Annotated in this window: 237 protein-coding genes (2 of these 237 only partly in view); 126 read left to right on the forward strand and 111 right to left on the reverse strand. The window is 29.3% G+C overall.

Annotated elements, in window-relative coordinates:
• Window positions 1-458 carry the 5' portion of an acyl-CoA dehydrogenase family protein gene (locus MHN29_RS06815; protein ID WP_235273786.1) on the reverse strand. 1,327 nt of this gene lie to the left of the window's left edge, so the window shows 458 of its 1,785 coding nt (coding positions 1-458); its start codon is at window positions 456-458; its stop codon lies beyond the left edge, outside the window.
• A 90-nt stretch (window positions 459-548) separates the two neighbouring features.
• Here MHN29_RS06815 and MHN29_RS06820 point away from each other — a divergent pair, with 90 nt between their 5' ends.
• A complete protein-coding gene (locus tag MHN29_RS06820) occupies window positions 549-1,184 on the forward strand; it encodes a TetR/AcrR family transcriptional regulator (RefSeq protein WP_235273787.1) in 636 nt (211 codons plus the stop codon).
• A 55-nt stretch (window positions 1,185-1,239) separates the two neighbouring features.
• On the opposite strand, the gene MHN29_RS06825 is transcribed toward MHN29_RS06820, so the two are convergent.
• Both MHN29_RS06825 and MHN29_RS06830 read right to left on the reverse strand, forming a co-directional pair.
• Window positions 1,240-1,464, reverse strand: coding sequence for a hypothetical protein (locus tag MHN29_RS06825; protein ID WP_150898941.1), 225 nt, complete (start codon window positions 1,462-1,464; stop codon window positions 1,240-1,242).
• Entirely contained in the window at window positions 1,451-2,839 is a 1,389-nt protein-coding gene (locus MHN29_RS06830) for an MATE family efflux transporter (protein ID WP_235273788.1), read from the reverse strand. The genes MHN29_RS06825 and MHN29_RS06830 overlap by 14 nt, the downstream gene beginning before the upstream one ends.
• Window positions 2,840-2,950: 111 nt before the next feature.
• On the opposite strand from MHN29_RS06830, the gene tpx reads away from it, so the two are divergent.
• From tpx to ribB, 6 genes are all read left to right on the forward strand, one after another.
• Entirely contained in the window at window positions 2,951-3,448 is a 498-nt protein-coding gene (gene tpx / locus MHN29_RS06835) for a thiol peroxidase (RefSeq protein ID WP_235273789.1), read from the forward strand.
• Between the two features lie 4 nt (window positions 3,449-3,452).
• Window positions 3,453-3,833, forward strand: coding sequence for a diacylglycerol kinase family protein (locus MHN29_RS06840; protein ID WP_235273790.1), 381 nt, complete (start codon window positions 3,453-3,455; stop codon window positions 3,831-3,833).
• Between the two features lie 27 nt (window positions 3,834-3,860).
• Window positions 3,861-6,311 carry a DNA translocase FtsK gene (locus MHN29_RS06845; RefSeq protein WP_235273791.1) on the forward strand — a complete coding sequence of 817 codons (2,451 nt, stop codon included), beginning with the start codon at window positions 3,861-3,863 and terminating at the stop codon, window positions 6,309-6,311.
• A 40-nt stretch (window positions 6,312-6,351) separates the two neighbouring features.
• Window positions 6,352-7,008 (forward strand): outer membrane lipoprotein carrier protein LolA, encoded by a 657-nt coding sequence (locus MHN29_RS06850; protein WP_235273792.1) that lies wholly within the window; start codon window positions 6,352-6,354, stop codon window positions 7,006-7,008.
• A gap of 90 nt (window positions 7,009-7,098) precedes the next feature.
• Window positions 7,099-8,544, forward strand: coding sequence for an LptF/LptG family permease (locus MHN29_RS06855; RefSeq protein WP_235273793.1), 1,446 nt, complete (start codon window positions 7,099-7,101; stop codon window positions 8,542-8,544).
• Window positions 8,545-8,546: 2 nt separating this feature from the next.
• Window positions 8,547-9,689 carry a 3,4-dihydroxy-2-butanone-4-phosphate synthase gene (gene ribB / locus MHN29_RS06860; RefSeq protein WP_235273794.1) on the forward strand — a complete coding sequence of 381 codons (1,143 nt, stop codon included), beginning with the start codon at window positions 8,547-8,549 and terminating at the stop codon, window positions 9,687-9,689.
• A 71-nt stretch (window positions 9,690-9,760) separates the two neighbouring features.
• Here the strand turns inward: ribB and MHN29_RS06865 are convergent, their stop codons facing one another.
• The 4 genes from MHN29_RS06865 to MHN29_RS06880 all read right to left on the reverse strand — a co-directional run bounded on the left by MHN29_RS06865 (window position 9,761) and on the right by MHN29_RS06880 (window position 13,439).
• Window positions 9,761-10,702: a nitronate monooxygenase family protein gene (locus MHN29_RS06865; protein WP_235273795.1), complete on the reverse strand. Its 942-nt coding sequence runs from the start codon at window positions 10,700-10,702 to the stop codon at window positions 9,761-9,763.
• Between the two features lie 81 nt (window positions 10,703-10,783).
• Window positions 10,784-12,022, reverse strand: coding sequence for a tRNA 2-thiouridine(34) synthase MnmA (mnmA, locus tag MHN29_RS06870; RefSeq protein ID WP_317208028.1), 1,239 nt, complete (start codon window positions 12,020-12,022; stop codon window positions 10,784-10,786).
• 17 nt (window positions 12,023-12,039) lie between these two features.
• Entirely contained in the window at window positions 12,040-12,696 is a 657-nt protein-coding gene (locus MHN29_RS06875) for a hypothetical protein (protein WP_235273797.1), read from the reverse strand.
• A 47-nt stretch (window positions 12,697-12,743) separates the two neighbouring features.
• Window positions 12,744-13,439 carry a toxin-antitoxin system YwqK family antitoxin gene (locus MHN29_RS06880; RefSeq protein ID WP_235273798.1) on the reverse strand — a complete coding sequence of 232 codons (696 nt, stop codon included), beginning with the start codon at window positions 13,437-13,439 and terminating at the stop codon, window positions 12,744-12,746.
• Window positions 13,440-13,502: 63 nt separating this feature from the next.
• On the opposite strand from MHN29_RS06880, the gene MHN29_RS06885 reads away from it, so the two are divergent.
• Window positions 13,503-14,081, forward strand: coding sequence for an adenylosuccinate lyase (locus MHN29_RS06885; RefSeq protein ID WP_235273799.1), 579 nt, complete (start codon window positions 13,503-13,505; stop codon window positions 14,079-14,081).
• Window positions 14,082-14,088: 7 nt separating this feature from the next.
• Window positions 14,089-15,144 (forward strand): serine hydrolase, encoded by a 1,056-nt coding sequence (locus tag MHN29_RS06890; protein WP_235273800.1) that lies wholly within the window; start codon window positions 14,089-14,091, stop codon window positions 15,142-15,144.
• Window positions 15,145-15,169: 25 nt separating this feature from the next.
• On the opposite strand, the gene MHN29_RS06895 is transcribed toward MHN29_RS06890, so the two are convergent.
• Complete coding sequence (locus MHN29_RS06895) at window positions 15,170-16,009, reverse strand: thioredoxin family protein (protein WP_235273801.1); 840 nt, start codon at window positions 16,007-16,009, stop codon at window positions 15,170-15,172.
• 275 nt (window positions 16,010-16,284) lie between these two features.
• Between MHN29_RS06895 and MHN29_RS06900 the strand changes: the two genes are divergently transcribed.
• Entirely contained in the window at window positions 16,285-16,515 is a 231-nt protein-coding gene (locus MHN29_RS06900) for a bacteriocin (RefSeq protein ID WP_235273802.1), read from the forward strand.
• A 32-nt stretch (window positions 16,516-16,547) separates the two neighbouring features.
• Here the strand turns inward: MHN29_RS06900 and MHN29_RS06905 are convergent, their stop codons facing one another.
• The 3 genes from MHN29_RS06905 to MHN29_RS06915 form a co-directional block, all read right to left on the reverse strand.
• The gene (locus MHN29_RS06905) at window positions 16,548-17,387 is read right to left on the reverse strand and encodes a sterol desaturase family protein (protein WP_235273803.1); all 840 of its coding nucleotides are present in this window, start codon (window positions 17,385-17,387) and stop codon (window positions 16,548-16,550) included.
• Window positions 17,388-17,457: 70 nt separating this feature from the next.
• On the reverse strand, window positions 17,458-18,123 hold the full coding sequence (locus MHN29_RS06910; RefSeq protein WP_370630561.1) for a class I SAM-dependent methyltransferase: 666 nt from the start codon (window positions 18,121-18,123) through the stop codon (window positions 17,458-17,460).
• Between the two features lie 52 nt (window positions 18,124-18,175).
• On the reverse strand, window positions 18,176-18,718 hold the full coding sequence (locus tag MHN29_RS06915; RefSeq protein WP_235273804.1) for a YkgJ family cysteine cluster protein: 543 nt from the start codon (window positions 18,716-18,718) through the stop codon (window positions 18,176-18,178).
• 90 nt (window positions 18,719-18,808) lie between these two features.
• On the opposite strand from MHN29_RS06915, the gene argS reads away from it, so the two are divergent.
• The 5 genes from argS (at window position 18,809) to MHN29_RS06940 (ending at window position 24,441) form a co-directional block, all read left to right on the forward strand.
• Window positions 18,809-20,584 (forward strand): arginine--tRNA ligase, encoded by a 1,776-nt coding sequence (argS, locus tag MHN29_RS06920; protein WP_235273805.1) that lies wholly within the window; start codon window positions 18,809-18,811, stop codon window positions 20,582-20,584.
• Between the two features lie 17 nt (window positions 20,585-20,601).
• Window positions 20,602-21,153 (forward strand): hypothetical protein, encoded by a 552-nt coding sequence (locus MHN29_RS06925; protein WP_235273806.1) that lies wholly within the window; start codon window positions 20,602-20,604, stop codon window positions 21,151-21,153.
• A gap of 26 nt (window positions 21,154-21,179) precedes the next feature.
• Window positions 21,180-22,568 (forward strand): dihydrolipoyl dehydrogenase, encoded by a 1,389-nt coding sequence (gene lpdA / locus MHN29_RS06930; RefSeq protein ID WP_235273807.1) that lies wholly within the window; start codon window positions 21,180-21,182, stop codon window positions 22,566-22,568.
• 94 nt (window positions 22,569-22,662) lie between these two features.
• Entirely contained in the window at window positions 22,663-23,937 is a 1,275-nt protein-coding gene (locus MHN29_RS06935; RefSeq protein WP_235273808.1) for a S41 family peptidase, read from the forward strand.
• Between the two features lie 48 nt (window positions 23,938-23,985).
• Window positions 23,986-24,441, forward strand: a complete 456-nt coding sequence (locus MHN29_RS06940) for a heavy metal-binding domain-containing protein (protein ID WP_235273809.1) — start codon at window positions 23,986-23,988, stop codon at window positions 24,439-24,441.
• Between the two features lie 66 nt (window positions 24,442-24,507).
• Here MHN29_RS06940 and MHN29_RS06945 read toward each other — a convergent pair whose 3' ends face one another.
• On the reverse strand, window positions 24,508-25,368 hold the full coding sequence (locus MHN29_RS06945; protein WP_235273810.1) for a DUF5694 domain-containing protein: 861 nt from the start codon (window positions 25,366-25,368) through the stop codon (window positions 24,508-24,510).
• An 11-nt stretch (window positions 25,369-25,379) separates the two neighbouring features.
• Window positions 25,380-26,252, reverse strand: coding sequence for a DUF5694 domain-containing protein (locus MHN29_RS06950; RefSeq protein ID WP_235273811.1), 873 nt, complete (start codon window positions 26,250-26,252; stop codon window positions 25,380-25,382).
• A gap of 209 nt (window positions 26,253-26,461) precedes the next feature.
• Here MHN29_RS06950 and MHN29_RS06955 point away from each other — a divergent pair, with 209 nt between their 5' ends.
• Together MHN29_RS06955 and MHN29_RS06960 are read left to right on the forward strand one after the other, a co-directional pair.
• Window positions 26,462-27,508, forward strand: coding sequence for a sensor histidine kinase (locus MHN29_RS06955; RefSeq protein WP_235273812.1), 1,047 nt, complete (start codon window positions 26,462-26,464; stop codon window positions 27,506-27,508).
• Between the two features lie 3 nt (window positions 27,509-27,511).
• The gene (locus tag MHN29_RS06960; protein WP_235273813.1) at window positions 27,512-28,219 is read left to right on the forward strand and encodes a LytTR family DNA-binding domain-containing protein; all 708 of its coding nucleotides are present in this window, start codon (window positions 27,512-27,514) and stop codon (window positions 28,217-28,219) included.
• A gap of 275 nt (window positions 28,220-28,494) precedes the next feature.
• Here MHN29_RS06960 and ettA read toward each other — a convergent pair whose 3' ends face one another.
• Together ettA and MHN29_RS06970 are read right to left on the reverse strand one after the other, a co-directional pair.
• Window positions 28,495-30,186 (reverse strand): energy-dependent translational throttle protein EttA, encoded by a 1,692-nt coding sequence (gene ettA, locus MHN29_RS06965; protein WP_235273814.1) that lies wholly within the window; start codon window positions 30,184-30,186, stop codon window positions 28,495-28,497.
• Window positions 30,187-30,207: 21 nt separating this feature from the next.
• Entirely contained in the window at window positions 30,208-30,384 is a 177-nt protein-coding gene (locus MHN29_RS06970; RefSeq protein WP_175578649.1) for a CAL67264 family membrane protein, read from the reverse strand.
• A 182-nt stretch (window positions 30,385-30,566) separates the two neighbouring features.
• Between MHN29_RS06970 and MHN29_RS06975 the strand changes: the two genes are divergently transcribed.
• Both MHN29_RS06975 and MHN29_RS06980 read left to right on the forward strand, forming a co-directional pair.
• Window positions 30,567-31,538, forward strand: coding sequence for an aspartyl protease family protein (locus MHN29_RS06975; RefSeq protein ID WP_235273815.1), 972 nt, complete (start codon window positions 30,567-30,569; stop codon window positions 31,536-31,538).
• Window positions 31,539-31,584: 46 nt separating this feature from the next.
• Window positions 31,585-32,547, forward strand: coding sequence for a glycogen-binding domain-containing protein (locus MHN29_RS06980; RefSeq protein ID WP_235273816.1), 963 nt, complete (start codon window positions 31,585-31,587; stop codon window positions 32,545-32,547).
• On the opposite strand, the gene MHN29_RS06985 is transcribed toward MHN29_RS06980, so the two are convergent.
• Window positions 32,548-34,575: an NADPH-dependent 2,4-dienoyl-CoA reductase gene (locus tag MHN29_RS06985; protein ID WP_235273817.1), complete on the reverse strand. Its 2,028-nt coding sequence runs from the start codon at window positions 34,573-34,575 to the stop codon at window positions 32,548-32,550.
• A gap of 136 nt (window positions 34,576-34,711) precedes the next feature.
• Window positions 34,712-35,653: a nitronate monooxygenase family protein gene (locus MHN29_RS06990; RefSeq protein WP_235273818.1), complete on the reverse strand. Its 942-nt coding sequence runs from the start codon at window positions 35,651-35,653 to the stop codon at window positions 34,712-34,714.
• A gap of 121 nt (window positions 35,654-35,774) precedes the next feature.
• On the opposite strand from MHN29_RS06990, the gene MHN29_RS06995 reads away from it, so the two are divergent.
• The 3 genes from MHN29_RS06995 (at window position 35,775) to MHN29_RS07005 (ending at window position 38,328) form a co-directional block, all read left to right on the forward strand.
• Window positions 35,775-36,434, forward strand: coding sequence for a hypothetical protein (locus tag MHN29_RS06995; protein WP_235273819.1), 660 nt, complete (start codon window positions 35,775-35,777; stop codon window positions 36,432-36,434).
• 117 nt (window positions 36,435-36,551) lie between these two features.
• The gene (locus MHN29_RS07000) at window positions 36,552-37,586 is read left to right on the forward strand and encodes an AraC family transcriptional regulator (RefSeq protein WP_235273820.1); all 1,035 of its coding nucleotides are present in this window, start codon (window positions 36,552-36,554) and stop codon (window positions 37,584-37,586) included.
• Between the two features lie 91 nt (window positions 37,587-37,677).
• Window positions 37,678-38,328, forward strand: coding sequence for a YceI family protein (locus MHN29_RS07005; RefSeq protein ID WP_235273821.1), 651 nt, complete (start codon window positions 37,678-37,680; stop codon window positions 38,326-38,328).
• Between the two features lie 191 nt (window positions 38,329-38,519).
• Here MHN29_RS07005 and MHN29_RS07010 read toward each other — a convergent pair whose 3' ends face one another.
• The 7 genes from MHN29_RS07010 to MHN29_RS07040 all read right to left on the reverse strand — a co-directional run bounded on the left by MHN29_RS07010 (window position 38,520) and on the right by MHN29_RS07040 (window position 42,089).
• On the reverse strand, window positions 38,520-39,389 hold the full coding sequence (locus tag MHN29_RS07010; protein ID WP_235273822.1) for a pirin family protein: 870 nt from the start codon (window positions 39,387-39,389) through the stop codon (window positions 38,520-38,522).
• Window positions 39,390-39,548: 159 nt separating this feature from the next.
• Entirely contained in the window at window positions 39,549-39,986 is a 438-nt protein-coding gene (locus tag MHN29_RS07015; RefSeq protein WP_150898973.1) for a MarR family winged helix-turn-helix transcriptional regulator, read from the reverse strand.
• Window positions 39,987-39,991: 5 nt separating this feature from the next.
• The gene (locus MHN29_RS07020) at window positions 39,992-40,240 is read right to left on the reverse strand and encodes a glutaredoxin (protein ID WP_235273823.1); all 249 of its coding nucleotides are present in this window, start codon (window positions 40,238-40,240) and stop codon (window positions 39,992-39,994) included.
• A 108-nt stretch (window positions 40,241-40,348) separates the two neighbouring features.
• On the reverse strand, window positions 40,349-40,780 hold the full coding sequence (locus MHN29_RS07025) for a (4Fe-4S)-binding protein (RefSeq protein ID WP_150898975.1): 432 nt from the start codon (window positions 40,778-40,780) through the stop codon (window positions 40,349-40,351).
• A gap of 17 nt (window positions 40,781-40,797) precedes the next feature.
• On the reverse strand, window positions 40,798-41,328 hold the full coding sequence (locus MHN29_RS07030) for an NADPH-dependent FMN reductase (RefSeq protein ID WP_235273824.1): 531 nt from the start codon (window positions 41,326-41,328) through the stop codon (window positions 40,798-40,800).
• Window positions 41,329-41,332: 4 nt separating this feature from the next.
• The gene (locus MHN29_RS07035) at window positions 41,333-41,740 is read right to left on the reverse strand and encodes an OsmC family protein (protein ID WP_235273825.1); all 408 of its coding nucleotides are present in this window, start codon (window positions 41,738-41,740) and stop codon (window positions 41,333-41,335) included.
• The gene (locus tag MHN29_RS07040) at window positions 41,733-42,089 is read right to left on the reverse strand and encodes a DoxX family protein (RefSeq protein ID WP_235273826.1); all 357 of its coding nucleotides are present in this window, start codon (window positions 42,087-42,089) and stop codon (window positions 41,733-41,735) included. Before MHN29_RS07040 ends, MHN29_RS07035 begins: the two co-directional genes overlap by 8 nt.
• 162 nt (window positions 42,090-42,251) lie before the next feature.
• On the opposite strand from MHN29_RS07040, the gene MHN29_RS18340 reads away from it, so the two are divergent.
• A complete protein-coding gene (locus tag MHN29_RS18340) occupies window positions 42,252-43,211 on the forward strand; it encodes a bifunctional helix-turn-helix transcriptional regulator/GNAT family N-acetyltransferase (RefSeq protein WP_317208019.1) in 960 nt (319 codons plus the stop codon).
• Between the two features lie 155 nt (window positions 43,212-43,366).
• On the opposite strand, the gene MHN29_RS07055 is transcribed toward MHN29_RS18340, so the two are convergent.
• The gene (locus MHN29_RS07055) at window positions 43,367-44,995 is read right to left on the reverse strand and encodes an isocitrate lyase (protein WP_235273827.1); all 1,629 of its coding nucleotides are present in this window, start codon (window positions 44,993-44,995) and stop codon (window positions 43,367-43,369) included.
• Window positions 44,996-45,077: 82 nt separating this feature from the next.
• Window positions 45,078-46,673, reverse strand: coding sequence for a malate synthase A (aceB, locus tag MHN29_RS07060; RefSeq protein ID WP_235273828.1), 1,596 nt, complete (start codon window positions 46,671-46,673; stop codon window positions 45,078-45,080).
• Between the two features lie 150 nt (window positions 46,674-46,823).
• On the opposite strand from aceB, the gene MHN29_RS07065 reads away from it, so the two are divergent.
• From MHN29_RS07065 to MHN29_RS07080, 4 genes are read left to right on the forward strand one after another with little or no spacing between them, the layout of a single operon-like run.
• The gene (locus MHN29_RS07065) at window positions 46,824-48,302 is read left to right on the forward strand and encodes a helix-turn-helix domain-containing protein (RefSeq protein WP_235273829.1); all 1,479 of its coding nucleotides are present in this window, start codon (window positions 46,824-46,826) and stop codon (window positions 48,300-48,302) included.
• A 59-nt stretch (window positions 48,303-48,361) separates the two neighbouring features.
• On the forward strand, window positions 48,362-49,990 hold the full coding sequence (locus tag MHN29_RS07070; protein WP_150898983.1) for an acyl-CoA carboxylase subunit beta: 1,629 nt from the start codon (window positions 48,362-48,364) through the stop codon (window positions 49,988-49,990).
• A gap of 17 nt (window positions 49,991-50,007) precedes the next feature.
• Window positions 50,008-52,005 (forward strand): DUF3352 domain-containing protein, encoded by a 1,998-nt coding sequence (locus MHN29_RS07075; protein WP_235273830.1) that lies wholly within the window; start codon window positions 50,008-50,010, stop codon window positions 52,003-52,005.
• 58 nt (window positions 52,006-52,063) lie between these two features.
• Window positions 52,064-52,786 (forward strand): YebC/PmpR family DNA-binding transcriptional regulator, encoded by a 723-nt coding sequence (locus MHN29_RS07080; protein ID WP_150898985.1) that lies wholly within the window; start codon window positions 52,064-52,066, stop codon window positions 52,784-52,786.
• Between the two features lie 42 nt (window positions 52,787-52,828).
• Here the strand turns inward: MHN29_RS07080 and MHN29_RS07085 are convergent, their stop codons facing one another.
• Window positions 52,829-53,083, reverse strand: a complete 255-nt coding sequence (locus MHN29_RS07085) for a hypothetical protein (RefSeq protein ID WP_235273831.1) — start codon at window positions 53,081-53,083, stop codon at window positions 52,829-52,831.
• 140 nt (window positions 53,084-53,223) lie between these two features.
• Complete coding sequence (locus tag MHN29_RS07090) at window positions 53,224-53,334, reverse strand: hypothetical protein (protein WP_235273832.1); 111 nt, start codon at window positions 53,332-53,334, stop codon at window positions 53,224-53,226.
• 300 nt (window positions 53,335-53,634) lie between these two features.
• On the opposite strand from MHN29_RS07090, the gene MHN29_RS07095 reads away from it, so the two are divergent.
• The 4 genes from MHN29_RS07095 to MHN29_RS07110 all read left to right on the forward strand — a co-directional run bounded on the left by MHN29_RS07095 (window position 53,635) and on the right by MHN29_RS07110 (window position 56,856).
• Entirely contained in the window at window positions 53,635-54,087 is a 453-nt protein-coding gene (locus MHN29_RS07095) for a hypothetical protein (RefSeq protein ID WP_235273833.1), read from the forward strand.
• A gap of 289 nt (window positions 54,088-54,376) precedes the next feature.
• The gene (locus MHN29_RS07100; RefSeq protein WP_235273834.1) at window positions 54,377-55,801 is read left to right on the forward strand and encodes a WG repeat-containing protein; all 1,425 of its coding nucleotides are present in this window, start codon (window positions 54,377-54,379) and stop codon (window positions 55,799-55,801) included.
• 539 nt (window positions 55,802-56,340) lie between these two features.
• On the forward strand, window positions 56,341-56,520 hold the full coding sequence (locus MHN29_RS07105) for a hypothetical protein (protein ID WP_235273835.1): 180 nt from the start codon (window positions 56,341-56,343) through the stop codon (window positions 56,518-56,520).
• Between the two features lie 171 nt (window positions 56,521-56,691).
• Window positions 56,692-56,856, forward strand: a complete 165-nt coding sequence (locus tag MHN29_RS07110) for a hypothetical protein (RefSeq protein ID WP_235273836.1) — start codon at window positions 56,692-56,694, stop codon at window positions 56,854-56,856.
• Between the two features lie 203 nt (window positions 56,857-57,059).
• On the opposite strand, the gene MHN29_RS07115 is transcribed toward MHN29_RS07110, so the two are convergent.
• The 3 genes from MHN29_RS07115 to MHN29_RS07125 are packed head-to-tail and all read right to left on the reverse strand — an operon-like array spanning window position 57,060 to window position 57,755.
• On the reverse strand, window positions 57,060-57,221 hold the full coding sequence (locus tag MHN29_RS07115; protein ID WP_235273837.1) for a hypothetical protein: 162 nt from the start codon (window positions 57,219-57,221) through the stop codon (window positions 57,060-57,062).
• Window positions 57,222-57,270: 49 nt separating this feature from the next.
• The gene (locus MHN29_RS07120) at window positions 57,271-57,429 is read right to left on the reverse strand and encodes a hypothetical protein (RefSeq protein WP_235273838.1); all 159 of its coding nucleotides are present in this window, start codon (window positions 57,427-57,429) and stop codon (window positions 57,271-57,273) included.
• 11 nt (window positions 57,430-57,440) lie between these two features.
• Window positions 57,441-57,755 (reverse strand): hypothetical protein, encoded by a 315-nt coding sequence (locus MHN29_RS07125; protein WP_235273839.1) that lies wholly within the window; start codon window positions 57,753-57,755, stop codon window positions 57,441-57,443.
• 174 nt (window positions 57,756-57,929) lie between these two features.
• Between MHN29_RS07125 and MHN29_RS07130 the strand changes: the two genes are divergently transcribed.
• Complete coding sequence (locus tag MHN29_RS07130; RefSeq protein WP_235273840.1) at window positions 57,930-58,070, forward strand: hypothetical protein; 141 nt, start codon at window positions 57,930-57,932, stop codon at window positions 58,068-58,070.
• Between the two features lie 150 nt (window positions 58,071-58,220).
• Here the strand turns inward: MHN29_RS07130 and MHN29_RS07135 are convergent, their stop codons facing one another.
• Both MHN29_RS07135 and MHN29_RS07140 read right to left on the reverse strand, forming a co-directional pair.
• Window positions 58,221-58,514, reverse strand: a complete 294-nt coding sequence (locus tag MHN29_RS07135) for a hypothetical protein (protein ID WP_235273841.1) — start codon at window positions 58,512-58,514, stop codon at window positions 58,221-58,223.
• 145 nt (window positions 58,515-58,659) lie between these two features.
• Entirely contained in the window at window positions 58,660-59,271 is a 612-nt protein-coding gene (locus MHN29_RS07140; RefSeq protein WP_235273842.1) for a PD-(D/E)XK nuclease family protein, read from the reverse strand.
• A gap of 179 nt (window positions 59,272-59,450) precedes the next feature.
• On the opposite strand from MHN29_RS07140, the gene MHN29_RS07145 reads away from it, so the two are divergent.
• Window positions 59,451-59,702, forward strand: a complete 252-nt coding sequence (locus MHN29_RS07145) for a hypothetical protein (protein ID WP_239176069.1) — start codon at window positions 59,451-59,453, stop codon at window positions 59,700-59,702.
• Between the two features lie 247 nt (window positions 59,703-59,949).
• Entirely contained in the window at window positions 59,950-60,168 is a 219-nt protein-coding gene (locus MHN29_RS07150) for a hypothetical protein (RefSeq protein ID WP_235273844.1), read from the forward strand.
• Window positions 60,169-60,566: 398 nt separating this feature from the next.
• Here the strand turns inward: MHN29_RS07150 and MHN29_RS07155 are convergent, their stop codons facing one another.
• Window positions 60,567-60,983 (reverse strand): hypothetical protein, encoded by a 417-nt coding sequence (locus tag MHN29_RS07155; protein WP_317208021.1) that lies wholly within the window; start codon window positions 60,981-60,983, stop codon window positions 60,567-60,569.
• A gap of 388 nt (window positions 60,984-61,371) precedes the next feature.
• Here MHN29_RS07155 and MHN29_RS07160 point away from each other — a divergent pair, with 388 nt between their 5' ends.
• Together MHN29_RS07160 and MHN29_RS07165 are read left to right on the forward strand one after the other, a co-directional pair.
• A complete protein-coding gene (locus tag MHN29_RS07160) occupies window positions 61,372-61,728 on the forward strand; it encodes a hypothetical protein (protein WP_235273845.1) in 357 nt (118 codons plus the stop codon).
• 156 nt (window positions 61,729-61,884) lie between these two features.
• Window positions 61,885-63,057 (forward strand): hypothetical protein, encoded by a 1,173-nt coding sequence (locus MHN29_RS07165; RefSeq protein WP_235273846.1) that lies wholly within the window; start codon window positions 61,885-61,887, stop codon window positions 63,055-63,057.
• Here MHN29_RS07165 and MHN29_RS18265 read toward each other — a convergent pair.
• From MHN29_RS18265 to MHN29_RS07175, 3 genes are all read right to left on the reverse strand, one after another.
• Complete coding sequence (locus MHN29_RS18265; RefSeq protein WP_255689182.1) at window positions 63,052-63,180, reverse strand: hypothetical protein; 129 nt, start codon at window positions 63,178-63,180, stop codon at window positions 63,052-63,054. The two genes, MHN29_RS07165 and MHN29_RS18265, sit on opposite strands and share 6 nt — an antisense overlap.
• Window positions 63,181-63,499: 319 nt before the next feature.
• A complete protein-coding gene (locus MHN29_RS07170) occupies window positions 63,500-65,200 on the reverse strand; it encodes a hypothetical protein (RefSeq protein ID WP_235273847.1) in 1,701 nt (566 codons plus the stop codon).
• A 93-nt stretch (window positions 65,201-65,293) separates the two neighbouring features.
• Complete coding sequence (locus MHN29_RS07175; RefSeq protein ID WP_235273848.1) at window positions 65,294-65,605, reverse strand: hypothetical protein; 312 nt, start codon at window positions 65,603-65,605, stop codon at window positions 65,294-65,296.
• A gap of 1,179 nt (window positions 65,606-66,784) precedes the next feature.
• On the opposite strand from MHN29_RS07175, the gene MHN29_RS07180 reads away from it, so the two are divergent.
• Both MHN29_RS07180 and MHN29_RS07185 read left to right on the forward strand, forming a co-directional pair.
• Window positions 66,785-66,961 carry a hypothetical protein gene (locus tag MHN29_RS07180; protein ID WP_235273849.1) on the forward strand — a complete coding sequence of 59 codons (177 nt, stop codon included), beginning with the start codon at window positions 66,785-66,787 and terminating at the stop codon, window positions 66,959-66,961.
• A gap of 61 nt (window positions 66,962-67,022) precedes the next feature.
• Window positions 67,023-67,187, forward strand: coding sequence for a hypothetical protein (locus tag MHN29_RS07185; RefSeq protein ID WP_235273850.1), 165 nt, complete (start codon window positions 67,023-67,025; stop codon window positions 67,185-67,187).
• A 2-nt stretch (window positions 67,188-67,189) separates the two neighbouring features.
• On the opposite strand, the gene MHN29_RS07190 is transcribed toward MHN29_RS07185, so the two are convergent.
• On the reverse strand, window positions 67,190-67,330 hold the full coding sequence (locus tag MHN29_RS07190) for a hypothetical protein (RefSeq protein WP_235273851.1): 141 nt from the start codon (window positions 67,328-67,330) through the stop codon (window positions 67,190-67,192).
• A 127-nt stretch (window positions 67,331-67,457) separates the two neighbouring features.
• Between MHN29_RS07190 and MHN29_RS07195 the strand changes: the two genes are divergently transcribed.
• Complete coding sequence (locus tag MHN29_RS07195) at window positions 67,458-67,682, forward strand: hypothetical protein (protein WP_235273852.1); 225 nt, start codon at window positions 67,458-67,460, stop codon at window positions 67,680-67,682.
• A 48-nt stretch (window positions 67,683-67,730) separates the two neighbouring features.
• Here MHN29_RS07195 and MHN29_RS07200 read toward each other — a convergent pair whose 3' ends face one another.
• Window positions 67,731-67,871, reverse strand: a complete 141-nt coding sequence (locus MHN29_RS07200; RefSeq protein ID WP_235273853.1) for a hypothetical protein — start codon at window positions 67,869-67,871, stop codon at window positions 67,731-67,733.
• 107 nt (window positions 67,872-67,978) lie between these two features.
• Complete coding sequence (locus tag MHN29_RS07205) at window positions 67,979-68,425, reverse strand: PLAT/LH2 domain-containing protein (RefSeq protein WP_235273854.1); 447 nt, start codon at window positions 68,423-68,425, stop codon at window positions 67,979-67,981.
• Between the two features lie 176 nt (window positions 68,426-68,601).
• Between MHN29_RS07205 and MHN29_RS07210 the strand changes: the two genes are divergently transcribed.
• A complete protein-coding gene (locus MHN29_RS07210) occupies window positions 68,602-68,757 on the forward strand; it encodes a hypothetical protein (RefSeq protein WP_235273855.1) in 156 nt (51 codons plus the stop codon).
• A gap of 486 nt (window positions 68,758-69,243) precedes the next feature.
• On the opposite strand, the gene MHN29_RS07215 is transcribed toward MHN29_RS07210, so the two are convergent.
• The 3 genes from MHN29_RS07215 to MHN29_RS07225 all read right to left on the reverse strand — a co-directional run bounded on the left by MHN29_RS07215 (window position 69,244) and on the right by MHN29_RS07225 (window position 72,010).
• Window positions 69,244-69,708, reverse strand: coding sequence for a hypothetical protein (locus MHN29_RS07215; RefSeq protein WP_235273857.1), 465 nt, complete (start codon window positions 69,706-69,708; stop codon window positions 69,244-69,246).
• Between the two features lie 116 nt (window positions 69,709-69,824).
• The gene (locus MHN29_RS07220; protein ID WP_235273858.1) at window positions 69,825-70,031 is read right to left on the reverse strand and encodes a hypothetical protein; all 207 of its coding nucleotides are present in this window, start codon (window positions 70,029-70,031) and stop codon (window positions 69,825-69,827) included.
• Between the two features lie 1,541 nt (window positions 70,032-71,572).
• Window positions 71,573-72,010 carry a hypothetical protein gene (locus tag MHN29_RS07225; RefSeq protein WP_235273859.1) on the reverse strand — a complete coding sequence of 146 codons (438 nt, stop codon included), beginning with the start codon at window positions 72,008-72,010 and terminating at the stop codon, window positions 71,573-71,575.
• 616 nt (window positions 72,011-72,626) lie between these two features.
• Between MHN29_RS07225 and MHN29_RS07230 the strand changes: the two genes are divergently transcribed.
• From MHN29_RS07230 to MHN29_RS07245, 4 genes are all read left to right on the forward strand, one after another.
• Window positions 72,627-72,785, forward strand: coding sequence for a hypothetical protein (locus MHN29_RS07230; protein WP_235273860.1), 159 nt, complete (start codon window positions 72,627-72,629; stop codon window positions 72,783-72,785).
• Between the two features lie 325 nt (window positions 72,786-73,110).
• Complete coding sequence (locus MHN29_RS07235; RefSeq protein WP_235273861.1) at window positions 73,111-73,290, forward strand: hypothetical protein; 180 nt, start codon at window positions 73,111-73,113, stop codon at window positions 73,288-73,290.
• A gap of 187 nt (window positions 73,291-73,477) precedes the next feature.
• Window positions 73,478-73,696: a hypothetical protein gene (locus tag MHN29_RS07240; protein WP_235273862.1), complete on the forward strand. Its 219-nt coding sequence runs from the start codon at window positions 73,478-73,480 to the stop codon at window positions 73,694-73,696.
• 639 nt (window positions 73,697-74,335) lie between these two features.
• A complete protein-coding gene (locus tag MHN29_RS07245) occupies window positions 74,336-74,530 on the forward strand; it encodes a hypothetical protein (protein WP_235273863.1) in 195 nt (64 codons plus the stop codon).
• A 276-nt stretch (window positions 74,531-74,806) separates the two neighbouring features.
• Here the strand turns inward: MHN29_RS07245 and MHN29_RS07250 are convergent, their stop codons facing one another.
• A complete protein-coding gene (locus MHN29_RS07250; protein WP_235273864.1) occupies window positions 74,807-75,133 on the reverse strand; it encodes a gamma-glutamylcyclotransferase family protein in 327 nt (108 codons plus the stop codon).
• A gap of 271 nt (window positions 75,134-75,404) precedes the next feature.
• On the opposite strand from MHN29_RS07250, the gene MHN29_RS07255 reads away from it, so the two are divergent.
• The 7 genes from MHN29_RS07255 (at window position 75,405) to MHN29_RS07280 (ending at window position 79,337) form a co-directional block, all read left to right on the forward strand.
• A complete protein-coding gene (locus tag MHN29_RS07255; protein ID WP_235273865.1) occupies window positions 75,405-75,575 on the forward strand; it encodes a hypothetical protein in 171 nt (56 codons plus the stop codon).
• 131 nt (window positions 75,576-75,706) lie between these two features.
• Window positions 75,707-76,102 carry a hypothetical protein gene (locus tag MHN29_RS07260; RefSeq protein ID WP_235273866.1) on the forward strand — a complete coding sequence of 132 codons (396 nt, stop codon included), beginning with the start codon at window positions 75,707-75,709 and terminating at the stop codon, window positions 76,100-76,102.
• 310 nt (window positions 76,103-76,412) lie between these two features.
• Window positions 76,413-76,628, forward strand: a complete 216-nt coding sequence (locus tag MHN29_RS07265; protein ID WP_235273867.1) for a hypothetical protein — start codon at window positions 76,413-76,415, stop codon at window positions 76,626-76,628.
• Between the two features lie 1,217 nt (window positions 76,629-77,845).
• A complete protein-coding gene (locus MHN29_RS07270) occupies window positions 77,846-78,064 on the forward strand; it encodes a hypothetical protein (protein WP_239176070.1) in 219 nt (72 codons plus the stop codon).
• Window positions 78,065-78,413: 349 nt separating this feature from the next.
• A complete protein-coding gene (locus tag MHN29_RS18345) occupies window positions 78,414-78,572 on the forward strand; it encodes a bacteriocin (RefSeq protein WP_370630562.1) in 159 nt (52 codons plus the stop codon).
• Between the two features lie 176 nt (window positions 78,573-78,748).
• Window positions 78,749-78,913 (forward strand): hypothetical protein, encoded by a 165-nt coding sequence (locus MHN29_RS07275; RefSeq protein WP_235273869.1) that lies wholly within the window; start codon window positions 78,749-78,751, stop codon window positions 78,911-78,913.
• A gap of 226 nt (window positions 78,914-79,139) precedes the next feature.
• The gene (locus MHN29_RS07280) at window positions 79,140-79,337 is read left to right on the forward strand and encodes a hypothetical protein (RefSeq protein WP_150899004.1); all 198 of its coding nucleotides are present in this window, start codon (window positions 79,140-79,142) and stop codon (window positions 79,335-79,337) included.
• A gap of 25 nt (window positions 79,338-79,362) precedes the next feature.
• Here the strand turns inward: MHN29_RS07280 and MHN29_RS07285 are convergent, their stop codons facing one another.
• Window positions 79,363-80,757, reverse strand: coding sequence for a GyrI-like domain-containing protein (locus MHN29_RS07285; RefSeq protein WP_235273870.1), 1,395 nt, complete (start codon window positions 80,755-80,757; stop codon window positions 79,363-79,365).
• Window positions 80,758-81,068: 311 nt separating this feature from the next.
• On the opposite strand from MHN29_RS07285, the gene MHN29_RS07290 reads away from it, so the two are divergent.
• Window positions 81,069-81,626, forward strand: a complete 558-nt coding sequence (locus tag MHN29_RS07290; protein ID WP_235273871.1) for an alpha/beta hydrolase — start codon at window positions 81,069-81,071, stop codon at window positions 81,624-81,626.
• A gap of 116 nt (window positions 81,627-81,742) precedes the next feature.
• On the forward strand, window positions 81,743-81,970 hold the full coding sequence (locus MHN29_RS07295) for a hypothetical protein (RefSeq protein ID WP_235273872.1): 228 nt from the start codon (window positions 81,743-81,745) through the stop codon (window positions 81,968-81,970).
• A 114-nt stretch (window positions 81,971-82,084) separates the two neighbouring features.
• On the opposite strand, the gene MHN29_RS07300 is transcribed toward MHN29_RS07295, so the two are convergent.
• The 3 genes from MHN29_RS07300 to MHN29_RS07310 form a co-directional block, all read right to left on the reverse strand.
• Window positions 82,085-82,666 (reverse strand): hypothetical protein, encoded by a 582-nt coding sequence (locus tag MHN29_RS07300; RefSeq protein ID WP_235273873.1) that lies wholly within the window; start codon window positions 82,664-82,666, stop codon window positions 82,085-82,087.
• 100 nt (window positions 82,667-82,766) lie between these two features.
• Window positions 82,767-82,943, reverse strand: coding sequence for a hypothetical protein (locus tag MHN29_RS07305; RefSeq protein ID WP_235273874.1), 177 nt, complete (start codon window positions 82,941-82,943; stop codon window positions 82,767-82,769).
• Window positions 82,944-83,010: 67 nt separating this feature from the next.
• The gene (locus MHN29_RS07310; RefSeq protein WP_150899009.1) at window positions 83,011-83,652 is read right to left on the reverse strand and encodes a response regulator transcription factor; all 642 of its coding nucleotides are present in this window, start codon (window positions 83,650-83,652) and stop codon (window positions 83,011-83,013) included.
• A 300-nt stretch (window positions 83,653-83,952) separates the two neighbouring features.
• Here MHN29_RS07310 and MHN29_RS07315 point away from each other — a divergent pair, with 300 nt between their 5' ends.
• From MHN29_RS07315 to MHN29_RS07360, 10 genes are all read left to right on the forward strand, one after another.
• Window positions 83,953-84,174 carry a hypothetical protein gene (locus MHN29_RS07315; protein WP_235273875.1) on the forward strand — a complete coding sequence of 74 codons (222 nt, stop codon included), beginning with the start codon at window positions 83,953-83,955 and terminating at the stop codon, window positions 84,172-84,174.
• Window positions 84,175-85,847: 1,673 nt separating this feature from the next.
• Window positions 85,848-86,003: a hypothetical protein gene (locus tag MHN29_RS07320; protein WP_235273876.1), complete on the forward strand. Its 156-nt coding sequence runs from the start codon at window positions 85,848-85,850 to the stop codon at window positions 86,001-86,003.
• Between the two features lie 350 nt (window positions 86,004-86,353).
• Complete coding sequence (locus MHN29_RS07325) at window positions 86,354-86,533, forward strand: hypothetical protein (protein ID WP_150899014.1); 180 nt, start codon at window positions 86,354-86,356, stop codon at window positions 86,531-86,533.
• Between the two features lie 231 nt (window positions 86,534-86,764).
• Window positions 86,765-86,947 carry a hypothetical protein gene (locus MHN29_RS07330; protein WP_235273877.1) on the forward strand — a complete coding sequence of 61 codons (183 nt, stop codon included), beginning with the start codon at window positions 86,765-86,767 and terminating at the stop codon, window positions 86,945-86,947.
• A gap of 119 nt (window positions 86,948-87,066) precedes the next feature.
• Window positions 87,067-87,480 carry a hypothetical protein gene (locus MHN29_RS07335; RefSeq protein ID WP_235273878.1) on the forward strand — a complete coding sequence of 138 codons (414 nt, stop codon included), beginning with the start codon at window positions 87,067-87,069 and terminating at the stop codon, window positions 87,478-87,480.
• A 109-nt stretch (window positions 87,481-87,589) separates the two neighbouring features.
• A complete protein-coding gene (locus MHN29_RS07340; RefSeq protein WP_235273879.1) occupies window positions 87,590-91,354 on the forward strand; it encodes an efflux RND transporter permease subunit in 3,765 nt (1,254 codons plus the stop codon).
• Window positions 91,344-92,579, forward strand: coding sequence for a TolC family protein (locus MHN29_RS07345; protein WP_235273880.1), 1,236 nt, complete (start codon window positions 91,344-91,346; stop codon window positions 92,577-92,579). Before MHN29_RS07340 ends, MHN29_RS07345 begins: the two co-directional genes overlap by 11 nt.
• A 35-nt stretch (window positions 92,580-92,614) precedes the next feature.
• Window positions 92,615-92,869, forward strand: a complete 255-nt coding sequence (locus MHN29_RS18350; RefSeq protein ID WP_150899019.1) for a heavy metal-binding domain-containing protein — start codon at window positions 92,615-92,617, stop codon at window positions 92,867-92,869.
• A gap of 125 nt (window positions 92,870-92,994) precedes the next feature.
• Window positions 92,995-94,740, forward strand: coding sequence for an efflux RND transporter periplasmic adaptor subunit (locus tag MHN29_RS07355; RefSeq protein WP_235273881.1), 1,746 nt, complete (start codon window positions 92,995-92,997; stop codon window positions 94,738-94,740).
• 496 nt (window positions 94,741-95,236) lie between these two features.
• Window positions 95,237-95,398, forward strand: a complete 162-nt coding sequence (locus MHN29_RS07360; RefSeq protein ID WP_175578662.1) for a hypothetical protein — start codon at window positions 95,237-95,239, stop codon at window positions 95,396-95,398.
• Between the two features lie 44 nt (window positions 95,399-95,442).
• On the opposite strand, the gene MHN29_RS07365 is transcribed toward MHN29_RS07360, so the two are convergent.
• Entirely contained in the window at window positions 95,443-96,483 is a 1,041-nt protein-coding gene (locus tag MHN29_RS07365; protein WP_235273882.1) for a hypothetical protein, read from the reverse strand.
• Between the two features lie 107 nt (window positions 96,484-96,590).
• Between MHN29_RS07365 and MHN29_RS07370 the strand changes: the two genes are divergently transcribed.
• Window positions 96,591-96,743 (forward strand): hypothetical protein, encoded by a 153-nt coding sequence (locus MHN29_RS07370; RefSeq protein WP_235273883.1) that lies wholly within the window; start codon window positions 96,591-96,593, stop codon window positions 96,741-96,743.
• 889 nt (window positions 96,744-97,632) lie between these two features.
• Here the strand turns inward: MHN29_RS07370 and MHN29_RS07375 are convergent.
• The 10 genes from MHN29_RS07375 to MHN29_RS07420 form a co-directional block, all read right to left on the reverse strand.
• A complete protein-coding gene (locus MHN29_RS07375) occupies window positions 97,633-98,730 on the reverse strand; it encodes an AMP-binding protein (protein WP_235273884.1) in 1,098 nt (365 codons plus the stop codon).
• Window positions 98,660-99,607: a CPBP family intramembrane glutamic endopeptidase gene (locus MHN29_RS07380; protein ID WP_235273885.1), complete on the reverse strand. Its 948-nt coding sequence runs from the start codon at window positions 99,605-99,607 to the stop codon at window positions 98,660-98,662. Before MHN29_RS07380 ends, MHN29_RS07375 begins: the two co-directional genes overlap by 71 nt.
• Window positions 99,607-100,647 carry an o-succinylbenzoate synthase gene (locus MHN29_RS07385; protein ID WP_235273886.1) on the reverse strand — a complete coding sequence of 347 codons (1,041 nt, stop codon included), beginning with the start codon at window positions 100,645-100,647 and terminating at the stop codon, window positions 99,607-99,609. Before MHN29_RS07385 ends, MHN29_RS07380 begins: the two co-directional genes overlap by 1 nt.
• Before the next feature lie 9 nt (window positions 100,648-100,656).
• Complete coding sequence (locus MHN29_RS07390; RefSeq protein ID WP_235273887.1) at window positions 100,657-101,172, reverse strand: SRPBCC family protein; 516 nt, start codon at window positions 101,170-101,172, stop codon at window positions 100,657-100,659.
• Between the two features lie 4 nt (window positions 101,173-101,176).
• Window positions 101,177-101,854 carry a metal-dependent hydrolase gene (locus tag MHN29_RS07395; RefSeq protein WP_235273888.1) on the reverse strand — a complete coding sequence of 226 codons (678 nt, stop codon included), beginning with the start codon at window positions 101,852-101,854 and terminating at the stop codon, window positions 101,177-101,179.
• A gap of 31 nt (window positions 101,855-101,885) precedes the next feature.
• A complete protein-coding gene (menA, locus tag MHN29_RS07400) occupies window positions 101,886-102,818 on the reverse strand; it encodes a 1,4-dihydroxy-2-naphthoate octaprenyltransferase (protein ID WP_235273889.1) in 933 nt (310 codons plus the stop codon).
• A 58-nt stretch (window positions 102,819-102,876) separates the two neighbouring features.
• Window positions 102,877-103,656 carry a (Fe-S)-binding protein gene (locus MHN29_RS07405; RefSeq protein WP_235273890.1) on the reverse strand — a complete coding sequence of 260 codons (780 nt, stop codon included), beginning with the start codon at window positions 103,654-103,656 and terminating at the stop codon, window positions 102,877-102,879.
• Window positions 103,657-103,746: 90 nt separating this feature from the next.
• Window positions 103,747-105,063, reverse strand: coding sequence for a 4Fe-4S dicluster domain-containing protein (locus tag MHN29_RS07410; RefSeq protein WP_235273891.1), 1,317 nt, complete (start codon window positions 105,061-105,063; stop codon window positions 103,747-103,749).
• An 88-nt stretch (window positions 105,064-105,151) separates the two neighbouring features.
• Window positions 105,152-106,117 carry an MlaD family protein gene (locus MHN29_RS07415; RefSeq protein ID WP_235273892.1) on the reverse strand — a complete coding sequence of 322 codons (966 nt, stop codon included), beginning with the start codon at window positions 106,115-106,117 and terminating at the stop codon, window positions 105,152-105,154.
• A 69-nt stretch (window positions 106,118-106,186) separates the two neighbouring features.
• Window positions 106,187-107,443 carry an N-acetylmuramoyl-L-alanine amidase gene (locus tag MHN29_RS07420; RefSeq protein WP_235273893.1) on the reverse strand — a complete coding sequence of 419 codons (1,257 nt, stop codon included), beginning with the start codon at window positions 107,441-107,443 and terminating at the stop codon, window positions 106,187-106,189.
• A 93-nt stretch (window positions 107,444-107,536) separates the two neighbouring features.
• Here MHN29_RS07420 and MHN29_RS07425 point away from each other — a divergent pair, with 93 nt between their 5' ends.
• From MHN29_RS07425 to MHN29_RS07435, 3 genes are all read left to right on the forward strand, one after another.
• Window positions 107,537-110,239, forward strand: a complete 2,703-nt coding sequence (locus MHN29_RS07425) for a putative LPS assembly protein LptD (RefSeq protein WP_235273894.1) — start codon at window positions 107,537-107,539, stop codon at window positions 110,237-110,239.
• Window positions 110,240-110,265: 26 nt separating this feature from the next.
• Window positions 110,266-110,646 carry a RidA family protein gene (locus MHN29_RS07430; protein ID WP_235273895.1) on the forward strand — a complete coding sequence of 127 codons (381 nt, stop codon included), beginning with the start codon at window positions 110,266-110,268 and terminating at the stop codon, window positions 110,644-110,646.
• Window positions 110,647-110,842: 196 nt separating this feature from the next.
• Window positions 110,843-111,526, forward strand: a complete 684-nt coding sequence (locus MHN29_RS07435) for a YceI family protein (RefSeq protein ID WP_235273896.1) — start codon at window positions 110,843-110,845, stop codon at window positions 111,524-111,526.
• 123 nt (window positions 111,527-111,649) lie between these two features.
• On the opposite strand, the gene MHN29_RS07440 is transcribed toward MHN29_RS07435, so the two are convergent.
• From MHN29_RS07440 to pfkA, 4 genes are all read right to left on the reverse strand, one after another.
• Window positions 111,650-112,012, reverse strand: coding sequence for a methylglyoxal synthase (locus MHN29_RS07440; protein ID WP_150899033.1), 363 nt, complete (start codon window positions 112,010-112,012; stop codon window positions 111,650-111,652).
• A 69-nt stretch (window positions 112,013-112,081) separates the two neighbouring features.
• Window positions 112,082-113,074, reverse strand: a complete 993-nt coding sequence (gap, locus tag MHN29_RS07445; protein ID WP_150899034.1) for a type I glyceraldehyde-3-phosphate dehydrogenase — start codon at window positions 113,072-113,074, stop codon at window positions 112,082-112,084.
• A gap of 155 nt (window positions 113,075-113,229) precedes the next feature.
• A complete protein-coding gene (gene gap, locus MHN29_RS07450; RefSeq protein WP_235273897.1) occupies window positions 113,230-114,222 on the reverse strand; it encodes a type I glyceraldehyde-3-phosphate dehydrogenase in 993 nt (330 codons plus the stop codon).
• 24 nt (window positions 114,223-114,246) lie between these two features.
• A complete protein-coding gene (pfkA, locus tag MHN29_RS07455) occupies window positions 114,247-115,230 on the reverse strand; it encodes a 6-phosphofructokinase (RefSeq protein WP_235273898.1) in 984 nt (327 codons plus the stop codon).
• Between the two features lie 128 nt (window positions 115,231-115,358).
• Here pfkA and MHN29_RS07460 point away from each other — a divergent pair, with 128 nt between their 5' ends.
• Window positions 115,359-117,086: a sodium:solute symporter family protein gene (locus MHN29_RS07460; protein ID WP_235273899.1), complete on the forward strand. Its 1,728-nt coding sequence runs from the start codon at window positions 115,359-115,361 to the stop codon at window positions 117,084-117,086.
• A gap of 57 nt (window positions 117,087-117,143) precedes the next feature.
• Here the strand turns inward: MHN29_RS07460 and MHN29_RS07465 are convergent, their stop codons facing one another.
• On the reverse strand, window positions 117,144-118,514 hold the full coding sequence (locus MHN29_RS07465; RefSeq protein WP_235273900.1) for a tetratricopeptide repeat protein: 1,371 nt from the start codon (window positions 118,512-118,514) through the stop codon (window positions 117,144-117,146).
• Between the two features lie 207 nt (window positions 118,515-118,721).
• Here MHN29_RS07465 and MHN29_RS07470 point away from each other — a divergent pair, with 207 nt between their 5' ends.
• Window positions 118,722-119,063, forward strand: coding sequence for a DUF2853 family protein (locus MHN29_RS07470; protein WP_150899039.1), 342 nt, complete (start codon window positions 118,722-118,724; stop codon window positions 119,061-119,063).
• 89 nt (window positions 119,064-119,152) lie between these two features.
• A complete protein-coding gene (locus MHN29_RS07475) occupies window positions 119,153-120,577 on the forward strand; it encodes an L-serine ammonia-lyase (RefSeq protein ID WP_235273901.1) in 1,425 nt (474 codons plus the stop codon).
• Window positions 120,578-120,620: 43 nt separating this feature from the next.
• On the opposite strand, the gene MHN29_RS07480 is transcribed toward MHN29_RS07475, so the two are convergent.
• The 3 genes from MHN29_RS07480 to MHN29_RS07490 form a co-directional block, all read right to left on the reverse strand.
• Window positions 120,621-121,076, reverse strand: a complete 456-nt coding sequence (locus MHN29_RS07480; protein WP_235273902.1) for a GNAT family N-acetyltransferase — start codon at window positions 121,074-121,076, stop codon at window positions 120,621-120,623.
• The gene (locus MHN29_RS07485; protein ID WP_235273903.1) at window positions 121,073-122,734 is read right to left on the reverse strand and encodes a sodium:solute symporter; all 1,662 of its coding nucleotides are present in this window, start codon (window positions 122,732-122,734) and stop codon (window positions 121,073-121,075) included. Before MHN29_RS07485 ends, MHN29_RS07480 begins: the two co-directional genes overlap by 4 nt.
• A gap of 110 nt (window positions 122,735-122,844) precedes the next feature.
• Window positions 122,845-123,612: a DUF6503 family protein gene (locus tag MHN29_RS07490; protein WP_235273904.1), complete on the reverse strand. Its 768-nt coding sequence runs from the start codon at window positions 123,610-123,612 to the stop codon at window positions 122,845-122,847.
• Window positions 123,613-125,153: 1,541 nt separating this feature from the next.
• Here MHN29_RS07490 and MHN29_RS07495 point away from each other — a divergent pair.
• From MHN29_RS07495 to MHN29_RS07505, 3 genes are all read left to right on the forward strand, one after another.
• Complete coding sequence (locus MHN29_RS07495; RefSeq protein ID WP_235273905.1) at window positions 125,154-125,432, forward strand: hypothetical protein; 279 nt, start codon at window positions 125,154-125,156, stop codon at window positions 125,430-125,432.
• Window positions 125,433-125,507: 75 nt separating this feature from the next.
• On the forward strand, window positions 125,508-127,523 hold the full coding sequence (locus MHN29_RS07500; protein WP_235273906.1) for an ATP-binding protein: 2,016 nt from the start codon (window positions 125,508-125,510) through the stop codon (window positions 127,521-127,523).
• Window positions 127,516-128,199 carry a response regulator gene (locus MHN29_RS07505; protein ID WP_235273907.1) on the forward strand — a complete coding sequence of 228 codons (684 nt, stop codon included), beginning with the start codon at window positions 127,516-127,518 and terminating at the stop codon, window positions 128,197-128,199. The genes MHN29_RS07500 and MHN29_RS07505 overlap by 8 nt, the downstream gene beginning before the upstream one ends.
• A gap of 218 nt (window positions 128,200-128,417) precedes the next feature.
• Here the strand turns inward: MHN29_RS07505 and acs are convergent, their stop codons facing one another.
• Complete coding sequence (gene acs / locus MHN29_RS07510; protein ID WP_235273908.1) at window positions 128,418-130,325, reverse strand: acetate--CoA ligase; 1,908 nt, start codon at window positions 130,323-130,325, stop codon at window positions 128,418-128,420.
• 107 nt (window positions 130,326-130,432) lie between these two features.
• On the opposite strand from acs, the gene MHN29_RS07515 reads away from it, so the two are divergent.
• Window positions 130,433-131,206: a sulfite exporter TauE/SafE family protein gene (locus MHN29_RS07515; RefSeq protein ID WP_235273909.1), complete on the forward strand. Its 774-nt coding sequence runs from the start codon at window positions 130,433-130,435 to the stop codon at window positions 131,204-131,206.
• Here MHN29_RS07515 and MHN29_RS07520 read toward each other — a convergent pair whose 3' ends face one another.
• Together MHN29_RS07520 and MHN29_RS07525 are read right to left on the reverse strand one after the other, a co-directional pair.
• On the reverse strand, window positions 131,207-132,853 hold the full coding sequence (locus MHN29_RS07520) for a serine hydrolase (protein ID WP_235273910.1): 1,647 nt from the start codon (window positions 132,851-132,853) through the stop codon (window positions 131,207-131,209).
• Between the two features lie 131 nt (window positions 132,854-132,984).
• Entirely contained in the window at window positions 132,985-133,455 is a 471-nt protein-coding gene (locus MHN29_RS07525; protein ID WP_150899050.1) for a Dps family protein, read from the reverse strand.
• A gap of 110 nt (window positions 133,456-133,565) precedes the next feature.
• Here MHN29_RS07525 and MHN29_RS07530 point away from each other — a divergent pair, with 110 nt between their 5' ends.
• Entirely contained in the window at window positions 133,566-134,507 is a 942-nt protein-coding gene (locus tag MHN29_RS07530; RefSeq protein ID WP_150899051.1) for a hydrogen peroxide-inducible genes activator, read from the forward strand.
• 37 nt (window positions 134,508-134,544) lie between these two features.
• Here the strand turns inward: MHN29_RS07530 and MHN29_RS07535 are convergent, their stop codons facing one another.
• Complete coding sequence (locus tag MHN29_RS07535; RefSeq protein WP_235273911.1) at window positions 134,545-136,206, reverse strand: SulP family inorganic anion transporter; 1,662 nt, start codon at window positions 136,204-136,206, stop codon at window positions 134,545-134,547.
• A 147-nt stretch (window positions 136,207-136,353) separates the two neighbouring features.
• Between MHN29_RS07535 and pyrR the strand changes: the two genes are divergently transcribed.
• From pyrR to MHN29_RS07560, 5 genes are read left to right on the forward strand one after another with little or no spacing between them, the layout of a single operon-like run.
• A complete protein-coding gene (gene pyrR / locus MHN29_RS07540; RefSeq protein ID WP_150899053.1) occupies window positions 136,354-136,908 on the forward strand; it encodes a bifunctional pyr operon transcriptional regulator/uracil phosphoribosyltransferase PyrR in 555 nt (184 codons plus the stop codon).
• 24 nt (window positions 136,909-136,932) lie between these two features.
• Window positions 136,933-137,865: an aspartate carbamoyltransferase catalytic subunit gene (locus MHN29_RS07545; RefSeq protein ID WP_235273912.1), complete on the forward strand. Its 933-nt coding sequence runs from the start codon at window positions 136,933-136,935 to the stop codon at window positions 137,863-137,865.
• A gap of 2 nt (window positions 137,866-137,867) precedes the next feature.
• Window positions 137,868-138,200: a hypothetical protein gene (locus MHN29_RS07550; protein WP_235273913.1), complete on the forward strand. Its 333-nt coding sequence runs from the start codon at window positions 137,868-137,870 to the stop codon at window positions 138,198-138,200.
• 31 nt (window positions 138,201-138,231) lie between these two features.
• Complete coding sequence (locus tag MHN29_RS07555; protein ID WP_150899056.1) at window positions 138,232-138,552, forward strand: T9SS type A sorting domain-containing protein; 321 nt, start codon at window positions 138,232-138,234, stop codon at window positions 138,550-138,552.
• Window positions 138,553-139,494: a ribonuclease Z gene (locus MHN29_RS07560; protein WP_235273914.1), complete on the forward strand. Its 942-nt coding sequence runs from the start codon at window positions 138,553-138,555 to the stop codon at window positions 139,492-139,494.
• Here MHN29_RS07560 and MHN29_RS07565 read toward each other — a convergent pair.
• Window positions 139,491-139,853: a CoA-binding protein gene (locus tag MHN29_RS07565; protein ID WP_235273915.1), complete on the reverse strand. Its 363-nt coding sequence runs from the start codon at window positions 139,851-139,853 to the stop codon at window positions 139,491-139,493. The genes MHN29_RS07560 and MHN29_RS07565 overlap by 4 nt on opposite strands.
• Before the next feature lie 95 nt (window positions 139,854-139,948).
• On the opposite strand from MHN29_RS07565, the gene MHN29_RS07570 reads away from it, so the two are divergent.
• On the forward strand, window positions 139,949-142,339 hold the full coding sequence (locus MHN29_RS07570) for a TonB-dependent receptor domain-containing protein (protein WP_235273916.1): 2,391 nt from the start codon (window positions 139,949-139,951) through the stop codon (window positions 142,337-142,339).
• An 89-nt stretch (window positions 142,340-142,428) separates the two neighbouring features.
• Window positions 142,429-144,813, forward strand: a complete 2,385-nt coding sequence (locus MHN29_RS07575; protein WP_235273917.1) for a TonB-dependent receptor domain-containing protein — start codon at window positions 142,429-142,431, stop codon at window positions 144,811-144,813.
• A 59-nt stretch (window positions 144,814-144,872) separates the two neighbouring features.
• Here the strand turns inward: MHN29_RS07575 and MHN29_RS07580 are convergent, their stop codons facing one another.
• Window positions 144,873-145,883 (reverse strand): 3-oxoacyl-ACP synthase III family protein, encoded by a 1,011-nt coding sequence (locus MHN29_RS07580; RefSeq protein WP_235273918.1) that lies wholly within the window; start codon window positions 145,881-145,883, stop codon window positions 144,873-144,875.
• A 96-nt stretch (window positions 145,884-145,979) separates the two neighbouring features.
• Between MHN29_RS07580 and MHN29_RS07585 the strand changes: the two genes are divergently transcribed.
• From MHN29_RS07585 to MHN29_RS07620, 8 genes are all read left to right on the forward strand, one after another.
• Window positions 145,980-147,371 (forward strand): Gfo/Idh/MocA family oxidoreductase, encoded by a 1,392-nt coding sequence (locus MHN29_RS07585; RefSeq protein WP_235273919.1) that lies wholly within the window; start codon window positions 145,980-145,982, stop codon window positions 147,369-147,371.
• A gap of 140 nt (window positions 147,372-147,511) precedes the next feature.
• On the forward strand, window positions 147,512-149,422 hold the full coding sequence (gene htpG / locus MHN29_RS07590; protein WP_235273920.1) for a molecular chaperone HtpG: 1,911 nt from the start codon (window positions 147,512-147,514) through the stop codon (window positions 149,420-149,422).
• Window positions 149,423-149,515: 93 nt separating this feature from the next.
• Window positions 149,516-150,070 (forward strand): nucleotidyltransferase family protein, encoded by a 555-nt coding sequence (locus MHN29_RS07595; protein WP_235273921.1) that lies wholly within the window; start codon window positions 149,516-149,518, stop codon window positions 150,068-150,070.
• 72 nt (window positions 150,071-150,142) lie between these two features.
• Complete coding sequence (locus MHN29_RS07600; RefSeq protein ID WP_235273922.1) at window positions 150,143-150,979, forward strand: AraC family transcriptional regulator; 837 nt, start codon at window positions 150,143-150,145, stop codon at window positions 150,977-150,979.
• 84 nt (window positions 150,980-151,063) lie between these two features.
• The gene (locus MHN29_RS07605) at window positions 151,064-151,459 is read left to right on the forward strand and encodes a DUF4345 domain-containing protein (protein WP_235273923.1); all 396 of its coding nucleotides are present in this window, start codon (window positions 151,064-151,066) and stop codon (window positions 151,457-151,459) included.
• A gap of 11 nt (window positions 151,460-151,470) precedes the next feature.
• Window positions 151,471-152,061, forward strand: a complete 591-nt coding sequence (locus MHN29_RS07610) for an SRPBCC family protein (protein ID WP_235273924.1) — start codon at window positions 151,471-151,473, stop codon at window positions 152,059-152,061.
• Window positions 152,061-152,990, forward strand: coding sequence for an SDR family NAD(P)-dependent oxidoreductase (locus MHN29_RS07615; protein WP_235273925.1), 930 nt, complete (start codon window positions 152,061-152,063; stop codon window positions 152,988-152,990). Before MHN29_RS07610 ends, MHN29_RS07615 begins: the two co-directional genes overlap by 1 nt.
• 322 nt (window positions 152,991-153,312) lie before the next feature.
• The gene (locus MHN29_RS07620; protein WP_235273926.1) at window positions 153,313-155,313 is read left to right on the forward strand and encodes an LTA synthase family protein; all 2,001 of its coding nucleotides are present in this window, start codon (window positions 153,313-153,315) and stop codon (window positions 155,311-155,313) included.
• Here the strand turns inward: MHN29_RS07620 and MHN29_RS07625 are convergent.
• The 5 genes from MHN29_RS07625 to MHN29_RS07645 form a co-directional block, all read right to left on the reverse strand.
• A complete protein-coding gene (locus MHN29_RS07625; protein ID WP_235273927.1) occupies window positions 155,310-155,870 on the reverse strand; it encodes a phosphatase PAP2 family protein in 561 nt (186 codons plus the stop codon). The two genes, MHN29_RS07620 and MHN29_RS07625, sit on opposite strands and share 4 nt — an antisense overlap.
• 2 nt (window positions 155,871-155,872) lie before the next feature.
• Window positions 155,873-156,919 (reverse strand): peptidylprolyl isomerase, encoded by a 1,047-nt coding sequence (locus tag MHN29_RS07630; RefSeq protein WP_235273928.1) that lies wholly within the window; start codon window positions 156,917-156,919, stop codon window positions 155,873-155,875.
• A 91-nt stretch (window positions 156,920-157,010) separates the two neighbouring features.
• Window positions 157,011-157,751, reverse strand: a complete 741-nt coding sequence (locus tag MHN29_RS07635; protein ID WP_235273929.1) for an FKBP-type peptidyl-prolyl cis-trans isomerase — start codon at window positions 157,749-157,751, stop codon at window positions 157,011-157,013.
• A gap of 3 nt (window positions 157,752-157,754) precedes the next feature.
• The gene (gene gldI, locus MHN29_RS07640; protein WP_235273930.1) at window positions 157,755-158,288 is read right to left on the reverse strand and encodes a gliding motility-associated peptidyl-prolyl isomerase GldI; all 534 of its coding nucleotides are present in this window, start codon (window positions 158,286-158,288) and stop codon (window positions 157,755-157,757) included.
• Window positions 158,278-159,306, reverse strand: a complete 1,029-nt coding sequence (locus MHN29_RS07645) for a bifunctional oligoribonuclease/PAP phosphatase NrnA (protein ID WP_235273931.1) — start codon at window positions 159,304-159,306, stop codon at window positions 158,278-158,280. Before MHN29_RS07645 ends, gldI begins: the two co-directional genes overlap by 11 nt.
• 108 nt (window positions 159,307-159,414) lie before the next feature.
• Here MHN29_RS07645 and MHN29_RS07650 point away from each other — a divergent pair, with 108 nt between their 5' ends.
• Window positions 159,415-159,834 (forward strand): nucleoside-diphosphate kinase, encoded by a 420-nt coding sequence (locus MHN29_RS07650; RefSeq protein ID WP_086030695.1) that lies wholly within the window; start codon window positions 159,415-159,417, stop codon window positions 159,832-159,834.
• Window positions 159,835-159,923: 89 nt separating this feature from the next.
• Here MHN29_RS07650 and MHN29_RS07655 read toward each other — a convergent pair whose 3' ends face one another.
• Both MHN29_RS07655 and MHN29_RS07660 read right to left on the reverse strand, forming a co-directional pair.
• Window positions 159,924-160,220, reverse strand: coding sequence for a DUF721 domain-containing protein (locus MHN29_RS07655; protein ID WP_150899075.1), 297 nt, complete (start codon window positions 160,218-160,220; stop codon window positions 159,924-159,926).
• A gap of 68 nt (window positions 160,221-160,288) precedes the next feature.
• Entirely contained in the window at window positions 160,289-161,368 is a 1,080-nt protein-coding gene (locus MHN29_RS07660) for a DNA replication/repair protein RecF (RefSeq protein ID WP_235273932.1), read from the reverse strand.
• A gap of 116 nt (window positions 161,369-161,484) precedes the next feature.
• Here MHN29_RS07660 and MHN29_RS07665 point away from each other — a divergent pair, with 116 nt between their 5' ends.
• The 8 genes from MHN29_RS07665 to MHN29_RS07700 all read left to right on the forward strand — a co-directional run bounded on the left by MHN29_RS07665 (window position 161,485) and on the right by MHN29_RS07700 (window position 168,961).
• A complete protein-coding gene (locus MHN29_RS07665) occupies window positions 161,485-162,270 on the forward strand; it encodes a tetratricopeptide repeat protein (protein ID WP_235273933.1) in 786 nt (261 codons plus the stop codon).
• On the forward strand, window positions 162,270-162,776 hold the full coding sequence (gene ribH / locus MHN29_RS07670) for a 6,7-dimethyl-8-ribityllumazine synthase (RefSeq protein WP_235273934.1): 507 nt from the start codon (window positions 162,270-162,272) through the stop codon (window positions 162,774-162,776). Before MHN29_RS07665 ends, ribH begins: the two co-directional genes overlap by 1 nt.
• Window positions 162,777-162,954: 178 nt before the next feature.
• Window positions 162,955-163,239, forward strand: a complete 285-nt coding sequence (locus MHN29_RS07675) for a riboflavin synthase subunit beta (protein ID WP_235273935.1) — start codon at window positions 162,955-162,957, stop codon at window positions 163,237-163,239.
• A complete protein-coding gene (gene mutL / locus MHN29_RS07680) occupies window positions 163,239-165,101 on the forward strand; it encodes a DNA mismatch repair endonuclease MutL (protein WP_235273936.1) in 1,863 nt (620 codons plus the stop codon). The genes MHN29_RS07675 and mutL overlap by 1 nt, the downstream gene beginning before the upstream one ends.
• Before the next feature lie 6 nt (window positions 165,102-165,107).
• Complete coding sequence (locus MHN29_RS07685) at window positions 165,108-165,833, forward strand: rhomboid family intramembrane serine protease (protein ID WP_235273937.1); 726 nt, start codon at window positions 165,108-165,110, stop codon at window positions 165,831-165,833.
• A 44-nt stretch (window positions 165,834-165,877) separates the two neighbouring features.
• Window positions 165,878-166,744 (forward strand): rhomboid family intramembrane serine protease, encoded by an 867-nt coding sequence (locus MHN29_RS07690; RefSeq protein WP_235273938.1) that lies wholly within the window; start codon window positions 165,878-165,880, stop codon window positions 166,742-166,744.
• Entirely contained in the window at window positions 166,745-167,758 is a 1,014-nt protein-coding gene (locus MHN29_RS07695; protein ID WP_150899083.1) for an endonuclease/exonuclease/phosphatase family protein, read from the forward strand.
• A gap of 63 nt (window positions 167,759-167,821) precedes the next feature.
• Entirely contained in the window at window positions 167,822-168,961 is a 1,140-nt protein-coding gene (locus MHN29_RS07700; RefSeq protein ID WP_235273939.1) for a geranylgeranyl reductase family protein, read from the forward strand.
• Between the two features lie 70 nt (window positions 168,962-169,031).
• On the opposite strand, the gene MHN29_RS07705 is transcribed toward MHN29_RS07700, so the two are convergent.
• The 4 genes from MHN29_RS07705 to MHN29_RS07720 are packed head-to-tail and all read right to left on the reverse strand — an operon-like array spanning window position 169,032 to window position 171,960.
• Entirely contained in the window at window positions 169,032-170,693 is a 1,662-nt protein-coding gene (locus MHN29_RS07705) for an ABC transporter substrate-binding protein (protein WP_235273940.1), read from the reverse strand.
• Complete coding sequence (locus MHN29_RS07710; RefSeq protein ID WP_235273941.1) at window positions 170,623-171,135, reverse strand: DUF4442 domain-containing protein; 513 nt, start codon at window positions 171,133-171,135, stop codon at window positions 170,623-170,625. Before MHN29_RS07710 ends, MHN29_RS07705 begins: the two co-directional genes overlap by 71 nt.
• Before the next feature lie 4 nt (window positions 171,136-171,139).
• Entirely contained in the window at window positions 171,140-171,463 is a 324-nt protein-coding gene (locus MHN29_RS07715; RefSeq protein WP_235273942.1) for an antibiotic biosynthesis monooxygenase, read from the reverse strand.
• Window positions 171,460-171,960 (reverse strand): GNAT family N-acetyltransferase, encoded by a 501-nt coding sequence (locus MHN29_RS07720; protein WP_175578666.1) that lies wholly within the window; start codon window positions 171,958-171,960, stop codon window positions 171,460-171,462. Before MHN29_RS07720 ends, MHN29_RS07715 begins: the two co-directional genes overlap by 4 nt.
• Window positions 171,961-172,089: 129 nt before the next feature.
• Between MHN29_RS07720 and mtaB the strand changes: the two genes are divergently transcribed.
• The 5 genes from mtaB to MHN29_RS07745 all read left to right on the forward strand — a co-directional run bounded on the left by mtaB (window position 172,090) and on the right by MHN29_RS07745 (window position 176,332).
• On the forward strand, window positions 172,090-173,424 hold the full coding sequence (gene mtaB, locus MHN29_RS07725; protein ID WP_150899089.1) for a tRNA (N(6)-L-threonylcarbamoyladenosine(37)-C(2))-methylthiotransferase MtaB: 1,335 nt from the start codon (window positions 172,090-172,092) through the stop codon (window positions 173,422-173,424).
• Between the two features lie 354 nt (window positions 173,425-173,778).
• Complete coding sequence (locus MHN29_RS07730) at window positions 173,779-174,516, forward strand: DUF6438 domain-containing protein (RefSeq protein ID WP_150899090.1); 738 nt, start codon at window positions 173,779-173,781, stop codon at window positions 174,514-174,516.
• Window positions 174,516-175,181, forward strand: a complete 666-nt coding sequence (locus MHN29_RS07735; protein ID WP_235273943.1) for a YqiA/YcfP family alpha/beta fold hydrolase — start codon at window positions 174,516-174,518, stop codon at window positions 175,179-175,181. Before MHN29_RS07730 ends, MHN29_RS07735 begins: the two co-directional genes overlap by 1 nt.
• A 33-nt stretch (window positions 175,182-175,214) precedes the next feature.
• Window positions 175,215-176,117 (forward strand): lytic transglycosylase domain-containing protein, encoded by a 903-nt coding sequence (locus MHN29_RS07740; RefSeq protein ID WP_235273944.1) that lies wholly within the window; start codon window positions 175,215-175,217, stop codon window positions 176,115-176,117.
• Window positions 176,117-176,332 (forward strand): hypothetical protein, encoded by a 216-nt coding sequence (locus tag MHN29_RS07745; RefSeq protein WP_235273945.1) that lies wholly within the window; start codon window positions 176,117-176,119, stop codon window positions 176,330-176,332. Before MHN29_RS07740 ends, MHN29_RS07745 begins: the two co-directional genes overlap by 1 nt.
• A 7-nt stretch (window positions 176,333-176,339) precedes the next feature.
• Here MHN29_RS07745 and MHN29_RS07750 read toward each other — a convergent pair whose 3' ends face one another.
• Both MHN29_RS07750 and MHN29_RS07755 read right to left on the reverse strand, forming a co-directional pair.
• Window positions 176,340-176,540, reverse strand: a complete 201-nt coding sequence (locus MHN29_RS07750; protein WP_150899094.1) for a YwbE family protein — start codon at window positions 176,538-176,540, stop codon at window positions 176,340-176,342.
• Window positions 176,541-176,627: 87 nt separating this feature from the next.
• Complete coding sequence (locus MHN29_RS07755; protein ID WP_150899095.1) at window positions 176,628-176,819, reverse strand: cold-shock protein; 192 nt, start codon at window positions 176,817-176,819, stop codon at window positions 176,628-176,630.
• 228 nt (window positions 176,820-177,047) lie between these two features.
• Here MHN29_RS07755 and MHN29_RS07760 point away from each other — a divergent pair, with 228 nt between their 5' ends.
• Complete coding sequence (locus MHN29_RS07760; RefSeq protein WP_235273946.1) at window positions 177,048-177,623, forward strand: XRE family transcriptional regulator; 576 nt, start codon at window positions 177,048-177,050, stop codon at window positions 177,621-177,623.
• 41 nt (window positions 177,624-177,664) lie between these two features.
• Here the strand turns inward: MHN29_RS07760 and MHN29_RS07765 are convergent, their stop codons facing one another.
• The 13 genes from MHN29_RS07765 to MHN29_RS07825 all read right to left on the reverse strand — a co-directional run bounded on the left by MHN29_RS07765 (window position 177,665) and on the right by MHN29_RS07825 (window position 194,781).
• Entirely contained in the window at window positions 177,665-179,482 is a 1,818-nt protein-coding gene (locus MHN29_RS07765) for an alkaline phosphatase family protein (protein WP_235273947.1), read from the reverse strand.
• Window positions 179,483-179,633: 151 nt separating this feature from the next.
• Window positions 179,634-180,311, reverse strand: coding sequence for a phosphonatase-like hydrolase (locus tag MHN29_RS07770; RefSeq protein WP_235273948.1), 678 nt, complete (start codon window positions 180,309-180,311; stop codon window positions 179,634-179,636).
• Window positions 180,301-181,467: a TIGR03364 family FAD-dependent oxidoreductase gene (locus MHN29_RS07775; RefSeq protein WP_235273949.1), complete on the reverse strand. Its 1,167-nt coding sequence runs from the start codon at window positions 181,465-181,467 to the stop codon at window positions 180,301-180,303. Before MHN29_RS07775 ends, MHN29_RS07770 begins: the two co-directional genes overlap by 11 nt.
• Window positions 181,451-182,719: a DUF5690 family protein gene (locus MHN29_RS07780; RefSeq protein WP_235273950.1), complete on the reverse strand. Its 1,269-nt coding sequence runs from the start codon at window positions 182,717-182,719 to the stop codon at window positions 181,451-181,453. The genes MHN29_RS07775 and MHN29_RS07780 overlap by 17 nt, the downstream gene beginning before the upstream one ends.
• 79 nt (window positions 182,720-182,798) lie before the next feature.
• Window positions 182,799-185,648: a TonB-dependent receptor gene (locus MHN29_RS07785; RefSeq protein ID WP_235273951.1), complete on the reverse strand. Its 2,850-nt coding sequence runs from the start codon at window positions 185,646-185,648 to the stop codon at window positions 182,799-182,801.
• Between the two features lie 301 nt (window positions 185,649-185,949).
• Window positions 185,950-186,642 (reverse strand): GTP cyclohydrolase I FolE, encoded by a 693-nt coding sequence (gene folE / locus MHN29_RS07790; protein WP_150899102.1) that lies wholly within the window; start codon window positions 186,640-186,642, stop codon window positions 185,950-185,952.
• A 46-nt stretch (window positions 186,643-186,688) separates the two neighbouring features.
• Window positions 186,689-188,053 (reverse strand): histidine--tRNA ligase, encoded by a 1,365-nt coding sequence (gene hisS / locus MHN29_RS07795; protein WP_235273952.1) that lies wholly within the window; start codon window positions 188,051-188,053, stop codon window positions 186,689-186,691.
• Between the two features lie 92 nt (window positions 188,054-188,145).
• Complete coding sequence (locus MHN29_RS07800; RefSeq protein ID WP_235273953.1) at window positions 188,146-189,075, reverse strand: YihY/virulence factor BrkB family protein; 930 nt, start codon at window positions 189,073-189,075, stop codon at window positions 188,146-188,148.
• Complete coding sequence (locus MHN29_RS07805) at window positions 189,072-189,641, reverse strand: pentapeptide repeat-containing protein (protein WP_235273954.1); 570 nt, start codon at window positions 189,639-189,641, stop codon at window positions 189,072-189,074. Before MHN29_RS07805 ends, MHN29_RS07800 begins: the two co-directional genes overlap by 4 nt.
• Window positions 189,642-191,762 (reverse strand): M3 family metallopeptidase, encoded by a 2,121-nt coding sequence (locus tag MHN29_RS07810; protein WP_235273955.1) that lies wholly within the window; start codon window positions 191,760-191,762, stop codon window positions 189,642-189,644.
• An 80-nt stretch (window positions 191,763-191,842) separates the two neighbouring features.
• Window positions 191,843-192,289: a TlpA disulfide reductase family protein gene (locus MHN29_RS07815; RefSeq protein ID WP_175578667.1), complete on the reverse strand. Its 447-nt coding sequence runs from the start codon at window positions 192,287-192,289 to the stop codon at window positions 191,843-191,845.
• A gap of 205 nt (window positions 192,290-192,494) precedes the next feature.
• A complete protein-coding gene (nadC, locus tag MHN29_RS07820) occupies window positions 192,495-193,355 on the reverse strand; it encodes a carboxylating nicotinate-nucleotide diphosphorylase (protein WP_235273956.1) in 861 nt (286 codons plus the stop codon).
• Window positions 193,356-193,437: 82 nt separating this feature from the next.
• Entirely contained in the window at window positions 193,438-194,781 is a 1,344-nt protein-coding gene (locus MHN29_RS07825) for a glycoside hydrolase family 71/99-like protein (RefSeq protein WP_235273957.1), read from the reverse strand.
• Window positions 194,782-194,939: 158 nt separating this feature from the next.
• Between MHN29_RS07825 and rlmH the strand changes: the two genes are divergently transcribed.
• Both rlmH and MHN29_RS07835 read left to right on the forward strand, forming a co-directional pair.
• Window positions 194,940-195,413, forward strand: a complete 474-nt coding sequence (gene rlmH / locus MHN29_RS07830) for a 23S rRNA (pseudouridine(1915)-N(3))-methyltransferase RlmH (protein WP_235273958.1) — start codon at window positions 194,940-194,942, stop codon at window positions 195,411-195,413.
• 156 nt (window positions 195,414-195,569) lie between these two features.
• Window positions 195,570-196,409: a hypothetical protein gene (locus MHN29_RS07835; protein WP_235273959.1), complete on the forward strand. Its 840-nt coding sequence runs from the start codon at window positions 195,570-195,572 to the stop codon at window positions 196,407-196,409.
• Between the two features lie 80 nt (window positions 196,410-196,489).
• Here the strand turns inward: MHN29_RS07835 and MHN29_RS07840 are convergent, their stop codons facing one another.
• On the reverse strand, window positions 196,490-197,269 hold the full coding sequence (locus MHN29_RS07840) for a helix-turn-helix domain-containing protein (protein WP_235273960.1): 780 nt from the start codon (window positions 197,267-197,269) through the stop codon (window positions 196,490-196,492).
• A 179-nt stretch (window positions 197,270-197,448) separates the two neighbouring features.
• On the opposite strand from MHN29_RS07840, the gene MHN29_RS07845 reads away from it, so the two are divergent.
• From MHN29_RS07845 to MHN29_RS07880, 8 genes are all read left to right on the forward strand, one after another.
• Window positions 197,449-198,021: a non-canonical purine NTP diphosphatase gene (locus MHN29_RS07845; protein ID WP_235273961.1), complete on the forward strand. Its 573-nt coding sequence runs from the start codon at window positions 197,449-197,451 to the stop codon at window positions 198,019-198,021.
• Window positions 198,018-199,052, forward strand: coding sequence for an iron ABC transporter permease (locus tag MHN29_RS07850; RefSeq protein ID WP_235273962.1), 1,035 nt, complete (start codon window positions 198,018-198,020; stop codon window positions 199,050-199,052). Before MHN29_RS07845 ends, MHN29_RS07850 begins: the two co-directional genes overlap by 4 nt.
• Window positions 199,053-199,054: 2 nt before the next feature.
• Window positions 199,055-199,852 carry an ABC transporter ATP-binding protein gene (locus MHN29_RS07855; protein WP_235273963.1) on the forward strand — a complete coding sequence of 266 codons (798 nt, stop codon included), beginning with the start codon at window positions 199,055-199,057 and terminating at the stop codon, window positions 199,850-199,852.
• A gap of 67 nt (window positions 199,853-199,919) precedes the next feature.
• Window positions 199,920-200,963, forward strand: coding sequence for a M28 family metallopeptidase (locus tag MHN29_RS07860; protein WP_235273964.1), 1,044 nt, complete (start codon window positions 199,920-199,922; stop codon window positions 200,961-200,963).
• A 181-nt stretch (window positions 200,964-201,144) separates the two neighbouring features.
• The gene (locus tag MHN29_RS07865) at window positions 201,145-201,804 is read left to right on the forward strand and encodes a carboxypeptidase-like regulatory domain-containing protein (RefSeq protein WP_235273965.1); all 660 of its coding nucleotides are present in this window, start codon (window positions 201,145-201,147) and stop codon (window positions 201,802-201,804) included.
• 5 nt (window positions 201,805-201,809) lie between these two features.
• Window positions 201,810-202,823, forward strand: coding sequence for a transglutaminase domain-containing protein (locus MHN29_RS07870; RefSeq protein WP_235273966.1), 1,014 nt, complete (start codon window positions 201,810-201,812; stop codon window positions 202,821-202,823).
• Between the two features lie 70 nt (window positions 202,824-202,893).
• Entirely contained in the window at window positions 202,894-204,684 is a 1,791-nt protein-coding gene (locus MHN29_RS07875; protein WP_235273967.1) for a DUF885 family protein, read from the forward strand.
• Between the two features lie 85 nt (window positions 204,685-204,769).
• Entirely contained in the window at window positions 204,770-205,942 is a 1,173-nt protein-coding gene (locus MHN29_RS07880) for a nuclear transport factor 2 family protein (protein WP_235273968.1), read from the forward strand.
• Here MHN29_RS07880 and MHN29_RS07885 read toward each other — a convergent pair whose 3' ends face one another.
• Together MHN29_RS07885 and MHN29_RS07890 are read right to left on the reverse strand one after the other, a co-directional pair.
• The gene (locus MHN29_RS07885; RefSeq protein ID WP_235273969.1) at window positions 205,943-206,356 is read right to left on the reverse strand and encodes a hypothetical protein; all 414 of its coding nucleotides are present in this window, start codon (window positions 206,354-206,356) and stop codon (window positions 205,943-205,945) included.
• Entirely contained in the window at window positions 206,343-206,927 is a 585-nt protein-coding gene (locus MHN29_RS07890) for an RNA polymerase sigma factor (RefSeq protein ID WP_235273970.1), read from the reverse strand. The genes MHN29_RS07885 and MHN29_RS07890 overlap by 14 nt, the downstream gene beginning before the upstream one ends.
• A gap of 141 nt (window positions 206,928-207,068) precedes the next feature.
• On the opposite strand from MHN29_RS07890, the gene MHN29_RS07895 reads away from it, so the two are divergent.
• Window positions 207,069-207,452, forward strand: a complete 384-nt coding sequence (locus MHN29_RS07895) for a DUF6249 domain-containing protein (RefSeq protein ID WP_235273971.1) — start codon at window positions 207,069-207,071, stop codon at window positions 207,450-207,452.
• 96 nt (window positions 207,453-207,548) lie between these two features.
• Window positions 207,549-208,877: a hypothetical protein gene (locus MHN29_RS07900; protein WP_235273972.1), complete on the forward strand. Its 1,329-nt coding sequence runs from the start codon at window positions 207,549-207,551 to the stop codon at window positions 208,875-208,877.
• A gap of 84 nt (window positions 208,878-208,961) precedes the next feature.
• Here MHN29_RS07900 and MHN29_RS07905 read toward each other — a convergent pair whose 3' ends face one another.
• Window positions 208,962-209,600 carry a WG repeat-containing protein gene (locus MHN29_RS07905; protein WP_235273973.1) on the reverse strand — a complete coding sequence of 213 codons (639 nt, stop codon included), beginning with the start codon at window positions 209,598-209,600 and terminating at the stop codon, window positions 208,962-208,964.
• A 280-nt stretch (window positions 209,601-209,880) separates the two neighbouring features.
• On the opposite strand from MHN29_RS07905, the gene MHN29_RS07910 reads away from it, so the two are divergent.
• The 5 genes from MHN29_RS07910 (at window position 209,881) to MHN29_RS07930 (ending at window position 216,118) form a co-directional block, all read left to right on the forward strand.
• A complete protein-coding gene (locus MHN29_RS07910) occupies window positions 209,881-211,218 on the forward strand; it encodes a M28 family peptidase (RefSeq protein ID WP_235273974.1) in 1,338 nt (445 codons plus the stop codon).
• Complete coding sequence (locus MHN29_RS07915; protein ID WP_235273975.1) at window positions 211,218-211,787, forward strand: YdeI family protein; 570 nt, start codon at window positions 211,218-211,220, stop codon at window positions 211,785-211,787. The genes MHN29_RS07910 and MHN29_RS07915 overlap by 1 nt, the downstream gene beginning before the upstream one ends.
• A gap of 102 nt (window positions 211,788-211,889) precedes the next feature.
• Window positions 211,890-214,490, forward strand: a complete 2,601-nt coding sequence (locus MHN29_RS07920) for a zinc-dependent metalloprotease (protein WP_235273976.1) — start codon at window positions 211,890-211,892, stop codon at window positions 214,488-214,490.
• A gap of 67 nt (window positions 214,491-214,557) precedes the next feature.
• Window positions 214,558-215,451 carry a TIGR01777 family oxidoreductase gene (locus MHN29_RS07925; RefSeq protein WP_235273977.1) on the forward strand — a complete coding sequence of 298 codons (894 nt, stop codon included), beginning with the start codon at window positions 214,558-214,560 and terminating at the stop codon, window positions 215,449-215,451.
• Complete coding sequence (locus MHN29_RS07930; RefSeq protein ID WP_235273978.1) at window positions 215,441-216,118, forward strand: GNAT family N-acetyltransferase; 678 nt, start codon at window positions 215,441-215,443, stop codon at window positions 216,116-216,118. The genes MHN29_RS07925 and MHN29_RS07930 overlap by 11 nt, the downstream gene beginning before the upstream one ends.
• 66 nt (window positions 216,119-216,184) lie before the next feature.
• Here MHN29_RS07930 and MHN29_RS07935 read toward each other — a convergent pair whose 3' ends face one another.
• From MHN29_RS07935 to gyrA, 6 genes are all read right to left on the reverse strand, one after another.
• Complete coding sequence (locus tag MHN29_RS07935) at window positions 216,185-216,922, reverse strand: hypothetical protein (RefSeq protein ID WP_235273979.1); 738 nt, start codon at window positions 216,920-216,922, stop codon at window positions 216,185-216,187.
• Between the two features lie 85 nt (window positions 216,923-217,007).
• Window positions 217,008-218,309, reverse strand: a complete 1,302-nt coding sequence (locus MHN29_RS07940) for a dihydrolipoamide acetyltransferase family protein (RefSeq protein ID WP_235273980.1) — start codon at window positions 218,307-218,309, stop codon at window positions 217,008-217,010.
• A gap of 241 nt (window positions 218,310-218,550) precedes the next feature.
• Entirely contained in the window at window positions 218,551-219,453 is a 903-nt protein-coding gene (hemF, locus tag MHN29_RS07945) for an oxygen-dependent coproporphyrinogen oxidase (protein ID WP_235273981.1), read from the reverse strand.
• 28 nt (window positions 219,454-219,481) lie between these two features.
• Window positions 219,482-220,228: an EI24 domain-containing protein gene (locus MHN29_RS07950; protein ID WP_235273982.1), complete on the reverse strand. Its 747-nt coding sequence runs from the start codon at window positions 220,226-220,228 to the stop codon at window positions 219,482-219,484.
• A 65-nt stretch (window positions 220,229-220,293) separates the two neighbouring features.
• Window positions 220,294-221,529, reverse strand: coding sequence for a tetratricopeptide repeat protein (locus tag MHN29_RS07955; RefSeq protein WP_235273983.1), 1,236 nt, complete (start codon window positions 221,527-221,529; stop codon window positions 220,294-220,296).
• Window positions 221,530-221,545: 16 nt separating this feature from the next.
• On the reverse strand, window positions 221,546-224,050 hold the full coding sequence (gene gyrA, locus MHN29_RS07960; RefSeq protein WP_235273984.1) for a DNA gyrase subunit A: 2,505 nt from the start codon (window positions 224,048-224,050) through the stop codon (window positions 221,546-221,548).
• A 295-nt stretch (window positions 224,051-224,345) separates the two neighbouring features.
• Between gyrA and MHN29_RS07965 the strand changes: the two genes are divergently transcribed.
• Window positions 224,346-226,898 (forward strand): ATP-dependent Clp protease ATP-binding subunit, encoded by a 2,553-nt coding sequence (locus MHN29_RS07965; protein WP_235273985.1) that lies wholly within the window; start codon window positions 224,346-224,348, stop codon window positions 226,896-226,898.
• Window positions 226,899-227,133: 235 nt separating this feature from the next.
• Complete coding sequence (locus MHN29_RS07970; protein WP_235273986.1) at window positions 227,134-228,531, forward strand: TlpA disulfide reductase family protein; 1,398 nt, start codon at window positions 227,134-227,136, stop codon at window positions 228,529-228,531.
• Window positions 228,532-228,597: 66 nt separating this feature from the next.
• Here MHN29_RS07970 and MHN29_RS07975 read toward each other — a convergent pair whose 3' ends face one another.
• Both MHN29_RS07975 and MHN29_RS07980 read right to left on the reverse strand, forming a co-directional pair.
• Entirely contained in the window at window positions 228,598-229,398 is an 801-nt protein-coding gene (locus MHN29_RS07975; RefSeq protein WP_150899137.1) for a TIGR00266 family protein, read from the reverse strand.
• Window positions 229,399-229,473: 75 nt separating this feature from the next.
• Window positions 229,474-229,929 carry a DUF4442 domain-containing protein gene (locus MHN29_RS07980; protein WP_235274183.1) on the reverse strand — a complete coding sequence of 152 codons (456 nt, stop codon included), beginning with the start codon at window positions 229,927-229,929 and terminating at the stop codon, window positions 229,474-229,476.
• A 154-nt stretch (window positions 229,930-230,083) separates the two neighbouring features.
• Between MHN29_RS07980 and MHN29_RS07985 the strand changes: the two genes are divergently transcribed.
• Both MHN29_RS07985 and MHN29_RS07990 read left to right on the forward strand, forming a co-directional pair.
• Window positions 230,084-230,512: a DUF4870 domain-containing protein gene (locus MHN29_RS07985; RefSeq protein ID WP_150899138.1), complete on the forward strand. Its 429-nt coding sequence runs from the start codon at window positions 230,084-230,086 to the stop codon at window positions 230,510-230,512.
• A 17-nt stretch (window positions 230,513-230,529) separates the two neighbouring features.
• Window positions 230,530-230,686, forward strand: partial view of a PadR family transcriptional regulator gene (locus MHN29_RS07990; protein WP_150899139.1) — the 5' end (the start) only. 188 nt of this gene lie beyond the right edge of the window; 157 of the gene's 345 nt are visible here — the first part of the coding sequence; it begins with the start codon at window positions 230,530-230,532; its stop codon lies off the right edge, out of view.

Here is a 230,686-nt window from a genome sequence, read left to right on the forward strand (position 1 = left end):
GGTTCAGTTAAAGCAAAAGCAGAAATCAACTCCCCTTGCATCATTTTGGCTACATACTTTTCTTTTAAAAATTCAGAACCATACAATAAAACTGGAGCTATACCTATACTTGTTTGAACACCAATAGCACCTGCAAAAGAATGTCCTTTACTAAAAGCTTCTACAAAATGTAAGACTTCTTTTAACGAAACATTAATTCCTCCATACTCTTCCGACACTTCTAATCCTAAAAAACCTAACTCACCACATTTTTTAAGTAACTCTGGAGTTTCTTCAATCCCAGAAACAGTTTCTAACTCTTCTTTACGAGTTTCTATTTCTGTTTTTAAAAATTGTTTTGCTGATTCTTGAATCATTTCTGATTCTTGACTTTTTATTTCAGGAATATAAAAAGTATCTAAATTTTCATTCTGAAATAAAAAAGCTCCTCCTTTTTTAGTGTCGACTGCTGTGTTCATTTATAATATTTTTCAGTAATTAGGCAAAAATGCCTAGACAAATATATAAATATATTTCAAAAAATAGGCTTAAATGCCTAAATTTGAAAAATGAATACAAAACAACGCATCCTAGAAACCGCTCTAACTCTTTTTAATAAAGAAGGTTACTCTAATATATCAAGCAAAAAAATTAGTGAAGAGATTGGTATGAGTTATGGTAATTTATGCTATCACTTTCCTAAAAAAGATGATATTGTTATGCGATTACATCAAAACTTACTTGATGAAATGGATGAATCTATCCAAAATCTTGAAGGTGAAATTTTTGAATTTGATTTTATGCTGAAAAGCTTAAAGCAGTTAATGGATTTGACTTTAAAATACCGTTTCTTTCTTCTAAATAGTTATGATATTACTACTAAATATCCGAGAATTAAGGAAAAAACTATAGAGAGAGCCAAAGTATATCATAATGTGATTTATCGAATTTCTAAGTTTTTAATGGAAAATGGCTATATGACTCCTTCAAACGATGAAAAACTTTTAAAAAAGAAAATACATGGTTTATTAATTATATTTAATTCATGGACTGTTGATTTGGCTGTATTTTATGACAAACCTTCATCTGCAAGCAAGAGCTCTAAGTATTATATTCAGTTATTATTTGCTATGATAGATTCTTCGCTTACCAAAAAAGGAAGAGATTCATTTTCTTATGTTTATGGAACAATTGTAAACAAATAACCCATTGAATATTTTCAATGGGCATTTTTTTATTAAACTTAATTCTTATTTAAATTTATTCATATTTTTTCATTTCTTCATCATAAAACTCTCCAGCCTTATCCATTAAACTAGCTAGTTCTGTTGTAATATCATCTTCTCTTTCTCCTGTTAAATCTTCAAACCACTCAATTTCATCATCTTTTAAATTAATCAAAAAACGAGGAAATTCAGTATGCAACACAAAAATATCATCAGGATGATTGCTATTATCTGCTAATAAAAATTTAGGTAAGTTCATTATGTTTTGTTTTAATCAATTTTAAAGTTAGTTTGTTAAATCGTATAAATAATAAGATTGAAGCTGTGGTAAGTCCAGCAAGTAAACCTAACCAAATACCAAAACTTCCATATTTTTCTTCTGAACCAAAAAAGTAGCTTACTGGAAACCCAACTACCCAATACGAAATAAAGGTTATTATTGTTGGTATTTTTACATCTTGTAGACCACGTAAAGCTCCTAAAACCATTACTTGGATACTATCTGATATTTGAAAAATAGCTGCTGCAATTAATAAATTCGCGGCTATTTTCATTACTTCCATATTATCGGCATAATTGGTAGCATCATTTAAATCTACATATAAATTCGGTAAACTTTTATGAAATACAAAAAAGATTGTTGCAAAACCAACTGCTAAAATAATCCCTAATAAAAATATTGAGAAAGCAATTCTTCTCAGCGCTTTATAATCCTGTAATCCTTTTTGATTTCCTACTCTAATCATTGAAGCTACACTTAATCCCATAGCCACCATAAAAGTCATAGAAGATAAATTTAAGGCAATCTGATTAGCAGCTTGAGGGTTCTTTCCCAATAAACCACTTAACCAAATAGCTGCAGTAAATATGGCTACTTCAAAAAACATTTGCATGGCGCTAGGTGCTCCTAGATTGATAATCTTTTTAATCATTAGTTTATCTAACACAAATAATTTAATGTTTGTTACCAATCGCTTAGAACGTTCTTTTTTTGTTAACAACCACCATAAATAGAACACCATTACAAATCGTGATAATAAAGTTCCGTAAGCAGCTCCGATTATACCTAACTCGGGAAATCCAAACTTTCCAAAAATTAATAGGTAATTAAACATCACATTTAAAACATTCGCTACAATAGTTGCATACATTGGATATCTTGTCATAGACATTCCATCGCTAAATTGCTTAAACGCCTGAAAAGCAATCATAGGTATTAATGAAAATGCTACTAAATCTAGATATGGAATTGCTAATTCAACAACTTCTACTGGTTGTTTCATTAAATACATTAGAGGTTTCGAAAAGAAAACCATTAAAAACATTAATATTCCAATAGTAGTACACAAAAATAATCCATGTTTAAAAGTAGACTTTGCTTGTGTAAAATTATTAGAAGAATCTGCTTCAGCAATTAAAGGTGTAATAGCAGTAGAAAAACCAATTCCTAAAGACATTGCTATAAACATAAAACTGTTTCCTAAAGAAACAGCTGCTAACTCAGCTGTTCCCAACTGTCCTACCATAATATTATCAACAAAACTTACAAAAGTATGTCCCAACATTCCTAGCATTACTGGCGCAGCTAATTTCCAATTGTACTTAAATTCAGATGTATATTGTTGTAAATTCAAAACTTATATTATTTCGAGAGGCGAAGATAACTTTTTAATAGTCTACTACCTTTATCTTCTTAATTTTTTAATAAATTTAATTACCTTTGATTTTCTTAAAAACTGAAAAAAATGGCTTCAATAACATTACAAGGAAACCCAGTAGAAACAGTAGGTAACTTACCTGAAACTGGAAATAAAGCAATGGATTTTTCATTAGCAGCAACAGATTTATCAATCAAAAGTTTAAGTGATTTTTCGGGAAGCCGATTAATTTTAAATATTTTTCCAAGTGTTGACACTGGAACATGTGCTACTTCGGTTAGAGAGTTTAATAAAAAAGCATCTAGCTTAGAAAACACTAAAGTTTTATGTATTTCTAGAGATTTACCTTTTGCACAAGGACGTTTTTGTGGAGCTGAAGGAATAGAAAACGTTGTAATGTTATCTGATTTTTCTACAGGTAGCTTTGGTAAAGATTATGGTTTAGAAATTAAAGACGGACCTCTTTCTGGATTACACTCTCGTTGTATTGTTATTATAAACGAAGAAGGTAACGTTACCTACACTGAACAAGTTTCAGAAATTGTTGACGAACCTAATTATGAAGCAGCTTTAAAAGCTCTATAGATTTATGAAAAACCCGAATGACGGATATTTTAAAGGCAGACTCCGTAGTATGAAGTTTGCCTTAAAAGGAATGTGGCTATTAATTACCACAGAAGATAGTATCAAAGCACAATTTAGTATTGCTATTATAGCTACTATTGTTGGTTTTTACTTTAATATTTCTGCTTCTGAATGGATGTTTCAATGTTTAGCTATCGGAATGGTTTTAGTTGCTGAAGCTTTAAATACTGCTGTTGAAAAAGTTGCAGATTTTATTCATCCAGATTACCACAAAAAAATTGGTTTTATAAAAGACATCGCAGCTGGAGCACCTGCTTTTGCAGCTTTAATATCACTAGTAATTGCTGGTATTATCTATCTTCCTAAAATAATAGCTATATTGTAGCGTTCAATTTATTTCTAACAAAAATACATGGCAAAAAAAAAGACAACTGTTCAAAAAAAACAACCTAAAACCAATTTATTTAAAAAGGTTTCGTCTTTCTTTTCTAATAGACAAAATCAAACTATTACTGGTGCTTTTTTAATACTGTTTTCAATATTTTTAACAGTTGCTTTCATCTCTTTTTTCTTTTCTTGGCAAGAAGATCAAAGCACTTTAACACAATTTGCAGATAAAAAAATTCCGACTAAGAATTTGTTAGGTAAAATAGGAGCTAAATTGAGCAACTTTTTTATTTATAAAGGTTTTGGATTGGGGTCTTTTCTTATCCCTCTTACTTTATTTTTAACAGGTTCTAGAGTTTTACTTCAAGCAAACCTAAAAAGAATATTACCTTCTTGGAACTGGGGATTATTAATAATGCTTTGGATTTCTACAGCCTTAGGGTTTGTAGAAAAAAAGAATGCTTTATTATCAGGTGTTATTGGTTTTGAACTTAATGAATACTTACAAACGTTTTTAGGTAAAACTGGTGTCATAATATTATTATTATTCTTCCTAATCACTTATCTAATTACACGATTTAGCATTACACCTGAGAAAATAAACGAGCAAATAAAGTCAAATAAGGAAAAACAAGATGCTAAAAAAGCAGCTGCTGAAATAGCTGCAAAAGAAAAAGCTTCAGAAGAAATTAAAGAAGCAGAAGAAACTGAAGTAGAAAGTAAAAAATCTAGTTTCGAAATTTCAGTTGAAGATTTACAACCTACAATTTCTAAACATTCAGAAACACAAACTTCAACTCCCCCTCCTACTGTAAATAAAGAGGAAGTTGTTTTAGATCCTAATATAAATAATGAACCAACTTTAACAGTTTCTGAAGAAACAAAGAAAGAAGTTGAAGTAGCTATCGAAAAAGTTTCAGAAGAAAAAAGTGTTACTGAAAACTTATCAAATCAATTAGTAAAGGATTTTGGTGAATTTGACCCTACTTTAGAATTAGGTAATTACAAGTTCCCAACATTCAACTTATTAAAAGAATATAACGAAACAATTTCAATAGACCCAGAGGAACTTGAAGCTAATAAAAACCGAATTGTAGAAACACTTAAAAACTACAAAATTGGTATTGCTCAAATTAAGGCTACTGTAGGTCCAACTATTACATTATATGAAATTGTACCCGAAGCAGGTATTCGAATTTCAAAAATTAAAAACCTAGAAGACGATATTGCTTTATCACTTTCGGCATTAGGAATTCGTATTATTGCTCCAATTCCTGGTAAAGGAACGATTGGTATTGAGGTACCAAATAAAAAGTCTACTATTGTTTCAATGCACTCTGTTATTTCTTCAAAGAAATTCCAAGAAAGTCAAATGGAACTTCCAGTTGCATTAGGTAAAACTATTGCCAATGAAACACTTGTAGTCGATTTAGCTAAAATGCCACACTTATTAATGGCTGGGGCAACAGGACAAGGAAAATCTGTAGGATTAAATGCAGTATTAACGTCACTTTTATATAGAAAACATCCAGCTGAAGTAAAGTTCGTATTAGTTGACCCTAAAAAAGTAGAACTTACTTTATTTAATAAAATTGAGCGTCATTATTTGGCTAAATTACCAGATACTGATGATGCTATTATTACAGATACTACCAAAGTAGTAAATACTTTAAATTCACTTTGTATAGAAATGGATGCTCGTTACGACCTGTTGAAAACAGCAATGGTACGTAACATTAAAGAGTACAATGCTAAGTTTAGAGCTCGTAAATTAAACCCTGAGAATGGACATAAATTTTTACCATACATTGTTTTAGTTATTGATGAATTTGCTGACTTAATTATGACAGCTGGTAAAGAAGTAGAAACACCTATTGCTCGTTTAGCACAACTAGCACGTGCTATTGGAATTCACTTAATAGTAGCAACACAACGTCCGTCTGTAAATGTAATTACTGGTATTATTAAAGCTAACTTCCCTGCCAGAATAGCATTTAGGGTAACTTCAAAAATAGATTCGAGAACTATTTTAGATGCACCAGGTGCTGATCAGTTAATTGGTCGTGGAGATATGTTATATTCTGGAGGAAACGATATTACTCGTATTCAATGTGCTTTTGTTGATACTCCTGAAGTAGAAAAAATAACCGATTTTATTGGTTCACAACGTGCTTACCCAGAAGCTCATCTATTACCAGAATACGTTGGTGAAGAAGGTGGCACAAATGTTGATATAGACATAGCAGACCGTGATAAACTCTTTAGAGAAGCAGCTGAAGTAATTGTAACAGCACAACAAGGTTCAGCTTCTTTATTACAACGTAAATTGAAATTAGGTTACAACAGAGCAGGTAGATTAATTGATCAATTAGAAGCAGCAGGAATTGTTGGTCCTTTCGAAGGTAGTAAAGCCAGACAAGTATTAGTTCCTGATTTTGTTGCACTAGAACAATTATTAGAAAACGAAAAAAAATAACAATTAAAAAAATTCCGAAAAACGGAAGCAAAACAATAAAATGAAAAAAGTTGGATTATTATTTATTGGATTATTTATTAGCTTAAATACCATAGTTGGACAAAATACTTCTTCAGAAGCTAAAAGCCTTTTAGATGAAGTATCTACTAAAATGGGAGCCTATAAAAATATGATTATCGGTTTTAATTCTTCCCTAGTAAATAGAGAAGCAGGGATTACAAATGATCCACCTATTAGAGGAAAGATTACACTTTCTGGTGAAAAATATAATTTAGATTATTTAGGTAACCACTTTCTTTTTGATGGAAAAAAATTAGTTGTTATCAATCAAGAAGAAAAAGAAATTAGTGTTACCAATGGTGATTTAGATGAAGAAGATGGATTTATTTATCCTTCTAAATTATTAACTTTTTATAAGGAAGGTTACAATTTCTCAATGGGGAAATTAAAAAATAGCAATGGTAGAAAAATCCAGTTTGTAGACTTAACTCCTATTGATAGCAATTCTGATATTATTAAGGTTCAATTAGGGATAGATGCTAAAACAAAGCATATTTATAAGCTAGTTCAAATAGGTTCTAATGGAGCAGAAACTACGTTTACTATAACTAAGTTTAAAAGCAATCAACCTATTTCTAAAAACCTATTCTCTTTTGATAAAGAAAAGTATTTAAAACAAGGATACTTTATCGATTAATACATAAAAACAAGTTTTGTTAATAATACTTTTAAAATCATTAACAAAACTTTTGTTTTTTTATTCACCTAACCTACTAACTTTGCATCTGTGAAAATACTAGACAGATATATTTTAAAAAGTTTTTTAAGACCTTTTTTAGCAACTTTCCTAATCATCTTATTTGTATTAGTAATGCAAGCCATGTGGCTTGCTTTTGATAATTTTGCAGGTAAAGGAATTAGTGTACCAATTATTCTAAAATTTCTTTGGTATACTACTCTTTTGATGGCTCCTCAAGCTCTACCTATTGGAGTATTACTTTCTTCAATTATGACTTTGGGTAGTTTATCTGAGAACTACGAATTTGCTGCAAGCAAATCTGCTGGAGTATCTTTACCTCGAATGGTACGTCCATTAATTTTTTTAACACTCATACTAAGTGGAATTAATTTTCTGTTTCTAAACAATGTATATCCATATGCTATGTTGAAACAGTTAAATATGAAAATCAATATTAAACTGAAACAACCTGCAATAGCTCTAGTCGCTGGTAGTTTTAATGCTGAATTACCAAATTTTCAAATTAAGTTTGATGAAAAATATGGTGAAGAAGAAAACCTTTTAAAAAAGGTAATGATTTATGATTTATCTGCTAAGAAAGGAAATAATAAAATTATTACTGCAGAAAAAGGTAAAATTATTACTGAAGAAGGTAGCAGATATATGACCTTAGTTTTAGAAGATGGCTATTATTTTGAAGGACATCTAAGAAAAGCTAGATATAAAGACTCTCAAAAAATGCCTGCCTCTCACGCATATTTTGATGAATATATCATTAATATAGATATTTCTTCACTAACAGGTAAAGATGTTGAGAAGGAAAACTATACTCGACAGTATAATATGTTAAGTTTAAATCAACTAAAAGATACCTTGCCTACTATGAAAACAAATTATGATAATTTTATTTCTAATAGAGCAAAAAATTTATTTTTAAATATCGACTTAAACCACTTACACTCTTATCCTGATTCTTTAGCTAATAAAAAGCTTTCTTCAAACATATTAGAGAACTTTGACATTAATCAACAACAAACCATTATTAATAGTGCTAGTTCAAAAGTTAAACGTACGATAAGTAATGATAAATCAAACAAGCAAACTTTAAAAAACAAAAGAAAATATCTTAACTTATATGATATTGAGTTTTATAACAGGGTAGCTTTTTCTTTCTCTTGTTTATTGCTTTTCTTTATTGGAGCACCACTTGGTTCTATTATACGAAAAGGAGGTATGGGCTTACCTATGATTTTAGCTATTGGAGTTTATGTAACATATTTTTTTAGTAATACTTTTGGAAGAAACTTAGCTGAAGAAAGCTCTCTTACAGCTATCACAGGATCTTGGCTAAGTGTATTTTTAATGCTACCTTTGGCATTAACATTAACAATAAGAGCAACTAAAGACAAAGGGCTTTTTGATATAAAAGGGCTTTTCACAAAACTATTCAGCTTTTTTAACAACCTATTCTCTAAAAAAGAGAAAACAACATAAAAATGACAACACACACAACAGCTAAAGTTAAATTAAACACGATTGAAGAAGCTATTGAAGACATAAAAAACGGTAAAGTTATTATTGTCGTTGATGATGAAGATCGTGAAAATGAAGGTGATTTTTTAGCAGCAGCTAACAAAGTTACTCCGGAAATGGTAAACTTTATGGCTACTCATGGTAGAGGTTTAATTTGTACTCCTCTTACTGAAGACAGATGTAAAGAATTAGAGTTAGGAATGATGGTAAACAATAATACCGATCCTATGGAAACTGCTTTTACAGTTTCTGTAGATTTACGCGGTAAAGGTGTTACCACTGGTATTTCTGCTTCTGATAGAGCTAAAACTATTCAAGCACTTGTAGATCCTGAAACTAAACCTTTTGACCTTGCTAGGCCTGGGCATATCTTCCCTTTAAAAGCAAAAAACGGAGGTGTTTTAAGAAGAACTGGTCATACTGAAGCTGCTATTGATTTTGCTAGATTAGCTGGCTTAGAACCTGCTGGAGTTATTGTTGAAATCATGAACGAGGATGGTACTATGGCTCGTTTACCTCAATTATTAGAAGTTGCTAAAAACTTTGATTTAAAAATAGTTTCTATTGAAGATTTAGTAGCTTATAGAATGGAGCATGATTCTTTAATTGAAAAGAAAGAAGATTTTAACATTCAAACACGTTTTGGAGATTTTCGTTTACGCGCCTACCAACAAACTACGAATAAACAAATACATATTGCATTAACTAAAGGAACTTGGAGCAAGGATGAACCAATTTTAACAAGAATAAACTCAACTCTTGTTAATAATGATATTCTTGGAACTTTAACCAATAATGCTGATAAGAAGTTGGATCAAATGTTTAAAGTTGTGAATGACGAAGGTAAAGGTGCAATTGTTTTTATAAATCAACAGAGTCAGGCTTTAAATTTATTAAACCGTTTACGTGGTTTAAAAGAAAATCAAGCCAAAGGAATAATGAAAGCTCCTAAAGTAACTATGGATAATAGGGATTTTGGTATTGGTGCTCAAATATTACACGATTTAAATATTCATAAATTACGCTTAATTTCTAATACCGAACAGACTAAAAGAGTTGGTATGATTGGTTACGGATTAGAAATTGTAGATTATGTAAATTATTAAAAGATTACAACCAAATAAAAAAGAGGAAGTTTAAACTTCCTCTTTTTTATTTACAAGTAAAACTTTTCGAATTACAATGAGTTCATTGATGTTTTAACTTCATTAAAATCGGCTATAATACTTTCTAGAACTTCTTTTGCTGGTTTTATTTCATGGATTAATCCAGCTACTTGACCAATTTCTAACTCTCCTTCTTCCAAATCTCCTTCAAACATTCCTTTTTTAGCTCTAGCTCTACCTAACAACTCTTTTATTTCCTCTATTGAAGGATTTTGTTGATACAATTCCTGAACTTCATTATAGAACTTATTTTTAACCAAACGTACTGGTGCTAGTTCTTTTAAAGTTAAATGAGTATCACCATCTTTAACCCCTAAAATAGTTTGTTTAAAATTATCGTGAGCAGAAGATTCTTTTGTTGCAGCAAAACGGCTTCCTATTTGAACTCCATCAGCACCTAAAACCATTGCTGCCAACATACCTCTACCCGTTCCTATTCCTCCTGCAGATATAACAGGTATTTTTACCTGTTCTTTTACCATTGGTATTAACGTAAATGTAGTTGTCTCTTCTCTACCATTATGTCCACCTGCTTCAAAACCTTCACAAACCACTGCATCAACACCAGCTGCTTCTGCTTTTAACGCAAATTTTACTGAACTTACTACATGCACTACAGTAATTCCTTTTTCTTTTAAAAAGCTAGTCCATGTTTTTGGATTTCCTGCTGAAGTAAAAACAATCTTTACACCTTCTTCTACAATAATATCCATAATCTTTTCGATATCTGGATATAACATTGGTACATTAACTCCAAAAGGTTTGTCAGTTGCTTTTTTACACTTTTGTATGTGTTCTCTTAACACATCTGGATACATCGATCCAGCACCAATTAAACCTAGACCTCCTGCATTAGATACAGCAGATGCTAACTTCCATCCTGAAACCCAAATCATTCCTCCTTGAATAATTGGATATTGTATATTAAATAATTTAGTAATCTTATTTTGCATAAGGTAAATGTACAATCATTAAATAGTAAGCACAAAAAAACCTCGAATAATTCGAGGCTTAATTTTATAATAAATTACTTTTTAAGAAATCACACCAGAACCTAAAAGTTCTTCATCTTTATACCAAGCAACAAATTGTCCTTCTTGAATAGCTGATTGTGGATTTTCAAAGGCAACATACAAGCCTTTTTCTACACTATATAATCTTGCTTTTTCTAATTTCTGACGATAACGTATCCTTGCTTCCACTTCCATTTCTTCACCTGGATTTAATGTTAAATCGGTACGTACCCAATGTAGTTCCTCATTGGAAACAAATAAAACATTTCTATATAAACCAGGGTGATTTTTACCTTCTCCTGTATAAATTATATTCTCATCTACATCTGTTTCAATAACAAATAATGGTTCTTTTGTTCCTCCAACAGCTAATCCTTTACGTTGACCTTTGGTGAAATAATGAGCTCCTTGATGCTTACCTACCACATCTCCATCTTCATTTTTGTATGAAAATTTAGTTGATAAATACTCTAATTCTGCTTCTTTATTTTCAAATTTTGGAGCTACTCTATTATATTGCTCGAAACTATTTGGTATTCTTATGATTTGCCCCTCTTTAGGTTGTAATTTTTGTTGCAAAAAATCTGGTAATCTTACCTTACCTATAAAACATAATCCTTGAGAATCTTTTTTATCTGCCGTGATTAAATCAGCCTCTTTAGCTATTTCTCTAACTTCTGGCTTTGTTAACTCGCCTATTGGAAATAATGCTTTTGATAATTGTTTTTGAGACAACTGACACAAAAAGTAAGATTGATCTTTATTCGTATCTTTTCCTGCCAATAATTTATATACTGGCTCTCCGTCAATTATTTCTTCTGATTTTCTACAATAGTGACCAGTAGCCACATAATCTGCTCCTAAGCCTAATGCAATATCCATAAATACATCAAACTTAATTTCTCGATTACATAAAACATCTGGATTTGGAGTACGACCTTTCTCATACTCATTGAACATATAGTCTACTATACGTTCTTTATATTGCTCACTTAAATCTACAGTTTGGAAAGGTATCCCTAATTTTTCTGCAACAATCATTGCATCGTTGCTATCTTCTAACCAAGGACATTCATCGGAAATAGTAACCGAATCGTCATGCCAGTTTTTCATAAACAAGCCTATAACTTCATAACCTTGCTCTTTTAGTAAATAAGCTGTTACACTACTATCTACACCTCCTGAAAGTCCTACTATTACTCTTTTCATTCTTTCTTTTTGAAGGTGCAAATTTACGAAATCCTTTCCATTATTTACTATGGAAAGAATTGATGAAACTATTGAAGAAATTGATGTACTCTTACATAACTTAATTCCTCCTTATTATCTGTCGATTTTAATGTAAGTTTATCTTTTTCAACTGTAAATTTATAAAATTTGAATTTTGGGGTATCTCCATAATTTACCATTTGTAATTCTGGTTTATGCCCATGAATTTTATAGATACCATATTTCTTCTTTTTTGAAGAATTTTCTATGACATAAGTATTATCCCATCTTAGATGTAGCGTTGATGTTGGGTTTATAACTTTTTTTGAAATGCTATCTACCTTCTTAGATTTTAATCCCCAAAGTCCTAGTAATTTATTACCTTCTGAAGTAGGGATTTTATTTATTCTTTCTAAATATACTGTAACATGCTCACCTTCTTCTTTCCTTTCCCATAACATTTTATGCTCTTTGATTTCAACTTTAAAAGGCTCTGATGTATCAGTAATTCCATTTTCATCAACAACAACCAACCTATTACCTTTTAAACTCCAAGTTCCATAAGAATGTTGCAACCAGCCATTACCGGATATTTGAGTAGAATCTTCTTTAAAATTCATCCATCGAGCATTAGGAGTCATTTCTTCTTTACCTACTTTCACTTTTTTTACTAACCAAAGTCCAGTGAACTTATTAGTTTCTTTATCTTCATCACAGGAAATCAAGAAACTCAGTGTTAATAGTAAAATAAAACTCCTAAGCATATTCTTTTTTATTTGTTCTTAAGCTCAGACAATTTCATTCGCTTCTTTTTATTTACTACTTCTCCATCCATATAAAACTCCCACTTCCCTATTCTCTTTCCATCTTTATACATTCCTTTTTCTTTTATTCCTCCTTTTAAATCGTAATATTTCCCTTCTCCTTCTAACTTTCCATCTTTATAAAAAACATCTTCAATTAAAATACCAGATTCTGTAAAAGTTTTAGAAACTCCATTTTTCTTCCCGTCCATATAAGAAGTTTCTTGGGTTACCTTTCCATTAGGATAATAGTTTTTAAGAATTCCATCTAACTTTCCATCTTTATATTCTTCTTCAGAAAACAACTTTCCATTAGCAAAATAGTATATCCATTTTCCAATACGCTTTTTTCCTAACATTTTACCTTCACTCTTTAATTTACCTAAATCGTTATAAAATTTAACTGTAGCTATCTCTTTATTATACGTTTTTACAATTACTGGTTGTGTTGAAGAAGTATTAGAATAAAACTTAAAAACTCCTACTTCTTTACCATTTTTAAACTGCCCAGAATAACGAACCTTACCATTGTCATAAAATTTCTTCCATACACCAGTTCGTTTTCCATTTGCATCAAATTGATTTATTTTTTGTGCTTCAGTTGAAACAATAAAAAAAGCTGATAATAAAAGTGCAATTGAAAATATCCTTTTTATATTTAGCATTGATAATTCTTTTTATTTAGTTGTATAACTTACTTATTTCAAAAATACATAAACCATACCAATATGAGTATTGATTTTTTAGTTTCTGTTTTAAATGATATGGAGAACCCTGCTAGAGTAAACAGAAACAATGCTGCTATTATTGTATTAGAGCAGCCAAAATTAATAAAATCTTTAGTTGATTTAACTTTTGATGTTGATAATAAATTATCTATCAAAGCAGCTTGGGTATTGGAATGGATTTGTACACATCATGATATTGAACATATTCACCCTTATCTAAACTTCTTTACTGAAAATATTTCTAAAGTACATTTTGATAGTGCTATTAGACCTTGTGCTAAAATTTGTGAACATTTGGCAGTTGCTTATACTTCAAAAAAAGAAAACAACACTCAAAAAGTATTAACTCAAAAGCACATTGAAAGTATTATTGAAGCTGGGTTCGACTGGTTAATTACCGATCAAAAAATAGCTGTTAGAGCCTATACCATGACTTCTTTATATTTATTTGGCTTAGAAAAAGATTGGGTTCATCCTGAGTTAAAACATTTAATTAGTTCTAAAATAATTCATGAAAGCAAAGGCTGTAAAGCTCGTGGTAAAAAAATTTTAGAAATGATTGAAAAAACAAAAACATAATAAACCTATGAAAACAAGAATTAACTTATTATTACTATTCCTTTGTTTTACAATATTATCAAACGCTCAATTTAAAGACGAAGCTACAAATTTGACCAAAAATTTTATGGAAGAGCAAAAAATTCCTGGGCTCTCAATTTCTGTATCAAAAAAAGGTAGAATTATTTGGTCTGAAGGATTTGGTTATTCAGATCTTAAAAATAAGATAAAAATATCTCCCAAAAACACTCAATTTAGAATTGCTAGTATTTCCAAAACATTAACAGCTGTTGCTTTAGCAAAACTTATTGACGATAATAAATTGAACTTAAACAATAGCTTATATACTTATGTTCCTGATTTTCCTAAAAAAGATTACGACTTTACCATTCGTCAAATTGCAGGACACACAGCTGGAATTAGGCATTATAAAGGTTCAGAATTTTTGATAAATGATAAAATGTCTATTGTTGAGGGGCTAGATATATTTAAAGAATCTGATTTACTCTTTAAACCAGGAACCAATTTTAAGTATAGTACTTATGGATGGAATTTGTTGAGTGTTGTTATTCAAAATATTAGTAAAAAAGATTTTTTTGACTTTATGAATGATGAAGTTTTTGTGCCTTTAAAAATGACTAAAACTATGGTAGATAAATCTGATACAGAAAACACAAATAGAACTCAATTCTATTTAAAAAGAAGAGGAAAAATAATTATTGGCCCTAAAGTGAGTAATGAATTTAAAGCTGCTGGTGGTGGTTTTTTATCTACTTCTGAAGATTTAATTTTATTTGGAAATGAATTTATAAATCCTCAAATAATAACAACAAATTCATTAGCTAAACTTACTACCTCTAATAAAACTAATAATGGTAAAAAAACAAATTATGGTATTGGTATAAGTATTCGTAAAACTAAAAACAACACAACTAAATTAAGTCATTCAGGAGGTGGTATTGGTGCCTCTTCAATGCTATTAATTTACCCTGATGAAGAAATTGTAATTTCTATTCTTACTAATTTGTCAGGTGTAAAAATGCGCAATTATATAAAAGGACTAGAAAATATATTTATTCAATAAAAAAGAGGCTTTTAAGCCTCTTTCTTTATATCTTTCTTGATTTTAAAAGATATTTTTTAAATCCTTTATCTTCTTTAAGTTTGTTATACCAAACTTTAGCATTCTCCTTATCTTCTAACTTTTTATACGCTACAAAATGTATAAAATCATATAAAGTTTTATTTTCTGGTAAAATTCTTTTCTCTTCAAACTTATTATCCAGAAATTTTAAAGCCTTATCATTTTTTCCCATTATAAGCATCTTATATGCATTTCCTAGCAAATCAGCTTTTTGAGAAAACTTTTCATTGTATTCTTTTTTATTAGTAGTCTTTTTTAATTTTTTTAAATAGGTAGAAGCTAATTTTATGAATTTAAACTTCACACTTTCATCAACATATAATGAAGTATCAAAATATTTTTCAGCAATAGATAAAGTTAAATCAGGTGTTGGTTTTTTATAAAAATTTGAAAAATCTTCTTGAAAACTCTTTGTATTTATTGCGTATTTTTTTAAAACTCTAAGCATATGAGTTTTATCCTTATACCCAGTTTCATTAAATACCACTTCTCCATTTGCATCTACTATCAAAACATAAGGTATTCTATTAGCTGAGTATTTATTACTTACTTTTCTAAAAACATCAATATCAATTTTTAAAGGAACATAAGCGCTAAGTACTTCTTGTATTTCTGGTTTATTCCAAGTGTCAGATTCCATTTTTTTACAAGGAACACACCATGTAGCCCAAAAATCGATTAAAATTAATTTATTGGTCGCAATCGACATTTTCTTTGCATCTTCAAAAGAAGTCATCCATTGAGTAGCATTACCTTTCTGGATTATAGATATAAAAAACACAGCAGTTATAAATAACTTTTTCATAATTCTTTAATTTTTAGCAATTAATAAAATCAAATCTACTAAATCATCTATAAAACTCCTAGTAATCATATTTTATATAATTGTTAATATTTTACCACATTTATAAAAAATTAACTACAACACAGATATACCTAATATTTTTTAAAGAAAAAACCTCAATTAAACTAAAAAAAATATTTCGGAAGGTTATTCCCTTGTTTCGAAAATTTATACAAAACTATAGGTATAAATAATGATACTTTTAAAATCAATATTAATAATTAAACTATAAAATTATGTCGAAAAAGATTTTAAAATTAAATGATGTGAAAGAGCTTAACAAAGCTATGATGAAACAAATTTCTGGAGGTGCAAATGAATACCTTTGCTTTAAAGCAGATGGTTCAAGTTTTAGTTCAACTACTGATGTGTCTTCATCTTCTATAAATTGTTCAATTGTAGCTGAAGTTGTAGCTCCACAAGACGATTATTTCGAATTTAATTATCACGATCATATCAGACCTTAATAAAAAAGCGAGCCTAAAGCTCGCTTTTATTTTTATTGAATCTCTTCTAAGTTTGTTGGTCTTCTATATCCTGCAAATGGTTGTTTTAGTAATTCTTTTAAACTAGAGTTTTTTTCTTCATCAGGAAAAGTATCTACACCATATACTATTTTTTCACGATCTAACTCCATATAAGTTCCAAATAATCGATCCCAAATAGAAAAAATATTCCCATAGTTAGAATCGGTATAAGGTAATAAATTATGATGATGTACTTTGTGCATGTCTGGCGAAACCAGTACATAACTCAATATTTTATCAAGTCTTCTAGGCATTTTAATATTTGCATGTGTTAATTGTGTAAATATTAATGACATTGACTGATACAACATAATAATTGCAATTGGAGTTCCCACTAAAAAGACTCCTAATAATGTAAATGTAAAACGTATTACGCTTTCTAATGGATGATGTCTGTTGGCTGTAGTAGTATCTACTTTATGATCTGAATGATGTACTAAATGTACCATCCATAATGGTTTTACTTTATGTTCTACATAATGCGCTAAATAAGCTCCAAAAAAATCTAAAAATAATACACCTAAAACTACATATAACCATAAGGGCATTGTTGGCAACCAATTAATCAAACCAAAATTATTAGCTTGAACCCAATCAGCAGTTTTTAATAATAAAAAAGCAAGTGTAAAATTTATAATAACTGTAGTTCCAGTAAAAAATAAATTAGGCCATGCATGCTTCCATTTATTGTATTTAAACTTAAACAAAGGCACAACACTTTCTAATAGCCAAAAAAAAGTAATTCCTCCTACTAAAATTATACTCCTATGACTTGATGGAATTGTTTCAAAATAATTAACTATAGTATCCAATATGAAATATTTTCCTTAAAAATAAGAAAAAGTTTTGAGTAACTAATTCTCTATACTCTATCTTCAACAATCAAAAAACCTCTAAAAGAGTTGTTACAATAATACCTTTATTATTAGGTAAAGGAATAGATAATAATTGTTGTTGTTCTTTAATTCTAAAATTAAACGGAGATACTAATAAATTTAAACCACTTTTCTTTTTCAGTCTGGTACCTTGTCCTGAAATAATGTCTTTATTTGGTTCAAAATCTCCCTCTGGTAAATGCTCAGTTAAAATAATGTATTTAAAAGCTGATAGCTTAGCAACTATCCGTTTTACTTCTGCATTTGACAAATGCTGTAAAACTTGTCGAATCATCACACAATCTGCAATTGGTAGTTCTTCTTCTGCAATGTCTAAACAACGAAATTCTAAATTTTCTTTTTTAAACTTTTCTTTATTGTAAGCTATTAAGTTTGGTACAATATCTACTCCAACATATTTTTTGGTGTACTTAACTAATTGTTTTCCTACATTAAAATCGCCACAACCTAAATCACATACAGTTAAGCCTTTTTTAAAAGAATTTAGAAAAGAAGTTATTACTTCTATATAAGGTTTTACAATGTCAATATTATGAGAACCATCTCCTGAATAAAACTCTGAAGTATTACCTCCCCAAAGATTCTTTTCATAAACTTGAACCATAGCATCTTTAGTAGGCCATGGTTTCTTTTGTTTTTTAGGTTTCATCATTTTCTTTTTCTTAGATAGTTATCTAGAAATAGAAAAACTTAAAAAATATTTTTTAAGACCTTTTCTCTCTAGAAGATCTCCTCACTTTTTTATTAGATTGTAAAGGCACTCGTTTTTTTAACTCTTCAACAATTCTATACGTAGCTGGACAAACCTCTGTGTTTTTGACCGTCAAATCTGTTAATTGAATAAACTTTCTACGATTGGTATGTGGATATTCAGCACAAGCTTTCGGACGTACATCATAAATAAAACAAGTATTATCACGTTCATCTAAAAAAGTACAAGGAGCAGATTTTAACACCATAAAATCGTCCGAATCGCGCTCTAAATATTGGTTTACAAAATCACGAGCCTTCATCCTTAAGTGCTTAGAAATACGTTCAATGTCTTTATCTGTAAACATTGGACTTGTAGTTTTACAGCAATTACCACAAGTTAAACAATCGGTACGTTCAAACTCTTTATCATGTAATTCTTGCATGATAAGGTCTAAGTTTTTAGGTGTACGTTTTTTTAATGTAGCAAAATATTTTTTATTCTCTTTTTCTACATCTTGTGCTAACTTTTGTAAGTTTTCTAGGTCTTTATCCATGTTGCAAAAATACCTATATAAATTGTTAGAATCAGTTTAAATATCATCCAAATAAATTATGTAATTTTGCACTTCAATTTTTAATAACTAATGAGCATACAAACCTTAATAGAAACTAAAGTAAAGGAAGGTTTTTTAACCTTGTATAATATTGAAATTCCAAGTGTTGAGTTTCAAACAACCCGTAAAGATTTTGAAGGAGACATCACTGTTGTGGTATTTCCTCTTTTAAGGTACAAGAAAGGAAACCCTGTACAAATTGGTGAAGATTTAGGAGCTTATTTAGTAGAAAATGTTGAAGATATAAGTAGTTATAACGTAGTTAAAGGTTTTTTAAACTTAGTTATAAATGATAGTTTTTATACTAAATTCTTTAATGAAATTGCTAAAGAAACTACTTATGGATTTGTTACTCCTTCAGCAAATGAATCATCAAGAATGGTTGAATATTCATCTCCTAATACCAATAAACCATTACACTTAGGACATGTTCGTAATGTATTATTAGGTTATGCTGTTTCTGAAATTATAAAAGCTTCAGGAAAAAAGGTTTACAAAACTCAAATCATAAACGATAGAGGTATTCATATTTGTAAATCAATGCTAGCTTGGCAAAAGTTTGGTAATGGTGAAACTCCTGAATCAACTGGCTTAAAAGGAGATAAATTAGTTGGTAATTACTATGTAAAGTTTGACCAAGAATACAAAAAAGAAATTGCTGATTTAGTTGCTAGCGGTTCTTCTGAAGATGATGCTAAAAAGCAAGCTCCTTTATTTGTTGAAGCACAAGAAATGTTGCGTAAATGGGAAGCTGGAGATAAAGAAGTTGTTGCCCTATGGGAAACAATGAACTCTTGGGTTTATGAAGGTTTTGATGTAACCTATAAAAACATTGGAGTTGATTTCGACAAGTTATATTATGAAAGTAACACCTACCTTTTAGGAAAAGATGTCATTGAAGAAGGATTAAAAAACGGTATTTTCTTCAAAAAAGAAGATGGTTCTGTTTGGTGCGATTTAACTGATGAAGGTTTAGATGAAAAATTAGTGTTACGTTCTGATGGAACTGCTGTATATATGACTCAAGACATTGGTACAGCAATTCAACGTTCTAAAGACATGCCAGATGTTGGAGGAATGGTTTATACCGTTGGTAACGAGCAAGATTATCACTTTAAAGTATTATTCTTGATACTTAAAAAGTTAGGATATTCTTGGGCTGAACAATTATATCACTTAAGTTATGGTATGGTTGATTTACCTTCTGGAAAAATGAAATCTCGTGAAGGAACTGTAGTAGATGCTGATGATTTAATGACTGAAATGACTGATACTGCTCGTACAATTTCACAAGAGCTAGGAAAATTAGAAGGGTATTCTGAAGAAGAAAAAGAAGAGTTATATAAAATTATTGGATTAGGAGCTTTAAAGTATTTTATTTTAAAAGTAGACCCTAAAAAGAGAATTTTGTTTGACCCTAAAGCTTCTGTTGATTTCCAAGGAAACACAGGACCTTTTATCCAATATACTTATGCTAGAATTCAATCAATTTTAAGAAAGGCAGATTTTGATTATTCAAACCCTGTTTCGGTTGAATTACATGCAAAAGAAAAAGAATTAATTAAATTATTAGAATTATATCCTGAAACAATTCAGCAAGCAGCTAAGAACTACTCTCCTGCTATAATTGCTAACTACACGTACGACTTAGTAAAAGAGTTTAACTCATTTTATCAAAACGTACATATTTTAGGAGAAGAAAATCAAGATAAAAAAGTATTTAGAGTTCAGTTATCTAAAAAGATAGCGGACACTGTAAAATCAGCATTCAGGTTATTAGGAATTCAGGTTCCTGAAAGAATGTAAAAATTATTTATTTATTTATGAGAGAGAAGCTTTTTATTATTTTTTGTTTTATTTCTTTTGCTTTGTTTAGTCAATACAAAGCTGGTAGTATCTATCTTAAAGATGGATCTATTATTACTGGAGATATTAAAATTGTAAAGTATAATAGAATTGTATTGAAAAAAAACGATTCAAAAAAAGGCTTTGATCATAACCTTGTAACTAAAGTAGTCTTTAATGATTCAATAGAACATCATTATAAGAAAAGAAGAAAAACAATATTATTATTAAAAAGAGAAGTTAGTGGTCCCTTAGAATTATATTCTTTGGCTTCATATTTTTCAGGTTTTTCAGATGGATCAGGAGCTGAGATGTATATGAACTATTACCTTGGTAAAAAAGGTAATGATTTTGTAAACTCCATTCCTTCTAAAATTGGAAAAAAACGTTTTAGAAAATTTATCACTGAATATGCTCCCAACTGTAAAAAGTTTTTAGACAAAATTCAAGATAAAAAAAGTATAAGGTCTAACTTTGATTCCAATATTGTTAACATAGTAAATTATATTAATAATAATTGTAAAGAATAAACAAACAACAAGTAAAAATAAACGACATGAAATACGACGTATTAATAATCGGAAGTGGTCCTGGTGGTTATGTAACTGCTATTAGAGCTTCTCAATTAGGATTTAAAGTTGCAGTAGTAGAAAAAGAAAACTTAGGTGGGATTTGTTTAAACTGGGGATGTATTCCTACGAAAGCATTATTAAAATCTGCTCAAGTGTATGATTATTTAAAACATGTTGATGAGTACGGATTAAAAGCAGAAGCAATCGATAAAGATTTTGATGCTGTAATTAAACGTAGCCGTGGTGTTGCTGAAGGAATGAGCAAAGGTGTTCAATTCTTAATGAAGAAAAACAAAATTGATATTATTGACGGATTTGGAAAGGTTAAACCTGGAAAAAAAGTTAATGTTACTGATAAAGATGGTAAAGTAACTGAATATAGTGCAGACCATATTATTATAGCTACTGGAGCTCGTTCTCGTGAGTTACCAAACTTACCACAAGATGGTAAAAAAGTAATTGGTTACCGTGAAGCTATGAGTTTACCTACACAACCAAAATCTATGATTGTTGTTGGTTCTGGAGCTATTGGAGTTGAGTTTGCTCACTTCTACAATTCAATGGGAACTGAGGTTACTGTTGTTGAATTTATGCCAAACATTGTACCAGTTGAAGATAAAGATGTTTCTAAGCAAATGGAGCGTTCTTTTAAGAAAGCTGGAATTAAAGTAATGACTAGCTCTTCTGTAGAGTCAGTTGATACTTCTGGTGATGGTGTAAAAGCTACTGTTAAAACTAAAAAAGGGGAACAAATTTTAGAAGCAGATATCGTTTTATCGGCTGTTGGAATTAAAACAAATATTGAAAACATCGGATTAGAAGATGTTGGAATTATTACTGATAGAGATAAAATTTTAGTAAACGATTGGTACCAAACTAACATTCCTGGATACTATGCTATTGGTGATGTTACTCCTGGTCCAGCTTTAGCACACGTTGCTTCTGCTGAAGGAATTACATGTGTTGAAAAGATTGCTGGTGTTCATACAGAAGCTATCGATTATGGAAACATTCCTGGTTGTACTTATGCGACTCCAGAAATTGCATCTGTTGGTTTGACTGAAGAAAAAGCAAAAGAAGCTGGATACGAGTTAAAAGTTGGTAAATTCCCATTCTCTGCTTCAGGAAAAGCAAAAGCAGCTGGAACTCCTGACGGATTTGTAAAAGTAATTTTTGATGCTAAATACGGCGAATGGTTAGGATGCCATATGATTGGTGCTGGTGTAACTGATATGATTGCTGAAGCTGTTTTAGGTCGTAAATTAGAAACTACTGGACACGAAGTATTAAAAGCTATCCACCCTCACCCAACAATGAGTGAAGCAGTAATGGAAGCTGTAGCTGATGCTTATGACGAAGTAATTCACCTATAAAAAGATTATATATTTTTTAACTAAAACCTCACCTATTGGGTGAGGTTTTTATTTTTAATTTGATCTTGAAAATTAATTATCAATTAAAAAAGCTATGAAAAAAATTTTATTTTCCTTTTTGGTTATTATTTGCTGTTATTCTTATGCTCAACAAATATCCAATGAAGATTGGACAACAGATTTAAATTTTTTAAAAACAGAATTGGCTAAGAAACATAAAAACTTATTTTTTAAAATAAGTAAGCAAGATTTTGAAAAAGAAATTGAATCTATAATAAATTCTTTAGAAAAAGATACTAATATTGAAACCTCAATAAAACTTACCCAGTTAATTGCTAAAGTAGGCGATACTCATACTAACTTAAGTATATCTCATCTACTAAGAAAAAGAAAAACACTTCCTTTAGGCCTCATTTGGTTTGAAGATGGATTGTATATAAATGCTACCTCAAAAGATAATTATGAAATTTTAGACAAAAAGTTAATTGCAATTAACAACTACAAAATCGAGACTATTATCGATAGCTTAAAAACACTATTTGTCCCTGAAAACAGAGCCGTTATCAATCAAAATAGTAAAAGATTATTATCTAAACATGTCTTATTAAAACACTTTGGTTTTGCTAAACCTAACGATAGTATTTACAATTTAAAATTAACCGATCAATCAGGTAAAATAACCAATTATAAACTTAAAGAGGTAGATATTCCTACGAAAAGATATAGAAATAAAATTTACATGAGAGTTAATGCTCAAAAACCATTTTATATGAATGGTAGTCGTAAAATTTTTAAAGAGAAATATTTTCCTGAAGAAAAAATTTATTTCGTTCAATATAATAAATGTGTTAGTAGAGAAACTGTAGAAAAATACGGAAAAAAAGAATTTGCCTACAGATTTCCTTCTTTTAAAAAATTTGAAACTAAAGTTTTAAAAGAACTAAATGAAAATAAAAACATTGACAAACTTATTTTTGATATGAGATTTAACAAAGGTGGTAGTTCTTATTTAGCTGAAAACTTAATTAAAGAAATTGCTAATAATAAAAAGATCAATCAGAAAGGAAAACTTTTTGTCGTAGTAGGTAATGATACTTTTTCATCAGCTATTTTTAATACTGTTGATTTTAAAAATAACACTAATGCAATTATAATTGGTGAAGAAACTGGAGGAAAACCAAATCATTATGGAAATATTAAATCATTTGCTCTTCCTTATTCAAGAATTAAAGTTACCTTTTCTTCAGATTTTTACAAGTTGAGTGATAAAAATGAAAATACAATTACTCCCGATGTTCTTATAAGAACACAATATGATGATTTTAAAAAAGGAATAGATCCTATTTTCGAATATGTTAAAAAACAATAAGAAAAGATAAAACCTCACCGTTTTGGTGAGGTTTTTTTATCTTTGGACATGAAAAAATTTTTCCCACTATTCGTAGTTTTATTAATGACCTGTTTTTCTTCTTGTAAAAAAGAAGAAAAGAAAACACCTGTACATCCTTTAAGCCTTCCATTTAATGAACGACCTATACCTACTCTTCCAAATAACAATATGTTAGGAGGTGGTGTTGTAGGAGGCGCGCATTATATATGTCCTAAAAGATGTAAAGGAGGAACTTCAAGTGAAAAAGGAGTTTGTCCAGTATGTAATTCAGCATTAGCTCATAACCAAGCTTTTCATAATAAACCAGCGAGCACTTCTAGTTCGCCAATGTCAACGCCTGTAACAAAACCAGCCTCTGGTCCAAATGCTAATGGCGAGTATCATTATAAATGTAAAAATGGTTGTGCTGGCGGTGAAGATGCAGCCGGTAAATGTAGAAGTTGCGCAGCAGACTTAGAACATAATGCTGCTTATCATAGTTAAAGATTACCTATTATAAAAGTATAAAAACCTCACCTATTTGGTGAGGTTTCTATTTGCTTGAATAATTTATTTTAAATAATCGAAAGTATTCACCATTACATATTTTGGACTTCTGCTTATAAAATCTCTAAAAAAAGCTGTATGACTTGCTCCCATCAATATAAATACACGGTCATTTTCTGTAAGTTCAATTCTATTTAAATTTGAATACATTCTTAAATTTCTTTGATAATATTTTGCTGCTTCATCTGCTCCTTCAAAATTATCTTTAGTCCCCACATGGGTTAACATATCTGCATTTACAGTTATTAAAAAATCTAGAAATCTATCGTGGTTTGTTTGTTTTAATTTATCTAAAAGATTTAGTTTGTTTTCATCATAATTAACTTCTGGGTAAAATTTTAATCGATTTTTATAAAACTTATCATGCCAAACAGGATCTATTTCATTGTTAATTTCACTTCCAATGTTATAATTATATCCCATCCTGTAATCTATTCCGTAAATTCGTTTTGTATTAGATAGCCTTCCTAATTCATAAGCTAATAATTCGACTTCATCTGGCTTTTTAAATTCCATTTCAGGATTTGCTATGTATTGCTTATATAGAGTTTGGAGTTTTTCATTATATGTTAGCGGAGTTTCTACAATAATAACTGTTGGCTTAAATTCAGCAAGCATAGCTGCTATTTTATGAACTTCTTGTTGATTTTTTTTATCATGTTCGTCAAACTCAGTTTTAGTGGCATCAGAAGTTTGCCCCATGTGAAAAGTTCCAAAATTTAAAATTGGTATTTTCTTTAAATCAGAATTTATTTCTTTTTTTACTTCTGAAACCTTATTTTCTTTTTCTTCGTTTGTCTTTTGTTTAGCGCATGAAACAGTTGACAAAATTGTTATTATAAGTATTAAATATATTCTTATCATTTTATTTTTAATTATAGTTTAGTTATTTCTTCAAAGTTTTTTAAATTAAAATCTACCGACGATTTTGCTAAGAAATTCAGAATTGATAAATGTCCAGCTCCCATTAAAACAAATACTTTATCCTCTCCTGCTTTGTTCATATTTAGAATATTTTGAAAAATCCTTAGATTTCTACTGTACCACCAAATCGAATTATCTGCTCCAAAATAATCTCCTTTCTCAGCTTCACCCATTTTAAATTCACCTATTAAATAATGTCCGTGGTTATGACTTACTACGTCAGGATTATTCATTATTTTAAAATACTCTACTAATGACATTTCTGTTTTTAACTTATCTCCTTTTTCATATAAACTAAAATAAGTATCATTAATATTCATTTCTCTTTTAATCATTTCCATTCCTGCTTTTTGAGCATAGTAGTTCTTCTTAGCTTTAAATTCTTTTTGAGTTAAACCACTTTTAAAGTTTCTTGACGGAGCATCAACAGCATAGAGTTTTTTGTGTCCTAACTCCTTTCCTAATCTGAAAGCCACTTGATATATTTCATTTGATTTTAGTCTAAACTTTCCTTCCAAATAGGCATTGTATAAGGAATCTAACTTTTTCTGATTGGTTGCTTTCCATTCTACTCCAATCTTAGTAGGTCCGTATTTTTTAATAACATTGAGTAACTCTCTTAATTCCTTTTGACGTTTCTCTGAAAAAATATCGACAGTATATTTTGGTTTATAACTATCTAATTGTGGATTTGCGAAATGAAATGATCCTAAGATTAATAAATCTGATGATTTTATATTTTTAAAATGTTCATCTATTTGAGTTTTTTGAGCAAATACAACACTTGTTATAAATAAAACGATAAATAAAATTCTAGTTTTCATGATTCTATAGTTTTGAATTCGATACTCCAAAAGTATTTACTAAGGCTAGCTAAAAACTCTAATTTCAACCAACACTAGTGTGTACCGTATCAACCCATCAAAAAATTACATCATAAATTTCGTTGTGTAGTTTTACTAGTTTGTCCTAAAAAACAGAAACTACATCTTAAAAAGAAAAAGAAAGTTACCTTTATAGCTACTTTTGAACTATGGAATTAAAAAAAACTTTTAAATATCACTTTATTCTTGGATTCATTATTGTTGGAATGGATCTTTTTAGAAGTTATATTACTGGTGGACACACAAACTTTATAGAAAAATATAATATTGTAGGAATTATTTTAAAAACTACTTTCTACATGACGTTTTTTAGTGTTTATGCTATTAATGTTGGTATTATTTGTCCTAAAACCTTAGCTAAAAACAATCTTGCCTATTTTATTTTAGGGCAAATATCTCTGTTTTTCATTTTTGCTGGGATTCGCTATTTATTAGAAGAAATAATAGTATACAATATTGCTGGATTTCATAATTATCATGAAAGTACCAGAACCTTTTGGTATTATGTTTTTGACAATTCTTATTATAGTTTACAGATAATTTTATTCAGTACTTTCATTTTTTTGTTATTCCGTTTTCTTGAGAATAAAAACAAAATTCACGAACTTAAACTAGAGCATCAACAAGCAGAATTAGATGCTTTAAAAACACAATTAGAACCTCATTTTCTATTTAATACTTTAAATGTTTTCTATTCTGAATTGGCAGATACCCAACCAGAAACTGCTAAAGGAATTTACAAACTTTCTGAACTATTACGATACCTTACTTATGAAGCTCAAAAAGATTACATGCCTTTAAAAAGAGAAATAAAGTTTATTAAGGATTATATTTATTTTTATGAAAAAAGGTTTGAAAATAACTTGTTTCTAAATCTATCTATAAAAGGGAATGTAGCAGAACAACAAATACCTTCTTTGGTTTTGGTTCATTTTATTGAAAATATTTGTAAACATGGTATCATCAATGATAAAAGCAACCCAGCTAATATTTCTATTACAATTAATGTAGATTCTTTAGAGCTCAAAACACAAAATAAAATTTCTACTGTTAAAAACTACAGCAGTACAGGAATTGGAAGAGAAAACTTAAAAAAACGATTAGAGTTACTTTTTGATAAAGAATTCATCTTTGAACATAAAGAGTTTAATAATACGTATACTACATATTTAAAAATACCAATCAAAGCCAACTAACTTATGAATACTTTAAAATGTTTAATTGTAGATGATGAAGCTCCGGCGATAAGATTATTAGAATCTTATGTAAAAAAAGTATCTTTTTTAGAACTAGTTGGATCTACAACAGACCCTATAGAAGCTATCAGTATTATTGAAAAAGAAGCCTTAGATTTGGTATTCTTAGATATTCAAATGCCAACCATTACAGGAATTCAACTTTCTAAAATTATAAAAGATAAGGTTAACGTAATTTTTACTACTGCTTATCCTCAATTTGCTATTGAAAGTTATGAGCTCAATGCTATTGACTACCTTTTAAAACCTTTTGAATTTGAACGTTTTTATAACGCTATTTTAAAGGTAAAGCCTAAAGAAGATATTAAACCTATTAGTAAAAGCGATGAATTTATTTTTATAAAAACGGATGGTAAAAATAATTTTGAAAAAGTGTATACAAACGAAATTCTCTATATTGAAAGTTTAAAAAATTATGTATCACTTCATTTAGAAAATAAAGAAATTATTACCTATAGTACTTTAAAACATTTTGATACTGAACTATCTTCTAAAAGCTTTATAAAAATTCACAAATCTTATATTGTTGCTATTCAACACATAGCAAAAACAGATTCTCTTTCTGTATACTTAACCAACGGTAAAAACTTACCTATAGGAGATACTTATAAAAAAAACTTTTTTGAAAAGATTAATAAATTAATATTATAAAGTTCTAATTATTCTTAATAGTTCCTTAATTATTAAATATTTAACAAACTCATTTTAAAATATTTTTAACCTTAGCAATAAATCTGTTAAAAATTTACAATTTCGGCACGATAATTGTTTTTAACATTGCTTTAACTTTTTAATCACAAACTATGAGAAACTATCTACTACACAGTTTTTATTGATGGGAGAATTGTTAAATGAAAAGGAAAGAAAAAAACTCGAAGTATGCTAACTTCGAGTTTTTATTTTTATAAAGAATGTTATAAAATTAATTATCTAATTAACTTTTTATATTTAATACGTTTCGGCATTAAATCACCACCTAAACGTTTCTTCTTATTCTCTTCATAATCTGAGAAAGAACCTTCAAAGAAATACACTTGACTATCTCCTTCAAAAGCTAAGATATGTGTACAAATTCTATCTAAGAACCATCTATCGTGAGAAATTACCACAGCACAACCTGCAAAGTTTTCTAAACCTTCCTCTAAGGCTCTTAAAGTATTTACATCTAAATCGTTCGTAGGCTCATCTAATAGTAAAACATTACCCTCTTCCTTTAAAGTCATTGCTAAATGCAAACGGTTACGTTCTCCACCAGAAAGTGTACTTACTTTCTTGTTTTGTTCGCTACCTCCAAAATTAAAACGACTTAAATATGCACGAGAGTTTACTTGTTTTCCTCCCATCATTACTAAATCTTGACCTTCAGAGAAATTTTCCCAAATAGATTTTTCTGGGTCTATATTTGAATGCGATTGATCTACATAAGCAATTTTTGCTGTCTCTCCTACTTTAAAACTTCCAGAATCTGGAGCTTCTTCTCCCATAATCATTTTAAAAATTGTAGTCTTACCAGCACCATTTGGTCCAATAATACCAACAATTCCTGCTTGTGGAAGATTGAATTCTAAGTTTTCATATAATAATTTATCACCAAAAGCTTTTGAAACACCAGTTGCTTCAATAACATTTGTTCCTAAACGAGGCCCATTAGGGATGTAAATCTCTAATTTTTCCTCAGTTTGCTTTTGGTCTTGACTCATTAATTTCTCATAGTTCTTCAAACGTGCTTTTTGCTTTGTTTGACGACCTTTTGCTCCTTGTCTTACCCAATCTAACTCTCGTTCTAATGTTTTTTGACGTTTAGAAGCTGTTTTACTTTCTTGAGCTAATCTTTTCGATTTTTGATCTAACCAAGACGAGTAATTTCCTTTCCAAGGAATTCCCTCTCCTCTGTCTAATTCTAAAATCCATCCTGCAACATTATCTAAGAAATATCTATCGTGTGTTACAGCAATAACAGTTCCTTTGTATTGTGCTAAATGATGCTCTAACCAGTGTACAGATTCAGCATCTAAGTGGTTGGTAGGCTCATCTAATAATAATATTTCAGGCTCTTGTAATAACAATCTACATAATGCAACTCTACGGCGCTCTCCTCCTGATAATACTCCAATCTTCTTATCAGAATCTGGTGTACGTAAAGCATCCATTGCTATTTCTAACTTAGTGTCTAATTCCCAAGCATTAGAAGCATCAATTTTATCTTGAAGTTCAGCTTGTCTTGCCATTAGCTTCTCCATTTTATCAGCATCAGAGTATACTTCTTCTAAACCAAACATATCGTTGATTTTGTTATACTCATCTAAAACAGCTACCGTTTCTGCAACTCCTTCTTTTACAACTTCTAAAACTGTTTTATCATCATCTAATTGTGGTTCTTGCTCTAAATAACCAACTTTATATCCTGGTGAAAAAGTTACATCTCCTTGGAAATTTTTTTCTACTCCAGCTATTATTTTTAACAATGTTGATTTACCAGATCCATTAAGTCCTAGAATACCAATTTTAGCTCCATAAAAAAAGCTTAAATAAATATCTTTTAAAACTTGTTTACCGGTACTTTGATAGGTCTTAGAGACCTTATTCATTGAAAAAATTACTTTCTTATCGTCTGACATTTAATTGCTATTTTTTATTATTTAAACTCTTCCTTTAAGGGCGTTAAACACCCAAGCATTTGCAAAAAAACCTAGACCTACAGCTCCAAAACCATATCCTGCTATTTCATCGTATTTAAATACAGCTAATGCTACTAATAAAATACCCATTAAAACCATTATAAGCGTTGCCCAACCTAGGACTGTGTTTTTATTCATTGACATAATTTACTTTTTACAAAAAATGTGAACTACAAATATCGGTATTTATTTAGATTTGACAATATTAAGTTTTAGAGCAAAAACCTTATTATTCATTACAGGTTTAAATTTATCATATCTTTTATATTTCTATTTTTGGAAAAAATGTAACTTAGTCTTCAAAAATGCGTCTTTATAATATGCGTAACATATTGTACATATTATTCTTTTTATCAGTTATTAAGTTTTCCTACGCTACAAATGACAATGAAATCATCATCAATTCTGTTCCTATTCATTTTAAGAACGCAAAAGTTATAAATGAATATTCTACTCGAATTCCTTTTAAATTAGTTGATAGACTTATTGTTATTGAAGGTAACATAAAAGATAAAAAAGGGAATTTTATTATTGATACTGGTTCTGAAACCATGATTTTGAACAAAGCGCATTTTAAAACTTATCCTTTTCAAAAAGAAAAAAAAACTACAACAGGAGTTATTAATAATGTAGATAACCTTTTTGAAAAAAAAATAAAAAAACTATCATTAAAAGAGTTTACTCTTCATAATAAGAAATCTGATATTATTGATTTATCTCACATAGAAAAAAGTAAAAAAATTAAACTATTAGGAATCATTGGTTACAGTATTTTAAAAGATTATGAAGTTTTTATCGATCTATACCTGAATCAAATTACGCTTACCAAAATAGATTCATCAGGAAATACTTTAAATAAAAATGTATATCTGGAAAAGATAGTTGATACTGTTGACTTTAAATTAGAAAAACACACTATTGTTTTAAATGGTTATATTGGTAAACAGAAAATAAAATTTGGTTTAGATACTGGTGCCGAATTTAATCAGTTGCATAAAAGAATTAACAAAAAAGTTTTAAAGCATTTTTATCCTAAAAAACGTGTAAAACTTGTGGGGGCAAGCAAAAGAAAAATTGAAGTTATGTACGGAGATTTATTCCGAATAAAACTTAGTGATAAAACATATTTTGGACCTATGAAAACCATGCTCACCAGCCTTCATAATATGAACAAAGCCTTTGGCACAAATTTAGATGGTATATTAGGACATGACTTTTTTGCACAAAAAAGGGTTATAATCAATTATAAAAAGGAGAAACTTTATTTTATTAATTACCCACTTATAAGATAGTTTTTACCTCTTAAAAAAAATCACTTGATTATATTTATAGTATAGCATGAAGCATTTATTAAAAATAACTTTATTCCTAATTTGTTTTAGTAACCTCAACGTTTTTTCTCAGAAAAAAGCAATAAAAGGTTATAAAATAGAAGGAGATTATGTTGTTTTTACATTTGATAAAAGAGACTATACAAAAGCTACCAATGAACGTACCAAAGAGAAGCTGGATTTTGATGATTTTGATATAAAAAACGTTGTTGTTTCTGGTAATTTTAATTCATGGTCTAGAGACAGTTGGAAAATGACTAAGGTTTCCAAAAACATATATGAATTAAGAAAAAGAATTACTGATTTTAAAGATGAATTTGACTGGGAATTCAAATTTGTTATAAATAATCGCATTTGGGCTGAACCCTCTGAAAACATAAGCAATATTACTCCTGCTAGAGATGGTTTCATGAATTACTATACCTATAATTTAAAAATGTATAGTGCCTATCCTAGTAAAAATGGAAATGCTAAATTTAGACTTAAAGGTTTTGAAAATGCTAAAAAAGTAATTGTTACTGGTTCTTTTAATAAATGGAACAAACAACTTTTTGAAATGGAAAAAACCGATAATGGTTGGGAGCTAACACTTCAATTAAACCCTGATAAATATGAATACCGATTTATTGTTGATGGTGCTTGGATTGAGGATCCAATTAACCCTATGAAAGTTCCTAATGAATTTGGAGAATACAATTCTATAATTGATATTTCTGTTAAGGTAAAATTCTTTTTATATGGTTATGAAGACGCTAAAGAAGTATTTTTAACTGGATCTTTTAATGATTGGTCTGAACATTCTTTAAAAATGAAAAGAGTAAAGAATGGTTGGACATATTCAACAAAACTACCATCTGGAAAACATCATTATAAATTTATAGTAGATGGAAATTGGAAAGTAGATCCATCAAACCCTGTAAAAGAATTTGATGGACATGGTAATATCAATTCTGTAAAAATGGTGAAATAATTAAATTTTCGCAGCTAATCTACTTCCTTGGTCTATTGCTCTTTTAGCATCCAATTCTGCTGCCACATCAGCCCCACCAATTACATGTGTTTTAATTCCTTTAGCTTCTAATGGCTCTAATAATTCTTTGAAAGGTAATTGCCCTGCACAAATAATAATATTATCTACTTCTAATACTTTTTGTTCTTCATTTTGTGTATAGTGAAGACCTTTATCATCTATTTTTGTGTATTGAACTTCATTAATAAACTGTACTTTTTTCTTTTTTAATACAGCTCTATGAATCCAACCTGTAGTTTTCCCTAATTTACCACCAAACTTACCTTTACTACGCTTTAGCATAAATATTTCTCTTGGAGATGGGTGAAAATCTGGTTGTATTCCTTCTATTCCTGCGCGTGCTTTTAAAGATTTATCAATTCCCCATTCTTGTAACCATGCATCTATGTTTTGTGAAGTACTTTCACCTTCATGAGCTAAATATTCAGATACATCAAAACCAATTCCTCCTGCTCCAATAACAGCAACCTTTTTACCTACTTCTTTTTTAAGTTTGATAACATCGATATAGCTCAATACTTTTTTATGATCAATTCCATCAATACGTGGTGTACGAGGAGTAATACCTGTAGCTAAGATAACCTCATCAAAGTTTCCTTGGGCTAAATCTTCAGCATTAACTCTTGTATTTAATTGTAGATTTACATTGTGTAGCTCTATTTGTTTGTTGAAATAACGAATAGTTTCATAAAACTCTTCCTTTCCAGGAATTTGTTTGGCAATATTAAACTGCCCTCCTGTTTCTTTATCAGCATCATAAAGAGTTACTTCATGACCTCTCTGAGCTGCAACAGTAGCTGCCGCTAAACCTGCTGGTCCTGCTCCTACAACAGCTATTTTCTTTTTATTTTCAGTTGGAATGTAATTTAATTCTGTTTCATGACATGCCCTTGGGTTTACCAAACAGCTAGCTACTTTCTTTTGAAAAGCGTGATCTAAACAAGCCTGATTACAAGCGATACAAGTATTTATTTCATCTTCTCTTTCTTCTTTTGCTTTATTTACCCATTCTGAATCTGCTAAAAATGGGCGTGCCATAGAAATCATATCTGCGTGTCCTTCTTTTAATACCTTTTCTGCAGTTTCAGGCATGTTAATTCTATTAGAAGTTACTAATGGAATTGACAATTCTTCTTTCATTTTTTGAGTAACCCAAGTAAATGCTGCTCTAGGTACCGATGTGGCTATAGTTGGGATTCTAGCTTCGTGCCAACCAATTCCTGTATTTATAATAGTAGCTCCCGCTTTTTCTATTTCTTTTCCTAACTGAACTACCTCTTCCCAAGAACTTCCTTGTTCAACAAGGTCTAGCATTGACAAACGATAAATAATAATAAAGTTTTCTCCTACTGCTTCTCTTGTTTTTTGAACTATTTCAACAGCTAAACGGATTCTATTTTCATAATCTCCTCCATAATTATCAGTTCTTTTATTTGTTCTTTTAACAATGAACTGATTAATTAAATATCCTTCAGACCCCATTATTTCTACTCCATCATATCCAGCTTCTTGAGATAACTTTGCACAGTTCACAAAATCTTTTACAGTTCTTCTAATACCAGACTGCTTTAAGGCAAATGGTTTAAAAGGATTTATAGGTGCTTGGATTTTTGAAGGAGCTACACTAATTGGGTGATATCCATAACGTCCAGAATGTAAAATTTGCATACATATTTTACCACCTTCTTTATGTACCGCTTCTGCAATTTTTTTATGTTCTCTGGCATGCTTTTTAGTACTCATTCTTGCAGAGAAAGGCGCAGTCCACCCTTGAATATTAGGTGCAATTCCTCCAGAAACTATCAATCCTACTCCTCCTTTTGCTCGTTCTGCATAATAAGCAGCTATTTTTTCAATACCATTTTTTTCTTCTTCTAAACCAGTATGCATAGATCCCATTAAAATTCTATTTTTAATAGTAGTAAAACCTAAGTCTAGGGGCTCGAAAATATGTTTATACTTTGTCATTGTTTTGATAGTTTTAGTTGAAATTTATTATGCATGCATAATAAATGCAAAATACATTAATTTTCTTAAAAAATAAATAAGGCAGCCATTTTATGACTGCCTTATTCTAATATTTATTATTTTTCTAAATAAATGATTAAATAAATTTAGCTACTATCTGATTAACTGGTAAAACATCTTTGGTATGCTCTATACTTGGTCCAGCTACCCATACAGTTTTATAAGTAGCTTTCATGGCTGCCTTTTCAGTAGCTTTCATTCCTATTGAAAAACGGATCATTTTTACCCACTTTTTCAATTTTCTATTTTTATTCAAAATCTTTTCTAACCAACTTTCTTCTGTACCAATTTTTTGTACATAAGGAGTATTAATTACTGTACATGGTGTTCCAGAAATTCTTTTTGTCATTATAATGTCTTTTTCTCCATAAGTAACACAAGCTTCCTTATATTCTTTGGTTACATCAGATTCTATAGACGCAATAAAAGGACTTCCAACTGATACACCTATAGCACCATAAGACAACATTTCTTCTAATTGTGCTTTATTCCCTACCCCTCCGGCTGAAATAACTGGTATATTACAGTTACTTGTTAACTCTTCTATTAACTCTTTAGGAGTAAAATTACCTCTGTGTCCTCCTGCTTCATTATTTACAGCAATTAAAGCATCCGCTTTTAACGACTCTACTTTTTTTGCAAACTTTAAATCGGTAACGTCACAAAATACTTTGATTCCTTTTTTATGTGCTTCTCTAATCGTTTCTTCTGGACTTCCCAAAGAAGTTATAATAAAATCTACTCCTTCTTCACACAGTACTTCTAATTGTGCTTTATATTTAACATTAGATTTATTCACAATTAAATTAAAACCAAAAGAACCTCCTTCTACTTTATGCTCTTTTAGTTCTTTAATTGCTGCTCTTAGTTCTTCTAAAGTTCTATAATTCAATGCAGGGATACAACCAGCTACTCCTGCTTTCATTCCTTCAATAACCATTTTAGTATTTGACACTAAAAACATTGGTGCCATAATTATTGGGTGCTTAACCCCTAAGATATCTTTAAGATTTGACATATTTGAAGTTTTAAATTTACTATGCATGCATAATAAATTGCAAGATACAATTTTTTATAAGACAAAAAGACAATTAACTTTTAAGTATATTCGTTATAACTGTGCTATAACAAACTCTAAAATGACATTTAAAAACCATACTCTCTCTATTTTCTTACTGTTATTATTACTAATAAATTCAAATACATATAGTCAATCAACTGAAGCTATTATTAGTTTTAAAACTAAATATTTGAAAAATCATAAAATAAATTTCATTATAAATGGGCTAAAAATTATTCCCAATAAAGAAAAACATAAAATAGAAATTAATAAAACGGACTATGATACATTAGTATGCTTAAAAAATGATAAAAAATATAGTTTAAGTTTACTTAAGTTTAAGGAGAACATTGAATATATAATTACAATTAATCCTTGCGGTTTTTATGATATTCAACCTATTAACTCTCCTAAAAAAGGAGTTGTTAGATACAATTATATTTCAAAAGTAAATGATAGTGTGAATGCAATATTAGATTTATATTCTCAACCAATTTCATCAAATAAAAACACAAATTATTATAGCTTTATTCCATCTGCAATGTGTGCATTTACTAAAAAGAAAATATCTCTAATAGATTCTAAATCGGAGAAAGAACTTAGTTCTATTTATTTTAATTTTTTACATGGTGAGAAATTGACTTATATCTATAATGAAAAAACAAAAAAACAATGTTTGATTTTTGATGGATATATTAAAGAAGATGAAAAGTACTCAATAATGGAAATGATTAATTAAAATAACTTTATATCAATTATCTCTTTTATGAATTGGAAGGATAGTTCATGAAAAAACTTAAATTTATCACCACATATTTGACCATGTACTTTCCTTCATTTTACTATTTTTACTTTTATGAATATTGAATTTAATTACATTAATATCATTGATATATTATCAATAGGAACTTCTTTTTTATTTGGTTTGTTTTTTATTGTTTCTAAATCTAAAAATAATATAGCTAATCTCTTTTTAGGACTTTTTTTAATGTCTTTATCTATGGAAGTATTATCTACTTTTTTAGATAATGTTAAACTGGATAAATTTAGCTACCCCTCTACAGGTGTTATAACTATCCCTTTATTGTTTCTCTATATAATTAAAACTTTAAACTATCAAATAAGAAAAAGGTATATGTTATTACTATTATTACCTTTAATATTTGTTATATTCAGAATAAAGTCTGATTATATTTATAGTGGGTTTGATATACTTTTCTTGGTAATTATACTAAGAATAATAGCTATTCATAAAATGAAATTGGGTGATTTTCATTCTAATATTGAAAATAAAACATTAAGTTGGATAAAAACGATAGTATATACTTACTTATTTTTTTATTTGTTTTGGGGTATAGAAGATATAATAACATATCAAAACAAAATGATAACAATGTATTTTTCTCAAATATCTTCTATAATGACATTGTTAATAATATATTGGATTGGTTACAAGGGCTTTTCTCAACCAGAAATTTTTATAAACACAATTGATTATAATAAAAATAATATTGTGAATGTAAATGATTCTTCACTAAAAAATAATACTGAAGAACAATTTAAAAACTTAACTGAAATAATTCAGACAGAACAATTATTTTTAAATGCAGATATTGATCTTTATACTTTATCTAAACAATTAAACATTAAAGAAAAAGAACTTACCAAATTGATAAAAATTCATACTAACAAGAATTTTTATCAATTCATGAATCAATTTCGAATAGAAAAATTCAAAGAATTAGTCTCTTCAAAAAAAGTTGAACATATGTCTTTGTTCGGTTTGGCTTTAGAATCCGGTTTTGGCTCTAAATCATCTTTTTATAGAGTTTTTAAATTGATGGAAGGTATCACTCCTAACCAGTATTTAAAGTCAATCAAAAAGTCTTAATACCTTTTTGTAGGACTTAATAATTTAAACGAATACTTAATTAGCATGTACTTTTGTTTTTCTAAAATTTAAAAACATAATAATTAAGAAGATGAAAAAAAACAATTTGATATTCATATTATTAGTATTAATACTTTTATCGTGTAAAAAAGTTGATAATAAAACAAAAAATCAATCAAAAAAAGAAACGGCGATTACATCTATTAATGCTAAATATAAAATAGATATTAAAAATAGTATCATCAAATGGAAAGGTTTCACGCCTATAGTAGGAGATGGACATGATGGAGTCATTAAATTATCTAATGGAATTATAGAATTTAAAAACAATAAAATTACAGCAGGAAATTTTATCATTGATATGAATACAATAGAAAATTCAGATATCAAAAATGATAAAGAAAAAAAAGAATTAGTTACACATCTTAAAAACCCTGACTTTTTCGATGTCAAAAAGTTCCCTTCAAGTAATTTTATAATAACAAACTTTATTATTAAAAATGATGTAACTTATATTGAAGGTGATTTTACTCTAAAAGGTAAAACAAATAGTATATTAATTCCTGTAAAAACTATAAAAAAGAATAACACTAAAATTTCTATTATTAGTAAACCTTTTAACATAGATAGAACTAAGTGGGGAATTATATATGATTCAGGATCCTTTTTTAAGAATCTTAAAGACAATTTAATTAAAGATAATATTGAAATTGAATTTAATTTAAAAGGAGATTTGGATTAAAAATCTCCTTTTAATTAAGATATTTATATCAATTATCTCTCTTTTGAATTGGAAGGTATTTAATGGAGAAACCGATGATGGATTTGAAAGTTTTACAATGTGCAAACCTTAAAATAAGTGTATAGCATATAATTTTAATATTATAAGCTATACACTAAAAATTACTTCTGTAAGGCTAGAACTCATTAACTTTAATACAAATAACCCATTTTCCCTTTCTGATAATCTCGTAATGCTTCCATTATCTCTGTTTGAGTATTCATAACATAAGGTCCCCAAGAAGCTACTTTTTCATTTATAGGCTCTCCTGATAATACTAACAAAGTACTTTCCTTTTTTGCTTCTATTTGTATGCTATCCCCATCTTGATGAAAAGTAAGCATTTGAGTTGCTCCTTTTTTTAAAGTTGCTTCATCATTAATCAGTACTTCACCATCTAACAAATACACCAAGGATTTATGTGATGTTGGAATACTAATATTCATTTCACCTTTCTCTTGAGTTTTAACCGTAAACACATTAACTGCTGTTTGGGTTTTAATCAGTCCTTTTTTTTCTTCAAGCTCTCCAGCTACAACTTTTAATTCTATACTCTTATCTTCATTTGTTACAACAGGAATATCTTCACTTTTTAAATGTTGATAATTTGCAGGCATCATTTTTTTTGCTGCTGGAAGATTAAGCCATAATTGTATTCCTTCTAACTCCCCTCCTCTTTCTACAAACTCTTTTGATGGTCCTTCTGCATGAATAATACCTCTACCTGCTGTGGTCCATTGTACATCTCCTGCCTTTACTAACATTTCGTTTCCTAAAGAATCTCTATGCAATTGCTCTCCTTTAAATAATAATGTTATTGGTTCAAAACCTCTATGGGGATGTGGTCCTAAATCAAAAGGATTATTAAACGGACTTATTGCATAAGGTCCATAATGATGCAGTAATAAAAATGGATCTACCATATCTATTCCTTCTGTTGGAATGGGTTGTCTTAATCTTACTGGTCCCATACTTACAAGTGGACTCCCTACTTTATGCGCTATTGTTTTTAATGTTTTCATGTTTTTTTAATTCAAATGATACTTCTACTTTTAATTTACCTAGTAAATAGAGTTGTTCGGTATTTTCTGTTTCTTGTATTTTAAAATCATCACATTTAAATTATTTTCCATGGAAAATATATTGATAAATTTTTTGCCCTTTTCAATATATTTTTATTCCTATCTAATTTTGTCTAATAAATTGCTTAACTGAATTGCTTCTTCTTCGGTAATATTTTCAATAAAGTCTACATCAATATTACTGTCTATGGTTTCAAGTAACTCTAACCCTTGATTGGTTATGTTTATAAATACGACTCTCCTATCGTGATCGCATCTCATACGATTAATTAATTTCTTATCGCATAATTTATCCATTAATCGAGTGGCATTAGGAGCTCTTTCAATCATTCTGTCTTTAATAACTTGAACTTTTATAGGTTCTTTGGCTCCTCTAAGGATTCTAAGGATATTATACTGCTGTGGAGAGATTCCATAAGGGCGGAAAAATTCATTTTCTTTACTAAGAATCCAATTTGCTGTATATTTTATATTTATAAAAGCTTTCACTTTGTTATTTGGAAATGTTGAATTAATGTCTTTTGAAATATCTCCCATTGTATCTACCCTCTTAATTTTAAATCCTTCATTAACTTATTGAACAAATCTGATATTGGTGTTAAATAGACCTCTTCATTAATAAATAATGTTGGGTATTTAACTGTACCTTCATACAACTCTTTGCTATGTTCTCTGGCTTGTTCATCCGTTGATACATCTTTGTAATCAAAAGCTATTTCTGTAGATTTTAAAAAGTTTTTAAACGCAACTGAATGTGCATGCCCTTTTCTACCGTATAAAGTAATTTTCATCTTTTTCTTTCTTAGTACAAAATTAGTTAAATCGCTTTTTATTTCCAAGGAAACTAATGTAAGAGCATTTATTTCATTTGGTAGTATTGGTAAGAATACAATTACTCCTTATCCTATAAAACCTTCCTTTACATGTGCTCCATCACAATAAGGCTTATTTTTTGAAGCTCCACATCTACAAAAAGCTGTTGTTTTGTTTTTTTTCTCTGATTTTCCATCTGAGTTAGTTATATGTAAAGTTCCATACACTAACAATGGTCCATTTGCTAAAACTTCAATCTTAGTCTCTGTATATGCTTTTTCCTTACTTTCACCTTTTGATATGTATGATAATGCTCCAGATGGACAAGCTTCTACTTGTTTTTTAATCCTTTCTGTAGTTGCTCCTTCCATGTTTACCCATGGTTTATTTCTTGGATCAAAAACCTGAATTAATTCTTTCCAACACTTCTTAGCGTGAATACAAGTTTTTGGTTTCCAAACTACAGTAATATCATCATTACTGTATTTTTTTACTAGTTCTTTTTGCTTATCAGACATAACTAAAATGTTTTTATTTATACTACATTTTCGAAAGTTGTAACTGCTTCTTTAAGCTTTTTATTTAACTCTTCATTTACAATACTTCCCTCTTTAAAGTTATCATAAAATACTGGTAATGAGAAATTCGAAGCTACATTGGCTCCCATATGAGGAAAAGTTCCTAATGCTGAAGCCAAAACTCCTGCGCCTCCTCTACCTCCTGGTGATGCTGCCATTACTAAAACTGGTTTGTCTCTAAATACTTTCCTATCTTTTCTTGAAGCCCAGTCGAAAATATTTTTAAATGCTGCTGAATACGATCCGTTATGTTCAGCTAAAGAAACTATAAATCCATCATATTTATCTAAAGCTTCATTAAACTTAGCTGCTCCTTCTGGATATTCTTCATCTCTTTCTATATCTTCACTAAAAACGGGTGTCTTGTAATCGTTTAAATCTAATACATCAAAAGATACATTCTCTAATTGACTTGCTGCATAAGTTGCTAATTGTTTGTTAATTGATGTAGTACTTGTACTACCTGCAAATGCTGCTATTTTTTTCATCTTGTTATATTATTTTACTACTTATTTCTGTTTCTCCTTTTATCATTTTAGCAATAGGGCATTGATCTGCCATTGCCAATAATTTTTCTCGTTGTTCTTCGGTTACTTCTTTTTCAAAAGAGATTTCCTCTACTAACGATTTTTTTATTCCTTCAGAAGTTAATGCCTGTTTTTGACTTACTTTAACAGTAATCTCACCTAAATCCCAATTTTTCTTTTCAGCATACATACGTAATGTCATAGACACACAACCTCCTATTGCTGTTAACAAATACTCTACTGGTGTTGGAGCATTATCGTCTCCTCCTTTATTAACCGGTTCATCTATCATTACAAAATGATTTCTCATTTTTGCTTCTGCTAAATAATTACGATTGGTTAGTTTAACTTCTGAAGTGATATTTTTAGGCATTTATCTTTTTATTATATATATATGAAATTACTAATAAAGCCATAGCCATAACTGCTCCCATTTGTTGTCCATCACTTATCATAACATGCGCAAAAAATGCAAGTATAAAAGCAAAGAAAAAACCAGCGTATGCCCATTCTTTCAAAAATGTATCTCTTAAAAACCATATAGCTACTAATCCTAAAATCTTAGCTATTCCATATGGATAAATAATATAGGTTGGATAACCGAATGCTTCATACATTTTTGATACTTCAGCATTGTTAAAAAAGTACATTCCAGCAGAAAACAACATTAATAAACTTAATAATCCTGTTGCTACATAATAAATAATTTTGTCTCTTTTCATTATAATTTGGTTTTAAATTCTTTACAAAGATATAAAAAATATTTTTATTTACCATGGAATATATTTTCTAGGTATATATTTGCTATTGCCTTATTATTAAATTATTTATAAATATTTGTATATTTGCATAAGTACTTATATAAATAGTTATTTTTAAATATTATGGACGCATTAAAAGGTTTTGGTGAAATAGGAATGGGCTCTCGATTAAAGAGAGTAAGTGAATATATGATGAGAGAAACCCAATTGGTATATGACAGGTATAATATTGATTTTGATCCTTACCTCTTCCCTACTTTTAAAATCATAAAGAATAAGAAAGGAGTTACCAATTCCGAAATAACTAACAGTCTACTAATATCACAACCAGCAACAACACAAGTAATAAACAAGCTACTAAAAAAAGAACTCATAGTTTTAAAAGAGGATAAAATAGACAAGCGGAAAAAAGTAATATTTCTTTCTGAAAAAGGTAAAAACCTAGTAAAGAATGTTACTCCAATATGGAATAGTATAGAACAAATTATAAAAGACTACACAACTATTAGCTCTAATTCTTTAGTAGAGCATTTAAACATTTTAGAAGAAAAATTTAACAAAAAAGCTTTTAGCAAAGCTATTATAGAACATATACAAATGAATACAATAAAAAAACACAACCTACAAATTGAAGAATTCAAAAAGGAATATGCTGTTCATTTTTATGATTTAAATATTGAATGGCTTAAAACATTTTTTTACGTTGAACCTTATGATGAAGAAGTTTTAAGTAATCCTGATAAATATATTATTGATAAAGGTGGACATATCTTTTTTGCAAAATTAGATAACGAAATAGTAGGTACTGTAGCACTGATGCCTATGAAGGAAGAGAACGTTTACGAGCTTACAAAAATGGCGGTTTCACCTAAACATAGAGGTTTTAAAATTGGTCAGAAATTAATGCAACAATGTATCAATTTTGCCAAAGAGAATGAATTTGACAAACTGGTATTATACTCTAATACTAAATTAGAAAACGCTATTTATATTTATAGAAAATATGGTTTTATTGAAATTCCAGTTGAAGAAAACTCACCGTACATAAGAAGTGATATTAAAATGGAATTAAAAACAAAATAAATAAAAAACTCCAGCATTGAGCTGGAGTTTTTACTTCAAAATAAAATTTATAAACCGCTAACTATAAATTTATGCTTTTATAAAGTTTCCCGCTATGCAAACAAACAACCTTTTACAAACCACATAAACGGGAAACTTGCCTACTAATAATTACTTTACACTTCCAACTCTGCTACTACTTGTGTAGAAATTTGTTTGTTGGATTCAAACTGGTTAGAAGTATTTTTTGCTCCTCCAGCTTTTAAAGCCTTATCACCAGCAAAGAAAGTTTTATGATCATCACCTAAATCAGAACCAGCCATTCTTTGATGCTTTACACAAGAAACTCCTTTTCTTATTTCTTTTCGTTGTACTTCTTTTACATAAGACAGCATGCCTTCTTCTCCAAAATAGCCTTCGGTTAAATCGTTCATATGAAGTGCTGTAGTATGATACGTTGGTAAGGTTATTAAATGATGGAATACTCCAGCTTCTTTAGCTGCATCTGCTTGAAAAGTTTTAATTTTCTCATCGGCTCTTAAACATAATTCAGAACCGTCATATATAGCATCCATTAAATTATTTCTATCGTACATAGACACATCTTCACCTTCTATAAGCATCGTATCGTAAACCTGATTACGGAAGTTTAATGTCCAATTAAATGATGGTGAATTATTATAAACCAATTTGGCATTTGGCACTACTTCTTTTACTCTATTTACCATATGTGCTATTTGACTAACATTTGGCGTTGGTGTTTCAATCCATAATAAATCTGCACCATTTTTCAAACTAACAATACAATCCAACACAACTCTATCGATATTAGAACCTTCTTTGAATTTATATAATCCGTTAGACAATCTAACCGGACGTACTAACTTTCCATCTCTTTTAAGTAAAACATCGTCTTCCTTTGCATTTTCAATAGCTATTTCTTCAGCTTCAACAAATGCTAAGTATTGAGAGGCTAAATCTCCTGGCTCCTGACTTACTGGTAATTTTTGCGTTAAACCAGCTCCTTCCGAATCTGTTCTAGCGACAATAATTCCATCTTCTACCCCTAACTCTAAAAATGCGTATCGAATAGCATTCAATTTTGCTATAAAATCTTCATGCGGTACCGTTACCTTTCCGTCCTGATGTCCACATTGTTTAGCATCAGAAACTTGATTTTCTATTTGAATAGCACAAGCTCCTGCTTGTATCATTTTTTTAGCCAATAAATAAGTTGCTTCTTCATTACCAAAACCTGCATCAATATCAGCTATAATTGGTACTATATGTGTTTCAAAATTATCTATCTGATTTTGTACATCTTCCCCGTTTTCCAATCGTTTAAATAAATCATTTAGTTCAACAGCATCTGCCTGTCTTAAAAAATCATAAATCTCTTTTATCAAAGCAGGTACAGCAGTTTTTTCATGCATTGACTGGTCTGGCAACGGCCCAAATTCCGATCGCAATGCAGCCACCATCCACCCAGAAAGATACAAGTAACGTTTGCTTGTTGTTTTATGATGCTTTTTTACAGCAATCATTTTTTGTTGTGCAACAAATCCATGCCAACACCCTAACGATTGTGTATAATTTGATGTATTAGCATCATACTCAGCCATATCTTTACGCATAATAGCAGCTGTGTATTTTGCAATATCCAAACCTGTTTTAAATCGGTTTTGAGTTACCATTCTTGCTGCATTCTCTGGACTTATAGCATTCCAGTTGCTTCCAAACTTTTTCTTAAGGTTTTTAACTGTTTCTAAAGCTGAATTATAACTTCCTTGAGCTAAATTTTTCATAAATTTGTGTTGTTAAATAAGTTATTTAATTTTATTGATAGCTTACCCTATTAAATGTTGCCGCATTTAGTAGGGCTTTTTTTTATAAATATTTGTATGCTGGTAAGGTTAAGAATTCTACAAAGTCTTCATTAAGAATTAAATCATCAAACAACTGGATAGCTGTATCAAATTTCCCTTGCTCATATCTTTCCTCTCCCACATACGTTTTAATCTTTTTAATTTCTTCTTTTTTATATTGTAAGTACATGTCTTTAGTAAACGTTCTTCCATCTTCCAATAACACATTCTTATGCAACCACTGCCAGACCTGAGTTCTTGATATCTCTGCTGTAGCAGCATCTTCCATTAAATTATACAGTGCTGCTGCTCCTTGTTGCATTAACCAAGATTCTATATATAAAATACCAACATTTATATTTTCTCTAATTCCTTCTTCAGTAATTGTTCCTTCTGGTAAATCAACCAACGCTTGTTCTGTTATAGATATATCTTCTAACTTTTTATCTATTTGATTTGCTTTGGGCATATACTCATTAAAAACATCCATCGCTACTTTTACCAATCCTGGGTGTGCAACCCAAGTTCCATCATGACCATTTTTTACTTCTTGCAACTTGTCATTATATACTTTTGAAAAAGCCAACTCATTAGCTTTATCGTCATTTTTAACTGGTATTTGTGCAGCCATTCCTCCCATAGCATGTACACCTCGTTTATGACATGTTTGGATTACTCTTAACGAATAAGCCTTCATGAAAGGACTACTCATAGTAACCTGAGCTCGGTTTGGTACTATAAACCCATTGTGATTTCTAAACTTTTTGATATATGAGAAAATATAATCCCAACGGCCACAGTTTAAACCAGCCATATGATCTTTCAACTCATAAATAATTTCATCTAATTGAAAACTAGCTGTAATGGTTTCTATCAATACAGTTGCTTTAATTGTTTTTTGAGAAATCCCAAGATAATCTTGCGCAAATACAAAAACATCATTCCACCAACGAGCTTCTTCATAGTGTTCTAACTTCGGTAAATAAAAATAAGTTGCACTTCCTTGACCTAATAAGCTTTTAATATTATGGAAAAAATACAAGCCAAAATCTACTAAAGAACCCGACATTTCTTCTCCTTCTACAATAAAATGTTTTTCATTTAAATGCAATCCTCTAGGACGAACCAACAATGTAGCTACCTTGTCATTTAGTTTATATGTTTTATCCTTCTTTTCATTATAAAAGGAAATCGTTTTGTTTACTGCATCTCTTAAATTTACTTGCCCGTCTAAAATATTAGTAATTGTAGGAGAATTGCTATCTTCAAAATCAGCCATAAATGTCTTTGCGCCAGAATTCAATGCATTAATAATCATTTTTCTCTCAACTGGTCCAGTTATTTCTACCCTCCTATCTAGTAAATCTTTCGGCAATCGTTCACATACCCAATCATCCTCTCTTACTAATTTGGTTTCTTCTGGAAAACTTGGAAAGTTACCTGCATCAAAATATGCCTGTTCTATTTCTCTCTCTTCTAATAATTGAAGCCTTCTTTCATTAAATCTTTCATGAAGTTGAATTAAAAAAGCACTAGCTTCTTTAGTTAAAATGCTTTTATATTGAATAGCTTCAAAACTTTTAAACTGAATTTCTTTGGTTAGAACATCTTGATTCATAATAACTTATTTTTAATTATTGACACTTCAATATTAAAAAAAAGAACTCAAAACAAAAAGCGAACGTTCGCTAAAAATGTATTTTTTACTAATTTTTATTAATTCGCTAATTTTTATACCTTTGAATTGCGAATCTTTTAATAAAACACTTTGGAAGAAGAATATATTAGACTTGTTTTTGGTTTAAAACTCAAACAAATACGTACCGATAAAAACCTATCACTCTTCGGATTAGCCAAATTAACTGGTTTATCTAAATCGTATTTAAATGAAATTGAAAAAGGAAAAAAATACCCAAAAACAGATAAGATTGTAATACTTTCTGAAAAGCTAGAAGTTCCGTATGATCATTTGGTCTCTTTAAAATTGGATAAAAACTTAGCTCCAATTGGAGAAATCTTACAGTCGAAAATTTTAAAAGAAATTCCGTTAGAGCTATTTGGTATTAAAGAAAACAATCTTATTGATATTGTTGCCAATGCTCCTGCGAAAGTGAATGCTTTTATTAGTACTATTATAAAGATATCTCAAAACTATAACTTAACAAGAGAAAGTTTCTTTTTAGCTTCTTTACGTTCGTACCAAGAAGCTCATAATAATTATTTTGAGGATATTGAGAATAATGTTATTTCCTTTGCTAAATCATATCATGTTGATTTAAGTAAACCTATAAAATCAAAAGAATTAGAAGATATTTTAATTCAAGAATACGGATACACCATTAATACTGAAGAACTTTCTAAACATCAGAAACTATCAGAATTAAGAAATATTTACATTCCAAAGAATAAAACACTACTTCTTTTTGATGATATTAGTGAAGCACAAAAAACATTTATTTACGCTAAAGAAATTGCTTACAATTATTTAAATATTGAAAATCGATTATACACCTTTCCTTGGATAAAATTTGAAAGTTTTGATCAGGTTTTAAATAATTTTATTGCTTCCTACTTTGCTGGGGCTCTTATTATTCCTAAAGAAAATCTAGTTAACAAACTAACTCATTTATTTTCTTTACAAGATTGGCAACCTATTCAATTACATAAAATCATTAAAAGTTTTCACTGTTCTGATGAAACTTTTTACCAACGCTTAACAAATATATTACCCAAGCATTTTAATATAAAAAACCTATTCTTTTTACGTTTTACTCATAAAGAAAACTCATCCATATATAGGCTTTCAAAAGAGCTACATATTACTCAGCAACAAACACCACATGCAAATCGTAATAACGAACACTATTGCAGAAGATGGGTTTCTTTAAAGACAATTGAAGACTTAGAAAAAAACGCTGATAAAAAATCTAGTTACGGTATTCAAATATCATCTTATGAGAACTCTAAAAATGAGTACTTAGTTTTATCGGCTGCAACTTCCGATCCTTTCAAAGACAACATTAATAGAAGCGTGAGTATTGGTATGCTATTATCTCCTCATTTAAAGAAAAAAATTCAATTCTTTAAAGAAGATACTTTTACCAAGAAAACTGTAGGTGTTACCTGTGAATCTTGTGGTGTAAAAAACTGTAAAGAACGGGTAGCTGAGCCACGAATTTTAAACAAACAATTAAGAAATTTAGAAATAGAAAAAACGGTAGAAAGCATCCTAGAATCATACAAGTAAACACCTTGTATTCTACCTTGATTTTCTTATTTTAGCAAACGCAAAACAAATAACTTACAATGGATCTTAACTTCAATAAAAACGAAGACCACAATAAACTTTTAGCTTCAGACTTACGCCAACGCTTAGTAAAAGTAAAATTAGGTGGCGGACAAAAACGTATTGATAAACACCACGAAAAAGGAAAATTAACTGCGAGAGAACGTATTGATTTTCTTTTAGATAAAGACACTAAATCTATAGAAATTGGTGCCTTTGCAGGAGAAGGAATGTATGAAGAGCATGGCGGATGTCCTTCTGGTGGAGTTGTTGTTAAAATGGGATACGTAAGCGGTAAGCAATGTATCGTTGTTGCAAACGATGCTACTGTAAAAGCAGGTGCTTGGTTTCCTATTACTGGTAAGAAAAATTTAAGAGCTCAAGAAATTGCTATTGAAAACAAACTTCCTATTATTTACTTAGTAGATTCTGCGGGAGTCTATTTACCAATGCAAGATGAAATTTTCCCAGACAAAGAACACTTTGGAAGAATTTTTAGAAACAATGCTGTAATGAGTAGCATGGGTATTACTCAGATTGCCGCTGTTATGGGAAGTTGTGTAGCTGGAGGTGCTTATTTGCCAATTATGAGTGATGAAGCTTTAATTGTAGATAAAACTGGAAGTATTTTCTTAGCTGGAAGTTACTTAGTAAAAGCTGCTATTGGTGAAACTATAGACAATGAAACTTTAGGTGGTGCAACCACTCACTGTGAAATCTCAGGTGTTACTGATTATAAAGCTAAGGACGATAAAGATGCCTTAACTACCATTAAAAATTTAATGGATAAAATTGGAGATTATGACAAAGCTGGTTTTAACCGTAAAGAGTCATTTCCTCCAAAAGAAAATGAAGATGATATTTTTGGAATTCTTCCAAGAGAAAGAAATGCTCAATATGATATGTTAGAAATTATCAAACGTTTGGTTGATAATTCTGAATTTGAGCAATATAAAGAAGGTTATGGACAAACCATTATTACTGGTTACGGTCGCATAGACGGTTGGGCTGTTGGTATTGTTGCAAACCAACGTACTTTAGTGAAGACTAAAAAGGGAGAAATGCAATTTGGTGGGGTTATTTACAACGACTCTGCCGATAAAGCTACTCGTTTTATTGCCAACTGTAATCAAAAGAAAATTCCTTTAGTTTTCTTACAAGACGTAACTGGATTTATGGTAGGTTCTAAATCTGAACATGGTGGAATTATTAAAGATGGTGCCAAAATGGTAAATGCCGTATCAAATTCTGTAGTTCCAAAATTTACCATTGTTATTGGTAACTCTTATGGTGCTGGTAACTACGCTATGTGTGGTAAAGCATACGATCCTAGATTAATTGCTGCTTGGCCAAGTGCTGAACTAGCGGTAATGAGTGGTAACTCTGCTGCTAAAGTATTATTACAAATTGAAACAGCTTCGTTAAAGAAACGTGGAGAAGAAATTACTCCAGAAAAAGAAGCTGAGTTATTTGATAAAATAAAATCACGTTACGATAACCAAATTTCTCCATACTATGCTGCTGCAAGAATATGGACAGATGCTGTTATCAATCCATTAGATACAAGAACCTGGATTTCTATGGGAATAGAAGCTGCTAACCACGCTCCTATTGAAAAACCTTTTAATTTAGGTGTTATTCAAGTATAATTTGCATACAACTAGTTATGAAAAAAAAGATTATATGGGCTATTCTAATAGCCCTTTTTAGTTTTATAGGATATCAAGCTTACATTTTTACCTTAGCTGATGAAGATAATATTAACCCTATTTATCTAATTCCTAAAAATGCGGCTATTGTTTTAGAAACTGAAAGACCTATTGACACTTGGGACGAAATAAGTTCCAGTGAAATTTGGAAACACTTTCAAACCAATTCTTATTTCAAAGAAGTAACTAAAGACATTAGCGGCTTTAATAAACTTTTTAAGGATCAGAAAGATGTAATTGATTTTATAGGCGAAAGAGATCTTTTAATTTCTATTCATAGCTATAAACCTAAAAAATACGGTTTACTTTATGTAATCGATCTTCAAAAGCTAGCCAAACTTCGCTTTTTAAAAAGTGCCATTCAAAAATTAGCTGATAGCAACTTTAAGGTTACTCAAAGAACCTACAAGGAGCATGAAATTATTGAACTTTATAATAAAAGCAACAGAGAAACTCTTTATTTATCATTCATTAAAAATCAGTTAATTGCTTCTTATACACATGTACTAGTTGAGCAATCAATAAATCAATATTTGGAGCCAGTAATTGGTCGCGATTTGAACTTTGTTGAAATAAAGAAGGAAACTGGAAACGACGGTTTTTTCAATGTATATATTCAATATAAATACTTCGACCAGTACTTAGCTTGTTTTACAAACTCTTCAAACCTTAAAAACTTTAAAAATGTACAAAATGCCTTATTCTATTCTGGTTTTGACATTTCAATCATGGAAGGAGTTACCTTGCAAGCACTTGGTTACACGAATGTAAATAAGACTTCTCAAACCTTTTTAAAAGCACTTCAAAATTCTGGAAAAGGTAAACGTAGTATTGCCAAAATTGCTCCAAGAAACACTTCTTTATACCTAAGTTTTTCTTTTGATAGTTTTGATGCTTTTCACACCAATTTAGAAGCTTTAGAAAAAGACAATGCTGCTACTTTTAAAACTTACACCAATCAAATTAAAAGTATTGAAGACCAGTTAGAGATCGATATTCAAAAACATATATATAGTTGGATTGGTAACGAAGTGGGATTACTACATTTCAATTCAGATTTATCTAAAAACAAAAAAGATATTGCTGCAGTTATTAAAGCAGATGATATTGATCATGCTAAAGAAAATTTAGATTTCATTCTTTCAAAAATTAAAGAAAATACGCCTTTAAAATTTAAGCAAATCAACTACAAAGGCTACCCTATTCACTTTTTTGATTTAAAAGGATTCTTTAAAATGTTGGCAGGGAAAACTTTTGCTAAAATGGAAAAGCCATATTTTACCATTATTGATGATTTTGTGGTATTTAGTACAAGTCCTAATACCTTAAAAGAGATTATTAACAATCATTTGGTTGAATACACTTTAGCTGAATCTGAGAGGTTTGAAGAATTTAATTATCATTTTGAAAATAAATCGAGTGTTTTTGCCTATGCTGAAACTGCAAATTCATATAACGATTTATTGAGTTTATTAGACTATAAAACTCAGCAGCAACTCAAAAAAAACAAAAAGTATTTTAATTCATTTTCGCAGGTTGGTATTCAATTAATTTCTAAAGGTGACTTGTTTGAAAGTAATATTACGCTTTCATATCAATCAGAAGAAGAATTATCCAATCATCAAAACAAAGAAACTGCTTTAAAAGAAGAATTATATAAAAAACTAGTACCTGAAAAAGATTCTGTTATTGTAGAAACTGCAGAGACTATTTTTAATATCCAAGCAATTCATCCATCAGATTTAAGCGCAAAAGAATACAAAGAGTATTACGATGACAAGCAATTAAAATTTGAAGTTGAATTAGATGATGGCGTTTTAGATGGTAACTTTAAATTATATTATTCTAGCGGTAATTTAAAACTGAAAGGACAGTTTAAAAACGGAAAAAAAGCAGGTACTTGGCGTGCCTATAGTGACAAAGAAAGAAAACAAATTTTCAAAAAAAGATTTTAATTGTAAATATTTAACGCAATAGTTACATTTGCCATTGCGTAAACATAATTTTTAAGAAATGGGAAGAGCATTTGAATTTAGGAAAGCGAGAAAAATGAAACGTTGGTCTGCTATGGCTAAAACTTTTACCAGAATTGGTAAAGACATTGTAATGGCAGTAAAAGAAGGAGGTCCAAACCCTGAAACAAACTCTCGTTTACGTGTTGTAATACAAAATGCGAAGGCTGCAAACATGCCTAAGGATAATGTACAACGCGCTATTAAAAAAGCATCTGATAAAGATACAGCTAACTATAAGGAAGTTTTATTTGAAGGATATGCACCACACGGAATTGCTGTTTTAGTAGAGACTGCAACAAACAATAATAACAGAACTGTAGCAAACGTAAGAGCTGCTTTTAATAAATGTAATGGTAACTTAGGAACTTCAGGTTCGGTTGCTTTTATGTTTGACCATGTAGTAAACTTTAAAGTAAAAGAGGATACTTTAGGAATGGATTTAGAAGAGTTTGAAATGGAGATGATTGACTTTGAAGTGGAAGAAGTTTTTGCTGATGAGGAAGATAACTCTGTTATGTTATATGCTCCATTTGGTCAGTTTGGTTCTATTCAGAAATACTTAGAGGAAAACAATATTGAGATTCTTTCTTCTGAATTTGAAAGAATTCCAACAACTACTACTGCTATTTCTGACGAGCAAAAAGAAGATGTAAACAAACTTTTAGAACGTTTAGAAGAAGATGATGATGTAAATACGGTTTACCACTCAATGCAAGAGTAAGCTCAACAATATCAATAAAATCAACTACAACCCTCTATTTTACTAGAGGGTTTTGTTTTTTATATTGTTTATTTTTATTGAAAAAATGAACCAAAAACTTGTCCTTATTTTAGAAAATGCTTTTGTTGGTGCTAGCCAAATAGATATAGGAATACTAGTCCATTGCTGTACCTTAGATTTCATTTCTAAACAATGTTCGCGGATAGAAAAATGTTTGTCGAATTCTTTAAACTCTAAAAAAGCTTCGTCTATTGAATAGATTTCAATATCTGGAGTATACAACTGTAAAATATTCATTACTCATTGACTCAAATCTCCACACAGTGGAAAGTTAGAACTGAATACATATACATTGTTTTCTTTATAAATTTATTTGAGTTGATATACAGGAGCTCTCATTGGAACACCTAACTTTTTTGCTTCACTAGAACGTGCTATTACACCCCTTCATTATTTGATAAAACTACTACTGGCTTACCTATTAAATCTGGACGAAAGAGTCTTTCACAAGACGCATAAAAGTTATTACAATCTACCAACGCAAACATATTGCAAAGTTAACTTTTATAGCTATAGGTTTTAAAAGTGTTGATAAGTATAGGTAACACAAGAGGGTAAAACCTTAAAAAAAAAAAGAGAAAACACCTATTTAAAACAAGGGTTTTCATGGAGTTTACATCTATGAATTAATATTAAAACCGCAATAACAATAGACCAAACCTGAATTTTTCCATTAATAGTAATTAAAGTTACCTACAACTAGGTATTCAATCAAACAAAACAAACTATAAATTTGAAAAACAACATTTTAAAACAAAAAAAAACTTAAACCAACTTAAATGAGAATTATGAAAACTAAGATTATTTTATTATTGACCGCTATCATTCTAACAGGATGTAATAGTTCAGAAAAAAAACATGGAAATATTTACATTAAAGACTTTTCTTCAGAAAATCCTGATTGGAAAACTACTAAAGACACCATTTCAAAAACACTTGTATTTGAGGAAGAAAACTTCAAGCTTCCATTAAAAGTTTTATGGGTTCCTGCGATTGGAAAAGATAATTGCCTTCATATTGGTTTTTTAAAAATTGATAGAATAGATTCAAACAATAAAATAAAAATATCAGAAATTTCGACAAGTAAATTACCTTGCGCTTTAAAATGGGAAAGTAATGATCAGAGGAGATTTGAAAGCTTAGTAATTAATTGTAAAATAGACACAAGAATCGGAATCAAGGCTTACACTTTTGATGGTTCAATAGGAACTATAAACGGAATTGGTGAATTAACACCTTAAAACTTCACACAAAAAATGCATAAAAAAGTAGAAACATTACTTTTAATAAGGTTAAATTCGACTAATGAGATTTATGTTAAAAACCCATAGGAATTATGATACAATTTGTAAAAATAAATGTAGGCTTTAAGGAATTATAACATCTCTTTTATTTACATTGCATGTTATAAAGTTGGAAAAAATAAACGGAACTTATTTTATTGAAAGCTCCACATAGCCAACCAAATTGGACGAATATAAGGAACAAAGTTCCGTATATAAACAAGTTGCCAGTAATAAAAAAACACCTATGAATAAACTATTAATATTTATACTAATTCTGAATGCATCTTTGTCTTGTAGTCAAGATACCAAAAAAGTAAATAGCATAAAAAAAACAAAAGTTCTATCTACAACTAATTCTTATTCAGAAAATTCTAACTCTAATTATCAAGACATTGAAACGGAAGATATCTACCCATTTAATGATGATAATTACCTCTATGGATATATGAATTCACGTGGTGAAGTTATTATTAAGCCTCAATTTGAATTAGCGTGGCTTTTTGGAAATGAACATGTTGCTAGGGTTAGAAATAATGGAAAAATTGGCTATGTAAATAAAAAAGGAGAAATTGTAATAAAACCACAGTTTACTGATGCAAGAAGTTTCGAAAATGGCAATACTTATGCTAGGGTTAAGAAAAATGGGAAATATGGAATTGTTAGTGATAAAGGAATTATAATAGCAGAACCCCAATTTGATGATATACATGGTTTTAGCGAAGGTTTAGCTGGCTTTAGACAAAGTGGAAAATACGGTTTTATAAATAAAAAAGAAAAAATTGTCATTCAACCCCAGTTTGATTATGTACATGGTTTTAGAGATGGTTTAGCTGGTTTTAGACAAAGTGGAAAATGGGGATTTATAAATAAAAAAGGAAAAATTGTCATTCAATCCCAGTTTGATTATATATATGGTTTTATAGATGGTTTAACTATTTTTAGACAAAGTGGAAAATATGGTTTTATAAATAAAAAAGGAGAAATTGTCATTCAACCAAAATTTGAAGAAGCTAAGAGTTTTGAAAAGGAGAATTTGACAGCTGTAAAACTGAAAGGTAAATGGGGATTTATAAATAGAAAAGGATTATTTGTCATTCAACCAAAATTCAACTATGTTTATAATTTTAAGTATGGTTTTGCATCGTTTAAACAAAATGGAAAATGGGGATTTATAAATAAAAAAGGGGAAATTGTTGTAAAACCTCAATTTGATAGAATTTACAGGAGATCAAAAGTTAATATAGTTTTGGCTGAAATAGATGGAAAAAAAATTTTTTTTAACATCAAAAAAAACTCTTACATCTCAACAAAATTAGATCAAGCTTACCATAATTTTAAAAATTTTGATTTAGTGCCTGTAAAGTTAAATGGCAAATGGGGCTATATGAATAAAGCTGGAGAATTTGTTATAAAACCTCAATTTCAATTTGCTTACGAGTTTGGTGGCCTTGGTATAGGAAGAGTCAAATTAAATGAAAAAATTGGATTTATAAATGAACTAGGTGAGTTTGTAATTGAGCCCATTTTTGATAATGGGTATTGTATTGAAGGAACTGGAATAGTTAGTGTAAGATACGGAAAAAGAAGAGGTTTAATAAATGTAAAAGGTCAGTTTTTGGGTTTTACAATTGAAGATATAAAAAATGAAGCACGTAAAATTAAGAAATAGGTAAATCTATAACAACTACTGCCAACACGGTATAAAAATATTAGCGGCTTAATCGCTAAAACGAAAGTAAGTAAATATATAAAAGGTCTGTGTTTAACCGAAAAGTAAGTGTGTATAAATCTGCTACTATTCTTATACTAGACTGTTAACTATAGTTTTTTAGTTTCATGAAACAGTTAGCAACAAGATGCAACAGTTTGCAACAAAAATTATATCTATTGTTTCAACACTACGACAACAGAACAAACCCAGTAAATACAGTATATTTAGAAGTATATAAAGTTTACAAACCTGCTTTAATGCAACAAAGTGCAACAAGATGCAACAAAAAACCCACTCAAAGATTGAGTGGGTTTTTATTTTAATACCATATGTAATTATACCTAAATTTTTAATCATGGATAATCAGGAATGAACTTTAATTTTTATCCAATTATACTATTTTTGGTTTCGTTTTTACATTTATCAATGTCGCATTTGAACTTTCTCTTCACTTAACTTCTTTTTGTTGTTTATTTAAAAAAATTAAAACTTAAATTATGTTAAAAAAAATTTCAAAGTCATTCTCTTTATTGACTAAAAATGAGCAAAAAAATGTTGTAGGAGGTAATGGATCTTATTGGTGTGATATTGTTTTTAAAGCTTGCCATGAAAATTACGATAGTGATGAAGATTACTTACGTTGCATGGAAGCACATGGTTGCAAACAAAATAAATAATTCTATTTAGCACTCTTTAATTAGAGTGCTAAATTTTTATTCATCTGTAACATAATTTCTACAGTTTTTCTATTTCTTAATATTTTACGTTAAAACCTTACTCTTTTTACGGTTTTTATTTAATCTTCTTATCATTTACTGCTTAGATTTGAGAAATTTAAATCTCAAATCATGTTAAAGAACATTTCGAAATTAGGAATCGAATTATCTAAAACTAAACAACGTAATATTTCAGGAGGTAACAGTCCTGATTGCTATTACTGTAAATGCTTAACTGGTGACATTGTTATTGCATGTGGTCCAGATCGAGTAGAAGCATGTGGAGAAGCATGCTAATTACTAGCGACTTTCGGGTCGCTTTTTTCTTCTCTTTATTTCTCATGATTTCTACAGTTATTTTTTCTTTCTTATTTGTAATTACATTTTTTTTTAACGACTTATAATTGAGACATGCTCTAAAATTAGAGCTAGAGACATTAAATATGTTCGGTTCATTTTTAATTGTCTTAAAACTACACCCTTTTAGGAGGGTGTTTTTACTACAGTTTTTCTAATTGTTTAATTCTTTTTTCATAGTTTGACTTATGAATTTTACCATACCCAAGAATGTGACAATAACCTTCTTTATCAGCAATTAAAATTGCAGACTTACACTCATCTATTGTTAAGTTATTCATTAAGTTTTCTATACTTCTATTCATAATTTTGCGTTTTGCGTTAATTTTTGCGTTTAGGTTCGTAGCGGAATAGCTACTGTTTTACTGCTTTAATACTTGTTACTCTAAATTCTTGCATTAATAATGGATGAGTGTCTTCAATGATTGTTTTTATTCGATTTTCTACTTCTTCAGTAGATAAATTAATCCAGTCACTTGTTAACTCAACTTCAACTTTATATGGTGTTGCCATTTTATCTACAGTTAAAACCTTACATTGTTTTCTTTAAACTGCATTACTAAGTGATCTTTAAGACCGCTTAAAACCTCTACTAATGAATCAATTTTATGAATTGCATTTTTTCTTGATTCAAGACTAGTAATACTTCCATGTAATAAAATACTTCTCTCACAGTCTGAAATTTTTATTTCATATTTTCCCTTTGTATTCCAAGCTGCATTTTGTGCTAATTTTCCACCAGTATACACTGAGATATATGCACCTGTGGTTTTTTCAGGAATATTTAATAATTCTATCTTTCTATAAGATTCTACCTTTTTCGTTTTTTGCTTTGCCATTTTATTGCGTTTGATTGCGTAGCTCAATAGCTACAGATTTAATGAAACCAAACGTTCCAACAAATTAAACAATAATACCTACCATCAGGAAACAATGACTGTTTCGGTTCTTGACATTCACATATTTTTTCACACATAATTTCTACACTAGTAATTTTTCTTATATTTGATAACATGAGTAAAAAACAATGGGCTAAGGGCTTTTTCGACGGATTTAAAAAAGGATTAAAAAGAGGTAGAATAGAAGGTACAGCTGCTGGTGTAGCAATAACTACAGCTATTGCCTGGTTTATTAATTCTTCTAAGAAAAAGTAAAACCCTGTTGTATTCATAATATTTTCTCACTTATCTATTCTACAATTATTTTAATTATCTATTTTTATTTTTTTGACATAAAAAAACCACTTCAATTGAAGTGGTTGTGGTAAAGCTCATCAAGTTCTACTTGAAATTTAATCTAATAAACTACCCTTTAAAATCAATTTTAATATATCCAATAGGGTTTTTAAATCTATTAATATATGATTGAATTTGATTTTCGCAAACTAGAATTGAGTTTCCATATCTCCCTGTAGGAACATAAGGATCTATATCTTTTTGATCTTGGAAATAATGATTCAGATCCCAGCAATAATCTTCTGAAAGAATAGAGTTTGGTAAAACCTTGTAGATTCTAGCCGTAAAATACTCTAAATCATTTAACGGATTAATTTCAAAAATTATTTCCTTTACTAGTTCATAGCTGTTATTAATTTTCATATAAAAAAATTTTAGGTTTAACCAAAATTAAGCATTACCACAATTATGTCAAAGAACTTTTCCGTTTTAGAGGTGTCGGAGAACCTACACTTATTTTATTATCTATTTACTTAAATTTAGGCATAAAACCCCACTCTTAACATCACTAAAAACGAAACCAGTATTCATCAAATAAGTAATTACCAGTTAACCTATTTTTCTTCATTTCAGCTATTTCAAATAAATCCTCAATAACTATAATTTTATATCCTAATTTTTTACAATCTTCTTTTATCTTATAATTTAACTTTTCATAATCACAAAAAACTATTAGATTAATTAATTTATAATCTGAGTTTTTATATTTTTCTTCAATGTCTTTTTTATATTTTTCAAGTTGTCCTTCTCGAATGGAACTATACCATTTATTTTCAATATTTAGTATAAAAAATTCTTTATTTCCATTAATTTCAAGTTCAATTTCAACGAGTAAATCAATTAAGTTCCATTGTCTTTTTGTTTTGACAGTTTTTACAATTATTTCTGAGTCAATTTTTTTCAATTTATAATTAAGATTATCTTCTAGGTCATTAAATCCAAAAATCATCGCTAAAAGAACTCTTTTTGAATAATAATGTAATTGCTTATCTATTGAAGAATTACTCTCAACAGAACATCTTAATGTCCAGCTTAAAATAAAGTCTTGAACTGTCTCGTAACCGCTATCAGTACCTTCTTCTTTATAATTATAAAATAAAGGTAATTTCGATTTATTCATCCTTTTACACTTTTATATTTAATATACAAAAATAAAATATGCTTGCAACAATTATGTCAATCAACATTTTCAGATATAAGGATCTGAATACCTACAATTAATTAACTTGTTTTCACCCTAAAACGAGTGTATTTTTATTATGCTTATTTTTGTTAATATCAATTTTAATCCCATAAAAAATGACTTTAAAAGAAGCAAAAGAGTTCAAAGAAAAACACATGCCTGGTTTCCATATTCAAGGGATCTATTACAGGCCAATTATTGTACCTTCTAGGCAACCCGATCGAGCTAAATTTATTGACTACTTACATCGAGAAAACAACTTATCTGATTCTTTAGTTGAAAGATTTTCATCTGATAATAATTATTTTGTGTTGGGTATCCATGATGATGGTGCTAGTCTAATACCTTATATATTTCCTAGTAATTAAACTAACTGTAGGTTTTCAATTTATTGAAAACCTACAGTTAGTTTAAAGTCCTTCTATTTTGTTTTTTTCTAATGTTGTTAAAGCTAATCACGCATACATTTCATTTTCAATTTTTCGAAAAAAATTGTATATATATGCTGTTTTACATTCATTTTATAAAGATTGTTGTTAACAAATTGTTAATAGGTAAAATTTATCATTATTAGATTTGTTCATAAATTTACCTTATTAATTAAAATAATTAAAAATGGAAATTTCAAATTTTTATTACCATAAAAAATGTAGCTTAGAAAAAAAAGAAGAGGCTTATTATTATTTCAGGAATTTATTACCCGAAGGTTCACTTAGTAAGAAAATTATTGACGGTTTACTAAATAAGTATCCCACAAATGAAACTCTAATAAAGCAAAATACTTACAATGAAATAATTGAAAAAGTGATTGAAATAATTCAAAAATCTCAATAAGCTATTCCTCCATAATTGGAGAAGAACTTAATTAGTTCTTCTCTTTTTCTACTGTTATTTAGAATGGAAGATAAACTATTTAAATTATAATTTCACTTAGTTGAATAGGAATGAATTCTAATAAGTCATACTTTTAGAATACTATTAGTTATAATTTGCTAAAAAATGAACCAATAATGAACCAAATAAACTAAACATTAAAAACAAACTCAATAATAACAGATCTTTTAAAGATATACAATGACGTCAATACGGTTTACCACTCAATGCAAGAGTAAGCTCAACAATATCAATAAAATCAACTACAACCCTCTATTTTACTAGAGGGTTTTGTTTTTTATATTTGTTTATAATTGTTTATTTTTATTGAAAAAATGAACCAATAACTTGTCGCTATTTTAGAAAGCGCTTTTGTAGGTGCTAGCCCTGTAACTCACCTTTGTTTTCATCTCCAAACAATGCTCACGAATAGAAAAATGTTTGTCAAATCCTTTAAACTCTAAAAAAGCTTCGTCTATAGAATAAATTTCAATATCTGGAGCATACAACTGTAAAATATTCATCACTCGTTGACTCAAATCTCCATACAACGGAAAATTAGAACTGAATACATTTACATTGTTTTCTTTAAAAATTTGTTTGAATTGATATGCAGGAGTTCTCATTGGAACACCTAACTTTTTTGCTTCACTAGAACAAACAATTACACACCCATCATTATTAGATAAAACCACTACTGGCTTACCTATTAAATCTGGACGAAAGAGTCTCTCACAAGACGCATAAAAGTTATTACAATCTACCAATGCAAACATATTGCAAAGTTAACTTTTATAGCTATAGGTTTTAAAAGTGTTGATAAGTTAGAATATGCAAGAGGATTTTAACCTAAATAAAAACAGGGTAAAACCTTACATTTAATAAGGTTTTCCGTAAAGATAAAATTCATTTTTGTTTTACATTAGAAGACTCAAAATTATAATGAATACTATAGAAAGTATGATAGAATTCCTTAAAAAGGAGGTTTTTAAGGAATTATAACATCACCTTTATTTATAGTTAGAAAAATAAACGGAACTTATTTTATTAAAAATTCCGCATAACAAACCATATTAGACAAATACAAGGAACAAAGTTCCGCATATAAACAACTTGTAAACAATTAGACAAAGTGAAATAGGAAATAATTAATAAATATAAACCATGAATTTAGATTCAATCAAAAATGAAACAGCAAAACAATTAGAGGTTGACACTGCAGAATTAGATTACATCACAGATGAATTAATTTTAGATTTCTTTAACGACTCAAAGACTGAAGAAATTACTGATGAAGGACCAGAAGGAGAAGAGATTAAAGGGAGATGGGGTGTATATGGTAATAGTATAACATATTCACAGCACAAAGTTCACTATAAGCGAAACGATAAAGGAACTCCAAATTATGGATGTGGTACAGATAATTGGAGTGTTGGTAAAAAACATGCTAGATACATTATACAAAATGAAACTTGTTCAGGTGGACGTAAAATGTATTTTATTGGTAATTATAGACCTTAAAAACTTGCAACAAGGTATAAAAGGTATTAAAACGTCCTTTATACTAAACGTTAGCCACAATATGAAATGAGTACAGAATTAGTACCAAAAATATTAGACATAACAGTAATCAAGACTGGAGATGTTTTTCCTCTTGATGAATCTGAAAAAAGAACATTGCAGACCGCTCGGAAACTATTTGATGCGGAATTCTTTCCTCAATCACTTCTTGAAATGTGGAATGCTTCATCAAATAATATCAAGAGAAGAATTGAAGCCTATGGAGTTGAGCTTTTCATATCTGTTGTAAAAGATGAGTCAGGTAGAAAAAGCTATAACTCTAATGGCGATACAATAAATGAAAGGTGGGAAAATGTAGATGACTTTGTATTGATTCAAGGAGCTAAAAAGTTAGGCTTAATCAATAAAAAAGCTGCCAAAGGACTTGAAATGGTGAATTGGATGAGAAGCCATGCTTCTTCCGCTCACAGTTCGGATGAGCAAGTTGGAAAAGACGAAGTTATAAGTTTGGCTTTGCTTTTAGAATCCTGTCTTTTCAACCAACCATTGCCTGACCCAGGTCATTCTGTCTCAGGATTATTCAAGCCAGTTAAGGAAGTTGAACTGGATGAAGAACAATTAGTAACATTGAAAGACCAAATAAAATCATTTAATCAGCAGGACTTGAGAACGGTTTACGGATTTTTATTAGATATGTTGTGTGCTGGAGAAGAACCTGCTTTATCTAATTCAAAAAAATTACTATTAACAACTTGGGAAATTGTAAACGATGAATTAAAAAAAGTTGCTGGATTCCGATATCATACTTATGACGTAGATATTGATAGTGACCAGAGCGTTGATAAAGGAGCAAAAACAAGGTTGCTCGAATTTTTGCTACAGAATAATGGAATAAAATTTATACCAAATGGTGCAAGAGCAAAAATTTATAGAAAACTTGGAAATCAACTCAAAGATGCAAAAAACACTTCCTACGGCTGGAATAAGGAGAGTACAGTTGCAAAGACAATTCAACAATTTGGACCTTATGTTCCTTCAATTGCATTCGAAGAATTTTATCAAGAAGTTTTGACTGTATGGTGTGGTAATTATTGGGGGCGCTCTGATGCTTATTATTATTTAGAAGATTTTATGTGGACATTAAATACAGATAGATTAAGAGATATTGTAAAAATGTTTTCGGAAAACGAAAGAGTTCAAGACGAATTATTTCAAAATCGACCTAAGTCTATTGCAGTCCAATTATTGAAAGATATTAAAGAGAAAATGACAATCGAAGCGAATAAAAGTGAAGTTGATGATTGCATTAAAAAAATAGAAAAACTATAGTGTTTGTAAAGATGCATCTGGAATTTTGAAGTATTTTTTATATACCGTTCCTTTAGACCCTAATGGATTATTTCTTAATTCTTCTATTTTCGAATTCTTTTGCTCCTCAATTTGGTATTTCATTGTTGTTGATTCTGTTGCACTTTTGTTGCTAGGATTACAAATAAAACTGTAACTAACTAAAAATCAGCAAATATTACTGTTATACATTTGCAACAGTTGTTGTGTTTTTGTTGCTGATTTTCATTTAAATACTATTACCCATAACATATATTATTAGTAAATTCATTACTATAATCGAGGAGAATCGGTTATATCTTTTTCATAGCAATTTTACCACTCGATTTGAGTGTTTTAATGCTTCTTTTTTTTCAAATTTTAAACAAAAAAACACCTTTATAAAGGTGTTTGTAGTAAATAAATATTTCAAATATTGATTGTTCTATTTCTCTAGTATATTATATTCCACTTTTAAATCATGAACCTTATAATTTTGATCATAAAAAGTAACCCTAAATAATTCATAGAAAACACTTTTATTAGCTTTATTAATAATTTCAATATTATAAATCACCAAGTAATCTTTTCTGGATCTTGAAACGCCTCCTTGATTAACCCAATCAATATAAGCTTTTTCTATAGCTTGGATATCAAAACCTGCCCAATCCCCAGTATATCGATTAATCTCAGATTTTTTTTGCCATTCATTATTTACCAGCATATAAAATTCAGAATAAAGTTTAAGTACTGAAATTCCTTCTCCTAATGGTGCAAACCCAAAGAAGCTTTCTCTAGCATTAGGGTAGAAATTTTTTATTACCTGTTCTCTTCTGTCAAACGGAGTATCAAGAATTGCAATGACTCTTTCCAATGGAATTGATATATAAATATTTGAATTGTTTGGCAAATATCTACCATTAAAATTTGGCGTAGGCAATCTAAAAAATCTTTCTAAATCAAAATCTGCTATTCCAACATAAGACACATCTGGAATTGTTATTCCACTTACGTTTGGGGACTCTAATAATTGCTTATGTAAATCCGCTAACTGTATAATTCTTTCTTCAATAATTTCCGGTTCATGATATATTAAATCATTTATATTTCCATAATCATATAAGTAGTTTATTAAATGATTTCCTTCTCTCATTTTTTTTACAATATTATACTTACTTTTAAGCTTATAATAATTATTCTTACATTCAATTAATTTTTTGTTTCTTTCAACTGTCCATTCTATAGCCGGATCAATTGAAAGTCCAAAATTCTTCATAGAAGCCACATAAAATTCATTTGGCCAAGCATTATCTATTGTAAATGTTTCTAATACACTCTTTGCAGAAGAAATAATGAATTTCAAAGGGTTATTTTTTTCTTGGATAATATTTTCCAAAATCACTGCTAGTGAACCAATTCCAGTTCCACCTATGCTATTAATTGTCATTGACATTCTATTAGATTTCCATGACCGGGATATCATCTTACTAAATTTACTTTTAGCCTTTACACTCAGTTTACCAAATCCACCAGATGCCGAAATTGAAGACTTAAAAGTTTTTTTAACTTTTTTACTCACGTTATGTATTACGAAGGTAACGTACAAACCATTTATTCTATTTTCAGAGCTAATGTACCTGGTCCCAAATCTATTTGCAAACTCTACTGGATTATTCAATAATTGCTGAGCTTCAAGTGTTAATTTTGCATCACTACCTAAAATCCATTCACCATAATCAGTTTCAGCCCTCAATACAACTATAATAGAATTCTCATCATAAGAATAGTCAAATTCAGTTGAACGACTATAACCTCCAGAATTAGATAAGTAAGAAGCTGACAAACGTAAATCGTTTCTAATAACCTTTTGATAAGAGTAATAGTCATCTGCATAAAATAAATCGATACTACTACGACCTGATGATTGTACTTCTGGCTCTATAAATTCGATAGCTTGCCTTTTAATATCCAAAACATTAATTGGGTTAAACCCTTTACCTAATCTTAATCCAGTCCCTTTGGTGTAACCATAACTTCGAGGCTCTTCAATAGATTGCCTTCCCCTCTTTGATTCCACAATTGAGTTCCACTCAAAATCTTTAATTTTTGAAAAATCTCTTAGTTCTTCTTTTTTCTTCATTTTCAATTTAATTTGGTTAGTTTATATTTTAAAAGACTTCAATATTAAGTCAACTTTCTTCATTTAATTAGTCATATCTTTAACACTTAATCACAATTGTTACTTCCAATATTTTACTTGGGACCTTACCCCTGTATCACAATTAACTTTATCCGAAATTTCAATCGAAAAGGAACCTGTATGTTCGTCAAGCAAAACCCAATCACTCCAAACAGCAGGAGGAGCCATATGGGAAATCGTTTTTCCATTAAGAGAACTTGTAGTTTCTACACTACAAAATCCAGGTCCAAAAGATAAATGCCTTACGTGTATGGTCGCAATTGTATTAGATGTTTGAATAATGATTGAATCAATATATTCTTCAATAGTTTCTCCAATATCATAGTTTTCATTTTTACTTTTATCAGCCATATTTCTAACTTTTTCTATTCTATATTTTTAATTTACCAATGATAATCTATATCCCTTAATCTTCTGATAATAAAGTAATAAAATATTATTTACTACAATTTATCAAAGAACTTATCGGGTGTTTTTAGTAGTTTCAATTAACCGTAGGCTTAAAAAAAAATAATAAATGTAGAATATACAAGAGGGTTTTAACTGACTTAAAAATAGGGTAAAACCTTACATTTAGTATAGTTTTTTAGTTTCATGCAACAGTTTGCAACAAAGCGCAACAAGATGCAACAAAAAAACACTCTAAGATTGAGTGGGAAATTGCTATGAAAAAGAAAGTTTAATGACGTCTCATTTAAACTTGAATACAATTATAGTTATTATAATTCTAAAACAATCTCTTTTTCTTCTATCCCTTCAGTAAAGTATTCTTTATACTTCTTAGGATTAACCTGATAAATCCCATAAATCCTTAATACTTTTATTAATTTCCTAGTCTGTAATAAACTATAGTATCTACTGAAAGGTTTGACTTTCCTTCAATAATTAGAAATAAATCAGCAAATACTTCCTGTAAATGGAAATGGTTCCTAGCTTCATTGCCTATTACTCTACTTATATTTCCACACTTTTACTTTATTTTGTTTTTCTATTTTCGCTTCATGAAATATGAAACGTTTCCTTTATGGTTTAATTATACTTATTGCTATCGATTTAATTATTTATTATTTCGTTGAAGATATTTACAGAAAACTTGCTCGTAATATTTCACGAATCTTATATTTCGTTGGTAAATTCATCTATGCAATATTTCTATCTTAACTATAATTATTTTTAGTTTTTATATTTGCTCAAATTGTTTAACTATGAAAAATGCTTTATTATTCTTAATAATAATTTTCTTAATATCTAGTAATATTTATCCTCCCGCTTTTATAGATAAAAAAACTAAAAAGTATAAACTATGGGTTATAATTACATTAGGTATATTAAGCACTACATTTATCATTCTTCATTATTTTGATTAAAACACCTACACAGATTTTGCTTTTACTACTTTTGTATTATGTGGTGGTTAATCTCATTTATCGTTTTAGGAATCATTTTTCCAGTTCTTGCAGAATATCTTGACAACAAGGAAATGGACAAAGAGGATTAACTACTTATATATTTGAATAAATTAGTTTGGACATGAAATCTATAAAAGAGGGAACTGAAGCAACATATACAAACCCTGTTTCTAATATTAAACAAAAGGTTATGATAATAACTTTAAACTCTACTGATACTGTAACAGTCATTCCTATTGATTCAGTTGATCCAAACGAACACTTTTTTTGTTCAACACAAGAATTAAGTTTAAAATAGAACAAATAGCTTTTCATAATTATTACTATTACTGTTAATTATTAATTTATATTTTTACAGTATGAGTTTAGGAGAAGAACTAATTGTTACTATAATATTTATCTCTTTTGTATTGTTAATAGGTTTAATAATTTCTTTAATTAGATACTTAATAGGCTTTAAAAACAATTCTATTAACCCTACAATTGACAACGACGACTTCTCTTTTTTTGATGATTTATTTTAATACTACATTTTTTTTGATTCAACCCATTGGATAGCCTCTTCAACTTCTTTTAAATTTTCTTTATCTGTATCGTCAATCAATAGAGTATTCCCATAAAGACTTTTTACTTGATTTAAAATTTTAATTGTTTTGTTCTTACTCATGATTTCTACAATTATTTTATATTTTATTAATTTTAATTAAATAAGGTAAATCCTTACTTTTTTTACGGTTTTTTTATTAACTATTCTTTTTTAACATCTTAGATTTGAGAAATTTAAAACTCAAATTATGTTAAAGAACATTTCAAACTTAGGTTCTATCCTATCTAAATCACAACAAAAACAATTGACTGGTGGATGTATAACTAATAAATGCGAACCAGGGGACGATGGAGGAGGAAGTGGCATAACAGTTTGTGCTCATGGTTTTGGTTCAACAATAATTTACAGTTCTCATAATAGCTGTGATCCAAATATTTGCTATGGTGGAACAGTACATCACACAACTTGCTAATTATAAGCCCTTATTAAGGGCTTTTTTTATATCCTTCATCCTACAGTATTATTGATTTTCCCACTCTTCTAACTCTTCGGAATTACTAGTAATGTATCTTCCACAACTTTCTAGACTTCCATAATGTTGAAGTCCTCCACTTTGCCAAACTTCCCAATCTCCGTCAGTTCTTAATTCTAATTTTATCATATCTTAAATTTTACACTTAATTTAATATTCGTTTACTCGTTTTTTGACAATAAAAAACCACTTCAATTGAAGTGGTTGTGATAAGATATTTTAAAGAATGACTAATATCAATTCCATTTTTTTATTTCTACTGATTTTACATGTTTATCCTCTTTTCCTGATGCACCATCACCTATCCAACTATTAATAGAAATATTACCTGTAGACTGCCCCGTTCCAATATTTGTAATCCTAATTTTTGATATATATAGATCATCAATATATTTCCCTTTTTTTCTACTTCTAGTTTCAATTCTTATATCAGTAATTTTCTTTCCGATATTAAATTTAGGAGTAAAAAACACAGATTTTGTTCCTGATTGAAAATCATCTTGATTAGGATTATCTATTTTAAAATCTTCCTGACCTTTCTCTCCTATTAAAGTAAACCAAACTGGTCCACCTGTACTAGCATCTTTCATTTCTGGAACACTTACTTCAATTTTAAATCTTGACTGTCCCATTGCTGTTAAACCACTCAAAAAAAACAGCATAATTAAAACTTTTTTATTCATAATAAATTTATTTGGTTAGTTTTATAAAGCTAAACCAACATTTTAATAAATAAAACAGTTGTTTTCCTGTTTATCTTATCACAATTTTGTCAATGAACTTTTCAGTTTTTTGGATCTGAGAACCTACTGTTTTAATGTTTCTTTTGTTTTATTATTTTTACTTAATATTTATAATTATGATAAACCCTAATGACATAGTCACTTATACTGATCCTGTAAGTAAACAAACTAAAAAAGTAACTGTTCTATCTATAAATGAAGTGACAGCACATGTCCAAGTATATGGTACATTTGAAACTTTTCATTGTCCTACAACCGACTTAACTAACTAGTATAGATAAACTATCTTAACTACACTATTTTTGATAACCTGTTGATTCCTATTTTTGACAATCATTGCAGAAAACATCATCTGAATAACTTATATACGTTACATTTTCGTGATTACATTTCATAATTTTATATTGGCTTAATTACAGTTTTAGTTAATGTATATTTGCCACAATGAGTACCATTTTTTTATACTATTAGCTGTTTATATCATTGTTTATATCCTTCTGTTTTTCAGGACTCTAAAATCTTTTCCGATTAACTCAAATTCTTTAAATAAATTATTTGATGATTTAGATATTCCTATAAAAGAAAGACAAGCAGTAAAGCGAATGATTATATTCTCTTTAGGAATAGCAATTATTTTCATCATTTATGAATTTCTATTCTAACTACACTTATTTTAATATTTACTTTTTAAATTTTTAACATAAAAAAACACCTTGAAAAAAGGTGTTTTGTGGTAAGTTCATATATCCTCCTGTAGATTATTTCTGATATTTTTTAAATAATAGTAATTCACCTACTTTGTAAATACTATCATATTGAGGAACTTTTGTTACGATATTACTTCTTATCGTATCTTTCATTCTATGAAACAGCCCTTTATCTCCTCCTCGACCGATTAAAAAGTGACCTTCAAAATATTCTCCAGACAATGGATTCTTAACTATTTGGTAGGTATAATCATCTGACGATAATAAAGGTTCTGTATTCTCTTTTAATGATGACGAACTAAAATCTCCATAACGAAAGCCTTTCTCCAAATAAAAAGAAGTATTAGGCGCTAATTTAATAGTGTCTGGAACTATTTTATAGTCTAATTCCTGAATAAAAGTACCTCTCTCTTTCGAATCTTCAATGGTTTTAGATTTCGATCTAGCTCCAGATTTATGATGGCTACAACTAGCTAGCATAAAAATAAAAGGCATTATTTTAATAAATTTCTTCATATCTAAAAAAACAAATATAGGAATCATTTCTATTCAACTTACCACAATTATTTCAATGAACTTTTATCGCTTTTAAGTAGTGCGATTAACTACACTTTTACTTTGTTTTGTTTTTATTAATTTTGACTCATGAAAGAATTTATTATAGTATTTACAAATACAGTTTTTATGCTGTTTGGCTTCTTCTTCACTAGAATTGCAGGAAATTTATCTGTTGACAAACTCCAACGATACCACATAAAAAACAAAACAGCATTTGCTGAAAAAGATGGTGTTTTTAAAGCTTTCAAATTGTTTTTTAAATATTTTTCATTTGCTATCATTATACTAATTCTCCTGTACTGGTTTAAATACTTCACCTCTTAAAACCTACTGTTTTTACTTTCTTTATATTTGTTGAATGAATTCTACCAAAGCCATTAAAATCTTACTAACTACTTTTGCAACCATATCGATTTGCTTAATTGTATTTTACTTTATTAAGCAATATCTAAGCACAGAAATTACACTTATCATCGTTCTATTATTAGCTTTAAGAGTTTTTAAGTTTTTTACTGGTAAATTATAAATACTACTATTTTTAGTTTCTTCATATTTGCCTTATGTGTATTCCTGCAACTATAATTAGTTTAATTATTTTTATCATTATCTACTTTCTTACTAAGAATGAAAAAGATGAAGATGGTTGGATTGATTGTGATTAACTACGGTTATTTTTAGTTTATATATTTGTTTAAATTATTTATGCTATGAAAGATCTTTTCCTTGTATCAATCTCATTATTCTTATTAATCAGTAATATTTATCCTGGTCCATTTTTAGATAAAAAATCTAAACTTCTAAAACCTTGGATAAGAATTGTTCTTGGGATAGGATCCTTAATACTCATTACTCTTGTTTTTTTAGATTAAAAATCTAAAGTTTTTTGTTATTAATCTTACTCGTATTTTTATAGTATGAAACCAAAATTTTCATTGAAGAAATATTACCCTTCCATATTAGGAGGAGCATTAGGTATTGTACTAGTAATTTGTTTTATGCTAATTATATTTTATACCCCTTGGTATATCCATATATTGATTGTTTTGCTTGTTATCTTTTTCTTCTTATACTCAGTTACTATGGATTAACTACAGTTTAATTTTGTTTTATTTATTTTTGGTTAATGAAAAAGATATTCTTTACATTTTACCCTATTTTTTTATTTTGCCTTGGATTTTTTATCTTCCTTAGTTTGAGTATTCCAAAGTTTAACGTTTACATATTATTTTATACAAATTGGGTTATTTTCTTTTGCTCAATCTTTCTAACTATTTCCATTCTAAATTCAATAAAATCTTATCAAATTAATTTCAAGATAGGATTAGTATTAAATTTACTAGGCTGTATTATTTCATTATTTCTACCAATACTTCTTTTTTTAGGAATGTTATGGCATATTCACTAATTCTCCATAACTACAGTTATTTAGAAGAGAAGATTAACAATTTTAAGTATAATTTTATTAAGTTTAGTATGTTAGAATTACCAAAAGAAATAAGTCATACTTTTAGAATAGTATTAGTAATAATTCGTTAAAAAATGAACCAAACAAACTCAATTATAACAAGGCTTTTAAAGACATAGAATGACGTCAATACAGTTTACCACTCACACTCAATACAAGAGAGTAAACTCAACAATATCAATAAAACCAATTAAAAACCCTCTAGTAAAATAGAGGGTTTTTAATTAGTTTTTTTAGTATTTCTTCATCGATTTGTATATGAAGAATTACGTGTTTTTGCTAGGGTTTTCCAAAGGATAATAATAAGCTAGCAAACGGGGAACTAACATAAGTTAAACTATGAGTAGCATTTTTTTATTATTGTTGAAACTCTCCAAATTCACTACTCTTTTCAGTCCATAAAAAATATTCTCCAAATAAAGTTCCAGATAATAATTCGGGCGTTAAATTCTCAATTTTTTGTCCATTTATAGTCAGTCCAATACTTTCGTTATTGTTTAGATTCTCTTCAATTTCTCTCAAGAAATTAAATGCGGTAGAATCCAAAATATTTAGAATAAATCGGTTCAAAATTTCCGTTTGCCTTTCGTTCAATCCATTAAAGAACTCAAATCGTTCATCTTCCAATTGTTGTAATTCAGGCGCTAAATTCGGGGTTCTTGGTAATTCAGAGTATTCCTTTGGAGTCATAGATTTCCCGAAATCTCTCTTTTGGGAATAATATTTAAAGTTTTCATCTCGTAATTTTTTTACGACTATTTCTCCAAGTTCTTTATAATTCTTTGAAAATTCCATTCAGTTAAAATTAATTCTGATTCGTGTTTTGGGTATTAATGCCAACTTGTTTATATACACATAAAATACACTCTTATACACCCAATTAGGTAAAGAGACCTGCGTATTTACATCTCTTTTTTTTTACAGCTAAGTTAGAGAAATAACTATTTACTACAATTATATCAATTAACTTCTTTTAGTTTTTTAATAGAGCTGAATTAATATTCATTTACTTAGTTGGTAGAAGAAATATTCTCAACGATACTTCGTTTCTCTTAACCCAATTACCAAAAAACAACTTAGCTTCTAAATTATCTTTAAAGTATAAATTAAGATTTTGTTTTTTTCATTAGCGTGATTAGTTAGTTTATAGAAAAGTAGTACTAAAGATTACTTATTTTCTTTTTCTTCATTCATAATTCTACTATCATTTTTATTTAATTTTTTGACATCAAAAAACCACTTCAATTGAAATGGTTGGTATTATCTTAGTTATCTTATCCATTTTTTAACTACACTATTTATATTATTTCTCAACTTTAGTTAAACAAGGTAAAACCTTACTTTTATTATGGTTTTTAATTAGTTATGTTAATTTTCATTATTTAGATTTGAGAAATCTAAAATTCAAATTATGTTAAAGAACATTTCAAACTTAGGTTCAACCTTGAACAAACAAGAACAACAAACTATTAATGGTGGAAATACTAACTGTGGAGTTTTCACTAGACCATGTCGAGATGGTTATGGTTTTGACGAAAACTGTTGGTGCGTTCCAGAACCAGGAAACTAAAATTAATTAGCGGACTTCGGTTCGCTTTTCTTTTTAATATATTCTTCACACTATAGTTTTGCTTTATTTTGTTTTTTCTATTTTCACTTCGTGAAATATGAAGGCTTTCTTTATGGTTTAATTATACTTATTGCTGTCGATTTAATTATTTATTATTTCGTTGAAGATATTTACAGAAAACTTGCTCGTAATATTTCACGAATTTTATATTTCGTTGGTATATTCATCTATGCAATATTTCTATCTTAACTACAATTAATATTACTCTATAGGAATTAAAAAATAATTACTGCTTTATTTTTACTTTTACAAAAACTATTGCTTTATGAAATATATAGAAAAACGTTGGGTTAGAATAGTATTAAGTCTTGTTTTAGGTGGCATGATTACTGAAATCTTACATATTACTACTGGTGATCCAAATAGACCAAGGGAATTCAACCCTACATTATTTTTTGCTTTAATCATATTTATTTTACTTTCTTTCTTTAAGAAAAAAACTTAATTCATAATACAGCTTTTAATTTATCCTGTATATTTTAATTTTTTTGTTATTTGAAACAAAAATTACTTGCTAGTAACTAACTTATACCCTCATTCGTTTTTACATTTATCTGCTACACTTTTGAATCTTTATAAATGGGTTTATCTATTATCATTTAATTTGAATAATTAATAATAAACTTTAAATTATGATTAAAAATATTTCAAACCTAGGTACTCTTTTAAATAAAAAAGATTTAAAATCTATTATTGGTGGTGGAGATGGATTTGTTCAATGTGAAAATGGAGCTACATTTAGTTCTACTGCAGAATCAGAACAATCTGTAATAATAAATGGCAGCCGATGGTGTCAAGACCATGGACATGGTAGATTATCTTGGTATTATTTTATTGAAGTTAATCGATAATAAGATCTTTAAACCATTTTATCATTCACATAGCATTCATATTAATATATTTTTTACGGTTTCACCTTACTAATTTTACGGTTTTTAAATCGGTTAATAGTTATTAACTAATTAAATTTCAAGGAATTTTTAAAAAAAACTTATCATGTTAAAAAACATTTCAAGCTTAGGTTCTGAGTTAAGTAAATCAGAACAAAAATCTATTAAAGGAGGTTTTGGTGATTCAGGTTGTCCTTGGGGAAAATGCCGTAACAAATTTGGCAGATGCTCAATGATAGAATGTCAACGTCAACAAGAACTTTAAACAACCAAATTATAAAAATAAAGCTGTTTGTTTTTATTCTAAAAGCAGCAGTTTTATTTTTCTTCAATCAACATCTTGTATAACTTATCAATCGACAAGATAACTATACTTTGTAATTTATTTTCTTTTTCAATTCTTATTTTATTAAAAACAGCTATGATTAATTTAATATTTAGTTAAACATTAAAAAAATTTTATTTTACTAAACCATTGTTTGTTTTTTACATTTCTCTATAAACCTTAACTAAACAAGGTAAATCCTTACTTTTATTACGGTTTTTCAACTCTAATCTTAATTTCTACTTTTTATATTTGAGAAATTAAAAACTCAAATTATGTTAAAGGACATTTCAAACTTAGGTATAGCCTTAAACAAAATCGAACAAAAACTTATTAATGGAGGAGATAGTATTTGTAACGGTAGTACGTGTGCTACATACGATTATCCTTATGGTATTGAAGTTACTAATGAACAATTCTATACTATTCCACCACAATTTAGATGCTGTGTAAAAAGTGGAGCATTTTAATTTCTCTTTTCTAAACTTTTACATTGCCATTTTCCTAAAAACAGGAAAATGGTTTAACTACAAACTACAATGTTAATTTTAGTAAAACAAGTAAGCTCTATATGTTTATTAGCCTTTACTTCATTTTGTATACATTTAAAGCAACTTTAGAGCTAAAGTAATTTTTCTTTTTATCACATTCTTTACTTTACAATTGTTTTGATGTTATTTATCAATTAAAAAAATATCTTATAAAAAGATCCTTTAAAAATTATGTTATATATAGATAGATAACATTTATTTTAAGGAATAAATATATGCTTCAACTTCTTCTCCTGTTTCTTTTATTGTTATGGTAGTTTTTACTCTTTTATAAGCTTGTCCTTCAAATTTATCCAACTCATCCCAATTATCTTCTAACTTATTTGAGTAAAATACATATCCATCAACCTTTTCAATTTTATTTTCAAGTCGAATTCCTGGAAAACCAACGTCTGCCCCCCAGCCTTCTTCGTATAATTTTCCCAAAACATATCCTTCTTTCCACTTTCCTCCTATATCTTTTAATATATGCTCGTTTGGTTTTTCTGGTCCTAAGGTACCATACACAAATAGTTTTTCCATTTTAGTCTTTTTAAATTATCTTAACTAAGATATAAACCTTATGCTAAGGTAATTCTTTATCTATTTATAAAATAATTAATACGTCCTAGTATTTCTAAGCTAAAGTAAAAAATTATTTATCCCAATTATATCTAATATCTTCTCAATTTTAAAGAAATAAAAACTTACATCCATTTTGTTTAAATTAAGGATTTTCCATACTTATTTTATGGTTTAATTTCATTTAACTATTTTTTTACTTTTTAGATTTGAGAAATTTAAAACTTAAATTATGTTAAAGAACATTTCAAACTTAGGCGTTTCCTTAAACAAATTAGAACAAAAATCAATTAATGGTGGTACTAGTGTACCTCCTGAACTTTGCATTCCTTTACCACGAGAAGTAGTAATATGTGTTGTTCCTTTAAACGAAAACTGTTGTCTTGAATGGGAATATGTTTAAAATTTTAAGCGGACAATTGTTCGCTTTTCTTTTTCTTCATCCCTTCATAACATCATATCATCTTTTAAATTATTTTTTTATTTAAAATATCTCATTTTTTATATTTTCGCTCCCTTAAAAAATCTATTATTATGAAAAAACTATTAATCTTAACATTTGCTTTTATTTCATTTCTATCTTGTACTGATTCTGATCAAGACATGAAAGATCCCTTTATTGGTACCTGGTATAAATTCTCTTACCAAGGTAAAGAAGTGAGTGATTGCGAAAAGAAAACTACTTTCAAAGTAGAAGAAAACGGTAACATTTCTATTTCTTCTTTTGAAGAATATGAAAATAATTGTATTGATGATGGAACCGCTTCAGGTAAATGGAGCAAACACAATGGTAATACCTATGGAATTACCTTAACAGAAGATTCTTCACCAAGCCTTAGAGAGCTTACTTTTAAAGATAATAATAATACTTTTTCGTTTACAGATAACGAAAATGGAAAAACATTTACCTACACATACAAAAGGAAATAACTTTTTAAATAAATTAAAAAAGAGTCGCAAAAATGCGGCTCTTTTTTTTGACTTATGATTCTACACTTTTTAGGGTAAAACTCATTTAACCCGTTTTATAAATACAAAAACAACTTTAGGGGTAAAGCTATTTTTGTTTAATGAAGAAAAGCTTCTGAAGAAGCTTTTCTTTTTATCTCATTTTTTTAAATAATTCTTTATGGCTCTATTCAACTATAGTTAAATAAGGAAAAGCCTTACTAATATTACGGTTTTATTTTATCTACTCTTTTTATAAATTCATAATTTTGAGAAAATTTAAACTTAGCTTATGATAAAGAATATTTCAAACATAGGAACCCCGCTTAATAAATCACAACAACTAACCATCTTTGGTGGAATATTTAATTCAGGAGGAATAAAAACATGTGTTAAATGTTCAAATGGATATGAAAAATGCTGTACAGATGGAAAATCACCTAGTGTTAATTGTCCTGCTAAAACTGGTAGTTGTGTAAAAACTGGAATTGGAGGAAGTCCCAAATAAAAAGTAGTCTTCTGATTACTTTTTTATTATCATTTTACCACTCCCCCCTCATTTATTTATTTTTTCACTCAAAAGTTGATTTTAACACTATCAGTTAGGGCTTTAAGCTTTTCAACTGTTATAAATATAAAAGCTTCTGAATTATGAAAAAATTAAAAACATTTTTACTACATGTAATTACAAAAATTAAAAAATTAATTGTGTATCCTAAATTGTTTCGTCTCAATAATATTGCGAAAAAACACATGGAATCTTTTAATTATCATTTTAACATTGTAGATAAAACCACTGATGAACTCCTTAAAAGTAAACATCATAAACTCTTAATTGAACACTTAACAAATCTTGAAAAAGTAAATAAAAGAATATCCTTACTCGAGTCTTTATAAACTTATCATTTTTGCTTTTATTAATTAGCAAGGTCTTGTTTTTATTAACCTAGTTATCCTATCAATGTTTTTTATATTGACATATAACAAAGGTTTAAAATAAGTATAGATTTGTTTTTATAGCTTTTACTTATTTTATTTTTTGTATATTATATACCTACAACTTTTTTTATGGGATGATAGACACAATAACAGTTGTTTAACATCCCCTTAAAAATGCCCGCTTATAGTGGGTATTTTTTATAAACTTTTACACTCAAATAAAGATTAGTGCATTTCATCTACACTTATTTTCATTTGGTCTGTTTTTGAATACTTTTATTTTTCTAAAAATTATCTTAAGCTAGTAAATTGAAATTAAAGTAATAATTTTATTTACGTAATAGTTAAATTTGAGAAGAGGCTATTTTCATAAAATTACTTCTTCTCTTTTTTAAACAAATTATTTAAAAAGGTAATAAAAACATTAAGCCTCTTGAAATATCAAATAAATCAATATTTGATTATAAACAGGCTTCATTATTAAGTATCTTTTTTTATATTTTCAAGAAACCTATCCTTTTGAGTTCTTCTTTTTTCTCCAAAGCATTCAATCCTACAGGATCTAAGTTTTTAAATGTACATCTTAAACTCAATGCCATTTCTCCATCAAAAAAACCTTTGTACTTAAAATATATTTTAATGTAACACCAAATAACAAATACCTCACTATAATCTAATCAAATATCTTTTTATTAAAATTTATTTTCATTATATTTAAATTAATATATAGTTCTATAGTATTAAGTAATATGGAAAAGTTTTTATAACTAAATTATTTCTTCAAACATGAGTATGAACGTATTTTATTTTGAACATTCCCATTTAAGAGAATTTATAGAAACTGCTTCTCTATTTTCTAAAAAATCTAATCTTATTATTACAACAATTATTCAAAGAAATGGTTTATATAAGGTAGAATTAGAAGAAAGACAAAACCTAAATGATAATGTAGTTGCTGAATTTATTCAGTTTATTAATAAAAATACTTCTTTTAAAATAACTTAACTACTTTTTCTAAAGTAAAAACTATAACCTTTTTTTTATTTTTCTTAAATATAATTTTCAACATTTACCCTAAGCTACATAACTTATCCTCTAAAAAATGATATATGTGAAGTTTTTTAATTATTCCTACTAAGAAGGTCTTGGTTAAGGCTAGAATAGTCGTTATATTTTTGAAGCAAGAAACTAAAAATTTCTTTGCGAATTTTATTCTATTTTTTTCTTATTAAACATGGCATATTAAGCAAGTTATTTTAAATTAAATAAGGTATAGCCTTATCTTTTTTACGGTTTTATTTCAATTTATCTTATCTTAAAAAACTAGATTTAGGAAATTTAAAACCCTAAAACCATGTTAAAAAACATTTCAAAACTAGGATCTATTATAGATAAGAAAGAACTGCAATCAATTAAAGGAGGTCTCTGGAATTCTCTTAATGAATGTCTAGAAAATTGTCAAGGAATTTGTGTTGAAGGAATCCGTGGACAAAGATGGGTATGCTTCGAATAAAATTATATTACCTGTAGTAAATTTATATGTTCTTTTGTTGTATGATATTAACTCTTAATTTTCGCCAAGCGTATAAACATTTTAGTTAAGTAAGGTAAATCCTTACTTTTATTACGGTTTTATTTTACTTTTTCTTTTTTTTAATTGTTAGGTTTGAGAAACTTAAAATTTAAATTATGTTAAAGAACATTTCAACACTAGGAAAAACATTAAACAAATCAGAAAAACAATTAATAAATGGTGGAGACGAAGATGGATTTTGCCCTGCTGGTTATTGCTTAAATAATAATGGAGGATGTACAGATCTTGCTACTGCCTTTTTTGATGATTGTGCAAACTAATTTTTAAAAGCCCTCAACTTCTGAGGGCTTTTTTATTTATTATACTATCCTTCTTTTATATTTTTTTCACTTTTTATACTATACAATTACACTTCATCTCTTTACTCACAATTAATAATATCTTAATTTTGGATTATTGTGTTGTGGGGACGACACTCCATGTAGATAAAAGGGGTTCGGGAAAGAGGCTCCTTTTTTCTACAGTTTTGAATTTAATATTATTGTTATGAATAAATTTGAAAGGCGTTTAAAAGGGTTTTATAAATACAAAAAACGATTAAAAAATTACGGTTTCACAGGTACTGAACATTATATTCTTAAAACTACAGGTAAACCTTGTAGTTGTTTTATGTGTAGCCCGAAAGATGAAAAACCTAAATACAAAGCATCAAAAAATAAAACGCATCATTCTATTATTACTTAGTGTTTTTTATATATTCATTATGTTATTACCCTAGTATTTCTTCAAGTTCTTTTATAAACTTGATTGCTTCTTCTTCTATTTTTTGAGTTAAATATTTTGCTTTATCAAAATTAGGCTCCTCCACCATCACGTGACTTATTATCTCTAAACTATTATCTATTGTTTCAGCTAAGTGATACTTTCCCCAGTCGCTTTCTTTAAATATTCTCCAATATTTTTTTCTAACCTCTTTATTTTGCCCAGATAAACAAATCGAAAAACATAATGTTTTATGATTTAAAACAATAACATACTTAAGTTTTTGTTTTTTTAATTCTGCAGTTGTTAATGAAAAATAAGAATAATCTGGATTTTCTTTGTAAATTTTCCCAAGCTTAAAAATCGTTTCATACTCTTTATTAAAAAAAGTTCTTAGTTCTTTCATGTAGCTTATCAATCGGTAATAATCTAAACTTTTAGGATCACTGTTGTTAGTAATTTCTGATCTTGAAAAACTTAGTCTCTCCTTTTCCTTACTATTTTTCATTTTATAAAGAGGAATACAAATATCTATAATAAACTTTTTCTCTGGATGAGTTTTAGAATCATTATGATATATTTCAAAAAAATCTCCATCTCTAAATTCATAACCTTTTTCAATAACCCAAATACACATATTCTTCCAGGCTTTTGAAATTTCTTCTCCTTTTATTTCAAAATGCCCTACGGCATAAACGCCTTTTTTTAAAGTTATTTGTCTAATTTCTCCTTCTGAATCTATATTTTGATTAATAGTTACACCAGCACTAAATCGTACTTTAGATTTTTCAGTAACATTTGGATTATCGTGATAAACCGTAATTGCTTTGAAATTAGAAAAGTCTAATACTCTTTTTTCATTTCCCCACTTCATTAACTTTTGAAACATATTTCCAATTTTTTCAAACTTTCCTATATCTGATATACTAGCAAGTTGTATTTCTGGAAACTCTTTTATTCTTATTTGTGCATTCATTTTAATCCAATCTTTAATATTAGTAATGGAACAAATGTATTTTTCAGATGAAAAAGTTTCTATACCAATCTTGCGAAGTATTTGTTTTCCTTCAGTTCTAAATTTAGTTGGATTAACACCATAATATTTTTTAAAAGCTCTCGAAAATGAACTATCACTATTAAAACCGTACTTATATAGTAACTCATTTAAAGAAACTTCAGAATCAACAAGTATAATTGAAGCTATGCGTTCAATTCGTTTTCTTTGAACAAACTCATTTAATCTTTCATTTACTACTGTTGAAAACACCCTATGAAAATGATACGGTGAATAATGAGCTTTTTTAGATAAAAAATCTAGTGATAAATTAGAGTCTAAATTATTTTCAATAAAGTCTAAAATAAAATTAATTCGTTTTAAATACTCTCGTTTTGTTTCACTCATCACAATTCTTTTATTTCTCAAACAAATATATCATTTACAAACATCTAAACTATAGAACTTAAACCAATTATCTTTTAACTTATAGTTCTATTAGGTTCAATAGAAATACCCTGTCAGTATTCATTTGTAATTTATATAAATATATTATTGAATAGATAAACTAGCTTTTTATTATAACATTTAAAACAACCTGTTTTGAAAGCTTTACAACTACATTATTTAAAAACATAGAATAACTTATGATTAAAAAGATAAAAAACTACTTTTTAAGTATTTTCGCCACATACTAACTTAAGTTATCTTAATAATAAATGAGTAAAACCAAAATTTACCTGATACACGGATATACAGCGTCTCCTACTTCCAACTGGTTTCCTTCTTTTAAGAAAGAATTACTAAATGAAAATGTAGAAATTATTATTCTTGACATGCCTAATTCAAAAGAGCCAAAATTTAAAGAATGGGCAAATCATATGGAGAAAATGATAATAAACGATAGTGAAAACACTATTTTTATTGGACATAGTCTAGGATGTGTAACTGTACTAAACTATTTAAATAGTAATAAACAAAAGAATATTAAAGGGCTTTTTCTTATCTCTGGTTTTGTTGACGAAACCCCTATTCCTGAATTAGAAGAATTCATACAACCAACTCTTGACTATCAATACATCATTAACTCAACGAAAAATCGAATAGCAATATCTGCAAAAGATGATGACATAATTCCATTTCAATATTCTAAAAGAATGGCAAATAAATTAGATGCTAAATTTATTTTATTGAATGAAGGAAAACATTTTATTGATAGAGATAATTTTCTCGATTTCCCGTTTTTGGTTAATGAAGTAAGAAAATTAATTGATTAAAATAATTACGATCTCTCTTATATATTTCGGAAGTAAATTAACTATGCTCGGAAAGAGATATTGTACTTTGAAGAAATGAAATTTATTTTAGAGTACTTAACTTTAATTTAAAAAAAATGTTTAAAAACATATCAAGTCTTGGTACAGTACTTACAAAAAAAGAACAGCAATTGATTAAAGGAGCATTTGGTCAATTTAACAATGGGTCAATAGGAATAGCTATAGATGATACAAAGCAACCTTTAAGTGGTGATGCTTGTTCATTAAGTAATTTATGTCCTACTGGACAACTATGTAAATGCGATGATGATGCTTGTACATCTGGAACTTGCGTTAATACATAATTAACTATCAGAAAGTCCCTTGAGATAAAAATTTAAAACTCCAAAAAGTACATTTAAAGTAGAACCTTAAACATGGTTCTACTTTTTAATTTAAATAAGAATTTAAGGGGAAACTTATTTATTTGTTCTTGCTATTTCTTTAATTAAATCTAACATTTCTTCTCGCTTCTCTGGTTTTGTATTTTTAAAAGTAAACTTAGCTAAATCCAATAAATTAGATTTTAAACTTACTTCTTCTGACTTAACATATCTTACTAATAAAAACATTACTGATACTATTAAAAGAGAAGAGATAAACGTCACAAAAAAATATGCTGCTAAACTATAATCTTGAAACTGTTTAAAAACCCAATACAAAATAAATAGTTTAGTAGATAGATATATTAATACAACCAATAAACTGCCCCAGAAAAATATTTTATTCTTTTTAACAGAAATAAAATTAACTACTAAAAAGACAGCAAATAAAGAGAATAATATATCTACTATATTTCTCCCTAATCTTTCCCAGAAATAATGAGATGAATCAAAACCAAAAACTTTTTGATTACTGATTTCTGTTTTTAACTTATTAAAAGCAGCTTTCTTTTTAGCATATGCATTTTTATATTCATTATACACCTCTGTATTTTTTGCATAGTTTTTTACCTTTTTTAAAGCTATAGCATTCTCTTTCTTAGCTTTATTGAATACCATATTAGCTTTACTATACGAGTCTGAAACTGGATTAATAAATTTATAAGAATAAGAGAGAGCAACTAAAACAATAGGAAAACAAATAAAAAATAAGATATGGCTAATCCTCGTCCATGTCCGGGTCTTCAACCCCGTCTCCATCTTCTGTAGTTGAATCTCCTTGGTTAATTGACTGTAATTCTGTTGTTCCATTTTCTGGTACTATTTTTTTATTATCCGTACAAGAAATAAAACCTAAAACAAAAATTAACACTACTACTTTTAACAATGATTTCATATTTATAAAGTTTAAAATTAGCTTTAAAAATACGGTTAAAAGTACTAGTTATTAATACGTTTAATTTCTATTTCTTTAAAAATAAATTGGTTACATGTTTAAATGCTAAAAGCGCTAATTGTACATTATCTTTCACATCAAGTTTTCTCCGAATTCTCTCTGTACTACTTCTATAAGCACTTCTTGTAATTCCTAACTTATTACTAATCTCATCAGATGTAAAACCTTCAACCAAAAATTGCATAACTTCAATTTCTTTACTCGATAAAACATCTGTTAATAATAATCCACTTGAACTTTCTAAATTCATATCTATAACGGCATCTCTAGATTTTTCAGAAAAATAAAGCTTCCCATTATAAACTGTTTTAATTGCTTCAACAATACAATCGCCAGATTCTTCTTTTAGCACATAACCTTTAGCTCCTAGTTCAATAACTTTTTGTATGGTAAATCCATCACAAATACTTGTTACCATTATGGTTTTAATTTCGGGGAACTTTTTATTTAAATGCTTTAATACGTCTAATCCATTATAATATGGCATCGAAATATCTAAAAGAAGTACATCGCAATAGTTATTATCTAACCATTCCATAAGACCAAATCCATCGGTTGAAGATCCTACCACACTTATACCTTCAGCTTTCATCATAGCTTTATAACCTTCAATAACAATTGGATGATCATCTACTAAATATACTTTCATTTAATTCATCTAATTTCAACAAATGTAAAGTTTTAACTTTACTTAAAAAGAGGACGTTTGTCTCAAATAATAAAAAATTGAAAATTTTTATCACCTTTCTTTACGAAATGTATTGTACTTTAAACAACTTCTCCTCTTTTATTAAATTCAAAAAACAATAAATTATGAACAATTACATGTAATAATATCTACTTAAACACTTTTACATAAAAAAGGAAAAACCATACTATAATTACGGATTTTCCTTTTTTATTTTTTTTACAATCCCCTATTTTTGAGCATAGTAAAAAAAATATTATTATGAAATATCAAATTGGTGAACAGTTAGGTTATGACTCTAATACAAACAAAAACCCTTTTGAAACAGAAACAGATGTTGTTATTATTCTTCAAACAAAAAAAGATTTCCAAGAAGAGAACAACAAACTAAAAGCTAGCTATGATTATTATGTACAATCACTTATAAGTAATAATGAATTTTTCTGTGTTGAAGATGAACTTAGTGTATTACCTCAATTTTAAATTATTTTTTCACTGATTTTAACTTCTTAAAAATAACCTACGCAAAAATAGCTATAACGTAGTGTTACCTTCTTTCCTTGCTTATAATTAAACACTTATAAGTTACAAAATCACAAAAAGATAATACTCAGTCAAAAGAAAAATATTTTTCAAAATAAAAAAACCCACTCAAAAAGAATTGAGTGGGAAAATTGCTATGAAAAAGAAGTCTTAAAGACGTCTCAATAAGACAAATACAATATACAATATATTTTTTTTAAAATCATAATATTTTTCTTGTTTTTTTATCATTTTTTGAAAATTTTAATCTTTATATATAATAAAACACTAAATCTGAATTAAGTATAAGTTAAAATTCGATTAATTATCAGAATCTCTCTATTCATCTACACTTTAATACTCTTCAACTAATTTTATAAATACAAAACTCAAACCAATACTATCTTTGTAGTGTAATTAAAGGTTTTGTTTTCCCATTAAAATAAATTAATTATTAGAAAAGAAGTGTCTGGAGGTGATAACTTCTTTTCTTTTTTAAATAAGTATGTGACTTAACATAAATAACTGTGTCTTATGTATATAAATTTGTGACACCCCTTATTTTTCATGGCTCCCCCGGGAGCTTTTTTTATTTTGTGACTTTTTATTTTTTATGGTGTCTTATTAATATACTTTGTTAGTGCTATGGGGATAATACTAATGAGTTAATTTAACAATTTGGAGGAGTTCTTTATAGAACTCCTTTTTTTGGGTTAAGAATTATGGAATCTCCTTACTTTTACTATGGCTTTTTATACGTTTCTAGATTTGTTTATATCTAATTTTGAGAAACTTAAAAAACTAACATCATGTTAAAAAACATTACAAACTTAGGTTCAATTTTAAAAACAACAGAACAAAGAAGTATTAATGGTGGACTTTCAAGTATTTGTCCAAGCGAAGGAAAAAGATGTAATAGTACGTTTCCAAGTCCGGTACACTGCATTACAATTCATGCTTATTGCTGTGTGGATGGATACTTTGAAAGATGTTAAAAAGTAGAAAGCGAGTTTATCTCGCTTTTATTTTTAATATGAATTAATTGTCCTTTATCTTAAGAAAGTTACAGTTTAACTTTACTTTCGATTATTTAATCGAACTTTAAAATTTATAAGGAAAATCTAAATTATCTTTATCATATAAATTACGAAATAAAAGTTTCATTATAGTTTGTTTATTTGATTAGTTAGTTTGGAAAAGAAGTATCCTATAAAAATGGATTACTTCTTTTCTTTTTATATTTATTTAATCTTTTTTATCTTTTTATAAAAAGTGTATTCTTTTTTTACTATATTTATCTGGCAATGAGGTATGGATAAATTAAATTTGGTCCCCTGATTAAATTAAAATTTTAAAAGCTTTTTCTCATAAGAATCTAATTTTATAAAAGCTTCAAAAAACTCTTAAATGAGTTTTTAATTATTAATTAGGTGAATAAACTTCACAGAGTTTTAAGGGAATAAAAATGAGTATTCACCTAAGATTAATTAAAATATATCTCATTGCTTTTTTATTCTTATCCAAACTCAAACTCTTTTATTTTCGCTTATACATTAATTCCTTGCTTTTTTGAATTTGTATCATTCAGCATATAACCATTATATAATTTTGGCTAAAATTAAAATCTTATAATTATGTTAGAAAACATTTCAAACTTAGGGAAACCCCTTAACCAATCGGAACAAAAAGCTATTAATGGAGGTTATATACTTATTGAGTGCTCTATAAGTGCAGATGCTAGTACAGATTGGTGCTGTCATTTACCACAAGGTTGTCCACAACCATTTTAAAAATTTTTAAGCGGGATTATTCCCGCTTTTATTTTTTTAAAGCATTATTAATCTTTTAATAGCACTAAAGTTCCCTTCATCTATACCTATAGTCCTTTCATCTAAACATCAATAATTATACTCCTATCACCTGTTATCTTTGATATATAATTTTAAAAGTTTTGTTTTTTCATTTTTAATAAATTGATTGATTAGTTAGTTAAATTAGGAAAAGAGGTATTCCGGGGGGACAGCTTCTTTTCCTTTTTATTTTTATAAAAAACAAGGCAAAACCATACTTTTATTACGGCTTTTTACTTCTCTTTTAATTTTTAACTATTTAGATTTGAGAAAATTAAAACAAACTAACCATGTTAAAGAATATTTCAACTTTAGGAACAATTTTAAATAAAAAAGAACAGCAAACTATTAATGGTGGTGCTGGTTGGCAACAATGTGGAGCTTCTACTTGTTGTCTAACATTACCTAACGGACACATATTAAGGGAACCATGTAGATGTTATGCATGGGGTGGATGTATATTGTTATAATATAATATTCATCTTAAATGAGTAGGGTATTTACAATTCTAATTGTTTATATATTAGTGTATAATACTTTCCTCTTTATTTAAAAAGAAGGTTCTTTCGAGAATCTTCTTTTTTAATTTATAAGATTATTCTATTATTAAAAACAATACGGATAATCCTTACTTTTATTACGGTTTTTTCTCTACTGTTTTTTCTCTTTTTATATAAGTTTGAGAAAATTAAATTTAAATTATGTTAAAAAATATATCAAACTTAGGTACTGCTTTAAACAAAAAGGAACAACAAGCTATTAACGGAGGAAAAGCCACTCAATGTAACTTAAATTTCTTATGGTGTCCTCCTGGATGTGAGTGTCATGTAGATGAAGTTCGTTGTGAACTTGTTCAAGTATGTAGCGGAGGTTCTTCTTTTTAAATCGCAATAAAATTGAAAGTGGGCTTGTCCCACTTTTTTATTAAAATACTATCTATTTCTTCTCATTTAACATATTTTTTAAACTATTTATTTAAAAGTTTATACCTTTGTAATCAATTATGAAGTCAATAGGTCATAAAATATTATCTTTTTTAATGGCATTTGTAGTAGTATTTTCTACTATGTCATTTAGTATTGATATGCATTATTGTGGTGACACTTTGGTTGACTCTACCATGTTTGGTTCTGCTGCTAATTGCGGAATGGAAATGGAGAAAACTTCTACTAAAGAATGTTCTATTTCTAAAAAAAACTGTTGTAACGATAAACAAATTAGTGTTGAAGGTCAAGATCAATTAAAAACATCTTTTGATTCTCTTACAAAAGATCAACAATTATTTGCACTTTCATTTATATACACTTACACTAATCTTTTTACAGAAGAGTCTAACAAAGACAATTCTTATAAAGATTATACTCCTCCTCTGGTCATCAAAGCTATTTATAAGCTAGACGAGACTTATTTAATCTGATTTTTAAACTATAGATTCTTTTATTCTAATGAATACTAATTCATTGGGATAGTTTTTTGTATTCGGTGTTTACATTCACCTATTTTCTAAAGTTTAAAAATCATAAGCAATGCTAAATAAGAGCATCAAATTTCTAATAGAAAACAAACTCATTGCCATACTATTACTTATCCTTTTTTTAGGATGGGGAGCAATAAATGCGCCTTTTAATTGGAACTTAGGTTTTCTTCCTAATAATCCAGTAGCTGTTGATGCCATACCGGATATTGGTGAAAATCAACAAATAATCTTCACTAAATGGGATGGCCGATCTCCTCAAGATATTGAGGATCAAATAACTTATCCTTTAACTACTTCTCTATTGGGAATTCCTGGAGTAAAAACCATACGTAGTTCTTCAATGTTTGGTTTTTCTAGTATTTATATCATCTTCGAAGAAGATATTGAATTTTATTGGAGTCGAAGTCGAATTCTTGAAAAGCTTAATTCCTTGCCTAGCAATTTACTACCCAAAGGTGTAAATCCAACGCTAGGACCAGATGCTACTGGTTTAGGACAAATATATTGGTATACTCTTGAAGGACGTGATGAAGACGGAAATGTTACTGGTGGTTGGGATTTACATGAGTTACGTAGTATTCAAGATTATTATGTAAAGTACGCTTTATCCTCAGCGAGTGGTGTTTCGGAAGTTCCTTCTATTGGTGGATATGTTCAAGAATATCAAATAGATGTAAATCCAGAATTGATGCGTCAATACAAAATTAATTTAAGCCAAATTGTAAAAACCATTAAGGAAAGTAATAAAGATATTGGCGCACAAACTTTAGAAATTAATCAAGTTGAATATTTAGTTCGTGGTTTAGGTTATATCAAGTCAATTTCTGATATAGAAAACGCTGTTGTTGCTTCGGAAAACTATACTGCTATTAAGATTAAAGACATTGCTAAAGTTTCTTTAGGTCCTGCTACTCGAAGGGGAATTTTAGACAAAGAAGGTGCAGAAGTTGTAGGAGGTGTTGTAGTAGCTAGATATGGAGCAAACCCAATGGAAGTGATTAATAATGTTAAGAAAAAAATTGATGAATTAAGCACTGGATTACCTTCTAAAGTTTTGTCTAATGGAAAAACATCACAAGTTACCATTGTACCTTTTTATGACAGAACTGAGCTTATACAAGAAACATTGGGAACACTTAATGAAGCACTAACTTTAGAAATTTTAATCACCATTTTTGTAATCATTGTAATGGTGTTTAATCTGCGTGCTTCCATACTCATCTCTGGATTATTACCCGTAGCTGTTTTAATGGTTTTTATAGCAATGAAGCTATTTAATGTTGATGCAAACATTGTGGCTTTATCTGGTATTGCCATTGCAATTGGTACCATGGTTGATGTTGGTGTTATTCTCTCTGAAAATGTAATTCGACATTTAAACGAAGACACTAAAAAACTACCTATAAATACTATTGTTTATAATGCTACAGCAGAAGTTTCTGGTGCAATAGTTACTGCCGTAATGACTACAATTATAAGTTTTGTACCTGTATTTACAATGATTGGAGCTGAAGGAAAACTTTTTAGACCTTTGGCTTTTACTAAAACTTTTGCTCTAATTGCTGCATTGGTAATTGCACTATTTTTAATACCTCCTTTTGCAGCCTATCTATTTAGAAAAAGAGAGATTAGAAAAACCTCTAAATACATTATTGGTGGACTTTTAATTGTATTAGGAACTCTTATTCTTATATATGAAAATTGGTTAGGATTAGTAATAATAGGTTTTGGAATTACTACTATTATTAAACAAGAAGTTTTTAAAATTTCTTTTTCTAATTTTAGTTATACAATTTCTAAAAACGTAATTAATATTATTATTTGTGTAATAGCTATTGTATTCCTTTTAGCTAGTTATTGGAGACCTTTAGGTGTTGATAAAAGTATTTTTATAAATCTTGTCTTCGTTTCAATTATCTGCTTCGGATTACTAGGTACTTTTACCCTATTTCAAAAATATTATACTCGAATTTTACAATGGGCATTAGAAAATAAGTTAGTCTTTTTAACCATTCCAACATCAATTGTAGTCTTCGGATTTTACATTATGAAAAATACAGGAAAAGAGTTTATGCCTTCTTTAAATGAAGGTTCTTTTCTACTAATGCCAACTTCAATGCCCCATTCTGGAGTTGAAGAAAATAAACGAGTACTTCAGCAATTAGATATGGCAGTAGCTAGTATTCCTGAAATCAAAACTGTTGTAGGTAAAGCAGGAAGAACAGAATCGGCTTTAGACCCTGCCCCACTCTCAATGTATGAAAACATTATTCTTTATAAACCAGAATACATGTTAAACTCACATGGTGAACGACAACGCTACAAAGTTAATAATGAGGGCTTATTCCAATTAAAAGATGGAAGTTTTATAGCCAATCCTAACAATACTAAAGATAAAGCAACTATAAATTCTGAAATAAGCAGTCAACAACTAATTGAAGATACCAATGGTGAATTTTATCGAAATTGGAGACCTGCTATAAAAACTCCTAATGATATTTGGAATGAAATTGTTAGAGTGACTAAACTACCAGGTGTTACATCAGCTCCTAAACTACAACCTATAGAAACACGTTTGGTTATGTTACAAACAGGTATGCGTGCTCCAATGGGAATTAAAGTAAAAGGTCAAGATTTAAAACAAATTGAAGCTTTTGGAGTAGAACTAGAGCAAATTTTAAAACAGGTAGAAGGAGTAAAAAAAGAAGCTGTTTTTGCTGATCGTATTGTAGGAAAACCATACTTATTGATAAACATTGATAGAGAAAAAATAGCTCGTTATGGAATTTCAATTGAAAAAGTTCAAAACGTTTTAAAAGTAGCTGTTGGTGGTATGCAAATTACTCAAACGGTTGAAGGACGTGAACGCTATGGAATTCGTGTACGATATCCAAGAGAATTAAGAGCTAATCCAACCGATTTAGAACAAATTTATATTCCTGTTGAAAAAGGTAGTCCAATTCCTTTAAGTGAGTTAGCAAGTATACAATATGAACAAGGTCCACAGGTTATAAAAAGTGAAGATACCTTTTTAGTAGGATATGTTCTATTTGATAAATTGGAAGATTTTGCTGAAGTAGATGTAGTTGAAAATGCACAAAAATTAATACAACAAAAATTAGATTCTGGTGAATTATCAATACCAAAAGGTATTAATTATCAATTTACTGGAACTTATGAAAACCAATTACGAGCAGAGAAAACTTTAGCTATTGTAGTTCCTCTAGCTTTATTAATAATTTTTTTAATACTCTATTTTCAATTTCGTTCTATAAGTACTTCGTTAATGATTTTTACAGGAATTACTGTTGCTTTTGCTGGTGGTTTTGTTATGATATGGTTATATGGACAAGATTGGTTTTTAAACTTCAATTTTTTAGGTGAAAACATTAGAGAGCTCTTCAATATGAAAACCATTAATTTAAGTGTGGCCGTTTGGGTAGGTTTTATAGCACTTTTTGGTATTGCTACTGACGATGGTGTTATTATGGCAACATATCTCACTCAAGTATTTAAAGAAAAACAACCTACAGATAAAAATGCCATTAGATTAGCTTCTCTAGAAGCAGCTAGCAAACGTATCAGACCTTGTTTAATGACTACAGTAACCACAATTTTAGCTTTACTTCCAGTGCTAACATCTACAGGAAGAGGAAGTGATATAATGATACCAATGGCAATTCCAATTTTTGGAGGAATGATTATAGATATAACCTCTTATTTTATTGTTCCTGTTTTATATAGTTGGAGAGAAGAAATAAAAAATGGAAAACTGAAAATGAATCATAAAACATTTTTAAGTGATGAAGAATAATAGATTATATATAAAAACAATCTTGACTCTAGTAACTATTTTCTTGAGTCATTTGACGAACTCTCAACAATTAACAACTTTAATTGATGAAGCTTTGGTAAACAATCCAAAAATTCAAAGGTTTGAATTAAAATATAAAATAGCTTCAGAAAAAATAAAAGAAGTAAATACACTTCCGAATACAGAATTTGGATTCGGTTATTTTTTAAGTGAACCTGAAACTAGAACTGGAGCGCAACGTTTTAAAATATCTGCTAAGCAAATGCTTCCTTGGTTTGGAACTATAACAGCTAGAGAAAACTATATAAATTCTCTTGCAAATACAAAATATGAAGATATTCTTATTACAAAACGAAAATTAATAGCTTCTGTATCTCAATCTTATTATAATTTATATAGTATCAGAGCTAAGCAAAAGGTTTTGTCTGAAAACATTGCTTTACTTAAAACCTACGAAACCTTAGCATTAACTTCTGTAGAAGTTGGTAAAGCTTCTGCTGTTGATGTTTTACGTTTACAAATGCGTCAAAATGAACTTGAACAATTAAAACAAATCTTAACACAGCAGTACTTAGCTGAACAAACTACTTTTAATAAGCTTTTAAATAGAGATAAAGCTATTAAAATTAATATAGTGGACCTGTTAAGTATTCCTCTACAAGACGATTTAATTATCTCTGAAAACTTAAAAATTCATCCAGAATTAACCAAATACGATAAGCTTTATAAATCCATTGAGCAATCAGAGTTAGTAAATCAAAAAGAAAGTAAACCGATGTTTGGTTTGGGGTTAGATTATCTAGCAGTATCTGAACGTCCAAATATGAATTTTAGCGATAATGGAAAAGATATTGTAATGCCAATGGTTTCTTTATCAATTCCAATTTTTAATAAAAAACACAAGTCGAAAACAAGGCAAAACGAATTGAAACAACAAGAAATAACAGCTCAAAAACAAGACCGTTTTAATGCTTTGCAAACAATATTAGATAAAGCTATTAACAGTCGAGCTTCTGCAAAAATTAGTTACGATACTCAGGTTAAGAATTTAAAGCAAGCTAAAGATGCTGAAAGTATTTTAATTAAAAACTATGAGACTGGTACTATAAACTTTAATGACCTATTAGATATTCAGGAATTACAATTAAAATTTCAAATGAATCAAATAGAAGCTGTTCAAAAATATTATTCAACAACATCAATCATAAATTATTTAACAAACTAAAAACAATTATTAATTAACTTAAATATAGATTTAAAGTGAAAGCAACTTTCAAAATTTTAGCAATAGGATTATTATTCATTACCATATCATGTAAAAATAATCAGAAAGAAAACTCTACTACAACTAAAACTACAACCGAACAAACACAAAGTAAAGAAAAAGGTAAAGAATATACATCTGCATACGTTTGCCCAATGCATTGTAAAGGTAGTGGTAGTGATAAGGAAGGTAAATGTCCAACTTGTAACATGGACTATGTAAAGAACAAAGATTACAAGAAAGAAATGTAATTACTTAAAGTATAGTAACATTAATTCTATGTATTCTAATGTTGCTATACTTTTAAAAATTTTACAACATTTTAAATTTATACATGTTAAAATAATTTATTTAGAACGATTAAAAACGTCATAAAATGAAAAAATATATCATATATGTCATCATATTGGCTATTGGAATACTTCTAGGGAGTTTTATTTTCAATAATCAAAATAATGATAGCTCTCATAAGCATAATTCAACCACAGAAGTTAATCAAATGTGGACTTGCTCAATGCATCCTCAAATTATGCAACCTGAGTCTGGCGACTGCCCTATTTGTGGTATGGATTTAATTCCTGCAGAAGCAAATGCTGATGGTTTAGCTCCTGATCAATTTAAACTTACTAAAAACGCTATAGCCTTAGCTGATATTCAAACTTCTATTGTAGGTAATAGTGAAATTGAAAATAATACCATTAAGTTATCTGGAAAAATTTTAGAAAATGAAGAAAAAAATGTTGTACAAGTAAGTTACTTTTCTGGTAGAATTGAACGTTTAAACATAAACTTTACTGGTGAAAAAGTACACAAAGGACAACTATTGGCTACTATTTATTCTCCTGAATTATTTGCTGCTCAACAAGAGTTACTAACCACTTTAGCATTAAAAGAATCGCAACCAGCTTTATACAAAGCAGTTCGAAATAAACTGAAATTATGGAAATTGACGGAAAAACAAATTAACCAAATAGAAAAATCTGGGAAAGTAAAATCCAACTTCCCTATTTATGCAACTGTTTCGGGTACAGTAAATGAAAAACTAGTATCACAAGGAGAATCTGTAAAACAAGGACAGCCGCTACTAAAAATATCAAACTTAAGCACTGTATGGGCAAATTTTGATGTTTATGAAAATCAAATCAGTTTATTTAAAGAAGGTCAAAATATTTCTATTACTACCAATGCGTATCCAAATCAAAAGTTTGAAGCTACAGTTTCGTTTATAGATCCTATTTTAAATACTAAAACTAGAACTACCTCTTTAAGAGCCGTTTTAAATAATAAAAAGAGCATTTTTAAACCAGGAATGTTTGTTGAAGGAAAAATTGAGAACATAAAGTCAAATAAAACACAAACAATAAGTATTCCCTCTTCAGCTATTTTATGGACTGGTAAAAAATCTGTAGTATATCTAAAACCTAACCCTGATAAACCCATTTTTGAAATGAGAAAAGTAAAATTAGGTACTTCTTTAGGTAACTATTACGAAGTTTTAGAAGGATTAAAAATTGGTGATGCTATAGTAACCAATGGTACTTTTACGGTAGATGCTGCTGCTCAATTACAAGGTAAAAAATCGATGATGAATAAAAATGGTGGTAAAACTATGACTGGGCATGAAGAACATATGGGAATGCAAGCCCATGATTCTAAAATTATTGAAAGAATCAAAGTTTCTTCTAAATTTCAAGAACAGTTACATAAAACTTTCAACCAGTATATCAACTTAAAAGATACATTACTAACCGATAATTCTAAAGAAATAATAACTCAGGCTAAAAAACTATTAATTAGCTTAGATGAAGTTGACATAAAATTATTAAAAAAAGACTCTCATAACAAGTGGATGAAACTTCATAAAGAAATTACTTCTTCTATAAATTCTATAATAGAAACCTCAGATATAAAAGAGCAAAAAATTTACTTTAATCAATTAACTGCATCTTTTAGAGCTGCCATTCAAATATTTGGTATTAATAAAAAAGTATATCATCAATTTTGTCCCATGGCTGATAATAACAAAGGGGCTTATTGGTTAAGTAATGAAGAAAAAATAGTGAACCCATATTTTGGTGGAGGAATGTTAGGCTGTGGTAGTATTAAAGAAACTTTAGAATAATTTTTTAGTTAAATTTTATTAAAACTCTTTCTATCAATAAAAAAACAAAAAAACATTGTGCTATTTAATTTATTCTTATTATATTTGCACCACTTAAGAGACGTCTTAAGTTCTTTTTCATAGCAATTTTCCCACTCAATTCTTTTGAGTGGGTTCTTTTTTTATAGTAGTTTTAAATTTCTTACAAGTTATATTTCATTAAAACTATTCTTAACTATACAAATTCACAGCTTAACTATACTTTATTTCTCTTCGTCTAAAAGGGAAAATTTAAACACTTATTCATTAGTACTTTTACTGTATAATTAAAAAACGATACAAATAAAATAGTAAAATATATGATTTGGGGGAATCGAAAGGAAGTTGTCTAAAGGGGTAACTTCCTTTTTTATTTATAGATTTAATTATAAAGGATTTACCTTACTTATATTACGGTTTTTCTGAGTTTTTATTAGCTATTTATATATAAGTTTGAGTAATTTAAATTTTATATGTTATGCTAAAAAATATTTCAAACTTAGGTTCTATCTTAAACAAATCGGAACAACAAACTATTAAAGGTGGTTTTTGGCCAACAACTAAAGAGCAATGTCTTAGATGTGGTGGTGAATGGGGAGGTATATTATGTGCGCTTCCAATGGACTCACCTTGTTTATAAAAAAATAAAAGCGAACTAATGTTCGCTTTTATTTTTTTAATTAATTACAATGTTTTTTGGAAGAAATCCAATGCCAATTCTAAAGTTTTGTGATGGATTTTTTTTCTATCTACTAAAGGCTTATCTATTGTAATTTCAGGAAGTACTTTTTTACCGAACTCTGTAGCTTCATTTAAAAACACATAATGCCCAACATTTTCATCAAATAAGTATAATTGACTTGTCTCAATTAAATTGTGATAATTTTCTGCATTATTTTTAATCGGTGTGTTTTTGTCACCCTTTCCAGCAACAATAAAAATAGGAGCATCAATGCTTTTTGTTTGCTTTTTTGTATGAAAACCAAAACCTATAGCAGGTGCCATTACAAAAAATGACTTAATTCTTTTATCCTTAACTACATCTTTATATTTATTATATGATGAAACTATCAGACTATCTTTTTCAAAATCAATAATCTCATCGGTTTTTGGAAACTCTGGAGGCATTTTTCTATCTTCTTCTTTATCATTTTCTCTGACAGTTCTATCTACATACCCTCCAGCTAAAGCTATATTTGTATATCCTCCTAATGAAAAACCTACTCCTCCAATTTTTAAAGTATCAATTTTTGATCCTATTTCCTTATCCTTTAACACCTTTGTTAATACAAATTGAACATCGATGGCTCTCTCCCACCATTTTACAAACTCTCTAGGTATTTTATTAAATGTAGAATTTCCATAATGATCAAGAGATACAACAATATAACCTTCTTTTACCATTTTTTCAATAAACCATGTTAGTGAAAATCTATTCCCTCCTGTACCGTGAGAAACTAATAATAAAGGATATTTTTTCTTAGGAATACTGGCATTTGAAATTGTTTCCATAGTCTTAAATAATTCCTTTTTCTTTTCCTTTTTTTCTTGTTTAGGAATACTGTCAAAAGTAGGATACCATATTTCTGTTGCCAAAGGTCTACTATTTCTTAATTCATCTATAAATAATACAGATTTTTGACCTACTTGTACTTCTTTATCTTTTTTGGTTTTACAAGAATAACATAAAAACACCAGCAAATAAGCTATTAATAAATTTCTCATATATTTAATTAGTTGATTTCAAAATAAAAGACAATCTTACTGAGCAATTGTTACACTGCTTTCTTTTGTTTTATTATTTTTATTACTCTATTAAACATGGCTTTCTTATGACAATTCCTTGGGATTATGTAGTATTTATTTCTATCATTATAGGTTTCATAATCATTGTTTTGTTTTTTAATAAAAAACAAAATGATACAGATATAGATTTTCATTTATATGAAAATGATAGTGATGATGACTTCTTCAATTTTGATTAAAAGTACTTATACTACTTTTTAATACTTTCATATTAAGAAAATAACATTTCATCTAAAGATTTTTTCAACTCGTCTAATTATTAACTTATTATCTTCAATAGCTTATTACTTTTATCACATATAGAGTGAGGGGCTCTATATAAAGTTTTATAACGATTATTGGAAAGAAGTATCTTGGGGAGGATTACTTCTTTTCTTTTTTTATTTATTTAAATCTTCTCTCTCTTCTTTCCTCTACTAAAAAACAACTTATCGAAACCTCATAATACCGTTACTTTCTATCCTTTAAACTAACCCAAAATACTTTTGAACTAACATTCAGGTTTATCATTAAAAAAAACAGGTAAATTTATGATATAAGTTTGGTTTTATTATCCCCTTGTGTATGGGCTCCTTAGGGAGCCTTTTTCTATGTGTAGTAGTTTTGAATATAAAAATTATTCTAAAAATGGTTACTTCACTTACACTTCATTAAGCTTATTCATCACAACAACACCATACATTTGTGATGTAATTAATGTTACCCCCTATAACATTTAATTATTGATAGATTATCGAAGTAGAAACTTACCCCCGGCTGAAATTTTGATAATTTATTTTATTCCGCCAAGGGATGTGTGGCTCCTTCGGGAGCTTTTTTTTATTCCTTAATAAACACTTATTTTTTATAACAATTTAACTTCATTTGCAGGAAAACGTATTTCACCTTTACTAAAGGTTTTCTCGTCTAATTTTTACAATTACAACTATTAATCTAACCTATCTTTGAAGTATAATTTGAAAGTTTTTTCTTTTTTATTATAAACAATTTGATTGATTAGTTAGTTTTAAGAAAAGGAGTGTCTGTATGTGATAACTTCTTTTCTTTTTTGTTTCACTCTATTTTTAACTAACCTATTAAATCTAATGTTTTCTTTCGTTGAATTTTTTTAGTTTCAGTTTCTATAAACTTATCTAAAAAGTAAATCTCTTTAGGCACTTCATATTTAGATAAATCTTGGAAATTATTAAGAAGTATATTTTTCTTTTTTCCTTCAACAATTAATATTAGTTTTTCTCCTAAAAGAGTATCAGGAACTCCAATTACAAAAAAACGTTCTGAAATTATTTTTGATAGCTTCTCCTCTATCTTTTCTGGATGTAATTTTACGCCTCCTGAATTAATTACATTATCAAAACGCCCCAACCAGTCAAACTCTTTGTCTGAAATCAATGAAACTACATCATTTGTTATAAGTTTCTCTACTGTTACTTTTGGAGCTTCTATCACCAAACAATTACGTGAATCTTTTGAAAAGTTTACACTTGGAAGTGCCTCATATGTATTATAATCAGATAACGCGACGTGATTAAGTTTTTTGATGGCTACATGAGTAATTGTTTCAGTCATACCATAAGTAGCATATATTTTTGTTTCTTTCTCTTGAATCTCTTCTATTAAATCATTCGATACTACTCCTCCTCCAACAATTAATTTATCTATTTTATATAATTCGTTTAATGAATTTCTTAATTGCATTGGAACCATTGCTGAAAAATCATATTTCTTTTTTAAGCCTTCTAAAGGATTTGAAACTGGAGCTACTATATCTATTTCCCATCCAAGTGTTAAAGCTCTAACCAACATCATTTTTCCCGCTATATAATCGGTTGATAAGCATAACAAAGCTGTGGTTCCTTCTCTTAAATTAAAAAATGTGCCCGTAGCTACTGCAGAGTTTTTCATAAACTCTTTTTTTAGCTTTATAGGCTTTGGAGTTCCGGTTGATCCAGATGTATTAACTACTACAAAATCGTTCGTATTAAACCAATCGTTAAAAAAACTAAATATTGAATCGGAAATCTCTTTTGAAAAATCTAACAATTCATCCTTATCTGAAAAGGATTCTCCGTTTAATTTAAAACTCTTATGGAAACTAGTATTCTTCAATAGTTGATGGCTTTTCAATTGTTCCAAATAATTTTTCTTTCCAATTCTTCCAGCCATATTTTTTTGAAAATAACAATAACATTAACGGATATAGAACAAAAACAGGTAAAAACATTTCTATTCCTACTGATGGTTCTGAAGTATCTATAAATAAAGCATCCGTTTGAAAAACAGTCCAATCTGTTGTTACCAAGAAAGCTGCTACTATATTATTTATTGCATGTAACCCTAATGCTAGCTCTGTTCCTTCGTCCATTAAAGTTGTAATTCCAAAGAAGAATCCTGTACCTATATAAAATACCATTGAAATATATCCTAGTTTTTCAACTTCTGGATTAGCTCCATGTAGTAATCCAAATGCAACCGATGTAATTATTAATGGAAGCCATCTATTTTTAAACCAAGTACCTAAACCTTGCATAAAATATCCTCTAAATAACAATTCTTCAAAACTTGTTTGCAATGGTAAAAACAAAAAAGAAACTAATACTAATGTAAAAAACGGGATTGGTTTAAAATTCCATGTATAGTTATCCGGTTCTAATACAATTCCAGCTCCTATGACCACTATAGCGACAATTCCCCAAGTAAAAAAACCAAACCAAAATCGTTTCCAATCTATTTTTTCTCTACTTGTTACAAGGGTTTTTATTGCTCTTTTATGGATGTATTTGATTGAAAATAATAATGCAGCCAATCCAATTGCAAACATTAAAATCATCATAAATAAAAACAAGCTTTTATTTATTCCTAAAGTCATGAAATTATCGTTAGCAGCCATTAAAAATTCATCCATATTTCCTGCATGCAAAACAGCAGTAATTGCTAGTGGTATAACGCCTATAAACTGCCAACAAATCAATACTAAAAACAGTACTCCTAAATAATAAAACCAATCATTTTTTCCTTTATATGCTTGTTGTATAAAATTCATTATCCTAAATTAAATTGCCAATCTTTTTTATTGTTGTATCCTAAACTACCTTTAGAAACTTCTAATGGACTTTCTATATTATTTGTAAATAAACTCCCAGTTCCTAATCCTTGAGGTAATACGTTATTTAATGTATATGTCCATTGAGCTATGGCATTTAAACCAATATTACTTTCCAAAGCTGAAGTTATCCAATTTCCCGATTTATATGTATTTGCTATAGAAATCCATTCTTCACTTCCTTTAAAACCTCCAACTAAACTTGGCTTTAAAATAATATATTGAGGCTTGATTGTTTCAATACATTTCTCTTTCTCCTCTTTTGAAAAAACTCCAATTAACTCTTCATCCAACGCTATGGCTAAAGGTGTTTTTTCGCACAGTTTTGCCATCTCTTGCCATTGTCCTTGCTTTATAGGTTGCTCTATAGAATGCATTTCTAATTCAGACAATCGTTCTAACTTTTCTAAAGCATTCTTTGGTGTAAAAGCACCATTAGCATCGACACGTAACTCTATTTCTTTTGGTGAAAACTCTTTTCTTATTGATTTTAATAATTCAATTTCTGTATCAAAATCTATAGCACCAATTTTCATTTTAATTGTTGTAAAGCCTTGTTTCAATTTATCTTTTATTTGCTGCTGCATAAAAGCTTTATCACCCATCCAAATTAATCCATTAATAGAAATATTATCTATTCCTTGACTAAATTTTGACGGATACAATTCAAATGGATTATTTCCTTTTAAGGATAAAAATGCTTGCTCTAATCCAAACTGAATTGATGGAAATTTTATCGTTTCAACTAATAAGTTTTCTAATCCTAAATGAATATTTTGACAAACCCATTGAAGTTTTTCTTCATAATCATCTCTATCATCTGCGCTCAAGCCTCTAAACAAACCACACTCGCCATAGCCTTTTTTACCTTTATCAGATAACATTAAAAACCATGTTTCTTTGGTTCTTAAAACTCCTCGAGAGGTTCCACTAGCTTGTTTAAAATTAAGAATATACTTCTTGTAAGTTGCTGTTATCAATGTTAGTATTTATTGAGCTTCAGATGCTTTTTTAAATGCGTCTAAATATGTTTGACTTATCCTTTTTAACTCTCCTTTGAAATAAGGAAATAAACATCTCATTATATAAGAATCACTAGTACAAATTGACTCTTGTACTATTTTTGTAGTATTACCATTTGATGTAAAAACATAATCGTCTGTTTTTAACATATTTTCAGCATCAAAATGAAAACTGATTCGTTTATTTACCTCATAAGCTAGCACTTTTTCTGTCATAGTTATCAACCTTCCTTGATTATCTACTTCTATTTTATAAGTACTTCCAACCTTTCCTGGTTTTTCTTCTAAAACTTGAATTGACTTTACTTCTGGCATCCATTGTTTCATCAACTCAACATTCTCAAAATCAGCAAAAACTTCATTTATTGGTTTATTTATTTCTACTTCCGTAGTATATTTTACTTCAGAAATAACTAACCCTGTTAAGAAAAATATAACTATTAGTGCCGATACTATTCCTAAAACTATTTTTACACCTTTCATTGGACTATATGCTTATTGTTTTTCCTATTTCTATAATAGTTAACTCTTTATTTGCTTTTGCAAATGCTTCTTTTGCTTCTTCTACATTAATTTCTATTGGTGGAAATGTATTAAAATGACAACCTATAACTTTATCACATTCTACAAAGTTACTAGCTATAATTGCATCATCTACTCCCATAGTAAAGTTATCTCCTATTGGTAAAATTGAGGCTGATAACTTTGTTGTCATCGGTATTAACTTCATATCCATAGTAACTGCAGTATCTCCTGCTATATATAATGATTTATCTCCTGCTGAAATTACAAAACCTCCTGGTTGCCCTCCATAAGTTCCATCAGGAAATGAAGATGTATGTACAGCATTTACATATTTTGCTGAAAAAGCTTCTGTTTTAAAAGTTCCTCCATGATTTACTGGATGTCCTTTTAAATTTTTAGCTCCATAATGCATAACAATCTCGTAATTAGAAACTATTGTTGCTCCTGTGCGCTCTGCAATTAGTTCTACATCTAATATATGATCTTGATGTGCATGAGTTAACAAGATATAATCTGCTTTTATATCTTCTACTTTAATTTCTGATGCTAAAGGGTTTCCTGTTATAAATGGGTCTACTAATACATGTGTTCCGTTTATTTCGATACCAAAACATGCATGTCCGTAAAATGTAATGTTCATAATAATATTCTGAAGTTAGTTTATAGGCAAGTTACAAAACTTGTCCTAGTCCAAAAAGTATTGAAAATAAAAAAGTACTTAATGCTACTTTTTTTAATTCTCCATCAAGTAATGCTTCCTCTTTATTTTTAGATACAAAAACTATGTGCTTTAAAATGGGTATATAAGCAATTATAAATAAGAATTGATATGGTGACTCATACTTAAGAAACACATATGATAATGCGCATAAAAATGATACTCCTATTAACAAATAGTGATAGTTTTTTGCGGCTTTAGCCCCCATTTTTACTACTAATGTATTCTTTCCTGATTTAGCATCATTTACTCTATCTCGCATATTATTTAAGTTCAATACTGCTGTACTTAATAATCCTATTGTAATTGCTGGTAGAAAGATTGTTAAGTTTAATTCTTTAGTATATAAAAAATAAGTTCCTACCACTGCTAATAAACCAAAAAAGACAAACACGAATACATCACCAAACCCACTATAACCATAAGCTGATTTTCCTACGGTATATTTAATCGCTGCTATAATTGAGGCAATACCTAATCCGAAGAAAATTACTGAATATAAAAAGTTATCCTTTCCAAATGCTACATAAATTAACAGCAAAGCAATTACTAAAGTAATAGCTCCAGTAATAATCATTGCTTTTTTCATTTGCTTTGGTGTAATAGCCCCAGAAGAAACCATACGTGCTTCTCCTTCTCTATTATCATCAGTTCCTTTAACTCCATCACCATAATCATTAGCAAAATTTGATAGTACTTGAAAACCTATCGTTGTTAGAATTGCTAACCAGAAAATTTCTGATGTCAGTAAACTTGGATATTCTACACAGTCTTCATAATTGTTTTTTATAAAGTCTTCAAGACCTAAAGCTCCTCCTACAATAATACCTGATACTGATAAGGGTAAAGTTCTTAAACGTGCTGCTTTTATATAGTTTTTAATCATTCTTTAAAAATAAGATTCCCGCTTACGCGGGAATAAACATTATATTATATCTTGCTTTTTATAAATTATTAGCCTCAGCAATTAATTCTGCAATATCTTTAACAACAATCTGATCTTCTTTTAATTTGAATTTCACACCATCTGTCATCATTGTATTACAATAAGGACAGCCTGTTGCTATAATTTGTGGATTTGTTTCTAAAGCATCTTCAGTTCGAAGTACATTGATATCCATATCACCTTTTTCTGGTTCCTTGAACATTTGTGCTCCTCCTGCTCCACAACATAAAGCTGTAGATTTATGACGCTTCATTTCAGTCATTTTAACTCCTAATCGACGAATTAAATCTCTTGGAGTTTCATAAACATCGTTTGCACGTCCTAAATAACAAGGATCATGGTATGTTAATCGTTTTCCTTTTAAATTGTCTCCTTCAATAGATAAGCGTCCATCTTTAATTAACTTACTTATATATTGTGTATGGTGGTAAACTTCATATTTACCTCCTAATCCTGGGTATTCATTTTTTAATGTATTAAATGAATGAGGATCGCAAGTAACTATTGTTTTTACCTCATAAGCATTTAACACTTCTATATTAGTTACAGCCTGCATTTGAAATAAAAATTCATTTCCTGCTCTTTTTGCTGCATCTCCAGTTGAACTTTCTTCAGTTCCTAACACAGCAAAATCAACTCCTGCCATGTTTAATATTTTAACAAACGCCTTTGTTATTTTCTTTGCTCTATCGTCATAACTTCCTGCTGCTCCCACCCAAAACAACACTTCTGGTTGTTTTCCTTGAGCCATCATATCTGCCATTGTTGGTACGTTCATATCTCTAAGTTTTGAGTTTTAAGTCTTTATTCTAGAGTTTAGATTTTTAAAACAACTCTTAATTAAAAACTTTTAATTAAAAATTATTTTCTATTCGTCTTTCCAATTTAATCTATCCATCTGACTATACTGCCATGGAGCTCCATTATTTTCAATATTGGTCATCATCATATTCAACTCTTGTGGAGCTGCAGATTCTTCCATTACCAAATAACGACGCATTTCCATAATAATAGATAAAGGGTCTATACCAATAGGACATTCCTGTACACAAGCGTTACAACTAGTACACGCCCATAATTCTTCTGGTGATATATAATCGTTTAATAATTGTTTTCCATCGTCTTTAAACTCACCACCGTTAGCATCAATATTTTTACCTACTTCTTCTAAACGGTCACGTGTTTTCATCATAATAGCACGTGGCGATAATTCCTTCCCTGTAAGATTTGCTGGACAAGAAGATGTACAACGTCCACATTCCGTACAAGTATATGCATTCATAAGCTGCACCCAGTTTAAATCTGTTACATCAGATGCTCCAAACTTAGCTGGTACTTCATCTTCTGCTCCTTCCTCTGGCATTGCATAAGGATCAGCATCCGGATCCATCATCATTTTCACCTCATTAGTAACAGCTTCCAAGTTATCTAGCTGTCCTTTTGGTTCTAGCTTTGCATAAAAAGTATTTGGGAAAGCTAATAAAATGTGTAAATGCTTAGAATAATATAAATAGTTTAAGAAAATTAAAATTCCTACAATGTGTAACCACCAAGCTGTCTTTTCAATTGTATGTAAAGCTTCTGGTGAATTTCCATCAAACCAAGGAGCTATAAATTGTGAAATAACATTTCCTGCTCCTGCTTCTTGAAAAGGAACATCGGTAGCATTCATAACTAAGAATAAAGACATTAATACCATTTCAAAGTATAAAATAATATTTCCATCATTCTTAGGCCATCCTGTCATTTCTTTATTCCAAAAACGCTTAACACGTTGAATGTTTCTTCGTAACCAAAAAACAACTACTGCAACAAATACTAATGCAGCTAGTACTTCAAAGTTTCCTATTAAAAATCCATAAATAGCATTTCCTAGTATTGGTTGGAATACTCGATGTGTTCCAAACAATCCATCGATTACGATTTCTAACATTTCGATATTAATCAAAATAAAACCTACATATACTACTATATGTAATATTCCTGAAAGTGGACGACGAACCATTTTGTATTGACCTAAGGCTATTTTAGCCATATTTTTCCAGCGTTCTGGTTTTCTATCGTTTCTGTCAATATCTTTTCCTAGCTTAATATTTCGGATAAGCTTTCTAACATTCATTACAAAATATCCTATACCTGCAATTAGAATAATTGCAAAAATGATGTTTGGTAGGTATTTCTCCATTGTGTTTAAATAAATTATTAATTTTTGTTAATCGTTGTCTTCTTTCTTTATAGGATTTTTATGAATTAATATTATAGTTGTTTATTGTTTAGTTGTTGCTTGTGTTGTTTTTATTATTTTCTTCATTGTAAGGTTTAGGTTTCTTTCCAAACAATGAGAAGTGTACAAATCGCTTTGGATTTAATTTCATTTCTCTTAATAACTCAGCCATTTCTTTAGATGCATTTGTTAGGTTAGTATACATCTTATCATCCGTCATCAATTTACCTATAGTTCCTTTCCCTTCTTTCATATTAGCCAACAATGCATTTACGTTAGTTAATGTTGTTTCTAATTTTTTAACTGTTGCTCCAAAATCAGCTTTTGCTAAATCATCAGACACTTTAGAAAAGTTCTTTGTAATTTTTTTAGCATTAATCATAGTTGAATCTAAATTCACCTTATTACCTGCTAATAAACTATTTACTGAAGAAAGTGTTTTTCTTACATCAGAAATAGTTCCTTCTAATCCAAGTATACTTCTGTTTAAACTTTTACGTGATTTTTGATTTAATACTTGGTTGAAACCAATTAATAATGAATCTGCTCCAACTAATACGTTTTCTAACTTTGCTTGAATTGGATTTAACTTCTCTCCTACTGAAGAAAAAATATCAGATTCTACTTCACCTTTTAGATAATCGCCTGAAACAGCAGTTTCTCCATCATACTTTGGTACAATAGCTAAATTTTGCCCTCCCATTAAGCTTGCAGAGTAAATTTTTGCTACACTATTTTTAGAAAACTTAAAATCGTTTTCTAATGATATTTTTACTATTAAATTTCCTCTCTTATCAGAGTTTGAATTAAAAGAAATATCATCAACCTTTCCTACTTTTAATCCATTTATAGTTACTAAACTAGCAGTATTAAGTCCATTGATGTTTTTATATTCCACAAAAAAGTGCCTACTATTTGCACTGAATAAATCTTGCCCCTTTAAAAAATTATATCCCCATATAAATAAAGCTATAATTATTACCGTTACAATTCCTGTTTTTAATTCCTTTGACATAAACATAGTAAAATTATACCAGCGAAAATACTAAATATTTTGAGAGTAATAAGATAGATTACCTCTAAATTACTGGTTTTTCAAGGCCTCTTTGATAGATATCTTTTTTCCATTTTTAAAAGCAACTATCCAAGCATCTTTATAGCCAACCGATCTTGCTGTAGCCAAATGTTTTTTTATACCGGCCAAACTTCCTGAACTTCCATAAAAATACTTATAATAATCATCTATTATTAAATACTTTACATTTTTCAGATTTTTAAAGTTCTTTTCAGAAATAAACTTTCTTGAAGCTGCTATTTGCACTCTAAATTCTACTTTTGAGCTCGGTTTCTTAGTTACTGTTTTTGTTGAAGCCTTTTTCACTGGTTTCTTTTCAGGAGCTTTAGTTATCACCTTTTTCGTAACAACCTTAGTATCTTTTTTAACTGACTTTGGTTTTTGATTGACTTTTTTAGGTGTTACCTTTTGAGTTTCTTTCTTTTTTGGTGTTTCAGCAACAGTGTTTGCTGAACTTGAGTTATCTCTAACTCTATTTAGTTTTAATACATTAATGTATTTTTTAATAGCTTCGGCAATAGCTTTGGCCATTTTTATTTGTCCTGATCTTGTATTTAAAAACCTTCCTTCTTTTACGTTTGTTAAGAAACCTAACTCAACTAAAACACTTGGCATAACGGTTTCTCTAAGTACTAAAAAGTTTGCTTGTTTAACCTTTCTATTATTTCTTTTCAAGGAAACAAAATTATCTTGAATCATCCCCGCAATGTCCAAACTATTATCCAAGTTCCCTTCTTGTAGTACTGATAATCCTATTACAGACTCAGGAGAATTAGGATCGTAATCGTAGTTCTGCTTATAATTATCTTCTAATAAAATTACGGCATTCTCTCTTTTAGAAATCTCTAAATTTTCTTTATTACCATTTAAACCTAAAACAAAAGTACTTGCGCCGTGAGGGTGTTCTTTAGTAAAAGCATCACAATGTATTGATACAAATAAGTCTGCTTTTTTTGTATTCGCTATTTTTGCTCTATTATGTAACTCTACAAAAACATCCGTTTTTCTTGTATAAACAACATTAACATCTTTAGCCGTTAATAACTCTTTACCTACATCCAAAGCAACACGCAACGCTATTTTTTTTTCTCTATATCCGTTTCCGATATTACCAGAGTCTTTTCCTCCATGTCCAGCATCCAAAACAACTGTGTACTTTTTCTGAGCATAAACCTCTGCATTATAGCTTATGGAAATGAAGAATAGTATTAAAAATAAAAGAGTTTTTTTTCTAAGATTATATTTAGGTAATTTTAAGAATTGCATCAATAAAATTTAACTATTTTTGGTTTCTAAAATATAGGCATTCAAATAACACGCCAAAGTTTTAAATATAACACAAAAATAGTATTTATAATATTGCGAGCAAATCTAACTTACATACTTTTAGCTTTATATCTTTTTTGTTTTCAAATAGGTAATGCACAAGAGTTTGGAGATAAAGGTATTCCAGACCAAAAAGCTAAAAAAAAGCCTGTTTTAAACACTTCAAAAGATACTTTGATTGATTTAAAAAACAGAAAAGCTTTAGACATAAAAAAAGACACTATTGTTAATGATTCTATTAAACCTAAGGAAGTTATCGATGGAATTATAACGCATGATGCTGAGGATTATACCATTCAAAATGCTAAAAACAAAACTGTTACTTTATTTAATAAAGCTCGTGTTACTTATACCAATATTGATCTAAAAGCTGGTATCATAATTTTAGATTATAAAAACAACACTGTTTATGCTAAGGGTATTAAAGACAGTTTAGGGTATCATCAAAGACCCGTTTTTAAACAAGGTGGTCAGGAATCTGAACAAGATTCGATTATTTTTAACTTTAAAACTAAAAAAGCTTTAGTATATGGTGTAAAAACGGATCAAAATGGATTAATTACCTATGCTGAGAAAACAAAACGTGTTAATGACTCAACTATTTACATGCGTCGTTTACGTTTTACTACTTCCCAAAAGAAAATTCCTGATTATTATATCCAAACTAATAAAGCTAAGCTGGTTCCTGGAAAAAAAATAATTGTAGGTGGTAGTAATTTAGTATTAGCTGATGTTCCTACTCCTGTATATTTACCTTTTGCTTATTTCCCGTTAACAGACAAAAGAACTTCTGGTTTTATCATTCCTTCTTGGGGTGATAGCAATAACCAAGGATTTTCTTTGCAAAATGGTGGTTATTATTTTGCTGTTAATGATTATTTTGACTTAACTTTATTAGGAGATGTTTTTACAAATGGTAGTTGGGGATTAAGAGCTAATTCTAACTATAAGGTACGTTATAAGTTTAATGGTAGCTTCGGTATACACTTTGAAAACATAATACAAGGAATTAGAGGATTGAGTGACTTTAGTAAAAGAACTAATTTCAACATAAGATGGAACCACAATCAAGATTCTAAAGCAAGCCCTAATTCACGTTTTTCAGCTTCTGTTAACTTAGGTAGTAGTGCTTATTACAGGCAATCTTTGAATGAATTTAATAGCTCACAGTTTTTAGATAATACTTTAAGTTCTTCTATTTCTTATTACAGGAAATTTGTTGGTACTCCCTTCAACATGAACATTACAGCAACTCATTCTCAAAATACTAATACAGAATCAATTGTAATGACATTACCTTCTTTACAATTAAACATGGATCAGATATATCCTTTTGCTGGTAAAGGAGGAGCTAAAACCAATCCTATTCAAAAAATGGGATTAAATTATAACATGCAAGGTATTTTTCAAATAAACACCACTGATGATGAGTTTTTTACCAGTAAAATGTTTAGAACTGCTAAAAAAGGAGTACAACATAATTTAAGTACAAGTACTAGTTTAAAAGTATTAAAACATTTTACATTATCACCTGGTGCTAGTTATAAAGATGTTTGGTATTTTGATAAAATTAACAAACGATATGACCCTAATGAGACAAACTCTGAAGGAAATTTAGGTGCAGTTGTCAACGATACTATTAGTGGTTTTAATCGCTTTAACGAATATGGTTTTAATTTATCTTTAACAACAAATATCTATGGTACTTTTAACTTTAAAAAAGGCCGATTAAAAGCTATTCGACACACAATTAGACCAACCATTACTTATGGGTACAGACCAAATTTTGCTGACCAGTATAATTTACAAGTGCAACAAAGTTCTGATCCAAACGATTTACTTACATACTCTCCTTTTGAAGGTGGTGTATACGGACCTCCAGCTGGTGGTGTATCGAACAATATAGGTATTGCTATAAACAATGTCTTAGAAGCCAAAGTTGCTCCAAAAGACCCTGACAGTGACGAAGAAGACAAAAAAGTAACCATACTTAATAACTTAAACTTTAGAACTAACTACGATATTACTAAAGATAGTCTTAGGTGGAGTAACCTTAATATTACTGCTGGTACTCGATTACTAAAAGACAAATTAGCTATAAACATGAATATGTCTTTAGACCCTTACCAAATTAACAGTAAAGGGCAACAAATAGACAAATTTAATGATGGTATTTTTAGAATTGAAGCTATTGGAGTTACCGCAAATTATTCTTTATCTAGTAAAGATTTTCAAAAAAAGAAAGACGACAACGAAAATAAAGATCAAGGTAATGGAGCCCAAGACACTCCTGATGTATTTGGTCAAAATATATTACCTACTAATAGTTTCTCTGCAAACCCTAACAATAACCAAAACAACAATAAAAACAAAACCAAAAAAACTGAGCTGTACCGAGCCAAAATTCCTTGGACTTTAAATTTAGTTTATGCTATGGGATATTCTAACAATGGCCTTGTTAGCTCCATCACAAACAACTCTCTAATGTTTAGTGGTGATGTAGAATTATCGCCAAAATGGAAAGTAACCTTTTCTTCTGGATACGATATTAAAAACAATGCATTTACATATACCAGACTTGGTTTCTCTAGAGACCTAGATAGTTGGCGTTTTAATTTTAACTGGACTCCTTTTGGACCTAATTCATCTTATAACTTCTTCATCGGAGTTAAATCTTCTATATTAAGTGAATTAAAATGGAATAAAAATAAACCAAGAGATAGAGTTTTATTCTAACTTAGTCAATTTCTAATAAACAAACAATGAAAAAAATAATCACAACAACAAAAGCACCTGCTCCAATTGGACCATATAATCAAGCAGTACTAAGCGGTAATACACTATATACTTCAGGTCAAATTGCAATTAATCCTGAAACTGGTGAATTAGTTCAAGACTCTATTGAAGCTGAAACTAAACAAGTAATGGAAAACATGAAAGAAGTTTTAGCTGCCGCTGAAATGACTTTTGAAAATGTAGTAAAAACTTCTATTTTCATTTCAGACATGCATAACTTTTCTAAAATTAATGCTGTGTACGCAGAATATTTCGATGAGACTACTGCTCCTGCTAGAGAAACTGTTGAAGTAGCTAACTTACCTAAGTTTGTTAATGTTGAAATAAGCATGATAGCTATTAAATAACTTTATTAGAACAATTATCAGTTATCATATTAATAAGCGTTGAGAATTATATTCTTAACGCTTTTTTTAGTCTTATTTGTAAAAGCTTAAACCTTATTCTTTATTGTTGTTTACCATACTACTTCTGTTGTTTATAGATTTATTTTGATGGCTTGATTTTTATAACGCAAACTTGTAATCTATTAAAACAGAAACAATGAAATACTTCTATTCAATTCTTTTGATTGCATTTTTAATGTTATCATGTAAAAACAACAAAGAAAATCAAGCTGAAAACAAAGCAACCCTAAAAGAAGTTGCTCAAACAACAGAAACTATCCTTTCTGGTAATAAATCAATTAACATTGATAAAAGTACTATTATTTGGAAAGGTCATAAAATATTAGGTAGTCATACTGGAGAAATTAAATTAAAAAGTGCTGGGTTAACTTTTAACAATGGTACTTTAACTAAAGGAAGTTTTATTGTAGATATGAATACGATTAAAGCTGTTGAACTTATGAAAGATGGAGATGATGATGAAGAGGAAGAAGAAGAAAATAATGAAGGTGAAGAACACGATGACAGAGATGATTTAGCAAACCATTTAAAAAATGAAGATTTTTTTGATGCTAACAAATATCCTGAAGCAACTTTTACAATTAAACAAGCTACTAAAAATGGTGATTCTTATAAAATAACAGGAGATATGACTATTAAAGAAATTACGAAAGAAATCGCTTTTGATGCTATCATTTCTGGACAAACACTAAAATCTCATTTAAAAATTAACAGAACCGACTTTGGAATAAAATATGGTTCAGGTTCTTTTTTCAAAAACTTAGGTGACAATATAATTAAAGATCAATTTGATTTAATTATTTCTTTAGTTATTGAGTAATACTTTTTCTTTAATTCTTGATAATTTTTAAAGATGTTGTTATTTTTTAACACCCCTTAATTCCTTTAAAAAATAACGACAAAAAACCGAAACGATTTGTTTCGGTTTTTTTTATTTAAAATTTTAAACAGCTTTTATCAATAATTCCGCTGTTGCTGGATTTGTAGCTAAAGGAACATCATGTACATCACATAGACGTAATAACATAGAGATATCTGGTTCATGTGGGTGCTTCTCATGTGGATCTCTAAAAAACAGCACCATATTACACTTTCCTTCCGCAACTCTACTCGCTATTTGTGCATCACCTCCATAAGGACCAGATAAGTATTTTGTTACTTCAAAACCTGCCTTTTCAACTTTAGATCCCGTAGTTCCTGTTGATATTAGTTTTATATTCTTTTGCTGAAGAATTACTTGATTCTCATTTAAAAATTGAACCATTTCGGCTTTCTTACCGTCGTGTGCTATAATTGCTATTTCCATATAATCTATATTAAATAAAAAATTCCCGCATTTGATGCGGGAATACAATTTACAAAATATTTTATGCTTTTATAACGATGCAGAATATTCTAATAAATCAACAATCTTAGTTGCATATCCAAACTCATTGTCATACCAAGATATAACTTTAAAAAAGTTCTCATTTAATTCTAAACTTGCATCAGCATCAATAACTGAAGTTCTTGTTTCAGATACAAAATCCTGAGATACAACCTCATCTTCTGTATAACCTAAAATTCCTTTCAACTCTCCTTCTGAAGCTTCTTTTAATGTTGCTAAGATATCTTTTAAAGAAGTCGATTTTTCAGTTCTAAATGTTAAATCCACTAAAGATACATCTGCTACAGGAACTCTTACAGCCATTCCTGTTAATTTACCTAACATTTCCGGAATTACCTTGGTTACTGCTTTTGCCGCACCTGTAGAGGTAGGAATAATATTATTTACAACTGAACGTCCTCTTCTCCATTTTTTATTAGGTCCATCTACTGTATTTTGAGTAGAAGTTGCCGCATGTACAGTAGTCATTAAACCTTCTGTCATTCCATAAGCATCATTAATAACTTTTACTAATGGCGCTAAACAGTTCGTAGTACAAGAAGCATTTGAAATGATAGTTTCTTCAGCTGTCATTTCAGTATGATTTACTCCCATTACATACATTTTTGCATCTTTTGATGGCGCTGAGATAATTACCTTTTTAGCACCTCCTTTTATATGTAATTCAGCCTTTTCTTTATCTGTAAAAAAACCTGTAGATTCTATAACATACTCAGCTCCTACTTCGTTCCACTTTAAGTTTTCAGGATTTCTATCAGCTGTAACACGAATAACCTTACCATTTACCACTAAATTCCCATCCTTTACCTCAACATCACCATCAAAACGTCCGTGAACAGAATCATACTTTAATAAATAAGCTAAATAATCGACATCTAATAAATCATTAATCCCAACTATCTCTATGTTATCTCTATTAATTGCCGAACGGAAAGCTAGTCTACCAATCCTTCCAAATCCGTTAATCCCTATTTTAATCATTTGTTTCTATTTTTGTGTTCTTATGGGGCGTTTTTTTTAATTTTCTACGTCCCACTTGCTTAATAAAGTGAACCTACAAATATAAAACTTATCCGAATAAAAAAACCTGATAGCTTTAAAAACTATCAGGTTAATGTTTTGAATTTAACAAATTTTTATAAAGATGCTGAATATTCTAATAAGTCAACAATTTTAGTAGCATATCCAAACTCATTGTCATACCAAGATACTACTTTAAAGAAGTTACTATTTAACTCTAAACTCGCATCGGCATCTACTATTGAAGTTCTTGCATCAGAAACAAAATCTTGCGATACAACCTCATCTTCTGTATAACCTAAAATTCCTTTTAACTCTCCTTCTGAAGCTTCTTTTAAAGCTTTTTTAATTTCTTCTAAAGAAGTAGCTTTTTCTGTTCTAAAAGTTAAATCTACTAAAGAAACATCCGCTACAGGAACTCTTACAGCCATACCTGTTAATTTACCTTCTAAGGCAGGGATTACTTTTGTTACTGCTTTTGCTGCTCCTGTAGAAGCAGGGATTAAGTTATTAAGAACAGATCTTCCTCTTCTTCTATCTTTATTTGGTCCATCTACCACTCCTTGTCCAGAAGTTGCAGCGTGTACTGTAGTCATTAATCCTTCTACAATTCCGAAGTTTTCATCTAACACTTTAGATAATGGTGCTAAACAATTTGTTGTACAAGACGCATTAGACATTACAGTTTCATCAGCAGTCATTTCTGTATGGTTTACTCCCATCACATACATCTTAGCATCTTTAGATGGTGCTGAAATAAATACTTTCTTTGCTCCTCCTTTTAAATGTAAACCTGCTGCTTCTTTTGTTAAAAAGAAACCTGTAGACTCTATTACGTAATCAGCTCCAGCTTCATCCCATTTTAAATTTTCAGGGTTTCTTTCTGCTGTTACTCTTATTTGTTTTCCATTAACAATTAATTGACCGTCTTTTACCTCAACATCACCATCAAAACGCCCGTGAACAGAATCATACTTTAATAAATATGCTAAATAATCTACATCTAGTAAATCGTTTATTGCAACTACTTCTACATTAGCTCTATTTATTGCTGCTCTAAAGGCGATTCTTCCTATCCTACCGAATCCATTAATTCCTATTTTTATCATACTTACTATTTTAATTACTAAATTTTACGTGGTCATTATATCAGAAACTCTTAAAAGTTCCTTATTAATCTCATTTTGACCTTTTATTGCTTTCTCTAAATCTATCGTTTCTATTTCATTATTGTTGAGCCCAACCATTAAATTTGTTTCTCCATCGATTAACAACTCAACAGCTTTCACTCCCATCCTACTTGCTAAAACTCTATCAAAACAAGATGGGGTTCCTCCTCTTTGCATATGTCCTAAAACAGATACTCTCACTTCATAGTCTTCTAAATTCTCTTCTACATAGTCTGCTAATTCAAAAACATTTTTACCTGTTTTATCTCCTTCTGAAACCACTACAATACTTGAAGACTTCCCTGCTCTTCTACTCTTTTTTAAAGATTCTAATAACCTATCCAATCCTAAATCTTCTTCTGGTATTAAAATCTCTTCTGCACCTGCTCCAACACCTGCATTTAACGCTATAAAACCAGCATCACGTCCCATAACCTCAACAAAAAACAACCTATTGTGTGAAGATGCGGTATCTCTAATTTTATCTATAGCGTCTACAGCTGTATTTAAAGCTGTATCATAACCTAAAGTGTGAGTAGTTCCAAAAATGTCGTTATCAATTGTTCCTGGAATCCCTATGATTGGGAAGTTATACTCTTTATTAAACACAACCCCTCCTGTAAAGGATCCATCTCCTCCAATTACAACAAGAGCATCGACATTATTTTCTAGTAGGTTTTCGTATGCTTTTTTACGCCCTTCTTCAGTTCTAAATTCTTTAGATCTTGCAGACTTCAATATAGTACCTCCTTTATGAACTATATTATTTACACTTCTGGCTGTTAAAGGAATCATATCTCCTTCAATCATTCCTTGATATCCTCTATATATTCCTACACATTCAGTTCTATAATAAGCACAAGCTCTAACAACTGATCTAATTGCTGCATTCATTCCTGGCGAGTCTCCACCAGAAGTCATTACTGCTATTTTTTTTATTTTTCTCATAAATCTCAGGTTCAAAATTAAATAAATATAGTGCTTCTCTAACAAAAAACTGCGAAATCGTTTTCGACTTTAATAGCAATTTAACGTTTGAAAATATTTAATTACATTAGCCAATAAACCAAAAAATTATGACTTTAACCACTATTGATTATATAATCATTGTAGGATTTTTTATAATCTCTTTACTTATAGGAGTTTGGGCTTCTAAATCTGCAGGAAAAAATAGTTCCGAATTCTTTTTATCTGGTAGAAATATGCCTTGGTGGTTATTAGGAGTATCTATGGTTGCAACAACCTTTGCCGCAGACACTCCTGGACTGGTTACCGAACTTGTTCGAAAAAATGGTGTTTCTGGTAACTGGGTATGGTGGGCCATGTTACTTACTGGTATGCTTACTGTATTCTTCTATGCTAAACTATGGAGAAAATCGGGTATTACAACCGATTTAGAATTTTATGAATTACGATACTCTGGTAAAACAGCTAGTTTTTTAAGAGGTTTTAGAGCTATATATTTAGGAGTTATATTTAATATTATAACCATGGCTGGAGTTTGTTTAGCTGGAGCAAAAATTGCAAATATATTATTAGGTATTTCTCAAGGAGAAATGTTATTATACTCTTCTATAATTGTAGTGATTTATTCTTCTCTAGGAGGTTTAAAAGGTGTGTTACTTACCGATTTTGTTCAATTTTTAATTGCCATGGTAGGTTCTGTGTGGGCTACTATATATATTGTAAACCTTCCAGAAATCAATGGTCTTTCTAACTTATTATCACATCCAAATGTTAGTTCTAAATTAGCAATGCTACCTGATTTTTCTAACACAGAAGCTTTAATTACATTATTTATTATTCCTTTTGCTGTTCAATGGTGGAGTACTTGGTATCCTGGAGCTGAACCTGGTGGTGGTGGTTATATTGCTCAACGTATGCTAGCTGCTAAAGATGAAAAGAATGCTACTTGGGCTACTTTATTTTTCAACTTTGCACATTATGCTTTACGTCCTTGGCCATGGATTATAGTTGGATTAGCTTCATTAATTATATTCCCTTCTTTAGAGAGTATGAATCAAGCCTTTCCTAGCCTAACTACAGAAATGCAAGGTCACGATGTTGGATATGCTGCAATGATGACTTATTTACCTGCTGGTTTATTAGGTATTGTATTAACATCATTAATTGCTGCTTTTATGAGTACTATTTCTACACAATTAAATTGGGGTAGTTCTTATTTAGTAAATGATTTTTATAGCCGATTTATCAATAAAGATGCTTCAGAAAAACAAAAAGTAATCATTGGAAGAATATCAACAGTTTTATTAATGTTATTTGCCGCTCTTTTTTCTTTTTATTTACAATCGGCAAAAGATGTTTTTGATTTATTACTTCAAATAGGTGCTGGAACTGGTTTGCTATTTATTTTACGATGGTTTTGGAGTAGAATAAATCCTTATAGTGAAATAGCTGCAATGGCTATCTCTTTCTTTATTGCTGTTTTCTTTTTTATCAATGGTAAAATGGAAACTCCAATAATTGAAATAGCTGGTTATTGGCAATTAATTATAGGTGTTCTTATTACTACTATTGGATGGATTTTAGTTACTTTTTTAACTTCTCCAACTGATCAAAACACAATAAATAACTTTAATCAATTAATTTTTGAAGGAGAAGATAAGTTTAAAAATATTGGTGCTAAAATTGTTGGATTTATAACTGGTACTATTGGAGTGTATAGTTTTCTATTTGCAACTGGAAACTGGATTTACGGAAAAACTTTAATTGCTATTATACTCTCTGTTTTAACACTAGGCTGTATTATAGTTTTACGTAAGATATGGAAACATATTTCTTAAGTTAGTATATAACAAACAATAAAAAAGCTCCAAGATTTACATTTTGGAGCTTTTCTTTTACTTTATTACTTTTTTGTGATTGGATATTATTTTCTGTACCCTTTCTTTTTCATAAACTGAAGGATACAACTCCTTTATGATTAAATGATATTCATAATCTATAGCTAAAGCATTTTTCAAATGCGTTAAACTATACTCCTCTTTATCTAAAATCATAAATAACCCACATAAGCGATATTCTACCTCTGCAAATTCTTTATATATCTTTTTAGCTTTAATCAAAACTTTTAAAGCTTCATTGAACTCTCCTAAGAATAGTAAAATATCTGTTAAAGCTATAAAAATTTCAATCTCTTTATCGCCTAATTCTATACAATTAGAAAAAGCTTTTACAGCTTCCTCATAAAAGTTTAATTTTAAATTAATATCTCCATATTTCCTCCAATATAGAGCATTACTTTCATCTATTTGAATTGCTTTATTAATATAATACAATGCTTTTTGAAAATTCTCATTGCTATAACAAGCATTTGTTAATAGAATCCACCCTCTATCTAAAAGAGGATCTTCATGTACTGCTTTTTTATAGAAATGAATTGCTGTATGAATATTATTTAACTTTTCATAACACTCCCCTATTCTTACATACGCATAAGCAGTAGGATCATCTAATTCTAATGTTATTAAATAATTTTCAATAGCCTCTTCAAAACGATCTAGTTTTTCTAAAGTTTTAGCTTTCTCTAAATACCCTCCAATGAAGCTATCATCTATAAGCACGGCATAATCAAATGAAGTTAAAGCTTCTTTAAACATTCCTATTTCAAAATATTGCCTTCCTAATTGATGCCAAGCGACTTCACAATAAGGATTTTTATCTAAATAAGAATTTAAGAATTTTATAGCATCTTCATGGTTTCCTTGCATATCAAAACAATACACAATATTATACAATGAAGAATAATCTTCATAATCAACATCAATACATTTTGCAAAGTTTAAACGAGCATTTTCAAAATCGTCTAAATACAAATATTCCATTCCCAACATAGACCATATATCTACAGGGTCTTCAATGTATTGTAAAGACTCTTTTAGTATTGAAATAGCTTCTATATGTTTTTTCTTTTTTGATAAAATAACAGCTTTCTGAATGTACACCTCATCGTTATGAGGTTCTACTGCTTCAATGTTTGTTAACATCTTTACAGCTTCCTCTAATTCATCTTCAAATATTAAAAGTTCAACTTTCATGAGTTTAAGTTGAATTGAAGTAGGATGCTGTTCTAACCCCAGCTGTACAGCTTTTTTTGCCAATGAATGTTTACCTATATTTAAGTAATGCTCTATAATTGTTTCAAACTCAGCAGCATCGAAAAAATAAACATCATTGGTTTTCAACATTGATTCAAATTTTGATAATGACATAGGCAACAGATTTGAATTTATATAAATTTACTACAAGAACAATGCCTTTTTACTTAGATTTCTTTTTGTTTTCAACAATTTAATTAACAATTTCAACTAGGTATTTCCTGTCTATTATAGCTATTTGAAAGAACAAATTATTTTTCTATATTTGAAAGGATTAAAGAAATCTACAAAAAATTAAAATCTAATTTTAAACAAAAAATCATGAGTAAATTTGACGAAAAAGTAGAACTGTATAAAAAGTTTATGGACGATAGAGATATCCGTTCTAACACTGATTTATTAAAGGCTGTGACAAAAGGATTAGGGCCATCTATCTATAAAAAAGATGCTGAAACTGTTTCTGGTTCAGATCCTAAAGAATTGGAAACTGTTAAGAAGAACTTCTTAATGAAAAAATTAGGTTTAGATGATAGTCCTGAATTAGACAAAGCTATTGACGACGTTATGGAAAGAATTGGAAGATCTGAAAGAAATAAGTATCGTGCAGTTGTATACTACATGCTTACTAAGAAATTTGATAAAGAATCTGTTTACGGAATGTAAAAATTTCTTTATATATATAAAAAATAAAGTCCTGTATTCAATAAATACAGGACTTTTTCTATTTTAGCCGTCAACAAACAACCTATATTATGTCGCAATTTATTAGTGTTTTCGATATGCTAAAAATTGGCGTTGGTCCCTCTAGTTCACATACTTTAGGGCCATGGAGAGCCGCACAACAATGGATTAAAAAATTAAAAGACAATAATCTTTTTGATAACATTGATGGTATTAGAATTGACTTATATGGTTCTTTATCTTTAACTGGTAAAGGACATGCTACCGATTTATCTGTGTTATTAGGACTCAGCGGTACCGACCCTGAATATATTCCTGTAGATGATATAGACATTATTATCAATAAAATAAAAACTACTACTCGTTTAGATTTTAATGCAGAGAAAACGATTGTATTTTCAACTGATAATGTTGTTTTTAATAAAGACTTTTTACCATTTCATTCAAACGGATTGACTTTTAGAGGTTTTTCTAAAGGAAAAGAAATATCTACAGAAACATATTACTCTATTGGTGGTGGTTTTGTTGTTCAAGAAGAGATAAGTGAATCTGCCGATACTGAAATAAACAAAAAGAACTTTCCTTTTCCTATAAATAGAGCTACTGAATTAGAAGAGTATTGTGAAAACGAGGGCAAAAATATTTCTGATATTGTTTTTCAAAATGAATTAATTCTAAACGATGAGAATCATATAAATTCTGAATTAAAACGCGTTTGGGATACGATGCTTGAGTGTATGTATATAGGTTGCCATACTGAAGGAGTTTTACCTGGAGGTTTAAACGTAAAAAGAAGAGCCTTTGAAACTCATCAAAAATTAATTAAAGGTGCTACTTACAACAGTAAAGAAGAATGGCTTACCGCTATTAGAGGTACTGAGGTAAAATTTAGAGAAATACTTAAATGGGTTAGTTGTTTAGCCTTATCGGTAAATGAAGTAAATGCTTCACTAGGTAGAGTTGTTACCGCTCCTACAAATGGAAGCGCGGGAGTAATTCCTGCTGTTTTAATGTACTATCTAGTAATTGAAAACCATGATGGAGATTTTGAACACATTAAAAAGTTCTTACTAGTTGCTGGAGAAATTGGTAGTATTTTTAAGAAAAATGCAACAATTTCTGCTGCTATGGGTGGATGTCAAGCCGAAATAGGAGTCTCTTCTGCTATGGCTGCAGCTGCTCTTACTGAACTATTAGGAGGAACTCCTGGACAATGTTTAGTTGCTGCTGAAATAGCAATGGAGCATCATTTAGGACTTACTTGCGATCCTATTGGAGGGTTAGTACAAGTACCATGTATAGAACGTAATGCCATGGGAGCTATTAAGGCTATTAATGCTGCTGAAATGGCTTTAGAAACCAACCCAAAAGAATCTTTAGTTCCTCTAGACAAAGTTATTGATACCATGTGGGAAACTGCTAAAGATATGAACCGTAACTATAAAGAAACCTCTGAAGGAGGTTTAGCAGTTACAGTTGGTTTAGCAGATTGCTAAAATTATATAATATATAAAATGAGTTTATAAGAAATTACATTTCTTATAAACTCATTCTCATATTTATCAAGTTCTTTTTGAAATTTACTTTTTCGTAAGCTCTAATTGCTCCTTGATTTTCTGCATATACATCTAATCTTACTTCAGAAACATTTCTCGAAAGTATCCATGTATTTAAAGCTTCAACTACTTTTTTGTTCACTCCTTTTCCTCTATGAGTAGGCTTTACATACATAAAACCTAAATAAGCAAACTTATCAAATTTGAAGTACGATTTTGGTATCACAATTCTAGCATAGCCAGAACCAATTATTTCATCATTTTCAACTGCCACCATTACCTCAACTTCATCAGATAAAATCATAGCTTTAATATCATAATAAGATATTTTCCCTTCTTTTAATGTTTTATCAAAAGGGCGCTCTGCCTTAATTAACTCTTGTTCAAAATCGAGTAAAATAGGTAAGTCTTCTAAATTTGCTTTTCTTGTTTTAATCATTCTTTATTTTCTGAATTTAGCGATTGAATTAATATTGCAATTCCCATTACTAATCCACAACCTAAAGCATTTAACCATAAATAAGGTAACCAATCTAAATACCAAACAACAATGATTAATAATTGCGTTATAATTGCTGAAATGAACACCGAATTCCCTTTTACTTTTTTAAAGAAAAATGCTAATAAGAAGATTCCTAATACGTTTCCATAAAAAATGGACCCAATAATATTTACCAGTTGGATTAAATTATCAAATAAATTGGCGACACAAGCAACTAGAATAGCTAACAGCCCCCACCCTAACGTAAACCATTTAGACATTTTTACATAATGCTCTTCACTATATTCTTTAGTTACATTACGTTTATATAAATCGATTGCTGTGGTAGACGCTAAAGCATTTAATTCTGATGCTGTAGACGACATCGCTGCCGATAAGATTACTGCCAATAATAAACCTATTAATCCTTTAGGTAAATTATGCAATATAAAATGAATAAAAACATAGTCTTTATCATTTGTTTCTACCTCTGCATTTGCCTTTTTAATTATAGCTTTTGCATCAGCTTTTAAACTCTTATCTTGTTCATTTAACTCTTGAAGTTGTTTTTTGTTCTCTTCTGTTAAACCTTCAAATATTAATGTCTTTTTGCTATTCTCTATTTGAATATGCTTTAGTTGTAGTTCTTTATATTCATTAGCGTATTTAGATTTCTCAACAACTTCATTTGCTTTTGGATTAAAGTTTAAAGGCGAAGCATTAAACTGATAAAAAACAAACACCATTACCCCTACTAACAGAATAAAAAACTGCATTGGAACTTTTAACAAACCGTTAAAAATTAATCCTAATTGACTTTCTCTAGCTGACTTTCCTGATAAATATCGTTGTACCTGACTTTGATCAGTACCAAAATAAGAAAGCATTAAAAAAGTACCTCCTAAAATACCTGTCCAAACTGTATAACGATTGTTCAAATCCCAAGAAAAATCAAGCACCTTCATTTTATCTGAAGCACCTGCTATTTCTAAAGCTTTTGTAAATGTAATTCCATCAGGTAAGTATTGAAGTATAAGGTAAAAAGCAATAAACATTCCTGCAAAAATTACAGCCATTTGTTGCTTCTGTGTAACACTTACTGCTTTTGTTCCTCCAGAAACTGTATAAACAATTACTAAAAATCCTATGATAATATTTAGCGTTATCAAATCCCATCCTAAAACAGCCGATAAAATAATGGCAGGTGCAAAAATGGTAATCCCTGCTGCTAAACCTCTTTGAATTAAAAATAAAATTGCGGTAAGCGTTCTTGTTTTTTTATCAAAACGACCTTCTAAATACTCATAAGCCGTATAAACCTTTAATTTATGATAAATAGGTATAAAAACTAAGCAAATAATAACCATAGCAATAGGCAATCCAAAATAAAATTGCACAAAGCCCATTCCACTATGAAATGCTTGTCCAGGAGTTGATAAAAAAGTAATGGCACTCGCTTGAGTTGCCATTACAGATAGGCCTATAGTCCACCATTTACTTTCGTTTCCACCTTTAATATACTCTTCTACATTTTTGCTTCCTCGTGTTTTCCAAACACCATAAAATACAATAAACAATAATGTTAAAGAGAGTACAATCCAATCAATTGTTTGCATAATTAACTAGTATATAAATTTGTAATAATGTAAAATATTGATATATAAATCAGGTTTGCAAACAGTACTAGCGTGTACTCTTTTTTCCAAGTATATTTTTGTTGACTCATTTATTTGTTTGGTTTATCGAAAAAACTATCAGCCAATGATGCTTGACTTAATAATGGTAATTTAAATTCAGTTGGTTCTCCTCTTGGTACTGTAGGATTACCTTCTTCATTTTTCTGGTACCAAGTTATTGATTTTGGTAATAAGAAACCGTTAACATTTTCCCAATCATTATATCTAATTAGACTAAACTTATCAGATGGTTTCTTGCTAAAATAAGTAACTGTATACCCTAACCAAGTCATTTCTTTAGTTGTTGGATCGTAATATATAAAATAGTTATCATCTGGAGAAGAACCTATAGCTCCTTTATAAGATATTTTAACTCCTGGATACTTCTTTCCTTCAAACTCTATTGGTGCTGTTTCAGAATAAACTATTCCATCATCTGCTAATACAAAAGGCATTGCATAAAAATAGAAATATAAGTTATAATAAAACTTTGGATCTTTTTTATAGGCGGTAGTATCAGACACCCATACATCTTTTCCATTATAACCTAAAGAGTATTCAGGTGAATTAATTACTGTTTTTCTTGAATGTAAGTCAATTGTATGCTCTTCCTTATTTAAAGTATATGATAAGGTTTTCATTTTGTTCCACTCCTCTATTCCTCCATGTTTTTTGAAAACCTCTGTTAATTCTTTAGAATATTTTTTCTCTTTAACTTCAGTTGGTGTAGCTTCTGTTTTTTGAGTTTCTTTTTTAGGCTCATTCTTACATGCTATAGAAACAATAGCAATAGCTATTAATAAAACTAGTTTTTTCATTTTAAATAATGTTTATGTTGATGCAACATACGTCGTATATTGAAGGTAAACTTACATAAGTTTATGAATATAAAAAACAAAAAACGCCCGATTAGGCGTTTTTGTGACATGCATTTTAAATTTTTTACTTTGGTTAGAGTAAAACATTCATTTTGTTTTCTTTTTTCATATAATTTTCCCTTGTCGACGCGATACGGACCCCCATCCGTATCTAACCCTTATAAGAGTTTAATTTTTAACCATTACAAAGATATTTTATGCTTTTAACAACTTGGTAAGTGTTTCACTTACTTTTAGTAAGTGAAACACTTACTTTTTTACCAACAAGTACAAAAACACCTGTTTTACAGAAGTTTAAATTCAGTAATTAGCATTTTTTTAACATTTTAAAAAATAATGTATATTTGCTCTTCAAATGATGAATATAAATTTACATATCGCTGTATGGCTAATGAAGCCAACTTGTAGTTTTCGTGAAGTTGTTGATGGACAATTTTACAAAAACGGACGTAGTATGTTTATTTCTGACAATTTTCGAATATGATATAACATATAAATTAACACTATATAAAGCGTCCAACTAAAATTGGACGCTTTTTTTTATAATTTTTTTAAAAATATTGACATTTTAATTTAAACATATAAAAAGCACACCTTGACTCATAAACAACTGAACTACAAACTGTTGCTAACAAGCTAAAATCTAGATAATATCTGGACAGGACTTCCTTATTTTAAAAACAACCTAACTAATTGATTTTCAGTGAAATAACTTAAGTTTTTTCTTGTTTTTATTTAAATATTTTGTATATTTGTACCGTAATCATTTAGAAGTATTTGAATGATTATTTAACAAATTAATATTTAAAGATTATGAAACTATTTTATTTAAACCCAATCATCGAAAGACTAACTATAGGAGGTGATGGCAGTTATATAAAAATGAGTAAGGATGTTTATTGTAAGAAGCAATATTTAAAGATGAGTTAACAACAAATCAATAATATAGTATATATACAAAAGGCGCCTTAATAGGGCGCCTTTTTTTATTCAAAAAAAAAGAAAATGAACACAATAAAAAAAGTGTTAAAAAATTTGGATAATTCGTTATTTTTCACTATCTTAATTGAACGAAATTGAAAGCTATGATTATATTAAAATTGCACAAACTAAATGAAAAAGGACGTTTACTCATTAAACAACAACGCTTACTAAAATTGTGTTCGTTTACACAATCTATGTCACTATTTTAGTGATAGAATCAACTAGCGTTCATTAAAAAATTGCAAAACGCTTCCTTTATTATGACAATGTAGAATTCCTGAAGTCTGTTGTACTCAATAGGCCTTAGTAGTAATGAGTCTTCACGAGTTGATGTTCCATATCAACTTAATTCTACTAACTACCCAAATTACTTGGGCTAGATGACTATTGCCTTGATTTTACCAAGGCTCAAAATAATCGAACATAACCAATTCGATGCTATTACAGCTGCATACGCGGCATGGAAAACTAATGTCAAATATTAAAAATTGAAAATTATGAAAACTTTAAAAACTACTTTACTAATCAGCATGCTAATCCTTTTAACAACTAGTTGTACTGACTTAACAAAAGACGATTTAGTACCTGAGACTAATAACAATACTGAAATCCTAACTAGCATTACCGACCTTGCTAATAATGATAAAGACGGTAATAACAACGGAGACACCAGCAATGGTGGAACTACTAATAACAATGGTGGAACTGATAGCTACAGAGATACTGGGGGTGGAGATGGAACTGACGGTGATGGTGATGGAGGAAAAGGAAATTAATTCTTTTATAAATACAAAAGCCTTTAACAAATGTTAAGGGCTTTTTTTTTTAGCTTTGCTTAAAACCAATTACTATTGAAACCTCTTAAAACAATACTAGCTTTTATACTTATATTCTATTCAGGAAATATAGCATGCTTTTCTGCTCCTGAAAAATATCTTCAATTAGAAAACGACAGTATTAAATTTTGGCTAAAAAAGGTAAAGAATAAAAAATTAGATAGTACTTCTAAAGCTCAACTTTTAAAAAAATCTTATAATTACGTTCATGAAAACGATAGACCTCTACCTTTAGAATTAAGTTCTATTGCTTATGAATTTTACAATTTAAAAGACACTACTTCTTTTTTTAAAATTAATAAAGAGGCCTTAAATTCTGCTATAAAAAATAAGCATATATATGCTACAGGTGACGCACATTGGAATTACGCTACGTACTACCTACGTATTGAAATTTTCGACAAAGCCTATTATCATTTTAACAAAGCCTATGAAAACTTCATCAAAGAAGATTATAAAAAGGAAGCTGCTGAAATATTATATGGAATGGCTAGAATCAAAGGTTTTAATAGAGATTATACTGGTAGTGAAGTGCTAAATATTAAAGCTATAGAATTATTTAAAGAATTAAAGGATTTTAAAAGACTTTACAGAGCATACAATCATTTAGGTTTTTTACAAAATGACATTAAAAAATATGATAGAGCTCTATTCTATTATTCTAAAGCTATTTTTTACTTAAATAAAACAGAATACAAAAATAAATATTACGAAATATTATTAAACAACATTGGTAGGGCACATTTTAAGAAAAAAGATTACCATAAGGCCATAGTATATTATAATAAAGCTCTTAAAATTAATAAACAAAAACAAAACTTAGCAAGACTTCTAAATAACAGGGCTTATTGTAAATTATTAATGAAAGATACTATCAACATAAAAAAAGATTTTTTTAAAGCTTTAAAAATCCGAGATAGTATTGGTGATAAAACTAATATTTTAAACTCAAAGATATGTATATCCGATTACTTTAAATACAATAAAGACACCATCAATGCGCTTAAATACGCAAAAGAGGCTAATACTTTAGCTCAACAAATAAAAAATGGTGGAGATTACCTAACTTCTCTAAAACAATTAGCCGATTTAGACAAACAAAATTCTAAAAAATACTTAGACCGTTATATAGTGTTTAACGATAGTTTAATTAGTGCAGAACGTAAAACTCAAAATAAATTTACCCGTATTGAATTTGAAACAGATGAATATATTGCTGAAACCAAACGTTTAAATCAACAACGCATTTGGATTATTGTTACCAGTATTGGTGGAATCCTTATTTTAAGCTTACTTTATTTTTTACGTGTTCAAAAAGTAAAAAACGAAAAACTTAGGCTTGAAGCTGAACAGCAAAAAGCTAACGAAGAAGTGTACGTATTAACACTACAACAACAAGCAAAACTTGAAGAGGAAAAAGTTAAAGAACGTAATAGAATTTCTGAGGAACTTCACGATGGTATTCTAGGAAAACTCTTTGGTACTCGTTTTGGTTTAGGTTTTTTACCCCTTAAAGGTGATGAACAAACTCTTGAAAAACATCAATCTTTTTTAAACGAACTACAGGAAATTGAAAAAGAAATTAGAGAAGTTTCTCATAAACTGAGCGATAATTTTGATAGCTCCAATATTAACTTTACTAGTATTATTGAACAATTATTAAAAGATAAAAGCGTTATTGGTAGCTTTAACTATAAGTTTTCTTTTGATAAAAATATTGTTTGGAAAAAAATTAATGAAGTCACCAAAGCCAATGTTTATAGAATTATACAAGAAGCTTTGCAGAATATTATAAAACATGCAAAAGCAAAAAACGTTACTTTAGTATTCTCTAACGAAAACCAAAACCTTATTATCAATTTAAAAGACGATGGTGTTGGCTTTAACCCAAAAAAAGGTAAAAAAGGTATTGGAATGAAAAACATAAAATCGAGAGTAGAAAAATTAAATGGAACTGTACAATTTTTATCGGAAGTAGATAAAGGTACTGCTCTTTTAATTACAACCCCTTATAAAACGAATAATGAATAGTAAAAAATACACTGCTTTAATTATTGATGATCATCCATTAATTTCTGAAGCCTACAAAAGTGCTTTTAATTACATTGATCAACAAAACGAAGATATTACTTTTGAAATCCATGTTGCTCACAATTGCGACACCGCTTATGAACTTATAAAGCAACATGCTGATATTTCTAAAAAGGTAGACATCATCTTTTTAGACATGCGATTACCCGCTTCTTCCGATGGCACTATTTTATCTGGTGAGGATTTAGGTTTAAAAATAAACGCAATGCTTCCAGACTCTAGGATAATTGTTTCTACTACTTTTAACGATAATTATAGAGTTCATAGTATTTTTAAAAATATTAACCCTGATGGTTTTTTAGTTAAAAACGACATTACTCCTCAAGAATTAGTAACCGCTATACAAGAAGTTTTAAACGATCCTCCGTACTATAGCAAAACTATCACTAAACTTCTTAGGAACGAAGTTACTAGTGAGTATTTAATTGACGATTTGGACAGAAAAATGTTATATGAATTGTCTATTGGTACTAAAATGAAAGATTTACCTGATATCATCCCACTTTCTTTTGCTGGTATTGAAAAAAGAAAACGTCAAATCAAACAAATGTTTGGTGTAAATAGCTCTGACGATAAAGACCTTATCTTAATGGCTAGAGACAAAGGCTTTATTTAAGCTTTTTAAACACTTTTAACACGTCTACCTCATGCTAACCTATTTAAAAGAAGTTAACACGTCCCCCATGAGTATAGTCATCCCTTACCTACACTTATACTCTGTTTAGTTTTTAAGGTACTTTTACTTTAAAACTTCTATTCTATTATTTCAACAATAAAAAAGCCACAGTTCAATACTATATTAAACTGTAGCTGTAAATATTTTATTTAAAATTTTTATAAGCGTTCGTCGATAATACTTTGCACTACTTCTGGATTTAATAAAGTAGAAACATCTCCTAAATTATCTAACTCGTTATGCGCTATTTTACGTAAGATTCTTCGCATTATTTTACCTGAACGGGTTTTTGGTAACCCTATAGTAAACTGGATTTTATTCAATTTGGCAATAGGCCCAATATGCTCAGTTATAATCTGATTAATTTCTTTTCGTAAATTATCATGATTTCTTCCTTCTCCTACATCTTTTAATATTACATAACCATACAATGCATTTCCTTTTACATCATGCGGATATCCTACAATAGCACTTTCTGCTACTGCTGGATGTTCATTTATAGCATCTTCTATTGGGGCTGTTCCTAAATTATGTCCTGACACAATAATTACATCATCTACTCTACCCGTTATTCTGTAGTACCCAACTTCATCACGTAAGGCTCCATCTCCTGTAAAATACTTGTTTTCAAAAGCCGAAAAATAAGTATCCTTATAACGTTGGTGATTCCCCCAGATAGTCCTTGCCATAGATGGCCACGGATATTTTACACACAAACGTCCATCTACTTGATTTCCGACTATTTCTTTTCCGTTTTCGTCCATTAACGCTAATTGCACTCCTGGCAATGGTAATGTTGCATAAGTTGGTTTTGTAGGTGTCACATAAGGTATAGGAGAAATCATCATCCCTCCTGTTTCTGTTTGCCACCAAGTATCAACAATAGGGCTTTTCTTTTTCCCTACATTATCATTATACCAATGCCATGCCTCTTCATTTATAGGTTCTCCTACGGTTCCTAATACTTTTAGAGAAGATAAATCGTACTTATCAACAAATTCTAACTTTTCTTTTGCTAAAGCTCTAATAGCTGTTGGTGCGGTATAAAATTGGCTTACTTTATGCTTTTCAACTATTTCCCAAAAACGCCCAAAATCTGGGTAGCTTGGTACTCCTTCAAACATTACTGTGGTTGCTCCATTGGCTAAAGGACCATATACTATATAACTATGTCCAGTAATCCAACCAATATCTGCTGTACACCAATACACATCATTTTCTTTATAGTTAAATACATTTTTGAAAGTATATGCTGAATATATCATATACCCCGCTGTAGTATGTAACATTCCCTTTGGACTTCCTGTTGAACCTGAAGTATATAAGATAAATAATGGATCTTCTGCCTTTACTATTTCTGGCTCACAAAAATCTGACGCCTCTTCTAATAACGGTTGTAGCCATTTATCGCGACCTTCTTTCATTTGAATGTCAGAATTAATCCTCTTTGCTACTAATACTGTTTCAACACACTCACAATCGTTTAACGCTTCATCTACAATTCCTTTTAAATCGATTGTTTTTGCTCCTCTGTAAGATCCATCAGAAGTAATCACCATTTTCGCTTCACAATCATTTATCCTAGTTGATAATGCTGTTGATGAAAAACCTGCAAATACTACCGAATGCACCGCTCCTATTCTAGCACATGCTAATACAGAGATAGCTAACTCTGGAATCATAGGTAAATAAATACAAACTCTATCTCCTTTTTGTACGCCATTTTCCTTTAAAACATTAGCAAACTTACATACTCTCTTATATAATTCTTTGTATGTAATATGTTCTGCTGCTTGGTTAGGATCATTCGGTTCAAAAAGAATTGCTGTTTTATCTCCTCTAATTTGTAAATGACGGTCAATACAGTTTTCTGTTATATTTAATTCTGCTCCATCAAACCATTTTACTTCTGGTTTTGAAAAATCATATTCTAAAACAGAATCCCATTTTTTTCTCCAAACAAAGTGTTCTTCTGCTATTTCTTCCCAAAATAATTCAGGGTTTCGTACTGATCTTCTGTAAACTTGAAAATATTCCTCTAAGGTTTTTACATGGTAGTTACTCATTATTTGCTATTTTTTTGGCGAACTAATCTACAATTTTTTAAAATTTTATAATAGTTTTTATCTAAAAAAGCTTTTAAGAAATGCTATTTTATTATTTTCGATTTTCTATGGATTTTCTCATACTAACATTTTTACAAAACTGGCATATTGTTTTGTTATTCTTTACAGTTGCTGTGTTATACTCATCTGTAGGCTTTGGTGGAGGATCAAGTTATTTAGCCATTTTAGCACTAACTGGTTTGGCTTTTTCTCAAATTAGAGCTACAGCTTTATTGTGCAACATTATGGTTGTAAGTGGAAATGTTTTTTTATACATCCAAAACAAAAAATACAACTGGAAAAAAGTACTTCCATTAGTATTATTTAGTGTTCCTTTAGCTTTTATTGGAGGCTATTTACGTATAAGTCAAACCTTCTTTTTTATACTTCTAGGATTTACTTTGTTATTTGCTGCGATTACCATGTGGATTTCTAAAAAAATAGTTTCTTCTGAAACTGAGTCGAAATCTTTAAGCATTTCTAAAAATGCTAGTTACGGTGGTATTATTGGTTTTATTTCTGGTATGGTAGGTATTGGCGGTGGAATTTTCTTAGCCCCTTTACTTCATTTAACTAATTGGGATAGCCCTAAAAAAATTGCTGCCACTGCTAGTTTTTTTATTTTATTAAATTCTATTGCTGGATTGATTGGACAGTACACAAATCCTGAATTTACAATCAATTGGCATTTGACTTCTATTTTATTAATCACTGTTTTTATTGGTGGTCAAATTGGTAGTAGAATGAGCACCAAACTATTTAGTCCTATTCAATTAAAAAAGGCAACCGCGTTACTGATTGCCTTTGTAAGTATTCGTATTTTACTTAAATACTTGTTTTAACTATTTCTTTTTCGCTTTCATTGCTCTTCCTCCTTGATATAAGGTTAATGCATCAACTATTCCTGCATCACTAGTATGAAATTCTATACTTGCTTTTACTACTTTTAAAAAGAATTTATTATTAGTCTCTGCAAATATTTCAAACTCTGGCTGTCCTGTTGCTTGCGCAAATATTTGGTTATTTTTAGTTCTTATTGTTATTATAAAATTCGGTTGTAACTCATAAGCTCCTTCATATTTTTTTAAAATATCGGCTGCTACTTTTATTTCTTTTTTCTCTTTTGGAGCTTTTTTATTTACCCATGCTCCTTTTTCTTTATTAATTCTATTCTTGAAAAGCGCTTCTTTTTTCCCTCCTTTATCAGAAAATTCATATTCTATAAATCCATCTTCAAAAGAAAAATTAGTTACTGAGGTTGGATAAATTTTAAAGTCTTTATTACTACCTTCTCTTTTACTATACAATTGGTTATCTTTTAATGTGATATATCTTACAACATCATTATCAAATTGGTAGGCTCCAACCCATTTTTTCAATTCTTCATTAGATAATTTAACCACATTATTTTTATCAAACTTAGGTTTACCTATTACTAAAGCTGCTATTTCTGTAGCGCTATTCCTTGGTGAAATACATCCACAGTTTGAAAATGCTATTACATATACATTTTTACTTGGCACATAAATCCCCATTGATTTATATCCTGGTATAGAACCTCCATGTTCTATTGTTGGAACATCTTTGATTTCATCTAAACTCCAACCATATCCGTAGTTTATTTTTTTTCCGTTGTTTAGAGTATAGTTTTTAAAAGCTTTAGTAATTGTTTCCTTTTTTACCAATGCATGATTTGTTATAGCTGTTTGCCATTTTAACATATCATCTACATTAGACATAATTGATCCTGCAGCGTAAGGTAAAGTTAAGCTTATATATTGCGCATTAGAAAACACATCACCTCTTCTATTATACCCATATGCTCTATTTTTAATCAACTCTGTTTGACTTCCATAATACGATGAATTCATTTTTAGTTTATCAAAAATTCTTTCTTTGATAAACTTTTGATAGGTCATTCCACTGGCTTTTTCTATAATATATCCTAAAAGAAAGTAACCTGAGTTATTGTATTTATATTTTTCTCCTGGTTCAAAATTCATTGGTTCATTTTTGAAGAAATCTATAAACTCCAAAGGTGATTTGTGAAGTGTAGCAACTTTACCAAATTCTTTCATTGAAGTATAACTCTTAATACCTGAGGTATGTGTTAATAAATGATGAATTGTTATCTTTTTTCCATGAGTTGGATAATCAGAAATAAACTTAGTTATATCATCCTCTAAGTTTAGTTTACCTTCTTCTAATAACATTAAAATAGCAACAGAAGTAAATTGCTTTGTTATAGATCCAATTTCAAAAACATTTTCCGGAATCATATCTACATCCAATTCTAAATTAGCTTTTCCAAATGCTTTTCGATAAATAATTTTACCATCTTTAGCTACAAGAGCAGTAACTCCTGTTTCATTATTTTTAAATTCTTTTTTTAAAATATTATCAATCTTTTGCTCTAAGTTTTGAGCTGTTAAAACATTTGATAAGAGAAACAAAAAGATAAAAGCTGTACACTTTATTATATTTTTCATAGGTTAGGTATTTGATTTATAAAGATTAGACGACAGCTAAAAAAAATAGTTACACTACTTCCTTAAAAAGAAAAAAGCAACATAAATATGTTGCTTTTCTTGTTGTTTGTTTTTGTTACGTTTTTCTTGTTTTATCCTAACCAAGCATTCATCATCCATAGAGTTTTTTCTTGCTCAGCTATAAAATCACTCATCATAGAATTTGTTCCTTCATCATCAGCTTCATCAGATAATTCTAATATAGTTCTTTCTATTTTTAATAACTCTGATAATGAATCTACCACTAAAGTAACCGCTTCTACATCATTAGATATATTCTTACCTACTTTTACTTTTGATAATTCAGTATAATCGCTAAAAGTATGTAATGGTGTTCCTTGTAATGTTAATATTCTTTCAGCTATTAAATCTACTTTCTCTTGAGCATCAGTATAAAACTCTTCAAATTTTACATGTAATTCAAAAAAGTTTTTTCCCTTAATATTCCAATGTAAACCTCTTACATTTTGATAATACACCTGAAAGTTTGCTAACAAACTATTTAATTCTTTAACTAATTCCTCTGTTTTATTTTTATCTAAACCTATAACTGTTGTATTCATTTTTTATCTTTGTTTTTCTAATTTTTCTAAGTCAAAATTAGGCCAACTTTTATTCAAAAAACTATAAATTCTATTGATAGTTTTAATATCTTTATCGAAAATTTTTATAAATGACTATAACACAACTAAAATATACCTTATCTGTTGCTGAGTATAAAAACTTTACAATTGCTGCCGAGCATTGTTTCGTTACTCAACCAACTTTAAGTATGCAAATACAAAAATTAGAAGAAGAATTAGACGCTAAAATATTTAACCGTTCTAAAAAGCCTATCGAGTTAACTGAAGTTGGTAAAAAAATAGTAGAACAAGCAAAAGTTATTGTCGATGAAAGCAATCGTATTCTAGACATTGTACACCAACAGAAAGGTTATGTTGGAGGTGAATTCAAACTTGGAATTATTCCTACTATAATGCCTACGTTACTACCTATGTTTTTAAAAACATTTAGTAGAAACTATCCTAAAGTTCAATTAATCATAGAAGAATTAACTACTGAAGAAATTGTTAGAAAGTTAATGGATGGTCATATTGATGCTGCTTTAGCTGCTACTCCACTAGAAAACGAAGCTATTAAAGAGCGTGTTCTATACTACGAACCTTTTGTAGGTTTAATACCACACGAACATCGTTTATTTGAAAAAAAGAAAATTGAAGTTAACGACTTGGAGGTTGATGACATCTTATTATTAGAAGACGGACATTGCTTTAAAGACAGTGTTATAAATCTATGTAGAACTGACAAAAGAAATTCTAAAAATCATTTCCAACTAGAGAGCGGAAGCTTTGATACTTTAATTAAATTATCTAAAGATGGATTAGGTATGACTTTATTGCCTTATTTAAATACTTTGGATTTAAACGAAAAAGACAAAGAACACCTTAGAGAATTTGAAACTCCTCCTCCAGCTAGAGAGGTTAGTTTAATTTATCATAAATCTCAATTAAAAATGCAGCTAATCGAAGCTTTAAAAAGCACCATTGACAGTGTTGTAAGAGGAGCTATAGCTTTTAGCGATGTAGAAATAATTAGTCCTTTAAACAAAGGATAATAAATAAAAAAATCCCGCATGTAGCGGGATTTTTTATTTAAAATTTATATTCTGATAATGGTTTCGGAAAATCTTCAGGATTTGCCGCTAAATGATAACGAGGATCATCAATAGCTTCCTCTATCACATCTGAGAAAATTGGACTTGCCTTATATAATAATACTTTACAGTCTTCACTTAAGTGTTTTAAAACAACTTTTTTTCCTGCTGCTTGATATTTTTCAACTAAGGCGAAAATAGCTTCGATAGCAGAGTGATCTGAAACTCTAGATTCAACAAAGTCAATCTCAACTCTATCAGGATCATTTCTTATATCAAACTTTTCATTGAAAGCTGTAATACTTCCAAAAAATAAAGGTCCCCAAATTTCATAAACTTTGGTACCATCATCTTTCATACGTTTTCTAGCTCTAATTTTCTTTGCATTTTCCCATGAGAATACTAATGCACTAACAATTACTCCAACAAATACAGCAATAGCTAAATCGAAAATTACAGTAACAGCAGATACAATTATTAAAACAAAAGCATCCGATTTTGGAATCTTATTCATAATTCTAAAACTAGACCATGCAAATGTTTCAATTACCATCATAAACATTACTCCTACTAAAGCAGCAATAGGTACTTGTTCTATATACTTATCAGCAAATAAAATAAATGTGAGTAAAGTTAATGCCATCATAACACCTGATAATCTTCCTCTACCACCTGCATTGATATTAATTACTGTTTGTCCAATCATACCACATCCACCAGTTCCACCAAACAATCCACTTACAATATTTCCAGCTCCTTGAGCAACACATTCTTTATTTCCATTTCCTCTAGAATCTGTTAATTCATCAACTAAATTCATTGTCATTAACGACTCGATTAAACCTACTGATGCTGCTAAGAAAGCATATGGAAGAATAAATAATAAAGTATCTAAATTAAATGGTAAGTTTTGCCATAGTTCTAAATTTGGTGTAGGGAATTTTCCAGATAATCCGTCTCCTCCACCTTCTCTAATGTAAGAACCTACTGTACTTACATCCATTCCAGAAATAACAACAATTGCAGTAGTTATAATAATTGCAGTTAAAGCCGCAGGCACTTTCTTTGTAATTTTTGGAAGTCCCCAAATAATTGCCATTGTTAATAATACCAATCCAATCATGGTAAACAACTCTGTTCCTTGCATGAATATATTGGTATACTCCTTAACCCCTTCTGGTGAAATATTTAATTCTTTATGAGAAAACATTTTTACCTGAGCTATAAAAATTACAATTGCTAAACCATTAACAAATCCCATCATTACAGGATGAGGTATTAACCGTACAAAGCGTCCTAACTTTAAAACTCCTGCTCCAACTTGTATCAGTCCCATTAAAATAACAGCTCCTAATAAATAGTAATACCCCATATTATCTATTGGAGTATCAAAAAGCATCCCTTTTTTGTGTCCTTCAGCAATCATATGCACAAAAATAACCGCCACTGCTCCAGCTGCTCCAGATATTAATCCAGGTCTACCTCCAAAAATTGCTGTAATTAAACCAATAATAAACGCTCCTGAAAGTGCTACTAGAGGATCTATTTGAGCAACAAAGGCAAAAGCTACTACTTCAGGTATCATAGCTAACGAAACTGTAATTCCCGCTAAAGTGTCATCTTTAATGTTAATCTTCTTACTTTTAATGTATTTCATCATAATATCAACAGGTATATTCTAAAAGTTGGCAAATGTAAAGATAATTTTATTCATATAGTTTTATGTTTCATTAACTTTAATTTTGTGGACGTTTTTTTTTGCTTTATTTTTGAACGTTGAACTATCAAACCAATTTGATAGCAACAAATGAGCAGAAAAACACTACTTACATCAAAAGAAATTCAAATCATTCTGCATCGATTAGCTTGTCAGCTAATCGAAAACCATAACGACTTCTCTAATACCGTGCTAATAGGACTTCAACCTAGAGGAACTTTTTTAGCAAAACGATTAGCTAAATTGTTAACAGATGATTACGGAATACAAAATCTTCAATTAGGTTTATTAGACATTACTTTTTATCGAGACGATTTTCGTAGAAGAGATGAACCTTTAGAAGCTACAGCAACTCAAATTGACTTTTTAATTGAAGGCAAAAAAGTTGTTATTATTGACGATGTTTTATACTCAGGTAGAAGTGTACGAAGTGCTTTAACAGCAATTCAGTCATACGGAAGACCTGAAAACATTGAGTTGTTAGTGTTAATCGATCGTCGTTTTAGTCGTCACCTCCCTATTCAACCTAATTATAGAGGAAGACAAGTTGACGCTATAAATGAAGAAAAAGTTGTTGTTAACTGGGAAGAAACTCATAAAGAAGATACTATTTACCTTGAACCCAAGCCATCAAAGCTTGATTAGTTATGATTATAAAAACAAACTAAAATGAAGCAGTTAAGCGTTGAACATTTATTAGGTATAAAATACCTTAACAAAACCGATTTAGAGCTTATTTTTGAAACTGCTTCTCATTTTAAAGAAGTTATTAACCGCCCTATAAAGAAAGTTCCTTCTTTACGAGATATTACCATTGCTAACTTATTTTTTGAAAATAGTACTCGTACTAAATTATCATTCGAATTAGCTGAAAAACGTTTATCGGCAGACGTAATTAATTTCTCTGCTGGGCAGTCTTCTGTAAAAAAAGGAGAAACCTTAATTGATACCGTTAACAATATCCTTTCAATGAAAGTTGATATTGTTGTTATGCGTCATGCCAATGTAGGTGCTGGTATTTTCTTATCAAAACATGTAGATGCAAAAATTATTAATGCTGGTGATGGTACACATGAACATCCAACACAAGCTTTATTAGATAGTTTTTCTATGCGTGAAGCTTTAAACAGTAACTTAAAAGGTAAGAAAATTGTTATTGTTGGTGATGTTTTACATTCTCGTGTAGCTTTATCAAATATTTTTGCTTTACAGTTACAAGGAGCCAAAGTAAAAGTTTGTGGTCCAACAACATTAATACCTAGATATATTACTAGTTTAGGTGTTGAGGTTGAAACAAACTTGAAAAAAGCTTTAGAATGGTGTGATGTTGCTAATGTACTACGTGTACAACACGAACGAATGGATATTAAATATTTTCCTTCAACTAGAGAATACACGCAGTTATTTGGTATTAACAAACAAATATTAGACAATCTTCGTAAGAAAATTGTTATTATGCATCCAGGACCTATAAATAGAGGTGTTGAATTAACAAGTGATGTTGCCGATAGTGATCAATCTATTATTTTAAATCAGGTAGAAAATGGGGTTGCTACTCGTATGGCTGTTATATATTTGTTAGCACAACAAATAAAAAGATAATAATGAAAATTGAAGATAAAAAAGAATATACGTTAGTTCATTTTGATGATACTTCTTTCGAAGATTTCTTATTAAATTTTGAAAAAGAGCACTTTAACTTTAAGGAAAAACACCTTATCCTAAAAATTTCAGAAAAAAATAACGTTTCCAAAGAAAATATTTTATTATTTTTGAAATACGCTCAAGTGCATCAAACAAATGGCACATCTTTTGTAATTGTTTTAAAAGATGTGAATATTGATGATTTTCCAGAATCGTTAAACATAGCCCCTACACTAGTTGAGGCTGAAGATATTATTGAAATGGAAAATATTCAGCGTGATTTAGGTTTTTAACCTATAATAATCCCTTAAAACCGAATAACGTATGGTAAAAAAAATACTTTTATTATTTTTATTCTTAGTAACCTTATCTAGTTTCTCTCAAGAGAAACAAGTAGATAAGTTAGTTGCTTCTCCTAACCCTTTTACCAACAATACCACTATTTCATTTAATGCTAAAAGTGACCAGACCGTTATTTTCACCGTTAGAAACGTATTAGGTAAAACTGTATATAGAAAAGAATTAAATATTTCTAAAGGACGTAACTCATACCCTTTTTATCGTAACGATTTAAAATCAGGTATGTATATTTATGCTATACAGAGTAATAAGAATATTATTTCAAAACGTTTTGTAATAAAATAAATGAGTTTGCATTTAACTATTTTAGGATGCCACTCTGCTACCCCAAGAGTTAATGCACACCCTACATCTCAGTATTTAGAAATTAATAATCGCCATTTTTTAATCGATTGTGGAGAAGGCACTCAAAGACAAATGAGAAAGTATAAAGTTGGTTTTTCTAAAATCAATCATATATTTATCTCTCATTTGCATGGAGATCACTTTTTTGGATTAATTGGTTTAATTTCTACATTTGGAATACTTAATAGAGAAAAAGACTTACATATTTATGGTCCTAAAGGAATTAAAGAAATTACTGTTCTTCAGTTAAAAATTTCAAAATCTTGGACTAAATACAACATTATTTTTCACGAATTAGATTCAAATGAAAGTGAATTAATTTTTGAAGATGATAAAATAACTGTACACACTATTCCATTAGATCATAGAGTATACACTAATGGTTTTTTATTTAAAGAAAAACCAAAGCTTAGAAAATTGCATATTGAAAACATTCAACAATATGATGAAATAGAAACCTGCGATTTTCACAATATAAAAGCTGGTAAAGATTTTGTTCTATCTACAGGAGAAGTGATTCCTAATTTTGAATTAACAATAGACCCTCCAAAACCAAAAAGTTATGCTTTTTGTAGTGATACTGCTTATAAACCAGACATAGTACCTATTATTAAAGATGTAGATTTACTATATCATGAAGCTACCTTTTTAAAAGACAGAGAAGATTTGTGTGATAAAACAAAACACTCAACTGCCGAACAAGCTGCTAGCATTGCGAATCAAGCAAATGCAGGAAAACTAATTATCGGACACTATTCTAGTAGGTACTCAAACTTAAAAGATTTTAAAGCAGAAGCACAAACTATTTTTGAAAATGTAGAATTAGCAGAAGCAGGTAAGCTATACTCTACTAACTCATTTCCAATAGAAGTTTTAAATTAATATTGATTGGTTGACAACAAAACCAACGTACAAGCTATTTCTGGCTTAATCCCTTTCTCTTTTAATATTTTTGAAAACTCAGAATTTTCTGTACCTGGATTAAAAATTACCCTTCTAGGATTTAACCCTAATACATAATCGTAATACTCTTCTTGTCGTTTAGGGTTTAAATACATTGTAACGGTATCAATATTATTAAATGATGTTTTCTCTGTTGTAATATTGACATCATTTACTCTTCCTTCTCTAGCCCCAATGGCATGTATTTTTATTTCTTTATCATCTAATCTCTTAAGCGCAATGTTCGAATACTTATTAGGATTTAATGATGCTCCAATAATTAAAGTTGTTTTGTCCATAGTTGTTAATAATACGTTAAACTCTGTTAAAGGAAGTAACAAAAGTAATGGGCTAATAGTCTATTATGCATCTAAACAATTCAAAAACAAACAAAATGAGAAACATATTACTTATACTTTTAACAGTATTTAGTGTAAATTTATTTGCACAAATGCCTAAAGGTAAATTACCAAAACCTGGTTCCGTTTCTGGTAAAGTCATCGACCAAACAACAAAAGAACCACTTCCTTACGTAAATATAATAATCAAAGATACTGCCAACAAAATTTTAACAGGAGGAATTACTAATGATAATGGTACTTTTTCTGTAAATAACATCCCAGAAGGTAAAAATATAGTAGAAGTTCAATTTATTGGATACAAAACTGTTAGTAAACCTATTCTTATAAATAGCAAAAGAAGAAAAATTAACTTAGGAACTATTCCTTTAACCGAAGACTCTACTACTTTAGATGAAGTTGAAGTTAGAGCTGAAACATCATCTGTTACTCAAAAAGTAGATAGAAAAGTAATTAACGTAGGAAAAGATTTAACTTCTGCAGGAGCAACTGCTTCTGAATTACTAAACAATGTACAATCTGTAAGTGTAGATAGTCAAACTGGTAACATTAGTTTACGTGGTAATGAGAATGTACGTGTATTAGTTGATGGAAAACCAACAAATATTCCAGCATCTCAATTATTAAAACAAATTCCATCTACCTCTATTAAAAGTGTTGAATTAATTACCAATCCTTCAGCAAAATACAATCCAGAAGGAATGAGTGGTATTATTAATATTGTATTGAACAAAAATGCAAACATGGGATTCAATGGTTCTGTTAATACTGGACTTGAAGTTGGACACTATGTACGTTACAATGCTTCTACTAATATGAACTACAAAACTGGTAAAGTTAACTTTTTTGGAAACTATGGTTTTAACGGTGGAGATCGATACAATTTTGGTTATGTAAACAGACCTACTGTAAACAATCAAGATTTTATTTTTAAAAACGACAACCAATCACATCTTTTAAAATTTGGTGCTGACATCTATTTAAATGAGAAAAATACTTTATCATTTTATACTACTCAAAATTGGTTTGATAGTAAAGCTACTGGACGTGCTCAAATTTTTGATGGAGCAGGTAACTTAGTTGTACATGCACCTAACAGTCAAACATCAGACAGCCATAATCAAACTTATAACATTAACTATAAACTTGATTTTGAAAAGAAAGGTCACAATATAGAATTTGAAGCTACTTATTCTAAGAATGAGTCTCCTAATTTATTAGAAAATGACTTTTTATTAGGTTCTCAACAAGACTATATTAATAATATTAATAATGACAGAAACAATACATTAATTAATTTAGACTATACGAATCCAGTTTCTAAAAATGGTAAATTAGAATTAGGATTAGAGTATAGAGTAAATAAAACTGATAACACAAACTTAACTACTCAAGTTGGATTTAATAATTCTTCATTTACTTATGATAGAGATATTTTTTCTGGATATGTAAACTATGGACATAAGTTTGGTAAAGTTACCATGCAATTAGGTGCTCGTTTAGAGAACTACGAAATTAAAGGAGTTTTCAACCAAGTAACACAACCAACAGCTACTGTTACAGATAAAATATTCACTGTATATCCATCAGCATTTTTCACTTTTAACCCAAGCGAAAAAAATCAATTCCAATTAAGTTATAGTAGAAGAGTTGATAGACCTGGTATTGGTCAAGTAAACCCAATTAGAGAATGGAGTACTCCTTTAATTACATCACAAGGTAATCCTAACTTAGTTCCTCAGTTTACAAATTCGTTAGAAATAAACTATACAAGAAGAATAAAAGGAGGATCATTAACATTTGGAACTTTTTATAGAAACATTAATGATGTAATAAATAGAGCTACTTACGAAGATTCAGCTGATCCAAATAGACAAATATTAACATATGCTAACTTTGACGATACAAATGCATATGGAGTTGAATTCTCTACAAACTATAGAATTGCTAAATGGTGGAGAGCAAATGCAAGTATGGATTTCTATTCTCAAAAACAATTTGGAACTAATGATGTAAGTAATCCAGCTGCTCCAAGAAGAGAAGTTACCACTGAAATCTTTAATGCTAGAATTAGTAATAGCTTTACAATATCAAAAAAATTACGTTTACAATTATTTGCCATGTACAGAGGACCAAGACAAGACATACAATGGGACGTAGATCCAATGACAATGGTTAACTTAGGTGCTAACTATAGTGTACTTAAAGGAAAAGGAAACTTTACTTTTAGAGTAAATGATATTTTCAACACAATGAGATTCAAGTTTGATTCAACGAATCCATTTGTTCAAAACGGACGTTTTAAATGGGAAAGTAGAACTACTTATATTGGATTTAACTATAGATTTGGTGGAGGTAAAAACAAAGCAAAACGTAGAAGAAATAGAGATAACAATGAAAAAAGTGGCGGTGGCGGTTTCATGTAAAATCATTCCTCATAATATAAAAAAAACCAAGGTAATATTACCTTGGTTTTTTTTATATTTAGCTTTCTAATAAGATTAGTTCCCCGAATATGAAAAAATTGTTATTAACTATACTTTTTGCTGTCATAGCAATTAGTAATTATGCGCAAGAACAAAAAATCACAGGTAAAGTTATAAATTCCAAAAACAAGGCTAGTATCCCCTATGCAACTATTACTTGTAAATCTAAAAACGGCACTATAGTTACAGGTGCCATAACTAATGATGAAGGATATTTTACTTTATCTAAACTTCCAAAAACCAAACTATTTTTAAGTTTTCAGTTTATAGGATATAAAACTTTAGTTAAAAGTATTGATTTAACCGATAAGGATATAAAATACAATATAGGTACTATATATTTACAAGAAAACAATAACCAACTAAATGAAGTTGAAATACAAGCAGAATCTTCTACAGTAATCCAAAAAATTGATAGAAAAATTATCAATGTAAATAATGACTTAATAGCTACAGGAGCTAGCTCTTTGGAAATGTTAGAAAATATCCCTTCCATTGACATAGATCATCTTTCTGGTACAGTTAGCCTTAGAGGAAATGAAAATGTTAGTGTTTTAATCAACGGAAAACCTTCAAATATTAATACTGAGCAACTTTTAAAACAACTTCCTTCCAGCTCAGTAAAAAGCATTGAAATAATCACAAATCCTTCTGCTAAATTTAATCCAGAAGGCATGAGTGGTATAATTAATATAATCCTTAAAAAAAACACCGCAATTGGCTTTAATGGAGGTATTACAATTGGTATAAAACACAGTAGAAACACCAAACCAGAAATTGCTTTAAATACAAACTATAAAGTAGGTATTACAAATTTTTATGCTAACTATAGTACTAGTTGGGGAGATTATGAAACATTTAACAATCTACAAAGAACAGATAAAGATTTATTACAAGACATTGATTTTTTAAACAATTCTAACAGTCACTTTTTAAAATTTGGAGTAGATATAAATCTAAACTCTAAAAGCATACTATCTCTTTACACCGACCAAAATTTTGATAATAATAGTTTAGCCACAAACACACTCGTAACTCAAAATTCCAATATACAATTTAACAATCAACGCTTTTCAAAATACAAACAAAAAGACGAAACATATAATATTGATTACGTGTATAATTTTGATAAGAAAGGACAAAGTTTAGAATTAGAGTTTAACTATTCTAGCACAAACAACCCAGAAAACACAATCAATTCCGAATTAATTGACAGTAGCTCAAAAGAAAATAATTATACCAATGATATCGTGGATACTAGAAAATTATGGTTATTCAATATCGATTATACTATGCCTATTGAATCTGGTAAAATCGAATTTGGTTTAGAATATAGAAAGCAAAATTTTTACAACAAAATAATAACCGATCAAGAAGTACAAACAACTAGTACTCCTATATTACAACCTATCGGAAACACCTCTTTAGATTATGATCGTTCAATTTATTCTGGATACTTCAATTTTAATAAAGAATATGAAAAGATTGCATTTCAAATAGGAGTTAGAGTTGAGCAATTTAATTTAGATGCTTCATTTTTCAATACTAATCAAGGAAACACAAAGTTAAAAGATAATCTCTTCAATATTTATCCTTCAGCTTCATTAAACTATTCTCTTAGCGAAAAAGATAATATACAACTAGCCTATAGCAGAAGAGTTGATCGTCCTTCGGCTTATCAAGTGACTCCTATTCAAGAATGGGCCTCTCCTTTGACTATTGCTAGAGGAAATAGAAACCTAACCCCTCAATTTACCAATTCTGTAGAATTAAACTACACTAAAACAATTACCAAAGGATATATTTCTTTGGGTACTTTCTATAGAAGAACAAATGATAAAATTGGAAGAATTCTTGAAAGAGATGCTCTAAATCCTGACAAATCAATTTCTTCTTTTACCAATTATGATTTTGCTGACAGCTATGGAGTAGAACTTTCTGGTAGTTTCAAACCTATAAAATGGTGGACTTTAAGACCTTCTTTTGAAACCTATATTCAAGATTCTCAAGGTATATTAAACAATCAATTTGAAACAATTAAAAATACAATAACAAAAGCTCGAATTAGCAACTCTTTTAAAGCTTCTAAAAAACTAAGTTTTCAGTTTTCTACAATTTACAGAGGTAAAAGTGAAAATATTCAATACACTGTTCAACCATATACAATGGTAAATATTGGTGCCCGATTAAAAGTACTTGATGGAAAAGGAAAAATTAGTCTTAGAGGTACAGATATTTTCAATAACGTTAATTTTAATTACACTACTAACAATCCATTCAACCAAAAAGGAAAATATATTTTAGAATACGATTCAATATATCTAGGCTTTTCATATAACTTTGGAAGTAGTAAAAACAAAAGAAAAGATAGAAAATATAGAGATGATAATGAATCCCAAGGAGGTATGTTTTAAAATAAAAAAACCGAAGTTTCAAACTTCGGTTTTTTGTTTTATTAATATTTATTAGTTCATTACCAACGAATCACAACAGATCCCCAAGTAAATCCACTACCAAAGGCAGCTAATACTACTAAATCATTATCTTTTATTTTACCTTCTTCCCAAGCTTCAGTTAAAGCAATAATAACAGAAGCAGCAGTAGTATTACCATATTTCATAATATTATTATACACTTTATCATCAGAAAGCTGGAACTTCTTTTGAATAAACTGCGCAATACGTAAATTCGCTTGGTGAGGAATTAACATATCAATGTCTTCTTTTTGTAATCCATTTGCTTGTAAACCTTCAACAATTGCTTCAGAAAAACGAACTACAGCATGTTTAAATACAAACTGACCATTCATATATGGGTAATAAGAAACATCATCTGGATCATTTTTCTCTAAAATTTCTGGTACCCAACGCCCAGTAGAAGGTCCTTCTAACATTAACTCTCTAGCATGTTTACCTTCAGAATGTAAATGAGAAGATAAAATTCCTTTTCCTTCTTCTTCACAACGAGAAAGAACAGCAGCTCCTGCCCCATCACCAAAAATTACAGTCACTCCTCTACCACGTGTAGAACGTTCTAAACCTCCTGAATGGTTTTCAGAACCAATAACTAAGATATTTTTGTACATCCCAGTTTTAATAAATTGATCTGCAACAGACATAGAATATATAAAACCAGAACATTGATTACGTACATCTAATGCTCCAATTGTAGGCATATCAAGTAAATCTTGGATTTGTACTCCTCCTCCTGGAAAATATAATTCAGGGCTTAAAGTAGCAAAAATGATAAAGTCAATATCATCTTTAGTTAATCCAGCTCTTTCTATGGCAATCTTTGCAGCCTTAGCTCCCATAACAGAAGTAGAATCATCAGAGTTTTTTGGGTCAATCCAACGACGTTCTTTGATACCTGTTCTTTCCTGAATCCACTCATCACTAGTATCCATCCATTGTTTTAAATCTTCATTAGTAACTACATTCTCTGGAACATAATACCCTAATCCCGTTATTTTTGAACTATACATAATTTTTATGTTGATTTTTTAAATTGTTAGCAAATTTACAGCTTGTAAAAGTAGCAATTTATTGATATTTTTACAACTAACACTAATCAACTCATTGTGAATAGAAAAGACTTTTTGTCCCTTTCAACCAAAGCCGCTGTATTTTTAGGCCTATCATCAGCTATTTCTTGTAAAAACGAAATTGAAGAAAAAACAATCTCATTATCCAATTCAAAAGCAAAAGGAACAGCTTTTGGCTTAACAGCTTCCAAAATAGATAAGGTTAAAGTTGGAATTATAGGCTGTGGAAATCGAGGTCAGGTTTTAATACAAATGTTTGATTGGTTGGTAAAAAATAATGATGCAGAAATTGTAGCTGTTTCAGATTTACGAAAAGAAAAAACCGATAAACTAAACGAACATTTACAAAAAACACATAATAAAACTGCACAAGCTTATTATGGAAATCCTAATGAATGGAAAAAATTAGTAAATAGAGATGATATTGATTTATTAATCATTGCTACTCCATGGGAATTACATACTCCTATGGCTATTTATGGAATGGAAAAAGGCAAACATATTGCTTGTGAAGTTCCTATAGCTTATACTCTTGAAGATTGTTGGAAAATAATTGAAACCGCAGAACGTACCCAGAAACATTGTATGATGATGGAAAACTGCTGTTTTAATGGAGAAGAACTTTGGGTTTTAAATATGATTAATCAAGGAATTTTTGGCGATTTAACACATGCTGAAGGAGCTTATATACATGATTTACGTAAACACCTACTGGATGAAAAATATTATGAGGATCAATGGAGAATTAAACATCATTTAAATAAAGATGGTAATTTTTATACCACTCATGGTTTAGGTCCTATAAGTCAATATATGGATATTGGTCGTGGAGATACCTATGACCATGTAGTATCTATGAGTTCTCGAGAAAAAAGTTTAAGTGATGCTGCAAAACGTGCTGGAATCAATAAATTTTCAAACGTTAAGTGTGGAGATATGAATACTACCATGATAAAAACCAAATTAGGTAAAAGCATCATGCTACAGTTTGATGTGCATTCTGGTAGACCTTATGACAGACTAAACACAGTTGTAGGAACGAAAGCTGTACATGAAGGCTATCCTTCTAAACTTTATATTAATGAAGATGAATTAGCATGGTGGGGACATAAATGGCTTGAGAAAGAGAAATACAATGAGTATCGAGAAAAGTACAATCATCCTTTATGGGATAAACTAAAAACTCAAATTTCTGATAACTCTGTAGGACATGGAGGAATGGATTTTGTAATGATTTATCGCTTAATTAAGTGTCTAAATAAGGGATTACCTTTAGATATTAATGTATATGATAGTGTTTTATGGAGTTCTATAACTCCCCTATCTGAATTATCTGTCGCACAAAATAGCTCATCTGTTAAAGTACCAGATTTTACAGGTGGAACATGGAAAAATAAAAACACAACTGAAATGTTACGAAATATTTAAAAAATTAGAAATTATATAAATTTTAAAGACGCCAACATTTTAAGTTGGCGTTTTTTATGTCATCTTGTCACAAGAATAGTTTTGGTATTTTTTTTGACTAATCAATTATCAGAAAATAATATCAAACAAAATATATAATTATGAGCAAAGGAAACATTAATGTATCGGTAGAAAATATATTTCCACTGATTAAAAAATTCTTGTATTCTGATCACGAAATCTTCTTACGTGAGTTAATTTCTAACGGAACTGACGCAACAACAAAATTAAAACACCTTATTTCAATTGGTGAGGCTAAGACTGAATTAGGTGACGCTAAAATTGAAATCAGTATTGATAAAGATGCCAAAACTTTAACTATTAAAGATCAAGGTTTAGGTATGACAGCTGATGAGGTTGAAAAATATATTAATCAAATTGCATTTTCAGGAGCTGAAGAGTTCTTAGATAAATATAAAGATGATAAAAATGAAACTGGTGTAATTGGTCACTTTGGTTTAGGTTTTTACTCAGCATTTATGGTAGCTGATAAAGTTGAATTAATTACAAAGTCTTTTAAAGATGAACCAGCTGCTCATTGGACTTGTGATGGTTCTCCTGAGTTTACTTTAGTTGAGCACGACAAAGCAGATAGAGGTACAGAAATTATCTTACATATTGCTGACGATTCTACTGAATTTTTAGAAGAAAGTAAAATCTCAGGTTTATTAAACAAGTATAACCGTTTTAACCAAGTGCCAATTAAATTTGGAACAAAGAAAGTTAACGATCCAGATTTTACACCACAAACAATAACTGATAAAGACGGTAAAGAAACTACTGAGCCACATAAACAAATTGAAGTTGATAACATTATCAACAATACAAATCCAGCTTGGACTAAAAAGCCTGCTGATTTAGAAGCTGAAGATTATACTAATTTCTACAGAGAATTGTATCCAATGCAATTCGAGGAATCTTTATTCCACATTCACTTAAACGTAGATTATCCATTTAATTTAACAGGAATTTTATTCTTCCCTAAGTTATCTCAAAACTTAGATATGCAAAAGGATAAAATTCAATTATATCAAAACCAAGTTTTTGTAACGGATAACGTAGAGGGAATTGTACCAGATTTCTTACAAATGTTAAAAGGAGTTATCGATTCTCCAGACATTCCATTAAACGTATCTCGTTCTTATTTACAAGCTGATGGTGCAGTTAAGAAAATCTCTGGTTACATTACTAAAAAGGTAGCTGATAAATTAAGTTCATTATTCAAAAAAGACCGTGAGGATTTTGAGAAAAAATGGAACGATATTAAAGTGATCATCGAATACGGAATGTTATCTGAAGAGAAATTCTTCGATAAAGCTAAAAAGTTTGCCTTATACCCAACTGTAGATGATACATTTTTCACTTTTGATGAGTTAATCGAAAAAACAAAAGATGCTCAGACTGATAAAGATGGAAACCATGTAATTTTATATGCAGCTAATAAAGATGCTCAACACTCTTATATTCAAGATGCAAAAGCAAAAGGATATGAAGTTTTATTATTAGACTCTCCTATCGTATCGCACTTAATGCAAAAATTAGAAACTTCTGGTGATACAAAAGTTCAATTTACTCGTGTAGATGCTGATCATATTGATAACTTAATCAAAAAAGATGATACAGTTATTTCTAAGCTTTCTGATGAAGAAAAAGAGAAATTAAAGCCAGTTATCGAAGGAGCTGTAAACAATTCAAGTTATACAGTTCAGTTAGAATCAATGGATTCTTCTAGTTCTCCTTTCTTAATTACAGTACCAGAATTTATGCGTCGTATGAAAGAGATGCAAGCTTCTGGAGGTGGAGGAATGATGGGAATGGGTAATTTACCAGAAATGTACAATTTAATTGTAAACACAAATCACCCATTAATTTCTGATATCTTAAACGCTAGCGAAGAAGACCAAAAGCGTTTAACTACTCAAGCATTTGATTTAGCTAAATTATCTCAAAACTTGTTACACGGTGAAGAGTTAACAAACTTTATTAAGCGTAGCTACGAGTTAATTAAATAATATAAATACCTTTTTAGGTTAAAATTATAAATTTAAAGCCTCTTTTGTTTCATATCAAAAGAGGCTTTTTTATCAATCTCTACAAATATTTAAATGAAATTAGAAAACGAGTTAATTCAAATTATAGAAAATGATGCTTGGATGATTTCTATTTTAAAAATTGTTAGAAGTTTAAATTTAAACGACTGTTGGATTGGTGCTGGATTTATCAGAAATAAAATTTGGGACGAAAAACATGGCTATCAGCGAACAAAGTTGAACGATATTGACATTATACATTTTGATAAAAGCAATTCTTCTAAAGAGTATGATTTATTAATTGAAAATCAATTAAAAATGATAGACCCCGAATTAAACTGGTCTGTAAAAAATCAGTCAAGAATGCATATTAGAAATAATCACACTTCATATACGAACTGTGAAGAAGCTATTTCTTTTTGGCCAGAAACTGCTACTTCAATAGCTATAAGGATAACTCAAAAAAATAAAATTGAATATATAGCACCTCATGGCTTAGAAGATCTTTTTAACCTTATAGTTACTCCGACTCCAAAATTTAACCTTAAGATTTATAATGACAGGATTCAAAAAAAAGAATGGAGTAAGCAATGGCCAAAACTATCCATTAATTTGACACACAAAAGCTAATTTTATTTTCTATTTATTAATTTAGCATTGAGCAAATTCTTTTAAAGAAAATTAACTATCCTTCTACTATAAATGGAATTTAAAGAACAGATTATTACTTACAAAGACAGAGTTGTATTTATAAAACTATCCATGCCCTCTTTTAATAGAACTTTAAAAGAATATATGGAAGATGAAGCTTGTTTTATGTTTGTAAACAAAGGGGAAGTTAATGTAAGATCTTCTGAAGATTATTTAACATTGAATAAAAAAACTTCAATGTTGGCTAAATGCTTAAATTATTTCTTTGAACCAAGTAAAGAACCTCATAATTGTGATGAAGGTATTGAGTCTATTGGTATTTTCCTTTATCCATCTCTTGTCAAAGATCTTTTTGAATTTGACATCTCAAACTCAAATTATACTGTTGATTTTAACGTAAAACAAATTCAAGTAGATCGTTTACTAGAAAACTACAAAGAGAGTATTAATATTTTATTAGATAATCCTGAATTGGCCGATGAAAGCATTATAAAAACTAAGCTTAAAGAATTTATTTTATTAATATCTAAATCTCAAGAAGCCCCTTCTCATTTAGATTTTTTAGCAGCTTTATTCAAACCTAATGAAATAAGTTTTAAATCTACCATACATCATAATTTGTATGCTAACCTGTCCTTAGATGAATTAGCTGCACTTTGTCATTTAAGCACCTCTTCTTTTAAAAGAAAGTTTAAAGCAGTATTTAACGATAGCCCTAAAAAATATATAGCAAAGAAGAAAATTGAAAAAGCTGCTACACTATTAAAAGCAAAAAATGATCGTATTTCAGATATTGCTTATGATGTTGGTTTCGATTCTTTAGCTACTTTCAATAGAAATTTTACCAATATTTATGGTAAATCTCCCTCAGAATATCGATTGGACTAAAATGAGATGTCTTTGAACTAAAACGAGATAACAAACCTCTTCCTTTACATGACCTTTGTTCTAAACAACAAAAAGAACAATATCATGGAAAATTCGAAAGTATTAAAACTATTTTTAATCATCTCTGGATTATTATTAACTTTTATAGGAGGCGCTACTCTTTTTGCTCCTGTAGCTATGAAAGCAAGTGCAGGGATAGATATCTCTCAAAGTACAAGTATAATAAATGACGTTAGAGCATCTAGTGCTTTAATTCTTGCAGTTGCCTTAATAACTATTCTAGGTGTATTCATTAGAAAATTAACCTTTACCTCTACCCTTATAGCATTTACATTATTTCTTTCTCTTGGAATTGGAAGAGCTATCAGTATTCTTATAGATGGCTTCCCTGTTGATGGATTAGTTAAAGCCACTGGTTTAGAATTCGTTTTGGGAATTATAGGACTAATTCTTTTCAACATTTACAGAGAAAAATATTAAACATTAACCTTATGAAAACAATATTTAAAACATTATCACTAGCATTAGTAATAATAATTGGTCAAAATGCATTCGCTCAAAAAACGGATAAAAAAACAATCTCTTTTTCTGTAGAAAGAAACATAAACGCTTCCGCCGAAAGAGTATGGAAAGTCGTAGGAGAAGACTTTGGAGCTATAGCCAACTCTCACCCCAAAATAGTAAGTTCTAACTATAACCAAGGTCATATTACTGGTGGAGAAAATGCTTCGAGGAGATGTAATTTTAATGAAGCTGGAACAAAGTTCTTAGAAGAAAAACAAATAAGTTTTGATGCTAAAAATTATACTTTCAAAGTACTAATATCACAAACAGGAGGAATTCCTTTAAACAATGAATATAGCTACGGAATTTACAAAGTAACACCTGTTACGGACAACTCATCTATATTAAAAATGACGATGGTTATAAGAACCAAACCCGCTTTTTTAGGATGGTTTGCTAAAGGGAAATTTAAACGAGACATCGCAGATTATTTATTAGCAGTAGAACATCATGTTCTTACTGGTGAGAATGTAAACAAAGAAAACTTTAAAAGAATTAAGAAAAAATATACCGAATAATGAAAACAAATAAAATTATAATGATTACTGGTGCCAATACTGGTATTGGTAAAGATACAGCAAGACAATTAGCACTAATAAAAGACACAGAAAAAATATACTTAGCTTGTAGAAACAAAGTAAAAGCGGAAGCTGCCAAAATATCTTTAGAAAAATTAACAGGAAGATCCATTTTTGAAATTTTAATAATGGATGTTTCAAACCCTGATTCAGTTAAAAAGGCAGTTTCTCAATTAAATGAACCTATAGATGCATTAATTATGAATGCAGGTGGTATTGGAGGAAAAACTCCAGAAAAATTAACCAAAGAAGGAGTTACCACTATTACTGCTAGTAACCTTTTAGGACATGTTGTTTTATTAGATGAACTATTAAAAGAAAACAAACTAAAAAATATTGCTTTATATGCTAGTTCTGAAGCAGCAAGAGGTATTAAGCAAACTGGTATGAAACGTCCTAATTTAACAACTTCATCTGTAGATGAATTTATTAAAGTTTTTGACGGTTCTTACTTTGGAAACAACTTTGATGCTATGCAGGTATATGGGGTAATAAAATATGGAGGAACCTTATGGATGTCTGCAATGGCAAGAAAATATCCAGAAATCAAATTTATTAGTATGAGTCCAGGAGGAACTAGAGGAACCGATGGTATGAATGACCTTCCTTTTATTAAACGTATTTTATTTAAATACATCGGAATGCCTATTTTTATGCCACTACTAGGTTTATCTCATAGCTTAGAAAAAGGAGCTAAACGATTTGTTGACGGTATAAATAATGAAAATTTAAAAAATGGTGTTTTTTATGCTAGTAAAGAAAATGTCCTTACTGGTTCGGTAGTAGACCAAAGTGAAATTTTTCCAGATTTAACAAACATAACCTATCAAAACAATGCTTATAAAGCCATCCATAGCTTTATTAACTAAATAACTATTATCTACCTCTCATCAATTCAAAAGATAGTTCATAAAAGGGCTATCTTTTTTCTTTTTTCATAACCAGCTGAACCATCGCTAAAAACTTTATATTTTCTTTAACGCTAAGAACAATTTATCTACAATACATTTGTTACATATTTATATAGTAGAGTAAAAATTAATAATAGGATTTTTGGGACCTATTATTAAAGCAAAAAGAATTCTGATTTTAAGAGTTCTTTTTTTTTGACCATAAAGTATTTATTCTAAAATAACTATGATAAGTGCTTTTAAATTTAAATATCTTTGTCGTTTATAAATTAATATAAGAATGCTAAAAAGAATTCCGAATTACATTAAGTTCCTTTTCACAAATACTTTTTTTTTACTTTTATACATCTTTGCTTTTAGAGTAATCTTTTTTTATTTTTTTACAGACTTAAGTAAAGCTGATCCTTCAGAAATATATAAAGCATTTTCATTAGGGTTCCGATTTGATATTAAATTAGCTTCAATCAGTTTTCTACCTTTAGCAATCTTACTTTTCATTGTAAATTATCGTTTTTTCAAACGTCGCTTTTATTCAGTTTTTAGCACAGTATATATAGTAGCCACCTATCTAATTATTACTTTATTTCATTTATTTGATTTTGGATATTACGATTATTTAAATATTCGTTTAGACGCTGCTTCATTGCGATTTTTAAGTAATTTAAAAATATCAACACAAGTTCTTTTTGAAAGCTATCCTGTATTTAAAGGATTGTTTGCTTTTATTATACTTACTTACATACTTTACAAATTCTCTAAATGGATATACAATGTATTTAAAACTAACAATGAGGTTAGTTCTAAAAAGAAAAAAGCTTTTTTCATTATTGTTCCTTTATTATTATTTGCCTTTGGAATTTATAATAGTTTCACGCATTACCCATTACGTTGGAGTCAAGCTTTCTTTTCAAAAAACACTGCTGTAAATCAATTTGCTTTAAATCCAGTTTTATATTTTTTTGATAGCTTTAAGTTTAGGAATGAAGGATTTGATATTGAAAAAGCAAAAAAGTATTATCCATCAATCGCTAAAGAATTAAACTTACCTAAAAAAGAATTGTCTTTTAAAAGAGTAAATTCTAAAAAAGATACAGTGATAGGTAAACCTAATGTAGTAATTGTTATGTTAGAATCTCTAGGTGTTGTACCAATGAGTTATTATGGAAACCCAATAAATACAACTCCTAAAATAGATAGTTTAATAGAAAAAAGTGTTAGTTTTTCTAATTTTTATGTTCATAAATCTGGAACAGCCGCTAGTGTATTTGCTAGTATTACTGGTTTACCTGACATAGATGGGATTAGAACGGCATCAAGAAATCCAAGAATTATTAATCAGCGAATCATATTTGATCAATTTAAAGGCTACGAAAAGCTATATTTCTTAGGTGGTAGTGCTAACTGGGCAAATATTAGAGGTGTTTTTCAATCGAATATAAATGGTTTAAAGATTTTTGAAGAAGGTAGTTTTAGAACAGAGAAAAGAGCTGATGTTTGGGGGATTGATGATTATGAACTTTTTAAAGAATCTGATATAGAGCTTAGAGAGCTACATCAAGAAAATAAGCCATTTATAGCTTATATCCAGACTGCTACAAACCACATGCCTTTTACAGTTCCTGATCAACAAGAAAGCTATAAACCGTTAAAAGAAAGCGAAATAACTCCTTCTTTGCTTAAAAAAGCTGGTTTTGATGGTATTAAACGTCTAAATGCATTACGTTATTTAGATTTTAATGTAGATAGATTTTTAAAACGAGCAAAAGAATCTGGATATTATGACAATACTATTTTTCTATTTTTTGGTGATCATAATACTTCTATGAGCTATGTTAATGAGTTTAAAGATTTATACGACTATCAATTAAACTTACATAATGTCCCATTTTTTATACATGCGCCTAAATATATTAAGCCTGCTACAATTAAGAAGTACACTAACTTAATTGATATATTACCTACAGCTGCTGGTTTAGCTAACATTGATTATACGAACTATACACTAGGTAGTGATGCTTTAAATGAAAATAGCAATGCTGATTTTGCCTTTTTATATCAAAAAATTAAAGGGGAGCCAGCTGTCACTGTTTTAAAAGATTCTCTACTATACTCTAAAGCTGTTTTAAGCGATTACAATCATTTATACAATATGAATGATAAGAGTAATACTAAAGTAGATATCAAAAAAAACTATCCAAATTTATATCAAAAAATGGATAGTTTAACAAATGCTGTTTACCATAGTACAAAGTACTTGTACTACAATAATAAAAAAGATTAATTAAATATTTTTCTATTTAAATATTGATATAAATGGTATGATGAGAAACCTATTATTGTACCATTTATAAATCCACATAGTATATCTGTTGGAAAATGTACTCCTAAATATAGCCTACTATAAGCAAAAATTAAAGGAAATAAAACTAAATACTTAATATAACCTGTATATTCCTTTAATAACATAATAATAAAAACAGTAACTACAGTTGATGTGGTTGCATGCCCCGATGTAAAGCTAAAACTCTGAGGACTTATTAATGTTCTCAATACATCTTTAATCTCAGGATCGTTATTAGGCCTTAATCTTTCAAAAATCCCTCTAATTACATTGGTTATTTGATCAGAAAAAGTAATCAATAATGCTATAAACACAACGGTAAATAGTCCTTTCTTTACCCCCAAATACTTAAATACTAAAATAAGTATAACAATAAACAAAGGAATCCATGAAAATTGATTAGTTATAAATAACCAAAATCCATCCCATTGTTCACTACCTAAGCTATTTAAAAAAATTAAAAGCTCTTTATCTTTTTGAATAATACTATCTAACAAAACTATTTACCTACTTTTAATACTTCTATTTCAAAAATTAAATCAGACTTTGAAGGAATTGGTCCTAAACTTCTCTCTCCATAACCTAGATAATATGGTATAAAAAATCTTTTCTTATCTCCTTCTTTCATTCCTTTTACTCCTTCTTTCCATCCTGCAATTAATGGTAAGTTTGGATCGTCTATCGTAAAAGTAAATGGGTTTCCTTTATCTAAACTAGAGTCTATTTTCTTTCCATTCTGTAAATACAGTGTATAGTGTACTGTTGTTGGTATTGCTGGATTAACCTTCTTTCCACTACCTTTTTGTAACTCTAAAATCTTTAACCCTGAATCAGTTGTTTTCGATTTAAAAAATCCCTTTTCTTCCAAAAACTTTCTTTTCTTTTCTTCTAAAGCCTTTCTTCTTTCTTCCTTTCTAAGATCTATATTTGCTATTTCTCTTTCGAAAACAACAGGAGCATCAAATTTCTTTGCCTCTTTTCCTACTCTTATGATTTCAACTTTATTGATATAATCATTTTGTTTAATCGTATCTACAATGTTTTGCCCTATTTTAACAATACCAAATACTGTATGCTTTCCATTTAACCAAGGTGTTTCTTTATGTGTAATAAAAAACTGACTTGAATTAGATGCTGGTCCAGAATTAGCCATAGATAACACTCCAGGACCGTCATGTTTATATATTAGTTTAGCTTCTTCATCTAAAGGAAATTCATCTTCAAACTTATATCCAGCATCTCCAGCTCCAGTTCCTGTTATATCACCTCCTTGAATCATAAAATCCTTAATTACTCTATGAAATTTTGTTCCATCATAGTATGGTTTACCTTTTAAAGAATCAGTCATTTTAGGATTACTTCCTTCTGCTAATGAGACAAAGTTTGCAACAGTCATAGGAACCTCCTTATCATGTAACTTTATTAAAATATCACCACGATTGGTTTGAATATCTGCGTAAAGCCCGTTTTCTAAATCAGGGTATTTAACTGATTTACAAGCTGAAAATAACAAAACAGCTCCTATTAAAATTTTAAATAACTTCATTTATTATATTTTAAGTTTCTCTTATAAACAATCAATTAGGTTAGTATTAAATACTAACCTAATTGATTTTCATTTATTTATATTTTTATGATTACTTAACTTCAAGTAATTCTACTTCAAAAACCAATGGAGAAAAAGGCTTAATTTTAGCACCTCTTTGCTGTGCTCCATAAGCTAATTCTTGAGGAATAAAGAATTTATACTTAGCTCCTGGCTTCATTAACTGTAAACCTTCAGTCCAACCTTTGATAACTTGACTAACCCCAAACTCACTTGGCTGACCTCTATCCACAGAACTATCAAATACAGTTCCATCTGATAATGTTCCATGATAATGAACTTTTACACGTGAAGTTGCTTTTGGTGCCTCTCCTTTACCTTCTTTTAAAACAATATACTGTAAACCACTATCTGTAGTTTTTACACCTTCTTTTGTTTTATTCTCAGCAATGAATTTTTCACCTTCTTTTTTATACTCACCAAACTCTTTTTCAGCTTTTCTAGCTTGCTCTTCTTGCTGTTTCTTCATTTTTTCTAACTGTTGTTTTTGAAAAAATGTTCTTAAAATAAGATTAAGATCTTTAGTTTCTAATAACAAACTTGTAGAATCCATACCATTTTTAAATCCTTGCATGAATAAATCTTGATTCATTTCTTCAAAGTTAGATTTAATTTTGTTAGCCATATCTAATCCTATAGCATAACTTACTGAATCTAATTCAGAATCTAATGAAGTACTTGGCTTAAATTGACCATTGCTGTTATTAGTATTATTACAAGATACAATTGATAAACCTATAACTGTAGCTGCTAAAATGTTGGTTAATTTCATTTTTTATTTATTTGATTTTATTTCGATTAATGTTACTGTACTAATGATTGGCTGGTTTACAGCTATCTTATTTCCATCACCTGTAACTCCAAATGCACTATAAGATGGAATCACAAATGTAATAGTTTCTCCTTTCTTCATCAACTTTATTCCTTCTTGTAATGCAGGAATAAAATCTTCTTTATCTACTTTATAGTTTTTTTCTTGTTTTTCATATATCGTATTACCATTTAAATCGGTAACATCATAGGATATACGCACTAAATCTTCTAAAACTGGTATAACAGAATTAACTGAATCTTTATTCTTATAAGTATACCAAAAACCTAAAGGTGAAATTTCATATTTTGTAATAGTATCTTTTGAAATCCAATTTTCTAAGTACTTTTTTTCTAAAGCATTTAACTTTTTATTCTTTTCTATAACTTCTTTATAAAAATTTTCTGTTCCTTGTTTTTTAGGTCTTCTTGCTTCTGTTTGCTTACAAGAAACCATAACTACAATTATTAAAAGAAAAAAAATAGCTTTAAATTTCATAAGATATCTCTAATTCATTTTTATATTTAGGTAACAACGATGTAAACTTAGAAATAGTACTTTCCATAGATTCTAAACTTTTACCTCCAGCTGCATTATCATGTCCTCCTCCATTAAAGTAATTTCTAGCAAATTGATTTACTGAAAATTTTCCTTTACTTCGAAGTGACATTTTTATAATGCCTTGTTCTTTATCTTCAATAAAAATTGCAGCAAATACAATTCCTTTCAAAGATAAAGCATAATTTACAACTCCTTCAGTATCGCCTTTTTCATAACTAAAACGCTTTTTTTCTTCTTCTGATAAAGTTATATAAGCAGTTTTATATTCCGGTAATACTTTCATATTACTCAATGCCTGACCTAGTAATAATAACCTATTATAAGAATTAGCATCATGTACATTACTGTGAATTTTATCATTCTCAGCACCTTTATCAATCAAATCGGCAATAATACGATGTGTAGTACTAGTAGTGGATCTAAATCTGAAAGAACCAGTATCAGTCATTATTCCAGTGTACAAACAAGTTGCAATATTCTTATCAATCATTTCTACATCTCCCATCATCTCTATAAAATTATAGACCATTTGACAAGTTGAAGACATTGTTGTGTCTGAATACATATATTCAAAATCATCAGGTTGTTGATGATGATCTATTAATGCAAAGTTATTTTCGTACTTTTCTAAAGTATTCTTCATATCATCACCTACTCTATGCAAAGCATTGAAATCTAGTAAAAATATGATTTCAGATTTCCTTAGAGCTTTTACACTTTGTGAATTTTGACGATCGAAACGTTTTACAGTTTCCGAACCAGGAATCCAGTGTAAAAAATCTGGATACTCATTAGGCATTAATACTTGAGTTGTATGTCCTTTTTTATCAAAATAATGTTTTAATCCTAAAGTAGATCCAACTGCATCTCCATCTGGATTTCTGTGACCTATAATTACAATATTTTTAGGTTCTGATAAAAATTCCTGTAGTTCTTTAAAGTGTTTTAAAATCATAAGTGGCGAAGATACAATTAAATTAAAAAATTTATGTAATTTCGCGGCGATTTGTGCGAAGCTCGCACTTACAAATTTTATTTACTTTATTTATAGAAACTTATAATAATGGCAACAAATAGAACTTTTACAATGATTAAACCAGATGCTGTTGAAAACGGACATACTGGTGCAATTTTAGAAAAAATTAACGCTGCAGGTTTTAGAATCGTAGCAATGAAAAAAACTCAAATGACTAAGCGTGATGCTGAAACTTTTTACGCTATTCACAGCGAGCGCCCATTCTTTGGTGAATTAGTTGAGTTTATGACTCGTGGTCCAATCATTTCTGCAATTTTAGAAAAAGATAACGCAGTTGAGGATTTCAGAACTTTAATCGGAGCTACAAACCCTGCCGAAGCAGCTGAAGGAACTATCCGTAAAATGTTTGCTACTTCTATTGGAGAGAATGCAGTACACGGTTCTGATTCTGATGAAAATGCAGCTATCGAAGGTGCTTTCCATTTTTCTGGTAGAGAAATGTTCTAAGGAACTTCTTTTTAGATATATAAAAAAACTCGTTACGTAACTGTAACGAGTTTTTTATTTATAATACTTTAATTGTAAAATCTACTTTATTAAACTAACATTAATTTCTTTACTAAATCTTCTCCCATTTCTTCATTGATCATACGAACTATTTTTTCCTTTCCATAACTTAATTCTTCACGCAATACAGAAGATGATAAACAAACAACTAAAGTTCCGTTTTGTAATTTAACTTCAGTTGTATAAGAAGCAACACCAGCTCCCATTAATTTTTCCCAAGCTTCTTCAATATGAATTTTTTGAAACCCTTTGTTCAACTTGCTATCTTTAATGTAAGTACCTAATAAATCTTTTATTGAAAAGCTATCGCTCTCTCTCTTTGTCATTTTACCTTTCTGTTATTTTGTATTTTAGATTAAATATTAATATAAAAGTTGTTTACTTAACCTTCTAATTATAATTTAAAAATCTGATATTCTTGATTACTTTGTTTAATTACATTTTCTGTACGTTCAAAATGCGTATCGGTAATAAATATTTGTCCAAATTCATCATTATTCACCAATCCCACAATATGCGCTACCCTATTTTCATCTAACTTGTCGAAAATATCATCTAACAATAAAATTGGTGTAACATTAGATTGTTTTTTAATAAACTCAAACTGAGCCAATTTTAATGCTATTAAATATGATTTCTGTTGTCCTTGAGAACCAAACTTTTTAATTGGATGATCTCCTATCTCAAAATTTAAATCATCTTTATGAATTCCCGTTGATGTATATTGTAACATTCTATCTTTCTCTAAACTCTGAACAAGTAAATCAGATAAACTTACATCATGTAACTGACTTTTGTAACGTAAATTCACTTCTTCTTTAGCTCCAGAAATAACTTTATGTTTTTCATTAAAAATAGGAACAAATTCCTCTAAAAAAGCTTTTCTCTTAGAGTATATAACGCTACCATATTCAACTAATTGCTCATCATACACCTTTAAATTTAAAGCATCAAATGTTCTATTTGCTGCAAAATATTTGAGTAAGGCATTTCGCTGACTTATAGTTTTATTGTATGAAATTAAAGTTTGTAAGTATTTTTTGTCTTGCTGAGAAATTACTCCATCTATAAATTTTCTACGTGTATCACTACCTTCAACAATTAAATCTCTATCAGCCGGAGAAATAATTACCAAAGGCAATTGTCCAATATGTTCTGAAAACTTATCGTATGCTTTTCCGTTACGTTTTAATACTTTTTTTTGCCCTCTTTTTAAAGAGCAAATAATTTTTTCATTTCTGTCATTTAACATATAATCTCCTTCAATCATAAAAAAGTCTTGGCCATGTCTAATATTCTGGCCAGCGATAGAATTGAAGTAACTTTTTGCAAATGAGAGATAGTAAATAGCATCTAAAACATTAGTTTTTCCAATACCATTATTACCTACAAAACAATTTATTTTCTTCTGAAAATCAAAAGTTTGAGTTTCAATATTCTTAAAATTTACTAAAGATATTTTTTGCAAATACATGTAATGATTGTTATTATCGGAAAAGAAAGCGCAAATTATTGAAAATTTTACGAAAAATCGGCTTTTAAAATCCAATTAAAAAAACTATTTTTGTCGCCACTAATTTTTAAGCAATTATGGCTACATACAAGAAAAGAGGTTATAAACCTAAGAAAGAAAAGGTTGTACAAGAAGTAGAAGAAGTTTTTGACGAATCGCAAAGTACTACAGCAGAAGTATTTAATACTTTAGATGAAACTGCGAATAAATCGGAACAATGGATTGAAAAAAATAGCAAACCATTATTTTACGGATTGGTAACTGTTGCAGCTTTAATCTTAGTTTATTTAGCTTATAATAAATTTATTGCTGAACCAACAGAAAGAGATGCTTCTAACAACTTAGCTTACCCAAGAGCTTTATTTGAAAAAGCAAGTACTTCTGCAGGTGTTAAAGCTGATTCTTTATACAACTTATCTTTAGTTGGTGGTGTTGATGGTAAATACGGATTTACTGACATTGCTTCTATGTACAGCGGTACTAAAGCTGGAAACTTAGCAAATTACTATGCTGGTATTTCTTATTTAAAAATGAAGAAATATGATAAAGCAATTGAGTATTTAAGTGACTTTAGTTCTGATGACGAATTATTAGGACCAACTGCTTTAGGTGCTATTGGTGATGCTTTTGCTGATATTAACCAACCTAAAGATGCTTTAGAGTACTACGAAAAAGCAGCTAATAAAAAAGACAACCAATTTACGTCTCCTTTATTCTTATTTAAAGCAGCACAAACTGCAATGGAATTAAAAGAGTATAGTAAAGCTGAAAAATTATATACAACCATTAAAGAAAAATACGCTAACTCTGACCAAGGTAGAGATATTGAAAAATATATTAATAGCGCAAAATACGCTCAATAATGGCAACAACAAATTTATCTTATTACGATAAAGCTTCAATCCCAAATGCGAAATCTTTTCGATTTGGGATTGTTGTTTCAGAATGGAATCCTAAAATAACAGGAAACATGCACAAAGGTGCAATAGAAACTTTAATAGACTGTGGAGCTGACAAAGAAAATATTGTTTCTTGGGATGTACCGGGTAGTTTCGAATTAGTTTACGGATGTAAAAAAATGATTGAAACTCAAAAAGTAGATGCTATTATTGCTATTGGAAATGTGATTCAAGGAGAAACTAAACATTTCGATTTTGTTTGTGATGGTGTTACTCAAGGAATTGTAGATTTAAATATTAAATATGATGTTCCTGTAATTTTCTGTGTTTTAACAGATAATACAAAACAACAATCTATAGACCGTTCTGGAGGAAAACTTGGAAACAAAGGTATTGAATGTGCTGTAGCAGCTATTAAAATGGCAGCTATTAAAAACTTAGATAGAAAACAAAATACTCTAGGTTTTTAAAAACACTTTCGTTTAAAACTTATAATACAAAAAGAGCCAATACTGTAAAAGTATTGGCTCTTTTTAACTTTAATTTATCTATAAATTTTGACCACCTCTCTTTAATTCAGTAACTTTGATTTTCGTCTTAATTTGGTGTGGTTTTTGCTACATTAAATATTCTAAAGAAGCATTATTTATGGGATTTATTAAAAGAGAAAATAAAAAATTCGAATACAAACCTCGCTATTATAAAGGCGATGGAAATCCATATGAAGTAAAACATAAATTTGATGAATTTCGATCTACCGTTGGTAAAAGAAAAGGCTTAAAAGGTAAATTTAATCAAGCTTTAGACGAATTTAAGAACTCGGAATATGGAGGCTTAAACAAAACTATAGTGATCATTATCATTATTTTAGTATTGATATTTTTATTTATCATCGATTTTGATCTTTCAATCTTTTTATCAAAAAACAACTAATGTCAGATATTATTCAATTACTTCCCGATCATGTTGCAAATCAAATTGCTGCAGGTGAAGTAGTACAACGCCCAGCTTCTGTAGTAAAAGAATTGATAGAAAACTCTATCGATGCTGGTGCAACTTCTATTAAATTATTATTAAAAGATGCTGGAAAAACTTTAATTCAAGTAATTGATGACGGGAAAGGAATGAGTCAAACCGATGCTCGTTTAAGCTTTGAACGTCATGCTACTTCTAAAATTAAAGATGCACAAGATTTATTTAATTTAAATACAAAAGGGTTCCGTGGTGAGGCATTAGCTTCTATTGCTGCTATTGCTCATGTTGAGTTAAAAACCAAACAAGAAGATGAAGAATTAGGGACACAAATAAAAATTGAGGGAAGCAAAATAACTTCTCAAGATGCTGTTTCTACTTCAAAAGGAACAAGTTTAGCTGTTAAAAATTTATTTTACAATATTCCAGCACGTAGAAACTTTTTAAAATCTGATGCTATTGAAACTCGTCATATTGTTGATGAATTTCAAAGGGTAGCCTTAGCACATCCTGATATTTCATTTTTATTACACCATAATAACAATGAAATATATCATTTAAAAAAGAGCAACTTACGTAAGAGAATTGTAGCTATTTTTGGAAATAAAATGAATGAAAAGTTAGTTCCTATTTCTGAACAAACTGACATCATTACCATTAAAGGATTTGTTGCTAAGCCTGAATTTGCAAAGAAAAAAAGAGGTGAACAATTCTTTTTTGTAAACAATCGTTTTATTAAAAGTTCTTATTTAAATCATGCTGTAGTAAATGCTTTTGAAGGTTTACTAGAACACGGATCACATCCTTCATATTTCTTATACTTAGAAGTACCTGCTAATAGTATTGATATTAATATTCACCCAACAAAAACAGAAATTAAGTTTGACAACGAAAAAGCTTTATATGCAATTTTACGAGCTACCGTTAAACATAGTTTAGGACAATATAATGTGAGTCCTGTATTGGATTTTGACAGAGATGCTACTTTAGACACTCCATATGACTATAGTAAAAAAAGTACTTCTCCTGTATCTATACCTCCAATTACAGTAGATCCTACTTTTAATCCGTTTAAAACAGAAACAAGTTATAAGTCTACTCCAAGTGTTTCTAGCAGCCCTTCTAATGGAAGTGGTTCCATGAGTTATCAATCTAACTTTAAAAAAGATACTGGTAGTTGGGAAGCTTTATATACAGATACAACTCCGATAACTCCTACAAAGCAAGAACAGCTTTTTGAATCACAACAAGAAACTGAAACAGGAAAGACTTTTCAAATTCAAAGAAAATATTTGTTGAGCTCTATTAAATCGGGAGTTGTTTTAATCAATCAATCTTTAGCACATCAACGTATTTTATACGAAGAATTCTTAGAAAATATTACGGTAAAAGAAGCAAGTAGCCAGCAATTATTATTCCCTGTAAGTATTTCTTTTTCTACATCGGATATTGAAATGCTACAATCTATAAAATCAGATTTAGAAAGCGCTGGTTTTATGTTTGATGAATTTACAAAAGATAGCGTAGTTATTGCTGGAATACCAACTTCTATAACAGAAAGTCAGATTACTTTAATTTTAGAACAATTATTGGATGATATAAAATTAGAAGTTCCAGATACTAGTTTTAGCCATTTTGACGTTATGGCTAAATCTTTTGCAAAATCATTGGCTATTAAAACAGGAACCGTTTTATCAGTTAAAGAACAAGAAAATTTAGTAAACGATTTGTTTTCATGTAAAGAACCTAATACCTCTCCTTTAGGTAAACCTACATTTAAAACATTGACTTTAAATGAAATTGACACCATTTTTAATAAATAATAAACTATGGGAAGATTAACAGAAGCAATAAAACATTTAATAATCATAAACGTGATTATGTATTTTGCTCCACAATTATTAAACCTAGATTTAACAAATATACTTGCACTACATTATCCTAAAAATGAGCACTTTGGTGTTTGGCAATATCTAACTCATATGTTTATGCATGGTAGCCCAATGCATTTATTATTTAACATGTATGGTTTATGGGCTTTTGGTACTCCTTTAGAACAAATGTGGGGTAGAAATAAATTTTTATTTTTCTACTTCTCTGCTGGTATCGGAGCCGGAATTATATATACCATAGCTAACTATTATCAATTTAATGGAATATATGAACAATTGATTTCTATGGGAATTTCTCCTTCTGAAATACAAAGCATTTTAGCGGATGGTAGATATAATGATACTTTAATAACACTTTCTAATAAAACTATGAGTGAATTTTATAGTCTTTATCATACACCAGCTGTTGGTGCTTCAGGTGCTGTTTATGGTGTTTTAGTTGCTTTTGGGTTAGCTTTTCCTAATGCTAAATTAGCGCTTATATTTTTACCTATTCCTATAGCTGCTAAGTATTTTATTCCTGTAATGATTTTAGGTGATTTATTCTTTGGAGTTACAAAATACTCTATAGGAAACGTTGCTCATTTTGCGCATGTAGGAGGTGCTATCATTGGTTTTATAATTGCTTGGTATTGGAAAAAAAATCAATTTAAAATTCGTTAAATTTAGTATATTGAATTTCAATTAAGAAAAAGAGTATATAAGCAATGAACATATTAGACAACCTAAAATATCGATTTAAAAATGCTGGTATAGTTGAACAACTTATTTATGTAAATCTAGCTGTATTTTTACTAGTTTTTATAAGTAATACCTTTGGTTTTTTATTTAAGTCTAATAGTAATTTCTTTATAGAATGGTTTGCTTTACCTGCAAATTTTGATGAGTTTTTATCTAAACCTTGGACTATTGTTACTTATGGATTTCTGCATACAAGATTTCTTCATATTCTTTTAAACTTAATAGCCTTATTTTTTATAGGAAACTTATTCAAACAATATTTCACTTCTAAACAATTACTTAATTTTTACTTTTTAGGTACAGTTTTCGGGGGTATTGTTTTCATTAGTAGTTACAATTTTTTTCCTGGACTTCAAAGTGTAGCAAACAATAGTGTATTATTAGGAGCTTCAGCAGGTATTTCTGCTATTTTTATAGGTATTGCAACATATATGCCTAATTATGAAATAAAGTTCCCTTTAATTGGCTTTGTCAAACTATGGATATTAGCTTTTATTTGGGTTGCCATTGATATTATTCAGATTCCTGCAGGAAATGCTGGTGGTCACTTAGCCCATATTGGTGGTGCCATTTTTGGTTTTTTATATGTAAGTAGCGCTAGTAACAAAGAATTAGGAATTTTTAAATCTTTTAGAAGCATTTTCAAGAAGAAAGAAAGACCTTTAAAAACCGTTTATAAATCTGGTAAAAAAACTTCTACTTCTAGATTTTCAAGCAACAAAACAAATAATCAACGTGAGATAGATTCTATTCTTGATAAAATAAGTAAGTCTGGTTATGATACTTTAACTAAAGAAGAAAAAGAATTTTTATTTAAACAAGGAAAGAAATAAATGAAGAAATACTCTATTTTAAATAAGCTTTTATTTTTTATCAATTCAGTGTTAGCGGCTGTTTTGTTATTCTCGTATGCTCTTCCTTTTATATCTCCTAAAACTATCCCTGCTGTTGCAGTGTTTAGTTTATTTGTTCCTTTATTAGTTATACTTAACCTTTTCTTTTTTGTATACTGGCTTCTTAAACTTCATAAAAACGCTTTATTATCCTTATTAATACTGCTAATAGGATGGTTTGCCTCTCCTCCATTAATTAAGTTTTCTAATAAAGAAATCATCTTAAATAATGATTTAAAAGTAATGAGTTACAATGTGCGTCTGTTTAATCATTACAAACACGAAGATGATATTACTACCGAACAACAGATTTACGAGTTTATTAATAATGAGAGCCCTGATATAATAGCAATGCAGGAGTTTTATCAATCTGAATTACTCGATATTAAACTTCCATATAAATACATTAAAACAAAATCTAAAACCAATCAATTTGGATTAGCTATTTATTCTAAATACCCTATTGTAAACTCTGGTTCTTTAAACTTTAAAAATAGCGCCAACAATACTATTTTTATTGATGTAGTTAAGAAAAAAGACACCATACGTATTTATAATGTACACTTAGAATCGCTAAAAATAAATCCTAAAAAAGAAAACTTTGGAGAGAAAAACTCAGAGCGTTTATTTAAGCGTTTAGCCAATGGTTTTGAAAAACAAGTAGATCAAACAGAGCTTATTTTACAACACGAATATTCTTGGAAAGGGAAAAAAATTGTTTGTGGCGATTTTAATAATACTGCTTATTCTTGGGTTTATAACAAACTCTCTAAAAACAAAAAAGATGCTTTTATCGCTTCTGGAATTGGTCTCGGAAAATCTTTCCGTTACATATATCCAATGCGTATTGATTTTATTTTTACTGATAAAGCTGCAACTATAAATCAGTATAAAACTTATAGCGATATAAAACTATCTGACCACTACCCTATTATGACACGTTTGCACTGGTAATTTATATGGTTTTGTTTAATAAAAACTGTATTTTTACCAATACCATAAACAAATATAAATTCTATGAATCATTACGATGTTGCAGTAATTGGTAGCGGTCCGTCGGGAGCTTCAACAGCATTTCATTTAGCCAAACAAGGCATTTCAACAGTTATTATTGAAAAAGAGACTTTACCTCGCTATAAAACTTGTGGAGGTGGTTTTGTATATAGAGGTAGAAAAGATTTACCTTTTGACATTACTGAAGTAGTAGAAAAAGAATTTCATACAGTTGATGTTTATTTAGGAAAGAAACTTCATTTTAAAACCCATAGAGAAAAGCCAACCATTTCAATGGTAATGCGCGACTCTTTTGATAATTTAATTACTAAAAAAGCAAAAGAATTTGGTGCTACTTTATTAGAAAACCACAAATTAAAAGGCTTGTCTTTTGATAATAATGTGATTACTCTTGAGACTTCTCAAGGAAATTTAACAGCTAACTTTGTTATTGCAGCCGATGGTGCTTTAAGTCCAACAGCTAAGTTAGCCGGATGGAAAGAAGATACGCGTAAATTAATTCCTGCTTTAGAATATGAAGTAGAAGTTTCGGATGAAGATTTTGAACGTTTATCGAAAGAAGTTCGTTTTGATATTGATGCTATTCCTTTTGGATATGCATGGAGTTTTCCAAAGAAGAATCACTTATCCTTAGGTGTAGCTTCTGCTAGAAGAACTAAAATTAATTTAAAAAAGTTTTACAAAGAATATTTACAAACTTTAGGAATTAACAATATCGTTAGTGAATCTCAGCACGGTTTTCAAATACCTGTAGCTCCTCGTACTGATGGTTTTGTAAAAAACAATGTATTCTTAATAGGTGATGCTGCTGGCTTTGCTGATCCAATTACAGCTGAAGGTATTTCAAATGCTATTTACAGTGGTAAGTTAGCTGCTGAGGCTATTATTGAAACTAATAAGAATCTTGAGTTAGCTGGTAAGTTATATGAAGAGAAATTAGAGAATACATTATTACCAGAAATTAAAACTGGTTTATGGCTTGCTAAATGGTTTTATGAGCAAAAAACAATTCGAAACTTATTGTTATCTAAATACGGACAACACTTTAGTGAAGCTATGGCTGATGTTTTTCATGGAGACAGAAACTATCCTAAAGATGTAAAAGCAAGTATAAAGAAGAAAATTAAAAGTTTAGTTTTTTAATAAACTAGCTTCTATTTTAATATTTAATAAAAAAGTTCAACAGTTTAAAAATCTACTGTTGAACTTTTTTCTATTGCTTACTTACCTTTTTTAGATTCAATAAATCTATTGGATTAATCCCCAATCCTTTTACATTTTTCTGTGAAAAACGAATTACTTCGTCATAATACAAAGGCACAATTGGAGCTTCTTTTATAATAATACTATCCATTTTTTGGTACAATTGATAGCGTTTATCAATATTTACCTCTTGAATAGACTGTTCATACAACTCATCAAATTTCTCATTCTTAAAATGCGTATAATTTGGTCCGTTTGGAGTAAAATTTTTACTATAAAACAACGAAACATAATTCTCCGCATCTGGATAATCTGCTATCCAACTTGCTCTAAAAATTGGCAACTTACCACTCGCCTTTCCTTGACGCAATGTTGAAGGCGGAATTACATCAACCTTGGTATCTAAACCTATTTTTTGCAACTCTCTTTGGATAAACTCACATAAATCTAAATAATTGCTATTGGTTGTTATGGTAATTTGTGGAGTATTATTTCCACTTATTGCTTTATACTCTTCTACCAATTCCTTTGCCTTTTGTGGTTGGTATAAATATCCTTCTTGATTATTAAACGATGGTAATCCTTTAGGAATAAATCCACTTGTAGCAGGTGTTCCTATACCATTTCTCAAATAGGTAATCATTTTTTCTCTATCAAACCCGTAATTAATAGCTTGTCTTATTAATTTAGACTGAGTTGGCAAACTTTTTTCTCCATCTAAATAAATTCCTAAATATTCTGTATTTAAGTAAGAACCCGTTTGCATGATTATTTTATCGGCATATTTCTCTTTTAAGGTTCCATCTGTGTTTAAAATATCATCTTTATATGAAGCATCTAAACTCTTCATAAAATCGATATTCCCTTGAATAAACTGTAAAAACTCACTTTGCTTATCTGGTAAAAAAGTAACAGCTACAGCTTCTAAATACGGTAATTGCTTTCCTTGCGCGTCTTTTTCAAAATACAATGGATTTTTTCGTAATACCAACTTGGTATTTTCCACCCATAATTTAAATTGAAATGGTCCTGTTCCTATTGGATTGGCTCTAAACCTATTTCCAAAATACTCAACAGCTTCTTTTGGCACTACCGAACAGTATTTCATCGCTAATAAACCTAAAAATGGTGGAAATGGCTGTTTTAAATTTATGGTAAAAACAGAATCGTTTTTTGCTTGAAAACTATCAACATTTTGCAATACCCAACCTCCTGGAGAAACTACATTTTTATCTAATAGCCTATTAAATGAATATTCAAAATCTTTTGCTTTTACTGTTCTCGTAGAATCTTTACCAAATAGTTGATGCTTATGAAAATATACATTATCTCTTAAGGTGAACTCATAGTTTTTCCCATCTTCAGAAATTGTCCAACTCTTAGCAATTGCTGGTTTTACATGTAAACTATCATCTAATTCAACCAGTCCATTATACAACTGATTAACTGCCCAAATATTTCGTTGATCTTTAGCAAAAGCTGGATCTAATGATGTAATATTGGAATGTTCGTTATAACGAAAAACTTGTTGATCGCTAAACTTACTTTCTTTTTTTGAACAAGCATAAAAAGCTAGTAAAAAGAATCCTAAAACAAGAAAGTTATTTTTTCTTTCTTTTGTTTTTATAATAATTTTTATCGGCAATGTATATGGTTTTAGATACTTCTGCATAAACCGTTGAAGCATCTTTATTAGTTATTTTAATTTCTTTTATTAAATCTATTTCTTTTTCTTCTTTTACTCTTTTTTTTATCTCTGCTATTTCTTCTTCGGTAAAAGTAAAATCTACATACGAATTTTCTTTGGCTGGTCGCTTAAATTTTATTTCTGCTTTTTTATCCCAAACCACATACGAATCTTCTAAAATATTAATCAATTGTACCATGAATACTGGATCTGTAGCTGAAAACAAACTTCCTCCAAAAATAGAACCTACATAATTTCTGTTTTTATAACTTATAGGTATTTTTACTTGTACACTTAATAAATCATCTGATACACTTAACACTTTCCCTGTTGATCTACGATACATAGGAGAAATATTAAATCCATATTTGAAGATGGTACTCTTCTTAAAAAACTTTTTTAAAATTTTTGATATTGCTGCGTACATCTAATTAATCCTTATTTTCAAATCCATATTCTCGTTCTACTTTACATATTCGTAATTGATATTTTTTATACCATTTTTCTCTTCCTATTTCTCTAGCTTCAGAGTGTTCAATATTGTTTTTCCATGCCGTAATAGCTTCTAAACTTTTCCAATAAGAAACCGTTATACCTATTTCTGCTCTAGCTGACTCAATTCCTAAATAACCTTCTTGTTGTTTTGCTAGAACCTCCATTCTTTCAGCCATCTCACTATAACCTTCTAAATTATTTGTTAGAATTGTTGTAAAAATCACAGCATAATAAGGTGGAGTTAACGAGTCTTCTATCATAATATCAATTCATATTTTGTTTCAGGTAAACCAATATCGTCGCTAACAAATTTCTCTACTTCTTTAAAATTAAATCGTTTTAAAATTTTAGCTGAAGCAATATTTTCGTCTACTACACAACCTATCAGTTTTTTCATTCCTACTGATTTGCAATAGTTAATTAAAGATTCGCAAATCTCTGTAGCATAACCATTCCCCCAATATTCTTGTATAAATCGGTATCCTATTTCATCATTTCCTTCTTCATCTTTTACCAATGCAACTGTTCCTATAAACTCTTTGTCTGATTTTCGTTCAATAGTATAAATCCAAAAATCATTTCCTTCTTCATCATACTTCTTTATCAAGTCTTTAAGTTCGATTTCGCATTCAGAAAGCGTTTTAACCTCCCCTGTTGCATATTGTAATACTAATGGATTACTTTCTAATTTAAAAAAGCCTTCTAAATCAGATAACTCTAATTTTCTAATGACTAATCTTTCGGTTTCAAAAATCATGAATAATATCGTATTTTTGCAAATTGTAAAACTGAATACATACAGTTTTAATAACATAAACTATACGAACTTCTAAAAAATTAAAGACTTATACAAGGTTTTTATTTTTTATTAAGGATTGAGAAAAGAATGAATGCAGATAAAAGAGTAGCTTTTTACACTTTAGGTTGTAAATTAAATTTTTCGGAAACTTCTACCATTGCTAGAAACTTTGTAAATGAAGGTTTTGAACGTGTTGAATTTGAAGAAAAAGCAGATGTGTATGTAATTAATACCTGTTCGGTAACCGATAATGCCGACAAACGTTTTAAAAGTATTGTAAAATCTGCCTTAAAGAAAAACGACAATGCTTTTGTTATTGGTGTTGGATGTTATGCACAATTGAAACCTGAAGAATTAGCTGCAGTTGATGGTGTTGATTTAGTTTTAGGTGCTACTGAAAAGTTTAATGTTACTAGTTATATAAATGACTTAACTAAAAACGATATTGGTGAAGTTCATTCTTGTGAAATTGAAGAAGCTGATTCTTATGTTGGTGCCTATTCTATTGGCGATCGTACTCGTGCTTTCTTAAAAGTTCAAGATGGATGCGATTATAAATGTACTTATTGTACTATTCCTTTAGCTAGAGGTATTTCTCGTTCTGATACTTTAGAAAACGTAATGAAAAACGCCAAAGAAATTTCTGAAAAAGGCATTAAAGAAATTGTTTTAACTGGTGTTAATATTGGTGATTATGGTAAGGGTGAATTTGGAAATAAAAGACACGAACACACCTTTTTAGAATTAGTTAAAGCTTTAGATACTGTTGAAGGAATTCATCGTTTACGTATTTCATCTATTGAACCAAATCTATTAAAAGATGAAACAATAGATTTTGTTGCAAACTCAGATACTTTTGTTCCTCATTTCCATATTCCTTTACAATCTGGTAGCGATACTTTGTTAAAGAGGATGAAGCGTAGGTACTTACGTAAAGTATATACTGATAGGGTTACAAAAATAAAAGAAGTAATGCCTAATGCTTGTATTGGTGTTGATGTAATTGTTGGTTTCCCTGGTGAAACTGATGAATTATTTTTAGAAACATACAACTATTTAAGCGAAATGGACATTTCTTATTTACACGTTTTCACATATTCTGAAAGACCTAATACAGAAGCTGTTGAAATGGATGGAGTTGTTCCTAAAAATGTTCGTGCAAAACGTAGTAAAATGCTACGTGGTTTATCTGTAAAAAAACGTAGAGCTTTTTATGAAACTCAAATTGGAAATACGTTAACGGTATTATTTGAGAGCGAAAATAAAGAAGGATACATCCATGGTTTTACTGAAAACTACGTAAAAGTAAAAACTCCTTGGAATCCTGAGTTAGTGAATACTTTACATACAGTTACTCTAACAAAAATTGATGAAGATGGTATTGTCCGTTTCGATTTTGTAGAAAACAGTGTTCTTAATTAAACTTAATGAGTTTAGATAATTGGGCTTTTCTCTTTAAATGCTTTTTTTCCTTAGGAATACTTTTCTTTATTGTTACTTTCTATAAAAATAGAATTGATATTATTAGAAGTATAAAACCCAAAAGTGTTAAACATTTTTTCGGTATCGAATCATACTCTAATTTCTTAGACTTTTTATGCGACGTATTTATTCGACGTAGAACCCCTATTCTAACAACTACCATAAACTTCATCCTTTTATTCATATGGCTTCCCGTATGGCTAATTGATAAAAAGTTTAATTTATTTATTTTTAATGATAAAAAATAGTTTAATTTTAAGCTATAAATGATATTAATTGATTTTAAATAAAATTATGAGATACCTACTATTATCTTTTTTAGTTTTTGCATTAGCTTGTAACGCTCCAAAAAAGGATAACAAAAGTAACGTAGAAGAAAAAGAAAACGTTGTAAAAGAAGAAGTTAAAAAGCCTGAAATTATTAATAATGAATTAATTCTTGTTCTAAAAGACCCTCAAAAAGTTAAGGATGCGAAAGCATTAGTAAACAATAGCGGACTTACTTGGAACAATTTAATTTTTGATCAAAAAGATTTAAAAATTGCTTTAATTACTGTTCCTAAAGATAAAGTTGACTTTTGGATACAACGTTTGGAAGAATCTGGTTCTTTTAAATCTGTTGAAAAAAATAAAACAGTTAGCCTAAACAATATTAAAGAAGAGTATGAAAATAGATTATTATCTATGAGAAAAACTCCTTGTTTTGGCGATTGCCCAGTTTATGAACTATCTATTGACAAAGACGGTAATGTAACTTACAACGGTATTCAATATGTTAATGAAAAAGGAAAGCATGAGTTTAAACTTTCGGAAGAGCAGTTTAATAAACTTACTAAAATGCTAAACGAGGGAGATTTTGATAGCTTTAAAGACGTATACGACAATGAACGTATTACCGATTTACCTAGTACTTTTATTACCTATAAAGGAAAACAAATAAAAATTCGTTTGTGGAATGATATTCCAGATGCATTAATTAACGTACACGAATACATTGAAGGTATTTTACTAGATAAAAAATTCTTTAACTAATGGCAAAAACTCATGTGTATTTTATTCCCGGTTTAGCCGCAAACATTAAAATATTTGAGTATCTTTCTTTATCAGACGAACATTTTGAGCTTCATTATTTAAGTTGGATATTACCAAAATCACTAAATGAAACTATTGAAGAATATGCACAAAGAATGTGTGCTAATATTCAACATAAAAACCCTATATTAGTAGGAGTATCTTTTGGAGGTGTTATGGTGCAAGAAATGAGTAAGCTCATTAACTGTAGAAAAGTTATTCTTATATCTAGTATAAAAACCAACAAAGAACTACCCAAACGCTTAAAAATAGCTCAAATAACAAGAGCTTATAAGCTTTTCCCTTCAAACATTATAGCGAATATTGAAAGCTATGAGCATTATTTCTTTAATGATTATTTAAAGAAAAGAGCTGAATTGTATAAGTTATACTTATCAATAAGAGATAAAGACTATTTACAATGGGCTATTTACAATGTATTACATTGGCAACAAGAAGAGCCTTTAAAAAATGTAATTCATATTCATGGAAATAAAGATGAAGTATTTCCTGTAAAACACATAGAAAATTATATTGAGGTTGAAAATGGAACCCATATTATGATTCTGAATAAAGCAAAAACTATTTCTAAAATATTAGAAAAGGAATGCTTTTTGAATACTTAATACCAAAGTAACTTCAACAAAAAAATAAAAAGGATGAATAAATCAATACGATTCTTATCACTTACTACAGTCGTTTTTGTAGGAGTGTTATTTACGAACACCATTAGTCAATCTAATGAGCCAGAAGTTAAAAATGTAGCGGAAAGTTATGAAATTAGAGCTGTTAAAGTTCCAAAATACATGGAATTGGCTGGAGAACGTGTTCCCTTAGAAAGAGCAGATATTAAAGAGCGAATGGATCGCGAGTTACTTGTTAATACTTACTGGCAATCAAACGGATTATTATTAATAAAAAGAGCTAACAAGTTTTTTCCTATTATAGAACCTTTACTTAAAGAATATGGTTTACCTGACGATTTTAAATATTTATGCGTTGCCGAAAGTGCTTTAATTAACATCCCTTCTTCTAAAGGTGCTGCTGGATATTGGCATTTTATGCCAGCAACTGGACGTGAATACGGATTGGAAGTTAACAGAAATGTTGATGAGCGTTATAACTTAGAAAAATCGACAAGAGTTGCTGCCGAATATTTAAAAAAGGCTAAGAAAAAATTAGGTTCTTGGACACTTGCTGCAGCAGCTTACAATGCTGGAAATGGGAGAATATCGCAACGTATGAAGCAACAACAAGTAAGTGATTATTACGATTTACTTTTAAATACTGAAACAGGTAGATATGTTTTTAGAATTTTAGCTTTAAAAGAAGTGATGTCGAATCCTAAAAAATATGGTTTTGTATATGACAAAGAAGATCTTTATACCTTCCCTGACACTTATGAAATTAAAGTAGACACTGCTATAACAAATATTGCTAGTTTTGCTAAGACTTGTGGTGTGACTTATAAAGATTTAAAGTTGGTAAATCCATGGTTAAGAGAAACAAAACTTAACAACAAAAGCCGTAAAGAATATACACTTAAAATCCCTATTCAATAATGAAAAAAATATTACCTATTATATATATAGCTATCGGTATTTTTATTCTTGTTAACACTTTTTTTAAGTTTTCTCAAGATTTAGAAAGTTACCGAGTTATTTTAAATTTTAGAACCGAAAACAAGTATATTTTTGTACTTATTAGAATATTATTTGCTGGATGGTTTTTAATTGATGGTGTAAAAAAGCTAAAACAGATTAACGAAGAAGAATAGTTTAGTTTTAATTATCGATTATATTTTTAACTCTACCTACAATTCCTGATTCTAATTGCACTTTAATTCCATGGGGATGATTTGACGATTTCGTTAATATTCTCCCTACAATTCCTGCAGTTAATTCTCCGGTTCTTTGATGATTTTTTTGAACAACCTCAACTTCTAAACCAATCATTATATCTTTTCTATTTCTTCCGTCTTTCATTTGATTCAATTAAAATATAAAAATAAGAAAGCCTATCAACTATGATAGGCTTTTCTCATTAAAAAGTTTACTCTGGTAATCTATATATTATAATACTCTTACGTTAACAGCGTTTAATCCTTTTCTTCCTTCTTGTAATTCGAATTCTACTTCGTCGTTTTCACGGATTTCATCAATTAATCCAGAAACGTGTACAAAATGTTCTTTGTTTGTTCCTTCTTCAACGATAAATCCAAATCCTTTTGACTCGTTGAAAAATTTTACAGTACCTTTATTCATTATAAAAAATTATGTGTTGTTTGCTTAAGTGCCTACAACTTTTGCCAAAGGTACTGCCATTTTTTCTATTTAAACCTAATTTATTGATTTTATTATAATTATTTTATTCACATAAGTTTCTTGAAAAGATTTAGCGCTTTATTTACTTGAAGTAAAATTTTTACTTTTTAAAATAAGTACTCTAAATATTCGTAGTTTTTATTTACATTTAATTTTCAAAATTACTCTATGAATAATTTTTTAATAGGTATTGGTAAACGTATCAAAACCATCAGAAAAGAACAAAAATTAACCATTAGTGAAGTAGCTTCAAACGCGGGTGTTTCTAATGGTTTGATTTCAAGAATAGAAAATGGAAGAACTATTCCTTCTTTACCTGTTTTGTTAGAATTAATTAGTGCTTTAAAAATTGATGCTAGTACTTTTTTTAGAGGGATTGAAAATTCTCAAACTGCCAATTACATTCACATTTCAAAAGACCAACAACAACTTATTGAAAAAGAAGTAGAAGCAGAAGGTTTTACCTATCATCATTTATTTAGTAAAAGTTTATCTGCTATAGGTTTTGAAGCTGTTATTTTAAACATTAAACCAAATTCTAAAAGAGAAAAGGTTATTACTGATGCTTGGGAATTTAAATTTATTATTAGTGGTGAATGTACCTATTTAATAAATAATGAAGAAGTATTAGTTTCTGAAGGAGACTCTCTATATTTTGATGGAAGAAATCCTCATGTACCTATCAACAAATCTGATAAAGATTGCACCATGCTGGTTTTATACTTTTATTCTGAAAATAAATAGGCAGAACTCTTTTGAATTCTACCTATTTTAAAAATTTATTTTTAATTATTTAAACCTGGCCATGTATTGTTATTTACAGGCTTGGGATATCCTGAAACTGCACTATCTGTTATTTTACTATACTTTATGTAAGTATTATTATCTAAAAAGAAATAACAAAATGTCGAGTTCCAATCTACAGCAGCAGTAATTTTAGTCTTATAATCTCCTAAACCTGGCCATGTACTATTATTTATTGGTTTTGGATATCCAGAATCAACTTCATCATTACTAATACTATATCTAATATAGGTTCCATCATTTAAAAAGAAATATGCCTTACTATTATTCCAGTTTAGTGCTGCTATTATTTTATTTTTATATGGTTCTAAACCTGGCCAATTTCCATTTGTAATTGTAGTTGGATACCCTGAATCTACTGAATCTGAATTCATATCGTAACGTATATATCTACCATCATTCAAAAAAAAGTACCCTTTATTATTATGCCATTTAAAAGCTGCGCTAATTGCTTCTTTGTACGCTTCAAGTCCTGGCCATGAACTATTATTTGTTTCCTTTGGATATCCATTATCTGATTTATCCAGTGTTTTATTGTAACGCACATACTTATTATCGCTTCTAAAAAAATAAGCTCTGTTATTTATCATATCATTCCAATCTAACCCCGCTATAATTTTGGAATTATTTAAAGCTACCGAACCACTTTGTCCGTTTAACATTAATGTATAATTAACACTTCCATCAGAACTTAAATCTGTATACAAACCTTGTGACGCTGAAATAGAACTTAAGAATGAATTATTCTTATAAATTTCAACATTACCTGATGAATTAGAACTCCAATAAATTGTATTTAAGTTATGCATCATAACCTTTCTAACTCCAACATTACCAATTAATGAAGTACTGTTTAGTTGCCATTCTTTTTGAATTGAAATACCTAAATGGGTTAATACTGATGGTACTATAGCTGTTTGAGCTACATAACCATAAATTCCTTGATAGTTTTTATTTGGAATTGTAGACACTGAAGAAGTAAACTCTTCATTTCCCACTTTATTCATTCCTACAAATATAGTTTTCTCTTGAGTAGTTTGTCCTCCATGGTTATATCCACCACTCCCTCTACCATGATCGGTAACCACCATAATTAACCAATCTTCATCAGTTCTTTTTTCAATTTCAGCTACAATTCTTCCAAATTGCTCATCTGCTTTCATTATTGCTTTGTTATATGAATTACCAAAACCTAGTGAATGCCCTACTCCATCTACATCATCTAAATGAACAAAAACGAAATCTGATTCTTCATTTTTAATCGCATGAATAGCTCCTATTACACTGTTTTCATCTCCTCCACTCTTAGAATGATAATCGATAAAATTTAATTTATCTCTAAAAAAGTCATGAATTGGAGCCCAAGTAACTACACTTGCTGTTTTTAAATTTGGCTTAGAGTTTTTAATTAACTCAAAAACACTCTTTACCTTAGATTTGTTTGATGTACTATTATCAGCTACACCATGTTTGTTTACCCAAACTCCTGTTAAAATAGTAGTCCAACCTGGTCCACTACTTGTTTTTTGCTCTGATGCTGTTTTATCAATTCCGCCAGCATAAGCTTTCACAATATTTAGCTTATCTAAGTTTGGTGTTGATGTTTCTGAAATTTTCTCAAACTGAATACCATCAAAACCTACAACCAAAACCTTCTTTTTTAGCGATGATTTTGATGCAACATTTTTACTCGATTTTTTTTGTTTAGAAGTTATCTCTTCTAATCCGTTTTCCTGACAACTTGTAATTGTTAGTGCAAAAGTTAAAGCCAAAAGCTTTAAAAAATAATTTGTTTTCATAAAAAAAAGTTTACTATTAGTTAATTTATTATTTAAATATATACTATTAGTAAACTTTTGAAAACCTATTTTATGAATATTAATCTTATAATAATCTAGCTAACATTTATTTTAATTTTCATAAACAAATGTTTTACAATTATTTAAACTATCAAAAAACTTCATTAATAGCTGTTAACGAATTTAAAATATAGGTTGGTTTTTCTTCTTCTAGTTGTTCTTGAGTTTGTGCTCCAGACAATACACCTATTGTTATTCCACAACCTGCATTTTTTCCTTCTGCTATATCTATAGCAGAGTCACCTGCCTTTAAAACTTTAGAAGCATCTGTTATATTAAACAACTCCATTGCTTTAAAAATCATATCTGGATGAGGACGTCCTTTTACTACATCGCTTGCTGTTATAAGGGCATCATAATGTATCTTTTCATCCCATTGTAGTTTTTCCAATAATAAAGTAGCTACTTCTCTATTATACCCTGTATTTAAAACTACTTTTATACCTTCTTCTCTAAGGTTTAATAAAACTCTTTGTACTCCTTTTATTGGTTTTACTTCTAAATCTTTATAAGCTTTATTTAGTAAGACTTTGAAAGCTTCAAAAATGGTTTCAGATTCTATTAATTGATTTGGTTTTCTAAAATTCAATACATCTTTTATTGCCTGATGTTTTTCTTTCCCAGCTCCTAATTTTAAAACTGTAGGTAAATCTACATCAACTCCATATTCATTTAACGCTTTATGTAACGTTTTATAAACTACATTTTGTTCATCTACTGTTGTTCCTGCCATATCAAAAACAACCATTTGTATCTCTTTATTTATCATATACCAAATTAAATACCTTATTAATTTTTTCTTTTGAAAATCCAGCGCTACCTGTCATACCTTTTCCTCCTATACCTGTTACTATATGTATATTATCTCCTATAGTGTATTCAAAAATATCTTTGGTTTTACATTGACTATAAAATCCTGCCCAACGATGCTGGATTTCATAGTTTGGTAGCTCTATAATTTTCTTTGCTTCTTGTAGCATAAAACTGTCTATTTCTTCTTTTAAATCGAAACCTAAACTATCAATATTCTTTGCATCTGCATATTCATGTGAATCGCCTAATATTATAGATCCGTCTGTAGCTTGCTTAAATAATATGTGTACTCCATATTTCTTTTCAAAGCTATTTGGATCTTCTTTCGATTTGATTAGATTCCATGATGGACATTCTTCAAAAGCTTCATAACGTCTAATAGTTAAACCTGTTAAAATAGATCCATTTAACTTGTAATTACCTTGTGGTTTTGTTTGCATCATTTGTAATTTAGAAACTACTAAATCACTTTCATTATAAATTGAAGGGTATAAGGTTTTAAAATCTGATCCATTACATATCAAAATTTTCGATGCTTTATACGCTTCTCCATTTGAAGATGTTACTTGTACTTCTCCATTTATTTCTTCAGTATTTATTACCGTGGTGTTGTAACAAACTTGAATACCTTGCTCTTTCAAAAAAGAATGCAATTGTAAAATCATTGTTCTTGGTTCTACCGTTACTTCTTGAGGAAAAAATAAACCTGCTTTACAATAATCACTTCTCAAACCGTCATACTTATTTAAACATTGCTGTTTTGTAAATAGTTCAGATGTATAGTTATTTTGCTTATTAATTTCATGAAGTTCTTCTATCAACTGAACCTCTTCTTCATTTGACGCTAGATATACTGTTCCATTTTGCCTAATGGTAATATCAAATTCTTTTTGAATTTCTTTATAAATAGCTAAACTTTCTCTTCCAAAATTTTGCCATTTCTGATTCATTCCTGAAGGAACTACTTGTCCAAAATTACGTACTGTAGCTCCATTCGGTTTGGCATCTTTTTCTAAAATTATTACCGATAGTCCTTTTTTTGCTGCATGATATGCGTGGAAAGTTCCTAAAACTCCACCTCCTACTACAATTAAATCATATTTGTTGTTCATAAATTAATTCTTGTATTTGTATTGGTTTTTTATATTTTTTTCTAAAAAATTGAAAACAATAAGTAGTTATTATTAGTCCTATAAATGCTAAAAAGTATAAAGCTGTTATAAAAAAGCTTAGCCAAGAAATATCACCTTTTCCAAAGTTTTTATATAGTAAAATGAGTATACTCCCCAAATAACCGAATGCATCTGCTATATATATTAAAAACCCTACGTTTCCTTTAATTTTAAAAGTTGCTATCATTCTATCAAAGAAAATTCCATTGAATGGTACATAGCAACTATACAAACCTAATCCTGAAATCGTCATCCATACTAAGGGAGAAATTAATGACTGCTGAAATAATAAAGTTGAAATAATAATTGAAATACAGCCAATCATCAATACATAATGATAATACATAAAAGCTTTAAAGTTTTTAGTTACACTCCCTATAAAACCTAAAACTATTAGTACTGTTATTGCTATTGGTATTTCTGATATGCTATAAATTGACGCGTCTTCATACCCTAATGCATCCCAAATTTCTCTAGCAAAATTGTCTCTAAAATCTCTAATAGATGTCAATAGCATAAAGAAAAGAACTATAAGAATTAATGGAATTGCAAACTTTCTAAATAACCTCTTTCTTTCAGTTTTATCTAATGGTTTTCTTACTGTTCTAAGTAATTTATCTTCTTTTGTTGGTTCGGGTAATCTTTCTAATAACCAAGCAAAAAAGATTAATGGAATTATAAAAAATCCTCCTGTTATAAAAGGCATCCAATACTCATTAAAGTGAAATATATCTAAAACTATTTTACCTACAGATTTTACAGCGCCTGAAGACACGATAAAGCTTGATGATAAAATAACTCCCAATAACTCGGTAGCTTTTCTTCCTTCTAAATAGGAAAATACTATTCCCCAAATCATCCCTAAAGGAAGTCCATTAAAAAATAAACATACTATATTATAAGGAGCAGGAACTGTAGCAAAACCTAAAAGAGCTAATTCAGCAAAAAGAATAAAACCTATTAAAAACAATATTCTTTTTGAGCTTTTCATCTCAGCAATTATTTTAATTCCTATAAACTTAGATAGTGTATACCCTATTACTTGAGCTATTATGAGTAATATTTTATAATCTATTCCTATGAATGATTCGTTAGCAAATGTTGCTACCGTAAATGGTTTCCTAAATGCATACATACAGAAATAAGTCCCGAATGCGGCTATGGAGGCTTGTAATAAAAATCGTAAACGCATATTTTTTTATTTTACAGAACAAGCTCTCAAGTATTTGAGAGCTTTGTTTTTGCATTTAATTCAAATCTTCACTCATAGCTTATAGACTAAACTTCACACCAATATTTCCTTTAATACCGTAGTATTCTACTTGTTTAGGACGATCCTCTGTTTTCCCATAGTGATAAATTAGAGGATTGTTTAAAATGTTATTTACATCAGTATAAATAGTCCAATTTTTCCCTATTTGATACGATGCAGAAAAATCTAAGGTATTGTAAGTTCCATAATACACATCATCGATATCTCTTTCTCCAAATCCAATAGCATAGCTTCCTTTATGATTGAATGCTAATCTTGTATTAAAACCTCCTTTTTCAAAGAACAATTGAGCATTAAATAAAGTTCCTGCTTGGTATGGAGTAGATACTTTTCTACCACTTGGCTTTGTCATCTCAGAATCCATAAATGTTACATTTACTTGTGTTCCAAAGTATTTTAAGAAACCTGGTAAGAAATCAAAACGCTTATTTATTCCTAATTCCATACCTGCAATCCAAGCGTCAGCACCGTTTGTTGGTGTACTAAATTCCACTCCCGCTTGTCCATTATAAGTTCCTTGATAAGTATCATTAAATACTGGATCTTTTATTGATTTATAGAAAAAACCTGCATTGATTACTCCTACATTTTTAAAATAATACTCTCCTAACAAATCGAAATTCCATGAAAATGTTGGATTTAAGTTTGGATTCCCTCCTTTAAATTCATTGTCGAAAGAAATAAAAGTTCCAGATGGTGAAATGTCTCCAAAATTTGGCCTTGAAAAACTTCTTGTAGCTGCAAAACGAATATTCATATCCTTTTTTGGAGAATATTTAATATGTAACATTGGTAATACTGCCCAATAACTTTTCGTATTCATGGCTTTGGTTAAAACATTGTTTTCAACAACATACCCATCTACTTTTGTTTCTGTTTTTGTAGCTCTTAAACCTCCTAAAATAGTCCATTGTTCAGACGCTTTTAAAGTTCCCATACCATAGAATGATAAATGAGTTTCATCTACATTGAAGTTTCTACCTAAACCACTATTAAATTGTAAGGCTGATGAATCTCCCGGTAAAACTGATAAATTAGCTTGGTTTGTTATCCAAAAGTTTTTCATTCCAGCTTGAGATAACACTGGACTAAATGTTGATTGAATATTAGACCCCATTTCTTTTAAGAAATCTGCCTTCCCTGGTTGATTCATTAAATACTGTGAATAATCTGATAAAACTGGGGTAGCTCCTGCTCCTGACCATCCATAATACAAATCTTCAAATGTTGCTCTACGATCTTTATCTCTAAACTTTGTTCCTACTTTAATTTTAAAATTATCGTTTACAGTATGTTCATAATTTAAGGCAGCTACAATATTATCTCGCTCTTTAATTGAAATTTTATATAACTCTAAATCAGAAAAAGACATTTGTGTTGCATCCATTTTAAAATTTGGGTCACTAAAGAAACCAAATAAGGCGTCTGTATCATTATAGTCTAACAAACCTCCATCTGCTTTCCAATATGCTCTATCATCTCCTGCTCCTCCATTGGCTGTTGGTCTATTATCTAAGTATGTTGGTTTTATACCAATACCATCTTGTTTAAACTTAACTACATAATAACTTTTATCTTTTGCTGTAGGAATGTTTCCATATCTAAATTCATTTGAATAAGAAGCAATACTCCAATCAAGCTTACCATTTGTTAATGAATGCTTTCCTCCTAGCTCTCCACCAAACATTTCTGTAATAAGTTCATTATAAATATTTTGTAATTCTACTCTAGCTGTATTGGTACTTGAATCGAATTTATCAAAACGAACTCTATGCTTGTAATGTGTTTCTGTATCTGATAACGTACCATAAACCCCTCTAAAGTACATTTTATGATCTGGTGTAAAATTATATTCCATAGCTCCATTTAAACCTGTTGTTATTCTTACACCATTATAGTCTCTTAACTCCATTCTAAACACTCCTTCATCCCCTTTTCTACGAGCTTCAAAATTATCTGTTCCCCAGTTTCTATTCCAATAAGATCCATTGATAATAAAACCAAACTTTCCATCCTTACTTTTATTACCATAAGTTAACGACGCGTTATAAATTGGTTTTCCAGATTTATCGTTATAACCTCCTCCAACGTTTATACTTAAAATTTGTTTAGTAGGAGCCGTTTGCGTTATAAAATTTACTCCTCCTCCAATTCCATCTGCTTCCATATCGGGAGTAAATGCTTTTGCAGCTTGCACATATGATATTAATTCTGAAGGAAAAAAATCGAATGCTGTAGCTCTTGAAGTAGTTTCTTCTTCAGCAGTTGGAATTCTATTTCCGTTAATAGTGGTAGATGTCCAAAATGGTGGCAATCCTCTTACCGATACAAAACGTCCTTCACCTTGATCTCTTTCTATAGATAATCCTTGAATACGTTGTACAGTTTCTGCAGCATTACGATCTGGTAATTTACCTATACCATCAGCTGCAATAACATTCATAATACTCATCGATTTCTTTTGAATACTTAATGCTTTAGCTTCGCTATTTCTTCGTGTACCACCACTAATAATTACTTCATCTAATTCTTGTGAAGAAGAAATTAATGCTACAACTCCTATATTTTTTTGAACTCCTTCCTCTAAGGATACTTTTACTTTTTTTGTTTGAAAACCTATATATGATATTTCCAATTCGATTTCTCCAATATCGACTTTACTCAAGACAAAGTTTCCATCAATATCTGTATTTACTCCTTTTGTAGTTCCTACAACTACAACACTAGCTCCTGGAAGTGGATAACTTCCATCGCTAACTACCCCAGTAATGGTAGATTTTTGTGCTAAAACAGCAGTACTTATAAAAAGAACAAGTATTGTACTTAATAAAAGTTTTAAATAATTCATTTTGTTTAGTTTTACAATAGTTAAATTTAATCACTACAAATCACCATATAATTTTACTATTTGTAAACTTTTTAATATTAAGAAAACTTTTAGAGAAAGCTATTTTAGCGTAATAGAATTGTTAAGTGAAGAAAGTAAACTTTAATTTATTGTAAATAGCTGTTAATTTATAAATGAGGCTAAAAGGATTTTATTATGCCTACTTTCCTTTTATATTAAGCTATTATCAAACTATACTAAAACAAAAAACTCTCAACTTTAAAAGTTGAGAGTTTTTTAAATATTTGTAAAGACTTTTTTACTATTGGAAGTCAGTATTCAATTTTATATAGTCTAAGAACTCACGTTTAGTTTCTTTGTTTTTAAATGCTCCACCAAACTCAGCTGTTACTGTACTACTTTCTATATCTTTAATTCCTCTAGAATTTACACATAAATGTTTTGCATCAATAACACAAGCAACATCATCTGTTCCTAAAGCTTCTTGCATTGCCTGCACTACTTGCATTGTTAAACGTTCTTGTACTTGTGGACGTTTAGCATAATACTCAACAATACGGTTCATTTTAGATAAACCAATAACTTTTCCTTTTGAAATATAAGCCACATGTGCTCTTCCTATAATTGGCAATAAGTGGTGCTCACAAGTAGAATATACAATGATATTTTTTTCTACTAGCATTTCACCGTACTTATATGTATTATCAAAAGTAGATGCAGCAGGTTTGTTCTTTGGGTTTAACCCCATGAATAATTCATTGACAAAAGCTTTAGCTACTCTTTTAGGAGTTCCTTGCATACTATCATCTGTTAAATCCATTCCTAAAGTTTCTAGAATATCTTTAACACTTTCCTGTATTTTTTCTATTTTTTCTTTATCCGAAATATCAAAAGCGTCTGCTCTTAATGGAGTTTGAGCTGAGGTACCTACGTGGTTCTCCCCGATCTCATCTATTCTTTCGTCATTCATTTTGTTGTTATTCACTTCAAACATTTCTTTCTGTTATTAAGGCGCAAATTTACAATATAATGTTGTTAATTTACTGTAGTTTGTTAATCAATTCGTTGACAGTACAATTAAATTGTTCTCCTGCCTTCATATTTTTAACAACAAGTGTACCGTTTTCTATATCTGTTACTACAAAATCAATTTCTCTATTCGTAGCATACTTCCATTGTTTCTTTTGTTGTTTAATACTTCCAGCTACATCTGGATATAATTCAGATTTTATGTTGTTATTTCTTAACTCCTTAATCGCTTTAATCTTAGATAAACTCTGACTTTCATCAAAATTTATGAATAATACTTTTGGCTTAGGTAATTCTACTGCCTCAAATAAATTCAGTTCTTCCATAACTAGATAGATACGATCTAACCCAAAAGAAATTCCAACTCCACTTACATCTTTTAGTCCAAAAATTCCTGTCAAGTCGTCATAACGACCTCCACCACCGATAGATCCCATTTTGACACCTTTTGGTGCTGCTACTTCATAAATAGCTCCTGTATAGTAATTCAATCCACGTGCTAGTGTTACATCCAACTCCAAAGTAGCTGATGTTAACCCTAACTCTTCAATCATATTTACTACTGTACGTAAGTCATTTACTCCTTGAATTCCTTCTTCAGAGTCTTTTAACATCTCTTCTAATGATGCTAACTTATCTTGATTAGTACCTGAAAAATTAAATAATGGATCTACTTTTTCAATAGCTGCTTCAGAAATTCCTTTTTCAAGCATTTCTTTAACAACTCCTTCTTTTCCTATTTTATCTAACTTATCTAAAGCTACTGTAAAATCTATTAATTTATCAGATGCTCCAATTACTTCTGCAATACCTGATAATATTTTTCTATTATTGATTTTGATAGTCGTTCCTAGCAATCCTAACTTACTAAAAACAGTATCGTATAATTGTACAAACTCTACTTCTTGTACTAAGGATTTACTTCCAACCACATCGGCATCACATTGATAAAACTCTCTAAAACGTCCTTTTTGTGGACGATCTGCTCTCCAAACTGGTTGTATTTGATAGCGTTTAAACGGAAAAGTAATATCGTTTTGGTGCTGTACTACATAACGTGCAAATGGCACAGTTAAATCGTAACGAAGTGCTTTTTCTGAAATTTGTGATGTTAACTTTTTACTATTCTTATCTGCTAACAAAGTTTCATCAGCCTTTTTTAAATAATCACCAGAATTTAAGATCTTAAAAATTAATCGATCTCCTTCTTCTCCATACTTTCCCATTAAAGTTGAAGAGTTTTCAAAACTTGGTGTTTCAATTGGTTGAAATCCAAAGTTTTCAAACGAATGTCTTATTATATTAAAAATATAATTTCTTTTGGCTACTTCACTTGATGAAAAATCTCTTGTTCCTTTTGGTATACTTGGTTTCATATGAATTATGAATTCTAAATTTAGATATTACTTGTTAACAGAAAAACTACCTTGTTCTTCTGCAAGCGCAAATATCTGAATTTATAGGATAATTATGAAGTTTTATTTCTTCGTTTTAATCGATAAATAGAAGCGTTCAATTCAAAGCCTAAAAGTAGTATAATAGCATTTAACCAAACAAACAACATTAAGACCAATAATGTTCCTATCGATCCATATAATTTGTTATAAGTTGCAAATTTTACTACATATATTCCAAATAAGTAGAATGTGAATAATGATAATATAGTAGTTAATATTGCTCCTGGTGAAAAGAATTTTACTTCCTTTCCTTGTTTAGTACCAAATCTAAATAATAAGGATACAATGGTAAAAATCATTAATAAGAATAGTAATCCTCGTCCCCAGTAAAATAAGTTCAAATCTGCTGTGTTTAACCAACCTGCTTGGTCTATTCTTGCTAATGCTAATTGATAAAAAATAATTAAAACTACAGTTACAATTAAGAAAAGTGACATTAATAATGAAACTCCTAATGAAATGAAATATGCTCTAAATACACTTCTCATTTCTTTTACATGATACGAATATTCAAAACCTCCAAAAATGGCATTTACACCATTGGTCATTAGAAAAATAGAAGCTAAAAAACCAAAAGATAATAATCCACTATACTGATTATTTACAATATCTTTTAATACAATTGCTACAGCATCAAATGTTTTGGGTGGTAACATTTCTTGAATTAAACTAAAAAGATTGTCTTGAAAACCATCTATTGGAATGTAAGGTATAAGAGATAGTATGAATAGCATAAATGGAAATATTGCCATAAAAAAACTAAAAGCAACTCCTCCTGCTCTTGTTGTCAAAGCTCCTTTTACAATACCTATTATGTACATTTCTAATACGTCGTATAAGGACATTCCTTCTAGGCCGGGAATTTTTATTTTTTTCCCAAAGGCCACCAATAAATTTAATACTGGTACTTTCTTTAACTTATCTTCAATTAATTTAGTCATTCAATAACTATATTATACTTCCGTAATAGACCAACACTGTTTTCTAATGAAAATTTTGCTCCTTTTAATCGATTGTTTTCTGGATCGATTGAAAAGTTTTTTGCTGACCTAAAATCTGCTTTTTCTATAACTGTTTTTTCAAAAATTGTTCCTTTTAAATCGCAATTTTCAAAAGTAGACTGATGTAAATCTCCTTCTGTAAAATCTACCTCTTGTAAATTACAATTTATAAATTTTGTTTTAGGAACTTTTAACTGATAAAATGACGAAAAGTTTAACTGGCAATTTTTAAAACTAAACTCTAATAAAAATGGATCACATTCATTAAACTTTACTCCAATCATTTTACAATTCACAAAAGACACTTCTTTTAGAGAAGTGCCTTTTATAATAGTATTGCTAAAATTACAATCGATAAACTCGCATTCTAAGAATTGAATATTAGACGCATGTATACCTTCAAAGTTACAATTTTCAAACGTACAATTGTCATATTCTCCTTTTTTGATTTTGGTTGTACTAAAATCAATTTTAGAAAACGTTTCGCTATCGAAATAATCGTTCATTTATTTTAATCCTCTTGCTTTTAACATCGGAGCTGCTTTTGGATCTCTTCCTGCAAAAGTCTTATACATTTCTGCATAATCCATTGTATTTCCTTTTGACAAGATTTGTTCTCTGAACTTTTGTCCATTTTCACGTGTTAACAATCCATTGTTTTTAAACCAATCGTATGCATCGTGACTTAACATTTCTGTCCATAAGTATGAATAGTAACCTGCTGCATATCCTCCACTAAATATATGTGCAAAATATGTTGAACGGTATCTTGGTGGAACCTCAGATACTTTTAATTTCATTTTACTTAATGCTTCTTCTTCAAATTTTGCTACGTCTTCTATTTTATCATCTACTGAAATTGTATGCCATTGCATATCTAAATTAGAAGAACATAAGTTTTCAATAATTGAATATCCTTGATTAAACGTTCCTGCATCTTTTATCTTTTTTAATAATGATGCAGGGATTACTTCACCTGTTTTATAATGTACTGCGTAATTGTTTAATACTTCTGGATGTGTTGCCCAATTTTCATTAAACTGTGATGGGAACTCTACAAAATCTCTCGAAGTACTTGTTCCTGAAATTGAAGCATATTGTTGATTTCCAAATAATCCATGTAACGCATGTCCAAACTCATGAAACATTGTTTCTACTTCATCAAAACTTATTAAAGCAGGTTCTCCTTCTGCTGGTTTTGGTGAGTTACATACATTGTAAATTACTGGTTTTTGTCCTCTTAGTTTTGATTGCTTTACAAAAGCACTCATCCATGCTCCTCCTCTTTTACTATCTCTTGCAAAGAAGTCTCCATAATATAACCCTAATGGACTTCCATCCTCTTCGAAGATTTCATATACTACAACATCTGGATGATATATTGGAATGTCTGTACGCTTTTTAAAAGTAATTCCATATAACTTTGTTGCAGCATAGAAAACACCTTTTTCTAAAACATTTGTTACTTCGAAATAAGGCTTTACTTCTTCTTCATTTAAATTATACTTCGATTTACGAACCTTTTCTGCATAGTGATTCCAATCGTATGGTGTTAATTTAAAATCTCCTCCTTCTTTGTTTATTTCTGCTTGTATTTCTTTTACTTCTGAAGCTACTTTTTCTAATGATCCTGGAATTAATCCATTAAACATTTCAAAAACCTTAGCTGGTGTAGATGCCATTGTTCCTTGTAAGCTCCAACTTGCATAATTATCAAAACCTAAAATCTTAGCTTTTTCAGCTCTTAAAGACACCATTTTCTTTACTAGATCGCTAGTGTTATATTCTCCAGCATCTGTTCTGTGAATTGATTTTTCAAATAAATCTTTACGAACTTCTCTATTCTCTAATGCTTGTAATGATGGTTGTTGTGTTGTATTAATTAACTGGATTTCATATTTACCATCTTTTTCTATGGATTTAATTTTTTCTTCTGAAAGTCCTTTTAATTTCCCCTTATCTTCAACTACAACTCCTCCTTTTTTACTCGCATCTAATAACTTTTTACCAAAATCGTTTGATAAACTCGCTATTTCAGAATTAATCTCTTTTAACTTTTCTTTTTTATCTTCTGATAAATTTGCTCCAGCTTTTACAAAATTCTTGTAATATTCTTTTACTAAATGCTTAGATTCTTCATCTAAATTTAAAGTATCTAATGCATTATAAACTGTTTTTATTTTAGCAAATAGTTCTGTATTTAATAAAATATCATCATTGTGTTTAGAAAACTTCGGTGCTAATTCTTTTTGAATACCTTTAATTGTATCGTTTGTATTAGCTCCTGCCAATGCATAAAAAACTGCTGTTACATTATCTAATGTTTTACTACTTTCTTCTAAAGCTAGTATTGTATTTTCAAAAGTAGGAGCTTCTTTATTCTCAACAATTTTAGCTATTTCTTCATTTTGCACTTTCATACCTTCTAAAATAGCAGGCATAAAATGCTCGTCTTTTATTTTAGTAAAATCTGGTGCTCCATAATCTAATGTACTTTTTACTAACAAAGGATTATCTGTTGTAGTCACACTCATATCAGTATTTTCTTTAGTTTCCTTTTTGGTTTCTTTGGTATTACAACTTACCATAAAAGTAAGCGCAGCAACAATGACTATATGTTTTTTCATTTTACTTATTTTAAGTTAAACTGAACTATTTATTAATTTGTAAAAAGTTTTACAAAACAGGATTTTACTAAAATATTAAACTATGGTTCAATTAAATATTTAACTGAATAATCCATATACTTTTTCTTATTACCAACCCATCTGTCAACAATAATTCCTTTTTTATCAATTAAAAAGAAAACTGGGTATTGGTCTATATCGTAAATCTTCTTTATTTTTTCTTTTTCGTCAACATTCCAAATCGTTGCACTCTTAAAATCTATTTTTAAACGTTTTGCAATTTTATACCAAGTATCCTTTTTTTCATCTCCGTGCACAGAAATTACTTTTAAATCTGAAGGATATTTTTGTTGTAGTTTATCCATATGTGGATATGTTTTCCAACAAGGACCACAATATGTAGCTGTAAAGTTTAACAATACATTCTTCTTATTCTTATACTGAGATAATTTAATTCGTTTTTTTGATTTCACATCATATCCTGTAAAATCAACAGCTTTACTTCCTACATCAATTTTTTGACTCATTAATTGAAAACAGGAACTAAACATTAATAAACATGTAAAAAATATACGTAATTTTTTCTTCATTGGAGATAAGGGAATTTTATATTAATAATATTTAGCAAACATATTAAAACTCAAGCATAATTTATAATTACATCCTTGAGTTTTTAATCTTTTAACACTATTGAAACCTATTTACAAGGTTTCTTGTACTTTATTCAATTTGTTAATCTACAGCTTTTAAGCTTAAATCTAAATTATAAACAGAGTGCGTTAAAGCTCCTGATGAAATGAAATTAACTCCACATTCTGCATATTCCCTGATTGTTTTTTCATTGATTCCACCAGAAGATTCCGTTAAACATGTATCACCAATTAGCGCTACAGCTTTACGTGTATCTTCATAATTAAAGTTATCTATTAAAATTCTGTACACGCCTTCATTTGATAAAATTTCTTCAATTTCTTCCAAACTACGGGCTTCAACTATAATTTTAATATCTAAATCTTTCTCCGCTAAGTACTTTTGAGTTTTGGTAATTGCTTGAGTTATTCCCCCTGCAAAATCTATATGATTATCTTTAATCATAACCATATCGTATAAAGCAAATCGGTGATTTTCTCCCCCACCTATTTTTACCGCCCATTTTTCCAATGCACGTATACCTGGAGTAGTTTTACGAGTATCTAATACTTTGGTTTTTGTTCCTTCTAATAAGTTAGCAAAAAATTTAGTTTTTGTTGCAATAGCACTCATACGTTGCATAGCATTTAAAACTAAACGTTCTGCCATTAAAATAGATTGTGATTTTCCTGAAACATAAAAAACAATGTCTCCATATTCAACTTCATCACCATCATTGATTAATGTTTCTACCTCTAAGGTTGCGTCTACATAACTAAAAACCTTTTTAGCAAACTCTACTCCTGCTATTATTCCTTTGTCTTTTACTAGTAATTTTGCTTTTCCAGTTGCATCAGATGGTATACAAGATAATGAAGTATGATCACCATCTCCTATATCTTCTCTTATTGCATTCTTTATAATTAAATCTAACTCTTTATTAAATTGTTCTTTTGAAATCATAGTACTCTAATTCTTGATGTAAAAATACTATTTTCATCAAGAATTAGGCAATACTATATAAAAAGTTCAAAGTGTAATATTATTACGAAAAATTACCTCCAAAATAATGGATGGTAATACATATTAAACGCTTTGCTTTTTTCAGTCTATTATTCATTGCATACCAATGAGCCACATCCATTAAAAACTTTACCATATAATTATTAGAATGCTGTTTTCTTAATTTATAGATATAGTATGGTATTCTTAAATCTCCTTTTTTGTATGTCGTCTGAGTATACTCTTGTAATGATTCTAAATGAGAAAAACCATGCTCTTTGGTTGGTTCTATTTGTGTTCCTTCTCCAAAATCATTCCATGTAGCTATTTGAATAAAATCAACAGGATGTCTTAATGATTCGTCAAACGATTCTTTAAACACATCAATTCCTCTTCCATCTATGCTCCAATCATCATCTGTTGGCGATTTCCACCCTCCTTCTATATAAAAATCATCAAATCTTGGATAAGCTACTCCTCCAACAATTTCCCTATTAAAATCAACATTATTCAAATAATAACCTGATAATGTAGTTAAATGATTTCTATCGATCCATGCATATTCTCCAGATGTGTTAGCACTACCCAATGTATTTGTTGCATTCCATAATGACAACAAACTCATATTAGTATTTATTGAATTTAAAATAGTGGTCCAGTCTACAGGATCGTCAATATAACTAGGTCCAAAAATCATTAACAATGGATTATTCTCTATATGAACATAATTTTCTTTGGATAAATATGTATCCTCAATGTATCTTAAGTCTCCTATCGCTTGGTTAATTTGCAATTGTGTTAAGCTCCTAGCTTGTTCTCTCACTACTCTATCTTCGTACATCACTGCAAAATCTAAATTAGTTTTGTCCAATTCCGAAACAAAACTTTCCATTCCTTGTTTTATTTCTTCAAAATCTAATACATCTCTTTTTCCATACCAATCAAAAATTACTCCATCAACTCCTGCCAATTTCATTAATAATAAATGATACTGTTGTAAGTCTTTATCTTTTGTAGAATATGGTCCTATCAACGGATAATAATGTGAAGCTATTTCTCTTTCTCCTTCTGAATTAATAATATCTGGGTTCTTATTGGTCATAGTCCAGTGTTGACCCCAGACTCCATCTACATCTAAAGATCTAAACCAAGGCATATAATGTACTAATATTGGTTTTTCGGAAGTTCTTTTTGCTGATTTTGGTACTGTACTACTACGACTTAGCATCTTTTTTTCTTCTTCATCAATAATTTTTTCTAAATCATAATCTCCTAAGTTTTTCATCCAATCCTTATAGTAATCTATTTTTTCGGGGGATTCTTTTAAACTTTTATTTTCTTCAACTAGGCTTTCTTCGTTACATGAAGTGACGAATAAAATCGACAAAACAAGTAACGTTTTTTTTAATAAACGTACTTTCATTTTTTCTTTAACTTTTTAATAAACAAACAATTAGCTATTATAAAGATATTTAAAAAAAGTTTTTTATCAGTATAAAAAAATGTCTTTTTTTGATTTAATTTTGTCTTTAGAAACAATTAATAATGAAAATAAAATTACTTGCTATTGGTAAAACCGATAATAAAAATCTAATTCAACTTATTGATGAATATCAAAAAAGGTTAAAACATTACGTTAAATTTGAATTGGAAATTATCCCTGATATCAAAAATGTTAAAAACTTGAGTGAAGCTCAGCAAAAAGAAAAGGAAGGTCAGTTAGTTTTAGGGAAACTTCAAAATACGGATCAACTTATTTTACTTGATGATAAAGGAAAGCATTTTACCTCTATTGAATTCTCACAATTTCTCCAAAAGAAAATGAATTCAGGAATTAAACAAATAGTACTTGTAATTGGTGGACCTTATGGTTTTTCTGAGGCTGTTTATCAAAAAGCTCAAGGAAAAATATCGCTATCTAAAATGACATTTTCTCATCAAATGATTCGTTTATTTATAGTTGAACAAATTTATCGTGGTTTTACTATTTTAAAAAATGAACCTTATCATCATGAATAATATAATTTTACATTCTCCAATACAGTTATTTATCTTGATTTAAAACTTTCAAAAAAAGGTTAATATATTCATTAATAAAGTGTTTGGTATTGTAAAAAAAAGTATAATTTTGTCGCCCCTTGAAAAATATCTAGAAAATTACAACAAATAATTAGAATGAAAAATTTAAAATTTTTAGTAACCTTTATCCTTTTTGTGAATTTTTTTAGTTTACAGCAAATTTCTGCTCAAAACGATATCAAAAAACTAAAAACTGAGATAAAAAACAAAGAAAATCAAATTAGTGCTAATGAAGAGATTTTAGTTAGTGGTGTTAAAGCTTTAAAACGTGTAAAAGCTAACTTAGAAGATTTCAAAAAAAGTAAGAGAGCAACAAAGAGAGATGTTAACAGAAAAGAAAGAATTGTTGCAAACATGCAAATGAGGTTAAGTAAGTTAAACGCTCAAATAGAAAGTCAGAAAAAAGGTTTAGCTTCTTTAAACAGAAAACTTGATAGAAAACTTAAGAAAAATGCTTCTAAAAAAGGACAAGCCAACCAAGAAGCAAAAAACTCAGTAGCTGCTAATAATAGTCAAAATGATTTAGCCAGTCGTAAACAACAACTTGAAGCTGCCCGTAAAAAGCTTGAAGAAGAACGCAAGGCTAAAGAAATGGCTTATTTAAAAGAACAAGAAGCATTACGTTTACAAGCTGAGAAATTAAAAGAATTAGACAATCAAATTAAAGCTGAAGAAAAATCTATTATTAAAGAAAAAAGTACTTTAATAAGTGATTTAGAGGATGATATTAGTATTAATGAAGAAATTTTAAGTAGTAGCAAAGAAGGTTTAGCTAAAATGAAAGCAAAATTAGAAGCTGCCAAAAATGATCCTTCAACTTCTAAAGAAAGTATTTCTCGTAAAGAATCTATTATTATCAAAATTGAAAAGCGTTTAAGCAAAATTCAAAGTGAAATAGAAGCTAAAAAAGCAGAGTTAAACAAATTAAAAGGTTAAACAACTCTTAATAACATAAAAAAGCGAAACCTGTTTAAAACAAGTTTCGCTTTTTTTATTCTTTAATTTTAAATCAACAACTACTTTTTTGCTAATTTATACAGTACAATTATTTCTATTATGGTGGTAGGAATTAAAAAAACTGCCCCCAATGAAGCTAAAACAATAGTAGCTAAGCAAACTCCTGTTATTATTTCCATAATCGCATTTACCTGAATGAAACTTCCTAGTTTATCTTTTAATCTTAATAAACTTAATCCAAAAATAATCTGGATAGCTCCGAAAACAATAAATTCTACTATTCCTATTATAACTATCGTCTCATTAGATGAATTAATTAGGAATATATCGTGTATTTCTGAAACTACGTAAGCAATCATCATAACATAAACTACTATTTCTAATAACTTATAAGTATACATTTTTGCTATTCTTAAAAATCCTGTAAAGAAAACTACGAAAGCCGCAGAAGAAATTACTTTAACAGCAGTGTATACTACTTTATTTGAGGTTGATGTATCTTCTGTAAATTGATATATATCAGCTATAGTTTCTATAAAACCAAAAACAAAATATACTATTCCAAATACCCAAGCTAAATTCAATACTTTTCGATCTTGGGAAGTTAATTCAGTTTCTTTTTTAAAACTGTTTATATCTGCATCTAATGCTTGTAATATTGTTTTTATTGTAAAACTCCTTGGAGTTGTTTCACCTGCTTCTATTCTTTGAATAGTTCGTACATTAATATTACATTTTTCTACTAGTTCTTCTTGAGTAAGTCCTTTTTGTTTTCTTAACTCTAAAATCTTTTTTCCTAATTCTGGCTGTTTCATGGTAAGTAAATTTTCATTTCTCATACAATGTTACTTTTGATTTTCTTTTTGGTGAAACTTTTTAATTGATTTTGACCCGACATTTATACGACTTTCCTTTATTTACAATACCTCTAGCCTTTTCTCTATTTTTATAAAAACTACAAATATTAATTACAAAGATGATAAAAAATGATACATTTGTTAACACAAATACGTAATAAATGAAACTTGTTTTCGCTACAAACAATTTAAATAAACTAGCCGAAGTACAAAAAATGCTTCCAAATTCTATTGAGTTACTTTCTTTAAAAGACATTAATTGTTTTGATGAAATTGAAGAAACTGCAACTACTTTAGAAGGAAACGCAATTATAAAAGCTAATTATATTACACAAAAATTTAAGCTCAATTGTTTTGCTGATGATACTGGTTTAGAAGTTGAAAGCCTTAATGGAGCCCCAGGTGTATATTCTGCTCGTTATTCTGGTATACCTGCTAATGCAGAAAATAACATGCAAAAATTATTAACTGAATTAGACGGTAAAAACAACAGATTAGCTCAATTCAGAACTTCTATTTGTTTAAACTTAAATGGAGAGCAATTTTTATTTAACGGTATATGTAAAGGAGAAATTTTAACCCAAAAACAAGGCGAAAAAGGTTTTGGTTACGATCCAATTTTTCAACCAGAAGGATATGAATTATCTTTTGCTCAAATGACTTCTGAAGAGAAAAATAAAATCAGTCATAGAGGTTTAGCTATTCAAAAACTTGTTGATTTTTTAAAGAAATGATAAAGAGTAAAAAAACATATACACAATATTTTATACTGCTATTTGTTTTACTCATCTTCTTTTTGTTTTTAAACATTAGTTTAGGCTCTGTTTCTATTCCTTTTAAAGATATTTTTAATTCATTAACTGGTGGTAATGCCTCTAAAGATAGCTGGCAAACTATCATTTTAAATTTTAGATTACCTAAGGCTATTACAGCAATAATGGTTGGTTCTGGATTATCTATTTGTGGACTATTAATGCAAACTCTATTCAGAAATCCTTTAGCAGGGCCTTTTGTTTTAGGTATTTCTTCAGGTGCTAGTTTGGGGGTTGCACTACTCATTTTAGGTGCTGGTTTATTTGGTAATTTACTTACAGTACTTGCTTTTTCTAGTTGGGGAACTGCAGTTGCTGCTAGCTTAGGATCTTTCTTAATTTTAAGTTTAGTTATTATCGCAGCCAATAGAGTTCGAAATACAATGTCTATCCTTATAATTGGGTTAATGTTTGGCTCCTTAACTTCAGCAGTTATAAGTGTACTATCTTATTTTAGTGAAGCTGAACAAATACAACAATACATGTTTTGGAGTTTTGGAAGTTTAGGAAATTTAACCTGGACCGAACTTACTGTTTTTAGTATAATTTATGGAATTGGTATTTTAGGAACATTTACCGTTATTAAACCTCTAAATAGTTTTTTACTTGGTGAAAACTATGCTAAAAGCTTAGGTATAAATATTAAAAGAAGTAGAACTATTATTTTACTTATTACAAGCCTATTAACTGGAGTTATTACAGCTTTTTCTGGCCCTATAGCTTTTATTGGATTAGCTGTACCCCATATAGCAAAAATGTTTTTTTCAACTTCCAATCATAAAACATTATTGCCAGCTTCAGCATTAATTGGAGCTATTATATTACTAATTTGCGACTCTATAGCTCAATTACCTACAAGTGAATTTACTTTACCCATCAATGCTATCACTTCTTTGTTTGGAGCCCCTATTGTAATTTGGCTTTTAATTAGAAAAAAGAAAATATACGTATAAAATTGACCAATCAAAAAAAACATATCGTTCTTAAAACCGAAAATCTTTCCATTGGTTATCAAACTAAAAAGAAGCAAACTACTATTGCATCAAACATAAATTTATCTGTAGAAAAAGGAAAATTTATTGCTTTATTGGGTAAAAATGGAATTGGTAAATCTACTTTACTACGCACACTTTCTAAAGTACAAAAACCATTAAATGGTTCTATTGAAATTAATCAGAAAAACATTCTCAGCTACTCTTATCAGGAACTAGCAACCTCTTTAAGTTTAGTTTTGACTGAACGTTTACCACAAAGTCAATTAACAGTTTTTGAACTAATAGCACTAGGTCGACAACCTTATACAAATTGGATAGATAAATTATCTAAAAACGATTTAAAAAAAATTCTTTGGGCTATAGAACAAACAGAAATAACACACTTAAAAGATAAATTATTTCACGAGTTAAGTGACGGACAATTACAACGCGTACTTATTGCAAGAGCTTTGGCTCAGGATACTGAAATCATTATTTTAGATGAACCTACGGCTCATTTAGATATTCATCATACATTTAAGGTATTCTCTTTGTTAAAAAAACTAGTTAAAAGCACAAATAAAACTATTATTATTTCTACTCATGAAGTAAACTTAGCCATTCAATTAGCTGACGAATTCATATTACTATCTGAAAAACAAATATATAGCGGAAAATCTAAAGAACTGATTGATCAAAATGCTTTTGAAAAATTATTCCCAAAAGAACTGATAAGTTTTAACAAAACATTAGAACAGTTCATTATAAAGAAAAGTTAAATTTGGCTTTACATAACATTTATGTGATCAATAAACTAATCAAACTAAAACTTTAATTAAATTATTAATGAGAAAATTACTTTATGTCGCAGGTACTGCTGCCCTTGTAGCATGTGGAGCTAGCAAAGAAACTGCAAGTACTGATAGCGATTTAAACATAGATTATGCTGAGAAATTTGCAAAAACTATTACAGCAAAAGATTTAGGGAAACATTTATTTGTTTATGCTTCTGATGAATTTGAAGGTCGTAACACAGGAGAACCTGGTCAGAAAAAAGCTGTTAAATATTTAAAAGATTTTTATGTAAACACTGGCATAGCATCTCCTCTAGGTGGTAATGATTATTTCCAAGAAGTTCCTTCTGAATACTTAAGTAACAATCGTCGTGGAATGAAGTTGAAAGATTCTGAAAACGTTGTTGCATTTATTAAAGGAAGTGAAAAACCTGATGAGATTGTTGTAATTTCTGCTCATTTAGATCACGAAGGTGTTAAAAATGGAAAAATTTATAATGGTGCAGACGATGATGGTTCTGGTACTGTTGCTATTTTAGAAATCGCTGAAGCTTTTAAAAAAGCAGCAGATGCAGGTAAAGGCCCTAAGCGTTCTGTACTGTTTTTGCACGTAACAGGAGAAGAAAAAGGTTTATTAGGTTCAAAATACTACACGGAAAATCCTATTTTTCCTTTAGCTAATACAGTTACAAATTTAAACATTGATATGGTAGGTAGAGTTGACGAGCGTCATAAAGGAAACCCTAACTATGTCTATTTAATTGGTGCGGATAAATTAAGTACTGAATTACATAATATATCTGAGGCAATGAATAAAAAATATACAAACATTGATTTAGATTATAAATATAACGATGAAAACGATCCTAATCGTTTCTACTATCGTTCTGACCACTATAATTTCGCAAAACACAACATTCCTATTATATTCTATTTTAATGGGACGCATGCCGATTATCATCAACCAACGGATACCCCTGACAAAATTAATTATGAAATGTTAGAGAATAGAGCTCGTTTAGTTTTCCATACTGCTTGGGAAGTTGCGAACCGTGAAAACCGTATTGTTGTTGACAAAGCAGATACAACAAAATAATTAATTTTATTTCATAAAAAAAAGGCTCTTCAATTAATTGAAGAGCCTTTTTTTATTCTATTTATCTAAATAAAAGAGTCAATTTACTTATTAAAAAATGCTGTTAACTAATTATTGATTTTTTACCATCTTAATAAACTTTAGGTTTGATATTATTATATAACCCATAAAAATTAGTATTATGAAAAATCAATTCAATTTAAGTATTAACAAACCTTGTTATGAAAACTTCAACCAATTCAAATCAACATCTTTAGGCGGATTCTGTGAAACCTGTAAAAAAGAAGTCATCGATTTCTCTAAAATGAACTCTAAAGAAATTTCCAACTATATTAACTACAATAACTCAAAAAAAATCTGTGGCCAATTTAATAAAAGTCAATTAACAAACTACCCAACTTCTTTTAGTAAAAGTAAAAAGCATACTTTTTTTAGTGCAATAGCTTTTTCTTTAATTTCATTTTTCTCACTTAATTCTCTTTATGCTCAAAAAGAAGATTCTTTTGATAATAAAAAAAGAATTATTCAAAATAAAGAAAAAAGCGGTATTCAAGTAAAAGGAATTGTTACAGATGAAGGAGGTACTTTACCGGGAGTCAACATTCTTTTACAAGGAACTAACATTGGTGTAGAAACTGATTTTGACGGAAACTTCATATTCCCTAAACCATTAAAAAAAGGTGATGTATTAATTTTTAGCTTTATAGGTTTAGAATCTCGAAAGGTTATAATCGATAATAAAAACTCCAAATCAACAATTAATTTAAAAATAAAGATGAAATCTGATTCTTGTATGCTATTAGGTCAAGTTTCTGTAAAAAAAATCTTCAAATCTAAATAAGTTCTATGAAAAAAACTTTCTATTTATTTTTTATTCTTTTTTCACAAATTATTCAATCACAGGTTTCTGATTTTAACAATATAGATTTTACAAAAGCCGACAATATTGCTAAACTAAATCATGGAGAAAACTTAATAAACCTTCCTCTTCTCTGTTATAAGCTAACTCATAATTTAAATTCTGATGTTGAAAAGTTTAGAGCTATTTATAGTTGGATTTCAAATAACATTAAAGTTGATTATCCTATATATATAAAAGTAATCCAAAACAGAAAAAAACTGACAAAAGACAGTATTTCTTTAAATCTTTGGAATAAAACTTATAAGGGAAAAGTTTTTAAAACATTAATTAACAAAAAAAGAACAATATGTACAGGCTATGCATATCTAATTAAAGAAATGGCAAATATAGTTGATATTGAATGTAGAATTATTGATGGTTACGGTAGAACAGTTACATCAAATATGAACTCTTTAAAAATTCCAAATCATTCATGGAATGCTGTCTATTTAGATGGAAAATGGTATTTATGTGATGCTACTTGGTCTAGCGGTTATATGAATGAAAAAAGACAGTTCATACAAGATTATAACGATGGTTATTTCTTAACTCATCCTGATTTATTTAATAAAAGCCACTATCCTTTAAAGAAAAAATGGCTACTTTCTTCTGAACTAACTGAAAAATCATTTGTCGAAGCTCCTATAGTTTATGGTGAAATATTTAAATATAAAATATCTCCTTTAACTCCTGTAACAATGAAAATAAATACAAATAAGAATGTCCCCATAATTTTTAAGTATAAGTTGTTAAATAATAATTTTTCAGAAAAGATATCATTAATCTGTATATCTAATCAAAAAGAAAAGAAGTTAAATATTTATGATTTAAAAAATAAAGATGATTTTATCAGTTTTAAATACTGTCCAACCAAAGATGGGAATCATGATGTTCATTTAAAAATAAATAATGATATTGTTGCTTCGTATATTATAAATATTGATAATGAGAAAAGTTAAAAAGTAAAACCTTTTAACTTTTCTTGGCTTTTCTTTTTGGTATATTTGTTAGCAATCAAAAAACAAAATCATGAAGAAAATCTTCTTAACTATAGTAACTATTGCTACATTACTTGCTTCTTGTAAACAAGAAAAAAAGGAAGTGGTTACAAAAGTTGTATCTGAAAATACTGAGTTTAATCAACTTTTAAAAGATTATAACGAAGGTAAATTACAGTTAAACCCTATTAATGCTACTTTTGCTGGAGATAATCGTTTTAACGACCAATTTCCAAATACATTATCTGATGAATATCAGACAAAAAGTAATGAATTTTACAACTCTTACAAAACTAAACTTAACAACTTTAAAGATGCCGATTTAACAAAAAGTCAGCAAATGAGTAAAGCTGTTTTAGCTTGGGATTGCGATATGGCATTAGCTCAAAATAGCTTTAAAAATGATTTATTAATGCCTATTAACCAAATGTGGACTGTTAATTTAACAATGGGAACACTAGGTAGTGGTAGCAGTGCTCAGCCTTTTAAAACAGTTAAAGATTATGAAAATTGGTTAAGCAGATTAAACAAATACAATACTTGGTTAATTTCAGCTGAAGAAAGAATGAAACAAGGAATTAAAGAAGGATATGTACTTCCGCTTTCTTTAATTAAAAAAGTTATTCCTCAATTTGAGGGGCTAGCTACCGCAAAAGTAGAAGAAAATTTATTTTATTCTCCAATAAAGAAACTCCCTGAAAGCTTTTCGGATGAAGATAAAAAACATTTAACGGAAGCATACACAAGTATATTAAAAGACAAACTAATACCTTCTTTTAAATCAATGTATAACTTCTTAAAAACAGATTATTTAAAAGCCGGAAGAGAAAGCAGTGGGATATCGGATATTCCAAATGGAAAAGCTTACTATGATCATTCTATTAAAAACTACACGACAACAAATATGACTGCTGATGAAATCCATGAGTTAGGATTAAAAGAAGTTGCTCGTATTTTAACTGAAATGGAAAAAGTAAAGGAGCAAGTTGGTTTTAAAGGTAGTTTAAAAGAATTCTTCAATTTTGTTCGTGAAAACAAAGAATTAATGCCTTACACAACTCCAAAGGAGATTATCGATAACTTCAATGCTATTCATGAAAAAATGAAGCCACAATTAGAAAAGTTATTTGGTAATAAACCAAAAACTCCTTTTGTGGTAAAACAAACAGAGAAATTTAGAGAAGCATCTGCTAGTGCTGAATATAACCCAGGATCATTAGATGGAACTCGTCCAGGTGTTTTTTACACTCCTATTCCTGACGCTTCGAAGTACAATGTTTTTTCAGATGAAGCTTTATTTTTACACGAAGCTATTCCTGGGCATCACTATCAAATTTCACTAACTCAAGAAAATAAAGACTTACCTGATTTTAGAAAAACTTTATGGTACAGTGCTTATGGTGAAGGATGGGCGTTATATACTGAGAATTTAGGTAAAGAATTAGGATTATATACAGATCCTTATCAATATTTTGGAATGTTGGGTATGGAAATGCACCGTGCTATTCGTTTAGTTGTTGATACTGGTATGCATGCTAAAGGTTGGTCTCGTGAAAAAGCTATTCAATATTCTTTAGACAATGAAGCAGAAGGTGAAGCTAGTATTATTTCAGAAATAGAGCGTTATATGGCTAATCCAGGACAAGCACTATCTTACAAAATTGGTCAATTAAAAATTAGAGAATTACGTGCTAAAGCTAAAAAAGAATTAAGCGATAAATTCGATATTAGAGAATTCCACAATCAAGTGTTAGAAACAGGATGCATACCTTTAGCTTTATTAGAAGATAAAATCAATGCTTGGATAGCATCTCAAAAATAAAAATTCAATTTCAATATAATTTAAATCCTCTTTTGAGTTTTCAAAAGAGGATTTTGTATTTTTAAAACTCAAAATTTATACATACATGAAAAAGCTATTCATATCTCTATTCATTACTTCTTATACATTTGCTCAAATCAATACTGAAGTTCATTTATTTGATATAAAATCTGAAAATGATAAATGGATAGTATCGAACGGTAAAAATATTTCCAATAATAAAGGATATGATAGTCAGCCACATTTTTACGATGAAAATACTATTCTATTTTCTTCTAATAGAAATGGACAAACTGATATTTTAAAATATGATATTAATTCTGGCAAGAAGGATTTTATAAGCAATACCCCAAATGGCAGTGAATACTCTCCTCAACGTATTCCTAATTCTAAAAATATTTCTGCTGTGCGTCTAGACAAAGATGGTTTACAACGTTTTTATCAATATGACTTTAAAACTGGAACTTCTAAAAAATTAATCAAAGATTTCGTTGTTGCATACCCAATGTGGTATAACCAAAATACAATTATTTCATCGGTAATAGTAAACGATAGCCTTCAACTTTTCATAAGTGATTTAAAAAAGAAAAAAAATGTTCACATAACTAATCAGACTGGGCGTTCTTTTCATAAAATTCCTAATAGCAATCTTGTTAGTTTTATGAAAAAAAGAGGAACGCAATGGGAAATTTGGTCACTCAATCCTTTAACAAAAGAAACTAAAAAGCTTGCAAGAACAGGAACAAGCGAGGATGTATGTTGGCTACCAAATGGAACCATACTTGCCGCATTTAAAAATATGATTTTAAAGTTTAATCCAAAAACGGATAAACAATGGTCTATATTTCATAGATTTAAAAATGAAAACATTAATAATATTTCAAGAATAATGGTTAATAAACAAGGTAATAAATTAGCACTAGTAGCTGAAATTTCTCCTAAAGTTTTAGCACAAGAGCAACTAGATGGATATAATAAAAGAGATATTGATGCATTTTTAAAACCTTATGCTAAAAATGTAAAAGTATATACATATCCAAACAAATTAGATTACGAAGGTATAGAGGAAATGAGAAAACGTTATGCTCCTATGTTTGAAAAAACAAAAGATCTACATTGTAAAATCCTTAATAGAGTGGTTAAAGGAAACGTAGTTATTGACGAAGAACTTGTAACTGCAAATGGTAACGAGTTTAAGGCTGTTGCTATTTATGAAATTACCAATGGAAAAATCAGTGCAGTAAGATTTGTTAGATAGTTACATATTTAGATTCCTAGTAAAGTGATTTTTTAAATAATAAATTTGTACAAAAATCATTAATGTAAAAAAGAAGCAAGTATACAATACTGTGTTAGAAATTGTAATTCCTTCTAAAAAATTAAAAGTTTGAAGTTTAGAAAAATAATCAAATTTAATCTTTGGCATTTTAATCCAACTTAAAGATGTTCCTTTTGATACATAAAAAATACTGATTGTTAAAATACTTAAAAGAATAGCCCAAACCTTTTTAGAAATTAAAGGAGTAGCTTTGTATAGCGCAACATTTTCTTCCTTCTCTAAAATACTCATTAAGTTAGATGTGAAATCTAGTGATGGCTGTTCTACTTCTATTTCTTGTATATACTTTTTTGCAAAAGCATCTAACTCCTCTATATGTTTATTTTCTCCCATAATGCTTAATTAATTCAGGTTCTACTTTTTTTTCTACAATGGTTAACAATCTTTTTCTAGCTCTGTGTAATTTCACTTTAACATTAGATTCTGAAAATTCCGTTAACTCAATAATTTCCTTTAAACTTAATTCTTCAAAATAAAACATCCACAAAATAGATCGCTCATCTTCTGGCAAACTCATTATACAAGTATTTATAATTTCTGCTCGTTCTTTCCTCTCTATACCTTCTAAAATACCTTCTGTAGATTTTATTTTATTTATCGTTATTTCATCTATAGTATCAGTATTATACTTTGTCTTATTCTTTTTTAAATTATCTAAACAAGCTCTATACCCTATTTTATAAAGCCAAGTAGAAAATTTTGCTTCTCCTTTAAATCTATCTAGATTCTTAAAAGCTTTAATAAAAGTATCTTGAGATATTTCTTCCGCTTCTTCTCTACTCTTTAACATTTTTAATGCCAAAGTAAATATCATACCCTTATACTTTTCTACTAAAATAGAAAATGCATTAGTATCACCTTTTAATACTTTATCGATATATGTTTGGTCGTTGTTAATAGTCATTTCATCCTTTGACTGTACACCATTAAAAAAGGTTACAATTATTAAAAAAAAAGTTTTTTTTATTTTTTTTGTAACCTTTTTCAGAGCATCTCTGTCATACTTGCAAACACATTAAAAATAATCATTTTAAAATTAAATAATATGGAAGTAGCAATTGTATTTATGTTCTTATTCGCAGTAATATTTGGAGTTTTTTATTTATTCTATTCAACAAGAAATAAAGAACGTTTAGCTTTAATAGAAAAAGGAGTAGATGCTAAAATTTTTATGCAAGGAGAACGAAAAAAATCAACTTTAACTGGTAGAGTTATAATATTAAACTTAGCTTTATTAGCTATGGGTATTGGAGTTGGTGTCTTGTTAGGAGCTATATTAAGTTCAAACTTTGGATATAGTGGTGGTTGGGAAAATAGGCCTAGTAACGCTATTGATACAGAAGTCTTCTTTATTTCTTCAATATTTCTTTGCGCTGGTGCTGCACTATTTATTGGATTCAATCTTACCAAAAAATTAGATAATGAATAATCTTTACTAAAAATAACAATATATAAACCACTTCAAATTGAAGTGGTTTTTTTATTTTTAAAAAGTCTGTACCTTTAAGACGAAATAAAAATAACTATGAGTAACGACTACAAAAACAAAAGTTTTAAACAGCTGCTAGACAAACTACAACAAGAAAGTTGGCAATTAGAACTTATTATTTCTGGTTTTGCAATTTTTGGTTTATTTACTGCGCTTCCTCAAATAAAAATTGCTGTAGAGACTGCTAAAAACGATAAACATATATATGCTTTTGTATTATTACTTGTTGCATTAGTTGCCTGTTATATTCTTATTTTCAACTTACTTGTTCATGTTGTTTTAAGAGGCTTATGGATTGGTGCATTAGGGCTACGGTATATTTCTGGAGATATAGAGTTTAACGAATTAAATTATCATAACCGTTTCACCAATTACTTAAAAAAGAAAATTGTTTCTTTTGATAAATATGTAGCGACTTTAGAAAATTATTGTAGTGTATTATTTGCTACTTCTTTTCTGTTAATATTTTATGTTATTTCACTTACAATTATTTTTGTCTCCTTTATATTAGTAGCTACTTATATCTTTTCTAATGATAAACTACCTGAAGGTTTTAGAACATTCTTGGGTATTGTTTTAATGCTATTTTTAGTAATCGGATCAATTTTTATGTTTATTGATTTTATTACACAAGGCTATTTAAAAAAGAAAAAATGGTTATCTAAAATTTATTTTCCTTTTTATTGGGTATTTAGTTACCTAACACTCTCTTTCTTATATAGACCTCTGGTTTACAATTTTCTAGACAATAAATTTACACGAAGAATAAGTTTCTTTTTAATTCCAATATATATAGTAATCTCTATTTTCAATTCTGTTAAACTTCAAAAGTCAAATTATATAGATAGTACAAAGTTTAACTCTAATTTATACATTGATAATAGAGAATATGAAGATTTAAGAATTAAAGAAAATGATTTTGTTAGTAATGCTAGTATTCAATCAAAGGTAATTACAGATCCTTATATCAAATTCTTTAAAGTTTTTAATGAAAATGTTGAAGACAGAGTATATAACTACACTCCTTCTTTAAAACCCAAAGAAGATAAAAGAGGTTTTAAAACAGGAATCCAATTCTCTAGTGGACGATCTATTTCACGTAAAAAAAGAGATAGTTTGGCTATCAAATATGTTGAAGCTTTAAATGAAATGTACAAAATTCAAATAGATACTATTTTGTATGATACAGATTTCTTAATTAGTAAAAACAAACAAAATCAAGTAGGTTTTGAAACATATATTCCTACCAAAACGCTTACTGAAGGAAAGCATATTTTGAGATTAAAACGGAAAAGAATACGAAAAAAAGATACTATACAAGTTACTGATATTACGATTCCTTTTTGGTTTTATAACAAAAAATAAATAATCTTATACAGTAAATAAATAGCATAAAAAAACCTCATTTTATATTTAAAATGAGGTTTAATTTTGTGAACTTGTAAAAGCTTATTTTTTAGCTGTTACTACACCTTGTTTCTTTTTAAAAAACTCTACACTATCGTAATTAGGAGGTACAATTTCTCTACCATTTTCATTTATAAAACCATACTTCTTATTATCAACGCAAATTTTTGCCCAGCCTTTTCTGTATGTACCAAACTCTTCAATTTTGGTGTATTTTGGAATTACTACCAAATCTCCTTTGCTATCAATAAAACCATACTTATCTTTAATTTTTACTAAAGCCCAATTTTTTTTGTATTTATCAAACTCTTGTATTTCATCAAATTTAGTATCAACAATTTTATTTCCGTTTCCATCTATAAAACCATAAAATGAATTTTCTTTTACTAAAGCCCAATCCTTATGATACTTACCAAAGTCGCTTATAAAATCATAAACAACTTCTACAACTTCTTTTCCTGATTTATCAATAAAACCTACTTTACCTTCAAGCTCTACTTTTGCCCAATTTTTCTTTATCTCATCAAAATTTCCTATGCTTTGGTATTTAGGCGAAACTATCTCCATTCCTTTGTCATTTACTATACCATAAAGCTCTCTGTTCTTAACTATAAAAAATTCTTGTGAAGTAGCGTAAAAGCTTGACAATACTATAAACGCTAGTGCTAATCTAAATTTCATTACTCTATTTTTAGGGATTAAAGATGCGAATGTAACAAAAAAACAAACCACAAAACCTAAAAATCAATATCTTAACATTTTAAATTATTGTTATCTTATCATCTCCTTATTTAAAATACAATAACCTATGCTTAATATTAAATTCAAATAATTTTCTTTAAGCTTTTCTCTAAAACTTCTAGTTTTAAATTAAACATATATCTCAAAAGCGTTAAAGAAAATCTGTAAACACTCCTTTATTTACATTCTTTCGTATTTTAGATGTCTAAATCTTAAAAAAATGAGAAAATTAACTACTCTCCTATTTTGTTCTTTTTTAGCTTTTAATTTATATAGTCAAACTAACCAAAATATCTACGATATTATAGATTCTATTTCTGCTAAAAGAATTGAAAAAGATATAACTAAACTTGCAAACTTTGGAACTCGACATACCCTAAGTGACACTATATCTAACACAAGAGGAATTGGAGCTGCAAGGCGTTGGATAAAATCAGAGTTTGAAAATATTTCTAGAAATTGTAATAATTGTTTAGATGTTTATTATCAAAAAGATCTAGTTACCAAAGGAACAAATAAAAGAATACTTAGAGATGTTTGGGTAGTAAATGTAGTAGCAGTTCAAAAGGGAACTAAAAATCCTAATAATTATATTATTATGAGCGGTGATATTGATTCTAGAGTATCCGATCCTAATAATTTTACTGATGATGCTCCAGGAGCAAATGATAATGCTTCTGGTATTGCTGGAACAATAGAAGCAGCAAGAGTTTTAAGTAAATGTAAATTTGAAAATAGTATTATTTACCTTGGGTTATCAGGAGAGGAACAAGGATTGTTTGGTGGTAAAGGCTTTGCAAACTTTGCTAAAAATAACAACTGGAATATTATTGGTGTAATTAATAATGATATGATTGGAAACATTAAAGGAGTTGATGGAGTTATTGATAATAGAACTTTTAGAATTTTTTCTGAACCGACCCCTCCTACTGAAACAGAAAGACAAAGAAGATCTAGACGTTTTTATGGTGGTGAAGTAGATGGTATTTCTCGTCAGTTAGCCCGTTATATTCATAAAACTACTAAAACGTATATGCCAGAAATGAATCCAAAAATGATTTATCGCTTAGACAGATTTGGGCGTGGTGGTCATCACCGTCCTTTTAATGATATTGGATTTGCAGGAGTAAGAATTATGGAAGCCCATGAAAACTATACTCAACAACACCAAGATATTAGAATCGAAAATGGAATTGAATATGGTGACAAATTAAAATTTGTAAATTTTGATTATGCTAAAAAATTAACTGCTGTAAACGCTATCAATTTAGCTAGTATTGCTTCTGCTCCAACGGCTCCAAAAAATGTTAGTATAGGAGGAATTGTTGAAGCTTCAGTAAAACTTAAATGGGACAAAGTTGAAGATGCAAGAGGTTATAAAATTTATTGGAGAGACACCACTTCTCCTACATGGGACTACAGTAGATATGTTAACGATTTAAATGAATTTACTTTAGATGGTATTGTTATAGATAACTATTTTTTTGGTATTGCTGCCGTAGGTAAAAATGGATATGAAAGTTTAATTACTTTTCCTTCAAAAATTATACGAAAATAATGGCCAAAAGTATACCACAACACTATTTTAAAACTGACACAGAATGGCGAAAATGGCTATTAGAAAACCACGATAAAAGCACAGGAATACATCTAATTTTATATAAAGTTGATACTCAAATACCAAGTATGCGTTGGGAAGAAGCTGTTAAAGTTGCTTTATGCTTTGGCTGGATAGATTCTACAGTAAAAAGTTTAGGAGATGGAAAAAGACAACAATATTTTTGTCCAAGAAAAGATAAAAGTATTTGGAGTGCTGTAAATAAAAAATACATTAAGGAATTAACTGACTTAAATTTGATGCATACCTCTGGAATTAGAAAAGTTGAAACTGCTAAAAAGAATGGTTCTTGGACTGCTTTAGATGATGTTGAAAATTTAGTTATCCCTAACGATTTACAAATTAGATTTGACCAAAATCCAACTGCTTTTGAAAACTACCAAAACTTTGCTAAATCTTACAAAAAAGGATATTTATATTGGCTCAATCAAGCGAAAAGGGAAACTACACGTCTTAAAAGACTTGAAGCAATTGTTCAATTATGTGAAGAAAATAAAAAAGAAAGATAGTTTTTTAAGAAATTCTCTTTCAATTTTACCATATTATTAACATCTCAGAAAAATAACTAGTACTAACTTTCCATATTAAATCATAACTTAAATAATTTAAACATGCTTAACAGAAAATTAAGGATAGTATGTTCGCTTTTTTTAACGCTTGCTGTTTTGGGTATCAATGATATAAATGCTCAAAAAAGAAGAAAAAAGAAAGGAAAAAGCAAAACTGAAATCCCTTCAAAAAAGAAGAAAAAGAAAAAAAAGAAAACTATTGCTGACTTAACTAAAAGTAGCAAAAAAATAGACGGTTTATTCCCTATTTATCAAGATACAGTAACAGGTGACATTAAGTTATTATTAAAAAAAGATCAGCTTAATAAAGATTACATTTACTTCTCTCAAATAGCCGATGGTGTAACAGAGGCAAGAGCTTTTAGAGGTTCTTATAGAGGTTCTAGTATTTTTAATATTAAAAAATATTTCAATAAAATTGAATTTGTAGCACCTAATACTTCTTTTTATTTTGACAAAAATAATGCTTTATCAAAATCTGCTAACGCAAACATTAGTAATGCTGTTGTTGCAAGTACTAAAATATTAGCTTCAGACGATAAAAAAGGGGAATATTTAATTAATGCTAACGATTTGTTTTTATCAGAAGCATTGACTAGAGTTAAAATGCCTCGTTTTCCTAAAAGCTCTCCTTTTGCCTTCAAATTAGGAAGATTCGATAAAAAGAAATCTAAAATAAACAGCATCAAAAACTATCCTGAAAACACAAATATTAAAACAGAATACACTTACAACAATCCTTCTGTTTTAAACGGTGGTTCTAATGCTATAACTGATGGTAGGTATGTTTCTATAAAAGTTTTTCACACTTTTATGAATATGCCAAAAGACGATTACACAGTAAGAATGGATGATCCTAGAGTTGGTTATTTCTTAACCTCTACTAATGACATGACATCTACAGAAGCTGTAAACTACAGAGATTTTATTCACCGTTGGAAATTAATTAAAAAGAATCCAGAATTAGCAATTTCAGAGCCTGTTGAACCAATTACTTGGTGGATTGAAAACTCTACTCCTGTTGAATTTATTGAAACTATTAAAGAAGGAGTATTAGCTTGGAATGAAGCTTTTGAAAAAGCTGGATTCAAAAATGCAATGGTTGTAAAAGTTCAACCTAATGATGCTGACTGGGATGCTGGTGATGTTCGTTATAATGTTTTACGTTGGACTTCTTCTCCTAACCCACCATTTGGAGGTTACGGACCTAGTTTTGTGAATCCTAGAACTGGGGAAATTTTAGGAGCTGATATTATGTTAGAATATGTTCACTTTACTAATAGAGTTCAGTATGATAAAATTTTTGGAGAAGTATCAAAAGCTTCTTCAGAAGAGGAAGCTCATAATATTTTCTCTAAAAAAGATAACCACATGTATTGTTCAGCTGGACATTTAATGCATGAAAATACAATGTTTGGAAAGACTGTTTTAGCTGCTACTGGTGCTTCTGATTTAGAAATGGAAGGAATGAAAAGAGAGGCTATGAAGTCTTTAATTATGCATGAGGTTGGTCATACTTTAGGATTAAACCACAACATGAAAGCTAGTCAGTTATTTTCTCCTGCTCAATTAGCTGATGCTGATTTTATCAAAGGAAAATGTTTAACTGGTTCTGTAATGGATTATGCTGCTATCAATTTAACTTTAGATAGAACAAAGCAAGGTCAATACTACGATACTGCTGTTGGACCTTATGATATTTGGGCAATCCAATTTGGATATACTCCATTTAAAAATGATTCAGAAATGAAAACTTTATTAGCTAAATCTACACAACCTGAATTAATTTTTGGTAATGATGCTGATGATATGCGTTCTGCAGGTAAAGCTATTGATCCACGAGTTATGACTGGTGATTTATCTAATGATCAAATTACCTATTCTGTTGATAGAATTAAGTTAGCTAATAAAATGATGCTAAATATTAAGAATAGATTTTCTAAAGATGGAGAAACATATGAGGAACTAAGAAATGCTTATTATATTTTAAATGGTCAAGCTGCTAGAGCTGGTGAAGTAATTTCTCGTTTCATAGGAGGAGTTTATGTAGATAGAGCTATGGCTGGACAAAATGGAGGTACACAACCTTATACTCCAGTAAGTTTAGCTGACCAAAAAAGAGCTATGAATGCATTAAAAACTTATGTTTTTGCTCCAAATGCTTTTAAAGCTCCATCAGATTTATATAATTTCTTAGCTAGACAAAGACGTGGTTACAACTTCTTTGCAGGACCAGAAGACCCAAAAATCCATGCACAAGTTTTAAGATATCAAAAGAGAGTTTTAAATCATATATTACATAGAAATACTTTACAAAGAATTTCTGACTCTGAATTATATGGTAACAAGTACAAGTTATCTACTTTTATGACTGATTTAAACAACGCTATTTTTAAAGCTGATTTATACACTAATGTAAACTCGTTCCGTCAAAACCTACAAACTGAATACACTAAAATGTTATTAAAAATGGTTGTAGGAAGAACAAGTAGCAGATATACTAATGCAGCTAAAGCAATGGCTTTATATAACCTAAAAAAGATCAAGACTTGGTCTGGAAACGGTTTAGGAAACATTGCTACTAAAGCTCATAAAAATCAATTAAAATTATTAATTAACAACTCATTGAAGGAAGTTAAATAATAAATTTTATTTCATTCTATAGTAAAACCATAATGCTAAAACATTATGGTTTTCTTATTTTTACTCTATGGATAAAATTTTAATTACTGGAGGAACTGGACTCATTGGAGGACATTTACAAGCTATTTTAAAAGAAAATAACTTTGAAGTAAATATTCTTAGTAGAAACCCTACAAAAAAGAATGAGTTTTATTGGAATATTTCTGAAAATCATATTGATAAAAAAGCTTTTGAAGGAGTTACCCATATTATCCATCTTGCAGGTGCAGGAATTGCTGATAAACGTTGGACTAATAAAAGAAAAAAAGAATTAATAGATAGCAGAGTACAATCTGCCAACCTGTTATTTAAAAAAGTAAAAGAATATAAGATTCCCTTAAAAGGATTCATTTCTTCATCAGGTATCGGTTATTATGGTGCTATTACCTCTGATATAATTTTTAATGAAGAAGACGCACCCAATAATGATTTTATTTCTTCCATTTGTGTTAAATGGGAAAAAGCAGCTCAGCAATTTGAGCAACTAGAAATTCCAATAACTATTTTACGTACAGGTGTTGTTCTTACGCAAAAAAGAGGAGCTTTACATAAAATGAATACCCCTATATTTTTATCGGCTTTAGGAACTGGAAAACAGTACTTACCTTGGATTCATGTTGCCGACTTATGTCACCTTTATTTAGAAGCTATAAACAACCATAATTTTAATGGAATTTTTAATGCTGTAGCTCCTGAACATCAAACTAATGAAAACTTTATGAAAGCTTTAGGAAAAGCTTTAAAAAAACCTGTATTCCCTATGAATGCGCCTTCATTTATTTTAAAAACAGCTTTAGGTGAAATGGCCTACATTTTATTAAATGGCAGTAGAGTTTCTTCTCAGAAAACATCTAAATTTTATGAATTTAAATTTTCTAACTTAGAATCTGCTTTAAATAATATTTACTGTAATGAACAATAAGCTTAAGAATCCTGTTTGGCATTCATTAAACGAAACTCATAAAAAATTTGTTATCAATTTTGATGGTGTTCAATTTTATGATCCTAAAATTTGCCCTTTTGGTGCTTTTTTAGACACTAATAAAACTGCTAATGCTTTAAATGAATACGCTAAACTAACAGATAGTTTTTTCTTAGTCTCAGAAGATAAAACTCCTTTATATGATGACTGTAATATTTCTTTAGATAAAAAAATTGATGGTTGTCAAATGATATTAGATAATTTAACTGATATTGATTTTACTGAAACTATAGTTCCTTTATCAGAAGAACATATAGACGACATCTATAATCTTGTTTGGTTAGTAATGCCAGGCTATTATAGAAAGAGAACTTTTGACATGGGAAACTATTTTGGTATTTTTAAAGATAATCAACTTGTTTCTATTGCTGGGCAACGTATGCAAACTGATGATTTTATAGAAGTAAGTGCGGTAGTTACACATCCTAATTATACAAAAAGAGGGTACGCCAAACAGTTAACTTCATATGTTACTAAAGAAATAATAAAAGACAAAAAACTTCCTATTTTACATACCAACAAAGGAAATCCTGCTATAAAATTATATGAAAAATTAGGATTTAAAATTACTCGAGATATGAATTGGTGGTTTTATAAGAAAAAATAAAAACTGTTTACACAAAAAAACTCAGAAGAAATTCTGAGTTTTTGTTTATTTAAAAAGGCAGTCTAATTATATTTTTTCGATAGTAGACTCTGCTTTTGTTTTCATCATTTGCCCCATCATATCCATTTCTATGCTTACAACTGACTTAGATGGTATTCCTGTGCTTTTCATTATCTCAATAGTTCCAGTTATTTTAGCCGTTGGCATTGCTGACATTTTACCTTTTATTTTAGCTATAACTTTTTCTTTAGTAATTTCAGTAACAGTATACATTAATTCCATTGCTACTCCTCCACTATTTTGTGTATTAGTCCAAGTAGAACCTACTCCAACTTTTTCCTCTGGATACTCTACCGATTGATTGTATTGGTTTGATAACTGATCTGCCCCTGGGAAAGTTGGCTCTGCTTTTAAGAACTTTGATTTTCCTAATTTACTAACACTAGAATAAATCATTGCATCCATCATAGGCTGCATCTGTGCTTTAAACTTCTTAGACTCTTCGGTTAACTCACCTTCTTTCATATTTGTATTAAAGTTCACCTTTTCCTCAGCACCTTGTAAAACTTTGGTTGACATATAGGTAAACTTAGTCTCAGTTACATAATCTCCTTCTTTAACATCAGTCACTTTTATGTTCATATCCATATCCATGTCCATTAAAGCAGCTCCCATGTCTTGATTCATTTTCATAGACATTTTATAAGTATCACCTTTCTTATAGTTAAGACGTAACAATACTTTCTCTTGTGACATTCCTACAGCTGTTATTCCTAATAACAGTACAATTAAAATTTTCTTCATTTTATTTTTTAGTTTAAAGCACGAATATACGTAAAACAAAAAAGCTCAGGAAATCCTGAGCTTTTGTATTTACTATTATATTGTTTTAAAAATCTTGATTTGCATCCCAAGCTTCTAAAATTTCTTTTAATGTTTTAATAAACATACCACCTAGAGCTCCATTTACCACTCTATGATCATATGAATGTGACACCATCATTTTATGACGGATTCCAATAAAATCTCCTTCTGGAGTTTCTATAACCGCAGGTTTTTTAACTATTGCTCCTAAAGCTAAAATAGCTACTTGTGGTTGGTTTATAATTGGTGTTCCTGTAATACTTCCAAAGCTACCTACATTTGTTACAGTATAAGTTCCTCCTTGGATATCATCTGGTTTCAATTTATTTGCTCTAGCACGAGTTGCTAAATCATTTACTTGCTTAGTCATTCCAACTAAACTTAACTGATCTGCATTCTTAATTACCGGTACAATTAAATTTCCATCAGGTAATGCTGCTGCCATACCTAAATTAACATTCCCTCTTTTTATGATTTTATCTCCATCTACAGAAATATTAATCATAGGGTGTTTTTTTATTGTTTGAGCAACCGCTTGCATAAAGATTGGAGTAAATGTTAATTTCTCTCCTTCTCTTTTTTGATATGCGTTCTTTACTTTATTTCTCCAATTAACAATGTTAGTTACATCTATTTCAATAAAAGATTGTACATGTGCAGATGTTTGAATAGAATCTACCATATGCTTAGAAATTAATTTCCCCATACGGCTCATTTCTATAATTTCATCTTCTCCACTTAAAGTAACTGGTGCTGATTGAACTTTTGGTTGTGGTTTTGATTCTTGAACTGGCTCTGCTACTTTTTGTGGTTGACTTCCTCTATTCTCTATATAAGATAAAATATCAGTCTTGGTTACACGTCCATCTTTACCTGTTCCTTGAACCGTTTCTAATTCTTCTAAAGAGATACCTTCAGTTTGAGCAATGCTCTTTACTAATGGCGAATAAAAACGATCACTAGAAGAAGTATCAATAGAACTTGAAATTGTTTCTTTTACCTCTTCTATTGTTTTTTCTACCTCTACAGCTGCTGCTTTTATTTCTTCTTTTACAGGAGTTGCTTCAGAAATTACTTCCTCTCCTCCTTCTGTTTCTATAATAGCTATTGTTTGCCCTACTTGTACTACTGAATCTTTATCAAATAATATTTCTACTAAAGTTCCATCTACTTCACTAGGCACTTCACTATCTACCTTATCTGTAGCTACTTCAACTACGGTATCATCAATATCAATCGTTTCTCCAACTTCTTTTACCCAAGAAGTAATAGTTGCTTCTGCAACACTCTCGCCCATTTTAGGCAACTTCAATTCGTATCTAGCCATAGTGTATATTTTTAATGTTTGCGAAGTTAGTAAAAACCAGTGATTTTCTTGCCTTTTTTTATATAAAAAAAATCTATAATTGGATTATTAATTGAATTATTCGTAAAAATACATCACAAATACATGTATTTTTGAATTAAAACAAAATAATACAAAGTTCTATTGCGTTTTCAATAATGCATTTGATTTTCAATACTTAGGAACTCTTATCTTAGAAAAATAATTAAATAATTTCTAAGTTTTATACCCAATTTTTAGGTTGTGCTAAAATTTTTAAAAGTCTTTCTTCTTCACTACCTTCTTCTGGGTGGTGATTATACTTCCATTGTACAGTAGGTGGCAAACTCATTAAGATACTCTCAATACGTCCATTTGTTTTTAAACCAAACAATGTTCCTCTATCATGAACTAAGTTAAACTCAACATAGCGTCCTCTTCTTACTTCTTGCCAATCTTTATTCTCCTGATTATACGTTATATCTTTCCTTCTTTCAACTATTGGTATATATGAGTTCAAAAAGCTATTTCCTACTTCTGTAACAAAATCATATCTATCTTGCATTGAAAACTCTTCAGTCTTTTTTAAATAATCAAAAAACAAACCTCCTATCCCCCTTGCTTCATTTCTATGTGTATTCCAGAAATAATTATCACAAGTTTCTTTATAATTTGGATAGAAATTTTGATCATACTTATCGCAAGCTTGTTTACATACCTGATGAAAATGAATAGCATCTTCATCAAACAAATAATAAGGTGTTAAATCTTGTCCTCCTCCAAACCATTGAGTTACTATATTTCCCTCTTCATCATACATTTCAAAATAACGCCAATTGGCATGGACTGTGGGTACAAATGGATTTTTAGGATGGATTACTAAACTTAAACCACAAGCAAAAAAGTTACCGCTTTCTACTCCAAATTGCTTTCTTAGAACTTCTGGTAGTTCTCCAAAAACTTTAGAAATATTAACTCCTCCTTTTTCAAAGATGTTTCCATTTTCTATAACACGAGTTCTACCTCCTCCTCCTTCTTTTCTTTCCCAAAGGTCTTCTTGAAATTTTACTCCTCCGTCAATTTCTTCTAATTTAGAAGTAATTGTATCTTGTAACTGTTGAATATAAGTATAAAACTGCTCTTTCATTGATTTAATTCTTGATTTACAAAAGTACTTATTCTGGTAATTCTTTTAATTGAATTTTTTTAATAGTTTCTGTAGTAGCTGCTGTGACTGATAATGGTAAAACTAACAATACGCCAACTACAGGTATTAATAAAAAAAGTGTAAAAACAATTCCATTTCCTATAGCTAATCCTTTATTTTTCTTTACAAAACGAACGCTCTCTTTATATTTAAAATGACGTTCTAAAGTATAATCCATATTACCAAATCCAGCATAGTATGCTTGTACTAAGAACAATAATACAGTAGAAATAACACCTATGACAGGTATTAATCCAAAAAGTAAAATTATTATTGTTAAAAAAATACCCCTTATAAAGTTTCTAATATTTATTCGAACCCCTCTAATTAACTGTTCTTGAAAACTAGTATTTCTATGTTGGTGATTTTCTCCCACCATATAATTTTCTATCTTCTCTGATACTGGGCTCATAAAAGGAGCTGATAATGCCATTACAATATGTTTATATAAAACTAAACCAATTGTTACTATTAATAATCCACTTAAAAAAGTACTAATTACTTCAAACGTTTCTTTTCCAAATTCCCATTTCCAAAAATCGGCTAAATAATGTCCTAAATTATCCGATAATCCATAAGCAAAGCCTCCAACTGCAATTGCTGTTAGTAAACTTATTATAATGGGAATGGTAAAATATTTCCACAATTTTAATTTAGATATTAATTGAAAAGCTCCTAGATATGCTTTAATTCCTTTTATTATATTCTGAATCATATTATTTTTTTTTGAAAAAAAAACCGAAACTAAAAGTTTCGGTTTTTAATTTATGAAATATTCTTTTATTTCATTGATTTATATAAATCTCTAAATTCTTTAGACTTAGCTTCCATTTCTAAAACTTCATATAAATTCATTAAAGTTTTAACAGTATCAATACTTCTATTTAATTCATCTGCTTTTTCTAAGTATGGTAAAGCTTCTTTATAAACTTCTTTTTGCTTTAATGCTAAAGCATCATACTTTTTAAAGTTAGATAAATTTTTATTCATTTCCTCAACAATCGCTTTATCTTTATCTAAAACTACTACTGCTAAGTTCATGTAAGCATCACCATAATCTGGTTTTAACTCAACTGCTTTTTCGTAGTATTTTCTAGCCTCTTCCATTCTACCTTGGTTAAAGTTAACTACACCTAGGTTATAATATAAAGTTGGATTTTCTGGATCTAGAGCTACAGCTTCATTCATTAATTCACCAAACTTATCCATTTTACCCATATCAACATATAACTGAGCCTCATTTAAGATTAAGTTTAAGTCTTTTTTATTAGTTTTTCTAGCTTCTTTAAAAGCCGCGATAGCTTCATCAGTTTTTCCTTGCTCTTTTAAAATTAAAGCTATGTTTTTTACTATAGTAGCTGTTTTAGCTTCAGAGTTTTTTTCTTCTGGTTTGATATATTGCTTAGATTTAACCATTAAATCTCTTTGGTTTTTTGAAGCAAACTTTTCTACTTTACCAGTTTCCTTTTTAGTAGCAAGATATTCTACTTCAATTCCTGTATAACCAACCTTTCTTAATTCTTTATAATACTTCATTGCTGCATCATAATCTTTAGCTTGTGAAGCTGAAATTGCTGCATTATATACAAAAGAAGTATCAGTAGGACTTAAAACATAAGTTAAATAAAAATTATCTGCTGCATTTTTATAATCCTTCTTGTTATTATATAAGTCAATTGCTTTTTTAGAAACCTCTTGAACCATTTGATTTAATAATGGTTTAGCTTCATTTGCATACTTGGTTTTACCCATAGCTAATAAAGCATTTAAAGCATCTGCTGCATTCTTATAATCTTTTTTAGTTGCAAAAGCTTTACCTTTTAAGAAATAAAATTTAGACTTGTACTTATCTTCCCCATTCATCATTAAATCTCCTTCAATAGAGTTTAATATTGAGATTGCATTATTAAAGTCTTGTTTTTTTATTGCTTTCTCAGCGGCTTTTAACTCAGATTTTTGGGCCATTAATCCTAATGACAATAATCCTAATGAAAGAGTTAATATTTGTTTTTTCATTTTTAATCTAGTTTATTTATTGTTGTTCTTGACTTTCGTTTGATTCTTGATTTTCAATTTCCATGCCATTTTCATTTTCTTCTTTTTCATGCATAACTTTTGCTACGGCTGCAATACTATCTTTACCTTTAATGTTAATCAATCTAACTCCTTGTGTTGCACGTCCCATAACACGTAAATCTTCAACAGCCAAACGAATAGTAAGTCCGGATTTATTAATAATCATTAAATCATTCGAATCATCAACATTTTTAATCGCTACTAATTCTCCTGTTTTTTCTGATATATTTAAAGTTTTAACTCCTTTTCCTCCACGGTTAGTAATACGATAGTCTTCTAATTTAGAACGCTTTCCGTAACCTTTTTCAGAAACCACTAAAATATTACTATCCATATCATTTACTGCAACCATACCCACTACTTCATCATTCTCATGCATTAAGGTAATTCCTCTTACCCCAGATGCAGTTCTTCCCATTGGTCTAGTTTTAGCTTCTTCAAATCGGATTGATTTACCAGACTTTAACGCTAACATTACTTGGCTATCACCAGTAGTTAACTTTGCTTCTAATAATTCATCACCTTCTTTAATTGTAATCGCATTGATACCGTTTGTTCTTGGACGTGAATATTGCTCTAAAGGTGTCTTTTTTACTTGACCTCTCTTAGTTGCCATAATCACATAGTGACTGTTGATATAACTTTCATCTTTTAAGTCTCCAGTAACCAAGAATGCTTTTACCTTATCATCTTGTTCAATATTAATAAGGTTTTGGATTGCTCTACCTTTGGTATTCTTCCCTCCTTCTGGTATCTCATAAACTCTCATCCAGAATACTTTTCCTTTTTGAGTAAAGAATAACATGTACTGATGATTTGTTCCTACAAATAAGTGTTCTAAGAAATCTTCATTACGTGTTGTAGCTCCTTTCTGACCACGTCCTCCTCTATTTTGAACTTTATATTCGTCTAAGTTTGTACGCTTTACATACCCTGCATGAGAAATAGTTACTACTACTTTAGAGTTAGGAATCATATCTTCGATACGCATATCTCCTCCAGCATATTCTATTTCTGAACGACGATCATCTCCATACTTATCTCTAATTTGAATTAACTCGTCTTTGATTATTTGATAACGTCTAGATTCATTTGCTAAAATATCTTTTAAATCAGCAATAGTTATCATAATTTCATCATACTCCGCACGCAATTTATCTTGCTCTAGTCCTGTTAACTGACGCAAACGCATTTCTACAATTGCTCTTGCCTGAATTTCTGTCAGTTCAAAACGCTCTACTAACTTGGCTCTTGCTTCGTCTGCATTACTAGAACCACGGATAATAGCAATTACTTCATCAATATTATCAGAAGCTATGATTAAACCTTCTAAAATATGGGCTCTTGCTTCAGCTTTCTTTAATTCAAATTCTGTTCTACGAACAACTACTTCATGTCTATGCTCAACAAAATGGTGAATTAATTCTTTTAAATTTAATTGCTCTGGTCTTCCGTTAACTAAAGCAATATTGTTTACACTAAAAGAAGTTTGTAATTGAGTATACTTATATAATTTATTTAAAACGATATTAGGAATTGCATCACGCTTTAAAACGTATACAATACGCATTCCTTTTCTATCTGATTCATCACGTATATTCGAAATTCCTTCTAATTTCTTTTCATTAACTAACTCAGCAGTTTTCTTAATCATTTCTGCTTTGTTAACTTGGAAAGGTATTTCAGTTACAACAATACATTCTCTTCCTTTTACCTCTTCAATAGTAGCCTTACCACGCATTACTATACGTCCACGACCAGTATGAAAAGCATCACGCACACCATCATAACCGTAGATGATACCTCCAGTTGGAAAATCTGGAGCTTTGATGTGTTGCATTAACTCATCAATTTCTATATCTCTGTTATCAATATAAGCAACGGTACCATTTACAACTTCTGTTAAGTTGTGAGGCGCCATATTAGTTGCCATACCTACTGCAATTCCAGACGCTCCATTTACTAATAAGTTAGGTATACGAGTTGGTAAAACCGTAGGTTCTTTTAATGTATCATCAAAGTTTAATTTATGATCAACAGTATCTTTTTCAATATCTGCTAACATATCCTCTGATATCTTCTGCATTCTCACCTCCGTATAACGCATTGCTGCAGGACTATCTCCATCTACCGATCCAAAGTTACCTTGTCCATCAACCATCATATAACGTACACTCCAATCTTGAGCCATACGCACCATAGAATCGTATACAGATGTATCTCCATGTGGGTGATACTTACCTAATACCTCTCCTACAATTCTAGCTGATTTCTTATAGGCTCCTGTAGCTTTAATTCCTAATTCATGCATTCCAAATAAAACTCGTCGGTGAACGGGTTTTAAACCGTCTCTAACATCTGGTAATGCTCTTGATACAATTACTGACATTGAATAATCAATGTAAGCTGATTTCATTTGTTCTTCAATATTGATAGGAATCAACTTTTCGCCATCTGCCATATATTTTCTTTTAAAATATTAGTACTCATTTTCGTCAAAAAAGTGAATTTTACACTTGATAAAACCCACTTCTAAAATACAGTTAAACAAACCGTATTTTCTAAAACATTGCAAGATACTACAATACCTATTTATACACAAAAAATATCTTTATTCTTTTACCTATATTTATTAACAATTTTTGTCATTCTTTTAAAAAAAACATGACAAGAATAACTTTTTAAAACTATTGGCATCTTTTTTGTATTTTTAAAGAAAAAAACTTACTAACTTTACACAGATACAAATAAAATTTATGGACGATAATTTTTCACCACAAGTTAGAGATGTAATTACTTTCAGTAAAGAAGAAGCCCTAAGATTAGGGCATGACTTTATTGGAACTGAACATCTATTGTTAGGTTTGATAAGGAAAGGAGACGGAAAAGCCATCGAGATATTAACTACTTTCGATGTGGATTTAGATTTGGTACGTAATAAATTAGAAAAATTAAATCCTACGACCCCTTATGTAGCTAACGTAGAAAAGAAAAGTTTGCATCTTACTAGACAAGCAGAGAAAGCTATAAAAACTACATTTTTAGAAGCAAAGTTATACCAAAGTAATTCTATAAATACTGCACATTTATTATTATGTATTTTACGTAATGAAAATGACCCTACAACGAAATTACTTCAAAAGTATGATGTAGATTACGAACAAGCTAAGGCTTTATATAAACAACTACACGTTGAAGACAATTACTTATCCCCTATGGCAGAAACACCTTCTGATGATGAATTTTCTGAAGAAAAATCTAATCCTTATGGACAACAACCTTCTAAAGGAAAGCAACCCAAAAAATCTAAAACTCCAGTTTTAGATAATTTTGGTCGTGATTTAACAGCATTAGCTATTAGCGGTAAATTAGACCCTGTTGTTGGACGTATTAAAGAAATTGAGCGTGTTTCTCAAATTTTAAGTAGAAGAAAGAAAAATAATCCAATGTTAATTGGAGAACCTGGTGTTGGTAAGTCTGCTATTGCCGAAGGACTAGCTCTTAGAATAGTAAATAGAAAAGTTTCTAGAATTTTATTCGATAAACGTATTGTTTCTCTTGATTTAGCAAGTTTAGTTGCTGGAACAAAATATAGAGGTCAATTTGAGGAAAGAATGAAAGCCTTAATGAATGAACTTGAAAAAAATGATGACATCATTTTATTCATAGATGAAATTCATACAATTGTTGGTGCTGGTGGAGCTACTGGATCGCTAGATGCTTCAAACATGTTAAAACCTGCTTTAGCAAGAGGTGAAATTCAATGTATTGGTGCTACTACTCTAGATGAATATAGAACTAATATTGAAAAAGACGGTGCATTAGAACGTCGTTTCCAAAAAGTAATTGTTGATCCTACTACTGTAGAAGAAACTGTTCAAATTTTACATAACATTAAAGGTAAATACGAAGCGCATCACCACGTTGATTTTACAGACGAAGCAATAGAAGCTTGTGTAAAATTAACCAATCGTTACATGACTGATCGATTCCTTCCAGACAAGGCTATTGATGCTTTAGATGAAGCTGGATCTAGGATTCATATTACTAACATTGTTGTTCCTCAACAAATTTTAGAATTAGAATCTAAGCTAGATGAAATCCGTGAACGCAAAACAAAGGCTGTAAGCGGTCAAAAATATGAAGAGGCAGCAAAGCTTAGAGACGACGAAAAAAACATAGAAACAGCCTTAGAATCAGCTCAAAACCAATGGGAAGAGGATTCTAAACTTCATAGAGAAACTGTTACTGAAGATAATGTAGCTGAAGTAGTATCAATGATGACAGGAATTCCTGTAAACCGTGTAGCTGAAGCTGAGAGTAATCGTTTAGCTGATCTTCCAAACTTAATTAAAGGAAAAGTAATCGGTCAAGATGAAGCTGTAGCAAAGGTTGTAAAGGCTATTCAGCGTAATAGAGTTGGTTTAAAAGACCCTAACAAACCTATTGGTTCATTTATTTTCCTTGGATCAACTGGTGTAGGAAAAACTCAATTAGCAAAAATATTAGCACGTGAATTATTTGACTCTGACGATTCGTTAATTAGAATTGATATGAGTGAGTACATGGAAAAGTTTGCCATTTCTAGACTTATCGGAGCACCTCCAGGGTATGTAGGATATGAAGAAGGTGGACAATTAACTGAAAAAGTTCGTCGTAAACCTTACTCTGTAATTCTTTTAGATGAAATTGAAAAAGCGCATCCAGATGTTTTCAATATGCTTTTACAAGTTTTAGATGATGGACACATTACAGATAGTCTTGGTAGAAAGATTGATTTTAGAAACACCATTATAATAATGACATCTAATATTGGTGCTCGTAAAGTAAAAGAATTTGGTGCCGGTGTTGGTTTTGGTACTTCTTCTAAGAAAGACCAAGAAGATGCTCATGCTAAGAGTATTATTGAAGGAGCCTTGAAAAAATCATTTGCTCCTGAATTCTTAAATCGTATTGATGATGTTATTATTTTCAACTCTTTAGAACGTAAGGATATTCATAGCATTATAGATATTGAGTTAGATAAATTATTAAAACGTATTTCTGACTTAGGTTACAACTTAACTTTAAGCGAAAAAGCTAAAGATTATATTGCTGACAAAGGTTACGACAAACAATACGGAGCTAGACCTTTAAAAAGAGCTATTCAAAAATACATTGAAGATTCTTTAGCTGAAGAGATTGTAAACTCTAAACTAGATGAAGGTGATTCTATTTTTATGGATTTAAATGAAAAGGACAACAAACTTGTCATTAAAATTGAAAAGGGAGATAAACCTGAAGAATCTAGAACAGAAATAGACGAATAATATTTCATAAAAAAACCTAAGCTGGACTAGCTTAGGTTTTTCTTTTTCTATATCTTTTTTAAATACGTTTTTGCTATAAAAATTATAAAAACAGCAATCATATACCTAAAAAAGTTTAAAAATCAAACTTTTAAATCGTAAAATATTTTTTAAAATTTATTTTTTTTGTTAAAATCTTTGATAAAAAAACTAAAAAAACTAACTTCGACGCCTTATTCACCTTAAAAACTAAACAATGAAAAGAATAGTACTTTTAGCCCTCATAGGAGTTACCATAATTTCATGTACTAAAGAAAAACCTGTAAAAGATTATTTAATTTTATCAGGTAAAATTGAAAATTATAAAAAACGAGATGTCACCTTAGAAGGCTTCAATTTTAGCAAAAAAATAAAATTCGATAAAAAGACTGGTACTTTCTCAGACACTATACGAATTGATAGAGATGGAAATTACACTTTAAGAACTAACAAAAAACATTTTAACTTATACCTTAACGATACTGTAAACACAGGAATTGTTTTTGATTATAAAAAAGGTGATCCTAGTAATTTTAATGGAAAGTTTGAAGGAACCAATGAAAATATCAATGCATATTTCGTTAAAAAAAGAACTAAGTTTCCTCAAATATTAGTAAATGCAAATGAGCTTTTCTCATTAGAAGAAGGTGAGTTCTTAGATAAAATGGATGAATATAAAGATGCCTTAACTGAGTTATCTATCTCTAGTAATTTACCTGCCGACTTCCTTAAAAATGAAGTTAGAAATATTGATTATGAATATTTAAGAAACATAAACAACTACCAAGATTTCCATAGAACTTTAACTGGAAATTCAGATTTTGTTGTTTCTGAAGATTTCCCAAATCCTACCGAAAACTTTAATTTTAGTAGCGGATACGATTATATGAATTCGTATTCATACAGAAAAATGCTTTTAGAATTATTAGATCTGAAAGCTAAAGAGAAGAACAAAGACGGTGAAGACTATTACTTAACTTACTTAGAAACTGTTCAAACAGAAGTTAACGATTCAATTGCTAAAAACGACTTATTATACACTAGCGCTAAAAACAGTATTACTTATACTGATAATTTAAAAGAGTTCTATAACAAGTTTATGGCTTATTCTACAAACAAGAAACATAAAGATGAAGTATCTAAAAGTTACAACATTTTAAAAACAACTGCCAAGGGGCAACCAGCTCCTAAATTTGAAAATTTCAAAAATTATAATGGAGGTACTACTTCTTTAGATGATTTATTAGGCCAAGGAAAATACTTATACATTGATGTTTGGGCTACTTGGTGTGCTTTCTGTAAAAGAGAAATTCCTTTATTAAAAAGATTAGAAGAAGAATATCACGGAAAAAACATTGAATTTGTTAGTATTAGTGTTGATGATAGAAGAGACTTTGAAAAATGGAAGCAAACTATTGTTGACAGAGAAATGACTGGAATACAATTATTCAGCGGAAAAAAACAAGATGATTTAGAATGGGCTCAAAAATTCTTAATCAAAGGATTACCTAAGTTTATTCTTATTGATCCTGATGGAAAAATTGTAAACCCTAATGCTCCTGCTCCATCACAAGGAGAAAAATTAATCAAAATATTTGATGATTTAGGAGTTTAAAAAATTCTTTTCACCATAAAAAAAACCGCTATTAAGCGGTTTTTTTATATCTCTCATTTATTGTAATTAAAATCTATTATCTCCGTCAATAATATCACCTAAGCCTCCTAAAATACTCCCTTCACCTTTATCTCCTCTTCCTGTTTGTGGAGCCATAGCTAATACTCTACCTGCTAATCTACTAAATGGTAATGATTGAATATAAACAGTTCCCGGTCCTTTAAGCGTAGCAAAAAATAAACCTTCACCACCAAAAACTGTATTTTTAATTCCTCCTACAAATTCAATATCATAATCAACATCTTGAGTGAAACCAACAATACAACCAGTATCTACTTTTAAAACTTCTCCTGGTTGCAATACCTTTTTTGCCATTGTTCCTCCAGCATGTACAAATGCCATACCATCTCCTTCCAATTTCTCCATTATAAAACCTTCTCCTCCAAACAAACCTCTTCCTAAACGTTTTGAAAATTCTATACCTATAGAAACTCCTTTTGCAGCACATAAAAAAGCATCTTTTTGGCAAATGAACTTACCATTATACTCAGTTAAATCAATTGGAATAATTTTTCCTGGATAAGGAGATGCAAATGAAACTTGTTTCTTTCCTTGACCATCATTAGTAAAAACAGTCATAAATAAACTTTCACCAGTTAAAATTCTTTTTCCAGCAGAAAATATTTTTCCCAATAAACCTTTTTCTTGGTTTGAACCATCACCAAAAATAGTATTCATTTTAATTGCTGAATCCATCATCATAAAACTTCCAGCTTCAGCTACCACGCCTTCCTGAGGATCTAATTCAATTTCTACATATTGCATTTCTTCTCCAAAAATGCGGTAATCTATTTCATGTGCATTCATAAGTATTTTGTTTAATTAATCTATTTATTAGAATAATGTTTCTCTTTTTTGTTACACTGTAATTTTAAAATAATATTAGTTTTTCACTTTTAAACTCCATTCAAATTCAAATTTAGAAACAGAAATACCTTCTTTATTAATTCCTTCAGAAGTAACTAAAACCGTTTGCCCCTCTCCTGTTTCAACAGATTTTTGAATTGCTTTTTCTATTACCAAACCATCATTACACTCAAATCTAATTTTTCCTGTTGCCTTTTTAGTAAAGGTTGCATTCATATTGGTAACTAACATTGAAACTTTTTTTCCTGAGTTATCAATTGCCTGCATTACCAAAATACCAGTAGATAGTTCTGCTGCCATTCCTTGAACCGCCCAAAACATACTTTTAAATGGGTTTTGATTAATCCATTTATGCTTAACTCCTACCAGAGATTTTTCATTAGAAATTGATTTTACCCTTATTCCACATAAATATGCAGATGGTAATTTGAATAATGTAAAAAAATTAATTTTTCGAGGTGTAAACTTCATTTTATCAGTATTTACAGGCAATTTACAGCTTTTTTGTTAAAAAAACTCATGATTTCAAATGTTAAATTTTGTTAAATTTTAGTACTATGTATTGCATAATACCTTTTAAAAGATATATATTTGCATAGTCAAGTATTATATAATTCATTTTATTATGCAACAGAACAAAGAAAATACCAATGCTTTTTTAATACATATATCAGCTTTCGCAGGATACTTTTTTCCATTAGGAAGCATTATTACTCCTTTAATCTTATGGCAAACCTTAAAAGAAAGAAGTACATTTTTAGATAATCATGGAAAAGAAGCAGTCAATTTTAACATAAGCTTCGGCTTATATATTTTTATACTAAGTGCTTCATTCTTCTCTTTCTTCTTTGGAAACTTTATAGATATTTTTAGAGGAATCGATGTAGATTTTGGCGGACATCATTCCTACGATGGTCTTTTTGGTTTCATTGGAATAGCATCATTAGTAAGTATCGTAACACTTATCAAAATTGCCTTAATTATTATTGCGGCAATGAAAGCTAACAAAGGAGAGGAATACAAGTATCCTTTTACAATTAATTTTATAAAATAACCTATAAACCGCATTACATGAAGATAGAAAATACAAAAGCACAAATGCGTAAAGGTGTTTTAGAGTATTGCATCTTATCTATTTTACAAAAAGGAGACGCATACACATCTGAAATACTTTCAACCTTAAAAGGTGCAGAAATGATTGTGGTTGAAGGAACTATTTATCCGTTAT

The organism is Tenacibaculum sp. Cn5-46 (assembly GCF_022347705.1).
GTDB classification, from domain to species: Bacteria; Bacteroidota; Bacteroidia; order Flavobacteriales; family Flavobacteriaceae; genus Polaribacter; species Polaribacter aiptasiae.

Coding starts and splice junctions, on each gene's coding strand:
- MHN29_RS07765 (WP_235273947.1), bottom strand. CDS start 179,482: ATGAAAACAAATTATTTTTTAAAGCTTTTGGCTTTAACTTTTGCACTA.
- MHN29_RS07660 (WP_235273932.1), bottom strand. CDS start 161,368: ATGTATTTGCAAAAAATATCTTTAGTAAATTTTAAGAATATTGAAACT.
- MHN29_RS07420 (WP_235273893.1), bottom strand. CDS start 107,443: ATGCAATTCTTAAAATTACCTAAATATAATCTTAGAAAAAAAACTCTT.
- MHN29_RS07875 (WP_235273967.1), top strand. CDS start 202,894: ATGAAGAAAATCTTCTTAACTATAGTAACTATTGCTACATTACTTGCT.
- MHN29_RS07290 (WP_235273871.1), top strand. CDS start 81,069: ATGAGTAAAACCAAAATTTACCTGATACACGGATATACAGCGTCTCCT.
- MHN29_RS07740 (WP_235273944.1), top strand. CDS start 175,215: ATGAATAAATCAATACGATTCTTATCACTTACTACAGTCGTTTTTGTA.
- MHN29_RS07835 (WP_235273959.1), top strand. CDS start 195,570: ATGAAAAATTTAAAATTTTTAGTAACCTTTATCCTTTTTGTGAATTTT.
- MHN29_RS07285 (WP_235273870.1), bottom strand. CDS start 80,757: ATGAGTGAAACAAAACGAGAGTATTTAAAACGAATTAATTTTATTTTA.
- MHN29_RS07195 (WP_235273852.1), top strand. CDS start 67,458: ATGTTAAAGAACATTTCAAACTTAGGTTCTATCCTATCTAAATCACAA.
- MHN29_RS07505 (WP_235273907.1), top strand. CDS start 127,516: ATGAATAGTAAAAAATACACTGCTTTAATTATTGATGATCATCCATTA.
- MHN29_RS07025 (WP_150898975.1), bottom strand. CDS start 40,780: ATGTCTGATAAGCAAAAAGAACTAGTAAAAAAATACAGTAATGATGAT.
- MHN29_RS07255 (WP_235273865.1), top strand. CDS start 75,405: ATGTTAAAGAACATTTCAAACTTAGGCGTTTCCTTAAACAAATTAGAA.
- gap (WP_150899034.1), bottom strand. CDS start 113,074: ATGATTAAAATAGGGATTAACGGATTTGGAAGGATTGGTAGACTAGCT.
- MHN29_RS07615 (WP_235273925.1), top strand. CDS start 152,061: ATGAAAACAAATAAAATTATAATGATTACTGGTGCCAATACTGGTATT.
- MHN29_RS07690 (WP_235273938.1), top strand. CDS start 165,878: ATGAACATATTAGACAACCTAAAATATCGATTTAAAAATGCTGGTATA.
- MHN29_RS06960 (WP_235273813.1), top strand. CDS start 27,512: ATGAATACTTTAAAATGTTTAATTGTAGATGATGAAGCTCCGGCGATA.
- MHN29_RS06845 (WP_235273791.1), top strand. CDS start 3,861: ATGGCAAAAAAAAAGACAACTGTTCAAAAAAAACAACCTAAAACCAAT.
- MHN29_RS07110 (WP_235273836.1), top strand. CDS start 56,692: ATGTTAAAGAACATTTCGAAATTAGGAATCGAATTATCTAAAACTAAA.
- MHN29_RS07435 (WP_235273896.1), top strand. CDS start 110,843: ATGAAATACTTCTATTCAATTCTTTTGATTGCATTTTTAATGTTATCA.
- MHN29_RS07490 (WP_235273904.1), bottom strand. CDS start 123,612: ATGAAAAAACTAGTTTTATTAATAGCTATTGCTATTGTTTCTATAGCA.
- MHN29_RS07735 (WP_235273943.1), top strand. CDS start 174,516: ATGGCAAAAACTCATGTGTATTTTATTCCCGGTTTAGCCGCAAACATT.
- MHN29_RS07100 (WP_235273834.1), top strand. CDS start 54,377: ATGAATAAACTATTAATATTTATACTAATTCTGAATGCATCTTTGTCT.
- MHN29_RS07460 (WP_235273899.1), top strand. CDS start 115,359: ATGACTTTAACCACTATTGATTATATAATCATTGTAGGATTTTTTATA.
- MHN29_RS07850 (WP_235273962.1), top strand. CDS start 198,018: ATGATAAAGAGTAAAAAAACATATACACAATATTTTATACTGCTATTT.
- MHN29_RS07685 (WP_235273937.1), top strand. CDS start 165,108: ATGGGAAGATTAACAGAAGCAATAAAACATTTAATAATCATAAACGTG.
- MHN29_RS07940 (WP_235273980.1), bottom strand. CDS start 218,309: ATGGCTAGATACGAATTGAAGTTGCCTAAAATGGGCGAGAGTGTTGCA.
- aceB (WP_235273828.1), bottom strand. CDS start 46,673: ATGAATCAAGATGTTCTAACCAAAGAAATTCAGTTTAAAAGTTTTGAA.
- MHN29_RS07030 (WP_235273824.1), bottom strand. CDS start 41,328: ATGAAAAAAATAGCAGCATTTGCAGGTAGTACAAGTACTACATCAATT.
- pyrR (WP_150899053.1), top strand. CDS start 136,354: ATGAGCAGAAAAACACTACTTACATCAAAAGAAATTCAAATCATTCTG.
- MHN29_RS07650 (WP_086030695.1), top strand. CDS start 159,415: ATGGCAACAAATAGAACTTTTACAATGATTAAACCAGATGCTGTTGAA.
- MHN29_RS06820 (WP_235273787.1), top strand. CDS start 549: ATGAATACAAAACAACGCATCCTAGAAACCGCTCTAACTCTTTTTAAT.
- MHN29_RS07475 (WP_235273901.1), top strand. CDS start 119,153: ATGTCGCAATTTATTAGTGTTTTCGATATGCTAAAAATTGGCGTTGGT.
- MHN29_RS07720 (WP_175578666.1), bottom strand. CDS start 171,960: ATGATTTTTGAAACCGAAAGATTAGTCATTAGAAAATTAGAGTTATCT.
- MHN29_RS07325 (WP_150899014.1), top strand. CDS start 86,354: ATGTTAAAGAATATTTCAACTTTAGGAACAATTTTAAATAAAAAAGAA.
- MHN29_RS07305 (WP_235273874.1), bottom strand. CDS start 82,943: ATGAAATCATTGTTAAAAGTAGTAGTGTTAATTTTTGTTTTAGGTTTT.
- MHN29_RS07415 (WP_235273892.1), bottom strand. CDS start 106,117: ATGTCAAAGGAATTAAAAACAGGAATTGTAACGGTAATAATTATAGCT.
- MHN29_RS07225 (WP_235273859.1), bottom strand. CDS start 72,010: ATGGAATTTTCAAAGAATTATAAAGAACTTGGAGAAATAGTCGTAAAA.
- folE (WP_150899102.1), bottom strand. CDS start 186,642: ATGTTTGAAGTGAATAACAACAAAATGAATGACGAAAGAATAGATGAG.
- MHN29_RS07080 (WP_150898985.1), top strand. CDS start 52,064: ATGGGAAGAGCATTTGAATTTAGGAAAGCGAGAAAAATGAAACGTTGG.
- MHN29_RS07440 (WP_150899033.1), bottom strand. CDS start 112,012: ATGGAAATAGCAATTATAGCACACGACGGTAAGAAAGCCGAAATGGTT.
- MHN29_RS07760 (WP_235273946.1), top strand. CDS start 177,048: ATGAATAATTTTTTAATAGGTATTGGTAAACGTATCAAAACCATCAGA.
- MHN29_RS07890 (WP_235273970.1), bottom strand. CDS start 206,927: ATGACTATTAACAACGACCAAACATATATCGATAAAGTATTAAAAGGT.
- MHN29_RS07860 (WP_235273964.1), top strand. CDS start 199,920: ATGAGAAAATTACTTTATGTCGCAGGTACTGCTGCCCTTGTAGCATGT.
- MHN29_RS07380 (WP_235273885.1), bottom strand. CDS start 99,607: ATGAATTTTATACAACAAGCATATAAAGGAAAAAATGATTGGTTTTAT.
- rlmH (WP_235273958.1), top strand. CDS start 194,940: ATGAAAATAAAATTACTTGCTATTGGTAAAACCGATAATAAAAATCTA.
- MHN29_RS07390 (WP_235273887.1), bottom strand. CDS start 101,172: ATGAAAGGTGTAAAAATAGTTTTAGGAATAGTATCGGCACTAATAGTT.
- MHN29_RS07410 (WP_235273891.1), bottom strand. CDS start 105,063: ATGGAGAAATACCTACCAAACATCATTTTTGCAATTATTCTAATTGCA.
- MHN29_RS07405 (WP_235273890.1), bottom strand. CDS start 103,656: ATGAACGTACCAACAATGGCAGATATGATGGCTCAAGGAAAACAACCA.
- MHN29_RS07430 (WP_235273895.1), top strand. CDS start 110,266: ATGAAAAAAATAATCACAACAACAAAAGCACCTGCTCCAATTGGACCA.
- MHN29_RS07560 (WP_235273914.1), top strand. CDS start 138,553: ATGAGTTTGCATTTAACTATTTTAGGATGCCACTCTGCTACCCCAAGA.
- MHN29_RS07785 (WP_235273951.1), bottom strand. CDS start 185,648: ATGAATTATTTAAAACTTTTATTAAGTACAATACTTGTTCTTTTTATA.
- mutL (WP_235273936.1), top strand. CDS start 163,239: ATGTCAGATATTATTCAATTACTTCCCGATCATGTTGCAAATCAAATT.
- MHN29_RS07565 (WP_235273915.1), bottom strand. CDS start 139,853: ATGGACAAAACAACTTTAATTATTGGAGCATCATTAAATCCTAATAAG.
- MHN29_RS07120 (WP_235273838.1), bottom strand. CDS start 57,429: ATGGCAACACCATATAAAGTTGAAGTTGAGTTAACAAGTGACTGGATT.
- ribH (WP_235273934.1), top strand. CDS start 162,270: ATGGCAACAACAAATTTATCTTATTACGATAAAGCTTCAATCCCAAAT.
- MHN29_RS07480 (WP_235273902.1), bottom strand. CDS start 121,076: ATGATTAAAACAAGAAAAGCAAATTTAGAAGACTTACCTATTTTACTC.
- MHN29_RS07070 (WP_150898983.1), top strand. CDS start 48,362: ATGGATCTTAACTTCAATAAAAACGAAGACCACAATAAACTTTTAGCT.
- MHN29_RS07550 (WP_235273913.1), top strand. CDS start 137,868: ATGAAAATTGAAGATAAAAAAGAATATACGTTAGTTCATTTTGATGAT.
- MHN29_RS06970 (WP_175578649.1), bottom strand. CDS start 30,384: ATGAATAAAAACACAGTCCTAGGTTGGGCAACGCTTATAATGGTTTTA.
- gldI (WP_235273930.1), bottom strand. CDS start 158,288: ATGAAATTTAAAGCTATTTTTTTTCTTTTAATAATTGTAGTTATGGTT.
- MHN29_RS07935 (WP_235273979.1), bottom strand. CDS start 216,922: ATGAAGAAAATTTTAATTGTACTGTTATTAGGAATAACAGCTGTAGGA.
- argS (WP_235273805.1), top strand. CDS start 18,809: ATGAGCATACAAACCTTAATAGAAACTAAAGTAAAGGAAGGTTTTTTA.
- MHN29_RS07040 (WP_235273826.1), bottom strand. CDS start 42,089: ATGAAAAGAGACAAAATTATTTATTATGTAGCAACAGGATTATTAAGT.
- MHN29_RS06990 (WP_235273818.1), bottom strand. CDS start 35,653: ATGTCAAATCTTAAAGATATCTTAGGGGTTAAGCACCCAATAATTATG.
- MHN29_RS07515 (WP_235273909.1), top strand. CDS start 130,433: ATGGATTTTCTCATACTAACATTTTTACAAAACTGGCATATTGTTTTG.
- MHN29_RS07730 (WP_150899090.1), top strand. CDS start 173,779: ATGAGATACCTACTATTATCTTTTTTAGTTTTTGCATTAGCTTGTAAC.
- MHN29_RS07245 (WP_235273863.1), top strand. CDS start 74,336: ATGTTAAAGGACATTTCAAACTTAGGTATAGCCTTAAACAAAATCGAA.
- MHN29_RS07930 (WP_235273978.1), top strand. CDS start 215,441: ATGAACAATAAGCTTAAGAATCCTGTTTGGCATTCATTAAACGAAACT.
- gap (WP_235273897.1), bottom strand. CDS start 114,222: ATGATAAAAATAGGAATTAATGGATTCGGTAGGATAGGAAGAATCGCC.
- gyrA (WP_235273984.1), bottom strand. CDS start 224,050: ATGGCAGATGGCGAAAAGTTGATTCCTATCAATATTGAAGAACAAATG.
- MHN29_RS07655 (WP_150899075.1), bottom strand. CDS start 160,220: ATGACAAAGAGAGAGAGCGATAGCTTTTCAATAAAAGATTTATTAGGT.
- MHN29_RS07175 (WP_235273848.1), bottom strand. CDS start 65,605: ATGGCTGATAAAAGTAAAAATGAAAACTATGATATTGGAGAAACTATT.
- MHN29_RS07295 (WP_235273872.1), top strand. CDS start 81,743: ATGTTTAAAAACATATCAAGTCTTGGTACAGTACTTACAAAAAAAGAA.
- nadC (WP_235273956.1), bottom strand. CDS start 193,355: ATGATTTCAAAAGAACAATTTAATAAAGAGTTAGATTTAATTATAAAG.
- MHN29_RS07010 (WP_235273822.1), bottom strand. CDS start 39,389: ATGAAAACATTAAAAACAATAGCGCATAAAGTAGGGAGTCCACTTGTA.
- MHN29_RS07665 (WP_235273933.1), top strand. CDS start 161,485: ATGGCTACATACAAGAAAAGAGGTTATAAACCTAAGAAAGAAAAGGTT.
- MHN29_RS06885 (WP_235273799.1), top strand. CDS start 13,503: ATGAGTATTGATTTTTTAGTTTCTGTTTTAAATGATATGGAGAACCCT.
- MHN29_RS07135 (WP_235273841.1), bottom strand. CDS start 58,514: ATGAAAATTAATAACAGCTATGAACTAGTAAAGGAAATAATTTTTGAA.
- MHN29_RS07600 (WP_235273922.1), top strand. CDS start 150,143: ATGGAATTTAAAGAACAGATTATTACTTACAAAGACAGAGTTGTATTT.
- MHN29_RS06935 (WP_235273808.1), top strand. CDS start 22,663: ATGAAAAAAATTTTATTTTCCTTTTTGGTTATTATTTGCTGTTATTCT.
- MHN29_RS07525 (WP_150899050.1), bottom strand. CDS start 133,455: ATGAATACAACAGTTATAGGTTTAGATAAAAATAAAACAGAGGAATTA.
- hisS (WP_235273952.1), bottom strand. CDS start 188,053: ATGAAACCAAGTATACCAAAAGGAACAAGAGATTTTTCATCAAGTGAA.
- MHN29_RS07695 (WP_150899083.1), top strand. CDS start 166,745: ATGAAGAAATACTCTATTTTAAATAAGCTTTTATTTTTTATCAATTCA.
- mtaB (WP_150899089.1), top strand. CDS start 172,090: ATGAATGCAGATAAAAGAGTAGCTTTTTACACTTTAGGTTGTAAATTA.
- MHN29_RS07520 (WP_235273910.1), bottom strand. CDS start 132,853: ATGAAAAATATAATAAAGTGTACAGCTTTTATCTTTTTGTTTCTCTTA.
- MHN29_RS07840 (WP_235273960.1), bottom strand. CDS start 197,269: ATGAGAAATGAAAATTTACTTACCATGAAACAGCCAGAATTAGGAAAA.
- MHN29_RS07630 (WP_235273928.1), bottom strand. CDS start 156,919: ATGAAGTTATTTAAAATTTTAATAGGAGCTGTTTTGTTATTTTCAGCT.
- MHN29_RS07140 (WP_235273842.1), bottom strand. CDS start 59,271: ATGAATAAATCGAAATTACCTTTATTTTATAATTATAAAGAAGAAGGT.
- MHN29_RS07865 (WP_235273965.1), top strand. CDS start 201,145: ATGAAAAATCAATTCAATTTAAGTATTAACAAACCTTGTTATGAAAAC.
- hemF (WP_235273981.1), bottom strand. CDS start 219,453: ATGAAAGAGCAGTTTTATACTTATATTCAACAGTTACAAGATACAATT.
- MHN29_RS07210 (WP_235273855.1), top strand. CDS start 68,602: ATGATAAACCCTAATGACATAGTCACTTATACTGATCCTGTAAGTAAA.
- MHN29_RS07355 (WP_235273881.1), top strand. CDS start 92,995: ATGAAAAAATATATCATATATGTCATCATATTGGCTATTGGAATACTT.
- MHN29_RS07705 (WP_235273940.1), bottom strand. CDS start 170,693: ATGCAGAAGTATCTAAAACCATATACATTGCCGATAAAAATTATTATA.
- MHN29_RS07635 (WP_235273929.1), bottom strand. CDS start 157,751: ATGAAATTAACCAACATTTTAGCAGCTACAGTTATAGGTTTATCAATT.
- tpx (WP_235273789.1), top strand. CDS start 2,951: ATGGCTTCAATAACATTACAAGGAAACCCAGTAGAAACAGTAGGTAAC.
- MHN29_RS07545 (WP_235273912.1), top strand. CDS start 136,933: ATGAAGCAGTTAAGCGTTGAACATTTATTAGGTATAAAATACCTTAAC.
- MHN29_RS07755 (WP_150899095.1), bottom strand. CDS start 176,819: ATGAATAAAGGTACTGTAAAATTTTTCAACGAGTCAAAAGGATTTGGA.
- MHN29_RS07105 (WP_235273835.1), top strand. CDS start 56,341: ATGTTAAAAAAAATTTCAAAGTCATTCTCTTTATTGACTAAAAATGAG.
- MHN29_RS06985 (WP_235273817.1), bottom strand. CDS start 34,575: ATGACAAAGTATAAACATATTTTCGAGCCCCTAGACTTAGGTTTTACT.
- MHN29_RS06945 (WP_235273810.1), bottom strand. CDS start 25,368: ATGATAAGAATATATTTAATACTTATAATAACAATTTTGTCAACTGTT.
- MHN29_RS06910 (WP_370630561.1), bottom strand. CDS start 18,123: ATGATGAAACCTAAAAAACAAAAGAAACCATGGCCTACTAAAGATGCT.
- MHN29_RS07780 (WP_235273950.1), bottom strand. CDS start 182,719: ATGCGTTTACGATTTTTATTACAAGCCTCCATAGCCGCATTCGGGACT.
- MHN29_RS07145 (WP_239176069.1), top strand. CDS start 59,451: ATGACTTTAAAAGAAGCAAAAGAGTTCAAAGAAAAACACATGCCTGGT.
- MHN29_RS07395 (WP_235273888.1), bottom strand. CDS start 101,854: ATGAACATTACATTTTACGGACATGCATGTTTTGGTATCGAAATAAAC.
- MHN29_RS07250 (WP_235273864.1), bottom strand. CDS start 75,133: ATGGAAAAACTATTTGTGTATGGTACCTTAGGACCAGAAAAACCAAAC.
- MHN29_RS06850 (WP_235273792.1), top strand. CDS start 6,352: ATGAAAAAAGTTGGATTATTATTTATTGGATTATTTATTAGCTTAAAT.
- MHN29_RS06975 (WP_235273815.1), top strand. CDS start 30,567: ATGCGTAACATATTGTACATATTATTCTTTTTATCAGTTATTAAGTTT.
- MHN29_RS07190 (WP_235273851.1), bottom strand. CDS start 67,330: ATGAGTAAGAACAAAACAATTAAAATTTTAAATCAAGTAAAAAGTCTT.
- MHN29_RS07015 (WP_150898973.1), bottom strand. CDS start 39,986: ATGGGAGATATTTCAAAAGACATTAATTCAACATTTCCAAATAACAAA.
- MHN29_RS07675 (WP_235273935.1), top strand. CDS start 162,955: ATGGGATTTATTAAAAGAGAAAATAAAAAATTCGAATACAAACCTCGC.
- MHN29_RS07470 (WP_150899039.1), top strand. CDS start 118,722: ATGAGTAAATTTGACGAAAAAGTAGAACTGTATAAAAAGTTTATGGAC.
- MHN29_RS07090 (WP_235273832.1), bottom strand. CDS start 53,334: ATGTTTGCGTTGGTAGATTGTAATAACTTTTATGCGTCTTGTGAAAGA.
- MHN29_RS07085 (WP_235273831.1), bottom strand. CDS start 53,083: ATGAATATTTTACAGTTGTATACTCCAGATATTGAAATCTATTCAATA.
- MHN29_RS07495 (WP_235273905.1), top strand. CDS start 125,154: ATGAAAACTTTAAAAACTACTTTACTAATCAGCATGCTAATCCTTTTA.
- MHN29_RS07150 (WP_235273844.1), top strand. CDS start 59,950: ATGGAAATTTCAAATTTTTATTACCATAAAAAATGTAGCTTAGAAAAA.
- MHN29_RS07815 (WP_175578667.1), bottom strand. CDS start 192,289: ATGAGTCAAAAAATTGATGTAGGAAGTAAAGCTGTTGATTTTACAGGA.
- MHN29_RS07895 (WP_235273971.1), top strand. CDS start 207,069: ATGGAAGTAGCAATTGTATTTATGTTCTTATTCGCAGTAATATTTGGA.
- MHN29_RS07580 (WP_235273918.1), bottom strand. CDS start 145,883: ATGTATAGTTCAAAAATAACGGGATTAGGGTATTATGTTCCAGAGAAT.
- MHN29_RS07595 (WP_235273921.1), top strand. CDS start 149,516: ATGAAATTAGAAAACGAGTTAATTCAAATTATAGAAAATGATGCTTGG.
- MHN29_RS07530 (WP_150899051.1), top strand. CDS start 133,566: ATGACTATAACACAACTAAAATATACCTTATCTGTTGCTGAGTATAAA.
- MHN29_RS07805 (WP_235273954.1), bottom strand. CDS start 189,641: ATGAACGATTATTTCGATAGCGAAACGTTTTCTAAAATTGATTTTAGT.
- lpdA (WP_235273807.1), top strand. CDS start 21,180: ATGAAATACGACGTATTAATAATCGGAAGTGGTCCTGGTGGTTATGTA.
- MHN29_RS07605 (WP_235273923.1), top strand. CDS start 151,064: ATGGAAAATTCGAAAGTATTAAAACTATTTTTAATCATCTCTGGATTA.
- MHN29_RS06895 (WP_235273801.1), bottom strand. CDS start 16,009: ATGAAAAAGTTATTTATAACTGCTGTGTTTTTTATATCTATAATCCAG.
- MHN29_RS07950 (WP_235273982.1), bottom strand. CDS start 220,228: ATGATTCAGAATATAATAAAAGGAATTAAAGCATATCTAGGAGCTTTT.
- MHN29_RS07555 (WP_150899056.1), top strand. CDS start 138,232: ATGGTAAAAAAAATACTTTTATTATTTTTATTCTTAGTAACCTTATCT.
- MHN29_RS07915 (WP_235273975.1), top strand. CDS start 211,218: ATGGCCAAAAGTATACCACAACACTATTTTAAAACTGACACAGAATGG.
- MHN29_RS07130 (WP_235273840.1), top strand. CDS start 57,930: ATGAGTAAAAAACAATGGGCTAAGGGCTTTTTCGACGGATTTAAAAAA.
- MHN29_RS07275 (WP_235273869.1), top strand. CDS start 78,749: ATGTTAAAGAACATTTCAACACTAGGAAAAACATTAAACAAATCAGAA.
- MHN29_RS07340 (WP_235273879.1), top strand. CDS start 87,590: ATGCTAAATAAGAGCATCAAATTTCTAATAGAAAACAAACTCATTGCC.
- MHN29_RS07575 (WP_235273917.1), top strand. CDS start 142,429: ATGAAAAAATTGTTATTAACTATACTTTTTGCTGTCATAGCAATTAGT.
- MHN29_RS07975 (WP_150899137.1), bottom strand. CDS start 229,398: ATGAATGCACATGAAATAGATTACCGCATTTTTGGAGAAGAAATGCAA.
- MHN29_RS18340 (WP_317208019.1), top strand. CDS start 42,252: ATGGACGCATTAAAAGGTTTTGGTGAAATAGGAATGGGCTCTCGATTA.
- MHN29_RS07235 (WP_235273861.1), top strand. CDS start 73,111: ATGAAATATATAGAAAAACGTTGGGTTAGAATAGTATTAAGTCTTGTT.
- MHN29_RS07710 (WP_235273941.1), bottom strand. CDS start 171,135: ATGTACGCAGCAATATCAAAAATTTTAAAAAAGTTTTTTAAGAAGAGT.
- MHN29_RS07980 (WP_235274183.1), bottom strand. CDS start 229,929: ATGAAGTTTACACCTCGAAAAATTAATTTTTTTACATTATTCAAATTA.
- MHN29_RS07360 (WP_175578662.1), top strand. CDS start 95,237: ATGCTAAAAAATATTTCAAACTTAGGTTCTATCTTAAACAAATCGGAA.
- MHN29_RS07280 (WP_150899004.1), top strand. CDS start 79,140: ATGAATAAATTTGAAAGGCGTTTAAAAGGGTTTTATAAATACAAAAAA.
- MHN29_RS06865 (WP_235273795.1), bottom strand. CDS start 10,702: ATGCAAAATAAGATTACTAAATTATTTAATATACAATATCCAATTATT.
- MHN29_RS18265 (WP_255689182.1), bottom strand. CDS start 63,180: ATGAAATACCAAATTGAGGAGCAAAAGAATTCGAAAATAGAAGAATTA.
- MHN29_RS06880 (WP_235273798.1), bottom strand. CDS start 13,439: ATGCTAAATATAAAAAGGATATTTTCAATTGCACTTTTATTATCAGCT.
- MHN29_RS07750 (WP_150899094.1), bottom strand. CDS start 176,540: ATGAAAGACGGAAGAAATAGAAAAGATATAATGATTGGTTTAGAAGTT.
- MHN29_RS07095 (WP_235273833.1), top strand. CDS start 53,635: ATGAAAACTAAGATTATTTTATTATTGACCGCTATCATTCTAACAGGA.
- MHN29_RS07870 (WP_235273966.1), top strand. CDS start 201,810: ATGAAAAAAACTTTCTATTTATTTTTTATTCTTTTTTCACAAATTATT.
- MHN29_RS06950 (WP_235273811.1), bottom strand. CDS start 26,252: ATGAAAACTAGAATTTTATTTATCGTTTTATTTATAACAAGTGTTGTA.
- MHN29_RS07270 (WP_239176070.1), top strand. CDS start 77,846: ATGAGTATGAACGTATTTTATTTTGAACATTCCCATTTAAGAGAATTT.
- MHN29_RS07970 (WP_235273986.1), top strand. CDS start 227,134: ATGAAAAGAATAGTACTTTTAGCCCTCATAGGAGTTACCATAATTTCA.
- MHN29_RS07570 (WP_235273916.1), top strand. CDS start 139,949: ATGAGAAACATATTACTTATACTTTTAACAGTATTTAGTGTAAATTTA.
- MHN29_RS06980 (WP_235273816.1), top strand. CDS start 31,585: ATGAAGCATTTATTAAAAATAACTTTATTCCTAATTTGTTTTAGTAAC.
- MHN29_RS07370 (WP_235273883.1), top strand. CDS start 96,591: ATGACAATTCCTTGGGATTATGTAGTATTTATTTCTATCATTATAGGT.
- MHN29_RS07180 (WP_235273849.1), top strand. CDS start 66,785: ATGAAATCTATAAAAGAGGGAACTGAAGCAACATATACAAACCCTGTT.
- MHN29_RS07955 (WP_235273983.1), bottom strand. CDS start 221,529: ATGAAAAAACAAATATTAACTCTTTCATTAGGATTATTGTCATTAGGA.
- MHN29_RS07155 (WP_317208021.1), bottom strand. CDS start 60,983: ATGTTTGCATTGGTAGATTGTAATAACTTTTATGCGTCTTGTGAGAGA.
- MHN29_RS18345 (WP_370630562.1), top strand. CDS start 78,414: ATGTTAAAAAACATTTCAAAACTAGGATCTATTATAGATAAGAAAGAA.
- MHN29_RS07800 (WP_235273953.1), bottom strand. CDS start 189,075: ATGACTAAATTAATTGAAGATAAGTTAAAGAAAGTACCAGTATTAAAT.
- MHN29_RS07775 (WP_235273949.1), bottom strand. CDS start 181,467: ATGAACAACAAATATGATTTAATTGTAGTAGGAGGTGGAGTTTTAGGA.
- MHN29_RS07345 (WP_235273880.1), top strand. CDS start 91,344: ATGAAGAATAATAGATTATATATAAAAACAATCTTGACTCTAGTAACT.
- MHN29_RS07125 (WP_235273839.1), bottom strand. CDS start 57,755: ATGGCAAAGCAAAAAACGAAAAAGGTAGAATCTTATAGAAAGATAGAA.
- MHN29_RS07610 (WP_235273924.1), top strand. CDS start 151,471: ATGAAAACAATATTTAAAACATTATCACTAGCATTAGTAATAATAATT.
- MHN29_RS07200 (WP_235273853.1), bottom strand. CDS start 67,871: ATGATAAAATTAGAATTAAGAACTGACGGAGATTGGGAAGTTTGGCAA.
- MHN29_RS07005 (WP_235273821.1), top strand. CDS start 37,678: ATGAAAAAAAACAATTTGATATTCATATTATTAGTATTAATACTTTTA.
- MHN29_RS07700 (WP_235273939.1), top strand. CDS start 167,822: ATGAATCATTACGATGTTGCAGTAATTGGTAGCGGTCCGTCGGGAGCT.
- MHN29_RS07310 (WP_150899009.1), bottom strand. CDS start 83,652: ATGAAAGTATATTTAGTAGATGATCATCCAATTGTTATTGAAGGTTAT.
- MHN29_RS07300 (WP_235273873.1), bottom strand. CDS start 82,666: ATGGTATTCAATAAAGCTAAGAAAGAGAATGCTATAGCTTTAAAAAAG.
- MHN29_RS07055 (WP_235273827.1), bottom strand. CDS start 44,995: ATGAAAAATTTAGCTCAAGGAAGTTATAATTCAGCTTTAGAAACAGTT.
- MHN29_RS07020 (WP_235273823.1), bottom strand. CDS start 40,240: ATGAAAATTACTTTATACGGTAGAAAAGGGCATGCACATTCAGTTGCG.
- MHN29_RS07215 (WP_235273857.1), bottom strand. CDS start 69,708: ATGAAGAAATTTATTAAAATAATGCCTTTTATTTTTATGCTAGCTAGT.
- ettA (WP_235273814.1), bottom strand. CDS start 30,186: ATGTCAGACGATAAGAAAGTAATTTTTTCAATGAATAAGGTCTCTAAG.
- MHN29_RS06925 (WP_235273806.1), top strand. CDS start 20,602: ATGAGAGAGAAGCTTTTTATTATTTTTTGTTTTATTTCTTTTGCTTTG.
- MHN29_RS06840 (WP_235273790.1), top strand. CDS start 3,453: ATGAAAAACCCGAATGACGGATATTTTAAAGGCAGACTCCGTAGTATG.
- MHN29_RS07365 (WP_235273882.1), bottom strand. CDS start 96,483: ATGAGAAATTTATTAATAGCTTATTTGCTGGTGTTTTTATGTTATTCT.
- ribB (WP_235273794.1), top strand. CDS start 8,547: ATGACAACACACACAACAGCTAAAGTTAAATTAAACACGATTGAAGAA.
- MHN29_RS07320 (WP_235273876.1), top strand. CDS start 85,848: ATGTTAGAAAACATTTCAAACTTAGGGAAACCCCTTAACCAATCGGAA.
- MHN29_RS07330 (WP_235273877.1), top strand. CDS start 86,765: ATGTTAAAAAATATATCAAACTTAGGTACTGCTTTAAACAAAAAGGAA.
- acs (WP_235273908.1), bottom strand. CDS start 130,325: ATGAGTAACTACCATGTAAAAACCTTAGAGGAATATTTTCAAGTTTAC.
- MHN29_RS07745 (WP_235273945.1), top strand. CDS start 176,117: ATGAAAAAAATATTACCTATTATATATATAGCTATCGGTATTTTTATT.
- MHN29_RS07115 (WP_235273837.1), bottom strand. CDS start 57,221: ATGAATAGAAGTATAGAAAACTTAATGAATAACTTAACAATAGATGAG.
- MHN29_RS07075 (WP_235273830.1), top strand. CDS start 50,008: ATGAAAAAAAAGATTATATGGGCTATTCTAATAGCCCTTTTTAGTTTT.
- MHN29_RS07485 (WP_235273903.1), bottom strand. CDS start 122,734: ATGCAAACAATTGATTGGATTGTACTCTCTTTAACATTATTGTTTATT.
- MHN29_RS06825 (WP_150898941.1), bottom strand. CDS start 1,464: ATGAACTTACCTAAATTTTTATTAGCAGATAATAGCAATCATCCTGAT.
- MHN29_RS07375 (WP_235273884.1), bottom strand. CDS start 98,730: ATGGCTGGAAGAATTGGAAAGAAAAATTATTTGGAACAATTGAAAAGC.
- MHN29_RS07265 (WP_235273867.1), top strand. CDS start 76,413: ATGATAAAGAATATTTCAAACATAGGAACCCCGCTTAATAAATCACAA.
- MHN29_RS07160 (WP_235273845.1), top strand. CDS start 61,372: ATGAATTTAGATTCAATCAAAAATGAAACAGCAAAACAATTAGAGGTT.
- htpG (WP_235273920.1), top strand. CDS start 147,512: ATGAGCAAAGGAAACATTAATGTATCGGTAGAAAATATATTTCCACTG.
- MHN29_RS07620 (WP_235273926.1), top strand. CDS start 153,313: ATGCTAAAAAGAATTCCGAATTACATTAAGTTCCTTTTCACAAATACT.
- MHN29_RS07315 (WP_235273875.1), top strand. CDS start 83,953: ATGAAATATCAAATTGGTGAACAGTTAGGTTATGACTCTAATACAAAC.
- MHN29_RS07985 (WP_150899138.1), top strand. CDS start 230,084: ATGCAACAGAACAAAGAAAATACCAATGCTTTTTTAATACATATATCA.
- MHN29_RS07900 (WP_235273972.1), top strand. CDS start 207,549: ATGAGTAACGACTACAAAAACAAAAGTTTTAAACAGCTGCTAGACAAA.
- pfkA (WP_235273898.1), bottom strand. CDS start 115,230: ATGAGAAAAATAAAAAAAATAGCAGTAATGACTTCTGGTGGAGACTCG.
- MHN29_RS06995 (WP_235273819.1), top strand. CDS start 35,775: ATGACATTTAAAAACCATACTCTCTCTATTTTCTTACTGTTATTATTA.
- MHN29_RS07880 (WP_235273968.1), top strand. CDS start 204,770: ATGAAAAAGCTATTCATATCTCTATTCATTACTTCTTATACATTTGCT.
- MHN29_RS07810 (WP_235273955.1), bottom strand. CDS start 191,762: ATGAAAAAACATATAGTCATTGTTGCTGCGCTTACTTTTATGGTAAGT.
- MHN29_RS06955 (WP_235273812.1), top strand. CDS start 26,462: ATGGAATTAAAAAAAACTTTTAAATATCACTTTATTCTTGGATTCATT.
- MHN29_RS07535 (WP_235273911.1), bottom strand. CDS start 136,206: ATGATGAAATACATTAAAAGTAAGAAGATTAACATTAAAGATGACACT.
- MHN29_RS06915 (WP_235273804.1), bottom strand. CDS start 18,718: ATGGATAAAGACCTAGAAAACTTACAAAAGTTAGCACAAGATGTAGAA.
- MHN29_RS07885 (WP_235273969.1), bottom strand. CDS start 206,356: ATGGGAGAAAATAAACATATAGAGGAGTTAGATGCTTTTGCAAAAAAG.
- MHN29_RS06890 (WP_235273800.1), top strand. CDS start 14,089: ATGAAAACAAGAATTAACTTATTATTACTATTCCTTTGTTTTACAATA.
- MHN29_RS07230 (WP_235273860.1), top strand. CDS start 72,627: ATGTTAAAGAACATTTCAAACTTAGGTTCAACCTTGAACAAACAAGAA.
- MHN29_RS07335 (WP_235273878.1), top strand. CDS start 87,067: ATGAAGTCAATAGGTCATAAAATATTATCTTTTTTAATGGCATTTGTA.
- MHN29_RS07185 (WP_235273850.1), top strand. CDS start 67,023: ATGAGTTTAGGAGAAGAACTAATTGTTACTATAATATTTATCTCTTTT.
- MHN29_RS07770 (WP_235273948.1), bottom strand. CDS start 180,311: ATGATAAATAAAGAGATACAAATGGTTGTTTTTGATATGGCAGGAACA.
- MHN29_RS07715 (WP_235273942.1), bottom strand. CDS start 171,463: ATGATAGAAGACTCGTTAACTCCACCTTATTATGCTGTGATTTTTACA.
- MHN29_RS07925 (WP_235273977.1), top strand. CDS start 214,558: ATGGATAAAATTTTAATTACTGGAGGAACTGGACTCATTGGAGGACAT.
- MHN29_RS07240 (WP_235273862.1), top strand. CDS start 73,478: ATGATTAAAAATATTTCAAACCTAGGTACTCTTTTAAATAAAAAAGAT.
- MHN29_RS06900 (WP_235273802.1), top strand. CDS start 16,285: ATGTCGAAAAAGATTTTAAAATTAAATGATGTGAAAGAGCTTAACAAA.
- MHN29_RS07920 (WP_235273976.1), top strand. CDS start 211,890: ATGCTTAACAGAAAATTAAGGATAGTATGTTCGCTTTTTTTAACGCTT.
- MHN29_RS07000 (WP_235273820.1), top strand. CDS start 36,552: ATGAATATTGAATTTAATTACATTAATATCATTGATATATTATCAATA.
- MHN29_RS07465 (WP_235273900.1), bottom strand. CDS start 118,514: ATGTCATTATCAAAATTTGAATCAATGTTGAAAACCAATGATGTTTAT.
- MHN29_RS07220 (WP_235273858.1), bottom strand. CDS start 70,031: ATGATAGCAAATGAAAAATATTTAAAAAACAATTTGAAAGCTTTAAAA.
- MHN29_RS07910 (WP_235273974.1), top strand. CDS start 209,881: ATGAGAAAATTAACTACTCTCCTATTTTGTTCTTTTTTAGCTTTTAAT.
- menA (WP_235273889.1), bottom strand. CDS start 102,818: ATGATTAAAAACTATATAAAAGCAGCACGTTTAAGAACTTTACCCTTA.
- MHN29_RS07905 (WP_235273973.1), bottom strand. CDS start 209,600: ATGAAATTTAGATTAGCACTAGCGTTTATAGTATTGTCAAGCTTTTAC.
- MHN29_RS07965 (WP_235273985.1), top strand. CDS start 224,346: ATGGACGATAATTTTTCACCACAAGTTAGAGATGTAATTACTTTCAGT.
- MHN29_RS07845 (WP_235273961.1), top strand. CDS start 197,449: ATGAAACTTGTTTTCGCTACAAACAATTTAAATAAACTAGCCGAAGTA.
- MHN29_RS07260 (WP_235273866.1), top strand. CDS start 75,707: ATGAAAAAACTATTAATCTTAACATTTGCTTTTATTTCATTTCTATCT.
- MHN29_RS07205 (WP_235273854.1), bottom strand. CDS start 68,425: ATGAATAAAAAAGTTTTAATTATGCTGTTTTTTTTGAGTGGTTTAACA.
- MHN29_RS07645 (WP_235273931.1), bottom strand. CDS start 159,306: ATGATTTTAAAACACTTTAAAGAACTACAGGAATTTTTATCAGAACCT.
- MHN29_RS07035 (WP_235273825.1), bottom strand. CDS start 41,740: ATGCCTAAAAATATCACTTCAGAAGTTAAACTAACCAATCGTAATTAT.
- MHN29_RS06940 (WP_235273809.1), top strand. CDS start 23,986: ATGAAAAAATTTTTCCCACTATTCGTAGTTTTATTAATGACCTGTTTT.